This window comes from Nocardioides sp. NPDC004968, from assembly GCF_040608935.1.
Lineage (GTDB): Bacteria > Actinomycetota > Actinomycetes > Propionibacteriales > Nocardioidaceae > Nocardioides.
Genome location: NZ_JBEXJF010000004.1, coordinates 1 through 227,596 on the forward strand (window position 1 = coordinate 1; position 227,596 = coordinate 227,596).

The 227,596-nt window shown below is 69.9% G+C and carries 211 protein-coding genes, 1 tRNA gene and 1 pseudogene (1 of these 213 cut by a window edge); 98 read left to right on the forward strand and 115 right to left on the reverse strand.

The features are described from left to right. Positions 1-120: 120 nt before the first annotated feature. A complete protein-coding gene (locus ABZU72_RS06780; protein WP_355018097.1) occupies positions 121-951 on the forward strand; it encodes an alpha/beta hydrolase in 831 nt (276 codons plus the stop codon). A 9-nt stretch (positions 952-960) separates the two neighbouring features. Beyond that, positions 961-1,764: an MBL fold metallo-hydrolase gene (locus ABZU72_RS06785; RefSeq protein WP_355018098.1), complete on the forward strand. Its 804-nt coding sequence runs from the start codon at positions 961-963 to the stop codon at positions 1,762-1,764. Here ABZU72_RS06785 and ABZU72_RS06790 read toward each other — a convergent pair. Next, on the reverse strand, positions 1,761-4,511 hold the full coding sequence (locus ABZU72_RS06790) for a LuxR C-terminal-related transcriptional regulator (RefSeq protein WP_355018099.1): 2,751 nt from the start codon (positions 4,509-4,511) through the stop codon (positions 1,761-1,763). The genes ABZU72_RS06785 and ABZU72_RS06790 overlap by 4 nt on opposite strands. 580 nt (positions 4,512-5,091) lie before the next feature. Here ABZU72_RS06790 and leuS point away from each other — a divergent pair. From leuS to holA, 5 genes are all read left to right on the forward strand, one after another. Then, complete coding sequence (leuS, locus tag ABZU72_RS06795) at positions 5,092-7,575, forward strand: leucine--tRNA ligase (protein WP_355018100.1); 2,484 nt, start codon at positions 5,092-5,094, stop codon at positions 7,573-7,575. A gap of 51 nt (positions 7,576-7,626) precedes the next feature. Continuing rightward, positions 7,627-8,487, forward strand: coding sequence for a DegV family protein (locus tag ABZU72_RS06800; RefSeq protein WP_355018101.1), 861 nt, complete (start codon positions 7,627-7,629; stop codon positions 8,485-8,487). Positions 8,488-8,602: 115 nt separating this feature from the next. Beyond that, positions 8,603-9,493 carry a helix-hairpin-helix domain-containing protein gene (locus ABZU72_RS06805; RefSeq protein WP_355018102.1) on the forward strand — a complete coding sequence of 297 codons (891 nt, stop codon included), beginning with the start codon at positions 8,603-8,605 and terminating at the stop codon, positions 9,491-9,493. Next, positions 9,490-11,778, forward strand: coding sequence for a ComEC/Rec2 family competence protein (locus ABZU72_RS06810; RefSeq protein WP_355018103.1), 2,289 nt, complete (start codon positions 9,490-9,492; stop codon positions 11,776-11,778). Before ABZU72_RS06805 ends, ABZU72_RS06810 begins: the two co-directional genes overlap by 4 nt. Before the next feature lie 29 nt (positions 11,779-11,807). After that, positions 11,808-12,791, forward strand: coding sequence for a DNA polymerase III subunit delta (gene holA, locus ABZU72_RS06815; RefSeq protein WP_355018104.1), 984 nt, complete (start codon positions 11,808-11,810; stop codon positions 12,789-12,791). Between the two features lie 211 nt (positions 12,792-13,002). Here holA and rpsT read toward each other — a convergent pair whose 3' ends face one another. After that, positions 13,003-13,263 (reverse strand): 30S ribosomal protein S20, encoded by a 261-nt coding sequence (gene rpsT, locus ABZU72_RS06820; protein WP_091048431.1) that lies wholly within the window; start codon positions 13,261-13,263, stop codon positions 13,003-13,005. A gap of 310 nt (positions 13,264-13,573) precedes the next feature. Here rpsT and ABZU72_RS06825 point away from each other — a divergent pair, with 310 nt between their 5' ends. Next, a complete protein-coding gene (locus tag ABZU72_RS06825) occupies positions 13,574-15,433 on the forward strand; it encodes a long-chain fatty acid--CoA ligase (protein WP_355018105.1) in 1,860 nt (619 codons plus the stop codon). On the opposite strand, the gene ABZU72_RS06830 is transcribed toward ABZU72_RS06825, so the two are convergent. The 8 genes from ABZU72_RS06830 to ABZU72_RS06865 form a co-directional block, all read right to left on the reverse strand. Next, positions 15,418-16,362 (reverse strand): hypothetical protein, encoded by a 945-nt coding sequence (locus ABZU72_RS06830; RefSeq protein WP_355018106.1) that lies wholly within the window; start codon positions 16,360-16,362, stop codon positions 15,418-15,420. The two genes, ABZU72_RS06825 and ABZU72_RS06830, sit on opposite strands and share 16 nt — an antisense overlap. Positions 16,363-16,415: 53 nt before the next feature. Further along, entirely contained in the window at positions 16,416-17,471 is a 1,056-nt protein-coding gene (locus ABZU72_RS06835; protein ID WP_355018107.1) for a hypothetical protein, read from the reverse strand. 21 nt (positions 17,472-17,492) lie between these two features. Beyond that, on the reverse strand, positions 17,493-17,990 hold the full coding sequence (locus tag ABZU72_RS06840; RefSeq protein ID WP_355018108.1) for a DUF4919 domain-containing protein: 498 nt from the start codon (positions 17,988-17,990) through the stop codon (positions 17,493-17,495). Beyond that, positions 17,987-19,057 (reverse strand): hypothetical protein, encoded by a 1,071-nt coding sequence (locus ABZU72_RS06845; RefSeq protein WP_355018109.1) that lies wholly within the window; start codon positions 19,055-19,057, stop codon positions 17,987-17,989. The genes ABZU72_RS06840 and ABZU72_RS06845 overlap by 4 nt, the downstream gene beginning before the upstream one ends. Continuing rightward, positions 19,057-19,554, reverse strand: a complete 498-nt coding sequence (locus ABZU72_RS06850) for a DUF4919 domain-containing protein (RefSeq protein ID WP_355018110.1) — start codon at positions 19,552-19,554, stop codon at positions 19,057-19,059. Before ABZU72_RS06850 ends, ABZU72_RS06845 begins: the two co-directional genes overlap by 1 nt. After that, the gene (locus ABZU72_RS06855) at positions 19,551-20,600 is read right to left on the reverse strand and encodes a hypothetical protein (protein WP_355018111.1); all 1,050 of its coding nucleotides are present in this window, start codon (positions 20,598-20,600) and stop codon (positions 19,551-19,553) included. The genes ABZU72_RS06850 and ABZU72_RS06855 overlap by 4 nt, the downstream gene beginning before the upstream one ends. Beyond that, a complete protein-coding gene (locus ABZU72_RS06860; RefSeq protein WP_355018112.1) occupies positions 20,600-20,902 on the reverse strand; it encodes a hypothetical protein in 303 nt (100 codons plus the stop codon). Before ABZU72_RS06860 ends, ABZU72_RS06855 begins: the two co-directional genes overlap by 1 nt. A 78-nt stretch (positions 20,903-20,980) precedes the next feature. Next, the gene (locus ABZU72_RS06865; RefSeq protein ID WP_355018113.1) at positions 20,981-22,540 is read right to left on the reverse strand and encodes an alkaline phosphatase D family protein; all 1,560 of its coding nucleotides are present in this window, start codon (positions 22,538-22,540) and stop codon (positions 20,981-20,983) included. A gap of 188 nt (positions 22,541-22,728) precedes the next feature. Here ABZU72_RS06865 and ABZU72_RS06870 point away from each other — a divergent pair, with 188 nt between their 5' ends. After that, positions 22,729-23,172, forward strand: a complete 444-nt coding sequence (locus tag ABZU72_RS06870; RefSeq protein ID WP_355018114.1) for a hypothetical protein — start codon at positions 22,729-22,731, stop codon at positions 23,170-23,172. Here ABZU72_RS06870 and ABZU72_RS06875 read toward each other — a convergent pair. Further along, entirely contained in the window at positions 23,145-24,389 is a 1,245-nt protein-coding gene (locus ABZU72_RS06875) for a sigma-70 family RNA polymerase sigma factor (RefSeq protein WP_355018115.1), read from the reverse strand. The genes ABZU72_RS06870 and ABZU72_RS06875 overlap by 28 nt on opposite strands. Before the next feature lie 38 nt (positions 24,390-24,427). On the opposite strand from ABZU72_RS06875, the gene ABZU72_RS06880 reads away from it, so the two are divergent. The 4 genes from ABZU72_RS06880 (at position 24,428) to ABZU72_RS06895 (ending at position 28,141) form a co-directional block, all read left to right on the forward strand. Further along, a complete protein-coding gene (locus ABZU72_RS06880) occupies positions 24,428-24,796 on the forward strand; it encodes a YciI family protein (RefSeq protein ID WP_355018116.1) in 369 nt (122 codons plus the stop codon). A 15-nt stretch (positions 24,797-24,811) separates the two neighbouring features. Then, positions 24,812-25,759, forward strand: a complete 948-nt coding sequence (locus ABZU72_RS06885; protein WP_355018117.1) for a hypothetical protein — start codon at positions 24,812-24,814, stop codon at positions 25,757-25,759. A gap of 61 nt (positions 25,760-25,820) precedes the next feature. Next, on the forward strand, positions 25,821-27,701 hold the full coding sequence (gene lepA, locus ABZU72_RS06890) for a translation elongation factor 4 (protein ID WP_355018118.1): 1,881 nt from the start codon (positions 25,821-25,823) through the stop codon (positions 27,699-27,701). A gap of 101 nt (positions 27,702-27,802) precedes the next feature. Beyond that, positions 27,803-28,141 (forward strand): hypothetical protein, encoded by a 339-nt coding sequence (locus tag ABZU72_RS06895; RefSeq protein ID WP_355018119.1) that lies wholly within the window; start codon positions 27,803-27,805, stop codon positions 28,139-28,141. On the opposite strand, the gene ABZU72_RS06900 is transcribed toward ABZU72_RS06895, so the two are convergent. Further along, the gene (locus tag ABZU72_RS06900) at positions 28,128-28,637 is read right to left on the reverse strand and encodes a hypothetical protein (protein WP_355018120.1); all 510 of its coding nucleotides are present in this window, start codon (positions 28,635-28,637) and stop codon (positions 28,128-28,130) included. The genes ABZU72_RS06895 and ABZU72_RS06900 overlap by 14 nt on opposite strands. 152 nt (positions 28,638-28,789) lie before the next feature. On the opposite strand from ABZU72_RS06900, the gene ABZU72_RS06905 reads away from it, so the two are divergent. Both ABZU72_RS06905 and ABZU72_RS06910 read left to right on the forward strand, forming a co-directional pair. Beyond that, positions 28,790-29,266 (forward strand): pyridoxamine 5'-phosphate oxidase family protein, encoded by a 477-nt coding sequence (locus ABZU72_RS06905; protein WP_355018121.1) that lies wholly within the window; start codon positions 28,790-28,792, stop codon positions 29,264-29,266. A gap of 31 nt (positions 29,267-29,297) precedes the next feature. Further along, positions 29,298-29,750 carry an NUDIX domain-containing protein gene (locus ABZU72_RS06910; RefSeq protein ID WP_355018122.1) on the forward strand — a complete coding sequence of 151 codons (453 nt, stop codon included), beginning with the start codon at positions 29,298-29,300 and terminating at the stop codon, positions 29,748-29,750. Here the strand turns inward: ABZU72_RS06910 and ABZU72_RS06915 are convergent. After that, entirely contained in the window at positions 29,735-30,259 is a 525-nt protein-coding gene (locus tag ABZU72_RS06915; RefSeq protein WP_355018123.1) for a cupin domain-containing protein, read from the reverse strand. The genes ABZU72_RS06910 and ABZU72_RS06915 overlap by 16 nt on opposite strands. 54 nt (positions 30,260-30,313) lie before the next feature. Here ABZU72_RS06915 and ABZU72_RS06920 point away from each other — a divergent pair, with 54 nt between their 5' ends. Together ABZU72_RS06920 and ABZU72_RS06925 are read left to right on the forward strand one after the other, a co-directional pair. Continuing rightward, positions 30,314-31,207, forward strand: a complete 894-nt coding sequence (locus tag ABZU72_RS06920) for an aminoglycoside phosphotransferase family protein (RefSeq protein ID WP_355018124.1) — start codon at positions 30,314-30,316, stop codon at positions 31,205-31,207. A gap of 45 nt (positions 31,208-31,252) precedes the next feature. Beyond that, positions 31,253-31,897: an MOSC domain-containing protein gene (locus ABZU72_RS06925; RefSeq protein ID WP_355018125.1), complete on the forward strand. Its 645-nt coding sequence runs from the start codon at positions 31,253-31,255 to the stop codon at positions 31,895-31,897. Here the strand turns inward: ABZU72_RS06925 and ABZU72_RS06930 are convergent. Both ABZU72_RS06930 and ABZU72_RS06935 read right to left on the reverse strand, forming a co-directional pair. Then, positions 31,894-32,703, reverse strand: a complete 810-nt coding sequence (locus tag ABZU72_RS06930) for a hypothetical protein (protein WP_355018126.1) — start codon at positions 32,701-32,703, stop codon at positions 31,894-31,896. The genes ABZU72_RS06925 and ABZU72_RS06930 overlap by 4 nt on opposite strands. Beyond that, positions 32,700-33,188, reverse strand: a complete 489-nt coding sequence (locus ABZU72_RS06935; RefSeq protein WP_355018127.1) for a sigma-70 family RNA polymerase sigma factor — start codon at positions 33,186-33,188, stop codon at positions 32,700-32,702. The genes ABZU72_RS06930 and ABZU72_RS06935 overlap by 4 nt, the downstream gene beginning before the upstream one ends. A gap of 112 nt (positions 33,189-33,300) precedes the next feature. On the opposite strand from ABZU72_RS06935, the gene ABZU72_RS06940 reads away from it, so the two are divergent. Together ABZU72_RS06940 and ABZU72_RS06945 are read left to right on the forward strand one after the other, a co-directional pair. Next, the gene (locus ABZU72_RS06940) at positions 33,301-33,813 is read left to right on the forward strand and encodes a helix-turn-helix domain-containing protein (RefSeq protein WP_355018128.1); all 513 of its coding nucleotides are present in this window, start codon (positions 33,301-33,303) and stop codon (positions 33,811-33,813) included. Then, entirely contained in the window at positions 33,810-35,069 is a 1,260-nt protein-coding gene (locus ABZU72_RS06945) for an MFS transporter (protein ID WP_355018129.1), read from the forward strand. The genes ABZU72_RS06940 and ABZU72_RS06945 overlap by 4 nt, the downstream gene beginning before the upstream one ends. Here ABZU72_RS06945 and ABZU72_RS06950 read toward each other — a convergent pair whose 3' ends face one another. Continuing rightward, positions 35,070-36,149 (reverse strand): hypothetical protein, encoded by a 1,080-nt coding sequence (locus tag ABZU72_RS06950; protein WP_355018130.1) that lies wholly within the window; start codon positions 36,147-36,149, stop codon positions 35,070-35,072. Beyond that, the gene (locus ABZU72_RS06955; RefSeq protein WP_355018131.1) at positions 36,146-36,649 is read right to left on the reverse strand and encodes a SigE family RNA polymerase sigma factor; all 504 of its coding nucleotides are present in this window, start codon (positions 36,647-36,649) and stop codon (positions 36,146-36,148) included. Before ABZU72_RS06955 ends, ABZU72_RS06950 begins: the two co-directional genes overlap by 4 nt. 145 nt (positions 36,650-36,794) lie before the next feature. On the opposite strand from ABZU72_RS06955, the gene ABZU72_RS06960 reads away from it, so the two are divergent. From ABZU72_RS06960 to ABZU72_RS06975, 4 genes are all read left to right on the forward strand, one after another. Then, complete coding sequence (locus tag ABZU72_RS06960) at positions 36,795-38,561, forward strand: serine hydrolase domain-containing protein (RefSeq protein WP_355018132.1); 1,767 nt, start codon at positions 36,795-36,797, stop codon at positions 38,559-38,561. 137 nt (positions 38,562-38,698) lie between these two features. Then, a complete protein-coding gene (locus ABZU72_RS06965) occupies positions 38,699-39,388 on the forward strand; it encodes a hypothetical protein (RefSeq protein WP_355018133.1) in 690 nt (229 codons plus the stop codon). A gap of 76 nt (positions 39,389-39,464) precedes the next feature. Continuing rightward, on the forward strand, positions 39,465-40,982 hold the full coding sequence (locus ABZU72_RS06970) for a DNA polymerase Y family protein (protein ID WP_355018134.1): 1,518 nt from the start codon (positions 39,465-39,467) through the stop codon (positions 40,980-40,982). Positions 40,983-40,994: 12 nt separating this feature from the next. Then, positions 40,995-44,414 carry an error-prone DNA polymerase gene (locus ABZU72_RS06975; RefSeq protein WP_355018135.1) on the forward strand — a complete coding sequence of 1,140 codons (3,420 nt, stop codon included), beginning with the start codon at positions 40,995-40,997 and terminating at the stop codon, positions 44,412-44,414. 119 nt (positions 44,415-44,533) lie between these two features. Here ABZU72_RS06975 and ABZU72_RS06980 read toward each other — a convergent pair whose 3' ends face one another. After that, positions 44,534-45,241 carry a GNAT family N-acetyltransferase gene (locus tag ABZU72_RS06980; protein WP_355018136.1) on the reverse strand — a complete coding sequence of 236 codons (708 nt, stop codon included), beginning with the start codon at positions 45,239-45,241 and terminating at the stop codon, positions 44,534-44,536. A 92-nt stretch (positions 45,242-45,333) separates the two neighbouring features. Next, complete coding sequence (locus ABZU72_RS06985) at positions 45,334-46,551, reverse strand: MFS transporter (protein ID WP_355018137.1); 1,218 nt, start codon at positions 46,549-46,551, stop codon at positions 45,334-45,336. Between the two features lie 94 nt (positions 46,552-46,645). On the opposite strand from ABZU72_RS06985, the gene hemW reads away from it, so the two are divergent. Continuing rightward, the gene (gene hemW, locus ABZU72_RS06990) at positions 46,646-47,857 is read left to right on the forward strand and encodes a radical SAM family heme chaperone HemW (protein WP_355018138.1); all 1,212 of its coding nucleotides are present in this window, start codon (positions 46,646-46,648) and stop codon (positions 47,855-47,857) included. Between the two features lie 99 nt (positions 47,858-47,956). Beyond that, a complete protein-coding gene (locus ABZU72_RS06995; RefSeq protein WP_355018139.1) occupies positions 47,957-48,151 on the forward strand; it encodes a PspC domain-containing protein in 195 nt (64 codons plus the stop codon). Positions 48,152-48,158: 7 nt separating this feature from the next. Here ABZU72_RS06995 and ABZU72_RS07000 read toward each other — a convergent pair whose 3' ends face one another. After that, positions 48,159-49,007 carry a DUF3097 domain-containing protein gene (locus ABZU72_RS07000; protein ID WP_160028223.1) on the reverse strand — a complete coding sequence of 283 codons (849 nt, stop codon included), beginning with the start codon at positions 49,005-49,007 and terminating at the stop codon, positions 48,159-48,161. A 19-nt stretch (positions 49,008-49,026) separates the two neighbouring features. Further along, on the reverse strand, positions 49,027-49,299 hold the full coding sequence (locus ABZU72_RS07005) for a hypothetical protein (protein WP_355018140.1): 273 nt from the start codon (positions 49,297-49,299) through the stop codon (positions 49,027-49,029). A 197-nt stretch (positions 49,300-49,496) separates the two neighbouring features. Here ABZU72_RS07005 and hrcA point away from each other — a divergent pair, with 197 nt between their 5' ends. The 9 genes from hrcA to ABZU72_RS07050 all read left to right on the forward strand — a co-directional run bounded on the left by hrcA (position 49,497) and on the right by ABZU72_RS07050 (position 57,374). Next, complete coding sequence (gene hrcA / locus ABZU72_RS07010; protein WP_355018141.1) at positions 49,497-50,531, forward strand: heat-inducible transcriptional repressor HrcA; 1,035 nt, start codon at positions 49,497-49,499, stop codon at positions 50,529-50,531. A 37-nt stretch (positions 50,532-50,568) separates the two neighbouring features. Then, positions 50,569-51,762 (forward strand): molecular chaperone DnaJ, encoded by a 1,194-nt coding sequence (dnaJ, locus tag ABZU72_RS07015; protein ID WP_350840099.1) that lies wholly within the window; start codon positions 50,569-50,571, stop codon positions 51,760-51,762. Between the two features lie 6 nt (positions 51,763-51,768). Next, positions 51,769-52,512 carry a 16S rRNA (uracil(1498)-N(3))-methyltransferase gene (locus tag ABZU72_RS07020; protein ID WP_355018142.1) on the forward strand — a complete coding sequence of 248 codons (744 nt, stop codon included), beginning with the start codon at positions 51,769-51,771 and terminating at the stop codon, positions 52,510-52,512. Between the two features lie 59 nt (positions 52,513-52,571). Next, on the forward strand, positions 52,572-53,033 hold the full coding sequence (locus ABZU72_RS07025) for a Gmad2 immunoglobulin-like domain-containing protein (protein ID WP_355018143.1): 462 nt from the start codon (positions 52,572-52,574) through the stop codon (positions 53,031-53,033). A gap of 15 nt (positions 53,034-53,048) precedes the next feature. Further along, on the forward strand, positions 53,049-54,101 hold the full coding sequence (locus tag ABZU72_RS07030; RefSeq protein WP_355018144.1) for a winged helix DNA-binding domain-containing protein: 1,053 nt from the start codon (positions 53,049-53,051) through the stop codon (positions 54,099-54,101). Between the two features lie 190 nt (positions 54,102-54,291). Continuing rightward, on the forward strand, positions 54,292-55,233 hold the full coding sequence (locus ABZU72_RS07035; RefSeq protein ID WP_355018298.1) for a PhoH family protein: 942 nt from the start codon (positions 54,292-54,294) through the stop codon (positions 55,231-55,233). Further along, on the forward strand, positions 55,230-55,694 hold the full coding sequence (gene ybeY / locus ABZU72_RS07040) for an rRNA maturation RNase YbeY (protein ID WP_008363762.1): 465 nt from the start codon (positions 55,230-55,232) through the stop codon (positions 55,692-55,694). Before ABZU72_RS07035 ends, ybeY begins: the two co-directional genes overlap by 4 nt. A gap of 17 nt (positions 55,695-55,711) precedes the next feature. Further along, positions 55,712-57,055, forward strand: a complete 1,344-nt coding sequence (locus tag ABZU72_RS07045) for a hemolysin family protein (protein ID WP_355018145.1) — start codon at positions 55,712-55,714, stop codon at positions 57,053-57,055. Continuing rightward, a complete protein-coding gene (locus ABZU72_RS07050) occupies positions 57,039-57,374 on the forward strand; it encodes a cytidine deaminase (protein ID WP_355018146.1) in 336 nt (111 codons plus the stop codon). The genes ABZU72_RS07045 and ABZU72_RS07050 overlap by 17 nt, the downstream gene beginning before the upstream one ends. 15 nt (positions 57,375-57,389) lie before the next feature. On the opposite strand, the gene ABZU72_RS07055 is transcribed toward ABZU72_RS07050, so the two are convergent. Next, the gene (locus ABZU72_RS07055) at positions 57,390-57,671 is read right to left on the reverse strand and encodes a hypothetical protein (RefSeq protein ID WP_355018147.1); all 282 of its coding nucleotides are present in this window, start codon (positions 57,669-57,671) and stop codon (positions 57,390-57,392) included. 150 nt (positions 57,672-57,821) lie between these two features. On the opposite strand from ABZU72_RS07055, the gene ABZU72_RS07060 reads away from it, so the two are divergent. Together ABZU72_RS07060 and ABZU72_RS07065 are read left to right on the forward strand one after the other, a co-directional pair. Then, positions 57,822-59,210, forward strand: a complete 1,389-nt coding sequence (locus ABZU72_RS07060; RefSeq protein ID WP_355018148.1) for an FAD-binding oxidoreductase — start codon at positions 57,822-57,824, stop codon at positions 59,208-59,210. Then, on the forward strand, positions 59,207-60,511 hold the full coding sequence (locus ABZU72_RS07065) for a class I SAM-dependent methyltransferase (protein ID WP_355018149.1): 1,305 nt from the start codon (positions 59,207-59,209) through the stop codon (positions 60,509-60,511). The genes ABZU72_RS07060 and ABZU72_RS07065 overlap by 4 nt, the downstream gene beginning before the upstream one ends. A 62-nt stretch (positions 60,512-60,573) precedes the next feature. Here ABZU72_RS07065 and ABZU72_RS07070 read toward each other — a convergent pair whose 3' ends face one another. After that, entirely contained in the window at positions 60,574-61,335 is a 762-nt protein-coding gene (locus tag ABZU72_RS07070) for a hypothetical protein (RefSeq protein ID WP_355018150.1), read from the reverse strand. Positions 61,336-61,769: 434 nt separating this feature from the next. On the opposite strand from ABZU72_RS07070, the gene ABZU72_RS07075 reads away from it, so the two are divergent. Together ABZU72_RS07075 and ABZU72_RS07080 are read left to right on the forward strand one after the other, a co-directional pair. Then, on the forward strand, positions 61,770-62,306 hold the full coding sequence (locus ABZU72_RS07075; protein WP_355018151.1) for a pyridoxamine 5'-phosphate oxidase family protein: 537 nt from the start codon (positions 61,770-61,772) through the stop codon (positions 62,304-62,306). Position 62,307: 1 nt separating this feature from the next. Then, positions 62,308-62,646 (forward strand): VOC family protein, encoded by a 339-nt coding sequence (locus ABZU72_RS07080; RefSeq protein WP_355018152.1) that lies wholly within the window; start codon positions 62,308-62,310, stop codon positions 62,644-62,646. Here the strand turns inward: ABZU72_RS07080 and ABZU72_RS07085 are convergent, their stop codons facing one another. Continuing rightward, positions 62,647-63,270: a hypothetical protein gene (locus tag ABZU72_RS07085; RefSeq protein ID WP_355018153.1), complete on the reverse strand. Its 624-nt coding sequence runs from the start codon at positions 63,268-63,270 to the stop codon at positions 62,647-62,649. A 1-nt stretch (position 63,271) separates the two neighbouring features. Further along, entirely contained in the window at positions 63,272-63,679 is a 408-nt protein-coding gene (locus ABZU72_RS07090; RefSeq protein ID WP_355018154.1) for an isomerase, read from the reverse strand. Positions 63,680-63,765: 86 nt separating this feature from the next. On the opposite strand from ABZU72_RS07090, the gene ABZU72_RS07095 reads away from it, so the two are divergent. The 3 genes from ABZU72_RS07095 to era are packed head-to-tail and all read left to right on the forward strand — an operon-like array spanning position 63,766 to position 66,322. Further along, complete coding sequence (locus ABZU72_RS07095; RefSeq protein WP_355018155.1) at positions 63,766-64,566, forward strand: helix-turn-helix transcriptional regulator; 801 nt, start codon at positions 63,766-63,768, stop codon at positions 64,564-64,566. Positions 64,567-64,616: 50 nt separating this feature from the next. Beyond that, positions 64,617-65,399, forward strand: a complete 783-nt coding sequence (locus tag ABZU72_RS07100) for a siderophore-interacting protein (RefSeq protein ID WP_355018156.1) — start codon at positions 64,617-64,619, stop codon at positions 65,397-65,399. Then, complete coding sequence (gene era / locus ABZU72_RS07105) at positions 65,396-66,322, forward strand: GTPase Era (protein ID WP_355018157.1); 927 nt, start codon at positions 65,396-65,398, stop codon at positions 66,320-66,322. Before ABZU72_RS07100 ends, era begins: the two co-directional genes overlap by 4 nt. 108 nt (positions 66,323-66,430) lie before the next feature. Here the strand turns inward: era and ABZU72_RS07110 are convergent, their stop codons facing one another. The 4 genes from ABZU72_RS07110 to ABZU72_RS07125 are packed head-to-tail and all read right to left on the reverse strand — an operon-like array spanning position 66,431 to position 69,045. Beyond that, positions 66,431-67,276, reverse strand: a complete 846-nt coding sequence (locus ABZU72_RS07110) for a septum formation family protein (RefSeq protein ID WP_355018158.1) — start codon at positions 67,274-67,276, stop codon at positions 66,431-66,433. Between the two features lie 2 nt (positions 67,277-67,278). Beyond that, positions 67,279-68,139: a septum formation family protein gene (locus tag ABZU72_RS07115; protein WP_355018159.1), complete on the reverse strand. Its 861-nt coding sequence runs from the start codon at positions 68,137-68,139 to the stop codon at positions 67,279-67,281. Between the two features lie 19 nt (positions 68,140-68,158). Next, the gene (locus tag ABZU72_RS07120; protein WP_355018160.1) at positions 68,159-68,647 is read right to left on the reverse strand and encodes a flavodoxin family protein; all 489 of its coding nucleotides are present in this window, start codon (positions 68,645-68,647) and stop codon (positions 68,159-68,161) included. Next, positions 68,647-69,045: a pyridoxamine 5'-phosphate oxidase family protein gene (locus ABZU72_RS07125; protein WP_355018161.1), complete on the reverse strand. Its 399-nt coding sequence runs from the start codon at positions 69,043-69,045 to the stop codon at positions 68,647-68,649. The genes ABZU72_RS07120 and ABZU72_RS07125 overlap by 1 nt, the downstream gene beginning before the upstream one ends. A 212-nt stretch (positions 69,046-69,257) precedes the next feature. Between ABZU72_RS07125 and leuA the strand changes: the two genes are divergently transcribed. Then, complete coding sequence (leuA, locus tag ABZU72_RS07130) at positions 69,258-71,018, forward strand: 2-isopropylmalate synthase (protein WP_355018162.1); 1,761 nt, start codon at positions 69,258-69,260, stop codon at positions 71,016-71,018. Here the strand turns inward: leuA and ABZU72_RS07135 are convergent. Next, entirely contained in the window at positions 70,999-71,961 is a 963-nt protein-coding gene (locus ABZU72_RS07135) for a DMT family transporter (RefSeq protein ID WP_355018163.1), read from the reverse strand. The two genes, leuA and ABZU72_RS07135, sit on opposite strands and share 20 nt — an antisense overlap. Before the next feature lie 67 nt (positions 71,962-72,028). On the opposite strand from ABZU72_RS07135, the gene ABZU72_RS07140 reads away from it, so the two are divergent. Next, complete coding sequence (locus ABZU72_RS07140) at positions 72,029-73,405, forward strand: PLP-dependent aminotransferase family protein (RefSeq protein WP_355018164.1); 1,377 nt, start codon at positions 72,029-72,031, stop codon at positions 73,403-73,405. Positions 73,406-73,411: 6 nt separating this feature from the next. On the opposite strand, the gene ABZU72_RS07145 is transcribed toward ABZU72_RS07140, so the two are convergent. Then, positions 73,412-75,127 carry a protein kinase gene (locus tag ABZU72_RS07145; RefSeq protein ID WP_355018165.1) on the reverse strand — a complete coding sequence of 572 codons (1,716 nt, stop codon included), beginning with the start codon at positions 75,125-75,127 and terminating at the stop codon, positions 73,412-73,414. 78 nt (positions 75,128-75,205) lie between these two features. After that, complete coding sequence (locus ABZU72_RS07150; protein WP_355018166.1) at positions 75,206-76,030, reverse strand: ion transporter; 825 nt, start codon at positions 76,028-76,030, stop codon at positions 75,206-75,208. 123 nt (positions 76,031-76,153) lie between these two features. Here ABZU72_RS07150 and recO point away from each other — a divergent pair, with 123 nt between their 5' ends. The 3 genes and pseudogenes from recO (at position 76,154) to ABZU72_RS07165 (ending at position 78,968) form a co-directional block, all read left to right on the forward strand. After that, the gene (gene recO, locus ABZU72_RS07155; protein ID WP_355018167.1) at positions 76,154-76,882 is read left to right on the forward strand and encodes a DNA repair protein RecO; all 729 of its coding nucleotides are present in this window, start codon (positions 76,154-76,156) and stop codon (positions 76,880-76,882) included. 342 nt (positions 76,883-77,224) lie between these two features. Further along, positions 77,225-78,034: pseudogene (locus ABZU72_RS07160) on the forward strand (YibE/F family protein); the annotation flags it as partial. Positions 78,035-78,173: 139 nt separating this feature from the next. Continuing rightward, complete coding sequence (locus ABZU72_RS07165; RefSeq protein WP_350664605.1) at positions 78,174-78,968, forward strand: isoprenyl transferase; 795 nt, start codon at positions 78,174-78,176, stop codon at positions 78,966-78,968. Here ABZU72_RS07165 and ABZU72_RS07170 read toward each other — a convergent pair. From ABZU72_RS07170 to bioB, 8 genes are read right to left on the reverse strand one after another with little or no spacing between them, the layout of a single operon-like run. Next, the gene (locus ABZU72_RS07170) at positions 78,965-79,372 is read right to left on the reverse strand and encodes a Fur family transcriptional regulator (protein WP_355018168.1); all 408 of its coding nucleotides are present in this window, start codon (positions 79,370-79,372) and stop codon (positions 78,965-78,967) included. The genes ABZU72_RS07165 and ABZU72_RS07170 overlap by 4 nt on opposite strands. Beyond that, complete coding sequence (locus ABZU72_RS07175) at positions 79,359-80,378, reverse strand: metal ABC transporter permease (protein WP_355018169.1); 1,020 nt, start codon at positions 80,376-80,378, stop codon at positions 79,359-79,361. Before ABZU72_RS07175 ends, ABZU72_RS07170 begins: the two co-directional genes overlap by 14 nt. After that, positions 80,378-81,196, reverse strand: a complete 819-nt coding sequence (locus ABZU72_RS07180) for an ABC transporter ATP-binding protein (RefSeq protein ID WP_355018170.1) — start codon at positions 81,194-81,196, stop codon at positions 80,378-80,380. Before ABZU72_RS07180 ends, ABZU72_RS07175 begins: the two co-directional genes overlap by 1 nt. Further along, complete coding sequence (locus ABZU72_RS07185) at positions 81,193-82,152, reverse strand: metal ABC transporter substrate-binding protein (protein WP_355018171.1); 960 nt, start codon at positions 82,150-82,152, stop codon at positions 81,193-81,195. The genes ABZU72_RS07180 and ABZU72_RS07185 overlap by 4 nt, the downstream gene beginning before the upstream one ends. An 11-nt stretch (positions 82,153-82,163) precedes the next feature. Continuing rightward, complete coding sequence (bioD, locus tag ABZU72_RS07190) at positions 82,164-82,820, reverse strand: dethiobiotin synthase (protein ID WP_355018172.1); 657 nt, start codon at positions 82,818-82,820, stop codon at positions 82,164-82,166. After that, positions 82,817-83,935: an 8-amino-7-oxononanoate synthase gene (locus ABZU72_RS07195; RefSeq protein ID WP_355018173.1), complete on the reverse strand. Its 1,119-nt coding sequence runs from the start codon at positions 83,933-83,935 to the stop codon at positions 82,817-82,819. The genes bioD and ABZU72_RS07195 overlap by 4 nt, the downstream gene beginning before the upstream one ends. A 1-nt stretch (position 83,936) precedes the next feature. Then, entirely contained in the window at positions 83,937-85,256 is a 1,320-nt protein-coding gene (bioA, locus tag ABZU72_RS07200; protein WP_355018174.1) for an adenosylmethionine--8-amino-7-oxononanoate transaminase, read from the reverse strand. After that, a complete protein-coding gene (gene bioB / locus ABZU72_RS07205) occupies positions 85,237-86,412 on the reverse strand; it encodes a biotin synthase BioB (protein WP_355018175.1) in 1,176 nt (391 codons plus the stop codon). Before bioB ends, bioA begins: the two co-directional genes overlap by 20 nt. 117 nt (positions 86,413-86,529) lie before the next feature. On the opposite strand from bioB, the gene ABZU72_RS07210 reads away from it, so the two are divergent. The 4 genes from ABZU72_RS07210 (at position 86,530) to uppS (ending at position 89,538) form a co-directional block, all read left to right on the forward strand. Continuing rightward, on the forward strand, positions 86,530-87,765 hold the full coding sequence (locus tag ABZU72_RS07210; RefSeq protein WP_355018176.1) for an alpha/beta fold hydrolase: 1,236 nt from the start codon (positions 86,530-86,532) through the stop codon (positions 87,763-87,765). A 66-nt stretch (positions 87,766-87,831) separates the two neighbouring features. Beyond that, positions 87,832-88,302, forward strand: a complete 471-nt coding sequence (locus ABZU72_RS07215) for a hypothetical protein (protein ID WP_355018177.1) — start codon at positions 87,832-87,834, stop codon at positions 88,300-88,302. Between the two features lie 25 nt (positions 88,303-88,327). Then, entirely contained in the window at positions 88,328-88,873 is a 546-nt protein-coding gene (locus ABZU72_RS07220) for a GrpB family protein (protein WP_355018178.1), read from the forward strand. Further along, positions 88,873-89,538 (forward strand): polyprenyl diphosphate synthase, encoded by a 666-nt coding sequence (gene uppS / locus ABZU72_RS07225; RefSeq protein ID WP_355018179.1) that lies wholly within the window; start codon positions 88,873-88,875, stop codon positions 89,536-89,538. Before ABZU72_RS07220 ends, uppS begins: the two co-directional genes overlap by 1 nt. A 1-nt stretch (position 89,539) precedes the next feature. Here uppS and ABZU72_RS07230 read toward each other — a convergent pair whose 3' ends face one another. Both ABZU72_RS07230 and ABZU72_RS07235 read right to left on the reverse strand, forming a co-directional pair. After that, a complete protein-coding gene (locus tag ABZU72_RS07230) occupies positions 89,540-89,872 on the reverse strand; it encodes a hypothetical protein (RefSeq protein WP_355018180.1) in 333 nt (110 codons plus the stop codon). 56 nt (positions 89,873-89,928) lie between these two features. After that, a complete protein-coding gene (locus tag ABZU72_RS07235) occupies positions 89,929-90,798 on the reverse strand; it encodes a hypothetical protein (protein WP_355018181.1) in 870 nt (289 codons plus the stop codon). A gap of 169 nt (positions 90,799-90,967) precedes the next feature. On the opposite strand from ABZU72_RS07235, the gene ABZU72_RS07240 reads away from it, so the two are divergent. The 5 genes from ABZU72_RS07240 to ABZU72_RS07260 all read left to right on the forward strand — a co-directional run bounded on the left by ABZU72_RS07240 (position 90,968) and on the right by ABZU72_RS07260 (position 96,775). After that, positions 90,968-92,368 carry a glycine--tRNA ligase gene (locus ABZU72_RS07240; protein WP_091048619.1) on the forward strand — a complete coding sequence of 467 codons (1,401 nt, stop codon included), beginning with the start codon at positions 90,968-90,970 and terminating at the stop codon, positions 92,366-92,368. 94 nt (positions 92,369-92,462) lie between these two features. Continuing rightward, on the forward strand, positions 92,463-93,146 hold the full coding sequence (locus tag ABZU72_RS07245) for a hypothetical protein (protein WP_355018182.1): 684 nt from the start codon (positions 92,463-92,465) through the stop codon (positions 93,144-93,146). A gap of 42 nt (positions 93,147-93,188) precedes the next feature. Next, positions 93,189-94,349, forward strand: a complete 1,161-nt coding sequence (dusB, locus tag ABZU72_RS07250) for a tRNA dihydrouridine synthase DusB (protein ID WP_355018183.1) — start codon at positions 93,189-93,191, stop codon at positions 94,347-94,349. Between the two features lie 419 nt (positions 94,350-94,768). Beyond that, complete coding sequence (locus ABZU72_RS07255; RefSeq protein ID WP_355018184.1) at positions 94,769-95,491, forward strand: mucin-2 protein; 723 nt, start codon at positions 94,769-94,771, stop codon at positions 95,489-95,491. Positions 95,492-95,791: 300 nt separating this feature from the next. Then, positions 95,792-96,775, forward strand: a complete 984-nt coding sequence (locus tag ABZU72_RS07260) for a mucin-2 protein (RefSeq protein ID WP_355018185.1) — start codon at positions 95,792-95,794, stop codon at positions 96,773-96,775. A 74-nt stretch (positions 96,776-96,849) separates the two neighbouring features. On the opposite strand, the gene ABZU72_RS07265 is transcribed toward ABZU72_RS07260, so the two are convergent. The 3 genes from ABZU72_RS07265 to ABZU72_RS07275 all read right to left on the reverse strand — a co-directional run bounded on the left by ABZU72_RS07265 (position 96,850) and on the right by ABZU72_RS07275 (position 100,246). Then, positions 96,850-97,560 (reverse strand): lytic transglycosylase domain-containing protein, encoded by a 711-nt coding sequence (locus tag ABZU72_RS07265; protein WP_355018186.1) that lies wholly within the window; start codon positions 97,558-97,560, stop codon positions 96,850-96,852. Between the two features lie 202 nt (positions 97,561-97,762). Then, entirely contained in the window at positions 97,763-99,157 is a 1,395-nt protein-coding gene (locus tag ABZU72_RS07270) for a PhoH family protein (RefSeq protein ID WP_355018187.1), read from the reverse strand. Between the two features lie 312 nt (positions 99,158-99,469). Continuing rightward, positions 99,470-100,246 carry an isoprenyl transferase gene (locus tag ABZU72_RS07275; protein ID WP_355018188.1) on the reverse strand — a complete coding sequence of 259 codons (777 nt, stop codon included), beginning with the start codon at positions 100,244-100,246 and terminating at the stop codon, positions 99,470-99,472. A gap of 88 nt (positions 100,247-100,334) precedes the next feature. On the opposite strand from ABZU72_RS07275, the gene ABZU72_RS07280 reads away from it, so the two are divergent. After that, the gene (locus ABZU72_RS07280; RefSeq protein ID WP_355018189.1) at positions 100,335-101,075 is read left to right on the forward strand and encodes a hemolysin III family protein; all 741 of its coding nucleotides are present in this window, start codon (positions 100,335-100,337) and stop codon (positions 101,073-101,075) included. On the opposite strand, the gene ABZU72_RS07285 is transcribed toward ABZU72_RS07280, so the two are convergent. Continuing rightward, positions 101,036-102,301, reverse strand: a complete 1,266-nt coding sequence (locus ABZU72_RS07285; RefSeq protein WP_355018190.1) for an MFS transporter — start codon at positions 102,299-102,301, stop codon at positions 101,036-101,038. The genes ABZU72_RS07280 and ABZU72_RS07285 overlap by 40 nt on opposite strands. Positions 102,302-102,357: 56 nt before the next feature. Between ABZU72_RS07285 and ABZU72_RS07290 the strand changes: the two genes are divergently transcribed. Beyond that, on the forward strand, positions 102,358-103,320 hold the full coding sequence (locus ABZU72_RS07290; protein WP_355018191.1) for a DUF5937 family protein: 963 nt from the start codon (positions 102,358-102,360) through the stop codon (positions 103,318-103,320). A 63-nt stretch (positions 103,321-103,383) separates the two neighbouring features. Here the strand turns inward: ABZU72_RS07290 and ABZU72_RS07295 are convergent, their stop codons facing one another. Both ABZU72_RS07295 and ABZU72_RS07300 read right to left on the reverse strand, forming a co-directional pair. Further along, positions 103,384-104,883, reverse strand: a complete 1,500-nt coding sequence (locus ABZU72_RS07295) for an amino acid permease (protein WP_355018192.1) — start codon at positions 104,881-104,883, stop codon at positions 103,384-103,386. A 54-nt stretch (positions 104,884-104,937) separates the two neighbouring features. Beyond that, positions 104,938-106,605, reverse strand: coding sequence for a tannase/feruloyl esterase family alpha/beta hydrolase (locus ABZU72_RS07300; RefSeq protein ID WP_355018193.1), 1,668 nt, complete (start codon positions 106,603-106,605; stop codon positions 104,938-104,940). 189 nt (positions 106,606-106,794) lie between these two features. On the opposite strand from ABZU72_RS07300, the gene ABZU72_RS07305 reads away from it, so the two are divergent. Genes ABZU72_RS07305 through ABZU72_RS07325 form a run of 5 tightly spaced genes read left to right on the forward strand, consistent with a single transcriptional unit; the run spans position 106,795 to position 111,442 of the window. Further along, a complete protein-coding gene (locus ABZU72_RS07305; protein ID WP_355018194.1) occupies positions 106,795-107,568 on the forward strand; it encodes an ABC transporter ATP-binding protein in 774 nt (257 codons plus the stop codon). Next, on the forward strand, positions 107,561-108,253 hold the full coding sequence (locus tag ABZU72_RS07310) for an ABC transporter ATP-binding protein (RefSeq protein WP_355018195.1): 693 nt from the start codon (positions 107,561-107,563) through the stop codon (positions 108,251-108,253). Before ABZU72_RS07305 ends, ABZU72_RS07310 begins: the two co-directional genes overlap by 8 nt. A gap of 50 nt (positions 108,254-108,303) precedes the next feature. Beyond that, the gene (locus tag ABZU72_RS07315) at positions 108,304-109,551 is read left to right on the forward strand and encodes an ABC transporter substrate-binding protein (protein ID WP_355018196.1); all 1,248 of its coding nucleotides are present in this window, start codon (positions 108,304-108,306) and stop codon (positions 109,549-109,551) included. A 23-nt stretch (positions 109,552-109,574) separates the two neighbouring features. Continuing rightward, positions 109,575-110,447, forward strand: a complete 873-nt coding sequence (locus ABZU72_RS07320; protein WP_355018197.1) for a branched-chain amino acid ABC transporter permease — start codon at positions 109,575-109,577, stop codon at positions 110,445-110,447. Continuing rightward, the gene (locus tag ABZU72_RS07325) at positions 110,444-111,442 is read left to right on the forward strand and encodes a branched-chain amino acid ABC transporter permease (protein WP_355018198.1); all 999 of its coding nucleotides are present in this window, start codon (positions 110,444-110,446) and stop codon (positions 111,440-111,442) included. The genes ABZU72_RS07320 and ABZU72_RS07325 overlap by 4 nt, the downstream gene beginning before the upstream one ends. Positions 111,443-111,449: 7 nt before the next feature. Here ABZU72_RS07325 and ABZU72_RS07330 read toward each other — a convergent pair whose 3' ends face one another. Next, positions 111,450-113,345 carry a GAF domain-containing protein gene (locus ABZU72_RS07330; protein WP_355018199.1) on the reverse strand — a complete coding sequence of 632 codons (1,896 nt, stop codon included), beginning with the start codon at positions 113,343-113,345 and terminating at the stop codon, positions 111,450-111,452. Positions 113,346-113,408: 63 nt separating this feature from the next. Continuing rightward, positions 113,409-115,388, reverse strand: coding sequence for a thioredoxin domain-containing protein (locus ABZU72_RS07335; RefSeq protein WP_355018200.1), 1,980 nt, complete (start codon positions 115,386-115,388; stop codon positions 113,409-113,411). A 401-nt stretch (positions 115,389-115,789) separates the two neighbouring features. On the opposite strand from ABZU72_RS07335, the gene ABZU72_RS07340 reads away from it, so the two are divergent. Then, positions 115,790-116,389, forward strand: a complete 600-nt coding sequence (locus ABZU72_RS07340; RefSeq protein ID WP_355018201.1) for a hypothetical protein — start codon at positions 115,790-115,792, stop codon at positions 116,387-116,389. Between the two features lie 110 nt (positions 116,390-116,499). Here the strand turns inward: ABZU72_RS07340 and ABZU72_RS07345 are convergent, their stop codons facing one another. The 4 genes from ABZU72_RS07345 to ABZU72_RS07360 all read right to left on the reverse strand — a co-directional run bounded on the left by ABZU72_RS07345 (position 116,500) and on the right by ABZU72_RS07360 (position 121,491). After that, positions 116,500-118,254: a beta-galactosidase family protein gene (locus ABZU72_RS07345; protein ID WP_355018202.1), complete on the reverse strand. Its 1,755-nt coding sequence runs from the start codon at positions 118,252-118,254 to the stop codon at positions 116,500-116,502. A 73-nt stretch (positions 118,255-118,327) separates the two neighbouring features. Continuing rightward, a complete protein-coding gene (locus ABZU72_RS07350; RefSeq protein WP_355018203.1) occupies positions 118,328-119,671 on the reverse strand; it encodes an extracellular solute-binding protein in 1,344 nt (447 codons plus the stop codon). A 15-nt stretch (positions 119,672-119,686) separates the two neighbouring features. Then, positions 119,687-120,559 (reverse strand): carbohydrate ABC transporter permease, encoded by an 873-nt coding sequence (locus ABZU72_RS07355; RefSeq protein WP_355018204.1) that lies wholly within the window; start codon positions 120,557-120,559, stop codon positions 119,687-119,689. After that, positions 120,556-121,491 (reverse strand): sugar ABC transporter permease, encoded by a 936-nt coding sequence (locus tag ABZU72_RS07360; RefSeq protein ID WP_355018205.1) that lies wholly within the window; start codon positions 121,489-121,491, stop codon positions 120,556-120,558. Before ABZU72_RS07360 ends, ABZU72_RS07355 begins: the two co-directional genes overlap by 4 nt. A 110-nt stretch (positions 121,492-121,601) precedes the next feature. On the opposite strand from ABZU72_RS07360, the gene ABZU72_RS07365 reads away from it, so the two are divergent. The 5 genes from ABZU72_RS07365 to ABZU72_RS07385 all read left to right on the forward strand — a co-directional run bounded on the left by ABZU72_RS07365 (position 121,602) and on the right by ABZU72_RS07385 (position 129,109). Next, the gene (locus ABZU72_RS07365) at positions 121,602-122,642 is read left to right on the forward strand and encodes a LacI family DNA-binding transcriptional regulator (RefSeq protein ID WP_355018206.1); all 1,041 of its coding nucleotides are present in this window, start codon (positions 121,602-121,604) and stop codon (positions 122,640-122,642) included. Continuing rightward, on the forward strand, positions 122,639-124,699 hold the full coding sequence (locus tag ABZU72_RS07370; protein ID WP_355018207.1) for a beta-galactosidase: 2,061 nt from the start codon (positions 122,639-122,641) through the stop codon (positions 124,697-124,699). The genes ABZU72_RS07365 and ABZU72_RS07370 overlap by 4 nt, the downstream gene beginning before the upstream one ends. Further along, complete coding sequence (locus ABZU72_RS07375) at positions 124,696-126,849, forward strand: alpha-galactosidase (RefSeq protein ID WP_355018208.1); 2,154 nt, start codon at positions 124,696-124,698, stop codon at positions 126,847-126,849. The genes ABZU72_RS07370 and ABZU72_RS07375 overlap by 4 nt, the downstream gene beginning before the upstream one ends. Before the next feature lie 158 nt (positions 126,850-127,007). After that, complete coding sequence (locus ABZU72_RS07380; RefSeq protein WP_355018209.1) at positions 127,008-127,826, forward strand: ABC transporter substrate-binding protein; 819 nt, start codon at positions 127,008-127,010, stop codon at positions 127,824-127,826. Between the two features lie 86 nt (positions 127,827-127,912). Next, positions 127,913-129,109, forward strand: coding sequence for a cation:proton antiporter (locus ABZU72_RS07385; RefSeq protein WP_355018210.1), 1,197 nt, complete (start codon positions 127,913-127,915; stop codon positions 129,107-129,109). Here the strand turns inward: ABZU72_RS07385 and ABZU72_RS07390 are convergent. Continuing rightward, positions 129,106-131,346 carry a LuxR C-terminal-related transcriptional regulator gene (locus tag ABZU72_RS07390; RefSeq protein WP_355018211.1) on the reverse strand — a complete coding sequence of 747 codons (2,241 nt, stop codon included), beginning with the start codon at positions 131,344-131,346 and terminating at the stop codon, positions 129,106-129,108. The genes ABZU72_RS07385 and ABZU72_RS07390 overlap by 4 nt on opposite strands. 227 nt (positions 131,347-131,573) lie before the next feature. Here ABZU72_RS07390 and ABZU72_RS07395 point away from each other — a divergent pair, with 227 nt between their 5' ends. From ABZU72_RS07395 to ABZU72_RS07405, 3 genes are all read left to right on the forward strand, one after another. Then, positions 131,574-132,011 (forward strand): hypothetical protein, encoded by a 438-nt coding sequence (locus tag ABZU72_RS07395; protein ID WP_355018212.1) that lies wholly within the window; start codon positions 131,574-131,576, stop codon positions 132,009-132,011. 113 nt (positions 132,012-132,124) lie between these two features. Next, positions 132,125-132,454 carry a carboxymuconolactone decarboxylase family protein gene (locus tag ABZU72_RS07400; RefSeq protein WP_355018213.1) on the forward strand — a complete coding sequence of 110 codons (330 nt, stop codon included), beginning with the start codon at positions 132,125-132,127 and terminating at the stop codon, positions 132,452-132,454. 108 nt (positions 132,455-132,562) lie between these two features. Further along, entirely contained in the window at positions 132,563-133,750 is a 1,188-nt protein-coding gene (locus ABZU72_RS07405) for a hypothetical protein (RefSeq protein ID WP_355018214.1), read from the forward strand. A 22-nt stretch (positions 133,751-133,772) separates the two neighbouring features. Here the strand turns inward: ABZU72_RS07405 and ABZU72_RS07410 are convergent, their stop codons facing one another. Both ABZU72_RS07410 and ABZU72_RS07415 read right to left on the reverse strand, forming a co-directional pair. Then, positions 133,773-139,289, reverse strand: coding sequence for a carboxyl transferase domain-containing protein (locus ABZU72_RS07410; RefSeq protein WP_355018215.1), 5,517 nt, complete (start codon positions 139,287-139,289; stop codon positions 133,773-133,775). A gap of 145 nt (positions 139,290-139,434) precedes the next feature. After that, complete coding sequence (locus ABZU72_RS07415) at positions 139,435-139,893, reverse strand: agglutinin cell wall attachment protein (protein WP_355018216.1); 459 nt, start codon at positions 139,891-139,893, stop codon at positions 139,435-139,437. A 146-nt stretch (positions 139,894-140,039) separates the two neighbouring features. Between ABZU72_RS07415 and ABZU72_RS07420 the strand changes: the two genes are divergently transcribed. Further along, positions 140,040-140,621 (forward strand): helix-turn-helix domain-containing protein, encoded by a 582-nt coding sequence (locus ABZU72_RS07420; protein WP_355018217.1) that lies wholly within the window; start codon positions 140,040-140,042, stop codon positions 140,619-140,621. On the opposite strand, the gene ABZU72_RS07425 is transcribed toward ABZU72_RS07420, so the two are convergent. The 7 genes from ABZU72_RS07425 to ABZU72_RS07455 are packed head-to-tail and all read right to left on the reverse strand — an operon-like array spanning position 140,599 to position 148,067. After that, positions 140,599-141,837: an amidohydrolase family protein gene (locus ABZU72_RS07425; protein ID WP_355018218.1), complete on the reverse strand. Its 1,239-nt coding sequence runs from the start codon at positions 141,835-141,837 to the stop codon at positions 140,599-140,601. The two genes, ABZU72_RS07420 and ABZU72_RS07425, sit on opposite strands and share 23 nt — an antisense overlap. Then, on the reverse strand, positions 141,834-142,607 hold the full coding sequence (locus ABZU72_RS07430; RefSeq protein WP_355018219.1) for a creatininase family protein: 774 nt from the start codon (positions 142,605-142,607) through the stop codon (positions 141,834-141,836). Before ABZU72_RS07430 ends, ABZU72_RS07425 begins: the two co-directional genes overlap by 4 nt. Next, on the reverse strand, positions 142,607-143,950 hold the full coding sequence (locus ABZU72_RS07435) for an FAD-binding oxidoreductase (RefSeq protein ID WP_355018220.1): 1,344 nt from the start codon (positions 143,948-143,950) through the stop codon (positions 142,607-142,609). Before ABZU72_RS07435 ends, ABZU72_RS07430 begins: the two co-directional genes overlap by 1 nt. Before the next feature lie 5 nt (positions 143,951-143,955). After that, positions 143,956-145,140 carry a hypothetical protein gene (locus ABZU72_RS07440; protein WP_355018221.1) on the reverse strand — a complete coding sequence of 395 codons (1,185 nt, stop codon included), beginning with the start codon at positions 145,138-145,140 and terminating at the stop codon, positions 143,956-143,958. Between the two features lie 32 nt (positions 145,141-145,172). Then, complete coding sequence (locus ABZU72_RS07445; RefSeq protein ID WP_355018222.1) at positions 145,173-146,042, reverse strand: ABC transporter permease subunit; 870 nt, start codon at positions 146,040-146,042, stop codon at positions 145,173-145,175. After that, positions 146,039-146,782 (reverse strand): ABC transporter ATP-binding protein, encoded by a 744-nt coding sequence (locus ABZU72_RS07450; RefSeq protein WP_355018223.1) that lies wholly within the window; start codon positions 146,780-146,782, stop codon positions 146,039-146,041. The genes ABZU72_RS07445 and ABZU72_RS07450 overlap by 4 nt, the downstream gene beginning before the upstream one ends. 1 nt (position 146,783) lies before the next feature. Continuing rightward, a complete protein-coding gene (locus tag ABZU72_RS07455) occupies positions 146,784-148,067 on the reverse strand; it encodes an amidohydrolase family protein (RefSeq protein WP_355018224.1) in 1,284 nt (427 codons plus the stop codon). Positions 148,068-148,246: 179 nt separating this feature from the next. Between ABZU72_RS07455 and ABZU72_RS07460 the strand changes: the two genes are divergently transcribed. Beyond that, positions 148,247-149,419, forward strand: a complete 1,173-nt coding sequence (locus ABZU72_RS07460; protein ID WP_355018225.1) for an MFS transporter — start codon at positions 148,247-148,249, stop codon at positions 149,417-149,419. Here the strand turns inward: ABZU72_RS07460 and ABZU72_RS07465 are convergent. The 6 genes from ABZU72_RS07465 to ABZU72_RS07490 all read right to left on the reverse strand — a co-directional run bounded on the left by ABZU72_RS07465 (position 149,306) and on the right by ABZU72_RS07490 (position 155,530). Further along, positions 149,306-150,193, reverse strand: coding sequence for an AraC family transcriptional regulator (locus ABZU72_RS07465; protein ID WP_355018226.1), 888 nt, complete (start codon positions 150,191-150,193; stop codon positions 149,306-149,308). The genes ABZU72_RS07460 and ABZU72_RS07465 overlap by 114 nt on opposite strands. Before the next feature lie 57 nt (positions 150,194-150,250). Next, positions 150,251-151,177, reverse strand: a complete 927-nt coding sequence (locus ABZU72_RS07470; protein WP_355018227.1) for a TAXI family TRAP transporter solute-binding subunit — start codon at positions 151,175-151,177, stop codon at positions 150,251-150,253. A gap of 35 nt (positions 151,178-151,212) precedes the next feature. Next, complete coding sequence (locus tag ABZU72_RS07475) at positions 151,213-152,568, reverse strand: HAMP domain-containing sensor histidine kinase (RefSeq protein WP_355018228.1); 1,356 nt, start codon at positions 152,566-152,568, stop codon at positions 151,213-151,215. A gap of 23 nt (positions 152,569-152,591) precedes the next feature. Next, positions 152,592-153,257, reverse strand: a complete 666-nt coding sequence (locus tag ABZU72_RS07480; protein ID WP_355018229.1) for a response regulator transcription factor — start codon at positions 153,255-153,257, stop codon at positions 152,592-152,594. A 26-nt stretch (positions 153,258-153,283) separates the two neighbouring features. After that, the gene (locus ABZU72_RS07485) at positions 153,284-154,546 is read right to left on the reverse strand and encodes an Nramp family divalent metal transporter (RefSeq protein ID WP_355018230.1); all 1,263 of its coding nucleotides are present in this window, start codon (positions 154,544-154,546) and stop codon (positions 153,284-153,286) included. Between the two features lie 141 nt (positions 154,547-154,687). Continuing rightward, positions 154,688-155,530: a helix-turn-helix transcriptional regulator gene (locus tag ABZU72_RS07490; RefSeq protein ID WP_355018231.1), complete on the reverse strand. Its 843-nt coding sequence runs from the start codon at positions 155,528-155,530 to the stop codon at positions 154,688-154,690. Positions 155,531-155,631: 101 nt separating this feature from the next. On the opposite strand from ABZU72_RS07490, the gene ABZU72_RS07495 reads away from it, so the two are divergent. Beyond that, the gene (locus ABZU72_RS07495) at positions 155,632-156,339 is read left to right on the forward strand and encodes an SDR family NAD(P)-dependent oxidoreductase (RefSeq protein WP_355018232.1); all 708 of its coding nucleotides are present in this window, start codon (positions 155,632-155,634) and stop codon (positions 156,337-156,339) included. On the opposite strand, the gene ABZU72_RS07500 is transcribed toward ABZU72_RS07495, so the two are convergent. Further along, the gene (locus tag ABZU72_RS07500; protein ID WP_355018299.1) at positions 156,333-157,082 is read right to left on the reverse strand and encodes an HAD-IIA family hydrolase; all 750 of its coding nucleotides are present in this window, start codon (positions 157,080-157,082) and stop codon (positions 156,333-156,335) included. The two genes, ABZU72_RS07495 and ABZU72_RS07500, sit on opposite strands and share 7 nt — an antisense overlap. Before the next feature lie 210 nt (positions 157,083-157,292). Here ABZU72_RS07500 and ABZU72_RS07505 point away from each other — a divergent pair, with 210 nt between their 5' ends. After that, entirely contained in the window at positions 157,293-158,822 is a 1,530-nt protein-coding gene (locus ABZU72_RS07505; RefSeq protein WP_355018233.1) for an alpha/beta hydrolase, read from the forward strand. A gap of 39 nt (positions 158,823-158,861) precedes the next feature. Then, a complete protein-coding gene (locus tag ABZU72_RS07510; RefSeq protein ID WP_355018234.1) occupies positions 158,862-159,239 on the forward strand; it encodes a hypothetical protein in 378 nt (125 codons plus the stop codon). A gap of 3 nt (positions 159,240-159,242) precedes the next feature. Here ABZU72_RS07510 and ABZU72_RS07515 read toward each other — a convergent pair whose 3' ends face one another. From ABZU72_RS07515 to ABZU72_RS07530, 4 genes are all read right to left on the reverse strand, one after another. Continuing rightward, positions 159,243-159,734 carry an SRPBCC family protein gene (locus ABZU72_RS07515; RefSeq protein ID WP_355018235.1) on the reverse strand — a complete coding sequence of 164 codons (492 nt, stop codon included), beginning with the start codon at positions 159,732-159,734 and terminating at the stop codon, positions 159,243-159,245. Between the two features lie 94 nt (positions 159,735-159,828). Further along, positions 159,829-160,050, reverse strand: a complete 222-nt coding sequence (locus tag ABZU72_RS07520; RefSeq protein ID WP_355018236.1) for a hypothetical protein — start codon at positions 160,048-160,050, stop codon at positions 159,829-159,831. Next, positions 160,047-160,697, reverse strand: coding sequence for a sigma-70 family RNA polymerase sigma factor (locus ABZU72_RS07525; RefSeq protein ID WP_355018237.1), 651 nt, complete (start codon positions 160,695-160,697; stop codon positions 160,047-160,049). Before ABZU72_RS07525 ends, ABZU72_RS07520 begins: the two co-directional genes overlap by 4 nt. Beyond that, positions 160,694-160,927, reverse strand: coding sequence for a hypothetical protein (locus ABZU72_RS07530; RefSeq protein ID WP_355018238.1), 234 nt, complete (start codon positions 160,925-160,927; stop codon positions 160,694-160,696). The genes ABZU72_RS07525 and ABZU72_RS07530 overlap by 4 nt, the downstream gene beginning before the upstream one ends. Before the next feature lie 156 nt (positions 160,928-161,083). On the opposite strand from ABZU72_RS07530, the gene ABZU72_RS07535 reads away from it, so the two are divergent. Next, the gene (locus tag ABZU72_RS07535) at positions 161,084-161,509 is read left to right on the forward strand and encodes a hypothetical protein (protein WP_355018239.1); all 426 of its coding nucleotides are present in this window, start codon (positions 161,084-161,086) and stop codon (positions 161,507-161,509) included. A 20-nt stretch (positions 161,510-161,529) separates the two neighbouring features. Here the strand turns inward: ABZU72_RS07535 and ABZU72_RS07540 are convergent, their stop codons facing one another. From ABZU72_RS07540 to ABZU72_RS07550, 3 genes are all read right to left on the reverse strand, one after another. Further along, complete coding sequence (locus ABZU72_RS07540; protein ID WP_355018240.1) at positions 161,530-161,916, reverse strand: hypothetical protein; 387 nt, start codon at positions 161,914-161,916, stop codon at positions 161,530-161,532. Between the two features lie 102 nt (positions 161,917-162,018). Further along, on the reverse strand, positions 162,019-162,840 hold the full coding sequence (locus tag ABZU72_RS07545; RefSeq protein ID WP_355018241.1) for an aldo/keto reductase: 822 nt from the start codon (positions 162,838-162,840) through the stop codon (positions 162,019-162,021). Positions 162,841-162,869: 29 nt separating this feature from the next. Next, positions 162,870-164,051 carry an MFS transporter gene (locus tag ABZU72_RS07550; RefSeq protein ID WP_355018242.1) on the reverse strand — a complete coding sequence of 394 codons (1,182 nt, stop codon included), beginning with the start codon at positions 164,049-164,051 and terminating at the stop codon, positions 162,870-162,872. A 140-nt stretch (positions 164,052-164,191) separates the two neighbouring features. Between ABZU72_RS07550 and ABZU72_RS07555 the strand changes: the two genes are divergently transcribed. Next, positions 164,192-164,638, forward strand: coding sequence for a MarR family transcriptional regulator (locus ABZU72_RS07555; protein ID WP_355018243.1), 447 nt, complete (start codon positions 164,192-164,194; stop codon positions 164,636-164,638). 3 nt (positions 164,639-164,641) lie between these two features. Here the strand turns inward: ABZU72_RS07555 and ABZU72_RS07560 are convergent, their stop codons facing one another. From ABZU72_RS07560 to ABZU72_RS07570, 3 genes are read right to left on the reverse strand one after another with little or no spacing between them, the layout of a single operon-like run. Then, entirely contained in the window at positions 164,642-165,250 is a 609-nt protein-coding gene (locus tag ABZU72_RS07560) for a response regulator transcription factor (RefSeq protein ID WP_355018244.1), read from the reverse strand. Then, positions 165,247-166,311: a histidine kinase gene (locus ABZU72_RS07565; RefSeq protein WP_355018245.1), complete on the reverse strand. Its 1,065-nt coding sequence runs from the start codon at positions 166,309-166,311 to the stop codon at positions 165,247-165,249. The genes ABZU72_RS07560 and ABZU72_RS07565 overlap by 4 nt, the downstream gene beginning before the upstream one ends. 10 nt (positions 166,312-166,321) lie before the next feature. Further along, a complete protein-coding gene (locus ABZU72_RS07570) occupies positions 166,322-166,729 on the reverse strand; it encodes a DUF6069 family protein (protein WP_355018246.1) in 408 nt (135 codons plus the stop codon). A 134-nt stretch (positions 166,730-166,863) separates the two neighbouring features. Here ABZU72_RS07570 and ABZU72_RS07575 point away from each other — a divergent pair, with 134 nt between their 5' ends. Beyond that, complete coding sequence (locus ABZU72_RS07575) at positions 166,864-167,517, forward strand: SDR family oxidoreductase (RefSeq protein ID WP_355018247.1); 654 nt, start codon at positions 166,864-166,866, stop codon at positions 167,515-167,517. Between the two features lie 13 nt (positions 167,518-167,530). Here ABZU72_RS07575 and ABZU72_RS07580 read toward each other — a convergent pair whose 3' ends face one another. The 3 genes from ABZU72_RS07580 to ABZU72_RS07590 all read right to left on the reverse strand — a co-directional run bounded on the left by ABZU72_RS07580 (position 167,531) and on the right by ABZU72_RS07590 (position 169,747). Continuing rightward, complete coding sequence (locus ABZU72_RS07580) at positions 167,531-168,049, reverse strand: DUF664 domain-containing protein (RefSeq protein WP_355018248.1); 519 nt, start codon at positions 168,047-168,049, stop codon at positions 167,531-167,533. 168 nt (positions 168,050-168,217) lie between these two features. Next, complete coding sequence (locus ABZU72_RS07585; protein WP_355018249.1) at positions 168,218-169,291, reverse strand: nitronate monooxygenase; 1,074 nt, start codon at positions 169,289-169,291, stop codon at positions 168,218-168,220. A gap of 9 nt (positions 169,292-169,300) precedes the next feature. Continuing rightward, on the reverse strand, positions 169,301-169,747 hold the full coding sequence (locus tag ABZU72_RS07590; RefSeq protein ID WP_355018250.1) for a group II truncated hemoglobin: 447 nt from the start codon (positions 169,745-169,747) through the stop codon (positions 169,301-169,303). A gap of 81 nt (positions 169,748-169,828) precedes the next feature. Between ABZU72_RS07590 and ABZU72_RS07595 the strand changes: the two genes are divergently transcribed. After that, on the forward strand, positions 169,829-170,410 hold the full coding sequence (locus ABZU72_RS07595; RefSeq protein WP_355018251.1) for a dihydrofolate reductase family protein: 582 nt from the start codon (positions 169,829-169,831) through the stop codon (positions 170,408-170,410). Positions 170,411-170,581: 171 nt separating this feature from the next. Here ABZU72_RS07595 and ABZU72_RS07600 read toward each other — a convergent pair whose 3' ends face one another. From ABZU72_RS07600 to ABZU72_RS07620, 5 genes are all read right to left on the reverse strand, one after another. Further along, entirely contained in the window at positions 170,582-171,907 is a 1,326-nt protein-coding gene (locus ABZU72_RS07600; RefSeq protein WP_355018252.1) for a hypothetical protein, read from the reverse strand. Between the two features lie 60 nt (positions 171,908-171,967). Beyond that, complete coding sequence (locus tag ABZU72_RS07605) at positions 171,968-172,405, reverse strand: hypothetical protein (RefSeq protein ID WP_355018253.1); 438 nt, start codon at positions 172,403-172,405, stop codon at positions 171,968-171,970. 105 nt (positions 172,406-172,510) lie between these two features. Then, entirely contained in the window at positions 172,511-172,927 is a 417-nt protein-coding gene (locus tag ABZU72_RS07610; protein WP_355018254.1) for a limonene-1,2-epoxide hydrolase family protein, read from the reverse strand. Between the two features lie 20 nt (positions 172,928-172,947). Next, complete coding sequence (locus ABZU72_RS07615) at positions 172,948-173,718, reverse strand: FkbM family methyltransferase (protein WP_355018255.1); 771 nt, start codon at positions 173,716-173,718, stop codon at positions 172,948-172,950. Positions 173,719-173,848: 130 nt separating this feature from the next. Further along, on the reverse strand, positions 173,849-174,607 hold the full coding sequence (locus ABZU72_RS07620) for a thioredoxin domain-containing protein (protein ID WP_355018256.1): 759 nt from the start codon (positions 174,605-174,607) through the stop codon (positions 173,849-173,851). A 125-nt stretch (positions 174,608-174,732) separates the two neighbouring features. Here ABZU72_RS07620 and orn point away from each other — a divergent pair, with 125 nt between their 5' ends. Together orn and ABZU72_RS07630 are read left to right on the forward strand one after the other, a co-directional pair. Then, positions 174,733-175,380, forward strand: a complete 648-nt coding sequence (orn, locus tag ABZU72_RS07625) for an oligoribonuclease (protein ID WP_355018300.1) — start codon at positions 174,733-174,735, stop codon at positions 175,378-175,380. A gap of 48 nt (positions 175,381-175,428) precedes the next feature. Continuing rightward, positions 175,429-175,504 (forward strand) — tRNA-His (locus ABZU72_RS07630). A 58-nt stretch (positions 175,505-175,562) separates the two neighbouring features. On the opposite strand, the gene ABZU72_RS07635 is transcribed toward ABZU72_RS07630, so the two are convergent. Beyond that, positions 175,563-176,441, reverse strand: a complete 879-nt coding sequence (locus ABZU72_RS07635; RefSeq protein ID WP_355018257.1) for a LysR family transcriptional regulator — start codon at positions 176,439-176,441, stop codon at positions 175,563-175,565. Positions 176,442-176,546: 105 nt separating this feature from the next. Between ABZU72_RS07635 and ABZU72_RS07640 the strand changes: the two genes are divergently transcribed. The 4 genes from ABZU72_RS07640 (at position 176,547) to ABZU72_RS07655 (ending at position 180,737) form a co-directional block, all read left to right on the forward strand. Beyond that, complete coding sequence (locus ABZU72_RS07640) at positions 176,547-177,755, forward strand: CoA transferase (protein WP_355018258.1); 1,209 nt, start codon at positions 176,547-176,549, stop codon at positions 177,753-177,755. 85 nt (positions 177,756-177,840) lie between these two features. Beyond that, entirely contained in the window at positions 177,841-179,091 is a 1,251-nt protein-coding gene (locus ABZU72_RS07645; protein ID WP_355018259.1) for an SLC13 family permease, read from the forward strand. Further along, positions 179,085-179,453: a DUF202 domain-containing protein gene (locus tag ABZU72_RS07650; protein ID WP_355018260.1), complete on the forward strand. Its 369-nt coding sequence runs from the start codon at positions 179,085-179,087 to the stop codon at positions 179,451-179,453. Before ABZU72_RS07645 ends, ABZU72_RS07650 begins: the two co-directional genes overlap by 7 nt. Positions 179,454-179,843: 390 nt before the next feature. Then, positions 179,844-180,737 carry a bifunctional helix-turn-helix transcriptional regulator/GNAT family N-acetyltransferase gene (locus ABZU72_RS07655; protein ID WP_355018261.1) on the forward strand — a complete coding sequence of 298 codons (894 nt, stop codon included), beginning with the start codon at positions 179,844-179,846 and terminating at the stop codon, positions 180,735-180,737. Here the strand turns inward: ABZU72_RS07655 and ABZU72_RS07660 are convergent. Both ABZU72_RS07660 and ABZU72_RS07665 read right to left on the reverse strand, forming a co-directional pair. Then, positions 180,734-181,570, reverse strand: a complete 837-nt coding sequence (locus ABZU72_RS07660; protein WP_355018262.1) for a ribokinase — start codon at positions 181,568-181,570, stop codon at positions 180,734-180,736. The genes ABZU72_RS07655 and ABZU72_RS07660 overlap by 4 nt on opposite strands. A gap of 5 nt (positions 181,571-181,575) precedes the next feature. Beyond that, entirely contained in the window at positions 181,576-183,936 is a 2,361-nt protein-coding gene (locus ABZU72_RS07665; protein WP_355018263.1) for a phosphoribosyltransferase domain-containing protein, read from the reverse strand. A 146-nt stretch (positions 183,937-184,082) separates the two neighbouring features. Here ABZU72_RS07665 and ABZU72_RS07670 point away from each other — a divergent pair, with 146 nt between their 5' ends. Both ABZU72_RS07670 and ABZU72_RS07675 read left to right on the forward strand, forming a co-directional pair. Beyond that, positions 184,083-185,570 (forward strand): cellulase family glycosylhydrolase, encoded by a 1,488-nt coding sequence (locus ABZU72_RS07670; protein ID WP_355018264.1) that lies wholly within the window; start codon positions 184,083-184,085, stop codon positions 185,568-185,570. 42 nt (positions 185,571-185,612) lie between these two features. Further along, positions 185,613-186,188, forward strand: a complete 576-nt coding sequence (locus ABZU72_RS07675) for a TerD family protein (protein ID WP_355018265.1) — start codon at positions 185,613-185,615, stop codon at positions 186,186-186,188. 15 nt (positions 186,189-186,203) lie between these two features. Here ABZU72_RS07675 and ABZU72_RS07680 read toward each other — a convergent pair whose 3' ends face one another. Beyond that, positions 186,204-186,998 (reverse strand): cobalt transporter, encoded by a 795-nt coding sequence (locus ABZU72_RS07680; protein ID WP_355018266.1) that lies wholly within the window; start codon positions 186,996-186,998, stop codon positions 186,204-186,206. Positions 186,999-187,202: 204 nt separating this feature from the next. Here ABZU72_RS07680 and ABZU72_RS07685 point away from each other — a divergent pair, with 204 nt between their 5' ends. Further along, positions 187,203-191,447: a LamG-like jellyroll fold domain-containing protein gene (locus tag ABZU72_RS07685; RefSeq protein ID WP_355018267.1), complete on the forward strand. Its 4,245-nt coding sequence runs from the start codon at positions 187,203-187,205 to the stop codon at positions 191,445-191,447. Beyond that, on the forward strand, positions 191,447-192,109 hold the full coding sequence (locus tag ABZU72_RS07690) for a hypothetical protein (protein WP_355018268.1): 663 nt from the start codon (positions 191,447-191,449) through the stop codon (positions 192,107-192,109). The genes ABZU72_RS07685 and ABZU72_RS07690 overlap by 1 nt, the downstream gene beginning before the upstream one ends. Here the strand turns inward: ABZU72_RS07690 and ABZU72_RS07695 are convergent. Both ABZU72_RS07695 and mca read right to left on the reverse strand, forming a co-directional pair. Beyond that, positions 192,090-192,350, reverse strand: coding sequence for a hypothetical protein (locus tag ABZU72_RS07695; protein ID WP_355018269.1), 261 nt, complete (start codon positions 192,348-192,350; stop codon positions 192,090-192,092). The two genes, ABZU72_RS07690 and ABZU72_RS07695, sit on opposite strands and share 20 nt — an antisense overlap. Before the next feature lie 48 nt (positions 192,351-192,398). Then, positions 192,399-193,385, reverse strand: coding sequence for a mycothiol conjugate amidase Mca (gene mca / locus ABZU72_RS07700; protein ID WP_355018270.1), 987 nt, complete (start codon positions 193,383-193,385; stop codon positions 192,399-192,401). Between the two features lie 196 nt (positions 193,386-193,581). Here mca and ABZU72_RS07705 point away from each other — a divergent pair, with 196 nt between their 5' ends. Next, positions 193,582-193,965 (forward strand): DUF4307 domain-containing protein, encoded by a 384-nt coding sequence (locus ABZU72_RS07705; RefSeq protein WP_355018271.1) that lies wholly within the window; start codon positions 193,582-193,584, stop codon positions 193,963-193,965. Positions 193,966-194,047: 82 nt separating this feature from the next. Here the strand turns inward: ABZU72_RS07705 and greA are convergent, their stop codons facing one another. From greA to ABZU72_RS07730, 5 genes are all read right to left on the reverse strand, one after another. Then, positions 194,048-194,557: a transcription elongation factor GreA gene (gene greA / locus ABZU72_RS07710; RefSeq protein ID WP_355018272.1), complete on the reverse strand. Its 510-nt coding sequence runs from the start codon at positions 194,555-194,557 to the stop codon at positions 194,048-194,050. A 216-nt stretch (positions 194,558-194,773) separates the two neighbouring features. Next, entirely contained in the window at positions 194,774-196,012 is a 1,239-nt protein-coding gene (ilvA, locus tag ABZU72_RS07715) for a threonine ammonia-lyase (protein ID WP_355018301.1), read from the reverse strand. Between the two features lies 1 nt (position 196,013). Beyond that, positions 196,014-197,453 (reverse strand): AI-2E family transporter, encoded by a 1,440-nt coding sequence (locus ABZU72_RS07720; protein WP_355018273.1) that lies wholly within the window; start codon positions 197,451-197,453, stop codon positions 196,014-196,016. A gap of 10 nt (positions 197,454-197,463) precedes the next feature. Beyond that, positions 197,464-198,855, reverse strand: coding sequence for a glutamate mutase L (locus ABZU72_RS07725; RefSeq protein WP_355018274.1), 1,392 nt, complete (start codon positions 198,853-198,855; stop codon positions 197,464-197,466). Further along, positions 198,842-200,011, reverse strand: a complete 1,170-nt coding sequence (locus tag ABZU72_RS07730) for a cystathionine gamma-synthase (RefSeq protein ID WP_355018275.1) — start codon at positions 200,009-200,011, stop codon at positions 198,842-198,844. The genes ABZU72_RS07725 and ABZU72_RS07730 overlap by 14 nt, the downstream gene beginning before the upstream one ends. A gap of 105 nt (positions 200,012-200,116) precedes the next feature. Between ABZU72_RS07730 and msrA the strand changes: the two genes are divergently transcribed. Further along, entirely contained in the window at positions 200,117-200,770 is a 654-nt protein-coding gene (gene msrA, locus ABZU72_RS07735) for a peptide-methionine (S)-S-oxide reductase MsrA (RefSeq protein WP_355018276.1), read from the forward strand. Positions 200,771-200,772: 2 nt separating this feature from the next. On the opposite strand, the gene ABZU72_RS07740 is transcribed toward msrA, so the two are convergent. Continuing rightward, positions 200,773-201,264: an N-acetyltransferase gene (locus ABZU72_RS07740; RefSeq protein WP_355018277.1), complete on the reverse strand. Its 492-nt coding sequence runs from the start codon at positions 201,262-201,264 to the stop codon at positions 200,773-200,775. After that, on the reverse strand, positions 201,264-201,803 hold the full coding sequence (locus ABZU72_RS07745; protein ID WP_355018278.1) for a DinB family protein: 540 nt from the start codon (positions 201,801-201,803) through the stop codon (positions 201,264-201,266). Before ABZU72_RS07745 ends, ABZU72_RS07740 begins: the two co-directional genes overlap by 1 nt. A 76-nt stretch (positions 201,804-201,879) precedes the next feature. Between ABZU72_RS07745 and ABZU72_RS07750 the strand changes: the two genes are divergently transcribed. Continuing rightward, positions 201,880-202,998 (forward strand): diacylglycerol kinase, encoded by a 1,119-nt coding sequence (locus ABZU72_RS07750; RefSeq protein WP_355018279.1) that lies wholly within the window; start codon positions 201,880-201,882, stop codon positions 202,996-202,998. 110 nt (positions 202,999-203,108) lie between these two features. Beyond that, positions 203,109-203,912, forward strand: coding sequence for an SDR family oxidoreductase (locus ABZU72_RS07755; RefSeq protein ID WP_355018280.1), 804 nt, complete (start codon positions 203,109-203,111; stop codon positions 203,910-203,912). Here the strand turns inward: ABZU72_RS07755 and ABZU72_RS07760 are convergent. From ABZU72_RS07760 to ABZU72_RS07785, 6 genes are all read right to left on the reverse strand, one after another. Then, positions 203,909-204,892 carry a GNAT family N-acetyltransferase gene (locus tag ABZU72_RS07760; RefSeq protein ID WP_355018281.1) on the reverse strand — a complete coding sequence of 328 codons (984 nt, stop codon included), beginning with the start codon at positions 204,890-204,892 and terminating at the stop codon, positions 203,909-203,911. The genes ABZU72_RS07755 and ABZU72_RS07760 overlap by 4 nt on opposite strands. 46 nt (positions 204,893-204,938) lie before the next feature. Beyond that, positions 204,939-205,562, reverse strand: coding sequence for a YigZ family protein (locus tag ABZU72_RS07765; RefSeq protein WP_355018282.1), 624 nt, complete (start codon positions 205,560-205,562; stop codon positions 204,939-204,941). Positions 205,563-205,580: 18 nt separating this feature from the next. After that, positions 205,581-206,360 (reverse strand): TSUP family transporter, encoded by a 780-nt coding sequence (locus ABZU72_RS07770; RefSeq protein ID WP_355018283.1) that lies wholly within the window; start codon positions 206,358-206,360, stop codon positions 205,581-205,583. A 43-nt stretch (positions 206,361-206,403) separates the two neighbouring features. Further along, complete coding sequence (locus tag ABZU72_RS07775) at positions 206,404-208,419, reverse strand: VWA domain-containing protein (protein WP_355018284.1); 2,016 nt, start codon at positions 208,417-208,419, stop codon at positions 206,404-206,406. Positions 208,420-208,530: 111 nt separating this feature from the next. Beyond that, the gene (locus ABZU72_RS07780) at positions 208,531-209,934 is read right to left on the reverse strand and encodes a magnesium chelatase (RefSeq protein ID WP_355018285.1); all 1,404 of its coding nucleotides are present in this window, start codon (positions 209,932-209,934) and stop codon (positions 208,531-208,533) included. Beyond that, on the reverse strand, positions 209,931-212,783 hold the full coding sequence (locus ABZU72_RS07785; protein ID WP_355018286.1) for a BTAD domain-containing putative transcriptional regulator: 2,853 nt from the start codon (positions 212,781-212,783) through the stop codon (positions 209,931-209,933). Before ABZU72_RS07785 ends, ABZU72_RS07780 begins: the two co-directional genes overlap by 4 nt. A 114-nt stretch (positions 212,784-212,897) precedes the next feature. Here ABZU72_RS07785 and ABZU72_RS07790 point away from each other — a divergent pair, with 114 nt between their 5' ends. Continuing rightward, complete coding sequence (locus ABZU72_RS07790; RefSeq protein WP_355018287.1) at positions 212,898-213,323, forward strand: YchJ family metal-binding protein; 426 nt, start codon at positions 212,898-212,900, stop codon at positions 213,321-213,323. 96 nt (positions 213,324-213,419) lie between these two features. Then, entirely contained in the window at positions 213,420-215,057 is a 1,638-nt protein-coding gene (locus ABZU72_RS07795; protein ID WP_355018288.1) for a histidine kinase, read from the forward strand. Between the two features lie 3 nt (positions 215,058-215,060). Here the strand turns inward: ABZU72_RS07795 and ABZU72_RS07800 are convergent, their stop codons facing one another. The 4 genes from ABZU72_RS07800 to ABZU72_RS07815 are packed head-to-tail and all read right to left on the reverse strand — an operon-like array spanning position 215,061 to position 221,592. Next, on the reverse strand, positions 215,061-215,723 hold the full coding sequence (locus tag ABZU72_RS07800) for a response regulator transcription factor (protein ID WP_350662111.1): 663 nt from the start codon (positions 215,721-215,723) through the stop codon (positions 215,061-215,063). Beyond that, entirely contained in the window at positions 215,717-219,109 is a 3,393-nt protein-coding gene (cydD, locus tag ABZU72_RS07805) for a thiol reductant ABC exporter subunit CydD (RefSeq protein ID WP_355018289.1), read from the reverse strand. The genes ABZU72_RS07800 and cydD overlap by 7 nt, the downstream gene beginning before the upstream one ends. A gap of 1 nt (position 219,110) precedes the next feature. Continuing rightward, positions 219,111-220,112: a cytochrome d ubiquinol oxidase subunit II gene (gene cydB / locus ABZU72_RS07810; RefSeq protein WP_355018290.1), complete on the reverse strand. Its 1,002-nt coding sequence runs from the start codon at positions 220,110-220,112 to the stop codon at positions 219,111-219,113. 10 nt (positions 220,113-220,122) lie between these two features. Continuing rightward, entirely contained in the window at positions 220,123-221,592 is a 1,470-nt protein-coding gene (locus ABZU72_RS07815) for a cytochrome ubiquinol oxidase subunit I (protein ID WP_355018291.1), read from the reverse strand. 445 nt (positions 221,593-222,037) lie between these two features. Here ABZU72_RS07815 and ABZU72_RS07820 point away from each other — a divergent pair, with 445 nt between their 5' ends. Further along, a complete protein-coding gene (locus tag ABZU72_RS07820) occupies positions 222,038-224,602 on the forward strand; it encodes a LuxR C-terminal-related transcriptional regulator (protein ID WP_355018302.1) in 2,565 nt (854 codons plus the stop codon). On the opposite strand, the gene ABZU72_RS07825 is transcribed toward ABZU72_RS07820, so the two are convergent. Next, the gene (locus ABZU72_RS07825; protein ID WP_355018292.1) at positions 224,563-224,946 is read right to left on the reverse strand and encodes a hypothetical protein; all 384 of its coding nucleotides are present in this window, start codon (positions 224,944-224,946) and stop codon (positions 224,563-224,565) included. The genes ABZU72_RS07820 and ABZU72_RS07825 overlap by 40 nt on opposite strands. A gap of 58 nt (positions 224,947-225,004) precedes the next feature. Beyond that, a complete protein-coding gene (locus ABZU72_RS07830; protein WP_355018293.1) occupies positions 225,005-226,405 on the reverse strand; it encodes a cystathionine beta-synthase in 1,401 nt (466 codons plus the stop codon). Between the two features lie 87 nt (positions 226,406-226,492). Between ABZU72_RS07830 and ABZU72_RS07835 the strand changes: the two genes are divergently transcribed. Beyond that, positions 226,493-227,515, forward strand: coding sequence for an SGNH/GDSL hydrolase family protein (locus tag ABZU72_RS07835; protein WP_355018294.1), 1,023 nt, complete (start codon positions 226,493-226,495; stop codon positions 227,513-227,515). Between the two features lie 57 nt (positions 227,516-227,572). Here the strand turns inward: ABZU72_RS07835 and ABZU72_RS07840 are convergent, their stop codons facing one another. After that, positions 227,573-227,596, reverse strand: partial view of a Bax inhibitor-1/YccA family protein gene (locus ABZU72_RS07840; protein ID WP_355018295.1) — the 3' end only. Its footprint extends 825 nt past the window's final position; only the last 24 of its 849 coding nucleotides appear in the window; its start codon lies off the right edge, out of view; its stop codon occupies positions 227,573-227,575.

The window sequence follows — 227,596 nt, forward strand, 5'->3', positions numbered from 1 at the left end:
GCTCGTCGCGCAGGTTGGCGAAGTCGCCGCGCAGATGGCGCCCGAAGATGGTCCGGAGCCAGCGCCACTCGATGGACGATCGGAGCGTCCCAGCCCCCAGCACCCGAGAGGGAACCTGACATGAGCACCCCGGACACCATCGTCCTGATCCACGGCTTCTGGGTCACACCCCGGTCGTGGGAACACTGGAAGGCGCGGTACGAGGCCAAGGGCTTCACCGTGCACACCCCCGCCTATCCCGGCTTCGAGGTCGAGGTGGAGGCCCTCCGCGCCGACCCGACCCCGATCGCGGACCTCACCCTGGAGGCGATCGTCTCCCACGTGGAGGCCTTCCTCGACACGCTCGACACCGCACCGATCATCATGGGCCACTCGGCCGGCGGGGCGTTCACGCAGGTCGTGATGGACCACGGCTACGGCGCCGCGGGCGTCGTCCTCAACTCCGCTCCGACCGAGGGCATCCGGGCCACGCCGTGGAGCCAGCTGCGCTCGGTCTTCCCGGTGCTCAAGAACCCGGCGAACCATCACCGCGCCGTCGGGTTCGACGCCGAGCAGTGGAGGTACGCCTTCACGAACACCTACACCGAGGAGGAGTCGTTGGCGTTCTACGAGCGCTACCACATCCCGGCCTCGGGTCGCGTCCTGTTCGACTCCGTGCTGGCGAACTTCCAGCCCGGTCACCAGGGCGCCTGGGTCGACTTCAAGAACGCCGACCGCGCGCCGCTGCTGTTCCTGTCCGGGTCCGAGGACCACATCATGCCGCCGTCGGTGCAGGCGTCGAACGTCAAGCACTACAAGGGCGAAGGCACGGTCACTGAGCACGAGACGTACGAGGGCCGGCCGCACCTGATGGTGGCGGGTCAGGGGTGGGAGGAGATCGCCGACCACGCGCTGGAGTGGGCGCTCTCCCACGCGGTGCAGCGGGGGGCCGCCGGGGCCTCGCCCTCCTGAGGCCGCGCGATGGAGTTCGCCCTCACTCATGTCGGAGGACCGACGACGCTCCTCGAGGTGGCGGGGTGGCGGATCCTGACCGACCCGACCTTCGACGCCCCCGGCCGGACGTACCGGTTCGGCTGGGGGACGTCCTCGCGGAAGACCGCAGGTCCTGCGGTCCCTGCCGCCGAGATCGGCCCCATCGACGCCGTCCTCCTCACCCACGACCATCACGCCGACAACCTCGACGACGCCGGCCGGGCGCTGCTGCCGGACGTCGGGGTGGTGGCCACCACCGCCTCGGGCGCGCTCAGGCTCACCAGGTCGGGGCTGGGCCGGTCAGTCCGGGGCCTGCGGCCGTGGCAGACCACGGTGCTGCAGGCGCCGGGGCGTCCGGCGGTCACGGTCACCGCTACCCCTGCACGTCATGGAATCCGAGGCAGCAGGCCGATCGTCGGTGATGTCATCGGCTTCGCCCTGACGTGGGAGGGGCAACAGCACGGCGCCGTCTGGGTCTCGGGGGACACGGTGCTCTACGGCGGTCTCGGCGAGGTCGCGACCCGGGTCGACGTGGGGACCGCGGTCCTGCACCTCGGCCGCGTCGGCTTCCCGGTGACCGGGCCGCTCGCGTACACGATGGGCGGTCGGGAAGCGGTCGAGCTGTGCGGGCTGCTCGACCCGGTCACGGTGGTGCCGGTGCACTACGAGGGCTGGTCGCACTTTCGTCAGGGGCGGGACCGGATCATCGCCGACCTGGCCGATGCTCCGCCTGGGATCGCGGACCGCTTCCGCTGGCCGACGCCGGGCGTGCCGCTCCGGCTGCCGGTCTAGGCGTTCAGACGATCGGTGAGTTGCCTGCGAGAGGAGATGCCGAGCTTCTGGAAGACCTTCCGCAGGTGGTAGTCGACGGTGTTCGGGCTGATGAACAGGTTGGCGGCGATCTCGGCGTTGGTACGTCCGGACGCGGCCAGGCGCGCGATCGTGTGCTCCTGGGTGGTGAGCTCCAGCGGCGGGGCGGCGTCCGTGTTCACGACGTCGTCGGTCCGGGCGCCGAGAACCTCGAGCTCGGCCAGGACGCGCGGGACGAAGATCTCGGCGCCGCTGTGGCGCAGGTGCCGCAGCGCGAGCCGGAGCTGCTCGGCAGCCTCACGGCGGCGCCGGACGCGGCGGAGCCACTCGCCGTAGAGCAGGTACGACCGGCCGAGCTCGGTCTCGGCCAGAGTCTTGTGCAGGGCCGCGATCGAGGCGAGGTAGTGGGCCTCGGCCGCGGCGTCCGGGCTCACCAGGGCGAGCGCGCGCTCGGCTGCCCCCTCGCACCACGGCATGCCGTTCACCGCCGCCCGGCTCGCCAGGTCCTGAGCGACCCGCTGTGCTTCGTCTGGGTGCCCGGAGCGTACGGCTGACTCGACGAAGTCGGCGTACCACAGCGGGGTGACCTGAAGGAACGGATCGTCGACCAGCGGCCGGTGGCGCTGGTACGCGTCCTGGTAGCGCCGGTCAGCGAGGTCACGCGCGACCAACCCCTCGATCCCCGAGAACTGCACCCCGCCGAACCCGAGCCCACCGGCGCCGTCGGCCATGGCCGCCACCAGCTCGCGTGGCTCGCCGGACCAGGCCATCACCGCGACGTTGGGCACGTTCGCGTCCTCGTAGCCCATGGCGACCCGTACCTCTCGATGCGTCTCCACCCAGCGGCTGGCCCGGTGCAGCGAGCCGCCGTAGACCTCGCAGAGGGCGATGATCCACAGCAGCGTGTCGAGCACGAGCAGGGCGCCTCGGTCGCGAGCTGCCCGTGCGGCGCGATCGAGGCCGGCGGCTCGGCCCTCGTCATCCCACAGGTAGGCGCCAAGACCGCCGATCACGCTGCCGAAGTACATGATCTCGTCATCGGGCAGGGCGAGCACCGCATCGAACGCCGCGCGAACCTTCGGGTACGCCGTGTCGTACGGCTCCAGGATCAAGGCGGCCAGCCCGCGCAGCACGACCGACCATCGGCCGTCCAGGTCCGCGCCGGCGAGCATCCGCCGGCCCAGCTCGGCCTGGGTCACGCCGGTCATGAGCCGGTCGGCGCTCGAGCATCGGTCGAAGGCCCGCAGCAGGGCGTCCTGCTCGCGTACGTCGTCGAACCCGTGGAAGAGATCGGCGGCCCGCAGGTGGTCGGCCGCACCGCTCATCACCCCGTCCCGTTCGGCGCGCAGCAGCGTCAGCGAGCTGCGGATGAGCAGCGCACGGCCTCGGGTGACCGGGCCGGCGGACTCCTCGTCGAGGTCTTCGACGAGCCGCTGCGAGAGGTGCGTGGCGCCGACGGCCAGCGCCGCCTCCGCGGCGCCGACCTGTCGTACGGCACGAGTCTCGCCCGGCGGGCTCAGCTCGGCGGCACGGGCGAGAAGACGCGCACACGAGACGAGGCCGCCGCGTCGAGCGGCCAGCTCCGCGGTCAGGTCCAGCCTGGCGGCGACCTCCTCGTCGGTCCCGACCACAGCCCGTGCCGCGTGCCACGCCTCCGCCTCGGTCAGGTCCGCCCGGTCGGCGGCCCGCGCGAGGGCGCGGTGGACACGGCGTCGGTCGACGCCCGAGGCCGCGTTGTAGACCGCCGAGCGCACCAGGGGATGGCGGAACCGCACGGTCGGGGTGAGCTGGACGAGCCCGGCGACCTCGGCGCGGTCGGCGTCGTGGAGGGTGAGGCCGAGCTCCGCGCCCGCGGCGGCGAGCAGGTCGATGTTGCCGGTCGAGTCCGCCGCGGCCAGCAGCGCCCAGGTCTGGACCGCCTGGTCGGCCTGGCGTACGCGGCGTACGTAGTGCGCCTCGAGGTGGCGACCGACGGGGACGGGCTCGCCGGCCATGCCCAGGTCCGGCAGCTCGTGGACCAGCGACTCGCCTGCGAGATCGATCAGAGCGAGCGGGTTGCCGCCGGTGGCCTGGGCGATCGCCAGGGCCACCGACGGCGGGAGCGGTTCCGCCGCCGCGCGGTTCAGCAGCCGCACGGAGGCGTCGGTGTCCAGGCCGGCCAGCACGAGCTGGGGCACGCCACCGAGATGCTCGGCCAGGCCGGCCTCGTCGCGCCCGGCGAACACGACCGCGACGCGCTCGACCGCGATCCTGCGGGCTACGAACGCCAGCGCGTCCAGGCTCTCCGGGTCGAGCAGATGGGCGTCGTCGATCGTGCAGACGATGCCGTGCCCGTTGCTCGCGGCGGCCAGCAACCCGAGGACCCCGAGGCCGACCAGGTAGCGGTCGGGCGGCGGTCCGTCCGCCTCGCCCGAGGCGACGAGCAGGGCGCGGCGTTGCTGCCCCGGGAGCATGCCGCACTCGGGGTGCAGCGACGTCACCAGCCGCTGGACCGCGGCGAACGCCATGTCGGACTCGGACTCGTAGCCGTCGAGCCGGACCACCCGAAGGCTCGTGCCGGTGGTGACTGCGGCGAGCAGCGCGGACTTGCCCAAGCCCGGTTCGCCGACGACGGCGATCGACCCGCCCTTGCCATTCCGCGTACGGCTCAGCAGTGCGGCCAGGCGTACCTGCTCCGGGTCTCGGCCGACGAGGGCGGCCTGGTGCTGCTGCTCGGGGGCGCTCTGCACGAGGACGACGCTAGCTACCGGGGTGGGTATGTCGCATGACCCAAATGGACGACAACCCGGGGGATGTTCGGGTCGGTGCCGCGAATGCGAGAGCCCCTACGACCGGGTCGTAGGGGCTTCGAAGTTTGGACTCCGCTGCTCGGAGCGTTCCTTGGATGAGATGGGGGGGTCCTCATTCACGACCGACATCACGAGCAGCGGAGCGCCGCCAGTCTGGCACGCTCAGATGTGCCCTCGCAATAGGTGAACGCCCCTCCGAGCCTATTTTCTGTCGGTCGATCTGCAGGGCGGAACACATGGACTATGGAAAGTACTAGACCAGAGGATTTGGACCGTACTTTCCGGGCCCTCTGACCCAGGCGGTCGATGCCCGCGTACGGGTCGCGAATGACGGTGGCCGCGGTGGTCGGCTACCCTGGACACATGCAGATGTCTGTCCTGCTTCTTAGGCAGCCGCGCTGACCCTGAGGGACACACCCCGGTCACGCGGCTACCCCTCCATGTGAGGGGCCCTTCTCATTTGTAGGGCTTCTTCCAGAAGCAGTCTCGACGCACGACACTCGACAAGGACGAAAGACCAATGACGCAGGAGCAGGCCGAGCACGCGACGTACGACGTCACCGAGCTGCAGGACAAATGGCGCCCCATCTGGGAGAAGCTGGAGCCGTTCAAGGCGGGTCAGCGCGAGGGGGCCGAGAAGCGCTACGCGCTCACGATGTTCCCCTACCCGTCCGGTGACCTGCACATGGGCCACGCCGAGGTGACCGCGCTGCACGACGTGCTGGCCCGCTACTGGTGGCTGAAGGGCTTCGACGTCCTGAACCCGATCGGCTGGGACTCCTTCGGCCTGCCTGCCGAGAACGCCGCGATCAAGCGCAACGAGAACCCCGCCGGCTGGACCTACGCAAACATCGAGACCCAGGCGGAGTCGTTCAAGCGCTACGGCATCTCCTTCGACTGGTCGCGCCGTCTGCACACCTCCGACCCGGAGTACTACAAGTGGACGCAGTGGATCTTCCTGAAGCTGTATGAGGCCGGCCTGGCCTACCGCAAGAAGTCGCCGGTCAACTGGTGCCCCAACGACCAGACGGTGCTGGCCAACGAGCAGGTCGTCAACGGCGAGTGCGAGCGCTGCGGTGCGGTGGTCACCAAGCGTGACCTGACGCAGTGGTACTTCAAGACCACGGCCTACGCCGAGGAGCTCTACAACGGCCTGGACCAGCTGCAGGACACCTGGATCGGCAAGGTCGTCAACATGCAGCGCAACTGGATCGGCCGGTCCGAGGGCGCGCACGTCGACTTCGAGATCTCGCTGACCTCGGGTGAGACCAAGAAGGTCACCGTCTTCACGACGCGTCCCGACACGCTGTACGGCGCGACCTTCATGGTCGTCGCCGCAGACGCGGACCTGGCTGCCGAGATCGTGGCGCCGGAGCAGGCTGCTGCGCTGGAGGGCTACCTGGAGAACGTACGCAAGGCCTCCGACATCGACCGCCTGGCGACCGACCGTCCCAAGACCGGTGTCGACCTGGGCGTCACCGCGACCAACCCCGTCAACGGCGAGCAGATCCCGGTGTGGGCGGCCGACTACGTGCTGGCCGACTACGGCACCGGCGCCGTGATGGCCGTCCCGGCTCACGACCAGCGCGACCTGGACTTCGCCAAGGCGTTCTCGCTGCCGGTGCGTCGCGTGGTGGACGTGCCGGGTGCGGAGAACCCCGAGGAGACGTACGTCGCGACCGTGGGTGACGGTGCGTACGTGAACTCGCCCGAGCTGGAGGGCGTCGCCGACAAGGCGACCGGCATCCACAAGATCATCGAGAAGCTGGAGGCCGAGGGCCACGGCAAGGGCACGATCAACTACCGGCTGCGTGACTGGCTGCTGTCGCGGCAGCGCTACTGGGGCGCGCCGATCCCGATCGTCCACTGCCCGGTCGACGGCGAGGTGCCGGTTCCGGACGACCAGCTGCCGGTGCAGCTGCCCGATCTGGCCGGCGCTGACCTGAAGCCGAAGGGTGTCTCGCCGCTGGCGGCGGCCTCCGAGTGGGTCAACGTCTCCTGCCCGAAGTGTGGCGGTCCGGCCACGCGCGACTCGGACACGATGGACACCTTCGTGGACTCGTCGTGGTACTTCCTGCGCTACCTGTCGCCGACCGACGAGACCCAGGCCTTCTCCTCGGAGCTGGCTCGCGAGTGGGGTCCGGTCGACTTCTACCTGGGCGGCGACGAGCACGCTGTGCTGCACCTGATGTACGCCCGCTTCTTCACCAAGGCGCTGCGCGACATCGGCCTGATCGACTGGGACGAGCCGTTCTCGGCGTACCTGTCGCAGGGCAAGGTCATCAACGGCGGCAAGAAGATGTCGAAGTCGCTGGGCAACGGTGTGAACCTGTCGGACGTGCTGGAGGAGTTCGGTGTCGACGCGACCCGGCTGACCCTGGTCTTCGCCTCCCCGCCGGAGGACAACATCGACTGGGCCGACGTCTCGCCGGCGGGTTCGGTGAAGTTCCTGCAGCGGGCCTGGCGCCTGGCCGGGGACGTGACGTCCGCCCTGGGCGTCGACGTCACCGGTGGGGACGTCGCGCTGCGGCGTACGACTCACAAGACCATCGCCGAGGCCGAGCAGCTGATCGAGTCCTACCGGTTCAACGTGGTGGTGGCTCGCGTGATGGAGCTGGTCAACGCGACCCGGAAGGCGATCGACTCCGGTGTCGGTCCCGCCGACCCCGCCGTACGTGAGGCCGCGGAGACGGTCGCGATCCTGCTCTCGCTGGTCGCGCCCTACACCGCCGAGGAGATGTGGGAGCGTCTGGGGCACGAGCCGACGGTTGCGCGGGTTGCGTGGCCGACGCCTCTGCCCGAGCTGCTCGTGGAGGACGTAGTGACGGCGGTCGTGCAGATCAAGGGCAAGGTGCGTGCGCGCCTGGAGGTCTCGCCCTCGATCTCCGAGGCCGACCTGGAGGCGGCCGCGCTGGCCGACCCGACGATCGCGGCCGCGATCGAGGGTCAGACCGTACGCAAGGTCATCGTCCGCGCGCCGAAGCTCGTCAACATCGTCGTCTGATCGGCTCGGCTCGCGCTGTCGAGGCGATGGGTCGATCTGTAGGCTTCTGACATGGCCCGGGTAGCGATCGTGACCGACTCGACCGCGATGCTTCCATCCGATCTCGGGGATGCGACGGAGCTGATCACATCGGTGCCGTTGCAGGTGATCGTGGATGGGACGTCGTACGACGACGGGGTGGAGGAGACATCGCCCGAAGCGCTGCTGGCGGCGTTGGCGGCGCACAAGACCGTGACGACCTCCCGGCCCTCGCCGGCACTCTTGGCAGAGGTCTACGAAAAGCTCGCGGCGCAGGGCTTCGAGGAGATCGTCTCCATCCACCTCTCCGCGGACCTGAGCGCGACGTGCGAGTCCTCGATGCTGGCAGCGCGGGAGGCTCCGGTGCCGGTGATCACCGTGGACACGCGGCTGGTCGGGCCCGGGGTCGGGTTCGCGGTTCTGGCTGCCGCGGAGGTGGCCGGGCGCGGCGGGAGCGCTGCCGAGGCGCGCGAGGCCGCGCTGGCGCGGGTCGCCGCCACTCGTTCCTACTTCTACGTCGACACGCTCGAGTACCTGCGCCGCGGCGGCCGGATCGGAGCCGCTGCTGCCCTGCTCGGGACGGCGCTGGCGGTCAAGCCGCTGCTCACGATCGAGGACGGGCGGGTCGTTCCGCACGAGCGGGTGCGTACGGCCGAGCGGGCGATCGCGCGGCTGCAGGCGCTCGGGGTCGAGGCGGGTGAGGACGCGGACGCCGTCGAGATCGTCGTCGCTCACCTGGGCAGCCCGGACCGGGCGGCCGCGATGACCGAGGGGCTCTGCGCCGAGCTGGGCGGCAAGATCAATGGCGACGTACGCGTCGGGGTGCTGGGCGCGGTGCTCGGTGCGCATGTCGGGCCCGGGTGTGTGGCGGTCGTCGTGGGGCCCAAACTCTGATTCTGGGCCCGTTCTTGGGCCGGTTACCGTCCACAGGGACGGTTGAGGATCGGGTTGTCCACAGGCGCTGAGAACGCGCTCGGAAGTGTCGGCGCGGGCGCATAGCTTCGGCGTCATGCGGACCCGACCGACCTCTGATCACGCCGATGCCGTCGCCCGGCGGCTGGAGCAGCTGCGCGCCGAGCTGGACCCGCCGGGGGAGGAGGACGAGGGCGAGGAGGACTGGCAGCCGCCGTGGTGGGACGGGCCGAGAGCGACCGACACCGCGGAGCTGGATCCGTTGGTGCCGGTCCCGGGACGCCACGCGTCTCGGCGTCAGGTCGTGATCTCGCCTGACGCGGTGCTGCCCGAGCCGCTGCGCGGGCGGGTGAGCCTCGGTCCGTGGCATCTGGTCGTCGTCTCGCTGGTGCTGGTCGCCGGGTTGGCGGTGGCCTGCTGGTGGATGATCCGCGCCGACCCGGAGGTGGTGCCGGCCGCCCGGGCCTCGCCCTCGGCCTCCCCGCTGGTCGCGCTGCCGACCGCCTCGGTGGCGCCCGGGAGCACGGCCGCGGTGCCGTCGGGCGGGGCGTCGGCCGGGACGGTGACGGTCGACGTGGAGGGCAAGGTGCCCAAGCCCGGCATCGTCGTGCTGCCGGTCGGCTCGCGGGTGGTGGATGCCGTCGAGGCCGCCGGCGGGGCCTCCCACAAGCAGCTCGCCGGGCTCAACCTCGCTGCTCTGCTCAGCGACGGTCAGCAGATCGTGGTCGGTGCGCCCAACGGGGGAGGTGGCATCGCGACGCCCGGCTCTGGCGCCCCGGCGGCCGGTGCGCCCGGGGCGGGGGTGAGCCTCAACACCGCCTCGTTGGAGGAGCTGGAGACGTTGCCCGGGGTCGGGCCGGTGACGGCACAGGCGATCATCGACTGGCGCACCACCAACGGCGCTTTCACCTCCGTCGACGAGCTGCTCGAGGTCGACGGGATCGGACCGAAGACCTACGACTCGCTGGCACCGCTGGTCACGTTGTGAACGACCTGCGACTGCCGCTTCTCGGGGCCGGTGCGTGGGCGGGGGCGTTGGCCGGGCCGGTGGTGGTGGCCGGCGGACGGTCCGGGGTGGTTCTGCTCGTGCTCCTCGCCGCGGTCCTCGGCATCGGCGGTGGATGGGCCGTTCGGAAGCGCCGCCCGACAGCGCTGGCGTTGGTGCTGATGGTCGCCGGGACCGCCGTCGTCGCGGGCCTGCACGCCGCTCGGGTCAGCGACAACCCGGTGGCGGACCTGGCCGCGCGCAAGGCGCAGGTGCGGGTGGTCGCCACCGTCACCACCGACCCGAAGGAGGTGACGGGTCAGCACGCGACGTACCAGCTCCGGCGCGCCAGCGTGCGGGAGATCAAGGGCCGAGGGGTGGTCTACCGGCTGCGTACGCCGGTGGTCGTGCTCGGCGGCGACGCCTGGGCGGACATCCCGCTGGGGGCGACGGTGTCGACGACCGGACGCTTGGGGAAGAGCGACTCGCATGAGGAGTCGGCGCTGCTGATCGCCGGCCCGCCTCGAGTCGTCGCCGGTCCGGGGATCTGGTGGCGTGCCTCCGAGACGCTGCGTGCCTCGATCCGGGATGCGGTGACACACCGGCCGCCCGACCAGGCGGCATTGGTCCCGGCGCTGGTCGACGGTGACGACACCGGCCTCTCCGACGACCTCGCGGACGACTTCCGCACGACCGGGCTCACCCACCTGCTCGCAGTCTCCGGCACCAACCTGACCCTGGTGGTCGGGTTCCTGCTGATCGTGGCCCGCTGGGCCGGGGTGCGGGGAAGAGGGCTGTACGCCGTCGGGGTGCTCGGCATCCTCGGGTTCATCGTGCTCGCCCGCACCGAGCCAAGCGTGGTGCGGGCCGCCGCGATGGGTGCGGTCGGACTGCTGGCGATGACGCACAACGGACGCCAGCGAGCGTTGCGTGGGCTCGGCGCGGCGGTGATCGGGCTGCTGCTGATCGACCCCGGGCTGGCGACCTCGATCGGGTTCACCCTCTCGGTCCTGGCCACGGCCGGCATCCTGCTCTTCGGGCCACCATGGCGCGATGCTCTGAGGCGTTGGATGCCGCAGTGGTGCGCGGAGGCGATCGCGGTCCCGGCAGCGGCGCAGCTGGCCTGCACTCCGGTGGTCGCCGCAATCTCCGGCCAGGTCAGTCTCGTCGCGGTGCTCGCCAACCTGCTCGTCGAGCCCGCCGTCGCACCCGCGACGGTGCTCGGCCTCCTGGGAGGTCTGCTCGGGCTGGTGTGGGATCCGCTCGGCATGGTCGCGGGCACGATCGCGACCTGGTGCGTCGCCTGGATCATCGCGGTGGCCCGCTTCGGCGCCGGGCTGCCGACCGCGGAGGTCGGCTGGGCAACCGGGCCGCTGGCCCTGGCGGTGCTCGTGGTCGTCTGTGCCGCGATCGCCTTCCTGGCGCCACGGATCCTGCGGCATCCGGTCACCGGGGCCGCCGGATGCCTGGTGCTGCTCGCGGTCGCGCTGGTGCGGCTGCCGAGCCCGGGTTGGCCTCCACCGGGTTGGGTGCTCGTGATGTGCGACGTGGGACAGGGAGACGCCCTGGTGGTGCGCACCGGGACGGGAAGTGCCGTCGTGGTGGATGCCGGCCCCGATCCGGACCTCGTCGACGACTGTCTCGACCGCCTCGAGATCGAGGACGTTCCGCTCGCCGTGATCACCCACTTCCACGCCGACCATGTCAACGGCGTCGAGGGCGTCTTCGCCGGGCGGCGGGTCGGTGAGCTGTGGACCTCGCGGCTCCAGGACCCGCCCGAGGGCGTACGGGTCCTCGGGGAGACCGCCGGAGCGGCCGGGGTGGTGCCGGTTCCGGCTCCCTACGCAGCCACGACCAGCATCGGTGAGGTGCGGATCCAGGTGCTCTGGCCGACCGGCGAGTCCGACACCCGCGGCCCAGGGGACGGCTCCACCGCCAACGACGCGAGCGTGGTTCTTCTCGTCGAGTCCCGCGGCCTGCGTCTGCTGCTGACCGGCGACATCGAGCCGGAGGGACAGGACCAGCTCGCAGACGACCTGGCCGAGCTCGACATCGACGTGCTCAAGGTGCCCCATCACGGGTCGCGCTATCAGGACCTCGACTGGCTGCGTACGCTGCGGGCGCAGGTCGCGCTCACCTCGGTCGGCGCCGGCAACGACTACGGCCATCCCGCCACGGCCACGGTCCAAGGGCTCGAGGAGAGCGGAACCAAGGTCTACCGCACCGACCGCGACGGCTCGGTCGCGGTCGTCGAGTCGGGAGGTGAGGCCGCCGTGGTGACGCGATAAGTGTCGGTGCCGTGTGGGAGGGTTTGAGCATGGCACGCACCGCCTCCGCACCGAGCCCCACCGGCAACCTCTCGGCCTCCGACGTCCTGGGTCGGGTGACGCTGGTGACCGGCAAGGAGGAGTTCCTGGGGGAGCGTACGGTCGCGGCTGCGAAGGCCGCGGTGAAGGCCTACGACGCCGAGGCTGAGGTCTCCGAGGCGACCGCTGCAGACCTGACGCTGGCGACCCTCGGCGAGCTGAGCGCACCTTCGCTCTTCTCGAGCATCCGCTGCGTCGTGGTGCGCAATCTGGAGAACCTGCCGGACGAATCGGTCGCGGGCCTGGTGGAGTACGCCGGGATGCCATCGGAGGAGGTCGCGCTCGTCCTCGTCCACGGCGGCGGGCAGAAGGGCAGCGGCACGCTCGCCAAGCTCCGCAAGCTCCCGAAGGTGACCGAGCACAAGTCCGTCGAGCTGAAGGCGCGCGAGTTCGGCAGCTTCGTGAAGGCCGAGCTGCGGCTGCACGGAGCGAGCATCGACGAGGAGGGCGCCGACTTCCTGATCCAGGCCGTCGGTCAGGACCTCCGCTCCCTGGCGGCCGCTGCCAGCCAGCTCGCCGGCGACAACGAGGCGAAGCGACTGGGCGTGGATCACGTGAAGCAGTACTTCGGCGGCCGGGCCGAGGTGAAGAACTACGTGATCGCCGACGCGATCATCTCCGGCGACCGGGTCAAGGCCCTTGAGGAGATCCGCTGGGCGCTCGACACCGGCTCCTCCCCGGTCTACGTCCTCTCCGCCGTGGCCGGCCAGCTGCGCACCGTCGCCAACCACGTCGCCGGCATCCGCGACAGCGGCACCCCACCGTGGAAGCAGAAGTCCATCGCCGGCCTCGCCCGCGGCTGGTCCCGCGAAGGCATCGGCGAGGCCCTCCGCTCGGTCGCCCGAGCCGACGCCGACCTCAAAGGCGCGGCCAGCGACCCGGCGTACACGCTCGAGCGCCTCGTCCTCACCATCGCCGCCCTCCGCCAGCGCTGACCCTCCCGAGCCGTCACCCCGGTCGGCCGAGGCGTCACTCCGGTCGGCCGAGGCGTCAGGTGCGTCGGCCGAGATGGCAGCACGCTGCCCACTCGGCCGGCGTACGCGACTTCTCGACCAGCGCGAGTGACGTCTCGGCCGACGGGGGCGACTTCTCGGCAAATGAACAAAGCCCCCGTCGCGGAGGACGGGGGCTTCGGTGGGGCTTACCTCAGAGGGAGGAAGCCTTCTTGGCGATCGCCGACTTGCGGTTGGCGGCCTGGTTCTTGTGGATGACGCCCTTGGAGACGGCCTTGTCGAGCTTCTTGGTGGCGACCTTGGCGGTCTCGACCGCAGCGTCCTTCTCGCCGGCCTCGGCGGCGGCGTGGAACTTGCGGATGACGGTCTTGAGCTCGCTCTTGACGGCCTTGTTGCGCTCGTGCGCCTTCTCGTTCTGCTTGTTGCGCTTGATCTGCGACTTGATGTTCGCCATGGGTGAATAATCTCCAGTGCTTCGACGTGTGGTGGTGCGAGCTCTCAATCCGGCCCCTCGGGGAAAGTGAGAGGGGAGAGGCCTACGCGAACACGCTTGCGGTCAAGATTACAGACTCGCGTCGTTTGGCCTCAAATCGCCGTACCTCACGTAGCTACTCCGGGGTAGGCTGTGGTGATCTCGGTCACGAGATTTCCGGCGGAACCCCCTGTTGCGGCTCGGCTCCAGCGTCTAGGGTCCCCCGCGCGGTCTCTCTCGTGCTAACCGCCCACCGTTCACCCCCACGCACACACTGCAGGCCAGGAGAATCATGCCGACCCAGTCCGCGATCGATCTCGCATTCCTCGACGAGATGCCGGCGAACTTCGCCCTTCACTTCCTCAACCGGGTCAAGGCGACCCCGAACGCGGAAGCGTTCCGCTATCCCGTGGTCGGCTCGACGACCGAGGCAGGCGGAGAGGAGTGGAAGTCGCTGACCTGGAAGGAGGCCAGCGACATGGCCAGCCGCCTTGCCGCGGGCCTCGTCTCGCTCGGCCTCGAGCTCGAGCAGCGGGTCGGCATCGCCTCGACCACGCGCTACGAGTGGATCATCGCCGACCTCGCGGTGATGCTCGCCGGCGGCGCCACCACAACGGTCTACCCGACGACCAACGTCGACGACACCGCCTACATCCTCGGTGACGCCGAGTGCCGCTTCGTCTTCGCCGAGGACGACGATCAGCTCGCCAAGATCGCTGAGAGGGCGGCCGACCTGCCCGAGATCGTCAAGGTGATCACCTTCGACGGCCAGACAGACGGCGAGCGGGTCATCGGCCTGGACGACCTCGCTGCCATCGGTGACAAGTACCTCGCCGACCACCCGGACCTGATCGAGGAGACCGCGGCCAAGATCACCCCGGACCACCTGGCCACCCTGGTCTACACCTCGGGCACCACTGGCCGGCCGAAGGGCGTGCGCCTCCTCCACCGCGCCTGGGTCTACGAGGGCGAGGCCGTCCGGGTCCAGGGCGACGTGCTCGGCCCCGACGATCTGCAGTTCCTGTGGCTGCCGATGTCGCACGTCTTCGGCAAGGTGCTGCTCTCGATCCAGATCGCCTGTGGTTTCCCGACCGCGATCGACGGCCGGATGGACAAGATCGTCGACAACCTCGGAATCGTGAAGCCGACCTTCATGGGCGCCGCCCCACGCATCTTCGAGAAGGTGCACGCCAAGATCACGATGATGGTCGAGAACGACGGTGGTGTGAAGAAGAAGCTCTTCGACGCCGCCTTCGCCAACGGCATCGCCCGCGACCGTCTCCTGCGCGAGGGCAAGTCCGTGCCGACCACGATGGCGCTCAAGCACGCCGTGCTCGACAAGCTGGTGCTCAGCAAGGTCCGTGACCGCTTCGGCGGCCGCGTACGTTTCTTCATCTCCGGCTCCGCCCCGCTCAACCGCGACATCGCCGAGTGGTTCCGGGCCGCGGGGATCCTCATCATGGAGGGCTACGGCTCGACCGAGAACGCCGCGGGCGCCTCCGTCGGCACCCTGACGGAGAACAAGCTCGGCACCGTCGGCAAGGCGTTCCCGGGCAGCGAGGTGAAGATCGGCGAGAACGACGAGCTGCTCATCCGCGGCCCGCACGTGATGCCGGGCTACCACAACCTGCCCGAGGAGACCGCCAAGGCGCTCGACGCCGAGGGCTGGTACCACACCGGTGACAAGGCCTCGATCGACGAGGAGGGCTACATCACCATCACCGGCCGGATCAAGGAGCTCTTCAAGACCTCGGGCGGGAAGTACGTCGCGCCGCCGGCGATCGAGTCGAAGTTCGCCGCGCTGTGCCCCTACACCAGCCAGTTCCTGGTCTTCGGTGCCAACCGCAACTTCGTCAGCGCCCTGATCGCCCTCGACCCCGAGTCGATCACCGCCTGGGGTGCCTCCCACGGTCTGGAGGGGAAGTCCTACGAGGAGATCGTCACCTCCCCGCAGGTGCGTGAGCTGATCGGCGGCTACGTCGACGAGCTCAACGCGAGCCTCAACCGCTGGGAGACCATCAAGAAGTGGGAGATCCTCGAGCACGACCTGACCGTCGAGAGCGGTGAGCTGACCCCGTCGCTGAAGGTGAAGCGCAACGTCGTCGAGGCGAAGGAGCAGGCGCGCATCGACGCGTTCTACGCCGGGTCCTGATCCCAGGCTCGGCGCTCCGTCAGCCAGTCCAGACACACCTCGCCCTGCCACCGCTGCATCCTGCGGAGGTGGGGCGAGGTCGTCTTGACCGGCTGGTCGGCGGCGGCCAGGAAGTAGCCGGCGAAGAGGGCCAGGACGGAGTCGATGGCCTCCGGTGCGGCCCGCGATAGCAGCGGATGGGTGGCCAGGAACGACTCGGCGTCGAGGCCGTCACCGCGCGGCCCGACCAGCAGCAGGAGCGAGTCGATCCAGTCGGCGCCGAGGACCGGCCAGGTCCACTCGACCAGCAAGACGCCATCGTCGGGGCGGATGAGGATCGTGTCGTCGCGTACGTCCAGGTGGACCAGCGTCTCGCCGACGGTGTGCTCCGCGAACCCGACGGCGAGCTCGGCCGCCCGGTCGGCGTGCGGGTAGCCGGCCACCCGGTCCCACAGGGCGGGGTAGGAGGCGTGCTCCTCGGCGAAGGTAGGCCAGCCGATGCCCGGGGCCGGGGTGAGGGCGGCGGCGGTCTCGACGAGCGCCTGCGAGACGATCTCGAGGTCCGAGGGAGTCCAGGGCCGCGACGGCAGCCGCGACTCGACGTGCTCGAAGGCCAGGACCACCCACTCGCCGTCGTCGAACCACCTCAGCTTCGGGGCGGGGACCCAGCCGGCGAGCTTCTTCAGCTTCGCCGCCTCCTCCCGGTAGAGCGCCGCGGAGTCGCGCTGCGCCTTGGCGGAGGCAGCCTTCACGAAGTGCTCTGAGCCGTCCTGGCAGGTCAGCACCGAGGCGAACCCCGGCGTGAACCCGGCCCCGTGCGACTCCGCCGAGACCACGGGGCCACCGCCGAGGCGCTTCTCGATCGAGGACCGCAGGAACGGCGGCAGGTGGGGCCACTCCAGGCGGCGGGCGGTCTGCCCGTGCGGGATGTTCGTCGGGATCGCGCTCACGACCACATCCTTGTGTACGCCGGCCGTGATGCGCCAGCGCACCACGGCACGCCCTAGGACATCGGAGGCTGGTCGAGCTGTGCGGCGGGCTCGCCGGTGGCGACATCCCAGGCCGCGACGCCCTCCTCGGCCGACGCGGTGTAGAGGACCTTGCCGTCAGGGCTGAAGATCACGTTCGAGCCCGGCACCGCGGACCGGACGAGGTCACGGGACTCGCCCGTACCGCCCAACGCCTTGGGTGCCCACAGGATCAGCTCGGCGTCGTCGGAGTCGCTCGTGGCAGCCAGCGAGCGAGAGTCGGGGGAGAAGGCGACGGCGCCGACCGGGTGATCGGGTAGCGTCTCGGCGGTCTCGAGCGTCTTGGCGTCCCAGATCGTGGGGTAGCCCTCGGTGGTTACGCCGGCGATCCAGCGACCGTCCGGACTCCAGACCGGGTCGGCGCCGCCCGCGGCCGCGAGGGTGCCGACCTCGTCGCCCGATTCGGCCTCGAGGACCGAGACGCTGTCGCCGGATGCAACCGCCACCAGGTCGCCGTCGGGGCTGAACGAGATCGATCCGACGCCGTTGCCGAGATCGGTGCTCGCCACCTCGTCGCCGTCCTCGACCGACCAGATGATCAGGTCGCCCTCGAGCCCGGCACCGGCGACGAGCCGACCGTCGGGACTGAACGCGATCTCGCCGACCGGGCTGGCGTCGGTGACCTTCGGGTTCGGCAGACCCTCGAGCCGCTGGACCTGCTTGTCGCCGTCCACCTCGACCAGCGCGATGTCCGAGCAGCCGACCTTCCGCGCGACGAGCGTGAGATCGGGGCTGATGGCGCCGTAGCCCGTCTCGGAGATCGTCTCGTACGCACCACCGGCCGCGTTCCAGCGGCAGGTGCCGTCGGTGCAGCTGGCCACGACGTACTTCCCCTCGGGGTCGGTGACCAGCGAGCCGGCGTCGACCCGCGACGGCATGACCGCGGCGGCCAGGCTGATCGAGCCGCCGGACGTCCCGAGCGCGGAGATGTCGCAGCCGTCCTGGTCGGGGTCGCTTGCGCACCCGGCCAGGAGCGCGGCGGCGAGCACGCCGATGATCGGGACGCTGAGGACGTACGTTCGGGGTTTCATCGGTCCTTCTGGAGAGGTCGGTCAGGCGAACGAGGACACGTCGAAGTAGGCGACGGTGCCGTCGGTGCAGGTGAGGCGGTCGAGTCGACGGCCCCCGGTCTCGACGAGGTCCTGTCGGTCCCGGACCTTGTCGAGAGCTCGGAGCATGTCGTACTCGTCGTTGATACGCAGCACCGACCACGGATGTTGCTCGCTGCCGTCGCCGGTGGAGCGGATGCTGCGCAGCGCGGCGCCGGCGACCTGCCGCTCGCGCGCGCCGGCCCGTGCGTCGCCGGACTGCTCCAGCGCGGTGGCCATCCGCAGGTGGACCGAGGGGCTGAAGATCGCCCCCGGCATGACCCGCCGCAGCTCGGCGGCGGCCGCTGCGTACGACCCCGCGGCGAGCAGCCTGTCGACCGAGTCGAGGTCGAGGTCGGGAGTGAAGTTGGCCGAGCCGCGGACCGCGCGGCGAAGCGGCCCGAGGGTCTCGGGGCCGGGGTCATCGAGGTAGGCGGAGACCAGGTCGGCGTACGTCGTCACTTCGACTCCTCGAGGAGGCGGTTGAACTCCTCCTCGGTGAGGTTGTTCAGGTAGTCGCGGCCGGAGTTGCGGGCATCCTTCTCGACGGGCTGGTTGTAGTACTCGTCGAAGGAGTCACCGTTGTCGGTGCTCTTGTAGTCGTCGAAGTTCTCTTCCCACTCCTCGGCCTGCTCCTCGCTGATCCCGTCTTCCTTGTGCTCGTCGAAGGGGTCGTCCTCCCACCAGAACTGCCAGTCGTTCTTGTCGTCGATGGCCTCGTGCTGGCGGCCGTGTCGGACCTCGTGGGCGACGGTGTTGATCAGCTGGCCGGGGTCGTCGAGCACGTTGGGGTTGAGCGCCATCGTGGGCTCTTCGTCGCTCCAGTAGCCGTAGGTGATGCTGTTGTCGTCCCAGGTGTCGTTCTCCAGGGCGTCCCAGTCGATGGTGGGCATGTCGACGCCGCTCTCCGCGGCGATCTTCTTGACCATCTCCTCCAGCACGGCCTTGCGCTCCTCGATGCTGAGCGTCTCCCACTTCTCCGCGATGGCCGGGTCGATGTTGCCGTACTCGTCACCCTGCTCGTCGATGCCCGTCGGCAGGCCGCGGGCGAGGATCGCGTCGACACCGACGGCCTTGGCGAGGGCCTTCTCGATCTCGTCGGCGATCTCCTGGGCGACGTTCTGACGGCTGTTGCCCCACTCCTCGGCCTCGAAACGGCTCTTGAACTGCGGTGGGGTGGCGGTGCTGGTCACCGTGCCGTCGTCGCTGACCGTGAACTCCTGGGTCTTGGCCCGGTCGAGGATGCCCTGGACGAGACGCTCGATCTCCTCGACCTGCGGCTCGGCGGTGTAGAGCGCCTTCTGCATCTCCTGCTTGGCGGTGATGTGGCTGCTGAGGCTCTTGACCAGGCTGTCGCGATGACCTCGGGCGGCGTCGGCGGCCATCCCGGTCCAGGACTTGGCGACGCCGTTGGCCTCGAGCTCGTCGCGGCTGGTCTCCAGCTTGCGGAGGTCGGCCTTGAGGCCGTCGCCGGCGTCACCCAGCGGTGCGGCCTTCCACGTCTTGACCTGGCCGAACGTGATCGCCATCAGACGAGCGCGGTCGCGTCGAAGTGAACGAGGGTCCCGTCGGTGCAGGTGTGGCGGTCGATACGCCGCCCGTCTGCCTCCAGGAGATCCTGGCGGCCGGGGACCTTCTTGAGGGCGCGGAGCAGGTCGTACTCGTCGTTGATCCGCAGCACGGTCCAGGGATGCTCCTGGGTGCCGTCGCCGGTCGCCCGGATGCTCCGCAGGGCGGCGCTGGCGACCTGGCGCTCGCGAGCGGCGGATCGCTCCTCACCGGAGCGCTCCAGGGCCGTCGCCAGGCGCAGGTGGGCGGACGGGCTGAAGATCGCCCCGGGCATGAGTGCCCGCAGCGCGGCCGCGGCCTCGGCGTAGGCGCCCTCGTCGAGCAGCTTGTCGACGGCGCTGAGGTCGAGGTCGACGGTGAAGTTGGCGGAGTTGCGGACCGCACGGCGCAGCGGCGCCAGCGTCTCGGGGCCGGGGGCGTCGAGGTAGGCGGTGACCAGATCGGCGTACGTCGTCATTTCGACTCCTTCAGGAGACGGTCGAGCTCAGCGGCGGTCAGGTTGTCGAGATATTCGCGACCGGACTTGCGGGCGTCGGCCTCGACGGGCTGGTTGTAGTAGGCGTCGAAGTCCTGGTCAGGGCTCTTGTAGTCGTCGAAGTTCTCTTCCCACTCCTCGGCCTGCTTCTCGGTGATGCCGTCCTCCTCGTGCGCGTCGAAGGGGTCGTCCTCCCACCAGAACTGGAAGTCGTTGTTGTCCTCGATCGCCTCGTACTGCCGGGCGTGACGCATCTCGTGGGCCACGGTGTGCAGGAGGTCGGGATCGCTGAGCCTGTCCGGGTTGAGGCGTACAGCCTTCTCGTCCTCGCTCCAGGACCCGTTGCCGGAGATCGTGTCGTCCCAGATGATGTCCTCGACGTCGACCCCGTACTCCTTGGCGAGCTCCTCGATCTTCTGGTCGATGATCGCCTTGCGCTCGGCGTCGGTGAGCTGAGCCCACCGCTCGGCGACCTCGGGGGAGGCCGTCCCGCGCTGCTCGCGGGTGTCGTCGAGGGACTGGACGGTGCCGGTCGGGATGGCGTCGCTGAGGATCACGTCGACGCCGGCCGCCTTGGCAAGGGCGTCGGTGATGTCGTCGGCGAGCTCCTGGGCGACGAACTGGCGGCTGTTGCCCCATTCCTCGGCCTCGTAACGGCTCTTGAACGTCGGCGGCGTGGCGGTGCTGGTCACCGAGCCGTCGTCACCGACGGTGAACTCGTTGGTCTTGGCCCTGTCCAGGATGCCCTGGACGAGACGCTCGATGGCCTCGACCTGCGGTTCCGCGGCGTAGAGCGCCTTCTGCATCTGCTGCTTGCCCGTGATGTGGCTGCTCAGCTGGGCCACAAGAGTGTCGCGGTGGCCGCGGGCAGCGTCGGCGGCCACACCGGTCCACGACTTGGCCACGCCATTGGCCTCGAGCTCGTCGCGGCTGGTCTCCAGCTTGCGGAGGTCGGCCTTGAGGCCGTCGCCGGCGTCACCCAATGGTGCCGCCTTCCAGGTCTTGACCTGGCCGAACGTGATCGCCATCAGTTCGGGCCCATGACCTTTCCGCCCTTGTCGCCGGCGGCCTTGTCGGCGGCCTCGAACTCGTCGAGAGCCTTCTGCATCTCCACGGCGAGCTTCTGGGAGCTGTCGGCCGCAGCCTTGGTCTCATCGGTCCAGCGGGTGCCGAGATCGGACATGTAGCCGACCGACTCCGCCCCTGGGACCGCAGCGCCCGCCTTGCTCAGATAGCCGGCGGAGTCGGCTTTGCGTACGGCGCTCTCGGCGTCCGTGGCGATGCCGATGGATGTCTTCATGTCCTTGGGGACGACATGAATTTCGCTCATGGTCTGCTGGTCCTCCTGGGCCCGAACGGGAGACGGCTAGGGCGTGTCTGCACAGAGACACGCCCTAGCCCGGAGACCCTAACGGAAACTCGGGTCCAGCGTCTTCGTAAAAAGCGCACCGCCGTCGACGTCGCGGAGGGTGACGGTGAGCTGCTGCGTACGTCCGTCGATCTCGACCTCGCCGAAGAACTGGAAGCCGTCGGCGGGTGAGGCGTTGGCGGCCGGGGGAGCGGCCACGAACTCGGCGGCCGGACCGAAGGTGGGGTCCAGCTTGTTGGGGCCGAAGGCACCGGCGTTGAGCGGGCCGGAGACGAACTCCCAGAACGGGTCGAAGTCCTGGTAGGCGGCGCGGTCGGGGTCGTAGGAGTGCGCGGCCGTGTAGTGGACGTCGGCGGTCAGCCAGACGTGGTTGCGGATGCCGAGGCGCTTGAGCCCGGTCAGGACTTTGGCGATGTCGAGCTCGCGGCCGAGCGGGGCGCCGCCGTCGCCCTGGGAGATGCCTTCCTGCAGGGTGCCGTCGGGGACGACCAGGCCGATCGGCAGGTCGGCGGCGATGACCTTCCAGGTGGCGCGGGAGGCGGCCAGCTCGCGCAGGAGCCAGCGGGTCTGACGCTCGCCGAGCACACCGCCGTCGGCGCTCGTCTCGGCGTTGGTCGTGTTGGCGTCCTTGTGGGTGCGCATGTCGAGGACGAACAGGTCCATCAGCGGGCCGTAGGAGAGCTTGCGGTAGATCCGGCCGTCGGGGTCGGGGGAGGCGTCGCCGACCGGGATGTACTCGTGGAAGGCCTGCTTCGCCCGGGCCGCGAGGACGTCGACGCGGCGCTCGGTGTAGCGGCCGTCGTCGGAGAGGATCTCGCCCGGGTACCAGTTGTTGGTGACCTCGTGGTCGTCCCACTGCGCCACGATCGGCGTCTGGGCGAGGAACGCGCGCCAGTTGTCGGCGAGCAGGTTGTAGGCGTACTGCCCGCGGAACTCGGCCAGCGTCTCGGCGACCTTGTGCTTCTCCTCGGTGACGATGTTGTTCCAGACCCGTCCGTCGGGGAGGGTCACCGTCGAGGTGAGCGGGCCGTCGGCGTAGACGTTGTCGCCGGAGCTCAGGAAGAAGTCGGCCTCGCGCGCCGCCATCGCGGGCGCGATCCGGAAGCCACCGAAGTCGGGGTTGGCGCCCCAGCCCTGTCCGGCGATGTCGCCGGACCACAGGAACCGGATGTCCTCGCGGCGCGCCGGGGCGGTACGCAGCCGGCCCAGCTCCCAGGCGCTGCCGCGTCGCGGGTCGTCGGGGTCGACGGCACGGATCCGGTAGAAGTAGTCGCGCCCAGCCTCGAGGCCGCGGACCTTCAGCTCCCCGGTGAAGTCGCTCCTCGCGGTCACCACCGGCCCGCTGACCGGGCGGGCCCGGCGGAAGGACTCGTCGGCCGAGATCTCCGCGACCAGGCGTGAGGTCTTGTCGGCGCGGCTCCACAGGACGCCGCCGCGAGCGCCGACGTCGCCGGACTGGACTCCGTGGGTGAGGGTCGGGCGGTTGCCGCGGACGAAAGCGGGGGCGGCGTGGACGGCTGCTGCGGTCGTGGGGATGACGAGTCCGGCACCGGCGGCGGCACCGAGGCCGAGGACGGAGCGGCGGTTGAGTGGGGTCATGGGCCAAACCTGCCGATTCCGGCGGAACGACCGGTGAGTTCCGCGGGTCGTGTCGGTGAACACGTACGCGAAGGGTGCCGTCCCCGGGTGAAAGAAAAATTTCTTTCACCCGGATGTCGAGAACGCCGGGTGGGCTCCGAGAGAGGTGTGAAGGCCGGAGACGCCGGCCGCACACGAGGAGCGACATCATGAACGACGAGTACGCCATGCCTGCACTGCCCGCACCGAGCGCCGGCGTCCGCGCCCTGGACCGGCTCATCGGCACCTGGAAGGTGACCGGCGGCGCGGAGGGCGATGTCACCTACCACTGGATGGAAGGCGGCTACTTCCTGCTGCAGGACGTACGGCTGGAGCAGTTCGGGCAGGTCACGACCGGGATCGAGGTGATCGGCAACCTGCGCCCCTTCGGTGAGGAGCCCAGCGCCGACGTGCACTCGCGCTACTACGACAACACCGGCGCCACCCTCGACTACGTCTACGAGCTCGACGGCGACACCCTCACCATCTGGGGCGGGGAGAAGGGCTCGCCGGTGAAGTTCGTCGGCACCTTCGACGAGACCGGCGACGTCATGACGGGCGAGTGGGACTACGCCGGCCAGGGCGGCTACGAGTCGACGATGACGCGGGTCTGATCCGCGCGTCGGAGCAGGTAGTCGCGTTCGGCCTCGTTGGCGGTCAGCTCCGCAGCCGCCCGGAACTGGGCGGCTGCGGAGGGATCGCGCCGCTGGTCCAGCAGGTGCGCCCGCACCGCCAGGACCCGCTGCGCGGTCAGCGGATCGCCGGCGAGGCCGTGCTCGGCGTCGAGCTCGTCCAGCAACTGCAGGCCGACCACCGGGCCGAACGCATGAGCGGCCGCGACCACGCGGCCCAGGCGTACCGGTGCGGTCGGCAGCGTACGTTCCAGCAGCAGGTAGAGGCCGAGGATCTCGTGCCAGTCGGTGTCCGCGGCGGACTCCGCGTGGGCATGGACCGCGGCGATCGCCGCCTGGAGCAGGAAGGGCCCGGGATCACCCCGTCCCCACACCTCCTCCAGCACGGCCAGCCCCTCCTCGATCAGCGCGCGGTCCCACCGGGAGCGGTCCTGCTCGGCCAGCGGCACCAGGCCGAGGTCGGGGTCGGTGCGTGCCAGCCGCCGCGCCTCGGTGAGCAGCATCAGCGCCAGCAGGCCGGCGACCTCGGGCTCGCCGGGAGCGATCCGGGCGAGCATCCGGGTCAGCCGGATCGACTCCTGCGCCAGGTCGACGCGGCCCAGCTCGGAGCCGGCAGTGGCGGTGTAGCCCTCGTTGAAGACGAGGTAGAGCACCTCGAGCACGGCGCCGATCCGGTCGGCGCGCTCGGCCTCCCCGGGCGGCGTGAACCGGGCGCCGGCCTTTCGCAGCGTCTGCTTCGCACGGCTGATCCGGGTGCCCATGGTGTTCTCCGGGACGCCGTACGCATGGGCGATCTCGGTCGTCGTCAGCCCGCCCACAGCGCGCAGCGTGAGCGCCACCTGCCCGGTCCGCGACAGCGCCGGATGACAGCACAGCAGCAACAGCGCCAGGCTGTCGTCGGTCTCCGCCGCCGGGCCGGCCGGAGTGACCACCTCGGCGATGCCGACCTGGAGCTCGCGGCGGTGGGCCGCCTGCTCGGAGCGGAGCAGATCCACCATCCGCCGGTAGCCGATCCTGGTCAGCCAGGAGCGCGGGTTCTCCGGGACGCCATCGCGCGCCCACTGGACGCTGGCGTCCAGCAGCGCCTCCTGGACCGCGTCCTCGGCGGCCTCGAACCGTCCGAAGCGGCGGACCAGGGCGCTCAGGACGTACGGCGCCTCGGTCCGCAGCAGGTCCTCGAGCGCCGCCGGTCCGGTCATGCCGACAGAGCCTAGTTTCGGGGGTCTAGTTTCGAGGCATGAAATACCTGATGCTGGGCTACACGCCCACCGAGGCGTGGGATGCCTCCGACACGGCCTCCGAGGAGGCGCTCGCGGCGTTCGCGGAGTACCAGAAGTTCGAGGAGGAGCTGGTCGCCAACGGAGAGCTGATCAGCACCGAGGGCCTGGGGCACCCGGCCGTGTCGGTCACGGTGCGGCCGAGCGAGAACGGTCCGGTCGCGACCGATGGTCCCTTCGCCGAGCTGAAGGAGGTGCTGGCCAGCTTCGCGGTCATCGACGTGGCCAGCCAGGAGCGCGCCATCGACATCGTCTCGCGGATCGTCGCGGTCCTCGGGGAGCCGATCGAGATCCGCCCGGTGATGGGGGACGACTTCGCGCAGGTGTGACCCGCTGGGATGCGGGTGGCAGTATCTGCGGTGATGTGGGCAAGAAAGAACCTGTTCGCCGCTGTGCTGCTGCTCCTGGCGGCGCCGGTGCTGTTCGGCTGCGCCGCCGAGCCCCCGGCCGAGGCCGAGTCCGCCTCGCCGTCGATGCCCGCGAGCCCGTCGCCCGAGACGTCGGCGAGCGTGCCACCACGCGCGCCGGAGTCGCTGGAGATCCCGTCCGTCCCGCCCGCCGACGATCGCGGGATCGTCGAGGGCGGTGACCTGAGCTGGCCGCAGTGTCCCGAAGGGATGGGCATCAAGGAGCGTCGGACGCTGGGGCTGCCGATGCCGCTCGCCTCGGCGGAGTACGTGGTCATCGGGCTCACCAACGGCCCGGCGTTCACCCCCAACCCGTGCCTGGCCTCGCAGGTCGAGTGGGCCAAGAAGAACAAGGTGATGACCTCGGCCTATGCGGTCACCTCCTACCCCCGTGCCGCCACGATCCGCGAGTACGGCGGCGAAGGGCCGGGCGACCCGGACACGAAGATCGGCCGGCTGACCAACGTCGGCTACCAGCAGGCGGTCTGGAATCTCGAGGCGATGGAGCGCGCCGGCCTGGAGTCGCCCTCGGTCTGGATGGACGTCGAGCCGGTCGCGGTCTGGGAGTGGACCGACAACATCGAGGCCAACCAGGCGGTGGTCAAGGGAGCCCTGGCCGGCTATCAGGACGCCGGGAAGCGGGTCGGGGTCTACTCGATCGAGGGCCTGTGGACGCCGATCGTCGGCGACCTGCAGCTGCAGCTGCCCGAGTGGCGCCCGGCGGGCGAGGCATCGCGGGCCGCGGCCCTGGAGCGGTGCGGTGGCGAGTGGATGTTCCAGGGCGGTGCCGCGGTGATGGTTCAGTGGCTCGAGGACGGCCGCGACCGCAACGTGACCTGCCCGGGCGAGTCGGTGCAGCTGCCGCTTTGGTTCCATCAGTACTGACCGTGGGACAATCGAAAGAAGACGTACGTCCCCCTCAAGAGACACAGAGCGAAAGCAGCCCGTGCCCACGAACTCCGCGCCGAAGCCTGGGTCCACCGACCCGGCGATCATCCGCAACTTCTGCATCATCGCCCACATCGACCACGGCAAGTCGACGCTGGCCGACCGGATGCTGCAGCTGACGGGTGTCGTCGGCGAGCGTGAGGCCAAGGCGCAGTACCTCGACCGCATGGACATCGAGCGCGAGCGTGGCATCACGATCAAGTCGCAGGCGGTCCGCATGCCGTGGACGGTGGCGGAGGGCAACGACGCCGGCGCCGAGCCGGGCACGTACATCCTCAACATGATCGACACCCCGGGCCACGTCGACTTCACCTACGAGGTCTCCCGGTCGCTCGAGGCGTGCGAGGCCGCGATCCTGCTGGTCGACGCCGCGCAGGGCATCGAGGCGCAGACGCTGGCGAATCTCTACCTCGCCATGGGTGCGGACCTGCAGATCATCCCGGTGCTCAACAAGATCGACCTGCCGTCGGCCAACGTCGAGAAGTACGCCGAGGAGCTGGCCAACCTCGTCGGCTGCGACGTCTCGGACGTCCTGCTCACCTCTGCCAAGACCGGTCTCGGCGTCGAGAATCTTCTCAACGAGATCGTGAAGCAGGTGCCGGCGCCCGTCGGCGACCCGGATGCTCCTGCACGGGCGCTGATCTTCGACTCGGTCTACGACACCTACCGCGGCGTGGTCACCTACGTCCGGGTCTTCGACGGCAAGCTGACCCACCGCGACAAGATCAAGATGATGTCGACCAACGCGGTCCACGAGATGCTCGAGCTGGGTGTGATCAGCCCGGAGCCGGTCAAGGCCGATCACATCGGCGTCGGCGAGACCGGCTACCTGATCACCGGCGTGAAGGACGTACGCCAGTCGCGCGTGGGTGACACCGTCACCGGCAACAACCGTCCGGCCAAGGAGATGCTCGGCGGCTACTCCCACCCCAACCCGATGGTCTTCGCGGGGCTCTACCCGATCGACGGCGACCAGTACCCGGTGCTGCGCGAGGCGCTCGACAAGCTGCAGCTCAACGACGCGGCGCTGACGTACGAACCGGAGACGTCGGGGGCGCTCGGCTTCGGTTTCCGCGTCGGGTTCCTCGGTCTGCTGCACATGGAGATCACCCGCGACCGTCTCGAGCGCGAGTTCAACCTCGACCTCATCTCGACGGCTCCCAACGTGGTCTACGACGTGATCATGGAGGACGGTTCCGAGCACATCGTCACCAACCCGTCGGAGTTCCCCGAGGGCAAGATCCGCGAGGTGCGCGAGCCGGTCGTCAAGGCCACCATCCTCTCGCCGTCCGACTACATCGGCACGATCATGGAGCTGTGCCAGAAGAAGCGCGGCACCCTCGGCGGCATGGATTACCTCTCCGAGGACCGCGTCGAGATGCGCTACGTCCTCCCCATGGGCGAGATCGCCTTCGACTTCTTCGACCAGCTCAAGTCCTCGACCAAGGGGTACGCCTCGCTGAACTACGAGTTCAGCGGCGACCAGGCCGCCGACCTGGTCAAGGTCGACATCCTGCTCCAGGGCGAGCCCGTCGACGCGTTCTCCGCGATCGTCCACCGCGAAGCCGCGTACTCCTACGGGGTCATGATGGTCGGCAAGCTGCGCGAGCTGATCCCCAGGCAGCAGTTCGAGGTGCCCATCCAGGCCGCCATCGGCGCCCGCGTCATCGCCCGCGAGACCATCCGTGCCATCCGCAAGGACGTCCTCGCCAAGTGCTACGGCGGCGACATCTCGCGTAAGCGCAAGCTGCTGGAAAAGCAGAAGGAGGGCAAGAAGCGGATGAAGATGGTCGGCCGCGTCGAGGTTCCCCAGGAAGCCTTCGTCGCCGCTCTCTCCACCACTCAGCCCTCCACCGACAAGGGTGCCGGGAAGAAGTAAAGCCCCGCTGGTCGAGTCGCCGGAGCCGCTACGCCGTACGCTCGATGGTAGGCAGCCTTTCCCGGGGGCGACGAGACGGGAGAGGACGCGAATGCGATCCGATGGAGCGCTCGGGCGCCCGTGGCTGGGTGTGGTGGTACGGGCTGTTCCTCGGCTGCCTGCTGCTCGCGGCGGGAGCGGCAGAGACCGTTCGGGTCGTACGCAGCGGGGACGGCGGTCTTGCCTTCTGGTTCGGCACGCTCGTCGGCGGGGGCGTGCTCGTCCTGGTCGGCACGCTGTTGCTGCCCCGCAGGCCTCGGACGGGGTTCATGATCACGGCGATCGGTTGTGTCGCGGGGTTGCTCCCGACCATGTGGACGCTGATCGTGCCGGTGATGCTCGTGGTGCTGATCGTCGTGAGTGGCAGCCGAGCCATGGTGGCGCCGGTCAGGAGCGGATGAGCTCGATGCTGTCGAGAACAGCCTCGAGGTCGTCGAGCCGCTGGTCGATGTCGTCGGGGTTCTGCCAGAACACGCGGATGCCGTTGGCCTGCACGTAGACGCAGTCAAAGGGGGTGCCGTCGGAGTAGGACCACCAGCTGAGCCGCTCGCCCTCCAGGTCGCCGAAGGTGTCCGTCGGGGCGTCGTGGGTGACGTCCTTGACGTCGTCGTCACCGCCGCTGTCCTCGAACTCCTTCAGCTCGTCGTTCTTGTCCGCGAGCGACTCCTTCTCGCCGACCCGGACGCTGAAGAAGCGATCCTCGGACGTACGCCAGGTGCACTGGCCGCTAGGGGTCTGGTCGGTCGGGCCGGTGGACTCCGGCTCGAACTCCTTCGGCACGTCCAGCCTCAAGATCACCCGCTTCCCACCGATGGCGCCCCGACACTCGGCGGCGGTGAACCCCTCCGGCGTCGAGGTCGAGGACGCCGAGAACGGCGTCGGTGCGTCCGTCGTCACCGGCCCCGAGCCGACTCCGCAGGCCGACGTGGCAGCGATCAGGACGATCAAGAGTGCAGCCCGAAAATGCATGCCGGCTAGTTCATCACAGCACCGGTTATGCGCAAGAACGGTCGGGTCGGCCGGGGGCGGGCGGTGGTTGAGTGAGGCACATGCGTACAGAACAGATTCGGTTTCCGGAGGGGTACGGCACGCCGAGCGAGCTGCTGGCGTGGGAGGACGTACGTCAGCAACTGCTCGAGGCGAAGCAGTTCTGGTTCGCGTTCGAGAGGCCGGGGCGGAGTCCGCACGTGACGCCACTGGACGGGATCTGGTTCGAGGACAAGCTGGTCTACGGCGGCAGCCCGGAGACGTTGCACCGGCGGCTCGCGGCCGAACATCCGAAGGTGACGGTGAACCTGCCGGATCCGTGGAAGCTGGTCGTTATCGAGGGGGAGGTGCGGACGACGACCTTCGCCCCCGCGACAGCCGAGGAGATCGCGGGGTTGCTCAACGCGAAGTATCCCGAGTACGGCGAGAACATCTTCGAGGCGAAGCACTACATCGAGGGGACGCCGGCGGTGCATCCACGGCGGATCCGGGCCTGGACCTCGTTCCCGAAGGACGCGACCGCCTTCGTCTTCGACTGACTTCCGATCGGTCCGCGCTAGTCTCGCGGTGATGCACTTCACCGACTATGACACTCGGGTGGCGGCGTACGCCGTCATCGTCGATGACGCGGGGCGGATCCTGCTGAGCTGGTTCAACGGCAACCACCGCAACGACCCGGGCTGGACGCTGCCGGGTGGTGGCGTCGACTACGGCGAGCAGATGCCCGCGGCAGTCATGCGCGAGGTGAAGGAGGAGACCGGCTACGACGTCGAGGTCGGGGCTCCGCTGACGACCGACGTGTACGTGGTGCCGTTCGACCCCGGTCGCCGGCCCTATCAGTCCACCCGGGTGGTCTTCGAGGCACGGATCGTCGGGGGCGAGCTGGGCACGCTGGAGGTCGACGGAACCACCGACTACGCCGCGTGGATCGGGCTGGACGACCCCGCGATCGGAGCCGACACCACCAGCCCGATCGTCCGGATGGGGATCGCGGCCCTGAAGGTCGCTCAGTCGACCCAGTAGTTGTCGTGGAGCTTGTAGAACTCGGCCATCTCGTCCGGGCCGAGCTCGGTGCCCTCGGCGAGCTCGCGCAGCCCCTCGAAGTAGCCCTCCCGCGGCGCGCCCGGGGTGAAGTGGAGCAGCATCGAGGCGGGCTCGTCGGTGGTGTTGCGGAAGCCGTGCAGGCCGCCGACCGGCACGTGCACGAAGTCGCCGGCGCCGGCCGGGATCCACTCCTCGCCGTTGTAGATCCGCACGGTCCCGGTCAGCACGTAGAACGACTCGGCCACGGCCCGGTGGAAGTGGGGCCCGGGGCCGGTCTCGTTGGGACCGAAGTGCCAGCGGTAGAGCCCGTAGTCACCCGCGGTCGTAGCTCCGGTTGCGAGATAGTCGACCTTCACGCCGTTGGGGTAGGACAGGTCGGGCGGGGTGGTGTCGGGGCGGTAGAACGCCGAGACCTCACCGGCCTCGCCGTCGTAGCGCTCGGGCGGGTAGGGAACACCTTTGGTCCCCATCGACTCTGGAAGTGACATGGGCACAACCTGCCCGATCCGTCCGGGGTTGGGAAGCGGATTAAGGTGGCTCGCGTGACGCCGCTGCCAGACTCCTTCGTGGCGCTCGCGGCGAACGGTCCCGACTGGGCAGCGTGGCTCGACCGGCTCTCCGGCCTGCTCCGCGACCTGCTCGAGGAGTGGTCGCTGAGGCCCGACGGAGAGGCGACCCACGGCAACACCGCCCTGGTCGTGCCGGTGCGGACCGCCGATGACGAGGCCGCGGTGCTGAAGATCGGCTGGCCGCACTGGGAGGCCGAGCACGAGGCGCTGGCGCTGCAGACCTGGGGCGGCCGGGGTGCCGTACGCCTTCTCCGGGCGGACCCGAAGCGCTTCGCGCTGCTGCTGGAACGGCTGCACCCCGAGGACCTCTCGGAGCTCTGGGACGTGCAGGCGTGCGAGATCGTGGGCGACTTCTACCGGCGGCTGCACGTGCCGGCTCCGCCGCAGCTGCGTACGTTGTCGGCACAGGCCGCACGCTGGGCGAGCGAGCTGGGGGAGTCGGAGCGACGGCTTCCGGTGCCGCCGCGGATGGTCGAGCAGGCCCGCGCGATCGCCCGCGACTTCGCCGCCGACGAGGCGACCGACGGGAAGCTGATCCACACCGACCTGCACTTCGACAACGTCCTGCGAGCCGACCGCGAGGAGTGGCTGGTGATCGACCCGAAGCCCCTCTCCGGCGACCCGCACTACGAGCTCGCGCCGATGCTGTGGAACCGCTTCGAGGAGTATGCGGGGCGGATCCGCGACGGCGTACGCGATCGATTCTTCGCCCTCGTCGACGCCGCCGAGCTCGACGAGAACCGGGCTCGGGCCTGGGCGGTGCTGCGGCTGGTCGTCAACGTCAAGGGCGAGCTGGAGGACAACCAGACCCCCGACAAGGACTGGATCACCGCGATGATCTCGGTCGCGAAGGCGGTCCAGGACTGAGAAACTCGCGTGCCTGAACCCGGCGCGGACTGGAGAATCTGCGCCATGCCCATCGTGCGAAGCGTCAACATCGGTCAGTCCAAGCCCGCCGAGTGGGCGGAGGTGGGCGCCACCTCGATCGAAAAGTTCGCCACGCCCGAGCCGGTGACGGTCGGCAAGGAGGGCATCATCACCGACACCCAGACCGACCGGCGCCACCACGGCGGCGAGGAGCAGGCGGTCTACGCCTTCGCCCGCGAGGACCTCGACATGTGGGGCTCGCGGTTGGGCGTGACGCTTCGCGACGGGCAGTTCGCCGAGAACCTCACCACCGAGGGGATCGACATCAACGCGGCTCTCGTGGGCGAGCAGTGGCGGATCGGGACGGTGCTGCTGCAGATCTGCAGCGTGCGTACGCCGTGCAACGACTTCAAGAACTGGATGGGCGTCTCGGGCTACGACAACACCCAGTGGGTCAAGAAGTTCACCGCCGAGGCGCGCCCGGGGCCCTACCTCCGCGTCCTCGAGGAGGGGCAGCTGCAGGCCGGCGACGAGATCGTCGTCGTCCACCGCCCCGAGCACGGCATCACCGTCTCGACGCTCTTCAAGGCGCTCAGCACCGACCGCAGCCTGCTCCCGAGCCTCATCGGCATCGACGGGCTCGGGGACAAGCCGCGGGCGGCGGCGGAGAGGTACGTCAGCCGGCCCTAGTGGACGCGCTTGCCGTTGGCGTCGTACGCGCGGAACGTTGCTGACTCGACGGCGACCCGGTGGTCCGTCCAAGCGACCGCCACGCCGTTGACGATGGTCGCCGGGATGTCCTCCCCGCTCGAGACGAAGACCACCTTGGTGACGTTCATCTTCTTCGGCAGGGGGAGCATGAACTCCGTGCCATCGCCCGTTCCCCCACGGGAGAAGTCTTCCCATGGCCCGGTCTCCGCAAAGGTGCCCCAGACCTGGGGTTGGCCGAATGCCCCCGCGAGATCGGGCTCGCTGTCGGCGTCCCGCCCGGGGACTTGCACCGTGGAGCAGGTCACCTCATAGTCGGAGCCGTCGAAGATCGCCATCGCCGTCGATCCACGCTTCTCGGCGAGGAACGGCCAGGTGCCCGCCGGGATCTCTTGGACCTCATCGGGGTCGATGGCATTGTCCGCTTCGGGGGCTGAGCCGTACAAGAGCTCCACATCGGCCCAGGCCGTCATCAGGCACCGATCGGTGAGGGTGTTGAGCTCCTCGGGAGTCAGATTGGTCGGCTTGCCCGACCAGTCGACCGGAGTCTTCTGCTGGGGTGCGTCCGACGTCGACGGTTCCGGGGTGGCGATGTTCGAGTCGATCAGCCGATCGGGGATCGCGACGTACGCCATGACCCCGGCGAGCGAGAAGGCGGCGACGGCGGCGACCGTCTTCGACCCGCGACGGAGGCGACGCATCCGGTCGCCGCGGCGCAGGATCTCGGCGGTAGAGACGTCCAGGGTCTGGCGACTGCTGTTGCGCAGCAAGGTCTCGATGTCGTTCATGACAGCATCCCTTCGGGGTTGGTCAGCTGCAGCCGCAGAGTCTTGAGCGCGTGGTGGAGAGTGGCGGAGACGGTGCCGCGAGCGATGCCGAGCTCGTCGGCGGTCGTCTCGGCATCGAGGTCGAGGAAGTAGCGCAGCGCGACCACCTCCCGTTGACGCGGTGGCAGCCGGCGTACGGCCTCCAACAGGTCGTGGTCGGTGTCGCCGTCGGAGCCGTGGCGGGGGAGCTCTTCGGGGGTCTCGGGAACGGTCAGCTCGCGGCGGCGCTTGCGCCACCAGGAGATGTCGACGTTGACCGCGGTGCGAACGACCCATGCCGCCGGGGAGTTGGCCAGTCTGACCGTCGGCCAGCGCGACCAGGCGCGCGCGAAGGCTTCGGCGGTCGCTTCCTCGGCCCGGCCGGGATCCATGCCGGTCGCGATCGCCGCACGCAGACAGCGGTCTTTGGCGCCGACGTAGAAGTCGGTGAATTCTTCTCGGCTCACGCCTGGATGACGCACAGCAGCCATTATCGGTTTAGGCGCGACCCGAATAACTCATTGACGGTTCTGCCCGGCCTCACCAGACTCACTCCCAAACAACTCTTGGGAGGTTCGGGTGGACGAGGAGATCTCGCGGCTGCGGGCAGCCGGGCACCCGCTGCGGCTCCGGATGCTGTCACTGCTGACGGGTGCGGAGCTGTCGGCTGCGGAGGTGGCGCGCGAGCTCGACCTGACGCATGCCAACGCCTCCTACCATCTCCGGCTGCTCGAGAGTGCCGGGCTGATCGAGGTCGCGAGCGAGGAGAGGATCCGCGGTGGGGTCGCGAAGCGGTATCGGTACATCTGGCGCCGTGACGCCGCCCAGGGGCCGCCGTCCAGGGAGGACGACGAGGTCCACACCCGCGCGATCGCCGAGGAGCTCGTACGCCGCCGCCGCTTGCGCGCCGACGGACCGGCCATCGTCTCGGACGCAGAGATGTGGGTCGACCCCGATGTTTGGCAGCGGGTCCACGACCTCGTCCGGGAGGCGAGCGGCCTGCTCCACGACAACGCTCGTCCGCCGCGTACGGAGGGCACGATCCACGTGAACCTGACCGCTTCCGCCTTCGTGATGGGTGAGGACCAGTGAGCATCAAGGAGAGCCTCTTCGTCCTGAAGGACCGCGACTTCGGGTGGTTCTTCGCGTCGCGGTTCGTGAACATGGCCGGCACCTCGATGTCGCACATCGCGCTGGCCTTCGCGGTGCTGGAGGTCACCGACTCGGCGTCGGCGCTGGGTGCCGTCGTGGCGGCACACACCATCCCGATGGTCATCTTCCTGCTGGTCGGAGGTGTGATCGCCGACAGGTTCCCGCGGCGGCTGGTCCTGCAGATCTCGAATCTGTCCTCGGCGCTCACCCAGGCTGTGGCCGCCGGGCTGATCATCACCGGCAGCGCCGAGATCTGGATGCTGATCGTCCTCGAAGCGGTCAACGGCACCATGTCGGCGATGGCGTACCCGGCGATGCAGGGCATGGTGCCGCAGCTGGTCGCGAAGAAGGACCTGCAGCCGGCCAACCTGCTGCTGTCGATGTCGCGAGGCGCGCTGACGATCCTCGGGCCGTCGGCCGCGGCCGTCCTGGTCGTCGGGGTCGGTGCCGGCTGGGCACTGGCGATCGACGCGCTGACCTGGCTCCTCGCCGCTATCTTCCTGCTGCCGGTGCGGATCCCGCGTCGCGACAAGACGGGCCCGAAGACGTCGGCCATCGCAGACCTGGTCGAGGGATGGACGTACGTTCGTTCCACCACCTGGCTGTGGGTCGTCGTGCTCGCCTTCATGGTGATCAACACGATGTGGTCCGGCGGGATGCAGGTGCTGGGACCGGCGTACGCCAAATCCTCTTCGCTGGGGGTCCACGGCTGGGGGCTGGGCAACTCGGCCCAGGCGATCGGGATCCTGGTCATGACGTTCGTGCTGATGCGGCTGACCCTCCGGTATCCGCTGCGGGCCGGGATGCTCGGCGTCACGCTGATGGGGCTGCCGTTCATCGCGCTCGGTCTGTGGCCGGAGACCGTGCCTTTCGTCATCGCGATGGCCGTCGCCGGCGCCGGGATCGAGATCTTCAGCCTCGGCTGGAACCTCGCGATGATGGAGAACGTGCCCGAGGAGATGCAGTCGCGGGCGTGGTCCTACGACATGCTCGGGTCCTACATCGCGATGCCGATCGGACAGCTGATGTACGGGCCGCTGGGGGAGTCTTTCGGGACACGACCGGTGTTCCTGGCGAGCGGTGTTCTCTGTATCTTGATCTGTCTTGCCACGGTTGCGGTGCCTTCCGTGGCTAGGCTGCAACGCGTCGAGCAACCTGCTACCGAGGAACGTGCGCATGAGCCGCTTCGGGACTGATCAGTCGCAGCGGAAGCGCTCGGAACCGTCGAGAACGGTCGATGCCTGATCCAGGAGGTCGCCGGTGTCGTTGCCGTCGAGTGCCTGGTCCATCGGCCAGTCCCCAGCCTGGTGGAGTACGTCCTCGGCGTGCGTCACGCGCTCTTGGTCGCCGGACTCGCGGGCGGCCCGCCATTCGTCGCGCCAGACGCAGGACGCGCCACGCGCGAGGTCCAGTGCCAGGTGGTATCGGTTCGGCTGGAGGCTGGTGAGCCGGTGCTCGTCGTAGCGCTCCGGAAGAGGTACGCCGGCGAGCAGTTGCTCGATCGTTGCCGCTCGTTCCTCGGCGGTGAGATATCGGTCGGGCAGGGCGGCGTCGAACTCAGCCTGGTCCACCCAGCGCAGCTGGGTGAGGAGCTCCTCGAACTCCGTCTTCGACATGCCGGTGCCGGTGATCACCTGGTAGTGGCCGTCCTTGACCGGCAGCACGACACGGAAGGCATCCGCTGTCAGCGCGACCTTGTCGGTCTCGACATCGCGGTCGCCGACGTCCTTCCCTCCCACGTGGCTCCAGTAGGTCGCCTCCTGGCCGAGGACCTCGATCGGCAGTTCGCTGATGCCGTCGGCGCCGGTGTTGAACGAGCCCGCGAATCGCAGCGCCTCCTGGTAGGTAGAGCTGTCTCCCCAGCCGATGTCGAGGCGAGGGGCTCGAGGTCCGCTGCCTGACGGCTGGTAGCGGATGCCACCGATGTGGGAGGCGTCGGTCACCGAGCCGTCGAACCCGGGCACGATCCACCCGGGTGCGTCGAGGACGAGCCGGTAGGCCTCGGCCGAACGCGGCACCCCGTCATAGGCGAAGCTCATCGCCGGCTCGAACGGGGTCTCGCCCGGAAGGAGCCGGGGCGCGAGGACGGCGCCGGTGACGGCGAGGGCGCCGGCGAGACCGGCCACGGCGAGACCGCGGGTCCAACGGCGGCGGACGGTGGTGCGGCGGGCGGCGCCCGGACGTGGCGCACGGGCGATCACTCGCCCGGCGGCAGGGGCGTCCTCGGCGCGCTCGGCGAGGGTGGCGCGGATCAGGTCATCGAGGTCGGTGGTCATCGTGACTCCTCGGCAAGGGTGGCGGACATGAGGTCGGGGTGACTGCGCAGCTTGGTGAGAGCGCGCATGGCGTTGCTGCGTACGGTGCCTGCGGAGATGCCGAGCGCCTCGGCGATATCGGCATCGGCAAGGTCCTCGTAGTAGCGAAGGACCACGACAGCGCGCTGCCGCGGAGGCAGTGCGCCGATGCGCTGCCAGAGCAGGTGACGTACGCCGACTGCTTCTGTCTCGTCCTCGCCGGCTCGTTCCGGCAGGTCGGCGACGACGAGCTCGCTCGAGGAACGTTTGCGCCGCCAGCTCAGGTGTTGGTTGAGCAGGATCTTGCGGGCGTACGCATGCGGGTCGACGACGTGGGTCATCCGCGACCAGCGTCGGCACAAGCGCTCCAGGGTGTCCTGGACGAGGTCCTCGGCGCGGTGACCGTCACCGGTCAGCAGGTAGGCGAGCCGCAGCAGCGCGCCGCTGCGCGTCACCACGTACTCGTCGAAGTCTGTGTCCATGCTGTCCTCCGTCTGGGCCCGCTTCTGTCCGGGACCTCTGCCTCTTCGATGCGGCGGCACGGCGTGGGTGTTGCGCTGACGGTGCAACTGTGGCCCTCTAGGCTGCAAGGCGTCGAGCAACTTCTGCCACCGAAGGAACGCCTGTATGAGCCTGAACACCTCCGTCGTCGACGAGCTCTTCCAGCAGCGCTTCGAGGAGAACCTGACTCCGGGCCTGGCCTATGGAGTCGTACGCGGCTCGGAGCTGCTCCACTCCGGCGCGTTCGGGGCGACGACCGAGGGCGGTCCGGCACCGACGGCCGAGAGCGTCTTCCGGATCGCGTCGATGTCGAAGTCGTTCACGGCGGCCGCGGTGCTGCTGCTGCGCGACCGCGGGCTGGTCGACCTGGACGAGGCGATCGCGCAGTACGTGCCCGAGCTCGTCGACCAGGCGCCCTACTCCGCCGACTCGCCGGCGGTGACGCTGCGGCTGCTGCTCTCGATGTCGGCCGGGCTGCCGACCGACGACCCGTGGGGCGACCGGCAGGAGTCGCTGTCCTACGACGACTTCGGGACGTTCCTCGACGGAGGCTTCTCGACCGGGCAGGAGCCGGGGGTCGGGTTCGAGTACTCCAACCTCGGCTATGCGCTGCTCGGGCGCGCGATCGAGAACGTCGTCGGTGGTTCGTCTCCTGAGGGCGCGAACCGGGACTTCGTCGAGCACGAGCTGCTGGCGCCGCTGGGGATGACCTCCTCGGCCTACTCGCCCGACGCGGTGCCGAACCGAGTGCCGGGTCATGTGCTGCCGCTGCATCCGGCGTGGGCCGGTGACCGGCTCGAGGGTCCGCCGACGTGGGCCGCGATCCCGTCGGTGCCGTCCGGGTCGTTCGCCGCGATGGGGGGTCTGCACTCCTCGGTCGCCGACCTGGCGCGTTGGGTCGGCGGGTTCGTGGGCGCCTTCTCCTCCTCCGCCGCCGACGGGCATCCGCTGTCGAAGGCGTCGCGGCGGGAGATGCAGCAGCTGCACCGGTTCGGCTCGGTGTCTGCCTCGCTGGGGTTCTCCGGTGCCGAGGCGGGGGTTGGCGCGGTCGCTGTGGGCTACGGCTATGGCCTGATGGTCGACCATGACAGCCGGCTCGGGCAGATCGTCCACCACTCCGGCGGCTACCCCGGCTACGGCTCGCGGATGGTCTGGCACCCGGCGACGGGGTTGGGCGTCATCACGCTGTCGAACAGCACGTACGCCGGTGCCTCCCCGACCGCGATGACCGCGCTGCGCTCGCTGGTCTCCGACGAGCTCGCCGATGGTGGTCCGCACCGGTTCTCGACGGTGGTCAAGGGCCTGCTGCCGCGGCTCGACTCGGCGCTGGAGGCTGCGGTCGAGCGGCTGCGTACCTTCGATCCTGCGGGTGCTGAGGTGTTCGCGCTGCCGTCGTTGTTCGCCGACAACGTCGAGCTCGACGCGCCCGATGCCGCCCGGCGCGTCCAGATCACCCAGGCGCGCGCCAAGGTCGGACTGCCGCTGGGCGGCGCGCCCTACGGCTACTTCTCCCGCGCGATGGGTGTCGCGCTGGCCGTGGTGCCGGCCGAGAAGGGCCGCTACGACATCGAGGTCATGCTCTCGCCAGAGGCCGAGCCGCGCATCCAGACCCTGCGCGTCAACGCCGTCCCCGACGCCCACGGTGGCCTCGTCGCCGCCGCCCGCGCCGCCCTCGAGGAGAGCTCCCCGGTCATCGCCGCCCTCCGGGCCTTCGGCGTACCCGAGCTGATCACGACGCCCCTGTCCGGTGATGGTTCGTCAAAGGCCGACTTCCTGGTCGTCGCCGGCGCGACCTACTGGAAGATCGCGGTGGCCAAGACGACCACCGTCACCGCCCTCCCCACCTCCGACTACCCCCGCCTCGCCTACCTCGCCTCCGCGCTTCGCGGCTGACCCCTGCCGAGGCGTCACCTACGTCGGTCGAGATGGCATTCCAATGCCCGCTCGGCCGACGTAAGCGACGTCTCGGCCAGCGGGAGTGACGCCTCGGCGGGGTTGCTCCGTTCGAACAAATGTTCGATACTCATTGAGTGGGAGTGGTAGCGGGGATTGAGCGACACCAGAAGCTGGCTCAGATCGAGCAGCTTCGGTCGAAGGTGCGACGGCTGGAGCAGAAGCCGGGCATCGGCGCGGAGCTTGCGACGCACGAGGCGCTCGGTGGGGTGGTGCAGCTTCGGGCCGGCGGGACGTACGCGGCCGACTCGCTGTCGCTGGCCATGCTGCTGCTCGCGGGGCCCTCGGCGGCGGGGGAGTGGACCGCCGTCGTCGGGGTGGAAGACTTCGGCGTCGAGGCGGCGGCAGAGGCCGGGGTCGACCTGGAGCGGACCATCCTGGTGCCGCGGCCGAAGGACTCCTGGCTGGAGGCGACCGCGGCGCTGGTCGATGTGGTCACGCTGGTGCTGGTCCGGCCGACCGGTCGGGTGACCCCGGGCGTCGCCGAGAAGATCGGTGCCCGGCTGCGCACCCGCGGCGCCGCGCTGGTGGCGCTGGGGGAGTGGCCGAGAGCAGACGTACGTCTGCGGGCGACCGAGCCGCGCTGGGTCGGGCTGGGCAACGGCGACGGCCATCTCCGGGCGAGAAGGATGGTGGTCGAGGCGGTGCGCGGGACGGCTCCGCCGCGGCGTACGGCGCTCTGGTTCCCGGCCGAGGACGGCGGTCTGCGGCGCGTCCTCGAACCCGTCGCTGACCTCGCTGACCTGCGGAAACAGGAGTCGGCATGAGCGAGCGTCAGCGAGCGACCATAAGCCTCAGGCCGCCGCGTCCGTATTCTTGGCACTGCTCTACGGAGGCGGCGGCATGAGTCGTACGCTGGTGGTCTGGTGCGCCGACTGGCCGGTCGCCGCGGCGCTGGGCGAGGCCGGCTTGCCGAGGCACCTGCCCGCCGCGGTCTTCGCGCAGAACCGGGTCCAGGCCTACAACCAGGCGGCGCGGGAGTTCGGGATCAAGCGCGGGATGCGGCGCCGCGACGCGCAGTCGCGCTGCCCGGAGATCCAGGTGCTCGCCGCCGACGAGGCCCGTGACGCGCGGGTCTTCGAGGAGGTGCTGGTGCGCCTGGAGGAGCTGCGCCCCGGCGTCATGCCGCTGCGTCCCGGGCTGGTCGCGCTGCGCTCGCCGGCCCGCTTCTACGGCGGCGAGGCCGAGGCCGGTGCGGCGATCGCCGAGTGCGTGGTCGGGCTCGGGATCTGGGACGTACGGATCGGCATCGCCGATGAGCTCTTCACCGCCGAGCAGGCCGCGCGGAGCGCCGGGCTGCAGGAGACGTACGCCGTCCCGGCAGATGGAGGCTCCACCGCGTTCCTGCGCGCCCTGCCGGTCCATGTGCTCGAGGACGCGAACGCGGTCAGCCTGCTGCAGCGACTCGGCCTGACCACGCTCGGCGGCCTCGCCGACCTGCCCGGGGCCGACGTCAAGGCGCGCTTCGGCGCGCAGGCCGCCTGGGTCCGCCGGGTGATCCACGGCGAGGGAGCGCGCCCGGTCACGGGGCGTACACCACCGCCCGAGCTCACCACCGAGGTGGCCTTCGAGCCGCCGCTCGACTCCGCCGAGGCGGTCTGCTTCTCGGCCCGGCAGGCGGCGGAGGGGTTCGTCAAGGGCCTCGCGACGCGTCAGGAGGTCTGCACCGAGGTGCGGATCGAGGTCGCCATGGAGGACGTCCCGGACTCGGTTCGCACCTGGGCGCATCCGCGGTGGTTCTCCTCCGTCGATCTCATCGACCGGCTGCACTGGCAGCTGGCCGGGGTCGTTGCGGGCGGGGCGGTGACCGAGGTCCGCTTCGTCCCCGAGGTCGCCGTCTCCGAGGCGGTCCACGCTGACGGTCTCTGGGGCGGTACGAACGAGCGCGTCGATCGTGGCATCGCCCGGGTGCAGGGCCTGCTCGGCCACGAGGCCGTCGTCGCCCCGGTGCTCCAGGGCGGCCGGACGCCACGCGACCGCCAGGCGTACGTCCCCTGGGGCGACCGCCCCACCGCTCTCCGCGATCGCCGACTGCCGTGGCCGGGCTCGATCCCGCCGCCGGCGCCTGCCCGGGTCCTGGCCGAACCGTGGCCGGCGGAGGTCTGCGACCAAGCCGGGCGGCAGGTGCTGGTGCTCCCGCGCGGAGGTGTCTCCGCCGACCCCGCCCGCTACCGCCCCTCGGCCGGCCAGCCCTGGCAGCGGGTCGCCTCCTGGGCCGGTCCGTGGCCGGTCACCGAGGCGTGGTGGGAGCCCGGCGGCGGGCGGCGGGTCGCCCGCTTCCAGCTCGTCGGGGTCGACGGCCGCGCCTGGCTGGCCACCTTCGACACCGACCACTGGCTCACCGAAGCCAGCTACGACTGATGGGCTCGGCTGATGGGCTGGAACAACCCCGAGATCCCGTGGAAGGAGCTGGAGCGGCGACTGTCGGGTCGTCCGCCGAAGGACCCCTACGGCGACGCGCCCATCTCGCGGCGCAAGAAGCGACTGACCGATGAGGAGGTGCGCGGGCCGGAGGGCCCGGTGGTGCCGTACGCCGAGCTCCACGCCCACTCCGACTTCTCCTTCCTCGACGGAGCGAGCTCCCCATCGGCGCTGGTCAGCGAGGCGATCCGGCAGGGGCTGCGCGGGATCGCGATCACCGATCACGACGGCTTCTACGGGGCTCCCGCCTTCGCGGAGGCGGCGCAGAAGCTGACGGGGCCGGCACGGCTGCTGACCGTCTACGGCGCCGAGCTGTCCCTGGATCTGACCAAGCCGCAGAACGGGATCGCCGACCCCGAGGGCAGCCACCTCCTGGTGCTCGCCCGGGGCGTCGAGGGCTACCGGCAGCTGGCCGGCGCGATCACCGAGGCGCAGCTGCGCGGGGACGAGAAGGGCCGGCCGGCCTACGACCTCGACGAGCTCGCCGACCGGGCTCGCGCCGGCAACTGGCTGATCCTGACGGGGTGCCGCAAGGGCGCCGTACGCCAAGCCCTCACCGGCACCGGCCCGATCGCCGCGGCCCGGGCGCTGCGCGACCTCACCGACAGGTTCGGCCACGACAACGTCGTCGTCGAGCTGACCGACCGCGGCCATCCGACCGACTCCTACGACAACGACCTGCTCGCCGGCATCGCCCGCGAGGCCGGCCTGCCCGCGGTCGCCACCAACAACGTCCATTACGCCACGCCCGACCGGCACCGCGTAGCCGACGCGCTCGCGGCGGTCCGCGCGCGCCGCACCCTCAGCGACATCGCCGGCTGGCTCCCGGCCGGCCCGGTGGCGTACGTCAGGTCGGGGGAGGAGATGGACCAGCTCTTCCGGCGCTACCCGGGAGCGGTGGCACGCAGCGTCCAGATCGCCGAGGAGTGCGCCTTCGACCTGCGCAAGGCCACCCCGAAGCTGCCCAAGCGCGGGATCCCCGAGGGCGAGACCGCCGCGAGCCGGCTGCGGCACCTGACCGAGGAGGGTTTCGCGGAGCGCTATGCGAAGGCGTACGCCACCGACCCGGAGTTCGTCGAGAAGGCCCGTAAGCGGGTGGAGCACGAGCTCGACGTCATCGAGCGCAAGGACTTCCCGGGCTACTTCGTGATCGTGCACGACATCGTCGAGTTCGCGCGGAGCGAGAAGATCCTCTGTCAGGGGCGAGGATCGGCGGCCGCATCCGCGGTCTGCTACGCCCTGGGGATCACCGCGATCGACCCGGTCTTCTACAAGCTGCCGTTCGAGCGGTTCATCTCCGAACACCGGGAGGAGGAGCCCGACATCGACGTCGACTTCGACTCCGACAAGCGCGAGACGGTGATCCAGTGGGTCTACGACACCTACGGCCGGCGCAACGCCGCGCAGGTCGCGAACATCGTCGGCTACCGGCCGAAGATGGCGGTCAGGGACGCGGCCAAGGCGCTCGGCCACAGCCCCGGCCAGCAGGACGCCTGGTCCAAGCATCTCGGCTACTCCCGCGTCGAGGCACCGGACGACGTCGGCATCCCCGCTCCGGTCCTCGCGCTGGCCGAGGAGATCCACGGAGCCCCGCGTCACCTCGGCATCCACTCCGGCGGCATGGTGTTGACCGAGGAGCCGATCGGCGAGGTCGTACCCATCGAGCGTGCCCGCATGGAGAAGCGCACCGTGATCCAGTGGGACAAGGACGCCGCCGAATACATGGGCCTTGTGAAGTTCGACCTGCTCGGGCTCGGGATGCTGGCGGCGCTCGACCACATGATGCACCTGGCTCTCGAGCACCTGGGGGAGGGCTGGACGCTGGCGACCATCCCCAAGGAGGAGCCGGCGGTCTACGACATGCTCTGCCGGGCCGACTCGATCGGGGTCTTCCAGGTCGAGTCGCGCGCGCAGATCGGCACCCTGCCGCGCCTGCAGCCGCGCTGCTTCTACGACCTGGCCATCGAGATCGCGCTCATCCGGCCGGGGCCGGTGCAGGGTGGAGCGGTCCATCCCTACGTACGCCGGGCCACCGGGCGCGAGGAGGTCAGCTTCGCCCACAAGCTGCTGGAGCCGGTGCTGGAGCGCACCCTCGGGGTGCCGCTGTTCCAGGAGCAGCTCATGGAGATGGGCCGCGTCCTGGGCGACTTCAACCACGACGACGCCGATCTGCTGCGCCGGGCGATGGGCTCGAAACGTGGTCTCGAGCGGATCGACTCGCTCAAGGAGCAGCTCTATGAGGGCATGCGCGCCAAGGGGATGGCCGAGGAGACGGCCGAGGCGGTCTACACCCAGATCCTCTCCTTCGCGAACTTCGGCTTCGCCGAGTCCCACGCGCTGAGCTTCGCCAAGCTCGTCTACGCCTCGTCGTGGTTCAAGCTCCACTACCCGGCCGCGTTCCTGGCCGGCCTGCTCCGCGCCCAGCCGATGGGCTTCTACTCGCCGCAGTCGCTGACCCAGGACGCCCGCCGCCACGGAGTGGAGGTACGCCGCCCCGACCTCGTCCTCAGCCAGGCCGCCGCGGACATGGAGCCGCTCGATGTCGACGTCGTGTCACCGACCGGGAAGGAGGACTGCCGGCTGGACGGCGAGAAGACCCCGTGGGTGCCCGGCACCCCCGACCCGACCCCGGAGCACCGGCGTGACGGCAACTTCGCTGTACGGCTGGGCCTGGACTCCGTACGCGGCATCGGCAAGGACGTTGCCAAGCGGATCGTGAAGGCCCGCGAGGAGGCACCGTTCAAGGACTCCCTCGACCTCTCCCGTCGCGCCGGGCTGGAACGCGCCCAGCTCGAGGCGCTGGCGACCGCTGGATGTTTGGAGGTGTTCACATCGAGCCGTCGCCAGGCGCTGTGGCAGGCGGGCTGGACCGAGACCGAGGACCAGCTCGAAGGAGTGCGATTCACCGCCGAGACCCCCGCGCTGCCCGGCCTCGACCCGGTCGAGGAGACCCTCGCCGACCTGTGGGCGACCGGCGTGACCCCCGGCAGCCATCCCTTCGCCCATCTCCGGGCCGGCCTGACCGCGGCGGGACTCCCGAAGATCAGCGACCTCCCCACCTCCGAGCCCGGCCGGCGCATCACCGTCGCCGGCCTGATCACCCACCGCCAGCGCCCCGGGACCGCAGGCGGCGTCACCTTCATCAACCTCGAGGACGAGACCGGCATGCTCAACGTCGTCTGCTCCGCCGGCCTGTGGAGGAAGCACCGCAAGATCGCTGTCTCCACCTCGGTCATGCTCATCCGCGGCATCCTCGAGCGCAACGACGGTGTCACCAACCTGGTCGCCGACCGCCTCGCCCCGCTCGAGGAGATCCACCCCGAGGCGGCCAAGGCCATCGCCTCCCGCCACCGCTCCCGCGACTTCCACTGACCACTGCCGAGGCGTCAGCTACGTCGGCCGAGGCGTCGGTTAGGTCGGCCGAGACGGCAGCCGGTGCCCTCTCGGCCGACGCGAGTGACGTCTCGCTCGACGCGGGCGACGTCTCGGCGCTAGCCGGCCGCGCGGAAGAGCTCGAAGGTCGTACGCCGCCGCTCCTCGAACCCGAGACCGAGGTAGACCGAGATGGCGCCGGTGTTGGCGACCGAGGCGTGCATCAGAGCGCGAGAGCCGCGGGCGTGGATGTCGGCGGTGACCGCGAGGACGAGGCGGCTGGCGAGGCCGCGGCCGCGTGCCTCGGGCGCGGTGCAGACGGCGCTGATCTCGATCCAGCCGCCCGGGTGCATCCGCTGGCCGGCCATCGCGACGAGGCGGCCCTCGTGGCGCAGCCCCAGATACGTACCCATCGTGTGGGTCGACTTCTCGAACGGTCCCGGCTCGGTGCGGGCGACGAGGTCGAGCATCTCGGGTACGTCGGCATCCCCGAGCACCACCGCCTCGGGGTCGGGCGCGGCAGCGACCCGTGACGTCTCGACGAGCTGGACCCCTTCGCCCCCGTCGACGACCGACCACCCGTCCCCGCAGACACCGGCCGCGCCGGTGATCAGCGCGGTGCCGCCGGGTCCGACGGCCGCGGCCAGGTCGCGCCACGCCTGCGGCTCGCGCGGGTCGGAGACGGCGGCGAAGGGCGAGATGTCGGGACGGTAGCGACGGGCGAGCCCCGAGCCCTCGGCGAGCGAGGCGTGCGCACCGGTCAGCGAGTGCCAGACCGGGTTGTCGAGAACATCGTCGAGAAGAAGATCAGGCTGCGAGACGGACACGCCGGAATTTTCCCACCACCGCCCCAGTCACGGTTAATCCTTTTCGACAGGTGGATCGATGGACGGGTGCCTTGCGCTCTGCGCGAGAAAGGTCAGTGCCGCGCCGACCGGAACGGCGACAGGGCGAGGATCGCTGACGCGACCGCGAACACCGCGACGGCCAGCCACAACGTCGGCCGGAAACCCACCAGATCGGCCAGCAGACCACCGACCACAGCACCGGCGACGGCGATCGTGCGGTTGGCCGAACGCCTGGTGGCGTTCACCCGACCCTGTACCTCGTCCGGTGTGTTCGCCTGCCAGTAGCCCATCTCGTTGGCATTCTCCACGCCCATCCCCAAACCCAGGAGCAGTTGCCCGGCGGCAATGGCGAAGAACGACGACGACAGCGTCGCGCCCGCAGACGCCGCAGGCGCGAGAGCTACGACTGCCCAGGCGGCCATGGTGAGCAGCCGCCCGAGAAGAACGATCCGTCCGGCGCCGTACGAATGTCCGAGCCGCGTGGCCAGCAGCGCCCCGAGGAGACCACCGACTCCCGCAAGGGCAAGAGCGATGCCGTACGTCAGCGGGCTCAGTCCCAACGATCGAAGCGCGAACGGGACGAGCACCGTGGCGGCCATGCTGTTCCCGAGGAACCAGACGTGGGTCGACCAGGCCAGCGGAGCGAGTGTCTTGTGCAGGTAGATCCAGCGGACCCCTTCGATGATCTCCTGCCGCAGCCGGGTGGTGGTCGGTCGTGGAGGCGGTTCGTCGATCGGGACCCGTGCGATCAGCACGGCGCTGACCAGGTAGCTGACCGCGTCCACGAGGACTGCCCACGGCGCACCGAGCAGCGATACCAGTCCACCACCGACGACAGGGCCGGTCGTCTGTGCCACCGTCTCGCTCTGGTCGAGCCGCGCGTTGGCGGCCAGCAGCTCGGACCTCGGCACCAGCCGGGGCAGGAACGACTGGAGCGCTGCGAACTCGATGACATTGAGCGTCCCGAACAAGAACAGCACAACCGCGACGGCCCACAGCGAGAGCCTGTCCAGTGCCCACAGTGCAGGGATGACCAGCAACGTCGCGGCCAGAAGGACGTTCGACCACACCAGCACCGGCTTGCGACGCATCCGGTCCACCAGTGCGCCGACAACCAATCCCAGCAGCAGGTACGGCAGCAACTGCGCCGCTCTGATCAACCCGACCTCGGTGGCGCTCGCGTCAAGAACTGAGACGATCAGCACCTGGATCGCGATCACGGTGACCGAGCTGCCGAACGCGCCGATCGTCGCCGCGGTCCAGTACGTACGGAACCCCGGGACGGTCACCCGGCGATTCTAGGGGCGTAGCACCGGCTCCCCGCCGGAACTGCCCACTCGACCCCATTTCTGACAACTCGGCGCGGGGGTTGAGAATGGAGGGGTGCCTTCCGCCCTGCCTCCCGGTGACCCTGCCCCCACCGACGGGTCACTACCGGCCGAATCGCTGAGCACGCTGGGGGAGAAGGGGCTGGGCTTCTACGTCCACGTCCCGTTCTGCACGGTCAGATGCGGCTACTGCGACTTCAACACCTACACCGCGATCGAGCTGGGTCCCGGCGCGAGCCGGCAGACGTACGCCGACCAGGCCATCGAAGAGGTCCGGCTGGCGCGCCGGGTGCTGGGCGACAGTGACAAGCAGGTGGACACCGTCTTCTTCGGCGGCGGCACCCCGACGCTCCTGCCGGCGAGCGACCTGACCGGCATGCTCGGAGCGATCAGGGACGAGTTCGGCCTCGCCGACGACGTCGAGGTGACGACCGAGGCCAATCCCGACTCCGTCGACCTGGACTACCTGCGAGCCCTGCGCGAGGGCGGCTTCACCCGGCTCAGCTTCGGCATGCAGTCGGCCGTCCCTCACGTACTCGAGACCCTCGACCGCACCCACGACCCCGAGCGGGTCCCGCTGGTCGTGGAATGGGCGCGCGAGGCCGGCTTCGAGCAGGTCTCCCTCGACCTCATCTACGGCACTCCGGGCGAGTCGATCGACGACTGGCGCACCAGCCTCGACGCCGCGCTGGCCAGCAACCCCGACCACATCTCGGCCTACTCCCTCATCGTCGAGGACGGCACCGCCCTGGCCCGAAGGGTCAGAAGAGGCGAGATCGAGATGCCCGACGAGGACGACCTGGCCGACAAGTACGAGCTGGCCGACGCCACCCTCCGAAAGCACGGCCTGACCTGGTACGAGGTCTCCAACTGGGCCACCGACGAGACCCAGCGCTGCCGCCACAACATGCTCTACTGGCAGGGCGGCGACTGGTGGGGTGTCGGCCCCGGCGCCCACAGCCACGTCGGCGGCACTCGATGGTGGAACGTCAAGCACCCCAAGGCGTACGCCGACCGCATCGGCGCCGAGCAGAGCCCCGCCCACGCCCGCGAGATCCTCGCCGAGGAGGACCGGCGGGTCGAGCGCGTCCTGCTCGAGCTGAGACTTGCCGACGGCCTGCCGGCAGACGCCCTCGACGACGAGGGCCGCGCCGCTCTCCCGGAGCAGGTACGCCGCGGTCTGGTCACCGTCGCCGACGACACGATCTTCCTCACCGAGACCGGCAGGCTCCTCGCCGACGCGGTGGTCCGAGACCTGCTCCCCTGAGCATCCCTGAGCATCCCTGAGTCCGGGACCTTGGTCCTGATCGAAGGATCAGGGGTGATCCTGATTGGTAAAGAGGGCCCGAGAGGGGAGAGTGGAGTCATGGCAACCACAACTCTTTCCCGTCCCAGCAACGACAAATGGATCGCCGGCGTCTGCGGCGGTCTTGGCGACCGTTTCGGCATCAACTCGAACCTGATCCGGCTGGCCTTCGTCATCTCCTGCCTGCTCCCCGGACCGCAGTTCATCGTCTACATCGTGCTGTGGATCATCATGCCGAAGAAGTCGTCCTACTGACCGAGGCTCAGACGGGTTCGGTCACGAAGTCGATCAGCTCCTCGACCCGCCCGAGCAGGGCGGGCTCCAGGTCGCCGAACGAATTGACCCGGCCCAGGATGTGCTTCCAGGCCCGGGCGATGTCGGCCTGATCGCGGTGGGGCCAGCCCATGTGCTGGCAGATGCCCTTCTTCCACTCGATCGACCGCGGCACGTTCGGCCAGGCCTCGAGCCCGAGCCGGGCCGGCTTGACCGCCTGCCACACGTCGATGAACGGGTGACCGACGATCAGCACGTGCTGACCGACCGCGGAGCGCCGGATCGACTCCGCGATCCGGGCCTCCTTGGAGCCTTTGACCAGATGGTCGACGAGCACCCCGACCCGCCGCTGCGGTCCAGGCTTGAACGAGACCAGGTGGTCGGCGAGGTCGTCGACACCGCCCAGATATTCGACGACGACGCCCTCGATCCGCAGGTCGTCGCCCCAGATCTTCTCGACCAGCTCGGCGTCGTGACGCCCCTCGACGAAGATCCGCGACTCGCGCGCGACCCGGGCCTTGACGTTGTCCACGGCCACCGAGCCCGACGCGGTGCGGGTCGGCTTCGCGGGTGCCGTGCGGGTCACCGGGGGAGTGAGGATGACCGGCTTGCCCTCGAGCCAGAAGCCCGGCCCCAGCGGGAATGTACGCCGCTTGCCCTTCCGGTCCTCCAGGGTCAGCGTGTGCAGGTCGCGGTCGATCCGCACGATCTCGCCGACGAAATCGGTCTCGACCTCCTCGACCACCGCGCCCAGCTCTGCGGGAGTCTCGACGGCACGCCCGTTCTTGGGCTTGCGCCAGTCGCCGGCCAGTACGTCGGAGCCGTAGCGATCGCTCATCCGGAGAACGTTAGTGGAGTCAGCAGCGAGAACCGGTGAGCACGCGCCCGAGCTGCTCGAGAACCTCGTCCGGCGTGGCCGCGGTCTCCGGGAACCTGAAGGTCACGTGGTGGCCGCCGTCGAGGGCGATCCAGGATACGTCGACGCTCTCGGCGGTGAGGTTGGAGAGGCGTACGCCGACAATGTGACGCGGTCGCAGCCCGAGCCGAGCCGAGAGCGAGCGGCACAGGTCCGCCTGGTGCTCGTCGTTGGCGTGGGCCGTGATGCGGACCAGCAGATCGTCGGCGATCATAGGACTCTCCAGTGGGGCGGAAACAGTACAGCGAATGGCTCTAAGGTCAGCCTAACCTAAGGCTATCTCGATGGCGACAGAAGTGTCCCGTTCCACAGAGCGGAGCGGCCACCGGAAACTGGTGCCTGTGACGCGAACCGGTAGGATTGGCACTCGCACGGAATGAGTGCCAGGCAGCCAGGACGATAGGAGGGCAGATGCAGAACGAACGCAGGCTCTCCGTCCTCAGGGCGATCGTCGAGGACTATGTGAAGACCGAGGAGCCGGTTGGCTCCAAGGCGCTCGTGGAGCGTCACGGTCTCGGTGTCTCCCCGGCGACGGTACGCAACGACATGGCCGCGCTGGAGGAGGAGGGCTACATCACCGCCCCCCACACCAGCGCCGGCCGGGTGCCCACCGACAAGGGCTACCGGCTCTTCGTCGACCGGCTGACCACGGTCAAGCCGATGACCGCGGCCGAGAAGCGGGCGATCGCCGGCTTCCTCGAGGGCGCGGTCGACCTCGACGACGTCGTCACCCGCTCGACCCGGCTGCTCTCGCAGCTGACCCGCCAGGTCGCGGTGGTGCAGTACCCGACCCTGAGCCGCTCGACCGTCCGCCACGTCGAGCTCGTCGCGCTGGCCCCGACCAGGCTCCTCCTCGTGCTCATCCTCAGCACCGGCCGCGTCGAGCAGCGACTGCTCGAGGTGACCGAGGAGGTCTCCGAGGAGACCCTGGCCACGCTGCGCGCGAAGATCAACACCGCGGTCGCCGGCGCCGTCATCGCCGACGCCGGCGAGGCGCTGCGCACGATCGCCCAGCCGCCCGACGCGCCCGCCGACGCCCCGCAGGACCCGCTCGCCGCCGCCGTGGCGGAGGCCCTGATCGAGGCGATGAACGACCACCGCTCCGACGAGCGGATCTCCATCGGCGGCACCAGCAACCTGGCCCGCTTCGGCGACAACTTCGACACCGCCGTACGCCCGCTCCTGGAGGCCCTCGAGGAGCACGTCGTCCTGCTCAAGCTGATGGGCGAGGCGACCGCGGGCGGACTGGTCACGGTGCGGATCGGTGCCGAGGGCCCCTACCAGGAGCTCTCCCAGACCAGCGTGGTCGCGACCGGCTACGGACCTGGCGACGAGGCGCTGGCCACGCTCGGCGTGGTCGGCCCCACCCGGATGGACTACCCCGGATCCATGGCGGCGGTGCGCGCGGTGGCGCGTTACCTCTCCCGGATCCTCGACGAGGCTTGAGCAGCAGACTCGATTCAAGGAAGATCAGCGAACTTCGATGGCAGGAAGACCGACGTTGGACCCCTATGAGCTCCTCGGTGTCGACAAGGACGCCGACGACGCAACGATCAAGAAGGCGTACCGGAAGCTGGCGCGCCAGTACCACCCTGACGTCAACCCCGACGCCGAGTCGCAGGAGAAGTTCAAGGAGATCTCCCACGCCTACGAGGTGCTGAGCGACCCGCAGAAGCGGGCTGCGTACGACCGCGGTGGCGACCCGTTCGCGGGCGGTTTCGGCGCACAGGGCGCAGGCTTCTCGTTCACCGACATCATGGACGCCTTCTTCGGCGGCGCCGGTGCCGGCACCGGAGGCGCGGGGCGTGGCCCCCGTCCGCGCGTACGCCGCGGGCAGGACGCCCTCATCCGTCTCGACATCGACCTGGCCGAGGCCGCCTTCGGCGTCACCCGCGACCTCAAGGTCGACACCGCCGTCGTCTGTGACACCTGTGGTGGCGAGGGGGCCGCGGAAGGCTCCCACCCGATCCCGTGCGAGACCTGCCACGGCCAGGGTGAGGTCGCGGTCGTGCAGCGCTCCTTCCTGGGCGAGATCCGCACGCTGCGCCCGTGCTCGGCCTGCAACGGCTTCGGCACCGTCATCCCCGACCCGTGCCGCGACTGCAGCGGCGAGGGCCGGGTGCGCTCCCACCGCACCCTGACCGTCAAGATCCCGCCGGGCGTCGACGACGGCACCCGGGTGCAGCTCGCCGAGCAGGGCGAGATCGGCCCCGGCGGCGGCCCCGCCGGCGACCTCTACGTCGAGATCCACGTCGCCAAGCACGCCACCTTCACCCGGAGGGGCAACGACCTGCACTGCACCGCGAAGGTGCCGATGACCGCGGCCGCGCTCGGCACCACGCTCAACCTGCCGACGCTCGAGGCCGACCTCGTCGGCGAGGGCGCCGACCAGATCGACCCCGAGGACGCCTCGATCCAGATCGACCTCAAGCCCGGCACCCAGTCCGGCACCGACCACGTCCTGCGTGGTCGTGGTGTCCCCGGTCTGCGGGGCGGTCGCGGCGACCTGATCGTGACCATCAACGTGGAGACCCCCACCAAGCTCGACCTCGAGCAGGAGGCGCTGCTGCGCCAGCTCGCCGAGATGCGCGGTGAGGAGTCCGTCCAGGGCCAGCTCAAGGCGGCCCACAAGGGCGGCGTCTTCTCCTGGTTCAAGGACACCCTCAACGGGCACTGATCCACGATGACCCTTCCCGTTCACCTCGTCGAGTCGCTCGTCGGCACCCGTGTCGGCGACGACATCGAGGTGAGCGGCGACGAGGGCCATCACGCGGTCGTCGTACGCCGCCTCCGGGTCGGCGAGGAGGTCGTGCTCACCGACGGCGCCGGCGAGGGCGTCACCGGCACGATCACGCAGACCACCAAGAAGTCGATGACCGTACGCGTCGACGAGATCATCCTCGGCGACGCGCCGCCCGAGCCCGCCCTGACGGTCGTCCAGGCGCTGCCCAAGGGCGACCGCGGCGAGCTCGCCGTCGAGATGCTCACCGAGATCGGCGCGGCCAGCATCGTCCCGTGGGCGGCGACCCGCTCGGTCGCCGTCTGGAAGGGCGAGCGCGCGGTCAAGTCCCTGGCCCGCTGGCGGGCCACCGCCCGGGAGGCCGCCAAGCAGTCCCGCCGGCTGTGGCACCCCGAGGTCGAGCCGCTGGCCACCACCGACGCCGTCGTGGCCATGATCGAGGCGGCCGACGTCGCCGTCGTGCTCCACGAGGAGGGCACCCTCCCGCTCGGTGCGGTCCCCGTCATCGACGAGGGCACCATCCTCGTCGTGGTCGGCCCCGAGGGCGGCCTGACGGACGAGGAGATCTCCCTGTTCGAGAAAGCCGGCGCCACCACCATCCGCCTAGGCGGCGAGGTCCTCCGCACCTCGACGGCAGGCGTAGCGGCGAGCGCCGCCCTCCTGGCCCGCACCCGCCGCTGGGACTGACCGCCGACTGCTCGGCGTGGTGGGTTCGTCCTTCGGGGATGCCGGGTGAGTATGGAGGCATGAGGAGCACACGTACGCGTCCGGCGGGCGCCATGATCGCTCTTGCTCTCTGCGGCGTGCTGGCTGCCGGGTGCGGCAGCAACGACGCCGTCGCCGAGGATCCCGACGTGTCGGCCGAGCCGTCCGAGGAGCCGTCGACACTGCCACGTACCTCCGGCCTGATCACGCTGGCGGCACCGGCCGAGGGCGCGACGGTGTCGGACAGCTTCGAGGCCTCGGGCAAGGCCAACTCGAACGAGGCGAACGTGCCGTGGGAGGTCCGCGACACCACTGGCGAGACGGTGCTCGAGGGGGCCGCGACGGCCGAGGGCTGGGTGGACAAGCTCTACCCGTGGAAGACCACGGTCGACGTCTCCGAGCTCGAGCCCGGGACGTACCTCTTCATCGCTCGCACCGACGACACCTCCGACGGCGAGGGGAAGCCTTCTGAGGAGGTTGGCGCCCGGATCACCGTCGAGTAGGAGATCATCGCTACCGTGATCCTCACCGAACGGCAGCTCAACCGGACCCTCCTGCTCCGCCAGCACCTGCTGTCGCGGGCCTCGCTCACCCCGGCCGAGATGATCGAGCATCTGGTCGGCCTGCAGGCGCAGGAGTCGATGCCGCCGTTCTTCGCGCTGGCCGCCCGGCTGGAGTCGTTCGACCCCTACGCGCTCAGCGCCCAGCTCGAGTCGAGCGCGCTGGTGCGGCTCTCCTCGCTGCGGTCGACGATCCACATGCACACCGCCGCGGATGCCGCGCTGATCAGGGCCTGGACCCAGCCGGTCCACGACTTCTACACCCAGCGGGTCGAGATCGTCCGCCCGGCGGCGCAGCTGGAGGGCTTCGTGGAGGCGGCCGAGGACGTACTCGCTCTCGGGGCGCTGCCCAACGCGGCCCTGGAGGCCGGTCTGGTCGAGCACTTCCCCGGCGTACCGGCCAAGGCGCTCGGCCTGCGGGCGCGCAACGAGCTGCCGCTGGTCCAGCTGCCGCCGCGAGGCCTGTGGAAGGGCTCGGGCGGGCTCGTCTACGACCTGCTCCCGCGCTGGACGGGCGTGCCGCCGGTGGCCGTGGACGATGTCGTCCCGACGCTGGCGCCGGAGATCGTACGCCGCTACCTGCGCGCCTTCGGGCCGGCGACCGCCGCCGACATCACCACCTGGTCGTCCCTGACCCGCCTGGGCCCGGTGATCAAGCAGATCGAGGGGCTGGTGACCTACCGCGACGAGGCCGGCAAGACCCTCTACGACGTCCCGGACGCACCGCTCGCCACCGGCGAGGAGCACGCCCCGGCGCGGTTGCTCGGGACGTACGACAACCTCTGGCTCGCCCATGCCAACCGCGAGCGGATCACTGCCAAAGGCACCCGCAAGGAGTGGGGCATCGCTCGTGGTGGCGCGGTCATCATCGCCGGCGGCCACCTCGTCGGTCTCTGGAAACCGGTCGAGGGGAAGGTGGAGGTCCGCAAGCTCTTCCGTGATCTCACCCCCGAGGAGCGCGACGAGCTCGCCGAGGAGACCTCCCGCGTCGAGTCGCTGCTCGCGAGCTGACGCCGGAACTATCCAGTAGGAGAGGGGCCGAGCGCCCGCGTACCATGGACGCATCAGCCTCGTGACGAGAAAGGGCCCGCTCCGGGCATCCATGACCGATCGACACCCAAGTCCGCTTCCGACCGACACCTCCGACCAGGGGGTCACCGCGACCACCAAGCACACCGTGGTCGTTCCGAACAGCGTCGACATGGTGACCGTCCTCGGTCCGGCCGATGAGCACCTCGGGATCATCGAGGCCCACTTCGACGCCGACGTGCACGTGCGTGGCAACCGGATCACCCTTCACGGCGCCCCCAGCGAGATCGCGATGATCGAGCGGGTCCTGGAGGAGCTGGTCCAGATCATCCGCACCGGCCAGGGCGTCAGCGGCGAGACGGTCGAGCGGGTGATCGGCATGCTCCAGGCCGACACGACCGAGAAGCCGGCCGACGTGCTGAGCCTCAACATCCTCTCCAACCGTGGCCGCAGCATCCGCCCCAAGACGCTCAACCAGAAGCGCTACGTCGACGCGATCGACAAGCACACGATCACCTTCGGCATCGGCCCGGCCGGCACCGGCAAGACCTACCTGGCGGTCGCCAAGGCGGTCCAGGCGCTGCAGACCAAGCAGGTCACCCGGATCATCCTGAGCCGTCCGGCGGTCGAGGCCGGCGAGAAGCTCGGCTTCCTGCCCGGCACCCTGACCGAGAAGATCGACCCCTACCTGCGCCCGCTCTACGACGCGCTGCACGACATGATGGACCCGGAGCTGATCCCCAAGCTGATGGCGTCGGGAACCATCGAGGTGGCCCCGCTCGCGTTCCTCCGCGGACGAAGCCTCAACGACTCCTTCATCATCCTCGACGAGGCGCAGAACACCACGCCCGAGCAGATGAAGATGTTCCTGACCCGCCTCGGCTTCGGCTCCAAGATCGTGGTCACCGGTGACGTGACCCAGACCGACCTCCCCAACGGCCAGAAGTCCGGGCTCCGGGTCGTCGAGGGCATCCTCGACGACGTCAAGGACATCAGCTTCAACAACCTGACCAGCCACGACGTCGTACGCCACCGACTGGTCGCCAAGATCGTCGCCGCCTACGAGGAGCACGACGTGCAGAGCCAGGGCCGGGCCTCTGGAGAGGGTAGATGAGCACAGAGATCATCAACGAGTCCGAGCAGGAGATCGACGTCGAGCACGTCGCCAAGCTCGCTCGTTTCCTGCTCGAGCAGCTGCGTGTGCACCCGCAGGCCGATCTTCGGATCAAGTTCGGCGACGAAGCGACGATCACCGAGCTCAACGAGCGCTACTTCGACACCGAGGGCCCGACCGACGTGCTCTCGTTCCCCGGTGACGAGCTTCTCCCCGGCCGCCTCGACGAGGAGCCGGAGGAGGGCGATCTGGGCGATATCATCATCGCCCCGACGATCGCGGCCAAGCAGGGAGAGGCAGCCGGCCACGGCACCGTGGCGGAGATCGAGCTGCTGACCACCCACGGCATCCTCCACCTGCTCGGCTACGACCACGTGGACCCCGACGAGCACGCCGAGATGTTCGGGCTGCAGGCCAAGCTGCTCAAGGCCTGGGGCTCCTCGGCCACCGCACCCGAGTAGGAGCACCACCAACACTCATGGACGATGCGAGGCTGCTGATCGCAGCCGCAGTTCTGGTCCTGATCGCCGGCATCTTCTCGGCGGCCGACGCGGCGCTCAGCGCCTTCTCCCGCGCCCGGGCCGCGGAGCTGGTCTCCGAGGGCCGTGCCGGTGCCAAGCGCCTGGTGGCGGTGGTCGGCGACCCCGCCCGCTACGTCAACACGGTCCTGCTGCTCAGGATGCTGTGCGAGATCGGCGCGACCGTGCTGGTCGCGCTGTGGGCGTACGACCTCTACCGGGGGCACTGGTGGCCGACGGTGCTCACCACGACCGGGACGATGACCGTGGTCTCCTTCGTGGTCATCGGCGTCGGTCCCCGTACGCTGGGGCGCCAGCACCACGAGGGCATCGCCCTCGCGGTCGCCGGCCCGATCGGAGCGATCACCGCCATCCTCGGCCCGATCCCGAGCCTGCTGATCATGCTCGGTAACGCGCTCACCCCCGGCAAGGGCTTCCGCAAGGGCCCGTTCTCGACGGAGACCGAGCTGCGCGAGCTGGTCGACATCGCCGAGGCCTCCGACCTGATCGAGGCCGACGAGCGCCGGATGATCCACTCGGTCTTCGAGCTCGGCGACACCCGTGCCCGCGAGGTGATGGTGCCCCGCGGTGACATCGTCTTCCTGGAACGCCGCAAGACCCTGCGCCAGGCGCTGTCGCTGTTCCTGCGCTCGGGCTACTCCCGGATGCCGGTGATCGACGACAGCCTCGACGACATCATCGGGATGGTCTACCTCAAGGACGTCGTCGCGCGAGACTTCGAGGCGCCGGAGGTCGAGACCACCCAGCGGGTCGAGTCGCTGATGCGCAAGCCGACCTGGGTCCCCGACTCCAAGCCGGTCGACGAGCTGCTGGCCGAGATGCAGCAGCACCGCCAGCACATCGCGGTGGTCGTCGATGAGTACGGCGGCACCGCCGGCCTGATCACCATCGAGGACATCCTCGAGGAGATCGTCGGCGAGATCACCGACGAGTACGACATCGAGGACCGCGAGCCGCTCCACCTCGGCGACGGTTCCTGGCGGGTGCCCTCCCGCTTCCTGGTCAGCGACCTCGAGGAGCTCATCGGCGTCCCCGTCGAGGAGGACGACGTCGACTCCGTACGCGGTCTGATGGCCAAGCATCTCGGCCTGGTGCCGATTCCCGGGACCGAGGTCGAGGCCCACAGGCTCTGTTTCGTGGCCGAGGAGGCTGCCGGCCGGCGGAACAAGATCGGTACCGTACGCATCAGCGTCGTCGTTCCGGCCGAGACCGAGGCCGACGACGAGGACGAGCAGAGCGAGAAGACGGACAGGAAGAAAGAGGCACATGCCCGAGCAGAGTGAGCTCTCCGCGGAGGACCGCAAGCTGGTGACCCTGGCTCGCGCGACCCGTGCCCGCACCGGCGCGGCCGAAGGAGCAGCCGTACGCGACCTCGACGGCCGCACCTACGCCGCCGCCACCGTGGACCTGCCCTCGCTCGAGGTCTCCGCGATCGGCGTCTGCGTGGCGATGGCGGTGGCCTCCGGGTCCAAGGGCCTCGAGGCCGTGGTCGTGCTCGGCGAGGCCGAGGAGGCCTCCGCGAACGACCTCTCGATCGTCAAGGAGTTCGCGGGCGAGGACGTCCCAGTCCTCGTCGGCGACCCGCGCGGCAACCTCCGCTGAGTCCTCGCGGGCTGCTCAGCGAGCGGCTCGGTGACCGCCGGTGCCGCCGGTGCCGCCGGCCCCGCCGGACTCGGCGAGGAGCGGAAGGGTGCCCAGCTCGATCGTGACGTGGATCCCGTCCTCGTCCCGGTAGGCGGTGAGGCCGTTCATGGTCGCCATGTCGACGCCCTTCTCACGCATGTGCACGACGATCTGGTCGATCGCCAGCGCGAGCCGGGCCTGGGACACGGACTTGTTGCGCCACTTGACCTGGTTCTCGGTGAAGTAGGGGGTTGCCTTCTCGGCGAGCGTTGACACAGCGTCACGATGGGCAGCACTGGACATGGGGACCCTCCAGGGTGCACGAGATTGGGGGCGCTCGACGGGAGCAGTCGGCGCTTGTGACTGTAAGCGAACGAACGTGAAAATCGAAACCCGAGATCCCAGGGCGCGAGTAAAGTGCGTGGAGTGACGGGTGAGACTGGTTGGCAACGACACACCGAGGCCGTCGAGCGGCTGACGGCCTCCTACAAGCGGATCCCTGACGGCGCTCCCGTCAGGCTGGCCAAACGCACCACCAACCTCTTCCGGGCCCGGGCGGCGACAGACGCCCCCGGTCTCGACGTCTCCGGCCTGGGCGGCGTGATCGAGGTCGATGCCGAGGCGGGCACTGCCGACGTACAGGGGATGTGCACCTACGAGGACCTCGTCGACGCCACCTTGGCGTACGGGATGATCCCGTACGTCGTCCCGCAGCTGCGCACGATCACCCTCGGTGGCGCGGTGACCGGGATGGGCATCGAGGCCACCTCGTTCCGCAACGGGATGCCGCACGAGTCGGTGCTGGAGATGGACATCCTGACCGGGGCGGGCGAGATCGTCACGACGCGTCCGGGGGAGGATCTGTTCGACACCTTCCCCAACTCCTACGGCTCCCTCGGCTACGCCACCCGGCTCAAGATCAAGCTGGAGAAGGTGCCGGGCTACGTCGCGCTGCGCCACGTGCGCTTCGACGACCTCGGCCTGCTCACGAAGACGATCGCGCAGATCACCGAGAGCAGGACGTACGAGGGGGAGCGGGTCGACGGGCTCGACGGTGTCGCGTTCGAGCCGGGGGAGTACTACCTGACCCTCGCGACCTGGACCGACAAGGCCACGCAACAGGTCACCGAACGGGCCAGCGACTACGGCGGCCAGCAGATCTACTACCGCTCGATCCAAGAGCGTGAGACTGACCTGCTGACCACCTACGACTACGTGTGGCGCTGGGACACCGACTGGTTCTGGTGCTCGGGCGCCTTCGGCGCGCAGAACAAGTACCTCCGCAGAGTGTGGCCGCGCCGGCTACGGCGCTCGGACGTCTACATGAAGCTTGTCGGCCTGGACCGGAAGTTCGGCATCGCCGACAAGCTCGACGCGCGTGCCGGACGGCTCCTGCGGGAACGGGTGATCCAGGACATCGAGGTCCCGGTCGAGAACCTTCCGGCGTTCCTGGAGTGGTTCGATGCCGAGATCGGGATGCGGCCGGTGTGGCTGTGTCCGCTGGTCTCCCAGGGGACGAACACTGGAGGGAAATGGCCGACCTACCCGCTCGAGGCGGGCCGGACGTACGTCAACGTCGGCTTCTGGGGCACGGTCCATGTCGGCCCCGGAGCCGTCAACGCCCCCAAGAACCGTGCGATCGAGGAACAGGTCCACGAGCTCGGCGGGCATAAATCGCTCTACTCCGAGGCGTTCTATGACAAGGATGTCTTCGACGCTCTCTATGACGGGGACAACCTCGCTGCCGTGAAGGCGAGGTATGACCCCGGCAACCGGTTGACCGATCTGTACAGCAAGGCGGTGAAGAGACTGTGAACCACATTGCAGAGACCATCAACGAACTCTTCGAGGGTGGGCTGCCAATCAAGCTCACCGCGTACGACGGCAGTGTCGCCGGCGACAGGGACTCTCCCTTCGGGATGGAGATCCTCAACCCGCGCGGGCTCGCGTTCCTGCTGACCGCGCCGGGCGATCTGGGGCTGGCACGTGCCTACGTCAGCGGTGACATGGCCCTGCACGGCATCCACCCGGGCGATCCCTACCCGCTCCTGGACCTGATCCTGGACAAGACCGACTTCAAACGGCCCAGTCCCCGGGAGACGGTCGACATGGTGCGCGCGCTCGGGGCGAAGAACTTCGTCCCGCCCAAGCCACCGCCGCAGGAGCACCTGCCGGCATGGCGGCAGCGGGCCGAGAACGTACGCCACCTCTCCGGTCGCGCGATCAGCGCGCTGCCGTGGACGCGGCACTCGCCCGAGCGCGACGCCGACGCGATCCACCACCACTACGACGTCTCCAACACCTTCTACGAGTACGTCCTCGGCCCGTCGATGACCTACACCTGTGCGCTCTACCCGACCGATGACGCCACGCTCGAGGAGGCGCAGGCGGCCAAGTACGACCTGATCTGCCGCAAGCTCGGGCTCGAGCCCGGCATGCGGCTGCTCGACATCGGCTGCGGCTGGGGCGGGATGGTGCGCCACGCGGCCAAGCACTACGGCGTCAAGGCGCTCGGTGTCACGCTCTCGCGCGAGCAGGCCAACTGGGCCCAGAAGGCGATCAAGGCCGATCGTCTCGACGACGTCGCCGAGGTGCGCTTCTCCGACTACCGCGACGTGGTCGAGGGGGACTTCGACGCGGTCAGCTCCATCGGGCTCACCGAGCACATCGGCGTGGCCAACTACCCGGCCTACTTCGGCTTCATCAAGAGCAAGCTGCGCGACGGGGGTCGGCTGCTCAACCACTGCATCACTCGTCCCGACAACATCTCGAAGGCGAACGCGGGGGCCTTCATCGACCGCTACGTCTTCCCCGACGGCGAGCTGATCGGCTCGGGCACCATCGTGTCCGCGATCGAGAACACCGACCTCGAGGTGCAGCACCACGAGAACATCCGGGTCCACTACGCCAAGACCCTCACGGCGTGGAACGACAACCTCCGCGACAACTGGGACGCCTGCGTCAACGAGGTCGGCCTCGGCACCGCGAAGGTCTGGGGCATCTACATGGCCGGTTCCCGGATCGGCTTCGAGCGCAACAACATCCAGCTCCACCACGTGCTCGCCACCAAGACGGTGGACGGGCTCTCCGGCTACCCGCTGCGGCACGCCTTCTGAGTAGCTGAGTGGGCGAAAGTGGCAGTTCGGACCGCGGTCCGGCTGCCACTTTCGTCCACTCGCTAAGAGACTTCGGGCAACCGCCATGCGCGGCGCATCGCCGCCGTTCCTGTCTTCGAGAAGAGTGACGCCTCCAGGAGCTTCCACCATGGTCGGATGTCATCGACGGTGAGCTCTCGTCCGAGCGCATCCATCGCCGCACGGAGGATCAGCCAGCTGTCGTGGCGGACCTGGCTCGCGATCCATCCGTGGCGTACGTATCCGGCCTTGGCGAGGTCCGCGTCCCTTCCCCGGTCGCGGCGGTACTGCCCGCGCTCACGGTGCTGTGCTCCGTCGTACTCCTGCAGCGTTCTGGTCCCGGTCACCAGGAGATCGGCTCGCCCGATGAAGACGCCACGGGCGTCGTGGATGTCCACCTGTGGCTCGACGTCGACCCCGCACGCGGTGTGCAGTATCCGCAGGACGGACTCCCAGGCGGACTCGGAGCGCCGGTCGCACCAGCGCAACGCCTCGCTCAGCCGACGTGAGCCCGGTCGCCCAGTGGCCGCGGCGGCCTGGAGATCGGCGAGCGTGCACTTCTCCAGATGGAGGGCGCTGTCGATCAGGACCACCAGATCCAAGACGCCGAGGTCGCGTGCGCAGGCCAGAGCTGCGTCGGACACCGGCGCGACCCGAAGATCGTCGAGCGAGATGGCTGCCGGTGGTCGCGGGTGTCGACTGATCCGCAGTTCGGGCCGGCGTATCCGCGCAGACGACTCGTGGAGCGCCGCGAAGACCGGCAGATCGTCGGGCACCGGCGGAAGCCAGAGGTCGTGGAGCCGCATGGCGGTCAACCCGGTGAGAACGGCCGAACCGGGAAGAACATCTGTCCAGGCCGCCAGTTCGGCTCGCCACCGGGAGTCACCGTCGAGCCCCGCTGGCACGTACACGCCGTTCCCGACCCGCTCCCAGGTCGGACCCCGCCGCCGAGGTTGTCGCGGACGTCGTCGGCGGGTGGTCGTTCGCGGTGCGTCGCCTGTGAAGACCGTCGATGTGTCCTCGAGGGGTTGGCCTTCGATATCGATGAGATCCATGGGGCTCAGCATCGCTGTGACCACCGACACCCCTGGTCGACGGCCATCGAGAGTGGGCGAAAGTGGCAGGTTGAAGCGCGGTCTGGCTGTCACCTTCGCCCACTCGTTTGTGGCACGGTGTCGGAATCGGCCTTTTCTGTTCGTGGAGTAGGTGAAACATCCTGTTCCAGCCGAAGGAGACAGTCATGGAGACCCACAACCTCGCCGAGATGTACGACGCCCCGCCGATGTCCTGGGCGGAGGTGACCGCTCGCCTGGACCAGGGCTTCAACCAGGGGCCCGGGTCGCAGGAGGGTGAGCCCGGGCGCTACACGACCTGGGTGAGCACGATCAACGCCGACGGCGGTCCGCACATGAACGCCGTCGGCGCGATCTGGCTCGACGGCAGCTTCTACCTGGTCACGGGGCCTGGGACGCGGCGTGGCCGCAACCACGCCCGCGACCCCCGCTGCGCGCTGTCGCTCTCGGTCCGTGAGTTCGACCTGGTCGTGGAGGGCCGCGTGACGCGGGTCCTCGGCGACGAGCTCGAGCGCGTGGCCAAGCACTACCACGACGACGAGGGCTGGCCAGCCGAGGTCGACGAGTCGGGCGAGGCCGTCACGGCGCCGTTCAACGCGCAGAGCGCCGGCCCGGCGCCCTGGCACGTCTTCCGCATCGACGCGACCTCCGCCCACGCGGTCGCGACCGTCGAGCCCTACGGTGCGACCCGCTGGAGGTTCTGAGATGACCGACCTGTTCGCCGGACTTCCGGTAGCGGACCTGGCCCGAGCGGCCCGTTGGTACGAGGCGCTGCTCGGTGGCCCGCCGGCCTTCTACCCCAACGACGCCGAGGCCGTCTTCGAGGTGGTCGAGCACGGCTACCTCTACGTCGAGGTGAGGCCGGAGCTCGCGGGCCGTGGCTTCGTCACCCTCTTCGTCGACGACCTGGACGCCCGCCTCGCCGCGATCGCCGACCGCGGCCTGCGGCCGGAGTCGCAGGAGACGTACGACAACGGGGTCCGCAAGACCATCTTCCGCGATCCTGACGGCAACGAGGTCGGGCTGGGCGGTGGCCCGGCCTGATCAGGCCGGGACGCCGTGCTCCTTGGCGTAGGCACGTCGGCAGGACGCCGCGCAGAAGCCGATGGTCTCCCCGTCGTGCTCCAGCGTGATCGCTCCGCGGCCGAGGGTGACCTGCATGCCGCACATCGGATCGATGACGACGCCCTCGGGGAGGTCGACCTCGCCGCCCGCGCTGTGTCGCGAACGGAACTCCTCGGTCATCCAGCTCGTCAGGTCGTCCGCTGTCGCGGGGCTGCCGTTGAGCCCGATGTTGCCGTCCGCGATCCCGACGAGGTTGATCCAGAGGTGCCCGCCCGGCCTGGTCCAGCCGTGGTCGCGGTCGAGTCTGCGTACGCCGGCACGGATGGCGCCGGACAACGGGCGAGACATCTCCTCCCGCCAAGCCTCGGGAACGGTGGCCGTGATGACCAGCGGCGGCGGGGCCGGCGGGCTCCACGTCCCGTCACCGGTGGTCCATCCGGCGAGCTCGCGAAAGGCGATGTGGGTCACCGCTCGGCCTCGAGCCATGGTCTCCTCCGGCGCGCTGACGCCCTCGTTGAGGAGCGACGTCACCGCCTTTGTCAGCGTCGCTCGGTCGCCGTCGATGAGCGCTCCGGCGGGAGCGGCGATCTCGATCAGGAACACGTCAGTCCTCCTCGTGGTGGGCGTCGGGATCGAAGCCGTCGGGGGCGCGATCGATGAACGCGGTGATCGCGGCGATCCGTCCGGACCCGTCCAGATCGAGGACGTCGGTGCCCTCGGCGAACGAGCCCTCCTCCTTGCGGATCTCCCAGCGCACCCGGACGTGCTTGTGGTGCGAGTCGGGCTCGGCGCGGGCCATGAACGTGTAGTCACCGACTCCCTCGGTGAACTGGCGGGTGAAGTCGATCAGCGCCTCGAGGCCCGCGGACTCGCCGATCGGGGTGGAGCGAGCGACGTCGTCGGCGAACAGGGTGGCGCCGAGGGTGCGCTGCTCCTCGGCGGAGAGGTTCCAGAACGAGACGTACGCCTCGGCGGTGGCGGCAGGTGAACGGGGTGTGGTTTCAGTCGTCATGGCCAAGACGATCCGCCTTCGGGTGAGCCCTGTCGATTACCTCTTGGGTAGTTGCCGCGCCGCGCTCCGCCCGGCAGCCTGGGTGCATGACAACGGCCCAGCTGAGCGTCGGAGAGCTGCTTCGGGACTGGCGCGAGCGGCGCCGTCGCTCGCAGCTCGAGGTGGCGATCGCGGCCGACGTGTCGGCCCGCCATCTCAGCTTCATCGAGACGGGACGGTCGGGCCCGAGCCGGACGATGATCGAGCGGCTCTGCGAGGAGCTCGAGGTGCCGCTGCGCGAGCGCAACCGGCTCTATCTCGCGGCAGGGTTCGCGCCCGTCTACCAGGAGCGACCGCTCGACGACCTCGGGGTCGCCAGGTCCGCCGTCGAGGCGGTGCTCACCGCCCACGAGCCCTATCCGGCCTGCGCGGTCGACGTCCGCTGGGACATGGTGGCGACCAACCGGCCCATGGAGCTCTTCCTGGCTCCGCTGCCGGACGCGCTGCGGCAGCCGCGGCTCAACATGCTGCGCGCGACGTTGCATCCCGACGGCCTGGCGGCGCAGGTGCGCAACTACCCGCAGTGGCGGGCCCACGTCGTCGGCCGCATCCGCCGGCAGCTCGACCGCACCGCGGCCGGTGGCCTCGTCGAGCTCCTCGAAGACGTGGAGGGCTATCCGGCACCGCCCGGAGCCGAGGTGGAGGCGCCGGCGGTCACGGCGAGGGACGGCGCCTTGCCGGTGCTGCCGCTGCTGCTGCGTACGAGCCTCGGAGATCTGTCCTTCCTCTACGTCCTCTCCGTGATCGGCGCGCCTCGTGACGTGACGGTCGACGAGATCGCGGTGGAGGCGATGTTCCCGGCCGACGACGCGACTCGAGAGGCTCTGCTCGCCATCAGCCACGAATGAGTGCGGCGCTGATGCGGGCGGGCCGCGTCTGCGCGGATAACCTTGAGGCGATGAGTGTCAAGGCCCAGCAGTACGCCGCGGAGGTGCTGCGGCGCGAGCAGATCACGCCCCACCTCGTACGTCTGGTGCTCGGCGGTCCCGGCCTGGCCGGGTTCGAGTCCACCGGGATCCCCGACGAATGGGTCGGGCTGATCGTCCCGGGGCAGTTCCAGTCGCGCTACTACACCGTGCGGTCGTGGCAGGGTGGCGAGCTGACCCTCGACGTCGTCGTCCACGACGTCGGTCTGGTGACCGAGTGGGCTACGCGCACCGATCCCGTGGGGCAGACGGTCACGATCACCGAGCCCAAGGGCTCCTACGCCGCGCCCGACGGCGCACAATGGCTGCTGCTGGTCGGCGATCTGACCGCGATGCCGGCCATGGCGCGGATCGCCGAGACCACTTCGCTGCCGACGCGAATCTGGGCCGAGACCCCCGACGACCTGCCCGGATATCTCCCGGAGACCGCCGAGGTCACCTGGTCCACGCCGCCGTCGGAGACCTCCTCCGACCTGGCGGCGGCCGTGGAGAAGATCGAGTGGCCCGAAGGCGACGGCTACTTCTGGATGGCCGGTGAGTCCAGCCAGATGCGGGCGATCCGCAAGCATCTGATGCGCGAGCGGAAGCTCGACTCGCACGCCTACGACGTGATGGGCTACTGGCGCGGTGGCGGCCAGAAGCGGCAGCCGCGCGCGGTCGATCCCGGACCGGTGTGGCGTGAGGGCAAGGCCCAGGGGCTCACCGATGAGCAGATCTGGCAGCGATACGACGAGCAACAGGAGCAGCAACAGTGACCGAGCCAGCTTTCCGGAGCGGCTTCGTGTCGTTCGTCGGACGCCCCAACGCGGGCAAGTCCACCCTGACCAACGCGCTGGTCGGCACCAAGGTGGCGATCACCTCCGACAAGCCGCAGACCACCCGCACCGTGGTCAAGGGCATCGTCCACCGGCCCGACGGCCAGCTGATCCTGGTCGACACCCCGGGCATCCACCGGCCGCGTACGCTGCTCGGCGAGCGCCTCAACGACCTCGTCGAGGCCACCTGGACCGAGGTCGACGTGGTCGCGATCTGCTTCCCGTGCAACGAGAAGATCGGCCCCGGTGACCGCCGGATCGCGGAGAACGCCAACAAGCTCAAGAAGGGCATCAAGCGGGTCGCGATCGCCACCAAGACCGACCTCGCCACCCCCGAGCAGATCGGCGAGCACCTGATGTCGATCCAGACCCTCGGGGTCGAGCTCGGCATTGAGTGGGCCGAGATCGTCCCGGTCTCCAGCGTCGCCGGCGACCAGGTCGACCTCCTCGGCGACCTGCTGATCAAGCTCCTCCCCGAGGGGCCGCCGCTCTACCCCGACGGCGAGCTCACCGACTCTCCCGAGGAGATCATCATCGCCGAGCTCATTCGCGAGGCAGCCCTGGAGGGCGTACGCGACGAGCTCCCGCACTCCATCGCCGTCGTCGTCGAGGAGATGCGGCTGCGTGAGGACCGTCCGGAGGACAAGCCGCTGATGGACATCCACGCCTTCCTGTACGTCGAGCGCGACTCCCAGAAGGGCATCGTGATCGGCCACAAGGGCTCACGCCTCAAGGACGTCGGCCAGCGCGCGCGCCTGCAGATCAAGGAGCTGCTCGGTATGCCGGTCTACCTCGACCTGCACGTCAAGATCGCCAAGGACTGGCAGCGCGACCCGCGGCAGCTGCGCAAGCTCGGGTTCTAGTCCCAGGCGTCTCACCGGTCACAGCGCTCCGGTCTTTCCTGCACTTCTCAGGTGTTGCAATGCCCGAGAAGTGCAGGAATACCCGGTTAACCGGGTATTCCATCCGCCCTAGCTCGGCGCCCAGCAGATCCCGTACGTCTGCCCGCCCTGCCACTGCTCGGCGCTGGGGAACTCCCAGGACCACTCGTACTTGAGCGGGTCGTCGGCGACCTCGGCGGCAGCGGCCTTGCAGTCCTCGGCGCCGGCGCTGTTGACCTTCGCCTCGCCGGGGTACTTCCCGGAGCCGAGGTCGATGACCGACAGCGCCCGCCAGGTGTGCTTGAGGGAGCACGGGACGCGCTTGAAGGATTCGGACTTCGGCGACGCCGTGCCGCACATCCGGAACGGCTCGGCGGTGTCGGAGTCGCCCAGGACGCCCTTCATGTTGCCCTTGAGGGTCATCAGGGCGTTGGGGCCGGCGATGCCGATGACGTCGCAGCGGAACCAGTTGGCGCCGGCCTCGGACTCCTTGATCGTCGGCGTGAACCAGACCGGGCGCAGCATCGAGAGACGCAGGTCGTCGGCGTCGCCACCGAGGTACTTGGTGACCTTGTTGGGGCACGCTTCGGCGACCTGGGCCGCGACCTGCTCCGAGTCGACCGCGATGAGGTGGCCGTCGACGACGTTCCTCAGCCGGCCCACGGCGTACGTCTGGGTGGTGTGCTTGCCCTTGCAGGAGACCGCGGTGCCGCCGGCGGTCGGGGCCAGCGCCTCGTCGTAGGTGAGGTTGTAGCAGGCCCCCTCCTTCGGGGACGGAGCCGCAGACGCGGAGGCGGACGGAGGCGCCGACGAGGGTGACGGAGCCGACTTCGGCTCGCCGCCACCGCAACCGGCGAGAGCCATGGCCCCCACGACGACGAGAGCCCCCCACAACGGCGCCGATCGCTTCGGGCCCCGCTTCAGCGTGTCTCGCATGCTCACTCCTCGGTCACCGCCCAGCAGACCGCCCAGCGGTTGCCGGCGTTCCACTCCTTCTCTCCAAACCATGTGTACCCGTAGTCGAAGCTTTCCGGGTAACCCAACCAGGCCTGGACCGAGCCCTTGCAGTACTGCGAGGCCTTCTTCTTCGACTCCGCGACGCCGAGGAACTTGGTCTTGTCCTCGCCCAGCTTGATGGTCGTCACCGCCCGCATCTGGTGCGGCTCGGAGCAGGGCACCTTCGCGGAGGTGACCGTCTTGCCCTGCGCGCACACCATCCAACGGTCCTCGATGTCCTCGATGTTCTTGACCTTGAGGAGGTTGCGGGTGGTGGTCGGCAGGTCGACGTACTCGGCGCCCTGTTGGCCGCCGCCGACCACGTCGCAGCGGATCCAGCGCGCGCCCTCGTCCCAGGCCTTCTCCGAGGGGCCGAAGTAGACGTGGGAGAGCATCGAGCGCATCAGCAGGCTCTGGTTGGTGCCGACATACTTCTCCAGCAGCTTGCGGCACTGGCTGAAGGCCCACTCGTTGACCTTCTCGTCGCCGTACTCCGCGTCCTTGAACTCGTCCGGAAGCGGTCCGGCGCCGAAGGTCTCGGCGTTGTGCGGCTCGTCGCAGCCGACGTACTTGTCGAAGTTGTAGGCCTCGGCGACATCCTCGTGGGTGAGGTTGCGGCACTTGGCGACCTCGGGCAGCGTGGTTGAGTCCACCTGCTTCGGGTCCTCGCCCTTGGCGGCAGCCCGATCGCCGCCGCACCCGCTGAGCGCGAGGACGGCGAGCACCACGATCAGGAGCGACAGAGATGTCGTACGTCTGGGGGTATGGCCGATCACGGGGATCGACTCTACTTGCGAATCCATGAGCAGACCGAAAGGACAATCAGTCGAGGACCGCGGCCAGCGTGGCTCCCAGCTCGTACGCCGCCTCGATATGCGTGTCCTCGACGTCCCCCAGGACGTCGAGGATGTCGTAGCCCTGCGCCCATCCCAGCGCGCCGACGATGGACTGGACCGAACGGATCGCGCCGGTCGTGTCGTAGCGGCCGTGGACGTAGAGGCCGTAGGGCCGCTTCGCGGTTTCGCCGGCAGATTCACCAGCGCCCCCGGAAGGGTCGAGCGCGCCACCGACGGCCAGGAAGGTCGAGTCGAAGAAGTGCTTGAGCGCACCCGACATGTAGCCGAAGTTGGCGCTCGTGCCGAGCACGTAGCCGTCGGCGGCCAGGACGTCGTCGGCCGTCGCCTCCAGGGCGGGACGTACGACGACCTCGACGCCCTCGATCTCGGGATCGTTGGCGCCGGAGACCACCGCATCGGTCAGGCGCCGCAGCGACTGGGTGGGGGAGTGGTGGACGACGAGCAGGCGAGGCATCAGCCGTCAGCGCCCAGGCGGCGGCCGGTGACCTCCTTGGGGCGCAGCCGCACCCACAACGGACGAGGGCCGGCCGGCCAGGGGTGGAGGTTCTTGACGAGGTCGGGGATCTGGTCCTCGCGGTAGAGGATCTCCGCGCGGCCCTTGAACAGCGCCGACCAGCCCACATGGGTGTCGGGGTCGAGGTCGTCGACCAGCAGCGCGACGGCGCTCTCGTCGATCTGCTCGGCCATCGAGGAGTGGGCCGAGGTGCGGATCCAGAGGGCCTCCTCGTGCACGACGTGGTTGACCGGCAGCACCACCGGGCCGCGCGGGCCGTTCCAGCCGATCCGGGAGACCTGGATGTCCGCCGCGAGTCGCCAGGACTCCTCGACCGTGAGCTCTGCCAGTTGGGCCACGCCCGTTCCTCCCCTTCGTCGTCACTTCTGTCTCAGTGTTGAGGATCAATCGCCTGCCCGGTCAGTCTGCCAGTTCTGTTCTGTTATTGTTACCGAGTCATGATGCGCAGCCTCCTCCTTAGCTGCCGCAGCGGGGTCTGAGAAAGCCGGACTCCCTCGCTGCGGAGGTTCGACGTGCGCCGGCACTCGCTTCCATCTGTTGAGGATTCCGCATGACCAACCTGAGCAACTCCAGCAATCAGCAGAAGCCGTCGGGGATGCCGCACCAGCGCTATCGCGCCTTCGTGCCCGTCGACGTACCTGATCGCACCTGGCCCGCCAAGAAGATCACCAAGGCCCCGCGCTGGCTCTCCACCGACCTGCGTGACGGCAACCAGGCCCTGATCGACCCGATGACGCCGGCCCGCAAGCTGCGGATGTTCGAGCTGCTGGTCGCGATGGGCTACAAGGAGATCGAGGTCGGCTTCCCGTCGGCGTCGCAGACCGACTTCGACTTCGTGCGCAAGCTGATCGAGGACGACCGGATCCCCGATGACGTGCAGATCTCGGTCCTGACCCAGGCCCGCGAGGACCTCATCTCACGCACCGCGGAGTCGATCGCCGGCGCCCCGCGCGCCACGATCCACCTCTACAACGCCACCGCCGAGCTGTTCCGCCGGGTCGTGTTCAACGTGACCCCGGCCGAGTGCATCGGGATCGCCGTGCGCGGCACCGAGCTGGTGATGAAGTACGCCGAGGAGCACGTCCCCGAGCTGATCGGCACCGAGGACTTCGGATACCAGTACAGCCCGGAGATCTTCACCCAGACCGACACCGACTACGCACTCGAGGTCTGTGAGCGGGTCTCGGACGTGTGGCAGCCGGAGGCCGGCCGGGAGATCATCCTCAACCTGCCCGCCACCGTGGAGATGTCCACCCCGAACACCTATGCCGACCAGATCGAGTACTTCGGCCGGGGCCTGACCCGCCGCGAGCACTCCGCGATCAGCCTCCACCCGCACAACGACCGCGGCACCGCGGTCGCGGCCACCGAGCTCGGCCTGATGGCCGGCGCCGACCGCGTCGAGGGCTGCCTGTTCGGCCACGGTGAGCGCACCGGCAACGTCGACCTGGTCACCCTGGGCATGAACCTCTTCTCCCAGGGCATCGACCCGCAGATCGACTTCACTGTCGGCGGCGGCATCGACGAGATCCGCCGCACGGTCGAGTACGTCACCAACATCAACGTCCACCCGCGCCACCCCTACGCCGGCGACCTGGTCTACACCGCCTTCTCCGGCTCCCACCAGGACGCCATCAAGAAGGGCCTGGAGGACCTCGACCGGATCGCCGCCGAGGCCGGCAAGCCGACCAGCGAGATCCCGTGGGAGGCGCCCTACCTGCCCATCGACCCCAAGGACGTCGGCCGCACCTACGAGGCCGTCATCCGGGTCAACAGCCAGTCCGGCAAGGGCGGCGTGGCCTACCTGCTCAAGACCGAGCACTCCCTGGACCTGCCACGTCGCGCGCAGATCGAGTTCAGCCGCGTGGTCCAGCAGCACACCGACTCCGAGGGTGGCGAGGTCAGCCCCGAGGAGATCTGGTCGATCTTCTCCGCCGAGTACCTCGAGCGCGAGGAGCCGTACGCCCTGGAGAGCTGGTCCTCGGTGACCGACGCCGAGGGCGGCGACGAGCAGATCGTCGACCTGCGGGTGCGCGGTGAGGTGCGCACCTACAAGGGCGTCGGCAACGGCCCGGTGGCCGCGTTCGTCGACGCGCTGAAGGATGCCGGTGCCGAGATCCGGGTCCTCGACTACGCCGAGCACGCGCTCTCCGCCGGTGGCGACGCGGCCGCGGCTGCGTACGTCGAGTGTGAGATCGCCGGTGAGATCGTCTGGGGCATCGGCATCCACGAGAACATCGTCACCGCCTCCCTGCGGGCCGTCGTCTGCGCGGCCAACCGCGCCCAGGCGGTCACGATCCCGCGCGGCTGACCTCGGCGCCGCTGCGGGGGCGACCCCGCAGCGGCGACCCGCGCAGCCCGATCACCAGGCCCAGCGCGACCACCGCCGTGCCCACCCACACCATCGGGCCGGGCACGATGCCGTTGAGGGGTACGCCGAGGGCGGCCGCGGACACGGGCACGACGCCGGTCAGCAGGCCGGCGCGGCCGGAGCCGAGGCGCTTGACCGCGGTGAACCAGAGCAGGAACGCCAGCGTGGTGACGACCGCGGCCAGGTGGAGCGCCGCGAGCAGGTCGACGGTGTCGAGCGTGGTGACGGCGGCCGGTCCCTCGGTGGCGACACCGATGACGGCCATCCCGGCGGTGGCCATCCACACCGAGTGGAACGAGACGCCGAACGCGCCCAGGCGCGGAAGGACGGGCACCGCCAGGAGCGTGAAGCCCGCCTCGCAGACCAGCACCAGGAGCGCGTAGCCGACCCCGGCCGCATCGGTCCTCCCGAAGCCCTCGACCACGACGGCTCCCGCGGTCACGACCATGGCCCCGATGATCACCGTGCGAGCCGGGAGGGTGCGGGTCGCGACCGCCGGGACGACCGCCAGCAGCATCGGGACCGCGGCGACGGCGACGCCGATCACCGCCGGCTCGGCGTGGGCGACACCGCGGACGACACCGACGTTGAAGAGCACCAGGCCGGCGGTCGCCACCCCGGCCAGCCAGAGCCACTCGCGACCTCGCGGCCGTGGCACCCGCCAGCCGGTGACCCGCGCGACGGCGAGCAGGAGGAGGGCGGCGAGGGCGTACCGGACGCTCTGCAGGGTGAAGAGCGGGGCATCGGTGATCGCGGCCGAGACGGCGACGCTGCTGCCGACGCAGACCATCCCGGCCGCGGCGAAGACGATGCCGAGCAGGGTGCCGCGGTTCGGTGCTGCTCCGCCGGCGGTATCGGGGTGTGGGAGGGCTTCGGTGGTCATGTCTACGAGGTTCGCCCGAACTTGGTCTGGCAGACAGATCCAAACCAGGCGTGGCAGAGTGGACCAAATGACGGGTACGGACTTCCTCCAGCTCGACCCGACCGGAGTGCCGCCGGGTGGGCTGGCGGCCTGGCTCACCGGTGCGCTGCGCGACGCGGTCGCCGACGGCCGGCTCGCGGTCGGGGCCCGGGTGCCGGCATCGCGCACCCTCGCCACCCAGCTCGGCGTCTCGCGCGGGGTGGTGGTCGAGGCGTACCAGCGACTCACCGACGAGGGGCTGCTCTCGGCCCGCAGCGGCGGCGGCACCCGGGTGAGCGCGGTCCCCGGAGCCGTACGCCGCCTCGGTGCCGCCACTCGGCTGCCGACTCCCGACCTGGACCTCTCCCCGGGAGTGCCCGACCTCTCGGCGTTTCCACGGGCCGCGTGGGCGAAGGCGTCGCGGGAGGTGCTCGCCGAGATCGGCAGCGCCGACCTCGGCTACGGCGACCCGCGCGGCGTGCCGGCGCTGCGGGAGGCGCTCGCGGTCTGGCTGGGCCGCACCCGCGGCCTCACGGTCTCGCCCGACGAGATCCTGGTGATCAACGGCGTCGCCCAGGGGCTCGTGCTCCTGGCGCGCTGGCTGGAGGAGCGCGGCCGGACCAGGGTCGGCTTCGAGGAGCCGGGGTCGTACGGCGGCCGCGTGCACCTGCAGCGGTGGGGGATGACGACGGTCCCGGTGCCGGTGGACGGTGACGGTCTGGACGTGGCGGCGCTCGATGCCAGCGGTGTCGATGCCGTCGTGGTCACGCCGGCGCACCAGTTCCCGACCGGGGTCGTGCTCTCCCCGCAGCGGCGCCGGGAGCTGGTCGAGTGGGTTCGGGCGGTGCCGCACCGGCTGGTGATCGAGGACGACTACGACGCCGAGCACCGCTACGACCGGCCGCCGGTCGCGGCCGTGAAGGTGCTCGCACCCGACCGGATCGTCCATCTCGGCAGCGTCTCCAAGACGCTCGCGCCCGCGATGCGGATCGGCTGGCTGGTCGCCCCGTCCGGCATGCAGGAGGAGCTGGTCGAGGCGCGATACTGGCTCGACCTGGCCAGCCCGGCGCTACCCCAGATCACCCTGGCGCGGATGCTCACCTCGGGTGCCTTCGAGCGGCACCTGAGACTGGTTCGGCAGCGACACAAGGCTCGCCGCGACGCCCTGCTCGAGGCGCTCGCCGAGCACCTGCCTGCCGTTCGGGTCGGAGGCGTCGCGGCTGGACTGCACGTCCTGGCGACGCTGCCCGAGGGAGTCGACGACGCGGCTCTCGCCACGGCCGCGCTCGAGGCGGGCATCGCCGTCCACCCGTTGAGCCGGCACCGCGAGGGTGACGGTCCGCGGGGCCTGGTGATCGGCTACGCGGCGACGACCCCTGACCGCCTCCGGGAGGCGGTCAGGCGGCTGGCGCCACTGATCTCCTAGGAGTCGCTAGGACTCGACGTCGTACTTCGCGCAGAGTCCCAGGCGGCTGCCGGCCATCCAGGCGGTCCGGAACGGCGCCTTGAACATCGTCGCGTCCGTCGGGCAGCCGCCCAGCCCCTGGACGTTGGTCTCGCTCTGCTCGGGGTAGGTGTCGCCGGTCATCTCGAAGGTGTCGACGACGATGTAGTCGTGGGTGGTCCCGCAGCGGACGACCTTGTCGATCTTGCTGTCGATGCAGGCCCGCAGGTCGGCCGGGAACGGGTCGGGCACCGGGTCCTCGGGCAGGTCGATCATCGGCGCCCCCTGGACCGTCACCCCGACATCGCATCGTACGTAGCGGTCGCCGTCGTTCCAGGTGGCCTCCGAGGGCCAGTACCAGCTCACGATGTAGGCGGTGCGGGCCAGCGTCTCGGGGTGCAGTCCGAGGCCGGTCTCCAGGCGGGTGAAGCAGGCGGCCCCGGCGGCCTCGTTGTCGTTGTAGGCCTTCACGTCGGTGGCGACGTGGAAGGTGTAGAGCGTGTGCGGCTCGGCGCAGTCCACCGGCTCCGTCTCGTCGACGAACTCGGTGGCCGCGGCATAGTCGAGATTGCGACACTCACCGGCCTCGGGTACGTCACCTCCCCCATTGGTCACGAAGAAGATCAGCCCTGCGACGAGCCCGACGACCACCACCGCGGCCAGGCCGCCGACCAGGAGCCCGGTGCGCTTCCGCTTCGGCGGGTGCTGCGTCGCGATGCTCGTGGGCACCGTCGTGGGCTGCTCGAAGGGCGATCCGGTCGGCGGGCCGCTGGGTGGACCGCTCGGCGGCCCGCTCGGCGGGGCCGCGGACTTCTGCCACGGCGAGGTGGGCGGCGGGGGCTGGGCCGCGGAGTGAGGCTGCGGTCCGGGGGTGACGGGGGTGCCCTTGACCGCGCTGCGGAGCCCGTCGGCGAACGAGCGCGCGTCGGGCCAGCGGTCCTCGGCCCGGGGCTCCAGTGCCCGGGCGATGGCCTGGCTGATCGGGGCCGGGAGGGGACGTACTGAACCTGCCTCGGGCACCCGGGAGGTGAGCCCGAGAGCGGGGGCGGGGGAGCGGCCGGCGAGCAGGGCCCAGGCGACCGCGCCCAGGGCCCGTACGTCGGCGCGGTGGTCGATCGGCAGTGACGGGTCGAGCTGCTCGGGCGCCATGTAGGACGGGGTGCCGATGTCGCGGGTGACCTCGTTGAGCGAGTCGAGCGAGCGGGCCACGCCGAGGTCGGCGATCATCACCCGGCGAGCGCCCGCGGTGCCGCCGGAGGTCTCGGAGGTGAGCAGCAGGTTGGCGGGCTTGATGTCGCGGTGGATCACCCCGCGAGCCTTCAGCGCCATGAGTCCGTCTGCGGCCTGCGCGACGATGTCGGCGACCTCGTGCACGTCCAGGCCGCCGGGGGAGCGCTTGAGCAGGTCGGCGACCGAGCCGCCGTCGGCGTACGACATCACGAAGAAGGGGATGCCGGTGCTCGTCTGGCCGATGTCGTAGACACGCACGACATGGGGCGAGTCGACCGAGCGGAGCAGCCGAGCCTCCTGGAGGAAGCGCTTGTGGATCTCCGGGTTCGACACCCACCCGGGGGAGAGCGCCTTGACCGCGACGTGGGAGTCGAGATCGGGGTCGTAGTAGAGCCACACGGAGGCGAAAGCGCCGGCGCCGATGTGGCGGACCTGTTGTAGCCGCCCGAGACTGGTCGGGAAGGTCGCGCTCATGGCGGAATCATGCCCTGAATCCGGCCCGGTGGACTGCGGTGACACCTACTTCAGCGGGTTTCGCAAAGAAATCGAGACCTACTTGCCGAACCGCTCCTGATCCCGCTTGACCGCGGAGTGGTGGTCCGAGCCGATGTTCTCCCGCAGCTCCTTGGCGGACTCGCGGATGGCGTCGGAGATGATCTCGTGGACCCGCGGGTCGGCCAGGCCCTGGTCGACCAGGCGTAGCACCGTGTCGGCCACCAGCCGGACGACGTCGTCGTGGAAGGGGAGGTACCTCAGCTTCCCGGCTGCCTGGTCCTGACGGATGAGGTCGATGATGAGGGTGTCGATCTCGGCGCGGTTCTCCTCGATCGCGCTGGAGATGTGCCGGGTGTAGTTGCCGGTCTGGATCACCGCGATCACCTCGTCGAGCACCGCGACGGTGATCGGCTTGCGGATCGCATCGACGATCGCCCCGGAGAACCTCCCCACCACGTACGCCGATACCCGGTCGCCGAAGGCACGGTCGGCGGCGCGCATCAGCCTGAGCAGAATGAGCACGATCCGCAGCAGCCGGAGGCTGCGGAAGGCGGGGCTGGCGGCGACGCCGAGCGGGATCATGCCGAGCAGCTCGTACCAGTACATCAGCGGGAACTTCCAGCCGAGCCCTGAGCGGCGCCAGCGCCACGCGAACTCGATGGCGAAGATGGCGCACACGACGTAGTCGGCGGTGACGACCCGGTCGTACCAGACTTGCGACACGTCCCAGAACGTCACCCACACGGCCGCCGCGACCGAGAAGATGGCAAGCACCAGCATCAGCCAGTCGACGACGGTGACCGGCGGTCCGGCGGCGGTGCCGGGCTCGCGGTCGTCGCGCGCGGGGCGGGTCGGCACGGTCGCGATGCCTGTTGAGCTCATGACCGGCACGATAGGAGACGCATCCACCAAAGGCGACGACCCACACGCCTCGTTGCCGTCATGTGGGCCATCAGTCGGTCTGTCGCTGCCGTGGTTGTCGGTGCCGCGCGGCAGAATGGGGTCGTGCCCCTCTACCGCGACGAGGCCATCGTGCTTCGCACCCACAAGCTTGGTGAGGCTGATCGCATCATCACCATGCTCACCCGCCACCACGGACGGGTGCGTGCGGTGGCGAAGGGCGTGCGGCGCACCACCTCGCGGTGGGGTTCGCGGCTGGAGCCGTTCACCCACGTCGACCTGCAGTTCGCCGAGGGGCGCAACCTCGACACGATCACCCAGGCCGAGACCCTCACCCTGTTCCATGCCGGGATCGGGCTGGACTACGACCGCTACACCGCCGGCACCGCGATGCTCGAGACCGCCGACCGGCTGGTCCACGAGGAGGGCGAGCCGGCGCCGCAGCAGTATCTGCTGCTCGTTGGCGGGCTGCGGGTTCTCGCCCAGGGCGACCGGCTTCCCCGCCACGTCCTCGACTCCTACCTGCTCCGCTCGCTGGCCGTCGCCGGTTACGCGCCGAGCTTCGAGGCCTGCGCGCGCTGCGGGTTGGAGGGGCCGCACCGGTGGTTCAACGTGTCCATGGGTGGCGCGCTGTGCACGACCTGCCGGGTGCCGGGCTCGGCGACGCCCTCGCCCGAGACGCTCGGTCACCTCGGTGCGCTGCTCTCAGGTGACTGGGATACCGTCGGCGGCGCCGAGGACCGGACCAGCAGGCAGGCGAGCGGGTTGGTCGCCGCGTACCTCTCCTGGCATCTGGACCGCAACCTGCGCTCGCTGGAATACGTCGAGAGCTGAGGAACGATGGCCCACTCCCACGGCCACTCCCACGGTGGGCACGACGCCGAGGTGGAGGTCGAGGCCCTGCCGCGGCTGGTGCTGACCGTCTCGCTCGTGCTCGTGGCCGTCATCACACTCGTCGGAGTGGCCCTGTGGTGGCCAGACCGTGCCGCGGTCGAGAAGCTCCAGGGGTCGCAGGAGTTCGTCGCCGACGGCGTCGTCTTCGAGACGGCCGAGGTGACCTCGGTCGCCGAGCCGTGCAGCGCCGAGGGCACGCCCAAGGGCTGCAACACAGCCGCCGCGACGCTCACCAGCGGACCCGACACCGGCACCGAGGTGGCGGTGGAGATCTCGACCCCGATGGCCCGCTCCGGGCTCGAGACCGGCGACGAGGTGGAGCTCTCCCGCACCGAGAAGGAGGGGGAGGCGACGTACGCCTTCTTCGACGTCAAGCGCGGGCCGCCGCTGCTCCTGCTGGTCGGCCTCTTCGTCGCCTGTGTCGTCGCCGTCGCGCGCCTGCGCGGGCTGATGGCGGTGCTCGGCCTGGGATTCGCGGGAGCGGTGGTGTGGCTGTTCCTGCTGCCCGCGCTGCTCTCCGGCGAGCCCGCGGCGTGGGTCGCGCTGGTCTCCTCGGTGCTGATCCTCTACGTGGTGCTCTACACGACCCACGGGTTCTCGGTGCGTACGTCGGTGGCGCTCGCCGGCACCCTCGCCGGGGTCGCGGTGACCGCGCTGATCGGCACCTTCGCGATCGGCGCCAGCCGGCTCAGCGGGCTGGGCTCGGAGAGCGGCCAGACGCTCTCCTCGCTCGACGCCGCGCTCGACCTGCAGACCCTGCTGGTCGCTGCGGTGATCATCGCCGGCCTCGGCGCGCTCAACGACGTCACCATCACCCAGGCCTCCGCGGTGTGGGAGCTGCGTGCCGCCGGCCCGGACACCTCACGCTGGGACGTCTTCCGCGGCGCGATGCGGATCGGCCGCGACCACGTCGCCTCGACGATCTACACGATCGTGTTCGCCTACGTCGGCAGCGCGCTCACCCTGCTGCTGGTGATCCAGCTCTACGACCGCACGTTCCTCTCGCTGCTGACGACCGAGCAGATGGCCGGCGAGATCGTCGCCACCATGGCCGCGGGCATCGGGGTCGTCCTGGCGATGCCGATCACCACGATCATCGGCGCGCTGACCGTCCCCGGTCCGACCGGGCGGCCGGAGGAGATGGAGTACGACGCGCCTCGGCGCGCGATGGTCCCGCCCAGGCCGCAGCCTCCCGGGCCGCAGCCGCCTCCTGGCTATCGCCCGACTAGGGTTGCACCTCGTGAGCAAGCCGGTCCGTACCCCAACACCCCACCCGTCCGGGGCTACCCCGCCCCCGGTCCCCAAGGACCTCGTCCCGCACCACGTGGCGATCATCATGGACGGCAACGGCCGATGGGCCAAGGAGCGTGGCCTCCCCCGGACCAAGGGCCACGAAGAGGGTGAGTCCTCGCTCTTCGACGTCGTCGAAGGAGCCATCGAGATCGGCGTGAAGGCCATCTCGGCCTACGCGTTCTCCACCGAGAACTGGTCGCGCTCGCCCGACGAGGTGAAGTTCCTGATGGGCTTCAACCGCGACGTCATCCGCCGCCGCCGCGACGAGATGAACGAGCTCGGGGTCCGGGTGCGTTGGGCCGGTCGCGCGCCGCGGCTGTGGAAGTCCGTCATCAACGAGCTGAAGATCGCCGAGGAGATGACGAAGGACAACACCGTCTGCACGCTGACGATGTGCGTCAACTACGGCGGTCGCGCCGAGCTCACCGACGCCGTGCGGCGGATGGGGGAGGACGTACGCGCCGGGAAGCTGCGTCCGGAGAAGATCACCGAGAAGACCTTCGAGCGCTACCTCTACGTCCCCGACCTCCCCGACGCCGACCTCATCTGGCGTACCTCCGGGGAGCAGCGGCTGTCCAACTACATGCTCTGGCAGGCGGCCTACTCCGAGTTCGTCTTCACCGACGTGCTCTGGCCCGACGTCGACCGTCGCCATCTGTGGCACGCCATCGAGACGTACGCCTCCCGGGACCGCCGCTACGGCGGCGCGCTGCCGAACCCGGTCCAGCTCTAACGGCAGTCGGTGCAGGTGCCGAAGATCTCCAGGGTGTGGGAGACGTCGGTGAAGCCGTTGTCCTCGGCCATGGTCTTGGTCCAGCGCTCGACGGCAGGGCCCTCGACCTCGACGGTGCGGCCGCACTGACGGCAGACCAGGTGATGGTGATGCGTGTCGGAGCAGCGACGATAGATCGTCTCGCCGTCCTCGGAGCGCATCGCGTCCACCGCGCCGGCCTCGGCCAGCGCGGTCAGCGTGCGGTAGACCGTGGCCAGGCCGACGGTGCCATCGAGACGGGAGTGGATCTCCTGGGCCGAGTGGAAGCCGTCGTACGTCCGTAGCGCCTCGGCCACGGCGAGCCGCTGCTTGGTGGGGCGCAGAGCTCCGGAGGGGTCAGTCGCCAATGGATCAGTGCTCGTCATAGTGCTCTCCCTCCGCGCCGACGTGCGCCGCGTGCCGGTGGCCGTCGTGGATGTAGTCGACGTGGTCGCCGTGCTCGACCGCTACGTGACCGCACTTCTCTCCGTGGTGGTGCGGGTGTTCTTCGTCGACCGGCTTCTCCACGGGCGCGGTCTCCGGGAACGGCGCCACCAGCGCCCGACGGCGGCGTAGCCACGCGCCGATCGGCCAGACCAGGAAGAACCCGGCCAGGGCGACCAGCACGATGCTGGGGCCGGGCTGGACGTTGGCACCGGTGCGGGAGAGCGCGGCCGCCAGTCCCAGGCCGCCGACCGAGGCGACCAGTCCGGCGCCCATCGCGCCGAGCAGCGTCATCCGGAACGACCGGGTCAGCTGCTGCACGATCGCGACCGGTACGACCATGAGAGCGGAGACGAGCAGAAGCCCGACGGTGCGCATCGCGATCACCACGCTCAGGGCGGCGAGCACGGCGACGAGGATCGAGTAGAACCGCACCGGCAGCCCGGCGACCTTCGCGTAGTCGGCGTCCTGCGAGACCGCGAACAGCTGCGGCGAGAGGCCGACGCAGATCACGATCAGCACGACCGCGAGGGCCATCGTCACGAGCAGGTCGTCGACCGAGATGGTCAGGATCGAGCCGAAGAGGAACTCCTGGAGCCGGGAGGCGCCGGTGCCGGCGAGCCCGGTGACGAAGACGCCGCCGGCGAGCCCGCCGTAGAAGAGCATCGCCAGGGCGACGTCACCTTCGGCGTGGCCGCGCTCGCGCACGATCTCGATGACCACGGCGCCGGCGATGGCCACGACCACCGCGGCCCAGGTCGGTGAGGTCTGGGTCCACAGGCCGATCGCGACGCCGGTGACGGCGACGTGACCGATGCCGTCGCCCATCAGCGCCAGTCGTCGCTGCACGATGTAGGTGCCGACCGCCGGCGCGGCGATCCCGACAAGGAACGCCGCGATCAGGGCCCGCTGCATGAACGGCACCGAGAAGAGCTCGAGGAGAGTCATCAGAGCTCCTTGAGGGGGGTCGGGACGGCGGCGTTCGGCTTGGGGGTCGAAGCGTCGTCGCAGTGGACGTGCCCGGCGTCGAAGCCCTGGGCGTGCACGTCGGCGTCGGAGAGGGGAGGGCCGTCGTAGGCCTTGCGCCCGTCGCGCATGACGACGGCGCGGTCGACCAGGGGAGCCAGCGGCCCGAGCTCGTGGGCGACCAGCACGATCGTGGCGCCGTCTTCCTTGAGCCGGCCGAGCGCCCCGGCCAGCGCGTGCTGGTTGGGCAGGTCGACGCCGGCGGTGGGCTCGTCGAGCAGCAGCAGCTCGGGACGGCCGGCGAGCGCCCGCGCGATCAGCACCCGCTGGTGCTGACCGCCGGAGAGCTGGGCGACCCCGCGGTGGGCGTACGCATCCATCCCGACCACCTCGAGCGCCGCCCGGATCGCGGCCCGGTCGGCGCTGCGCAGCGGCCGCAGCAGCTTGCGGTGGGTGAGCCGGCCGGAGGCGACGACCTCCCAGACCGAAGCGGGTACGCCGCCGGTGGCGGTGCTTCGCTGCGGCACGTAGCCGACCCGGGACCAGTCGTGGAAGCCCGCCAGGGGGCGGCCGAACAGCTCCAGGCGGCCGGCCGAGAGCGGGTTGAGGCCGACCAGGGTGCGTACGAGCGTCGACTTGCCGGAGCCGTTGGCGCCCATCAGCGCGACGAACTCACCGCGCTTGACGGTCAGGTCCACCTCGCGAAGGACGGGACGTCCGGACAGGGCGACATCCCCGTGCAGGAGCTGCACGGGGACATCGGCGGGGACAGTGCTGTTTCCGGTCCCTGATCTGGTCACTGACAACCGTTGGCCGCCTTCAGGGCGTCGAGGTTCTGGCGCATGAGGGAAAGGTAGTCCTCTCCCTCGGTGTCTGCCGAGAGGCCCTCGATCGGGTCGAGCACGGCGGTCTTCAGACCGAGGTCGTCGGCGAGGGTGTCGGCGAGCGCGGTGCTGACCAGTCGCTCGGAGAAGATCGTGGTCACGCCGTGCTCCTTGGCGTGCTCGCCGATCTCGGCGAGCTGTGCCGGGTTGGGCTCGGCGTCGGGGGTCAGGCCGGCGATCGACTCGAACTCCAGGCCGTACTTGTCCAGGTAGGCGAAGGCGTCGTGGGAGACCACGACGTCCTTGATCTTGCACTGGGCCAGACCGGTCTTGAACTCCTCGTCGACCTTTGTCAGGTCCTCGGTCAGCGCCTTCGCGTTGGCCTCGTAGGTCTCGGCGTTGTCGGGGTCGGCCTCGACCAGAGCGTCGCGTACGCCCTCGGCGTACTGAGCCATCAGCAGCGGGTCGTGCCAGAAGTGCGGATCGGTCTCGCCGTGGGCGTGCTCGTCCTCGGCGTGCTCGTCCTCGTGACCTTCCTCGTCGCCATCCTCGGCCTTGCGGAGCTCGACGACCTTCTCGACGTCGACGACCTCACCCTTGACATCCTGCTCGACCGCGTCGTCGACGGCGGGCTGGAAGCCGTGCTCGGTGAGGATCAGGTCGGCGCTCTGCAGCGCGGCGGTCTGGTTGATGCTGAGCTCGAGGTCGTGCGGCTCGACGCCCGGCTTGGTGAGGGGCGTGACCTCGGCGAGGTCACCCGCTACCCGCTCCGCGACGAACTCCAGCGGGTAGAACGCGGCCGCGACCTGGACCTTCCCCGAGTCGGATCCGGAGGCGGAGGAACCGGAGTCGTCGGAGAGCGCGGCACAGCCCGAGGTGAGCAGGAGTGCGCCGGCGGCGAGGAGGCCAGCGGAGCGGGTAGTGGGGGTCATGAGAACCATTCTCAGACTAGTTGAGAATGGTTGTCAATTCCTTCCGGGATGCCGAACAGCAGGGGTACGCCGGTGACGCGGGGGAGGTCGATGCGGTTGCACCGCTCGGCGAGCCCCGGATCGCCCGGCCAGGAGCCGATGATCAGCCCGTCGGGCTCGTGCCCGCGAGCGCGCAGCGCGGCCACGGTCAGCTCGGTGTGGTTGAGGGTGCCCAGGCCGGCCGCGGTGACGACGACGAACGAGGTGGGTACGCCCCCGGCGAGCAGGGCGTCGGCCAGGTCCAGGAGCGTGCCGCCGTCGGTGTCCAGGCGCACCAGCAGACCACCTGCGCCTTCGACGAGCACGAGGTCGTTCTCGCTGGCCAGGCCCGAGATCGCCGGAGCGTACGCAGCGACCGGCGGGATCTCCACCCCGGCCCGCCGGGCGGCGGTGTCGGGTGCGAGCGGCTCCTCCAGAGTGGTGAGCTCGTGGACCTCGATCCCGGTCAGCCGGTGGATCTCGGCGGCGTCGCAGTCGCCGTCGGCGGTCCCGGTCTGCACCGGCTTCACGACCGCGACCTTCTCGCCGTTCGTACGCGCCCGGGCGGCCAGCGTCGCCGTCGCGACGGTCTTGCCGACGCCCGTGTTGGTGCCGGTGACGATCACGACCCGCCCGCTCGTCCCGCTCATCTGACCTCACCCACGATCGCGTCGATGGCCTTGGCGGCCCGCTCCCACTCCTCGTCGGTGACGCCCGCGCCGGCGGTGACCCGCAGTCGGGAGACCCCGTCGGGGACCGACGGCGGGCGGAAGCAGCCGACGCGTACGCCCTCGCTGAGCAGGGCCGCCTGCGCGGAGACCGCAGCCTCGGGCGACGGCATCGGCACCGACAGCACCGCGCCGGCGGGGGCAGGGATCCCGAGGGTCCGAGCCAGCTCGGTGACGCGAGCGCGGATGGTGCCGGCGAGCTCCGGGCGAGCGCGCGCGACCCGTGCAGCGGCCAGGGCCGCGGCGGCGGAGGCGGGGGCCAGCCCGGTGTCGAAGATGAACGGGCGGGCGGTGTTGACCAGATGGTCGAGGACCGCTCGCGGCCCCAGGACGGCTCCGCCTTGGCTGCCCAGGCTCTTGGAGAGCGTCGCGGTGACGAGCACATCGGGTCGCCCGGCAAGCCCGTGGCCGTGGACGAGCCCCGGCCCGTGCACGCCGACGCCGTGAGCCTCGTCGACGACGAGCAGCGCGCCGTGCTCCGCGCAGACCTCCGCCAGCTCCGTCAACGGTGCCTCGTCGCCGAGGACGGAGTAGACGGACTCGGCCAGCACGAGGCTGCGTACGCCGGGACGCGCGGCGAGCGCCCCCCGGACCGCCGCCACGTCGTTGTGCGGCACGACCGTCAGCTGGGCCCGGGAGAGCCGTACCGCGTCGATCAGGGAGGCATGGATGTGCGCGTCCGAGACGACGTGGGCGGTCCGGTCGGCCAGCGCGCCGACGACCGAGAGGTTGGCGTGGTAGCCGGTCGAGAACGTCAGCGCGCCCGGCTGACCGAGCCAGTCGGCGAGCTCGGCCTCCAGGTCGCCGTGCAGGGTCAAGGTGCCCGTGACCAGCCGAGACGCACCCGCGCCGCCGCCCCAGAGCATGGCCGCCTCGGCCGCGGCACGGCGTACGTCCGGGTGGCCGGACAGGCCCAGATAGTCGTTGCCGGCCAGGTCGACGACGCTGTCATCGGGCCCACGCGGCCGCAGCCGCCGGGTCAGCCCGGCCGCCTCTCTTGCGGCAGCTGCTTCCTCCAGCCAGTTCTGCCAACCCATGTCAGGCCACCTCCGCGGCCGCGGCGACGGCCCCGCAGATGCGGGCGAGGTCGTCCTCGCCGGTGATGTAGGGAGGCATCGTGTAGATCAGGTCGCGGAACGGCCGGATCCAGACGCCCTCGCGCAGCGCGGCGTCGGTGGCTTTGGCGACATCGACCGGATGGTCGAGCTGGACCACGCCGACGGCGCCGAGGACGCGGACCTGGCTAACGCCGGGCGCGGCGGTCAGGGGGGAGAGGCCCGTCGAGAGCGCGGCGGAGACCCGGCGTACGTCCTGCTCCCAACCGCGGGCGGCCAGCAGGTCGAGCGAGGCCAGCGCCACCGCGCAGGCCAGCGGGTTGCCCATGAAGGTCGGCCCGTGCATGAGCACGCCCGACTCGCTCCGGGAGATCGCGTGCGCGACCTCGGTGGTGGTCAGCACCGCGGCCAGGGTCATGTAGCCGCCGGTGAGCGCCTTGCCGAGACAGAGGATGTCGGGGGTGACCAGCGAGGACACGAAGAGGTCGCCGGTGCGGCCGAGGCCGGTGGCGATCTCGTCGAAGATCAGCACCAGTCCGTGCTCGTCGGCGATCTCGCGGAGCACGACCAGACACTGGTCGTCGTAGACCCACATCCCGCCCGCGCCCTGGAGCCGCGGCTCGACGATGATCCCGGCGAGCTCGTGAGCGTGGGCCTCGGCAACCAGGCGTACGCCCTCGGCCCACGCCTCCACGTCACCGCCCGGCGCCGGCGGGCGCTCGGCGAAGACCTGCGGTGCGAGCATCTCGGTGAACATCGAGTGCATCCCGCCGACCGGGTCGCACGTGCTCATGCACCCGAAGGTGTCGCCGTGGTAGCCGCCGCGCACGGTCATCAGGCGCGTACGCTCCGGCCGCCCACGGCCGCGCTGGCTCTGCAGCGCCATCTTGATCGCCACCTCGACGCTCACCGACCCGGAGTCGGCGAGGAAGACGTGCTGCAGGGGGTCCGGGGTGATCGAGACGAGCCGCTCGGCGAGGTCGATCGCCGGGGCGTGGGTCAGGCCGCCGAACATCACGTGCGCCATCCGGCCGGCCTGCTCGGCGAGCGCGGCGTCCAGCTCAGGCACCCGGTAGCCGTGGACCGCAGACCACCACGACGACATCGCGTCGACGACCTCGAGGCGCTCGCCGCCGTCGTCGAGGTGGAGGCGTACGCCCTCGGCGCCGGTCACGAGCCGCACCGGCGCCGGGTCGGTCATCGAGGTGTAGGGGTGCCAGATGTGCTCGCGGTCGAAGGCGAGCAGATCGTGGCCCCGATCAGCGCCCAGATCAAAGCCCGAATCAAGCGTTGGCAGCGACATCGGTCCCCGCTCCGCGGCGCCGGATCACTGGGCCGTCCTGCTCGTCGTGGCCACCACAGGCCCCGCCAGAGGCACTGCCGCAGCCGTCGCCACAGCTGCTGCCGCAGCCACCGCTCGTCCCGCGGCCGGCGGCCTTGGTGCGGTGCTCCTCGATGAGCTCGTCGAACGCGCTCTCGTCCATGCCGAGGATGACGAAGCCGTTGTCGCGCAGCATCTCCAGATCGGCCAGCGCGTCCTGCCCCTCGGAGGTCAGGTAGTCGCCGAGGAAGATCGAGTTGGCGACCTGCAGCGCCGCGGCCTGCAGCGAGCGCAGGTGCATCTCGCGCCCGCCCGCGATCCGGATCTCCTTGTCCGGGCAGACGAAGCGCGCCATCGCCAGGATCTTCACGCAGCGGGTGGGGGAGAGCTCCCAGGTGTTCTCGTACGGCGTCCCGTCGAACGGCATCAGGAAGTTCACCGGGATCGAGTCGGCGTCGAGCTCCTTGAGCGCGAAGAGGGCCTCGACGAGCTGCTCGTCGGTCTCGCCCAGGCCCGCGATGAGGCCGGAGCACGGCGAGAGGCCGGCGTCCTTGGCCTTCCCGATCGTGTCGACGCGGTCCTCGTAGGTGTGGGTCTGGACGATGTTGTCGTGGTTGGACTCGGCGGTGTTGATGTTGTGGTTGTACGCATCCACCCCGGCGGCCTTGAGCCGCTCGGCCTGGCCACCCTTGAGCAGTCCGAGACAGGCGCAGACCTCGACGCCCTCGTGCGCGTCCTTCAGCGCGGAGGTCATCTCGACGACCTTGTCGATGTCGCGCTCGGACGGTCCGCGGCCCGAGGAGACCATGCAGACGCGGGTGGCGCCACCACGCAGCCCGGCGCCGGCCTGCTCGAGGGTCTCGTCCTTGGAGAGCCAGGAGTACTTCAGGACGGGCGCCTGCGAGCCGAGCGCCTGGCTGCAGTAGTTGCAGTTCTCCGGGCAGAGGCCGGACTTTAGGTTGACCAGGTAGTTCACCTTCACGGTGTTGTCGAAGTGCTCGCGCCGCAGCCGCCCCGCCGCGGCGACGACGCCCATCAGCTCCGCGTCGGGCGTACGCAGCACGGCCACCGCGTCCTCCGGGGTGGCGGCCCCGCCGGACAGGATCCGGTCGGCTAGCTGGTCGAAGGCTGTCGTCATGCGGGAGTCTCCTCGGGATGGCTACCTGAACAACGTTCAGTTGAACGGTGTTCAGGTTAGGTTCTACCGGGCCGTACCGCAACGTCGCCGTCCATCTGATCGGCATAGGATCGGCTGGTGTACACCGAGACGATCCCCGGACTGGTCCTGATCGAGCACGAGATCGAGGTGCCCCTCGACCATCGCGGCGGTGGGCCGGAGACGCTGACCGTCTTCGCCCGCGAGGTGCGTCGTCCGGGCGATCGCGACGACCGCGACGCGCTGCTCTTCCTCCAGGGCGGCCCGGGCGGAGAGAGCCCACGCCCGATCGACCTCCCGATGGCGCCGGGGTGGCTCGAGCGGGCGCTGGAGGACTATCGGCTGATCCTCCTCGACCAGCGGGGGACCGGACGGTCGACACCGCTCACCGCGATGACCGGGGCGCGCCCGCAGGAGCAGGCCGACTACCTGGCCCACTTCCGCGCCGACTCGATCGTCGAGGACGCCGAGCTCCTCCGCGCTCACCTCGGGATCGAGCGATGGTCGCTCCTGGGCCAGTCCTTCGGCGGCTTCTGCTCGCTGCGCTACCTCTCGGCCCATCCCGAGTCGCTGCGCGAGGTGATGTTCACCGGGGGAGTGCCGCCGGTCGGCCTGCCCGTCGACGAGATCTACGCCGCGACCTTCGCCCGCACCATCGAGCTCACCGAGCGCCACTACGCCCGCTTCCCTGGCGACCGCGACCGGATGCGGGCGCTGGTCGAGCGCTGCGACGCCGGCGAGATCCGGCTCCCGCACAGCGGCCTGCTCTCCGCCCGCCAGGCGCGTTCGATCGGCAGCCTGCTCGGGATGACTGGCGGTTCCGAGCGGATCCACTACCTCCTCGAGCGCGATCCGGCGGGGCTCGGCTTCGGGCACGAGGTCGCGTCGTTGCTGCCCTTCAGCGGCCACTCGCCGCTCTACGTACTCGTCCACGAGGCCTGCTACGCCGATGCCCAGGCCACCCGCTGGGCCTCCGCGCGCGTCCAGCCCGCGGCGTACGAGGACCCGACCCTCTTCACCGCCGAGCACCTCTTCCCGTGGCACCTGACCGAGGACCCGCTGCTGGCTCCCTTCGCCGAGACGGCGGACCTGCTGGCCGAGCGCGAGTGGCCGAGCCTCTACGACCCGTCGGTGCTGGCATCCGTCGACGTCCCGTGCGCCGCGGCGGTCTACTACGACGACCCGTACGTCCTGCGCGAGCACTCCCTCGCCACCGCCGAGCTGGTCCCCACCCTCCGCCCGTGGGTCACCAACGCCCACCTCCACAACGGTGTCCAGGTCGCCCCCGAGGAGGTCCTCGACCGCCTCATCGGGATGGTCCGCGGGCGCGTCTGACGACGGTTCGTCAACGAAGGGTCAACATCTGAGGCCGCGCGCGGCGGTGCCGGGCATCATGAGCGCATGAGTCTGCCCGTGACCGCCGTTCGCACCGCATCCTTCGTCGTCACCATGGTGCTCGTCGGGCTCGCCTACCCGGTGCTCGCCGGGTTGGTCTACGTCGGTCTCCTGGTCGCCTCCGCGACCGGCGACCAGGGGATGGGCGGACCGCTCGCGGGGCCGGTGCTCGTCCTTCTCGGCGCTGCCGTCGGGGCGCTCTGTGTGGCCATCGCCGCGCCCGCAGCGCTCGCGGCGCGTGTCGTGGGCGGCCTCAAGGGAGTCTTGGCCGGCTCCGCGGTGCTGGTGTTCCTCACCGCCGGAGCCACCTGGCTGGCCTGGCTCCTCTTCGACCTGTCCGGGAGCCCGGCGGTCACCGCCGCAGTGCTGGTCCTCGCCGCGGCTCCCGCGGCGCTCGTCCTCGCGCTCTCCGACGCCGTCGCCGGGTTGATCACCGGCCGGCGCCTTCGGACTCGGCCCTTTGCCGCCGAAGCCTGAGCCGACCTGAGAGACTCTGGTTCCTGTGAGCATCGAGGTAGTGGCGTACGACCCGTCCTGGCAGGACCGGTTCGAGAAGGTGGCGGCGGCGCTGAGCGGCGCACTGGCTGACGGTCCGACGGCTGCCGTCGAGCACGTCGGTTCGACCTCGGTGCCGGGCCTCGCCGCGAAGCCCATCCTCGACATCGACGTGATCGTCGCGCCGGAGGACGTCCCCGCCGCGGTCGCGGCGCTCGTACGCATCGGCTACGTCCACCGCGGCGATCTCGGCGTCGCCGGCCGCGAGGCGTTCTTCGCCCCCGACGAGGATCCGAGACGCCACGTCTACGTCTGCGCCGCGGGGACACTCAACGTACGCAACCATCTCGCCGTCCGCGATGTCCTGCGCCGCCGTGACGACCTTCGCGACGAGTACGCAGCGGTGAAGCTCGCCCTTGCCGCCGAACCGGACCTGGACATCGACACCTACATCGCCCGCAAGTCCGACGTCATCCAGAAGGTCCTCGCCGCCTCCGACCTGACCGACGCCGAGCGCGGCCAGATCCTCTCCCTCAACGACCCGAGCCGCTGATGCTGCCAACACATGTCGGCGTGGTGATGGACGGCAACCGCCGCTGGGCGAAGAAGGCAGGTTTCGCGAACCCGGGCGCCGGCCACGACGTCGGCGCCGACCATGTCGAGGACCTGCTGGGCTGGTGCACCCGGTGGCGGATCGACCACCTCACCTCCTACGTCCTCTCTGCCGACAACATCCGGAAGCGCCCGAAGTCGCAGGTCGGCCACCTGTTCGGCATCCTCGCCGACAAGCTCCAGAAGACAGTCGTACGCAGCGACCGCTGGGCCCTCCACGTCTCCGGCGACCTCTCCCTGCTGCCCGACGACGCCGCCGAGGCGTTGCGCGCGGCCGAGCGGGAGACCGCCGACCGCCCGGCCCACCTGACGATGGCGATCGGCTACGACCCGCACGGCGACATCGTCGAAGGCATCCGCCGCGCGATCGCCGCGGGCGTCACGGAGATCGACGAGCGGGCGATCACGGCAGCGCTGCCCGGCGGCCCGGTCAAGGAGATCGACCTCGTCATCCGCACCAGCGGCGAGCAGCGCCTCTCCGGCTTCTTCCCCTGGCAGACCTCGAACGCCGAGATCATCGTCAGCGAGAAGCTCTGGCCCGACTTCACCGAGCACGACTTCGCCGAGGCATTTGGGCTCTACGCCGCGAGACGATCGGGCGGCTAGGTCACAGCTGCAGCGCGTACGCCGCCATCCGGTACGCCACGGCGACGCCGTCAGGGTCGTGGGACGAGTCGCTCTGGAGGACGGACTCGGCGTGGGCGCGGATGCTCTGCGAGGGATCCTCGGTGAGGAGGTCCTGGCAGAGGCCGTCGACGACACCGCGGGCGTCGTGCTCGTCGAGGCCCTCGAGGACGTTGCCGAGGTCGAGCAGCATCGCGGCCTCGGCGAAGATCTCCTGGAGGGTCTCCAGGTCGGCCTCGGTCCCCGGGCGCGCCGCGGCCTCCTCGGCCAGGCCGAGAACGGGGCGGAGGCGAGGGTCGAGGTCGGAGGCGCTCATGGGTCGAGTCTGATCCGAGCGAGGCGCAGGCTCAACCGGGTTTCACCCCGGCAAGGTCAGCGATCGAGATCGTCGAGGTTCAGCCCCATCGGTGACTGGCCGGGGATCTCGCCGGAGGCGACCACAGCCTTGGCCAGTGGCCGCAGCAGCGCGATGAGCTCGTCGATCTCGGCAGGCTCCAGGGTCGCGTACGCCGTGGCAGCGAGCGCGTCGGTGGTCGACTCGATCCCGGCCTTGGTCTCCCGGCCGGCGTCGGTGAGGGAGCGGCCGTCGTCGGTGACGAGCCCGCGGGACTGCAGCCCGGAGACGAGGGAGTCCCACTCGGTCTCGTGGATGTTGCGGGAGGTGGCGTAGACCGACGGGGAGGTGCCGTTGGCGAGGGCGTGGAAGACGTGCGACTCGCGGCCACCGATCCCGGCGGCGAGCAGGGCGGCGACGTGGCCGTCGCCGCGGTGCTCCCGCAGCAGCGTCGCCGAATCCCACAGGAGGGTCAGCGGGTCCTCGGAGACCGGGAGCGAGCGCAGCGCGGCGTACAGGGCCCGTCCCTCCGGCGGAGCGCCGAGAGCGGCTCGCGAGGCGAGCGAGGCAGCCCGGATCAGCTCGTTGGAATCGGCGAGCGGGCCGAGGTGACGGCGGAGCGCGGCGACGGCACCGGTGCGGCGGGCCTTGTCCGCAGCCTCGGGCGGAGCGTACGTCCAGGCGTCGGGAAGTGCCCGGGACACGTGTGAGAAGGCGAAGTTGTAGAAGACGGCATGGACGACTTCGGCCGGAACAGCGCCCAGCGGGGCGGACCGGGCAGCGAAGTAGCCCATCCAGTAGCCGCGGTAGCCGGCCTCCTTGAGGAGGGCGATCGGTTCGGGTGAGAAGTAGCCCACCGCATGGATCGGCTCGAGCAGCTTCCACAGACGACGCGCGTTCGACTCCATGCCCAGCGACGCTATCGGCAGAAGCCCGAGCGGCCGAGCGAATTGGCCCCACGGGCGGCGTACATAACAAGATGACACCACGGATAGGATTTCCCTGTCGCTGTAGACATCCCCCTCAACACCAGGCCCGGCAGCCGGCCGGGCTCACCTCGAGCAGAGAGCATTCATCGTGGCAAAGCCGCCAGCATCGACCCTTGACCTCGTCGTCTCCCTCGCCAAGCGGCGCGGATTCGTCTTCCCCAGCGGCGAGATCTACGGCGGCACCCGGAGTGCCTGGGACTACGGCCCCCTCGGTGTCGAGCTCAAGGAGAACATCAAGCGCCAGTGGTGGAAGGCGATGGTCCAGCAGCGCGACGACGTCGTCGGCCTCGACTCGAGCATCATCCTGCCGCGCCAGACCTGGGTCGCCTCCGGCCACGTCGAGACCTTCAACGACCCGCTGGTCGAGTGCCAGTCGTGCCACAAGCGCTACCGCTTCGACCACCTCCAGGAGGAGTACGCGGAGAAGAAGGGCATCGAGGACCCCGACACCGTCGTCATCAACGAGGTCGTCGCCTGCCCGAACTGCGGCACCCGTGGCGCCTGGACCGAGCCGCGTGAGTTCTCCGGCATGCTCAAGACCCACCTCGGTGTCCTCGAGGACGAGTCGGGCCTGCACTACCTGCGTCCCGAGACCGCGCAGGGCATCTTCGTCAACTTCGCCAACGTGGTCACCTCGACCCGCCAGAAGCCCCCGTTCGGCATCGCCCAGACCGGCAAGAGCTTCCGCAACGAGATCACGCCGGGCAACTTCATCTTCCGCACCCGCGAGTTCGAGCAGATGGAGATGGAGTTCTTCGTCAAGCCGGGCGAGGACGAGGAGTGGCACCAGTACTGGATCGACGAGCGCACCCGGTGGTACACCGACCTCGGCATCAACCCCGACAACCTGCGCCACTACGAGCACGCCCAGGAGAAGCTGAGCCACTACTCCAAGCGCACCGTCGACATCGAGTACCGCTTCAACTTCCCCGGTAGCGAGTGGGGCGAGCTCGAGGGCGTCGCCAACCGCACCGACTTCGACCTCGGCACCCACATGAAGCACTCCGGCCAGGACCTGCAGTACTTCGACCAGGCCAACAACGAGCGCTACCTGCCCTACGTCATCGAGCCCGCGGCCGGTCTGACCCGCGCCCTGATGACCTTCCTCGTCGACGCGTACGCCGAGGAGGAGGCCCCCAACGCCAAGGGCGGTGTCGACAAGCGGGTCGTGCTCCGTCTCGACCACCGGGTCGCGCCGGTCAAGATCGCCGTGCTCCCGCTCAGCCGCAACGAGGCGCTCTCGCCGAAGGCGAAGGCGCTCTCGGCCGAGCTGCGCGCCAACTGGGCCGTCGACTTCGACGACTCCCAGTCGATCGGCAAGCGCTACCGCCGCCAGGACGAGATCGGCACGCCGTACTGCGTCACCGTCGACTTCGACACCCTCGAGGACAACGCGGTCACCATCCGCGAGCGCGACACCATGAAGCAGGAGCGGATCCCGCTCGAGGGCGTGAGCCGCTACTTCGCCGAGCGTCTGATCGGCGCCTGAGGCAGTACTTCACCGCCGGGCCGTTACCACCTCGTAAACCTTGCAGGGGGCGTCCTGCTGCGCGATCTGGAGAAGCGTGCGGCAGGATGTCCCCATGCAACGAGCGGGGTCCGTACTCGCCGCATCCGTCACGGGTGCGGTCTTGGCCATGTCAGTGATGGGGTGCAGCGGCACCGCGCCGAGGACGAACGCGCCCAAGCCGTCCGAGAGCGCATCCGCCTCGGCCTCCGCGTCACCCTCGGCGTCGGCCTCGCCCTCTGCCGGGGCGCTCACCGAGCCCGGTGCCGACCGCGAGCTGGGTGAGACCGCGACCGTCGAGTGGACGCCCAAGGAGGGTGTCGACGGCAAGCTGTCGATCACCGTCACCAAGCTCGAGTCGACCTCCTACAAGCAGACCTTCTCCGGCTGGAAGCTCGACGAGGCGACGCTGGCCCGCGCTCCCTACTTCGTACGCGCCACCGTCAAGAACGACGGCAAGGCCGACCTCGGTGGCTACGACGTACCGCTGTGGGGTCTCGACGACCGGGGCAGCCTGGTCGAGGCGGCCGCGTTCAAGGAGCCGTTCAAGCCCTGTGACGGCAAGACGTTCCCCAAGCCGTTCGCGCCCGGCGCCAGCGTCAACGCCTGCCTGGTCATGCTCGTCCCCGACCAGGGCAAGCTCGTCGGCGTGAGCTTCCGGCCCTATGAGGAGTTCGACCCGATCACCTGGGAGAGCGAGCCGACGCCGTACGTGGCGCCCAAGCCTTCTGGATCGCCGTCCGCCTCGCCGACCTCTTGACACCGACCGCTTGATTTCGTACGGCACGCCGCTGGCCGGACAATGGAGGGCATGTCCGTCCTTACTGCGCCCGTCTCCGGAGGTCTCAAGCTCGGCAACCTGACCGTCGACACCCCTGTGGTGCTCGCGCCGATGGCCGGTGTCACCAACGCCGCCTTCCGGCGCCTGTGCGCCGAGCAGGGTGCCGGCCTCTACGTCTGCGAGATGATCACCTCGCGCGGCCTGGTGGAGGGTGACCAGCACACCAAGGACATGCTCGTCTTCGACGAGGCCGAGACCGTACGCAGCGTGCAGCTCTACGGCACCGACCCGGTCTACGTCGGCAAGGCGACCGAGATCCTCTGCGCCGACTACGGCGTGGCGCACGTCGACCTCAACTTCGGCTGCCCGGTGCCCAAGGTGACGCGCAAGGGCGGCGGGGGAGCGCTTCCCTACAAGCGCGGTCTGCTCGGCGAGATCCTGGAGCATGCCGTACGCGCGGCGGAGCCCTACGGCGTACCGGTGACGATGAAGACCCGCAAGGGCATCGACGACGCCCACCTGACCTACATGGACGCCGGCCGGATCGCCCAGGAGAGCGGCGCCGCCGCGATCGCGCTGCACGGGCGTACGGTCGCCCAGGCGTACTCCGGCACCGCCGACTGGGACGCGATCGCCGAGCTCAAGGCCTCGGTCGACATCCCGGTGCTCGGCAACGGCGACCTCTGGGAGGCGGCCGACGCGATCCGGATGGTCGAGGAGACCGGTGTCGACGGTGTCGTCATCGGCCGCGGCTGCCTCGGACGCCCCTGGCTCTTCCGCGACCTCGCGGCCGCATTCGCCGGTGAGACGGTCAATGTTCTGCCGAATCTCGGCGAAGTGACCGACATCATGCGGCGCCATGCCGAGCTGCTCTGCGAGCACATGGGGGAGGAGCGTGGCTGCAAGGAGATCCGCAAGCACATCGCGTGGTACCTCAAGGGCTTCGGCGCCGGTGGTGAGCTGCGCCGGACCCTCGGCCTGGTGAACAGCCTCCAGGACCTTGACGAGATGCTCGCCAAGCTCGACCGGAACGAGCCTTTCCCCTCGTCACAGCTGGGTGCGCCCCGTGGGCGCCAGGGTGCGCCGCGGGACAAGGTGGTCCTTCCGGAGGGGTGGCTCGACGACGCCGACGGACGCGGCTGCGGGTTCGCCGAGAACGTGTCGGAGACCTCCGGCGGCTGAGGCTCCAGGGCCCGTTCGGATGGGTCCTGAGGGGCGTTTTCAGCCTTCGGAATCAGTCGCTCGACAGGTACAAAACTACGCAAAAACTCGGTAAGGGAATTGGAATACCCCCTGTCGTGTGTGTTGTACTCATTGCCGTGCCGAGCCCCCACCAGCACAACCCTCGACGGGTTTCATCCGTTGAAACCGTGGGAAAAACTCGGGCACAGACCATGTAGTCGAGCAAAGGATTGCGTGTGGCCGGCAGCCACAGAGGCGACACTCGGGCCGTCCGTAAGACCAAATCCATAGTTGTCAGCGCAGGGGTCGCGGTTCTCGCGACAGGCGCCGCAGTCGGCGCTGGAGCCGCTTTCGCGGAGCCAACCTCCACCCTGATCGCTAAGAACGCAGGCGCATCCGTCTCCTCGTCCAAGGCCAACGTGCCGAGCACTCGTGACGACGCGCGCGTCGCCGGCGACCGTCGCGAGACCGTCGTCAGCCGTGACGGAGGCGACCGCGAGTCGGTCTCCTCGGTCGAGACGCTGACCAAGGGACCCGAGCAGGTCGAGACCGGCACGGCCAAGGCGGTCAAGCGCTGGACCGAGGAGACGCTCAACCTCTGGTCCGCCTACGGCAAGCACGCCACCCAGTCCGGTGAGATCGAGGCCGGCGAGCTGGTCTACGCGACCGGCCGCACCGAGTCCGGCCGCGACGAGATCCTCGTCGACGGCGAGGTCGCCTGGGTGACCACCGGTCACCTCGTCGACGAGAAGCCCGAGGAGACCGGTGTCGCAGCCGGCGTCAGCACGGCCGCATGCGGTGACCCCTCGGTCGAGAGCGGTCTGGTCTCCGACGCGGTCACCGTCTACCGCGCGGTCTGCAACGCCTTCCCCGAGGTCGAGTCCATGACCGTCGGCGGTTGGGACGGTCACGGTGAGCACTCCTCGGGCAAGGCGCTCGACTTCATGCTCTCCGACAAGGCGCTCGGCGACTCGATCGCCGCCTACCTGCAGCAGCACGCAGCGGAGCTCAACCTCTACGACATCATCTGGTACCAGCGGATCTGGACGCCGGTGCGTGCCTCGGAGGGGTGGCGCTACATGGAGGACCGCGGGTCCGCCACCGCCAACCACTACGACCACGTGCACGTCTCCACGAACTGACGCGACAACTGACGCGACTGGTCTCGACGACAGGTCGGCCCGGGCTCTCGAAGCCCGGGCCGACCTGCGTTTTCGGTCGGTCGGAAGATCAACAACTTCGCAAAAGTCTCCGACCCATCGTGGGATACCCCCGCAGGTGTGTGCTTGACTCAGGCGCTGTGCCCGGGCTCACGACCCAGCTTCAGCGGAAGTGGCAAAGGGCGTTCTCGGGCGATACCCCCACATTGTCGAGCGAAGGATTGCGCAGTGGCCACCAGCCACAGAGGCGATTATCGAGCTGTCCGTAGAACCAAGAATGCCGTGGCGACCGCAGGGATCGTGACGTTCGCGACCAGCGGTGCGATGGCCGCCGGGGCGGCCGCGGCGAACCCCGGCGTCGTGATCTCCGAGGTGGAGGAGAAGTCCGGACTCCGGCTGCCGTCACTGGCCGATCGGCGCATCGAGGCCGAGGCCAAGGCGGCGGCGAAGATTCCGGCGCTGCCGACGACCCGGGAGGACACCCGGATGTCGAACGACCGCCGCGAGGTCACCGGCCGGGAGACGACGGTCAGCCGCAGCGGCGAGCGTGGGGGAGAGGCGGCGACCAACGCCCTGAGCGAGGTCGCCACGATCGAGTCGCTGATCGAGCGGCCGACGTCGGTCAGCGGCGGTGCCCAGAAGGCGGTGCTGCGCTACGTACAGGACGACGTCACCGTCTACGCCTCCTACGGAAAGCGCGCCAAGGAGCTCGGCGAGCTGAAGCTCGGACGCGCGGTCTACTACACCGGCCGCGACGAGGGTGGCCGCCAGGAGATCGTCCTGGAGGGCAACCCGGTGTGGATCCCCGAGGGCAACCTCGGCAAGACCAAGCCCGAACCCCCGCCCGAGCCCACTCCCACGCCGACCCCCTCCCCGACGCCGTCCGAGGACGCCCCGGCAGGCCTCGACTTCTCGGCCTGCGGTGACTCCTCGGTCGAGGACGGCCTGGTCTCCGACGCGGTCGACCTCTACCGCGCCGTCTGCAACGCCTTCCCCGCGGTCGCGTCCGGCACCACGTACGGCTACGACCCGCACGGCGAGCACATCAACGGCAAGGCGCTCGACTTCATGACCGACGACAAGGAGCTCGGCGACGCCATCGCCGCCTTCGTCCAGGAGCACGCCGGGGCGCTGAACATCTACGACATCATCTGGTACCAGCGCATCTGGACCCCGGTCCGAGCCGACGAGGGCTGGCGCCCGATGGAGGACCGCGGCGACCCCACGGCCAACCACTACGACCACGTGCACGTAGCCGTCAACTGAATCGCCGAGTCGGCGCGTCATGACGCGCCGACTCGACGTGATTTGGTGTCAGGTTGAGCCGACTCGGCCTCTGCTCAGTACCAGCCGACGGACTGGGAGTGGCCCCAGGCGCCGCAGGGGGAACCGTAGCGGTCGTTGATGTAGCCGAGGCCCCACTCGATCTGGGTGGCGGGGTTGGTCTCCCAGTCGTCGCCGGCGGAGGCCATCTTGGAGCCGGGGAGGGCCTGCGGGATGCCGTACGCGCTGGAGGAGGGGTTGGCGGCGGTGTGGTTCCAGCCCGACTCCTTCTCCCAGAGCGGCTCGAGGCAGGAGAACTGGTCCATCCCCCAGCCGAAGTCGCCGAGCATCGACTTGGCGATGTCCTTGGGGTTGCGCAGATCGATCTCGATCTCTTCGACGCCGGCGATGGCCCGTACGTCGTTGCCGGCCGACAGCGCGGCCTGCTTGCCGGGGTCGGCGACCTCTCGGCGGTCACCGGCCGAACGCGACAGGGAGGTCTCTCCGCCGCGCGCGGCGGACTCGGCCTCGATGGCGGCGCGCTGAGCGTCGGTGAGCTCGGGGATGTCGGCAGCGGCCGACTCACCCGCGCTCAGCGTCGGGTCGTCGGTGGCTGGCCCGGAGTAGGCCACCCCGCCTGCGACTGCGGCGCCGGTCCCGCCGAGGGCGAGGACGGAGAGGAGGAGGGTTGTCTTGGCGGTCGTACGCGCAGCCTTGTGCGGAACGTCGACAAGCGGATTCGCTGGCGCACCGCGATGTCGCGGGGCACGATGAACTGGCTTGGTCACGGGCTCTCATTCGGGGGCTGAGGCATTGCAGACCCGCAAACAATGCATGAGCACCAACCTCGTATCAAACCGGACGCACCGTTTGTAGGTCAGAAATGACCGTCCTGAGCATCACTTCCGTAACATGAGTCACAGAAATCACAACGGCCCCAGACCTTTCAGGTCCGGGGCCGTTGACGTGACAAGGATTACGGCAGAAGGACTACGGCACCACGTTCTCCAGCATCTCGGTGACCAGCGCGGCGATCGGCGAGCGCTCGGAGCGGGTCAGGGTGACGTGGGAGAAGAGCGGGTGGCCCTTCAGCTTCTCGATCACCGCGACCACGCCGTCGTGGCGTCCGACCCGGAGGTTGTCGCGCTGGGCGACGTCGTGGGTGAGCACGACCTTCGAGTTGGCGCCGATGCGGGAGAGCACCGTCAGAAGCACGTTGCGCTCCAGCGACTGCGCCTCGTCGACGATCACGAACGAGTCGTGCAGCGACCGGCCGCGGATGTGGGTCAGCGGCAGCACCTCCAGCATGCCCCGGTCGATGATCTCGTCGATCACGTCCTGCGTGGTGATCGCGGAGAGCGTGTCGAAGACCGCCTGGCCCCACGGCGACATCTTCTCGCCCTCGGTCCCAGGGAGGTAGCCGAGCTCCTGGCCACCGACGGCGAAGAGCGGGCGGAAGATCAGCACCTTCTTGTGCTGGTTGCGCTCCATGACCGCCTCCAGGCCCGCGCACAGCGCCAGCGCCGACTTCCCGGTGCCGGCCCGGCCACCGAGGGAGACGATGCCGACCTCGGGGTCGAGCAGCATCTCGAGCGCGATCCGCTGCTCCGCGGAGCGGCCGTGGATCCCGAAGACCTCCCGGTCGCCGCGGACGAGGTGGACCTGCTTGTCGGGGCCGACCCGGCCCAGCGCGGTGCCGCGGTCCGACATCAGCACCAGACCGGTGTGGCAGGGCAGGTCGCGGGCCGTGTCGAGCTCGAGGACGCCGTCGTCGTAGAGCTCGTCGAGGGCCGCGGCGGCGACGTCCAGCTCGGCCATCCCGGAGTAACCCGGGTCGGAGTCGTTGATCCGCTCACCGCGGTAGTCCTCGGCCTTGAGCCCGACCGCGGACGCCTTGATCCGCATCGGCAGGTCCTTGGAGACCAGGGTGACGTCGAGCCCGTCACCCTTCAGGTTGCGCGCGACCGCGAGGATCCGGGTGTCGTTGTCCCCGAGCCGGAATCCGCTCGGCAGCGAGGACGGGTCGGTGTGGTTGAGCTCGACACGGATGGTGCCGCCCTCCTCGCCGACCGGGACCGCGGTGTCCAGGCGGCCGTGAGTGATCCGCAGCCCGTCGAGCTGCCGGAGTGCGGAGCGGGCGAAGTAGCCCAGCTCCGGATGGTGCCGCTTGCCCTCCAGCTCGGTGATCACCACCACCGGGAGCACGACCTGGTGCTCGGCGAAGCGCGTCATGGCCTTCGGATCCGAGAGCAGGACGCTGGTGTCGAGAACGAACGTCCGCGCTGAAGGCGCCTCGCTCTCGGAGGGCGAAGACTCCGACGCCGGTGTCGGAGCGGCCGACGTATCGACCTCGGTGACATGCTCGTTCGTGGTTGGGTTGGCCACGCGGATCACCTCTCGCGACCGGCTCATACACCCATGAGTCCGGTCATTTCATCACTAATCAGATGGACCGGACGGTGGACCGTCAGTCGGGGTGCCGACCGCCTCACACCCGTCGGGATCGATGAGATCCTGACGCAGGTTCGGTTCGTGACTACTCACGTAACGGGCCTCCAGGTGCGACGGGAATTTGTTCCCCGCCGTTGGTACAACGCTACGACGCCGAACCAACGGTCCGTGGCAACACGAACGATTTTTCTTTGTGAACTCCTGGTGACACCACCGAATTGTTCCGGCCAGTGGTCAGGACAGCGGTCACCTTCCGAGCCGACGCTCGCGGTGGGCGTAGGCCCGCAGGGCCCGCAGGAAGTCCGTGCGGCGGAAGTCGGGCCAGTAGGCCTCGCAGAAGTAGAACTCCGACTTCGCGCTCTGCCAGAGCAGGAATCCGCCCAGACGCTGCTCCCCCGACGTACGGATCACCAGGTCGGGGTCGGGCTGGCCCTTGGTATAGAGGTGGTCGGCGATGTGCTCGACGTCGATGATCTGGGCGAGCTCCTCCAGCGAGGTGCCGCGGGTGGCGTGCTCGTTGAGCAGGGCGCGTACGGCATCGGCGATCTCGCGGCGGCCGCCGTAGCCGACCGCGACGTTGACCAGCATCCCGTCGACGTCCCGGGTCGCCTCCTCGGCGGCCTTGAGACGCTGGGACAGCCAGTCGGGCAGGAGGTCGAGCGCGCCGACCGGGTGCAGCCGCCAGCGGCGTACGTCCGCGAGCGAGTCCACCGCGTCGGCGATGATCTCGAGGAGCGGTGCCAGCTCGTCGGCGGGGCGGTTGAGGTTGTCGGTGGAGAGCAGCCACAGGGTGACCACCTCGATGCCGATCTCGTCGCACCAGGTGAGCAGCGGCTCGATGTTGGCCGCGCCGGCCCGGTGGCCGTGGGCGGTCGACTGGCCGACCTCCTTGGCCCAGCGACGGTTGCCGTCGAGCATCACCCCGACGTGCTTGGGCAGCTTGGAGGAATCGATCTTGCGGAGCATCCGCGCCTCGTAGGCCGGGTAGAGAACCCGACGTACGCCTTCCTTCCAGTCTGCCACGTGCAGAAGGGTATCGGCGCCGTGCCCACATCTCCCAGCGGGACAGGGTTCACCCGGTCTTCAGGTCGAGCCGATAGTCTTGGCCGCTATGAGTGAGATGACAGACGCGATGCGCCTCAAGGTCGGCACGATCACCGACTCGGTCTCCTCGAGCGTTCACGAGGCCCTCCCGAAGCTGCGCGGCTGGATCCATCTGGCCACCGCACCACTCACGCTCGCGGCCGGCATCGTCCTCATCGTGCTGGCGCCCGCGGGAGCGCCGCGGGTCGGCGCGGCAGTGTTCACCATGGCCGCCCTGCTGCTCTTCACCGTCTCCGCCGTCTACCACCGGGTCAACGCGCTCGGCCGCTGGAACGAGCGCTGGTTCACGATCATGAAGCGCTGGGACCACGCGAACATCATGCTGATGATCGCCGGCTCCTACACGCCGTTCTCGCTGCTCCTCCTCGACGGCGCCACGCAGGTCGTGCTGCTCTCGGTCGTGTGGACCGGCGCGATCCTCGGTGTGCTGTTCCGGGTGTTCTGGAACGACGCCCCGCGTTGGCTGTACGTCCCCAACTACATCGCGCTCGGCTGGGCGGCGATCTTCTTCATCCCGTCGTTCTTCACCGGAGCCGTGGCGCTCGGCCTCGGCATCGGGATCGCGACCTTCACGCTGATCTGTGTCGGCGGCGCCCTCTACACCGCCGGCGGCGTCATCTACGGCTTCAAGCGCCCCAACCCCTGGCCGCGCTGGTTCGGCTTCCACGAGGTCTTCCACACCTTCACGATCCTGGCATTCGTCGCGCATTACACGGGCGTCTCGCTGGCGACGTACTCGCTGCGCTGAGCCTGATCCCCGGCGCGCGCCGCGGCCGCGTGCCGGGCGAGCACCGCGGTAAGGATGCCGGTGACGGCGAAGAGCGCGCCCAGCACCATCCAGCCACCGGTGCCGTGGTCGATCGCGGTGGCGGTCACCACCAGCGGCGCGAGCATGTGCGCCAGCGCGTAGCCCATCTGGCTCACGCCCTGGTAGGCGCCGGCCCGCTCCTGGTCGGCGAGCTCGAAGGCCAGCCCCCAGCTGCCCGCCTCGCCACGCGTCTCGGCCGCCGAGGCGGCCAGTGCGGCGAGCAACAACAGGCACGTGGCGAACACCGGGCCCGTATAGGCCGCTCCCGCGAAGAGGATGCAGGCGGCGAGCAGCAGGAACCCGGCACCTCTCACGGCCCGGCCCGCCGTGGCGATGTCGTGGGTGCCGCGCGAGGCCCGCACCTGGAAGAGCGCGACGTAGACGGTGTTCACCACCAGGAGAAGTGAGACCAGGACCGTCGGCGCGTCGGTGTGGTCGGCCACCCACAGCGGCACCCCGATCGAGGTCACCCCGAAGTGGATCGCCATCACGCCGCTGAGCACGGTCGCGGTCACATAGGTGCGGTCGCGCAGCGGTGAGGGTCCCGCGGCCACCGTCGGCCCGGAGCCGGCGTCCATGCACGCGGCCAGGGCGGCGACCCGGCGCCTGAGCCCGATGAGCGGCACCGCCGCGAGCGTGGTGAGCACCCCGACGAGCACCATCGTGGCGCGATAGGCGGCGCCGGTGTCGACCGCGAGCGCCAGTGCGGCGAGCAGGGTGCCCACGCCGATCATCACGTTCATGACCACGCGCAGCCGGGCACGTACGGCGACCCGGTCGGGGCCGTCGAACCAGCGCGCGACCAGCGTCGACTGGGCGCTCGACTGGAAGCCTCGCGAGGCCGAGACCCACGTCGCGACCAGCACGAACGCGGCGACGTCACGCGCCAGCGCGTAGGCGAGCAGGGCGATGCCGTAGCTCGCCATCGCCCACAGCTGCACCCGGTCGGCGCCCCACCGGTCGCTGAGCCGCCCGCCTGCGTACGTCGCCACGACACCGACGGCGCCGGCGACGGTCAGGCCGATGCCGACGGTCACCGCCGAGAGGCCGATCGTGCGGGTGAAGTAGAGCGCGCTGACCGCGAAGAACATGCCACGTGCGAGGGAGAGGGCGGCGACGGCACCGACGAGCGGACGCTCGACCGGGTCGCTGGGAGGTCGGATCACGGGTCCAGTTGTCGCACCCCGCGCCCGCGCGCGCTAACGATGTAGCGTATTGCTTCATGATCAGGTACGAGCTGGCCGGTCCCGATCTGAGCGAGGTCCGGTTCGCCATCTCGCCGCTCAACGAGCTCACCCTCTCGTTGCGAGCGCTGCGCGACCCCGGCCGCTTCCCGCTCCACCTGCCTTGGCTGCGCACGGTCGCCACCGCGGACCTGGATCGGGAGACCCTGCTGGCGCTGACCAACGAGCGCCTCTGGACACCCGACTTCCTCAACCCGCGACCGCGCAACCCGCTCGCCCGGCTCGAGGACGAGGTCGAGGTGATCGCGGCGACCCCTCCGGACCGCGTACGCACCGACCTCGCCGCGGTCCACTTCGACGGCAGCCAGCCTGCGGTCCTCAGCGGACGCCCGCAGGTGGTGCTGCGCCGCGTCCTCACCGCCCTCCGAGGCTACTGGGACGCCTGCTTCGAACCGCACTGGCAGCGGATGCGAGCGGTGCTGGAGGCCGACATCGTCCATCGCGGCCGGACGATCGTGCACTCCGGCATGGCGTCGATGTTCGCCGACATCTCGCCCCGGGTGACCCTGGCCGACGATCTCCTCACGATCCGGCTCATCACGTCGAAGGTCGACTACCGGCGTACGACCGCGGGCGACGGGCTCACCCTGGTGCCCACCCTGTTCACCCGCAACCCGTCGACGCCGATCTCGCCCGAGGAGCCGCCGGTCATGTTCTACCCGGCACGCGGCCTCGGCACGCTGTGGACCAGCGACCGGCCGCAGGCGCCGCGCGCGCTGCGCGACCTCATCGGCGAGACCCGCTCCGGACTCCTCACCCTGCTGGCGGCTCCGGCCTCGTCGACCGAGCTGGCCGTACGCCTCGGGGTGACCCCTACGGCCGTCAACCAGCATCTGCGAGCGATGCGCGCAGCCGGACTGCTGACCTCGGCCCGCCACGGCCGATCGGTGCTCTACCTCCGTTCCGACCTGGGCGATCGTCTGGTCGACGCCGTCGGGTGACATCGAGACGACGAAAGGGGCGCGCGGCCACCGGCCCCGCGCCCCTTCTCGTCTAGGAGAGCCTCACATGTGCAGCGGCTCGACGACATTGTCGTCGCCGCCCTTGCCGACCCGCGAGTTGCGGTAGCCGTAGAGGAAGTAGATGGCGAAGCCGATCGCCATCCACACCAGGAACCGCAGCCAGGTCTCGACGCTCAGGTTGAGGGTCAGGTAGATGCAGATCAGCGCGGCCACGATCGGCAGCACCGGGCTGAACGGCACCTTGAAGGAGCGCGGCAGGTCCGGGCGACGCTTGCGCAGGATCGGTACGGCGATCGAGACCAGCGCGAACGCGGTCAGGGTGCCGATGTTGACCATCTCCTCGAGCTTGCCGATCGGGGTGAAGGTGGCCACGATCGCGACGAAGGCACCGATGGTGAGGGTGATCCGGACCGGGGTGCCGGTCTTCGGGTTGACGTGGGCGAACCTCACCGGGAACAGACCGTCGCGGCTCATCGCGAAGACGACCCGGATGGCGCCGATCATCAGCGTCATCACGACGGTGGTCAGACCGGCTACGGCGCCCGCCGAGATCAGGGTCGCGAAACCGCCGCGGCCGACGTCGCGGAACGCGGTGGCGAGCGCGGCCTCGGTATCGATCTGGTCGTACTTCACCATGCCGGTGATGACCAGGGCGACGGCGACGTAGAGGATCGTGCAGATCACCAGCGAGCCGATGATGCCGCGGGGCAGGTCACGCTGGGGGTTCTTGGCCTCCTCCGCGGTCGTGGCGACCACGTCGAAGCCGATGTAGGCGAAGAAGACGACGGACGCGGCGGAGATGATGCCGAGGACGCCGAAGGTCTGCGGCTCGAGGCCGAAGGCCCACTGGATCAACGGCTGGTGGATGCCCTCACCGCTGACGGAACCGGCGCGCTCGGGGATGAACGGGTCGTAGTTGGAGCCGGAGACGTAGAACATGCCGGCGACGATGACGAACAGGACGATGAACAGCTTGACAGCGACCAGCGCGAGGTTGACCCGCAGCGACTCCTTGATGCCGATCGTGATCAGGCCCACCAGGACGATCACGAGCAGCAGCGCAGCCAGGTTGGGCTGACCGAAGTCGGCGTTGGCATCCGGCCCATAGCCTTCGGGCCAGCCGAGGCCGATCTCCTCGAGGAACGTCACCAGATAGCTGCTCCAGCCCTGCGCGACCACGGACGCACCGAGCACCATCTCCAGGATCAGGTCCCAGCCGATGATCCAGGCGAGCATCTCGCCGAGGGTGGCGTAGGAGAAGGTGTACGCCGACCCCGACACCGGCACGGTCGAGGCGAACTCGGCGTAGCACAGCGCCGCCAGGCCACAGCAGATCGCGGCGATGATGAAGGAGAAGACCACACCCGGTCCGGCGTACTCGGCCGCGGCTCTACCGGTCAGGGTGAAGATTCCCGCTCCGATGATGACGCCGATCCCGAAGACGGTCAGGTCAACCGAAGTGAGCCGCCTTTTGAGCTTGAACTCCGGGGTCTCGGCATCGGCAAGGGACTGCTCGATGGATTTGGTGCGCCAAACAGACATGAGGGATAGCAAACCATCTCGATCGGTGGACTCGATAGGTCGGGGGGCAAACCTTTATCCGTCGCACCGGAAGCTGCTCGCCTCCGAGGCGGGGCCACCGACGTACGCGGGCCAGGCCGGCCATTCGCACAACGGGCGGGTTCGGCCGGCTCCGGCGTTGCCGTCGGCGACCACCTGGTTCTCGCCCGGCGCGACGCCCCGCTCGGCCCACTTCTCCAGGGCCGTGAGCGAGTCGTAAGAGGCGGAGAAGGCGACCGGGGCGAAGTTGGCGTGGTTGGCTCCGGGCACCAGATAGAACCGGGAGAACGCCTCGGTCGCCCGCTTGCCCATCACCCGCTGGACGCGCTGGTAGTAGTCGATCGTGGAGCGGTGGCTGACCAGCTCGTCGGCGGCCCCGTGGACCATGATCAACCTGCCGCCGGAGCGGGCGAACGGGCGCAGGTCGGCGTCGTTGACGTCCTGGAGCGCAGTCAGCTCGCTGATCCGGCGCTGCCACTTCCCCGGCGCGGCCGGGTCGATCGCGAAGGGGCTGATCTGCGGGTCGCGGGCGACGAAGTACTTGGCCCACTGGTTCCAGAACTGCATACCGTAGCCGGCGGTCACCGACATCGGGTCGGCCGGCGCGGTGGTGCCGAAGCCGAGGACCGGCGTCGACATCCGTGCCCCGGACAGCACCGGGAACCCGGGGTAGCCCCACTCCCCGCTCGCCACCCGGTAGGGCAGCCGCCAGCTGCTGTCGGCGGCCACCACCGCGTCCACCTGCTCGCGGGAGAGGCAGGTGTCTCCGGGCGTCTCGCCCTCGCCGCACAGCAGCGTCTCCGGATCGAAGTCGCAGCCGGCCTCGTCGGAGATCACTCCGTCCGCGAGCCCGTCGCCGCCGTCGCAGGCGGCCAGCACCCGCTGCGCGACGAGGTCCTGCTGCGTCTTCGACGGGAACGCACCGGGCTTGCCGAACTCGTGGGTGATCCGGCCGAAGAAGAGGTCGAGGGTGGCGGCGTTCCAGGCGGGGTACGCGGAGATCACCCCGTCGAAGTCGCGCGGCCAGCGCTGCGCGACCGCCAGGGCCTCCCGGCCACCGGTCGAGCCGCCGGCGAAGTAGGTCGTGCCCGGCGCACGGCCGAAGGACTTCTTGATCACGTACGTGGCGGTGTCGTGCACCTTCTTGAGCGCGTCACCGGAGAAGTTGCGCACCGCCTCGTCGTTCTGGCCGAACCAGCCGTCCAGGCTGGCGATCGGGTGGCGGGTGGTGTCTGCCTGATGGCCGGAGTCGCTGGCGTAGGTGGCGTAGCCGCGGCCGAGCGGGGTGCGTTGGTCGACCGGCCCGAAGGGCACGTTCTGGGCGAGGTTGGGGACGGTGCCGTTGTAGCCGCCACCACCGAACATCATCGACTTCCCGTTCCACCCCTGCGGCAGGGCCAGACCCATCCGGATGTCCGGGGCGGCCGGGACGACCGGGTGGATCGCGATGTCGGCGCGGCAATAGGCCGGCAACGCGGTCGGGCCGGTCCCGGAGGCCGGCATCGACGTCGTCGCGGTGACCTCTGCGCCGGTGGTCGGCAGGCCGATGCGGTGGGCGGGGATCCTCAGCCCGACCAACGACTCGCAGTCGACGGCCGTGGACGGGGCGGCAGACGCGGGCGTCTGACCGGCGACCAGGGCCGCGGCGGCGAGGGCGAGCGCGGAGCCGACGGTCAGGAAGCTGCGTACGAGGGTGGGGGCCATTGCTCCAGGATCGCGACGCGGTGTGACCTGCGCCATGTGGCCGCCGCACACAACTCCGGTGCGCGAGATGTGGCCAGCCGAGAGTGGAGCGCCGAAAGGCTGGCATGGGGACGAGCCACACAACGGATGGGTCCAGTGTGTCCCGAACCCCTATGGCGTACGTCTCACCACTTCCCTAGCGTCGCCCCTGTGACGAGCACCACACCGGCGCCGAGGTGCGCACTACGGACCGAGGGTCTCACCAAGGACTTCCGCGGCTTCCGCGCGGTCAGCTCCGTCGACCTGGAGGTCGCCGAGGGCACCGTTCACGCGCTCGTCGGCCCCAACGGCGCCGGCAAGACGACCCTGTTCAACCTGCTGACCGGGTTCCTCAAGCCCACCGGCGGACGGGTCACGGTCTTCGGTGACGACGTCACCGGGATGGCACCGGAGCGGATCACTCGTCACGGGGTGGCCCGCTCCTTCCAGATCACCAGCCTCTTCGAGAACCTCACCCCACGCGAGCACGTCGAGATCGCGCTCCAGGGATTGACCAACCAGGGGCTGAAGTTCTGGCGCTCGGAGAAGCTGCTCGGGCGCCGCCGCGAGGAGGTCGACCGGCTGCTGGCCGAGGTCGGCCTGACCGAGCTGGCCGACAAGCCGACCGGGCTGATGGCGTACGGACAGAAGCGGGCGCTCGAGCTCGCTCTCGTCCTCGCCGTCGAGCCCCGGCTGCTGCTCCTCGACGAGCCGACGGCGGGGATGGGCATCGAGGACGTCGACCGCACCATCGAGCTCGTCCGGCGCATCGCCGAGGGCCGCACGGTCGTCTTCGTCGACCACAACATGCACGTCGTCGCCCACCTCGCCGACCGGGTCACCGTCCTGCAGCAGGGTGCGGTGCTCGCCGAGGGGCCCTACGACGAGGTGCGCGCCGACCCGCGCGTCATCACCGCCTACCTCGGAGAGGCCCACAGTGCTTGAGATAGAGAAACTGAGCGCGTGGTACGGCGAGGCGCAGGCTCTGCGCGAGGCCACCCTGAGCGTTGGCGAGGGAGAGGTCGTCACCCTCGTCGGCCGCAACGGCGCCGGCAAGACCACGCTCGTACGCTGCCTGATGGGCCTCCACAAGCACCTGACCGGATCGATCCGGCTCGACGGCCGCGAGATCACCTCGCTGCCCGCGCACAAGCGGGCGCGCGCGGGGCTCGGCTGGGTGCAGGACGACCGCGGCATCTTCGCCAACCTGAGCGTGGAGGAGAACCTCCTGCTACCGCCGAAGGTCTCGGACTCGGCGTGGACGCTGGAGCAGGTCTACGACGCCTTCCCGGCTCTCGGCAGCCGCCGGCGCGCAGGCGGGACGACGCTCTCGGGCGGCGAGCAGCAGATGCTCGCCGTCGCCCGCGTGCTCCGCACCGGCGCCCGCCTGCTCCTGCTCGACGAGCCCTCCGAAGGGCTCGCTCCCGTCATCGTCGCCCAGATCGGCGACATCGTGCGGACCGCGAAGCAGTCCGGGATCGGCGTGCTCCTGATCGAGCAGAACGTACGTTTCGCCGCCACCGTCGCCGACCGCCACTACCTGCTCGCCCAGGGCCGCCTGGTCGAGAGCCTCGACAACGACGAGTTCGTCGAACGTCAGGACGAGCTACTCGAACACCTCGGGATCTGACGTACGTCCCCAGAGATCGAGCACAGCCCTACCCCACGAGGAGAGACACGATGAACAAGCGACGCACAGCTGCCGGCGCCTCGATACTGATGGCAGGTGTCCTGGTCACCGCAGGCTGCGGTGCCGGCGGACCGAGCGCGAGCGGAGGCGACTTCACCGACGACAAGGTGGTCCTCGCCCTGCTCAACGACGCCTCCGGTGTCTACAAGGACGTCTCCGGCCCCAACTCGAAGATCGCGATCCAGATGGCGATCGACGACTACCAGGAGAAGTACGGCGACGAGGCCGTCGTCGACGACATCGAGGTGACCTCGGCCGATCACCAGAACGAGCCGGACATCGCCAACACCAAGGCCCAGGAGCTCTACGACCGCGAGGGCGCCGACGTGATCCTGGACGTGCCGACCTCGTCGGCCGCGCTGGCGGTCGCGACGCAGGCGAAGAACAAGAAGAAGCTCTACATGAACGTCGGCGCAGCCACGACCGAGCTGACCGGCGCACAGTGCAACAAGTACACCTTCCACTACGCCTACGACACCTGGATGCTGGCCAACGGCACCGGCACCGTCGTGACCGAGGAGGGTGGCAAGAACTGGCAGCTGATCTACCCCGACTACGCCTTCGGCCAAGACATGGTGAAGTCGTTCACCGGCGCCATCGAGGCCGGCGGCGGCGAGGTCGCCGGCACGATCGCGACGCCGTTCCCGAACGACAACTTCGCGACGTACATCACCAAGGCGGGAGCCGCGAAGCCGCAGGTCATCGGCACCATGCACGCCGGTGGCGACCTGATCAACCTGGTCAAGCAGTACAACGAGTCCGGGCTCAAGGACCAGGGCATCGACCTGGCCGTCGGGCTGATGTTCATCTCCGACATCCACTCGCTCGGCGTCGAGGCGTTCGAGGGCACGATCTTCACCGACGCCTGGTACTGGAACCTCGACGAGAAGTCCCGCGAGTGGGCCGACCGCTTCATGGAGGAGACCGGCGACCGGCCGACGTACGCCCACGCGGGCAACTACTCGGCGGCGACGCAGTATCTCGAGGCGGTCCAGGCGGCCGGCACAGACGACGCCGACAAGATCGTCGAGGAGCTCGAGGGCAAGAAGGTCGAGGACATGTTCCTGCGCAACGGCGAGATCCGCGCCGAGGACCACCGGGTCATCCACGACGTCTACCTGGCCCGGGTCAAGGGACCGGACGACGTCAAGGAGGACTGGGACTACGAGGAGATCATCAAGACCATCCCGGCCGAGGAGGCGTTCCGCCCGGCAGCTGAGTCCGGCTGCTCGATGTAGGCGCGAGGTCTAGAGGGATTGGTATGAACGCGGTTCTGCAGTACACCGTCCAAGGGCTCGCGGCCGGCAGCTTCTACGCGCTGGCCGCGCTCGGCCTGGCCGTCATCTTCGGGGTGCTGGGCGTGGTCAACTTCGCCCACGGCGCCTTCTACATGCTGGGAGCGGTCGCCGCCGCGGTGCTCCTGGACACCGTCGGGATGAGCCTGTGGCTGGCGCTGATCGTGGTGCCGCTGCTGATGCTGGTCTTCGGGATGCTGGTCGAGCGGCTGCTGGTGCAGTGGCTGCTGCCGCTCGACCCGCTCTACAACCTGCTGCTCACCTTCGGGTTGACCCTCCTGCTGGTCGACCTCGTCAAGCGCCGCTACGGCGTGAGCGGTCTGCCCTACGAGCGCCCGGCCGCGCTCGACGGACGGGTCGAGCTGGCCGGGGTCGGGCTGCCGATCTACCAGCTCTTCGTGATCGGTGTCGCGCTGCTCGTCTGCCTCGGCGTCTGGCTGCTGATGACGCGTACGCGGGTGGGCATGATCGTCCGCGCCGCGACCGAGCGGCCCGAGCTCGCCGGTGCGCTCGGGATCAACGTCGGGCGCTGGGTGACGCCGGTGTTCGGCTTCGGGGTCGCGCTCGCCGGTCTGGCCGGGGTGCTGGCGGCACCGTTCCGGGCGATCACCGCCGAGATGGGCAGCGACTTCATCATCATCCTGTTCGCGGTCGTGGTGATCGGCGGGCTCGGCTCGATCGTGGGCGCCGTCGTCGGCGGGTTCCTGGTCGGGCTCGTGGAGGCCTTCGGGCAGGCGTACGCGCCGACGTTCTCGCAGGTGCTCATCTTCGTGCTGATGGCCGTGGTCGTCCTGGCCCGGCCGGCCGGGCTCTTCGGCCGAGAGGAGGCGACGGCATGACGTCGATCGCAACGGCCGGTGCGAGCGTCACCGAGCAGCATGCGGCGATCGCGGGAGCGCGCCCGTGGCAGCGACTGGTCCTGCTGGCGGTGGGGCTGGTGGCCGCGTTGGCGCTGCCGTGGTTCGTCTACCCGCCGGTGGCGATGGACATCGCCGCATGGGCGCTCTTCGCGGTGGCCCTCGACCTGCTGCTGGGCTACTGCGGGCTGCTCTCGTTCGGCCATGCCGCGTTCTGGGGCGGATCCGCCTATGCCACCGGGCTGATCGCGATCCACCTCGGGGTGCCGTTCCCCGTGGCGGTCCTCGGCGGGGCGCTCTTCGCGATGCTCCTGGCGGTGCCGATCGGCTACCTGTCGGTGAAGCGGTCGGGAATCTACTTCGCGATGGTCACCCTCGCCTTCGCGCAGATGCTCTTCTTCGTCGCCAACCAGGCCTCCTCGCTCACCGGAGGTGAGAACGGGCTCCAGGGCGTGCCGCGCTCCTTCTTCGGGATCGAGGCCGTCGAGACCGACTCGTTCTTCTTCTACTACGCGGCGCTGCCGATCATCCTGCTCGGGATGTTGGCGGCCTGGCGGATCGTCCACTCCCCCTTCGGGCGGGTGCTGGTCGCGATCCGCGACAACGCACCGCGTGCCCGGGCGCTGGGCTACGACGTCGAGCGCTACAAGCTGATCGTCTTCGTGCTCTCGGCCGGGCTCTCCGGGCTCGCCGGCGGCGTCTTCGCCGTCTCGCACGGCTTCGTCGCACTGCCCGAGCTGCACTGGGCCACGTCCGGCGAGGTCGTCCTGATGACCGTGCTCGGCGGGATCGGCACCCTGTGGGGCGGCGTCATCGGCGCCGGGCTGATCGTGATGCTCGCCGACTACCTGGCCTCGTCCGGGTTCGACGGGATCGGGATCGTCACCGGCGCCGTGTTCGTGACCGTGGTGCTGCTCTTCCGTCGCGGCATCTGGGGCACCGCCCGCCACCTCTGGCTGACCCGTCGTCGTTCCTGAGCCTGCTCTAGGCGACCAGCTGATGGAGCCGGAGGGCCAGCTGCACCTCGAGCTGGCGCTCCGGCTGCTGCCAGCCCTTGCCCAGCAGCCGGGTGACCCGCTCCAGACGCTGGGTGACGGTGTTGACGTGCACGTGCAGGGCGCCGGCGGTGCGGGTGAGGTTGCGGTCGGCGGCGAAGTAGGCCCGCAGGGTCTCCACCAGCTTCGACCCCTTCGCGGTGTCGTAGTCGATCACCGGACCCAGCCGCGAGGTGACGTACGCCGCCGGGTGGCCGTCGGAGCCGAGCAGCAGCCCCACGAAGCCGAGGTCCTCGGCGGTGACCACCTGGCCCTCGCGCCCGAGGGTCATCGCGGCGGCCAGACAGCGGCGGGCCTCGTCGTAGCCCTTCACCACGGCATCGGGACTGCTCAGCGGTCCCGGCACCGGGCCGGCAGCGCCGACCGTCACCGGCGCGCCCGCGGACAGCCGCAGCCCCTCGACGACCAGCTCGCCGGCGGCGCGGGCGTCGCAGTCGGGGAAGATCAGCACGACCTGTCCCTGCCGCACCGCCGCGAACCCGTCGTGGGTGGCGGCGACGAACGTGGCCGCCTGACCGACCCGGGCTCGGTCCCCGGGGACGTTCGCCACCACCACGGCATAGGGCCGGGACAGATCCGCCTGCAGCAGCCGGCCACGCTCTCGGAGCGTCTCCGGGTCAGGAGTGGTGCCGGAGAGGAGCTCGTCGAGGAGCTCGCCGCGTACGCGTCCCTCGGCCTCGGCGACGCTGCGGCGGAAGAGCAGCAGCAGCGCCGTCACCAGCGCCGCCCGCTCCAGGATCCGCTGGTCGCCGTCGTCCAGATCCCCGTCGTCGCGGTCGACCTCGCGGGGGCCGAGGAGCATCGAGCCGAGCTGCTCGGCGCCGGCGAGGACCGGGGTGGCGTAGATGTCGCCGCTGCCGGCGGTGCGGCTCAGGTCGAGGCTGCGCCTGGTCACGGCGGCTTCGTAGTCGGAGACGGGCTCGCCCGGGGCGCTGCTCGCGATCGTCTCGCCGTCGAGGTCGAGCACGACAACCCGGGCGCCGAGGACCTCGGCGACGCTGCGTACGACATCGTCGACTCCACCGCCCTCGACGACGATCCGGGTGAGCCGGTCGTGGGCGTCGGCGGCGCGCTCGACCGTCTCGTTGCGCGTCTGCAGCTTGCGGGTGGTCACCTCGAGCTCGGCGACCGCGGCGCGGGTCTCCTCCAGCAGCCGGGCCTTGTCCACGGCGATCGCCGCGTGGGCCGCCAGGGAGACGAGCAGCGCGCTCGCCTCGGCACCGAAGGGACGTACGGTCCTGTTCGCCGCGAAGAGGACGCCGATGACCTGGGTGCCGAGCAGGAGGGGCACCCCGATGATCGCGCGGATGCCCTCGCCGCTGACCGCGCCGTCGATGTCGGGGGCGTGCCGGAACCGCTCGTCGGGGATGTAGTCGGCGGTCGAGTAGGGCTTCATGGTCTGGGCGACGAGGCCGCCGAGCCCGATTCCGTAGGGGATTCGGGTCGAGCGGAAGGCCGCGGTCAGGATGCCCTCGGTCACCCGCATGTACTCGCCCCGACGCTCGTCGTTGAGGGTCAGGTAGGCGACGTCGCTGTTGAGCAGCTGCCTCGCCCGGGTCACGATCGCCTGCAGCACCGCCTCCAGGTTGGTCAGCATCGCCAGGTCGTTGGCCGACTCGAACAGCGCCCCCAGCTCACCCTCGCGACGGCGGCGCGCCTCCAGGGTCGCCCTGACCTCCAGCGCGAGCCTCTTGGCGTAGTCGATCCGCTCCTGCTCCCCGGCGGTCGCCCCCGCCGCTCGCGCGGCCCGCGACGGCCCTTCGAAGTCGGCCTCCGCGGCATCCCCGGCCAGCAGCTCCAGGAACGCGACCACATCGACCGTCATGTGACCGAAGTTACACTTCTACGCGCGCACCGACATAGGGGATCACCACATAGTTGCCCGGGATCAGGTATGGGTCTTCGCCAGGTCCCCCACGGAGGTGACGGGACGCTCGCAGACGAACCCTCGACAGACGTACGCCGCCGCCTTCCCGTCCACTGGAGTGCGACTGCTCAGCAGCGGGATGTCGTCGCGCGCCTCGTCGGCGACGACCACCACCGCACCCGGCTTGCGCCGGGCCGCGGCCTCGAGAGCGTCGCGGTCTGGTCCCGGCGGCCCGACGACCGCGATCTCGAGCGGACCGTCGGCCATCGTCGCCGCAGCCGCCAGCGACCAGCCGGCGAACCGGGGCGCCTTGGTCATCAGGTTGCTCGTGGCCGCGAGCGCCTCCTCGGCGGCCGTGCGGTAGCGGCCCTCGCCGGTGAGCGCATGGGCGGTGACGAGCGCATGGACCATCGCGCTGATGCCGCTCGGGCTGGCGTTGTCGGAGGGGTCGCGGGGCCGCGTGACCAGCGCCTCCGCGTCGTCGGCGGTGTCGTAGAAGCCGCCATCCTCGGCGCGGAAGTGGGTCAGTGCGGTGTCGAGCAGCGCCGTCGCCCGGTCGAGCCAGGTGCTGTCGCCGGTCGCCTGGGTCAGCGCCAGGAATCCCGCCGCGACGCAGCCATAGTCCTCCAGCACCCCCGCGTGCGCGCCGGCCACGCCGTCGCGGCTGACACGGAGGAGGCGAGCGCCCTGAGCATGCACCCGCCAGAGCAACTCCGCTGCGCCGATCGCCGCGTCGAGATACCGCCGTTCCCCCAGCAGCAACCCGGCATCGACCAGACCGCTGATCGCCAGGCCGTTCCAGGCCGCGACGACCTTGTCGTCGCGCGCCGGGCGTACCCGCTCCGCACGCGCCGCCAGGAGCCGGGTCTTGACCGACTCGAGCCGCTCGGTGTCGTCGGGCCGATGCCGCAACTGGAGGGTCGAAGCACCTTCCTCGAAGGTGCCGGCCTCGGTCACCTCGAAGACCTCCGCGGCCCAGGCGCCGTCCTCGGCACCGAGCACTGCGACGAGCTCGCCCGGGCTCCAGACGTAGAACTTCCCCTCGACCCCCTCGCTGTCGGCGTCGAGCGCGGAGGCGAACCCGCCCTCGGCGGTGCCGAGCTCGCGGATCATCCAGTCGGCGCTCTCCCGGGCGACCCGGTCGCCGAGCTTGGTGCCGAGCCGAGCGTAGAGACCGATCAGCTGCGCGTTGTCGTAGAGCATCTTCTCGAAGTGCGGAACGACCCAGCCGCGGTCGACGGCATAGCGTGCGAACCCGCCCCCGACCTGGTCGTAGATCCCGCCGCCGGCCATCGCTGCGACAGTGCGCGAGAGCATGTGCGAGACCCGCGAGTCCGCCCCGAGCGCCCCGGCTGCTCGCCGCAGGAACTCCAGCACCATCGACGGCGGGAACTTCGGCGCACCCCCGAACCCGCCCGCCATCGGGTCGAACTCCCCCGCCAGCGTCTCGACCACGGCATCGACGTCGACCTGCCAGTCGCCCGCGGACCCGGCCGCCCCAGACACGGCGGCCAGATGCTGACGTACGTTCTCCGCCACCGCCCCGATCTCCGAGCGCCGCTGCGTCCACGCCTCCGAGAGCGCCTGCAGCACCTGCGTGAACGCCGGCTGCCCATGGCGCGGCATGTCGGGGAAGTAGGTGCCCGCGAAGAACGGGTTCCCGTCGTGGTCGAGCACCACCGTCATCGGCCACCCGCCCGACCCGGTCATCGCCGTCGTCGCGGCCATGTAGACCGCGTCCACATCCGGCCGCTCCTCCCGGTCGACCTTGATGTTGACGAAGTGCTCGTTCATGTACGCCGCCGTCGTCTCGTCCTCGAACGACTCGTGCGCCATCACGTGGCACCAGTGGCACGCGGCGTACCCGACCGACAGCAGGACAGGTAAGTCCCGCCGCCGCGCCTCCTCAAACGCCTCGGGCGACCACTCCCACCAGTCCACCGGATTCTGAGCGTGCTGGAGCAGGTAGGGCGAGGTCGCGGAGGCGAGTCGGTTGGCCACTCCTCCAGCCTTGCACGCACATGAGCAAGTGATGCAAACGTGTCAGATGACAGGGATTCTTGACACGTATTCCGCTCCAACATTCAGTGGCCAACGGCAGACACCACGCTTACGGTGGCGTCGCCGGGCTTGGCGAAGCGCCCCTGTGCTGCCGTGACCAACTCGATCGCTACTACGACTTCTAGGCATAGAGCGCTGACTGACGTGAGCCCCTCCCCCGTTTCATCGGGAGAGGGGCTCAGTCGCGTTGTTCGTCGAACTTCTCCCCGCCGGGTACGCGCCGCAGCGGGAGCGCGGCGGGAAGTACGCATCGGCTATCTGGAACCTGGGCGAGCCGGTGCAACACATGTTCTCGTTGGCGCGTCATGAAGACACACATCGCCCGGACTCGGAGGGTTCACATGAAGAAGCTCGTCGTCTTCCTTCTCATCGGCGCGCTCGCACCCGTGGTGGGGCCGGTCCTCAGCGCCCAGGCGCTGCCGCCCGACCTCGTCTGCGACGGCAGCTACCACCACCGGACGTTCCGCAACGTAGTCATCCCGGACGACGCCCGCTGCGTGATCACCATTTCCAGGATCACCGGCAATGTCCGCACCACCGGTGCACCGAGGGTGGTCAGCATCACCGACACGAGCCTCGGCCGGAACATCCACGTCCGCAACGTCGTCGAGCGCGTGACCATCGGGGCCGCGGGGTGCCGCGTGGACCCGGTCAGCGGACGAAATCTCATGGTCCGCAACTCCCGCAACGTCGCGATCTGCGAGATGTCGATCGCCAACAATCTCGTGGTACGCGACAATCGGGGGACCTTGATGGTCCGGGACAACAAGGCGTGCAACAACCTCCGCGTCGTCGGCAATCACGTGCGTTCCCTGCGTGTGCTCAGGAACTCCTACGCCGGCAACTTCTCGGTGGCTCGCAACAGCTGGGTGGACCGCAGGATCGTGAGGGACAACGTGGAGCTACATCAGAACCCCGCGGCGTGCCGTCGGGCTGGATGAGTGATTCCACGCCACCGTCACGTCGATCGTCTCCTCCCCGCCGCCTACACCGTGGCAGACAACCCACAGGTCCGTGATCCCGCACCCGAGCGGGACTCTCAGGGCCGGCCTCAGTCTTCGAGCGGCCCCAGGGACGGCCCGGCGACGAACCGGGCCGTCGGATCGGCGAGCACCTCCAGCTCCAGTACGACCAGCTCGTTGCCTTCGGGACGCAGCACCGGGCCCGGCACGAACAGGGTGCGCTGCGGACCGCGCCGCCAATAGCGTCCCAGGCAGAAGCCGTTGACCCAGGCGATGCCCTTGCCCCAGACGGTGGTGTCGAGGAAGAGGTCGAGGTGGGGCTCGGCCGAGAAGAGGACGCGCCACGCGGTGGGCCCGACCCCGGAGCCATGGCCGTCTGGTGGGCCGGCCTCCCACAGGCGCGGCACCTGGTCGAGGTCGATGGCCAGGACCTCCCAGCCCGTGAGTGGCACCTCGTCGAGGAGAGCCGGCCCGACCAGGCCCTTGTACTCACCGATGCGGGCGCCGTAGTTGACCCGGCCCTGGTCCTCGACAACCATCTCCAGCCGACCGCGACCGTGCGGCAGCGCGATCGCCCGTTCGTGGTGCTCGCGCTCGAGGATGCCGACCGGGGCGCCGTCGAGGAAGACGGCGGCCCGGTCACGGACCTCACCGAGGGTGAGGACGCCCAGGCGGTCGCCCGGCAGCTCGGTCCGGTAGACGGCCAGACGAGTGTCTGTCTCCAGCTCGTCCAGCACCGGCAGCGACTCCCAGCTGCTCCAGGAGCCCCAGGCCCCCGGGTCGTCGAGCAGCCGGACCGGCTCGCCCAACGCCACCGTCTGCTCGGGGGCGAGACCGGCGGTGACGGGGGTCTCGGTCGGCACCGGCGCGTAGCGGGCGATGACGTCGCGGAACGCGAAGTACTTCGCGGTCGGGTTCCCGGCCTCGTCCAGGGGAGCGTCGTAGTCGTACGAGGTCACCGTCGGCCGGTAGATCCCCTTGTCGTTGGCCCCGCTGGTCAGGCCGAAGTTCGTGCCGCCGTGGAACATGTACACGTTGACCGAGGCTCCTGCGGCGAGGAGGGCATCGAGCTCCTCGGCGGCCTGCTCGACGGGGGTGGTGTGGTGCCGACCTCCCCAGTGGTCGAACCAGCCGTCCCAGAACTCCATGCACATCAGCGGCCCGGTCGGCTGGTGGTCGCGGAGGGTGCGCAAGCGGTTCACGCTGTCCGAACCGAAGGAGCTGGTACGCAGCACCCCGTCGATTCCGCCGGCGGCGAGCATGGCATCGACGGGCTGGTCCACGGTGACCAGCGGTACGCCGATGCCGGCTCCACGGGTCATCTCCACGAGTGCCTGCAGGTAGCTCCGGTCATCACCGTAGGCGCCGTACTCGTTCTCCACCTGGACCAGCAGCACCGGTCCGCCCTCGTCGACCTGGTGCGGGCGCACGAGCGCCAGGACCTGGTGGAGGTACTTCTCGACCTCGTCGAGGAAGCGCGGCTCATGGCGGCGGATCCCGACGCCCGGCTCCCGGAACAGCCAGGCCGGCAGCCCGCCGTTGTCCCACTCCGCACAGATGAACGGCCCCGGACGCACGATCGCGTACATGCCGGCCTCCCCCACCAGGCGCAGGAACCGCGGAAGGTCGAGGATGCCGTCGGTGTCGAAGGCGCCCTGGCGGGGGCTGTGGGCGTTCCACGGCACGTAGGTCTCGATGGTGTTGAGGCCCATCAGCCTGGCCTTCTCGATCCGGTCCGCCCAGTGGTCGGGGTGGACCCGGAAGTAGTGCAGCGCACCGGAGAGGATCCGGAACGGCTCACCGTCGAGAAGGAAGTCGGACTCGCCGATCGTGAACTCGGGCATGCCTACCTCTCGCAAGGGACCGACAGCCGCCGCTCCGCGATGTGCGGCGGCTGTCGGTCCGGTCAGTCGTGGGTCAGTTGACGCTGAAGCCCTGCTCGTCGCCGTACTTCACGAGCGCTTCCTGCCAGGCCCCCAGGCCGTCCTCGAGGGCGGTGTGGGTCTGGTAGGACTTGCCGACGGTGTCGCCGTAGATCGTGTCGGCGTACAGCTGGTAGGGCAGGTACTGCCAGCCCTCGACCACCTGCGTGGCTGCTTCGGTGAGCACCTGGTTGACCTGCTGGCCGCCGAAGTAGTCGAGCTTCTTGTCGACGAACGCCGGGTCCTGCAGGTCCGCGACCGTGGCCGGGAAGCCACCGCTCTCCAGGAACGGCTCGACGCCCTCCTCGTGGTTGAGCCAGCGCACGAACGCCGCGGCCAGCGCGGGGTTCTTGCTCTGCTCCAGCACCGACTGGGTGCTGCCGCCGTTCTCGGCGGTCGCCGGCTGCCCGTCGTACGTAGGCATCGGTGCGGCCCGCCACTTGCCCGCGCCGTCGGGCACGGACTGCTCGAACACGCCGGGTGCCCAGGCACCGAGACCGATGGACGCGATGGTCCCGTCACCCAGCGCCTTGTACCACTCCTCGGTCCAGCCGGGGATCGTGCAGACCAGCTCGTCCTCGATGAGCTGGTTCCACACGCCCGTCCACTTCTGCGTGCCCTCGTCCTGCAGATCGATCGTGACGCTCTCGCCGTCGGACTGGAACGGTGTGCCACCGGCCTGCCAGATCATGCTGGTGGTGAAGCCGGCGTCACCGCTGTCGTTGGTGATGCACTGCGACGGGTCCTCCTTCTTGATGGTCCGAGCGGCCTCGACGTACTCGTCCCAGGTGGTCGGCACCTCGAGCTTGTGCTCGTCGAAGACCTGCTGGTTGTAGAAGAGCGCCATCGGACCCGAGTCCTGCGGCAGCCCGTAGAGGCCCTCGCCGGCCTGCACCGAGGCCCAGGTCGACGGCGTGTAATCCGACTCGAACTCGTCGAAGCCGTACTGGCCCAGGTCGACCAGGTCGCCGGGCAGCGCGAACTGCGGCAGCGCCTTGTACTCGACCTGCGCCACGTCGGGGCCGCCGGAGCCGGCCTTGATCGCATTCTGCAGCTTCGTGTAGTGGTCGTTGCCGGTGCCGGCGTTGACCAGCTTCACGTCGACATTCGGGTACTGGTCCTCGAACGCCGCCACCTGAGCCTCGGCGGACGGGGTCCACGTCCAGTAGGTGATGGTGCCCCCTTCCTCGAGGGCAGCGTCGAGGTCTGCTGCCGTACCTCCGCCTCCGCCTCCGCCGCCCCCGTCGTCCGAGCCGCAGCCGGCGAGCACAGAGGCGGCGGTGAGGGCTGCCGCGACGAGGGCGATCCGGCGGGATCTGCGCCCATTGATGATCAACATGGCGTTCCTTTCATTTCACTGTTTGACGCTTCCCGCGCTCAAGCCGGACTGCCAGAACCGCTGGAGAAGGAGGAAGGCGATGACGAGCGGGGCGATGGTCAGCAGAGAGCCTGTGACCACCAGGTTGTAGACGGGCTGCGCGTTCGCGCCCGTCGCCTGAGCGCTCCACTGGGTGAGGCCCACGGTGAGCGGATAGAGCTTCGGCTCGCTCAGCATGATCAGTGGCAGGAAGTAGTTGTTCCACGTCGAGACGACGGCGAACAGCAGCACCGTGACGATGCCGGGAGCGAGCAGGCGCAGAGCGACCGTGAAGAAGATCCGAATCTCGCCGGCGCCGTCGATGCGCGCCGCCTCGAGCAGCTCGTCCGGTACGGCGTCCGCGGCATAGACCCACATCAGGTACAGGCCGAACGGGCTGATCAGCGAGGGGATGATGATCGCCCATACCGTGTTGGTGAGCCCCATGTTCGAGAACATCAGGAACGTCGGCACGGCCAGCGCGGTGCCGGGCACGGCCACCGCGCCGATGATGACGGCGAAGACCGCCCGCCGTCCGGGGAAGCGGTACTTGGCCAGGCCGTAGCCGGCCGCGGTGGCCAGCAGGGTCGCGCCGCCGGCACCCACCACGACATAGAGAAGGGTGTTCGCCAGCCAGCGCAGGAAGATGCCGTCGCGGTAGGTCAGCGTGTCGCGGACGTTGCTGAAGAACGCGAACTCGTCGCCGACCCACAGCCCCGGGCTCGAGAACAGATCCGCCTGGGTCTTGGTGGCACTCAGGATCAGCCACGCCAGCGGCACCAGCGTATAGACGAGGAACAGCGCCATCAGCACGGTCAGCAACGGCGACCGTCGCGGCGCCAGCGGCGACGTGCTCACCCGGCTCGTCATTTCATCGCCTCTCGTGAGCCGCGGAGCTGGACGGCGTACGCGATCACCGCGGTGAGCAGGCCCATCACGATCGCGACCGTCGCCGAGTAGTTGTACTGCTGCCCGCCGAAGGACAGGTTGTAGGCGTAGAGGTTCGGTGTGTAGTAGGTCGTGATGATGTTTGGTTCCAGCGTGCGCAGGATGTTCGGCTCGTTGAAGAGCTGGAAGGTCCCGATGATGGAGAAGATGGTGGCGATCAGGATGGCCCCGCGCAGGGCCGGGATCTTGATCGAGAGCACGGTCCGCAGCGGCCCGGCGCCGTCGAGCGCGGCGGCCTCGTAGATCTCGCCCGGCACGGTGCGCAACGCGGAGTAGAAGATCAGCATGTTGTAGCCCACGAACTCCCAGGTCACGATGTTGGCGATCGAGGCGAGCATCCAGTTGCTGCTGAGCGGCGCGATCGAGGTGCCGAACAGCTCGTTGAAGTCGGCGGCCAGCCCGAAGTTGGTGCCGTACATGAAGCCCCACATCAGGACGGCCACGACACCGGGAACGGCGTAGGGCAGGAAGATGAAGAGCCGGAAGAAGCTCGTGCCGTAGAGCCGGGCGCTGTCGATGGCCAGCGCGGCCACCAGGGCCAGGCCAAGCATGATCGGCACCTGTACGACGAGGAACAGCAGGACCCGCAACGAGCCGTCCCAGAACTTGTCGTCGGTGAACACGTCGACGTAGTTGTCCAGACCGACGAACTCCGTGGTGCCGAAGAACGCCTGCGCACGGAAGAGGCTGAGGTAGGCGGCGTAGGCGATCGGCGACAGGAAGGTCAGCGCGAAGACCGCCAGGAACGGGCCGACGAAGATCCACCCCTTCCTGTCGCTGCGCGACCACCGGCGACCGGGCACGGGCGGTCGCCCAGCACCGCGGGTCTCCCGGCTTCTCTCCAGCTGGGTCACGGTCCCACCTCCCTTCACCGCCATTCCGTGGCGGCCTGTTAACGTCAACAGGTACAGTGACGTACGACACATGTTGACGTCAACAGGTTGGCGGAAGGATTATTCGGTCCATGGCGACAGACAGCACGGCCGGGGCACCAGTTCCACGGCGGGGAGCCTCACAGGCCGACGTTGCCCGGATCGCCGGGGTCTCGGGACAGACGGTCTCGCGGGTCGCGAACGGCGCCCGCTACGTCGACGCGGCCACCCGGGAGCGGGTGCTGTCCGCGATGCGCGAGGTCGGCTACCGGCCCAACCGGGCGGCCCGGGCGCTGCGCAGCGGACGGTTCCAGAGCATCGGCGTGATCGCGTTCGAGCTATCCAGCGTCGGCACCACCCACACCCTCGACGCGATCGCGGCCGCCGCCACCCAGACCGGGTACGCCATCAACCTGCTGCCGGTGCTGGACGCCACCCAGGACGCCGTTCGAGCGGCGTTCGACCAGCTCGGCGAGCAGGCGGTGGACGGCATCATCATCCTGGTCGAGACGCACCGGCTCGACGGCGTCGCCGTGCCGGAGGGACTGCCGGTGGTCGTGGTCGACTCCAGCGCGGAGTACGACTACCCGATCGTCGACAACGACCAGGCCCTCGGAGCGCGGTTGGCCACCGAGCACCTGCTCGACCTCGGTCACGAGACCGTCTGGCACGTCGCCGGGCCCGAGCTGTCCTACTCCGCGCGGCGCCGCTGGACGTCGTGGCAGCAGACGCTCGAGGCCCACGGCCGACCGGTGCCGCCAGTGCTGCCGGGCGACTGGTCGACCGGAGCCGGCTACGAGGCCGGCCTCCGGCTGGCCGACAACGAGGAGGTGACCGCGGTGTTCACCGCGAACGACCAGATGGCCCTGGGACTCCTGAGAGCCCTGCACGAGCGCGGTCGCCGGGTCCCCGACGACGTCAGTGTCGTCGGCTTCGACGACATGGAGGAGGCGGCGTACTTCTGGCCGCCACTGACCACCGTCCACCAGTCGTTCGACGAGGTCGGCCGGGGCGCAGTCGATGCCCTGATCCGGGAGATCCAGTCCGGCGAGCACGAGCACCAGGAGGCCCTGGTGCGGCCCCGGCTGGTGGTCCGGGCCAGCACCGCACCGCCCCGCAGGACGACCGCATGACGCGGCGACCGCACCGCTGGGTGCGATGGCCCGAGTCGCTCGCGATCGAGAACGCTCGCGGACCGCTCGGCTTCGGGGCCGACTACAACCCTGACCAGTGGGGCCGGGAGGTGTGGGACGAGGACGTCCGGCTGATGCGTCAGGCCGGGGTGAACATCGTCTCCCTCGGGATCTTCTCCTGGGCCCGCCTGCAGCCGGCCTCGGACACCTGGGACTTCGCGTGGCTCGACGAGGTGATGGACCTGCTGCACGCCCACGGCATCGCCGTCGACCTCGCCACCGCGACAGCCTCGCCACCGCCCTGGTTGAGCGCCGGGCACCCGGAGATCCTTCCTGTCACGCGCACCGGCGAGACCATGTGGCCGGGCGCCCGGCAGCACTGGCGGCCGACGTCACCGGTGTTCCGGCAGCACGCCCTGGCGGTCGTCGAGGCGATGGCGAGCCGGTACGCCCACCACCCGGCGCTCGCCGCCTGGCACGTCTCCAACGAGCTCGGTTGCCACAACCTCTACGACTACTCCGACGACGCCGCGACGGCGTTCCGCACCTGGCTGTCGCAGAGGTACGGCGACCTCGACGGCCTCAACCACGCCTGGGGCACCGCGTTCTGGTCGCAGCGCTACAGCGACTGGAGCGAGGTGCTGCCGCCACGGCTGACGCCCACCATTCCCAACCCGACACACCAGCTCGACTTCAAGAGATTCTCCTCCGACGCCCTCAAGGACTACCTGCGCGCCGAGCGGGAGATCCTCGACCGGCTGACCCCCGACGTACCGGTGACCACGAACTTCATGGTGATGGACCACTTCGACGGCATCGACTACGCCGACTGGGCGGCCGAGGTCGACTTCGTCTCCAACGACCACTACACGCTCGTCGACGACAGCGCCCGCGACGAGCTGTCGTTCTCGGCCAACCTGACCGGTGGCATCGCCGGCGGTGAGCCGTGGTTCCTGATGGAGCACTCGACCAGCGCGGTCAACTGGCGCGCGATCAACCCGCCCAAGGCGGACGGCGCGCTGGTGCGGGACTCGCTCACCCACGTGGCGCACGGTGCGGACGCCGTCTGCTTCTTCCAGTGGCGGCAGTCCGTGTCCGGCGCGGAGAAGTACCACTCGGCGATGGTGCCCCATGCCGGCGAGGACAGCGAGGTCTATCGGACGGTGGTCCGACTGGGTGGGCACCTCGAGCGGCTCGCCTCCGTCGTCGGGTCGCGGCGCCAGCAGGCCCGGGCCGCGATCCTCTTCGACATCGATTCGTCGTGGACCCTCGACCTGGAGGCCAACCCGAGCTCCTCGGTGAGCCATCGGGCGGAGGCGCTCGACTGGTACGTCGCGTTCCTCGCGCTCGGTGTCCGGGCTGACGTCCTGCCCGTCGGCGCGCCGCTCGACGGGTACGACGTGGTGGTGGCGCCGGTGCTGCATGTGATGCCCGCCGCGACGGCCGACCTGCTGACGGAGTTCGTCGCCCGCGGTGGCCACCTGGTCACGACGTACTTCTCCGGCGTCGTGGACGAGAACAACCACGTGTGGCCGGGTGGCTACCCGGGTGCGCTGCGCGACCTGCTCGGCATCCGCATCGAGGAGTTCGGGCCGCTCCTGGACGGGTGCGAGGTCGTTCTCGACGACGGCAGTACCGGGACGCGGTGGACCGACCGGATCACCGCGACGACTACCGGCACTCAGGTCCTCGCGTCGTACAAGACCGGCCTGCAGGCGGGCCGCCCGGCAGTGACCCGACGGGCCCTGGCTCACGGCTCGGCCACCTACGTCTCCACCCGGTTGGGTGCGGATGGTCTCGAGCCGCTGCTGGCCCGACTGCTCGAGGCCGCCGGGGTGGACAGCGAGCTGCCCGCGGGGCTTCGCGGCCGGGTGGAGCTCGCCATCCGCGCAGACGGCGAGAGGGAGTACTGGTTCCTGGTCAACCGGACCGACGACGTGGTCGACCTCAGCGAGCTGGGCGACCTCGGCGAGCCGATGTTCTCCTCGGGTGCTGATCTCGGCGTCGCCGAGCTGGCGGGCTCCGGGGTGGCCGTGTTCACCCGCACCGCCCGATGACCAGCGATACCCGCCCCGCCCGCGGCGCGCACCTCCGGCGCGGCGACACCAGCCTGGTCGTCCGGCTCGACTCCACCGAGCTCCCATGCATCCTCCACTGGGGACCAGATCTCGGCGAGACCGCGGCCGAGCACCTTCCCGACCTTCTCCGCTCGCTGGAGATGCCGAGCCTCGACGGGGCGATCTACCAGCACTCGTGGGCATCCGTGCTGCCGCAGCAGACCAGTGGCTGGGTGGGTCGTCCGGGTCTGCTGGGCAGCCGCGCCGGCCAGGCCTGGGCGCTCACCTTCGACGTGGTGGACCACACGGTCACCGAGTCGACCGACTGCACTCGGCTCACCAGCGTCGCGCTGGATGGACCGGCCGGCGTGGAGGTGACCACCGAGATCGAGCTGTTCGGGAACGGTCTGTTGCGCCTGCGCGCCTGCGTGCGGAACCTGGAGGCGACGCCGTATGAGGTGACGCTGCTCGAGCCGGCTCTGCCGGTGCCGGCCGAGGCCGACGAGCTCTTGGACATGGCAGGGCGGCACGCCCATGAGCGCACCCCGCAGCGCCACGCGTTCACCCAGGGACAGCACGTCCGCGAGGCCTGGGGCGGTCGTCCCGGGCACGACTCGGCCACCGTGCTGTGTGCCGGCCGGTCCGGGTTCGGCTTCCGTGCCGGTCGGGTCTGGGGTGTTCACCTCGGCTGGAGCGGCAACCAGGTGCTCTGCGCCGAGAACTCCTTCACCGGCTGGAAGCTCCTGCGCGGAGGCGAGCTGCTCATGCCCGGCGAGATGGTGCTGGGCCACGACGAGACCTATGCCTCGCCCTGGCTCTACGCCTCCTGGGGCGAGGGGCTCGATGCCTTCTCAGGCCGCTTCCACGAGCACCTGAGGGCGCGGGAGGTGCACCCACGGCGCGCGCGACCCGTACTCCTCAACACCTGGGAGGCGGTCTACTTCGACATGGACATGCAGAAGCTCATCGAGCTCGCCGAGCGTGCAGCCGAGCTGGGTGTCGAGCGGTATGTCCTCGATGACGGCTGGTTCAAGGGGCGGCGCGACGCCACGAGCTCCCTGGGTGACTGGGTCGTGGACGAGGACGTGTTCCCGGACGGCCTCACTCCGCTGGTGAAGACCGTGCAGGGCCTGGGCATGGAGTTCGGGCTGTGGTTCGAGCCCGAGATGGTCAGCCTCGACTCCGACGTGGCCCGGGAACATCCCGAGTGGATCCTCAGCACCCACGCCGGTCCCGGCATCAGTTCGCGCAACCAGCACGTCCTCGACCTCTCCAACCCGGACGCCTGGGACCACGTGTTCGGTCAGATCTCGGCGCTGGTGGACCGCTACGACGTCGCCTACATCAAGTGGGACCACAACCGTGCGCTGACCGGCGCGGGCCGCGGCCGAGACCACAGACCCGCGGTCCACCTGCAGACACTCGCGGCCTATCGCCTGATGGACGCACTCCGTGCCCAGCATCCCGCGCTCGAGATCGAGTCCTGCTGCGGCGGTGGCGGGCGCCTCGACCTGGGAGTCCTCGAGCGGGCCGACCGGGCCTGGGTATCCGACTGCATCGACGTGCACGAAGGGCACCGTCTGGTCCGGTGGACCGGACTGACCCTGCCGCCCGAGCTGATGGGCACCCACGTGGGATCGGGCACCGACCACACCACCGGACGCCGGCACACCCTGCGCTTCCGCGCCGGCACCGCCATGTGGGGACACCTCGGCATCGAGTGGGACCTCACCACCATGACGGACGAGGACCGCGAGGAGCTCCGGGCCTGGATCGCGCTGCACAAGCGGTTCCGTGGCCTGCTCCACTCCGGCCGCGTCGTGCGGGCGGACACCTTGCACGACGGCCTGCAGCTGGACGGCGTGGTCGCCCCTGACGGGCGCGAAGCGCTGTTCCGTCTCTCGGCGCTCGACCACACCCTGGGCCAGCCGGCCGGCCGCATCCGGTTCCCCGGCCTGACCCCGGAGACGGCGTACCGGGTGACACCGGTGCCTCTTGCGGTGTCGCCCAAGGACCGCCCGCGACCCTCCTGGTACGACGGCGGCGCCGTGATGAGCGGCCGACTGCTCGACGAGGTCGGCATGGTCGCGCCCCTGCTGGAGGCCGACGACCTGGTCATCGTGCATCTGGTCGCGGAGGTGGCGTCGTGACCGTCACCGTCGGTGCCGGCCGCGATACCCAGGATTCGTCGCTCGTTCGCGCCTTGTTGGTCTGGCCAGGTTCCACCTGACTTACGGGTCCGGTTGTCTGACTCACGCCTTGCCGCTCGGGCTCGCATGCCAGCCATCGCCAGCAACAGGACCCCCACATGAACCAGATCAAGTTGGTCGTCGCCGGCGCAGTGGCCCTTCTGGGCGCGATCGCCTTCAGCGGACACTTCTCGGACCCCGCACCATCCGCCAGCGGAAAGGCGAGCGCCGCGGCCGGCAGCAGCAACACCCTTCGGATCGGTGTCGACAGCACCGAACCCGTCTACTACGAGAGCGGCGGCGCGACCAAGGGCTTCGACTACGAGATGGCGCACAGCGTCGCCGAAGGCATGGGCGTCGAGCCTGAGTTCGTGGCGATGGAGTTCAACGAGCTCTTCCCGGCCCTGCGAGCGGGAGAGATCGACATGATCGGGGCCCAGGTCACGAGCACGTCAGAACTCGAGCGGGAGTTCGACTTCAGCGCGCCGTACTTCTCGACGTACGTCGCCTTCCTCACCCCCAAGGGATCGACCATTCACACGCGCCGTGACGTCAACGGGAAGAAGATCGCGGTCGTCGACGGCGCCGTCCAGGGGTCCTACCTCGAAGAGAAGTACCAGGACGTCAAGATCGTCAGGGCCCCTACCGTGGGCGCTGCCATCGAGTCGATCAGGCGAGGCGAAGCGGACGCGTTGTTCCATGGAGCTCCGTACGCTCAGTCGATCATCAAAGGCGCACCCATAGCCCTGGAGGAGCCGATCGTCTACCCGGTCAAGGACGCACCGATCGGATTCGTGATCCGCTCCGGCGACCAGCGAAAAGAACAGATCGACGAGGTCCTGGGGAACATGGTCCTCGACGGCGAGTGGCTGAGGATCAAGACCGCCTACTTCGAGGCAGACCCGCTCTCCGATGTGTTCCGCGACAAGGGATCCTGAACCGTTTCCGCCACATATCCCCACCGGTCCGTGATACACGGGAGTGATACCCGAAGAACATCCTGGTAGGCCGGGAGGTCCGTCACATGGAAACCTCGGCGCTGGTAGCGGTCCTCGCGACGATCGTCGCGTGGTGCGTCCTCGCAGGTCGCCTCCAACAGCTGGGGCTCACCGCCCCCATCGTGTTCGTGGCGGGCGGCTGGGTGTTCGCGGACGTACTCGGCCTTCTCGAGCTCGAGGCCGAACCCGAGCTGGTCAAGATCGTCGCCGAAGTCACCCTCGTCTGGGTCCTCTTCGCGGATGCATCGCGGGTCCGGCTCGAGCAGTTCCGACGCGATCTGAGCACCTATGTTCGGCTGCTCGGGGTCGGCCTGCCGCTGACGATCGCCATGGGCACCGGAGCCGCGATGATCGTGCTCGGCTTCGACCCGTGGGCAGCGCTCCTGGTCGGCGCCGCGCTCGCGCCGACGGATGCTGCGCTCGGTGCACCCGTCATGTCGAACCCTCATGTGCCCGCGAAGGTGCGAAGCGTACTGAACGTGGAGAGCGGGCTCAACGACGGCATCGCCACCCCGATCGTGCTGGTGGCCATCGCCGGCGTCGCGGTCGATGAGGGGGTACTCGGTGTCGAGAGCCCCGGCGGCGCGATCGTCTCCCTGCTGGTCGGCCTCCTCGTGGGCGTCATCGTCGGCAGCGTGGGCGGCCTGGTCACCAGACGCGCACGCGAACGCGGCTGGCTGTCCGAGGAGCTCGGCGGCCCAGCCGTCCTCGCACTCGCACTGTTGGCGTACGCCGCGGCACTCGCCACGGACGGGAACGGTTTCGTCGCCGCCTTCGTGGGCGGTCTGGTCTTCGGGAACGTTGCCGGACGAAGCGGCGAGAAGGAGGTCTACTTCGTCGACCAGTCCAGCGACATGGCCTCGATGATCAGCTGGCTGATCTTCGGCGCACTGGCGATTCCGGTCATCCAGGCTTCGTGGAGCTGGACGATGCTGGGCTACGCCGTGCTCAGCCTGACCGTCGTTCGCATGCTGCCGGTCGTCCTGGCGCTGCTCGGTGCGGGGCTCGACCGCTACAGCGTGGTGTTCGTCGGTTGGTTCGGCCCGCGCGGCCTGGCCTCGGTCATCTTCGCGTTGATCGCGCTGGAAGGTCTCCACGGCGCGGGTGAGGACGTGGTCGCGGTCATCTCGCTCACGGTCCTGCTCAGCGTGATGGCACACGGCTTCAGCGCCGTACCCGCGGCGAACCGGTTCGCCGCGAAAGGACCGCCAGCGGAAGGCTAGGAGCCGAGGAGCCCGATCGAGATCACCTGCCGGACCGCATCACTCCGCGATGTGACGCCCAGCTTCCGGTAGATCGAGGCGACCTGCGAGCTGACGGTGTTGCGGGAGACGAACAGTCGCTCGCCGATCTCGCCGATGGTGAGGTGGGTCTGGAGGTAGGGCAGCAGGCGCAGCTCGGCCGGGCTCAGGGGCGGCCTTCCAGCGGTGGTGCGTTCTGAGGAGTTGATCCTGGCGCGGAGCCTCGCGACCTGGTCGACCAGCACCCCGAGATCCGGTCGGCGCTGCAGCACGTCGTCGATCTCGCGCAGCAGATGCCGGGCGGACGTCTGGTCACCGCGTGCCCAGAACACACTGGCCAGCTGGAGGCGACTACGCACGGCCAGATACGGCAGCGCGTACGTGCAGGACGGACGCGCACGCATCGCCCGGGTCAGCTGCCGGTCCACCTCACCGAGATCCCCGTCGTGCAGCCCCAGCCGAGCAGCGGCCGCGAACGCGAGGACGCTCACCGCGTAGTCGTACATCCGATGCTCCTCGACGACGGCGAGGGCGAGGGCCACTCGCTCCGCCGCCTCGTCCCAGCTCCCGTGTTCCATCGCCAACAGCGCGAGCTCCGCCTGAGCGTTGACGATGGTGTCGGTGTTGCCGAGCTCGGCTCCGGCGGTGGAGCTCTCGGCGAACAGGGCGGCTGCGCGTTCGACGTCCCCCATCAGCAGATGCGCCTCAGCGGCACCGACCACGGCCGTGTCGCGCCAGGGGCTCCACGGCGGTTCCTGGGCCATCGCGAGGTCGGCATCACGCATCATCGCCGCAGGTCCTGCCGGGCACATGACGGCCCGCAACATGGCGCGCGCTGACTCGAACGAAGCGGTGCCGTCCATCGGCACCCAGTCGTACTCCGCAGCCTCTGCCACGGCAGCCCAGCGCTGCGCCCCGAGGGGGTCGCCACCCAGGACGTCCATCCACGCGGCCAGCACGGCCAACGGAGGGTGTTCCTCGATGGCCGAGTCACCGAGCGCGGACAGCCACCGCCCCACGGTCGACATCTGCCCGGCGCTGTAGGTCGGCAGCACCAGCTGCGTCGCGATCTGGACGCACCGATCACGCTCGGGCGTGTTCAGCAGGTGCTCGAGGGCCATCGCCGAAGACTCGTTGGCATCGAACCAGTCGGCGGCCCGCAGGTGCAGCTTCGCGACGACCTCGGGTTCGACCCGACGCAGCTCTCCGAGCAGGAACTCTCGATACAGCGGGTGATAGCGGTACCACTCCCGCCGCCGGTCGAGCGGGAGCAGGAACGAGTTGGATCCCTCGAGTGCGAGAAGCCGATCCTGACCGTCGGTATCCCCCGAGAGCGCGTCGCACAGGGAGCCACAGAGCCGGTCGAGCACAGCGGTACGCCGCAGGAACCGTTGCGTCGCCTCGTCCTGCTGGCTCAGCGACTCCCGGTACAGATAGTCGGCCACGTACCGGTCGTCGCCGGAGATGCTCGACACGTCCTGCTTCGTGTCCCGGGCGATCATCGCCGCCAGGTGCAGGCCGGCCGCCCAACCCTCCGTCCGTTCGGTCACCCTCATCGCCTGGTCGCGCGTGAGCGGCACCTGTGCCGCGCTGAAGATCTGCTCGGCACCCGTCACATCCAGCGCCAGGTCGGGTCCCAGCACGTCGAGGACCGTGCCGGAGGCGCGCAGCCGAGCCAGGTGCGGTTGCTCGACCCGGCTCGCCGACACCAGCTGGGAGCCGACCGGGACACCGGAGATGACCACGCTCAGCACATCGTGGCAGGCCGAGGAGTGCAGCTCATGCAGGTCATCCACCATCAGCACGAAAGGTTCCGGGCTTCGGCTGAGAGCGGCGGCCAGGCGCGGTGCGGCGCGCCCCAACGGCGAGACGCCCAGACCGCTCACGTCGGCGACCACGCCCTGCTGATCCGGCACGGCTCGCGCGTATGCCGAGGCGAGCAGCACGAGGAGGGCGCTGGAGTCGTCGTCCAGGCGGTCGAGTGACACCCAACCGACCGGGCGGTCCTCGGCCTGTGCCCACTGCGCAAGGAGGGTGGACTTGCCGTAGCCGGCGGGCGCGGTGATTCCGACCGACGGCGCGCCGCTGCTCCGGGCCGCCTCGATCAGAGGGGCCCTGCTCACCAGTCTGAGCGGCAGCTCGGGAACCGAAAGCTTGACGTCCAGCAGAACGTCGTCGAGCCCGGCAGCCGTTCGCGCGGCTTCGCCAGCGTCTTCCACCCTTCGCACGCTAGAGATCCGGGCAGCCCGACGTCTCATCCCTGACGGATGACTTGTGGGTGGCCCGGCGGAGTCTCAGCCACCTTCTCAGTCCTGACGCCCTCACGTTTCACACAATGAGGATGATTCGCCAACAGGCCCCGGCGACCAGATTGAGATCGTCCGTTCACTTCACGACCCGACATCGAGTCCGTCGTGGTCGGCGGCAATCCAAGGAGCGTCCCGTCATGACCGAACAGACCCCATTGAACGAAGAGACCACCTGGCAGGCGCAGGAGCCGCCGCCCAGTGGCTGGGCGACCGGCTTCATCATGTTCGCCGGCGTGATGATGATCATGGCCGGCAGCTTCCAGGCCTTCGCCGGCCTGGTCGCCATCTTCGAGAACGAGTTCTATGTCACGACCCCCAACTACCTGCTCCAGCTCGACGCCACCAGCTGGGGCTGGATCCACCTGCTGCTGGGACTGCTCGTGGTGTTCGCGGGCTTCGCTGTGCTCAACGGCATGGTCTGGGGTCGCATCATCGGAGTCGTCCTGGCCGTACTGAGTGCCTTCGCCAACTTCGCGTTCATCCCGTACTCGCCGTTCTGGTCGATGCTGATCATCGCTGTCGACATCTTCGTCATCTGGGCGCTGACGGTGCACGGGCGCGACATCACCCGCTGACCTGGCCGGTTCGTCCACTTCGGGTGATGCCTCGGGCGGACCGTCCAGACAGCCTGGGGAGTGGCCTCGTTCGAGGCCAGTCCCACGACCACCGAAGGGTTGCCATGTCAGACATGACCGCATCCGACACCCCCGTCCTCGACCTGCTGGCCACCATGACGGCCGAATCCGTGCAGGCATCGAGCCTCGACGTACAGTCCATCGCTCTCGTCCGACTCGCTGCCCTCGTCGCGAGCGATGCTCCGGCCGTCTCCTACGCGTTGAACCTCGCGATCGCCGACGAGGTCGGCCTCGACGCCGAGGCCGTCCGCGGTGTGCTCGCGGCGATCGCACCCATCGTCGGGACGTCGCGGGTCGCAGCGGCGACCAGCCGCATCGTCCTGGCGATCGGAGTCGGCATCGAACAGGCATCCGCGCAGATGGCCGACGACGAACTGAGCTGACGCACCATGTCGAGCGACTCGCCCATCACACGCGAACTCCGAGAACCCACCGACGACCCCGTCGTCACCACCGCAGACCGACCCTCACGAGGCCGCTCGATAGCGGCGGTGATCTGCCTGGTGCTGGCCGGGTTGTTGACCACGCCGGCCGCGGTGGCCTACTGGGGGCAGCGCACATTGAACGACGCCGAGCGGTACGTCGAGACCGTCGGCCCTCTCATCGAGTCCCCCGAGGTGCAGGACGTGATCGCGACCCGGGTCACCGGGGCGATCCAGCAGCAGGTCGACGTCGAGGCGATCCTCAACACCGCGTTCGCCGGCGTGATCGACGACAGACCGCGCCTGGAGCAGCTCGTGGCGCCACTCGCCGCGGCCATCAACGGTCTGGTGGAGCGCGAGGTCCGCGCGTTCATCGCCTCCGACGAGTTCGCCGACATCTGGGTCCTGGCCAACACCAGAGCCCAGCAGACCCTCCAGCGAATCCTGAACGGCGACGACTCCGGTGCCGTGTCGCTCCAGGGCGAAGAGGTCGTGCTCGACGTCGACGAGGTCATCGAACGGGTCAAGGAGCGACTCGTCGCCCGGGGTCTGACCATCGTCGAGAACGTGCCCATCCCCGAGACCGACCGTCAGATCGTGCTGATGGAGGCACCCCAGCTCAGGCAGGTACGCACGATCTACGCGTTCTCGAACCCGGTCGCCCAGTGGCTCCTTCCCGTGGTCGGGGTCCTGTTCCTGGCCGCCTTGGTGCTGGCCCGCCGCCGCCCGCGGATGGCGGTGTGGATCGGGGCGGTCGTGGCTGCCAACGCGCTGCTGCTGGCGTGGGTGCTGTCCATCGGGCAGCAGATGTTCATCAACGCGCTCTCCGGCACCGATTTCGGGCCAGCGAGCAGGGTCTTCTTCGACACCCTGCTCGCCTACCTGGAACGCGGCCAGCAGGTGGTCCTGTGGCTCGGTCTGGTGATCGTGCTCGCCGGCTGGTTCGCCGGTTCCAACAGGTACGGCACCACCGCACGTACGACCATCGGCGGGGGTCTCGAGAGCGTCGGCGCTCGCCTGGGGGACGGTCCCGTCGGCGGAGCTGGCCGCTGGGTCGCCGCCAACGTGACCTGGCTGCGAGTCGCCGTGGTGGCGTTGGGCGGCGTGGTCCTGCTCTGGGGCAACAACGTCACGATGGACCGGCTCTGGTGGTCCCTTGCTCTGGTGCTCGGCCTGCTGGTCGTTCTCCAGGTTCTGGTCGGAGCCGGCCGGCCCAGGGAGCCAACCGCCTCCCTGGGCTCCAGCCCGGCGACCTAGAGCACGTGGTGACCTAGCTCGGTCACCCGTCGCCCAACGCCCGTTCGATGACCTCGACCACCTTGGGCCGCAGGTCGCTGGCCGCGATCACCTCATCCACCGAGCCGACCTCCACAGCTCGGTGGATGTCGTGCACGTCGTCGAACTCGGCCGCGACCTCGGCGATCTTGTCCGCCCGCAGCTGGGCGCGGAGCTCGGCCAGCTCGACGACGAGCTCGCCGCGCTCCCCGTCCTCGGCGTGGTCGATGCGCTCCTCGAGCGCGGCCACCCGCGGGTCAGCCGCCGCCCGCTTGGAGACCTCCGCGGCGAACACGACGGCCGCCGCAGGGGCGCCACCGAGGACCGAGGCGTACGAACCCTCGATGGCGAGCACCGTCATCGACGGGTTCAGGTGCTTGGAGAACACCACGAACGCACCCCCGTGGTAGCGGGAGATGACGCAGAAGACGATCGGGCCCTGGAAGTTGACGACCGCTCGGCCGATCTCGGCGCCGTACTCGAGCTGCAGGTTGCGCATCGACTCCGGGGAGCCGTCGAAGCCGGACAGGTTGGCGAGCACCACCAGCGGCCGGTTGCCCGATGCCGCGTTGATCGCGCGCGCGACCTTCTTCGACGACCGCGGGAACAGGGTGCCCGCGGTGTAGGTGTCGGGACCGTCGGTGGGAGGGAAGCCGGCGCGCGGCACCGGCTTGGACTCGATCCCGACCAGGCTGACCGGGTAGCCGCCGATCCGGGTGTCGACGACCACTGCGGTGTCGGCGTCGGCCATGCCGGCCCACCGCTCGAGCATCTCGTGGTCGGCGTCGGCCAGCGCCCGCATCACCGTGCGGATGTCGAAGGGTCGTTTGCGGTCGGGGTTGTGCTCGGCCGAGAAGATCTCGCCGACCGTGGCGAAGTCACCCGCGTGGGGGAACGACGACACGTCGCGGTCGATCGGGTCGGCCGTCGGCGCGCGGCGCGGCCCGGTCTCGCCGGGGACCACGTAGCTGTGCTCGTAGTGCGCCATGAGCACCCGGAAGGCACCGGCCAGGTCGGGCACCCAGTACTGCGCCTGACCGTTCGGGCCCATCACCCGGTCGTAGCCGCCGATGCCATGGTTGTCCTCGGCGGAGACCCCGCCGGAGAAGTCGAGCGACTGCTTACCGGTCAGCACCATCGCGCTGTCCGGGGTCATCACCAAGATGCCCTTGGTGTGCATCAGCATCGTCGCTTCGGCGTTCCAGTACGGCTGGGCGCCGACGTTGATCCCGGCGACGACGATGTTGATCTCGCCGCCGTCCTGGGTGAAGTGGACGATCCGGCGCAGCGCGGCGGCGACCCAGTCCATGTTCTCGGTGCCGCTCTCCATCGAGATCCGCGCACCGGCCGACACCGCGAACCACTCGACCGGAATCTGCATCCGCTCGGCGAGGTCGATGGCCGCGATCACCCGGGCGCACTCGGGCTCCGAGAGCGCGCCGAGCGACTTGAGCGGGTCACCGCAGAGCACGACTCGGCTGATGCCGTCGGGGTAGAGAGTGCTCGGCGTGGTCACGACGGCGACGATGATGCCGGCACTGTTGAGCCCGGGAGCACGATCGACGGGTACGAGTACGCCGTCGGCGTCGAGGTCGTGCTCGACGACCGTGCCGCTCCCTGCCAGGGCACGCTGAAGCTCGTAGGGGTAGACGAGACCGCGGCGGCGGGCGCGCAGCACCTTGGCGGCGTACTCGTCCATCGGGGCGAGCGGTTCGGTGGGCGGTTCGATGACGTCGGCCACGACGCCTGCGCCCGGCTTGGCGTGGAAGCGGATGGCCAGCGGGGTCGGGGCGTCACCGTCCTGCCCGGCCACGCGGCCCTGCGCGAGCACCTCCTCGATCCCGGCGCCCTCGCTGAGCGGGGTGATCTTGCTCTGCAGCGCGGTGATCTGGTCGAGATCTGCCTCGACCACCGGCCACACCGTCACCCACACGTGGTTGACGTCGAGCTTGGTGCCCTCGCGGCCCCGGGCGGAGCGTACGCGGCGGATCGCCTCGAGGCAGTTCTCCACGGCCCGCTCGACGTGCGGCAGCGCGATCACGCGGCCCTCGTCGTCGCGGACCACGGCGAGCTGTCGGGCCTGGGCCGCCGCGACGAGGCGGCGGTCGGCCGGGTTGGCCCGGGCGACGCACTCGTAGAGCAGGACGTCGTCGGGCGCGGCGAGCCTGGTGACGTCGAACTCGCTGAGCCGCCACAGGTTGAGCCTGCGACCGACCATCGGGTGCATGCCCCGGACCAGGCTGTCCTCGACCAGCTCGGCGGTCGGGGTGTGCGGGGCGCCGTCTGCGTGGTGGCGGTAGGTGAAGTAGTCGATGGGCTGTGGCGCGGCATGGCAGACCGCGATCGAGACACGGCGGGCGCGGCGGGCGAACTCGTGGCCGGCGAGCATCTTGGCGAGCTCGGACGAGGCGAGGTCCGGATCGGCGGGCGCGTCGGTCCAGCGCAGGTAGATCTCGACGACGTCGTCGTGGTCGGAGCTCAACGCCGAGGTGATGGCAGCACCGAGTGGGCCGTCGGGACGGGCGAGCTCCGTAACGTCGCCGATGGTGGACACGACTCGGGTCGCACCCTTCTCGTCAGTGGCGTACTCGGCGTGCGCGAGCGGGCGTCCGCCGTCGTCTATGCCGGTGACGGTCAGGTCGTGCAGGTGGTAGTCGCGGTAGTGGCGCCGGATCAGCACCTCCAGCAGCGGCTCGCGCTCGGGAATACCCTCGACCAGCCGGTCCCGGAGGAATCCGACCAGTGGCTCGGGGACAGCCGCCAGTGCATCGATGCGGGCGGCCCGGTCAGGGGCGTCCGGGTCGATGAGGGCGGCGACCTCGGCCGGCACTCCCTCGAGCACCGCGCGGCGCTCGTCATCGACCAGCGCCTGGTCGAACCAGCCGAACCGGACCGAGCGAGCCAGGTCGCCGACCACGGCGAACCGGCGCTGCGTGGCGCGCACCATCCGCTCCAGCAACGCGCGGACCGCGGCGGCGTCCTCCGTCGCCGGCGGCGGGTCGCCGAGCCAGCGCTGCAGCACCCCGATCGCGACGTCGACGTCGGAGGGATGCTGCTGGGCGAGGAAGATGCGGAACACCGCGCGCTCGAGCTCCGGCGTACGTTCGAGGTCGGAGACCCCGTAGTGCGCGAGCACCCGCAGCAGCTTGTCGCGGAAGTGGTCCGGGAGCGCGCCCCGGTCGGGGTCGAGGCTGCGCAGGTAGGTGTGGAAGTACTCCCGCGAGCTGTGCACGCGCAGCTCGGTGGACGGCTCGTCACCGGCCGGGCGGTTGCGGCTGAGCTCGGCGAAGTCGGTGAACAGGGCCAGCAGGTCCATCTCCGTGCGGAGGGTGTCCGCGGGCGCACCGGTGGAGCGAGAGGCCAGATGGGCGGCGAGCAACGCCGGACGCTGATCCTCCTCGACGTCGTAGCCGAGCAGCAGGCTGCTCAGGTCGTCCAGCGCACCATTACTGCGGCCGGACTCCGTGACGGGTGCGGGCAGATCGAGGTCGGCCAGGGTGGCGGTGGTCGCCTCGCCCTCGGCCTCGCCGGTCGGCTCGAGGCGCAGCAGCGGCGCCGCGGTCTCTACCTGGCTCCCGACCCGGACCAGGAGCTCCTTGACCCGGCCTGTGAACGGCGCGGTCAGCGCGGTCTCCATCTTCATCGACTCGAGCACCAGCACCGGGTGCCCGGCCGCCACCTCGTCGCCGACGGCGAGCGGGGTGGACACGACGAGCGCCGGCGCGGGGGCGCGGACCATGCCGCCCTCGTCGCGGCTGACCCGGTGCATCACGTCGTCGACCTCGACCAGATGGACGGGGCCGTGGGTGGCGGTCACCAGCCGGTAGCGGTGGCCGTCGACGGTGAGCCGGCCGTGCACCTCGTCGATCCGGTCGAGGGTGGCGGTGAGGGTGCGCCGCTCGCCGCCGGCCGTGATGGTGACCTGGTAGCGGGCGGGTCCGGACTGCCGCACGGTCAGGGCGTACGTCGCCCCGCGCAGCTTGAGCTCGATGGTGCGGGCCGGGTCGTGCTGGATCTGCGGCCGGCCGCCCTGGGCGGTCTGGAGCATGCGGGCGATCTCGCCGCGCTCGGCCTCGTCGTACCCCTCGATCGCGGCGGCGACGAGCGCGACGCCGGCGTGCCGGGCCGCCTGGAGCCGTCCCTCGCCGCGCACCCGGTCGATCCACCCGGTGTCGGCCCAGGCCGGGCTGCCGGTGGTGACCTCGGGCTGGTCGAGGAGGTCGAGGATGAAGCTCTTGTTGGTCGCGCCGCCGTCGATGATGACGGTGGTCTCCCCCATCGCCCGGCGCAGTCGCGCGAGCGCTTGCTCGCGGTCGGCGCCCCAGGCGATCACCTTGGCGATCATCGAGTCGAAGTCGGCCGGGATGGTGTCGCCCTCGGCCACGCCGGTGTCGACCCGGATGCCGGGGCCGGCGGGGAACTCGAGGCGGCTGATCCGGCCCGGAGCGGGCGCGAAGTCGCGGTCCGGGTCCTCGGCGTTGAGCCGGGCCTCGACCGCGTGGCCGCGCTCGACCGGCCGGTCGCCGGCGAGCGGTACGCCGGAAGCGACCTGGATCTGCAGCGCGACCAGGTCGGTGCCGGTCACGGCCTCGGTGATGGGGTGCTCGACCTGGAGGCGGGTGTTGACCTCGAGGAACGCGAACGTCTTCTCGCCCGGGTGGTAGAGGAACTCGACGGTGCCGGCTCCGGCGTAGCCCACCGCCGTGGCGAGCCGCTCGGCCGACGCCTTGAGCTCGGCGGCCTGGGCCTCGGACAGCAGCGGCGAGGACGACTCCTCGATGACCTTCTGGTTGCGCCGCTGCACGGAGCAGTCGCGTACGCCGATCGCCCAAGCGGTGCCCTGTCCGTCGGCGATCACCTGGACCTCGACATGGCGGGCATCGGTGACCAGCTTCTCGAGGAAGACGACGCCGCTGCCGAACGCCCGCTCCGCCTCGTCCCGGGTTCGCTGGTACGCCTCGGCGAGCTCAGCACCGGAGGTGACCTTCCGGATGCCGCGACCGCCGCCACCGGCGGTGGCCTTGAGCATGAGCGGGTAGCCGATCTCCTCGGCGCTGGCCAGTGCCGACTCGAGGTCGTCGACGCCGCCGCGGCTCCAGGGGGCGACCGGGACGCCGACCTCCTCGGCGATCAGCTTCGAGCCGATCTTGTCGCCCAGCTTCCGCATGGCCTCGGCGCTGGGACCGATGAAGGTGACGCCCAGCCGGTCGCACAGCTCGGCGAAGGCGGGGTCCTCGGCGACGAAGCCCCAGCCGACCCAGGCGGCGTCGGCCCGGGAGGCGACCAGCGCCTGCTCGAGGACGGCGAGATCGAGGTAGGGGCGATCCGCGGCCGCGCCGAGCAAGTAGGCCTCGTCGGCCTCGCGTACGAACGCCGACCCGGCGTCGACGTCGGTGTGCAGCGCGATGGTGCGGATCGTCCCAACGGATGTATCCCGCGCGTTGAGGTCGCGGACGGCATGGATCAGACGCATCGCGGCTTCACCGCGGTTGACGATGGCAATTCGAGAGACCTGTGGCACGGTGCAGACCCTTTCATCAGGCGCCGCCCCTGTGACCGCTCGACTCCGACAGGCTTCTGATGGATTCCTTGTCGAGTTCCTAGTGGACACCGCCCGGCGACGCCCCTGGATCGCGCCCGTGTGATGCGTCCAGGATGGCCGGTTCCTACAACGTCCGGCGGGCTCCGTTGACCTTCTGGCGGAGCCAGTCCGGGACGCGGTCGTCGTCACGGGGGAACGTCTCGAGGTCGAGCGCGTACAGGCCCGGGTGGGCCGGCCAGCGCCAGACCGGCTCGTCGTCGTAGTTGAAGACGACCTTCGTCGAGTGCTTCTCCCCCTCGCCCTCCCCGGTCGCGATGGTCCAGCGCGCGGAGAACCAGGCGCCCCGACCGGGCTCGTACATCACCCGCCTGAGCTCGTCGGTCAGCGCGAGGATGGTGTCGGGCGGCCGGGCGTGGGCGAGGCTGCCGTCCGGCCGGTGCACATCGACGCGCCCGGTGAAGAACATCGACAGGTTGCGGTGGTTGAAGACCAACGTGGACCAGTCGCCCTCTACTTCGTCAGCGAGGTGGAGGGCGATCTCGTCGATGAGCTGTTCCTGTCTGACCACAGGAGGAACGGTCATGGCCATCAACCTACTACCGCTGTCGACAGCATTTCGAAACTCCGTTTCGTGGCGGCGGCACGGATGTTGTTTCCGACACACGTCGGATCCGTGAGTTCCTCGTGACGCGGTGAACACGGAGCGCCGACGACGGCTAGGTTGAGCAGGTGACTCGGAACCCGCGACAGTCCCTGGATCGCTCGGTGCTGCGGCTGGGCGCCCGTGTGCGGGAACTGCGCAAGGCGCAGGGGATGACGCTGGTCCAGCTCGCCGAGGCGACCGACCTGTCGCACCCGTTCCTGAGTCAGATCGAGCGCGGGATGGCCCGCCCTTCGATGTCGTCGCTGTTCCGGATCGCCGAGACGCTGGGCACCACCCAGCAGGGGCTGCTCGCGGACAGCGTCGAGAGTGCCTCCGCCGGCCCCGTGGCGGTCGTACGCCGCTCCGACCCCGGCACCGCGGAGGCGTCCAACGGCATGGTGCAGGCGCTGGTCGCCGGGGCCGACCACGCCTTCATCCCGATGGAGTTCGCCGGGGACGAGTCGACCTGGGACCGCTACTGGCAGCACGAGGAGGACGAGTTCGTCTACGTGGTCGGCGGGACCCTTCGGATCGACCTGGACGGCGAGGAGCAGGTCATGGAGACCGCCGACTCGGTCTACATCCCCGGCGGCGTACGGCACCGGTGGGCCAGCGCCGACGGCGAGCTCTTCCGGCTGCTGGTGGTCAAGGAGCAGCGCAGGCGCTGAGCCGCCCCAGATCCGCGACGATCTCGCGCTCGTCGGCGGTGGTGAGCACGCCGTCGCGTACGACGACCTGGCCGGCCACGACCACGTGCCGCGGACGCCGCCCGGGCGAGGCCCACAGCAGGCCGGCGACCGGGTCGTGGACGCCGGCGTCGGCGACCCCGGAGACGTCCCAGACGCACAGATCCGTCCCCGAACCCAGCCCCGGTCGGCCGAGGCCGGCCGCTGAGCCGGTGGCCGCCATCGCGAGCACGTCGGCGGCCGCCAGCGGAGGACCCACCAGCGGCGCCACCTGCATGGCGAGACGGGCATCGGCGAGCAGGTGGCCGGCGTCGTTGCTGCCACCGCCGCTGGTGCCGAGCCCGACCTCGACCCCGGCCGCGCGGAGGGCGGCGACCGGCGCGATCCCCCACCCCATCGGCAGGTCGCAGCCGGGCGCATGGGTGGCGCTCACCCCGGCCGCGCTCAGCCTCCGGATCTCGTCCGGCGTCACGTCGCACAGATGAGCCAGAGTCACGTCGGGCGCGAGCCAGCCCCACTCCTCCAGCAGATCGATCGGGCGGCGGCCGTAGCGCTCGGCCGCGATCGCGACGTCGACCTGCTCGTTGGCCTGGGTACGCCGCCGCAGCCCGCGCCGGGCAGCCACCTCCCCCATCAGCCGGAAGGTCGGCTCCGGATCGGAGTGCACCCCGGCCGGCCCGACCGCGACCTGCAGCGTGCCGTCGGCGCTCACCCCGCCGGGCGCATCCCCCACCAGCGCCTCCGCGATCAGGTCGGCGCTGTGCGCCGCGGTCTCGGGGTCGTCCCGGGCGGCACCGCGGACGAAGACCAGGCGGGCGCCCAGCTCGGCCGCCGCTCGCGCGGTCCCCTGCGCCAACGGCACCGTCTCCTCCGGTGTCAGGGAGCCCGGCCAGGTCAGGTGATGGTCGGCCACCGTCGTCACCCCACAGAGCAGCGACTCGGCGAGCCCGGCCCGTGCGGCGGCGTAGGTGAGCTCGGCGTCGACCCCGACACGGTCGTAGGCCGCCGCCATCGTGGGCAGCCAGGTCGCCATCGGGACGCCGCGCGTCCCGGGCAGGGTGCGGAACGCGGTCTGCAGCAGGTGATGGTGGGCGTTGACCAGGCCCGGCGTGACCAGGCAGCCCGAGGCGTCGAGGGTGTCCTCGGGCCCCTCGATCGAAAGGTCTCCCGAGGCTGCCCCGGTGATCCGCAGCGTCATGCCGACGGCGTGAAGCGGGAGGCTTCCACGATGACCTCGGCCAGCGTGGCGACCCCGGCCTCGAAGCGGACCTTGCCGTCCTCCGCGGTGGCGGTGGTCGGGTCGCCGAGGTAGCCGTCGGTGCCGAAGTCGTCGGAGAGCCAGCCGAAGGAGACCGGCTTGCCGAAGCCGATGTGCCGGTAGCCGGCCAGCTGCTCGGGCACCTTCCGCTCACCTCGCTCCTGGTGCACCAGCTCGGGACGCAGGTGGAGCATCATCGAGGTCTCGCCGTGGCCGCCGTGGATGCCGAGGCCGAGCTCGTCCTCCCGAGAGGAACGTCCTCCTTGGTCGGGTGGCACCGAGAGATGCGCGAAGAACGTCGCCAGCCCGAACTGCTTGCGCAGCTCGCGGCTGGCGACCTGCCCGAGCGCGGAGTTCCCACCGTGCCCGTTGACGAAGAGCAGCCGGGTGATCCCGGAGTTGCTCAGCGAGCGGCCGATGTCGACGAGGACCCGCATCAGGGTGTCCCAGGCGAGCCAGATCGTGCCGGGCGACCAGGAGTGCTCGTCGGACTTGGTGTAGGCCAGCGGCTCGAGCAGCACCACGGACGCGCTGCCTGCCGCGGCGACCGTCGCCACCGCGGCCTCAGCGGCCTCGGCGGCGATGACGTAGTCCGTCGAGACCGGCAGGTGGGGACCGTGCTGCTCGATCGCGCCGAGACCGAGCACCGCGACGGTGTCCTCGGGCAGAGCGGCGATCTCGGGAGCGGTGAGGTCGGCGAAACGGGGCATCAGCGGACTCCGATGTTGATGCGGGTGTCGACCAGCGCGTGGTCGGTGAGCTTGCCCTGGTTGAGCAGCCCCTTGGGGTCGCGGTCGCGCGCGACCGCGGTGACGAGCTCGACGTTGCGGTCGACGTACCACTGGTGGGGCGAGTGCACACCGACCCCGATCTCGTCGAAGCGCGGGATGCCCGCGAGGACCTGCTCCTCGGAGACGTACTCGGCGACAACCATCGCCAGCGGGGCGTTCCCCATCAGCTCCAGGTGCAGCCAGACGGGGCCGTCGTAGACCTTCCGCACCCGGTCGGCGTCGCTCCAGTAGAGCTCGCCCCCGGTCTCCATGTGGAACCAGCTCCGGTCACGGTGTGCGCGCTGGAGGAAGTAGACCGGATGGTTGTAGGACATCCCGGAGAGCAGATCGGTCGCGGCATAGTCCTCCAAACGAGCTCGTACGCTGCCTCCGGCCGCCACGACGAGCGACTCGATCTCGGCGACCGTGGACGCCTCCGCGATCACCCGCAGGCTGTGCTGGGCCGGGTCGAGCTGGACGTTGGTGGTCAGGGTCGGGACCAGCGCCGGCTCGTCGCCCGAGGCCAGCCTCGGCAGCACCGGCAGGTCGAGCAGGCGGCGGTGCACGGACACCATCGCGTCCCAGCTGTCGAAGGCGGCATAGACCGCCACCCAGTCCCGCGCGGGGTCGGTGCGGACGACCACCGAGGTCACCACGCCGGTCACGCCGTAGGCGTGGATGTAGGGCAGCGTCTCCTCGCCCGTCACCGTGAGCAGGCGTCCGCTGCCGTCCATCGGGGCCACCGTCAGCTCGGTGACGAAGCCGTCGGAGGTGGTGCCGTGCTCGATGGTCCCGGTGCCGGCGCTGCCGCCGCCGATGAAGCCGCCGATCGTGGAGCCCTTGGTGGAGGGGAAGATCCACAGGTCGCGCCCCGCCTCCCGGGCGACCTTGTCGATGCGGGTCATCCGGGCACCGGCCCCGGCGCGTAGGTTGCCGTCGGCCCGCACCTCGATCGCGTCCAAGCCACGCAGGTCGAGGATGATCCCGCCGGTGAACGGGGTCGCCTGGCCGTAGTTACCGGTCCCGGCCCCACGCGGGACGACCGGCACGTCGTGCTCGTAGGCCACGGCCAGCACGTCGGCGACCTCCTGCTCGGTGCGCGGCCGGACGATGGCGTCGGCGACATACCTGCCGCTCGGCACCTTCTCCTGGAGCACCGGCGACATCCGGGACCAGTCCGAGGAGAGCTTGACCAGCGCGGCCGGGTCGGTCTCGACTCGGTCCGCGCCGAGGCGGTCGGCGACCAGGGCGGTCACCTGGGACGTACGCTGCGAAGTCGTCATCGGCGTCACTTCATCGAGATGGAGTCGTCGATGAACCGGTTGTCGTAGAGCGACTCCGGGTCGATGTCGTCGGAGGTGATCGTGCCGGCCTGCTTCATGATCGGCGCGAACGTCTCGACGATCCCCTTCATCCGCTCGCCGTCGATCTGGCCGAAGACTCCGGACTTCGGGTCGTCGTGGACCAGGTCGAGGTCGGTCATCGTCTTGGCGGCGTACGCGGCGACGCCCTCGCTGTAGGTCCAGCCGGTCTGGTAGCGCTCGACGATGTCGACGATGATCCCGTTGGCCCAGTCCGGGTCGGCCAAATAGTCGATCTCGGCCTGCTGCATCACCGGAACGAGCTTCTCGAGGCAGTCGGCCTCCTTCTCGACGTCCTCGGCACGCACCGCGATCGGCTCGGGGTAGATGGTGTAGCCGACGTCGGCGAGCAGCTGATAGCCGATCGGCTTGGCCCAGCTGCTGATCTCGTTCTCGTAGATGTAGGGCTCGGCGGTGGCGAAGCCCTGCTGGAGGATCGTGGGCTCGGTGACGAAACGCTGCGGGGTGCCCTCGTAGGAGAGGTCGGACTGCTTCTTCTCGATCATCCCCTGCGACTCGAGCAGCGCCGGGATCACGTCGCCGGCGGTGACGACCGGGTCGCCGTCGCCGGCGGCCTCGGCGATGGTCTTCGCATCGTCCTGGCTCTTCGGGTCCCACATCAGGATCTGCGGCGAGACGGTGAGCTGCGAGGCCAGCGCGACGGTCGGCTGCTTCTCCGCGGCCGCGATCGCGGCGTCGGTGTTGACCGCTCCGATCAGGATGTCCTTGTCGAGGTACATGGTCGCGGGGACGGGCTGGAACCCGGTCGCCGGACCACCCGAGCGGACCTCGACCTCCACGCCCGTGTCGACGCTGCCGGACACGAGCGGCCCGGTGACGGTCTTCTTGTCGGTGTCGACGGTGTAGCCCTCGCCGATCAGGCTGTACATGCCGCCGTGCTCGGCCTCGGGCTGCCAGTCCTGCTGCATCACCACGGTCGCGGGACAGACGTCGGTGAGGTCCTTCGCGCTGCCCTTCTCCGCCTTCGTCACCTCGCCTGCGGTGGCGGTGTTGGCGGAGCCGGAGTCACTCCCGCAGCCGGTCAGGGCGAACGGGACGATGGTCGAGAGTGCCACGAGGGTGGCGGCGCGCACGGGTATGTGTCGGTTCATGCTGTGTCCGTTTCTTGGGGGATGGGGTGAGGTCAGCGCTCGCCGTACCACTTGCCGATGACGGCGCGATCGAGAGCGGCGAAGGCCGAGAAGACGACGACACCGAAGAGAGCGGTCAGGATGATCGCCAGGAAGAGCGGCTCCATGCTGAGCCGCAGCGTGTAGACGCGGAGCAGGCCGCCGATGCCGGGGCTGCCCTGCTGGAAGTAGAAGTCACCGACGATCACGCCGATGACCGACAACCCGGCGGCGTTGCGCAGGCCGGTGAAGATCGCCGGCATCGCGGCAGGCAGCTGCAGCTTGAGCAGCCGCTGCAGCCGGGTCGCCCGGTTGAGGGTGAAGAGGTCGTGCGCCGGTGCCGTCGCCGACTGCAGGCCGAAGAGGGTGTTGGCGATCATCGGGAAGACCGCGATGATCACGCAGACCACGATCCGGGCCGCGATGCCGTAGCCCATCCAGATCCCGATCAGCGGGGTCAGCGCCAGGATCGGGACCGTCTGCAGGATGACCGCATAGGGGTAGAGCACCTTCTCAAGCAGCCGGGTCTGCGCCATCACCATCGCCCAGGCCATCCCGATGACCACCGAGATCACCAGACCGGCCAGCGCGACCATGACCGACTGCCACAGCGCGGCGAGCATCGGCTGCATGATCTCGGGCCGACCCAGCGTCTCGCCGAAGACCTGGTGCGGCGGCGGCAGCAGGAACCGCCTGTCCTCACCGAGGACGAGGTACGTCACGGCGTACCACACGGCCGCCAGGCCGGCGAGCGCCGCGAGCATCGGCACGACCTTGGCGAAGAGCCGACCGAGAACCGGGGGCGTACGTCTGGCGGGCGGCTCGGCGGGCGCGGCCTCGGTCACGGCCCCGACGTCGGGCTCGATCATCAACTCGGTGCTCATGCGTGCTCCTCCAGTGCCTCGGAGACCTGGCCGACCAGGTGGGCGAAGTCGGACTCGAACCGCAGATCGGGTGGGCGTGGGAACTCCCAGGGCACCGGGATCTCCGCGACGATCCGGCCCGGCCGGCCGCTCATCACGACGACGCGTGTGGAGAGGTACACGGCCTCGGCCACGGAGTGGGTGATGAAGAGCCCGGCGAAGCCGAGCAGCTTGAAGAGCCGCTGCAGCTCGGTCTGCATCGCCAGCCGGGTGATCTCGTCGAGTGCGCCGAACGGCTCGTCGAAGAGGGCGAGATCGGGTTCGGCGACCAGGGCCCGGGCGATCGAGACCCGCATCCGCATGCCTCCGGAGAGCTGGCGCGGATGCTGCTTCTCGAAGCCGGTGAGGCCGACCAGGTCGAGGGCCTCCTGGGCCGCGCGGCGGCGCTGCTCCTTGGGGAGCCCGCTCAGCTCGCCGATCAACTCGACGTTCTTCCGGGCGCTGCGCCACTCCAGCAGGGTGGGGTCCTGGAAGACATAGCTGGTGGTGTCCGCGTCGACGTCGACCCGGCCGACGGTGGCGTCCTCGAGTCCCGAGGCCAGCCGGAGCAGGGTGGACTTGCCGCAGCCGGACGGGCCGACGACGGAGACGAACTCCCCGGCGTCGACGCTGAGGTCGACCCCGGTCAACGCGGTCGTACCGGTCGGGAATCGCTTCGTCACCCCGGAGAGGGCGAGCGTGGCGGTGGTGGTCGTGTTCATGTCACCTCGGCATGGGATCGAGATCGAGAACGGTGCTGACACGGGTGTCGGCGAGCACGCGGCCGCCGTGGACGACCACACGGGCGGTCTGGGAACCTGCGACGACCTCGTCGAGAGGTACGTCGGGGACGAGCATGAAGTCGGCCCGGCTGCCCGGCTCGGTGCCCGCCTCCGGGAGCCCGAGCACGGTGCGGGTGGTCGTCGTGACCGCGGCGAGGGCCTCGGCGGGCCGGAGATGACCGGCGGCGACCAGGAGCGAGGTGGTCTCGAACGGGTCGGCCCGGCCGACCGGGTTGAAGGGGTCGCGCAGGTTGTCGGCACCGGCCGCGACCGGGACCCCCGCCTCGAGCAGCGCCCGGACAGCGGTGAGACCACGCGGCACCGCCCCGTCCGCGTCGCGGCCCTGCAGGTAGAGGTTGGTGATCGGGAGCGTCACGATGCCGATCCCCGCCTTGGCCACCAGGTCCAAGACGGGACCTCGGCGGTCGTGGTCGAGCATGCCGAGGCGTACGCAGTGGGAGGCGGTCACGCGCTGCTGCATCCCCCGGGCGATGACCTGCTCGGCGAGGTCGGCCAGGTCGAGGTGGCCGGTGGTGGTCTGCTCGTCGGTGTGCAGGTCGACGGGGAGACCGGACCGCTCGGCGTGGTCCAGGATGCGGCTGGTCTCCTTGGCGGGCTCGTCGGCCAGGTGCGGACACCCGCCGATGACGTCGATCCCGCGCCCGATCGCCTCCTCGATCACCGCGTCGGGGACGTCCTGGCCGGCGAGCAGGCAGACCTGGAGCGTGACCGTTCCGCTGAGCTCCTCGCGCAGGCCGAGCACGGCATCGACCCCGCGCAGCGGGTCGCCCGCGAGGAGCGCGTCGGCGTGCGTACGGATCGTGGTGATGCCGTTCGCCACGTAGCGGCGGACCGCCCGCCGCGCGCGGTCGGCGAAGTCGTCGGAGGTGAGCGTGGGAACGAGCGAGCGCCACTGCTCGATGGCGGTGACCAGGTCGTTCCCGGCCTGCGGGCCCGGCTCGATCTGCTCCGCGCTCAGCGCCTTGTCGAGATGCGCGTGCGGCTCCCCGGCGGCGGGGATCAGCCGCCAGCCCCCGGCATCGGTCCCGGCGTCGGCCTTCTCGTCGGCCGCCCGGACGGCGGTGATCTCACCGGCCGCGAGATCGAGATCGGCGAGGCTGCCGTCGAGGAGCCGTACGCCGCGCAGCGCGGTCAGCTCCACACCGGCCAGCTGCGCCGGGCCGTCCACGGGCCCGACCCGTTCCGCATTTCGTGCCACGGCCATCGACTACCCCTTTCGGCTCAAATGTTGATGAGATGAACATTTTCGAGCGTAAGGAGCGGTTATTTCGGCGGCGTAACCGTTTCGGTCCTCCTCGATGAAACCAGCGAGGGCGGCCATCCGGTCAAGCACGGGCGACGGACGATCAACGCGGACTCTCGGATCGCGGCGACGATCGAAGGGTGACAACGACTTCGCCTGAAACGACCCCGTCCCCGACCAGCTCCTCCCAGGGCCGAGCGGCGCCGGTGGTCGCGCTCGCCGCCGGGATCGCGATCCTGGTCTCGAGCGAGTTCCTGCCCGCGGGTGTGCTGCCCACGATGGCGCGCGACCTCGGGATCAGCGAGGGGACGGCCGGGCTCGCGGTGGCCGCGACGGCGATCGCCGGGGCCGCGACCGCACCGACCATCGCCATGATCCTTCCCCGGATGGACCGGCGTACGTTGCTGGTCGGCCTGCTGGTCGCCGCGGCCGTCGCCAACCTGGCGGTCGCGATATCCCCCGGTTTCATCGTCCTGCTCCTCGGCAGGCTCGTGCTGGGCGCGGCGATCGCCGGCTACTGGTCCTTCGCCTTCGCCGTCGGGACGTACGCCTCGCCGGGCCGCGACCACGTCATCTCGACCTCGATCGCACTGGGCGTCACGGTGGCCACGATCGTCGGCCTGCCGCTGGGCTCACTGCTCGCCGACGGCCCCGGCTGGCGCTGGGGGTTCGCGGCCGCAGCGGTGCTGAGCCTGGTCTCCGCCGCCGCGCTGGCCCGGGCGCTGCCGCCGGTGCCGGCCCACCCGTCGGCCGGGCTGACCATGATGCGTCAGGCGCTCCGCAACCCACGGCTGGTCGCCGGGGTGGTCCTGGTCGTCGTGGTGGTGCTCGGCAACTTCGTGGCGTACCCGTTCATCCGGATCGCGATCTCGGCGACCTCGCCCGGCGACGGCATGTGGATGCTGGCGCTGTGGGGTCTCGGCGGGCTCTTCGGCAACCTCGCGGCCGGCCGGTTCGCTCACCGGCTGCGGGTCGTCGTCACCGTCGCGCCGCTCCTCCTCGCGGGCGGGTTGGTGCTGACCTTCCTCGCCGAGAGCACGCCGGTCATGGCGCTGGCCATGATCGTGTGGGGCTTCGGGTTCAACCTGGTGCCGGTCGGCACGCAGCTGTGGGTCACCCGCGTCGAGCCCGAGCGCACCGAGTCGGCGCTGGCGCTCCAGGTGACCGCGTTCCAGATCGCGATCACCCTCGGGGCGGCGCTAGGAGGCGCGGTCCTCGATGAGTACGGCGTCGGGCGGGTGCTCCTCATCGGAGCGGTCGGTGCGGTGATCGCCGCGGCGGGCTTCGGCGCGGTCCGCGTCCCGCGTGGTTGAAGCGTCCCGCCACGCCTGCGGCCCGGTCCCGTGGACGGTGGTGAAGGCGCGGCTGAACGCCGCGCCCGAGCCATAGCCCACGGCGTACGCCACCTGCTCGACCGGACGGTCACCGCCGGCCAGCAGGTGGCGGGCCGCGCGCATCCGCACGTCCCGCAGCGCCTCGCTCGGGCTCTGCCCCAGGCTGCGCCGGAACCGCTCCCCCAGCGCCGACCTCGACAGGTGCACGGACTCCGCCATCGCCTCGACCGACCAGGCCCGTCCCGGATCCGCGATCAGCGCGGACAGCACCTGCGCCACCGTCGGGTCGAGGACGGGCGCGGGACCATCGGTGCCGCGCCCGGTGTCCTCGAGCCAGGAGGCCGTCATCGCCGCGCCGAGCAGCGACGCGTAGCCCGACGCGAACAGCGCCGACGGCCGGCACGGCCCCGCCAGCGGACAGCGCCGCACCAGCTCCGCCACCCCGCCGTGGCGACCGACGAAGTCGCGCACGACCAGCGGGTTGGCGATCGGGTACGCCACCGCGACCGCCCGCAGATCGGCCCGCGTCACCGCGGCCCCGTCGTGGGTCGCCAGCCGGTGCCTGACCTGGCCCCCGACCAGAGCCGCATCCCCCGCGCGGAGCAGGTGCGACTGCCCGGCGGCCGTCAGCACGACCGTGCCGTCGTCGACGAGCAACCAGGTGGCGGAGCGTACGTCCTCACCGGCGGAGCCGGCGGCCAGCTGCTCCTGGTAGGCGAGCGTCATCTCCCACGACGGGCGGTCCTCGTTCACATCAGCCCCAGCGTGCGAACGCCATCGGGCTATTCCCGAAGGCCGGTCGACGGCGCGTCAACCGTGCAGGGCGCGATACGCCGACAGGGCGCCGGGGTGGAGGGGGATCCGCCCCGTCTGGATCATCGTGGCGGGCTCCAGATATTGAAGCCCTCGGACGAAGTCCGGGATCAGCAGGTCCGCACGGCTGACCATGACGTCGACGATCTCCCGCGCCACTCGGTGCGGTAGGTCGCGGCGCGCCAACAGCAGATTGGGAACGCCGATCGTCGTGCCACCGGCGGGAGGACCGTAGTCGACCGGTGGCACCTTCCGGGTCGAGTAGCGGTAGCCGGACTGTCGTGACATCGGAGCGGCGAGCGCGCCGAGATCGATCATCCGGAGCGGCCGCTGACCCCCCGCCTTGCTGATCGTGGGCGTCGGGATCCCGCCGGACCAGAACACGGCGTCGACATCGTCCTCGACCAGCCGGCCCAGACCGGCAGCCAGCCCCATGTACCTCACCGTGAGATCACGGGTTCGCAGACCAGCTGCCTCCAGGAGCACGACAGCGGTCACGGCGGCGCCGGACCCGGCGGCTCCGAGCACGACGCGCCGTCCACGAAGGTCGCCGACCTCGCGGATCGGACTGTCGTCGGTCACGAGGAGCTGCAGATAGTTCTCATAGATACGCGCCAACGCCACCGGACGCTCCGCTTCGGGCATGTCGGCGACGATCCGATCGAGGCCGTCCTCGAGGGCGAGCCCGAGCGCGGCCTCGCCGTCCCTGAGGAGACGTACGTTGTCGAGACTTCCCTCCGTCGACAGGACCGTCGGCTCCAGCCCAGGACTCACGGCACGCAGCTGATCGGCGAGCAGGCCCGCGAAGACCGCATAGGTCCCGTACTCCGTCCCGGCAGCGATCGTGACGGGCGACGTCTCGGTGCGGCATCCCGCCAAGGACGCCACCGTCGGCGCGACGGCGGCGGCGGTGACCGTTCGCACCAGCGTCCGCCTCGTCAGCTGCCCACCCAGCCAGGTCACGACGCCACTCGCAGCGAGAACTCGGCAATCGTCCCGACCGGTTCGGCGGGCCGCAGGCGTACGCGCCCGCCGTTGGCGCCGGCGAGCTCCTCGGCGATCGCCAGCCCGAGGCCGGATCCCGTCCGCTGGTCGCCGGATCGCCAGAACCGCTCGGTGGCCTGGTGCCACTCGTCGGGTTCGAGCCCGGGACCGTCGTCACGGACCCAGCCGACGACTCCGTCGGCGGTCTCGGTCGCCGAGAGCTCGACGTGGGCGCCCGGACCGGCATAGCGGATGGCGTTGTCGATGAGGACGTCGAGGATCTGGTCGAGCACCCCGGCCACCTCCACCTCTGGCAGGTCTCTCGTGACCTCCAAGGACTGCCCCGCCGCTTCCGCGGCCGGCCGCCAGGCCTCGACGCGCTCACGGATGACGGTGCCCACCACCTGGTTCGTGACCGTCACGCGTCCACCGGCACGGGCCACCCCGGCCTCCTGGGCCCGCGCCAGCGACATCAGCTGGTCGAGGAGCGTCTCCAGGCGCTCCAGCTCCTTGGTCAGACCCGCATAGGCCCGCTCACCGGTGCTGTTCAGATGTGACTCCAGTCCGTCGGCTCGCAGGCGCAGCGCCGCCAGCGGGTTGCGCAGCTGATGCGACGCGTCGGCGACCAGCTGACGCTGCTGCTCCAGGGACCTGTCGACGGCCGCACCCATGCGATTGAACTCTGCGACCAGACCGCGGAGCTCCGCCGGGCCGGTAGCGAGCACATCCGCGCTGCGGTCCCCGTGAGTGATCGTGCGCGCCGCTGCCTCGAGCGAGTGCACCGGACGCATGGTCCATCGCGACAGCCGCCTGGTCAGCGCCGCGGCCAGCAGCAGGAGCGCCAGCGCCCCGACCGCGATGAGCGCCCAGTCCCGCCTGACCTGTGCGGCGGCAGCCGAGGTGTCGACGCGAGTCAATGCGTACGACCTGACCTCGCCGTCCTCGCGGCCCGGCGCTCCGCGCAGCGGGTCCGCGGTGGTCCAGGGCAGGATCCGACGCATCGCGACGGGAGGAACGCCCACCAGTCCGATACGCAGCGCTCCCCTGACCGAGGCGGCACCGGTGTCGAGGTCGCCTGCGAGCGAGAGCTCCTGGCCGTCGGCATCGACGACGAGGACCGGCTCCTCGTAGACGTCGTGGTACCGATCGACCAGCTCTGCGACCGGCTGGCCGGAGGCCGCTGCCTCCGCGATCACCGCCATCTGCCGGTCCCGCTCGGACGCGAGCCGGGCGGTACGCCGGTCAGCGAGCGTGGCCGCCAGCGGAAACGACAGCGCCAGGAGCGTCCCGAGCAGGAGCAGGCCGACAACGACCTGTACCCGACGCTCCATCACCCGACTTCTCCCCTTCTCGATCAGCCGAGCCGGAAGCCGTAGCCGCGCACCGTTTGCAGCGGCAGGTCCCGACCCAACTTGCTGCGAAGCGCGGTCACGAAGAAGTCCAGCGACCGCGACTTGCCGACCGCCGGCGTACCCCACACCTGGAGCAGCAGCTCGTCGCGACTCACCGCCTCGCCGGTCCGAGCGATCAGCGCAGCCAGCAGATCGAACTCCGTAGCGGTCACCGAGACCGGGGACCCACCACGGTGAACGGTGCGCGCTGCGACGTCGACGCTCAGCTCGCCCAACGTGACCACACGCTCGGCCGGCCGCGGTTCGGCCGAGGCCATCCGGCTCCGCCGAACCAGCGCGTGGACGCGCGCGAGCAGCACCGCCCTGCCGACCGGCTTCACCAGGTAGTCGTCGGCGCCGGCACGCAGGCCGAGGACGACAGACCCGTCACTGTCACGGGCCGTGAGCACGAGCACCGGAACCGTCGAGACCCGCCGCACCGTACGCAGGAAGTCGAGCCCGTCCATGTCCGGCAGGCCGAGATCGAGCACCACGAGGTCGGCCCCGGCGATCTGGTGCAGGCCATCGTCGCCGCGGCTGCAGTGGGTCGGGGTCCACCCCACGTCCTGGAAGGCGTCCACCAACGCCTCCGCAACGCTCGGGTCGTCCTCGACCACCAGAATCCGCACGGAGCAAACCTAACGTGGTGCGGTGATCAGAGCGCGCCGGTGATGACGACGCGGACCTGATGCACTGCCAGTGCCAGGAAGGCGAGTGCGCACAGGCCCATCACGACGTTCGAGGAGATCCGGTTGCGCCATTCGCGCGGCACCCGGTCGGTGTTGAGGATCCACAGGAGCGTGATGGCGAGGAACGGCATGAAGAGCGCCCCGAGCACACCGTAGGCGAGGATCAGATAGACCGGCTGGTCCAGGAACAGGGCGATGATCGGCGGGAACGTCAACCACAGGATGTACGTGCGGTACCAGATGCCGCCGGCCATCCGCTCGGGCGCGTCCTCGGGTGCCTTCCGCACGTGACCGGCGAAGTCGGCGAACATGAGGCTGACCCCGTGCCACACCCCCACCAGCGAGCTCAGCGCGGCGGAGAGGAAGCCGATCAGGAAGATCGTTCCGGCGGCCGGGCCGTACCGATCCTCGAGGACGTTCCCGATATCGAGCATCCCCTTGTCGCCGGTGTCGACCGCGATGCCTGCCGAGTACAGCAGCTCGGCCCCGACGATGAGCGTGGAGACGACGAAGATTCCGGTCACCACGTACGCGACCGAGTTGTCGATGCGCATCACCCGCATGAACGCCGGGGTCGCCCAGCCCTTCTCACGCAGCCAGTAGCCGTACGCGGCAAGCGTGATCGTCCCGCCGACACCGCCGGCGACGCTCAGGATGTTGAGCAGCGACCCGTCCGGAATCCGAGGCACCAGGCCGACGGCGAGGTCGGGCAGGTTCGGCACCGTGAGCGCGGCAGCGGCGACCATCGAGATGAACATCAGCAGCACCATGATGCTGAGCGCCTTCTCGAAGAGTCCGTAGCGGCCGGTCCAGACCAGCGCGAGGCCGAAGAGCCCGGCGATGATGCCCCAGGCCTTCACCGACAGCACCGGCAACAGAGCGTGGGCGGCGAGCCCGGTGCCGGACATGGCGGCAGCCCCGTACACGAAGCCCCAGATGATGAGGTACGGCCCGAAGTAGGCGTGGGTCCAGCGGCCCAGGCTGCTCCAGCCCTCGTAGATCGTGCGTCCGGTCGCCAGGCTGTAGCGGCCGGCTCCCTCGACGAGCACGACCTTCATCAGGCATCCGAGCACGACGGCCCAGAGCAGCGCATAGCCGTACTTGCTGCCCGCGATCATGGTGGCGACCAGGTCGGCGGCGCCGACACCGGTCGCGGCGACGACCAGGCCGGGTCCGATCAAGCGCCAGCGAGGGACGGCCCCTGCGGACTTGTCATCGATGACAGTCATCAGTTGTAACTCCTCGGTCTTCTCCGGGTGGAGTCACCCGGACGCCCGACTATGTGACGGTCGACACAGTCACGTCCACGAGGAGAGGCCCTGAGCGGGCTTTCCTTACACAACCCAATGAAATCGGGCCTCGCCCGCGGTTCACCCGAGCGCCTGGTTGCCGACGACCGTCGCCAGCGCCAGGCGCTCGGCGTCCTCGGTGCCGGGTTCGGCGGTGTAGACCATGATCCGCAGGTCCTCGACGGCGACGGTCAGGGTGTCGCAGTCGAGCGCGATCCGGCCGACCGTGGGGTGGTCGATGATCTTGTGTCGCGCCGGTTCGTGGTGTCGGGACGGGTCGGTGCTCTCCCACAGGTCCGCGAAGCGGAGGCTGGCAGCGCGCAGGTCCTCGATGAGCCGTCGCAGTCGCTGGTCCCCGGGGTAGCGGGCAGTGGTGAGGCGCAGGTCGGCGACCAGACCCGCCTGCAGCGCCTCGGTCTCCGCCCGGGTGGAGACGGCTCGGCTGCTCTCGAGGACGATGTTGCGCCATACCGCGTTGCGCTCTCGGCCGCGCCAGGTCGTCGTCGCACCCATCAGCGCGTCGTACGCCTCGTTGGCGATCACCAGGTTCCACGCGGCGTCGTAGACCACGACCGGGGTGTGCGCCAGCCGGTCCAGAAGACGCTGCACGCTCGGCGAGACCCGCGAGGAGATCACCTCCCTCCCGGGGGTGACGTGCCCGGCGAGACGGAACAGCACGTCGCGGTCCGCGTCCGGGAGCCGGAGCGCACGGGCGAGTGCCTCGACCACCTGCGCCGACGGCGAGGTCGCCCGGCCCTGCTCGAGCCTGGTCAGGTAGTCGACCGAGATGCCCGACAGGTGCGCGACCTCCTCGCGCCGCAGACCGGTCGCCCGGCGACGGCCGCCGGCCGGCAATCCGACGGTGGCGGGCTCCACGCGATCACGCCAACCGCGCAGCATGCGACCGAACTCCGATGACTCCACCCCACCAGTCTCCGCCACGGCGGCGCCGATGTCCTGGCCCTGCCAGTCCTACGAAAACCGGACCGCTTCCTGGACCCGCGTCCCCGGCGCAGCCTGGAGGCATGACCACAACACTGATCACCGGGGCCAACAAGGGCCTCGGCGAGGAAACCGCCCGCCGCCTTCTCGCCGCGGGGCACACCGTCTACATCGGAGCCCGTGACGAGGCCCGGGGCCGGGCCGCGGCCACCGAGCTCGGCGCCCGGTTCGTACGCATCGACGTCACCGACGATGCCTCCGTCACCTCCGCTGCCGAGCAGATCGCCGCCGACGGCGGCCTGGACGTACTCGTCAACAACGCCGGCGTGGAGCCGCGACTGGCCGAAAACGCCATCCCCACCGCCGCCGACGAGAGCGTCGAGGACGTACGTGCCACCTTCGAGACCAACCTGTTCGGCGGGCTCCGGGTGACCCAGACCTTCGTCCCGCTGCTGCTGAAGTCGCCGGCACCCGTCGTCGTCAACGTCTCCAGCGGCCTCGCCTCACTGGGCATGCTGAGCGATCCCGACGGCTTCACCTACTTCTACCGGGGCCTGAGCTACCCGGCGTCCAAGGCCGCCGTCAACGCCACCACCATCCAGCTCGCCAAGGCCTACCCGACCATCCGGATCAACGCGGTCGAACCCGGCTTCACCGACACGGACCTCAACGGCCACACCGGCACCCAGAGCGTCCAGGAAGGTGCCGAGATCATCGTCCGGATGGCACAGGTCGGCCCGGACGGCCCGACCGGAACATTCGTCTCCGGCCACGGCCCGCTCCCCTACTGAGCGTCGAGCAGCGGCAGTACGTCGGCGATGGAGGAGACCACGCGGGTCGGCCGGAACGGGAAGGTCTCGACCTGCTCGGGCCTGGTCGACCCGGTCTCGACGAGGATGGTGCGCATCCCGGCCTCGAGGCCGCTGATGATGTCGGTGTCCATCCGGTCGCCGATCATCACGGTCGTCTCGGAATGGGCCTCGAGCTGGTTGAGGGCGCTGCGCATCATCAGCGGGTTGGGCTTGCCGATGAAGTAGGGCGCCCGGTTGGTCGCGGCGCTGATCAGCGCGGCGACGGAGCCGGTCGCGGGCAGCGTGCCCTGCGGGCTCGGCCCGCTCGGGTCGGGGTTGGTGGCGATGAACCGCGCGCCGCCCTCGATCAGCCGGATCGCCCGGGTGATCGCCTCGAACGAGTAGGTGCGGGTCTCGCCGAGCACGACGTAATCAGGGTCGTTCTCCGTCATCACGTAGCCGACCGCGTGCAGCGCGGTCGTCAGACCGGCCTCCCCGACGACGTACGCCGATCCATCCGGTCGCTGGTCGGCGAGGAACTGCGCGGTCGCGAGCGCCGAGGTCCAGATCGACTTCTCCGGGACGTCGAGACCGGACCGGAGCAGCCTTACCCGCAGGTCCCGTGGGGTGTAGATCGAGTTGTTGGTCAGCACCATGAACGGCACCGAATTCTCGGTGAGCTTCGCCAGGAACTCGGCGGCGCCGGGGATCGGCTCCTCCTCACGCACGAGGACACCGTCCATGTCGGTCAGCCAGGTGTTGATGGGGCGCTCGTCGATCACGGAGACATCCTCGCCGATCGCAGCCCAACCGCCAACCGTTGTCGCCGACTACTACTTTTCCCACCGGTCAATAGTGCTTTCGGCCACCCGGGAATGGTCTTCGGCCGGATGTTCCCGTCTTCCGATCAGCGAAGACTGACACCGTCACAGCACCATCCTCGGGAGGAACAAATGAAACGCATCTCAGTACCGCTCGCGGTCGCCGTCATCTCGCTGGCGGCCACATTGGCCCCAGGGGTCTCGCTGGCAGGTCCGGCCGCGGCACAGGCTGCGCCACCGGACACCATCAAGTGGGGCGGGTGCCCCGCCGAGATCTCTCCGGTGCCGATCCCGAAAGGGATGCAGTGCGGGACCCTGAAGGTCCCCCTGGACTACAGCGCCCCTGACGGCAAGACGATCGATATCGCGGTCTCACGGCTGGCGAGCACGAACCCCGACAAGCGACGCGGCATCCTGGTGACCAACCCCGGCGGCCCCGCCGCGGGCGAGGGCTACCCGGCGATGCTCGTCACGACCGGGCTCCCACAGAGCGTCCTGGACAGCTACGACGTGATCGGCTTCGACCCGCGCGGCATCGGCCGCAGCACGCCGGTGACGTGCGACCTCACCGCGGAGCAACAGCTGACCGGGAACATCCCGCCGTACGCGCTCGACGCCGCTGAGGTGACCGAGCGGGCGGCCATGAGCAAGCAGATCGCCCAGCAGTGCGCGACGTCCAAGACATCCTGGATGCTGCCGCACGTCAGCCCGGCCAACACCGCACGTGACATGGATCGGATCCGGACTGCGCTGGGCGAGTCGAAGCTGTCGTACGCCGGCGCCTCCTGGGGGACCCACCTGGGCGCGGTCTACACCACCCTGTTCCCGCAGCGCAGCGACCGGATCGTGCTCGACAGCAACCTGGGCCCGGGTGGTTGGGACTACGCGAGCGACCGGCTGTGGTCGAAGGGCGTCGAGGACACTTTCCCGGCCTTCGCTAAGTTCGCTGCGGCCAACCACCGCGAGTACGGCCTGGGCAAGACACCGGCGCAGGTACGAGCGAAGTTCTTCGAGCTCGCCGAGCGGCTGGAGAAGAAGCCGATCCCGACCCCGGACGGCCCCTTCGACCAGGTCGCGTTCCGGCTGATGAACTTCGGTCTCCTGTACGGCCCGACCCAGCTGCCGCTGCTGGCGGACATCTGGCAGGCGGTCGACGCGAACCAGCCGCCGCCACCGCTGCCCGGAGGCGGCGCCGTGAGCGACGTGGACAACCTCATCTCCGGTCGCTACTACATGATCTGCAACGACGCGCGCTGGCCGTCGTCGGTGGCGACCTACCAGCGCAACGTCGCGGTCGACCGGATCAGGTACCCGCTGTTCGGTGCAGCCGGAGCCAACATCACGCCGTGCGCGTACTGGCCGGATCCCGCCGAACCGCAGGTCCGGATCACCGATCAGGGTCCGTCCAACGTCCTGATGGTGCAGAACCTTCGCGACCCGGCGACACCGCTCAAGGGGGCGCGGGAGATGAGGGCGGCATTGGGCAAGCGGGCCACCATGGTGACCGCCGACCAGAGCGGCCACGGCGTCTACCCGGGCGGCAGGAACCGCTGCGCGAACCACGTGGTGACGACCTATCTGACCACGGGTGAGCGGCCGTTGCGCGACTACCACTGCTCGGCCGACGCCGCACCCCGCGCCGCGACACCCCCGATCGGCTAGCCGTCCAGTCTCCACCCGGCCAACCATTAGATTGGCCGGGTGGAGACCATCGACGGCGAGCCGGTGCTGGACCGGCCGACCGTGGCCGAGGTCGAGAAATTCTTTGAGGCGGCGGCCCCCGAGACACGTGCCGTGTGGCTGCGGCTGACCCGCAAGGGCGTCGAGCCGGCCTCGCTCTCCTCCGACGAGCTGGTCGACGTCGGCCTCTGCTTCGGCTGGATCTCCGCCGTACGCCGCAGAGGCGATGAGGCGACCTACCTGCAGCGCTACACCCGCCGCCGCCCGAGCTCGAAGTGGTCCCGGCTCAACATCTCCAAGGTCGAGCGTCTCACCGCCGAGGGTCGGATGCGGCCAGCCGGTCTGGCCGAGGTCGAGGCGGCGCAGGCCGACGGCCGCTGGGACAACCCCTGGACCTGACCCTCAGCTGCGCTCGAGCCTCTTCCTCAACCCGTTGGTCATCGAGCCGACCGCGACCGAGAGCAGAGCCCGAACGATGGGCGCCGTGGGTCCGGACGCCTTGGCCACCTCGACGGCGACGGTCCAGGTGAGCCGGGAGCCGGTCGGCGTCGACTCGACGACGTAGTCCTCCGCGAAGCGACGGATGCCGGGGCGGGTCGACTCGGCGACCGCGAAGGTCATCCGCTGGTTCTCGTCCCAGCGGTAGAACTTCTCGCGCACCGTGGCCACACCGCCCATGGTGACCTCGCGCACCGTGCCGACGCCGTACGGTCGCGAGCCGACCCACCGCGTCTTCGTGGCACCAGGACCCCACGAGACCACTGCGTCGTCTGCGGCAAGCGCCTCCCACAACGTCTCGACCGGAACGTCGACATCGAGCACCTTGGTGGTGACCGCGCGTGCGGTCCCCAGGAAGTCGTCGTCGGCGGGAACGAGGGGATACCAGCGGGTCATGGGCCAACCTTTGCGAGCTCGAGAAGAGGACGACTACATCTTCGTCGATACAGGATCGGCAGGACCGCAGCGGCGCGGCGAGACGATCAGGTCACTACGTGAGCAGGTCCATCAGTGCCTCAGCCTCTTCGGCGCAGGCGCCGCAGGCCTTCAGATGCACCTGCATGGGAAGGTCCACGTGATCCGGGTCCGCCAGCAACTGCTCGACGTAGGTGTCGATCTGGTCGAAGCAGTCGTCGCAGGACAAGTAGGGGTTGGTGTCGAGCAGCAGGCCGTCGAGAGCGACAGCGGACAGGCGGCGGTTTCTGTCGGTCATGGCGCGCTCCGCAGGGACGATTCTTCGAGATGGCCGCTGGCCAGCAGGGACGTACGTAGTCGCTGGCGGGCGTCGTGGAGTGTCTTGTACAGGGCGTTGCGGTTGGTGTTGAGCCGCTCGGCGAGCACGTCGATCGGCACCTGATCGATCAGCAGCGCCAGTGTGACCCGCCGCTGGTGGGGTGTCAGGACGGTGGCGATCGCGGCATGGACGGCCCGGGAGAGGTCATCCGCCTGCACGTATCCCTCGGGAGCGGCGCCGTCGTCCGGGACGTCGAACGAGTCCGGAAGCGCGACCTCCCGATGCCGCCAAGCCTGCCGCCGGACAGCGACACCGGCGTGCAGGACGCCGAACTTGTAGACCCAGGTGCTGAACCGGCTTCGCCCCTCGAAGGTGGCGAGCTTGCCGAGCACCGCGACCAAGGCGTCGTCGGCCGCCTGCTGCGCCAGGTCCTCCAGGTCCGCAGGCCCCGCGCCAGGCAGCTGGCTCCGCAGGCGCCACACCTGATGTCGGGTTGCCCGCAGCAGCAGGTCATGGAGACTGCGCTGAGCGACATGCCCCGGAGGCCCGGGGTCGTTCAGATCATTCACCCAGGGCTCGTTCGACGCTACGCCGATCTCAGCCATGCCACCCTGCACGATGTTCATGATCCCACCTCGCCCGGCGACGGAGCCACGATCCTGACAGCCAGCTCCGGCGGGCACCCGCGATCCACCAGCTGCAGCAGCGCGTGCAGGTCGAGGCGTACGTCCGCGGCCACCTTCGAGGCCAAGTCGTCCGGAAAGCCGGCGCCGAGCAGGCTTCGCCGACGCCACGCCACCGCCTCCTCGAAAGCCTGGCGCGAGCGCAGGGCGCGGTCCCGCTTCTGCAGCTTCACGACTGATTGGTGTCGCGAGCAGCGAAGTTCTTACCGGGCGAACCGAACTTCTTGGACGGCGGTAAGACGCGGACGAGTCGATGACACACATGCAGCAAAGGCACCCGGGGATGTCCCGAGCATTGCCTTCATCCGCCTCTCCGAAAGGGAGCACTCATGACCAGCCACACATCCGAGACCTCGATCACCAGGTCGATCACCGAATCCTCCGGCAGCGACCGCGCCTTCTTCCTGCTGCGTACGGTCTTCGTCATCGCCCCGATCGCGTTCGGACTCGACAAGTTCGCCGAAGTCCTCACCGAATGGGACCGCTACCTCGCACCCTGGATCGACGACATCGTTCCCGGCACCGCGCACCAGGCGATGCTGGCGGTCGGCATCATCGAGATCGTGGCCGGCATCGTCGTCGCGATCATCCCTCGCTACGGCGCACTGCTGGTCGCCGCCTGGCTGGCCGGGATCATCGTCAACCTCGTCTCGATGGGCGAGTTCTACGACGTCGCTCTGCGCGACTTCGGCCTGCTGGTCGGGGCGCTCGCCCTCGCCGCCCTCGCCTTCGGCCGCAAGCGGAACGCTGCCTGATCGACCAGTGCGCCCCGGGCTCAGTCAGCCAGACGCAGGTCGCCCTCGGCCCGGGGCGGCAGGTTGGAGAGGGCGGCCTGGACGAGCGCGACGCGTGCCTTGACCGTGACCGCCCGGCGGAGCCGGCCGACGTCGTCACCGATGTTGCGCTCGACGGACTCGCGGATCTGCTCCTCCGGGAAGATCGGGCGACCACCGACCGGGACCTCGATGTCAGGGAGGTCGGTGAGCACCGGGAAGATCTGGGTGCCGATGCTGTCCAGGAGCTTGAAGCGCTGGAAGCGGTCGGTCTCGTCCCAGACCTTGTCGATGTCGGCACCGCCCTTGCGGAACCTCCGGCCGGAGGCCAGGACGGACTTGGCCGTCCCGGTCAGGGCCACGGTGAGCTCATGCTCGGTCAATCGCATGCGCCAAGCATGCCCGCAACCAGCCCGGACATCTCCCCCGGGCCGATTACCCTTCGATAACGCCTGCTCCCAAATATCAAGCGCAGATATCAGGCGCAGATATCAGGCGGCGTTGAAGGTCGCCGGGTCCGGGCCGGTGCGGCCCTCGCTCTCCAGCGCGTCGATCGCGGCCAGGTCGGCGTCGGTGAGATCGAACCCGAACACGTCGAGGTTCTGGGCGATCCGCGACGGGGTCACCGACTTGGGGATGACGATCCGGCTCTGCTGGAGATGCCAGCGCAGGATCACCTGGGCAGGAGTGCGGCCGAGTCGGTCGGCGATCGCGGTGATCGCCGGGTCCTGGAGCATCGCGCCCTGAGCGAGCGGGCTCCAGGCCTCGGTGGCGATCCCGAGCCCGTCGTCGGCAGCGACCGTCGCGCGCTGCTGAAGCGCCGGGTGCAGCTCGATCTGGTTGACCGCCGGCACCGTGCCGCCGAGCCCGACGATCCGGTCCAGGTGCTCGGGCAGGAAGTTCGAGACGCCGATCGCGCGGGTCCGCCCCGCGGCGTACAGCTCCTCGAGGCCCTGCCAGGCACCGACGTACAGGTCGCGGGCGGGGGTGGGCCAGTGGATCAGGTAGAGGTCGACCTGGTCGAGACCGAGGAGCTCGAGGCTCTTCTCGTACGCCTCGACCGGCCGCTCGTGGTCGGAGTTCCAGAGCTTCGTGGTGATGAAGAGCTCCTCGCGGGCGATGCCCGACTTCGCGAGCGCGCGGCCGACGCCGGCCTCGTTGCCGTAGACCGCCGCGGTGTCGATGCTGCGGTAGCCGGCCTCGAGCGCCGCGGTCACGGCCGCCTCGGTCTCGTCGTCGGGCACCTGGAAGACGCCGTAGCCGAGCTGCGGCATCGCGACGCCGTTGTTCAGGGTGATGGTCGGGATGGTCATGAGACTTCCTTCTCTGAGATGGGTGAGGTTCAGGCAGGGACGGGAACGGACGTACGCCGCTCGCCCCCGGGCGCTCGGACGGCGACCAGCAGCACCAGGAGACCGAGAGCGGTTACCCCGGCACCCGCCCACAGCGGCGAGGTGTAGCCGAACCCGGCGGCGAGGGTCGCGCCGCCGATCCAGGCACCCAGTGCGTTGCCGAGGTTGAAGGCGCCGATGTTCGCGCCGGAGGCGAGGGTGGGGGCCTGGTCGGCGTACCCCATCACCCGCATCTGCAGGGCCGGCACCGTGCCGAAGCCGACCGCGCCCATCAGGACCAGGGCGACGACGGTCAGCACCTGGCTGCTGGCGACGAGGGCGAAGGCGGCGAGGATGACGGTCAGCGCGCTCAGCAGCACACCGAGGGTCTTGACCACGTCTCGGTCGGCGGCCCGGGCGCCCATGATGTTGCCGAAGAAGAGGCCGACACCGAAGAGGACGAGCAGCCACGGGACCGCGCCCGCGGAGAAGCCGCTGACCTCGGTCAGGGTGAAGGCGATGTAGGTGAACCCGCCGAACATGCCGCCGAAGCCGAGCACGGTCAGGGCGATCGAGAACCAGACCTGCGGGCTGGCGAAGGCGGCCAGCTCGGTGCGTACGGCCGGGGCGGCCGCCTCGCTGCGACCGGTGTGGGCCGGGACCAGGAGGGCGATGCCGATGAAGGCGATGATGCCGATGACCGTGATCGCCCAGAAGGTCGAGCGCCAGCCGGCGGCCTGGCCGAGCAGGGTGCCGAGAGGTACGCCGAGGACGTTGGCCAGAGTGAGGCCGCCGAACATGAAGGCGATCGCGCTGGCCTTGCGCTCCGGAGCGACCAGCTGGGCGGCGACGACGGCGCCGATGCCGAAGAAAGCGCCGTGGCACAGGGCCGCGACGATCCGGCCGACCATCATCGTGGCGTAGTCGGGCGACATCGCGGAGATCAGGTTGCCGAGGATGAACAGCACCATCAGGCCGAGCAGGGCGATCTTGCGGGGCACCCGGGTGAGCAGGAGGGTCAGGCCGACGGCGCCGATCGCGACGCTGAGGGCGTAGCCGGAGATGAGGTAGCCGGCGGTGGTCTCGCTGACCCCGAAGTCGGTGGAGACCTCGGGCAGCAGGCCCATGATGACGAACTCGGTGAGGCCGATGCCGAACCCTCCGATCGCGAGGGCTAGCAGTGCAACGGGCATGGATGACTCCTGAACGTGGACGGGTTGCGTCTGTCGATAGTCCGCGTGCGCAGTAGTTGCACACGCTTCGTATTTATAGTTGCACGCGCGCACTATCCGCGCAACTCGGGTATGCTTGAGGTGTCCACGAAGGAGGACCCATGGGAATCGCTGACGACGCCGTCGAGATCCGCGCACAGGGCTGGCGCACGCTGGCGGCCGTGCACGGCCTGATCGAGGCCGCGCTCGAGAAGGCGCTGCAGCGCGAGCACGGGCTGTCGGTCGTCGAGTTCACCGTCCTCGACGCGCTCAGCCGCCAGGACGGCTGGCACATGCGCATGCAGCAGCTGGCGCGCGCGGCGGCCCTCTCCTCCTCGGCCACGACCCGCCTGGTCACGCGCCTGGAGAACCGCGACCTCCTCACCCGGATCCTGTGCGCCGACGACCGCCGCGGGATCTACACCGAGCTCACGCCCGCCGGGCGCGCGCTGTTGAAGAAGGCCCGTCCGTTGCACGACGAGGTGCTGCGTACGGCACTGGACGAGGCCGCCGAGATCCCCGAGCTCGCGCCGCTCGTGCACGCGCTCGGGTCGTTGTCGCCGGTCTGATCGTCAGGCGAGCCAGCCGTTGCGGCGAGCGGTGAGGGCCGCCTCCGTCTTGTTGCGGGTGCCGGTCTTGCCGATCGCGGCCGAGAGATAGTTGCGCACGGTGCTCGGTGAGAGGAAGAGCCGTCCGGCGATGTCGGCGATGCTCGATCCGTCCTCGGAGGCGGCGAGCACGTCGCGCTCGCGCGCGGTCAGCGGGTTCGGAGCGGCGCGGAGCGTGGCGGCGGCCAAGGCGGGGTCGAGGACCGTCTCGCCGCGCAGCACCCGGCGGATCGCGTCGGCCAGCTCCTCGACCGGCCCGTCCTTGACCAGGAAGCCGACGGCCCCCGCGGCCATCGCCTGGCGCACGTAGCCTGGCCGGGAGAACGTCGTCAGGATCATCACCCGGCACTCCGGGAGCCTCGCGGTCAGCTCGCCCGCGGCCTCGAGGCCGCTGATCCCGGGCAGCTCGATGTCGAGCAGGGCCACATCGGGGCGCACCTCGAGCGCCGTCGGCACGATCTCGGTGCCGGTCCCGACCTGGGCGACCACCTCGAGGTCGTCCTCGAGCCCGAGCAGCACGGCGAGCGCGCCGCGCATCATCGCCTGGTCCTCGGCGAGCAGGATGCGGATCACGATGCCGGCACCCTCGCCTCGAGGCGGAACCCGTCGGCCCCAGGACGTACGTCGAGGCGACCGTCGACCGCACGCAACCGCTGCCGCAGGCCCTCGAGCCCGCCTGACCTCTCGCTCGTGTCCACCGGACCGCCGATTCCGTCGTCGACCACGGCGAGTCGGAACTGGCCGCCGTCCTCGGTGAGCTCGAAGCGGCAGCTGGCCGCCCCGGAGTGGCGGAGTACGTTCGTGGCACCCTCGCGCACGACCCAGGCGAGCGCCTGGCCGGCGATGTCGGGAACCTCGGCGGGGGCAGCGGTCACCGACGTACGGATCCCGGCGGCGTCGAGCGCGCGACGTGCGCCGTCGAGCTCGTCGGCCAGGGACAGCGTTTTCATCTGGTCGACGGCGGCCCGGACGTCGGCCAGGGCTGCGCGCCCGACCTCCTCGATGTCGGCCGCGTGCGCGGCGGCTGCCTCGGGGTCACGAGCCGCCAGGCGGCGTACGGCCTCGGCCTTGACGACCATCACGCTCAGCGTGTGGCCGAGCAGGTCGTGGAGGTCGCGCGACATCCGGGCACGCTCCTCGGCGACCGCCGTCCGGGCGAGCTCCTCCCGGGTGCGGCGGAGCTGTTCGACCGCCTCGACGAGGCGGAGGAACGAGGTGGTCGTGACGCCGCTGAGGAAGACGCCCCCGACACTGAGCAGATAGGCGTCGCCGATGCCCTCGATCACCGCGATCGAGACCGCGACGCCGACCGTGGCCGCGACGATCGCCACCAGCAGGCGCCAGCCCCGCAGCACCGCCGGGGACACGATGGCCAGCACGCCCCAGACCGTCTGCCAACCCTCGCCCTGCATCGCGGCGAGCACGATCAGGGCGACGAGGACGGGCAGCAGAACCGGGACGCGGCCGGTGACCACGAGCCCGACCGCGGTCGCCGCGAGAGCCAGCACCAGGACCACCTGGCCGGCGGCCGGCAACGCCTCGCCGGAGAGGTTGAGCAGCGGGAAGAGCAGCAGCACCGGCAGCCACACCAGCACCACGCCGTGGCGCTGGAGGTGACACCACAACCCGGACACGTCCGTCACCTTATCGCCGCCGCAGGCCGGCGATGACCACAACGGCGACCACGACATGCAGGCTCGCGAGGCCCAGTCCCGCGGCCGGGGTGAGCGCGCTGGTCGGTGTGATCATGGAGATCACGGCGATCCCGACGGCGAGCATGGTCCACCGCCTCGTCCCACGCTCGGAGCGGCCCTCCCACCAGCGCAGCAGCGCTCCGCCGACCATCGCGATCAGCAGGCTGCTGACGATCACCGACCCGACCCCGATCTGCTGGCTGCCGGCGCCCGACCTCACCTCGAGCTCCACTCCCCCGGCCTGGGTCCACAGCAGCCACACGGCCGTCGCTGCCACGGCCGCCGTGGCCGCCACACCGCCGATCCGCGGCCATCCGACCCGGGTGCGCTGCGCGGTCTCGTTCGTCACGGTTGTCATGCCTGTCCTCCGTCTCCACCACCCACCGTGGGTGGTGTCTCCAGACTCGCGCTTTGAGGCACCCGGACGTCAGATCTGATTGTCCGGACCCGATGGTGACAATTGTCAGTGGTGGATGTGCCTATCGTGGAGGCATGCGCATCGCCATCGTCGGCGGCCACGGCAAGGTCGCCCTGCATCTCCATCCGATCCTCGCGGCCGCGGGCCACACCCCGGTCGCGCTCGTACGCAGCGAGAGCTACCGAGCCGAGCTCGAAGGGCTCGGAGCCGAGGTGGGCCTGCTCGACATCGAGAACCAGGACGCCGACGGGTTCGCCGCCGCCTTCGCCGGCTGCGACGCGGTGGTCTTCGCCGCCGGCGGCGGCCCCGACGGCAACATCGAGCGCAAGCGCACCGTCGACCTGGAGGGCTCCACCAAGTCGATCGCGGGCGCCAAGGCCGCCGGCATCCGGCGCTTCGTGCAGGTCTCGGCGATCGGCGTCGACGAGCCGGTCCCGGCCGACGCGGGCGAGGTGTGGAAGGCCTACGTCGAGGCCAAGCGCGACGCCGACATCGCCCTGCGCGACAGCGATCTCGCCTGGACCATCCTGCGTCCCGGCGGCCTCACCGACGACCCCGCCACCGGGCGGGTGAAGCTGGCCGAGAAGCTCGACCGCCACTCCATCCCGCGTGCCGACGTGGCCGCGGTCATCGCCGCCGTGATCGACGACGACGCCACCGTCGGCAGGCAGTGGGAGCTGGTCTCCGGCGATGCCTCGATCGACGAGGCCATCGCCGCCGTCCTCTGACCTGGGCGCTGAATCAGCGGAGACCCAGCAAGCCCTTGACATACGCCGCCTGGCCGATGTGCTGGGCGGCGTCGTCGACGACGCTGACCAGCCTCACCGCGAGGGTGACGGGCGGGTCCCAGCGCTCGTCGATGACGCGGGCGAGGTCGTCCTCGCTCAACGTGTCGACCAGCTCGATCGTGGCCTCGTGGACCGCCTGGTAGTAGCCGGTCAGCAGGGCCGGGTCCTCGAGCCGGAAGGCCGCGACCTCCTCGGCACTCTGCCCGTAGCCCATCGCGCCGGGCGCGTACGGCAGTGCGAACCGCTCAACCCAGCCGTCGCGCGCCCACACCTCGTCGGCGCCGGCGAGCGGCGCGATCTGGGCGTCCTCCATCCGGGCGATGTGCCACAGGATCCAGGCGATCGAGTTCGCCCGGTCGTAGGGCCGCCACAGCAGGTCGCCGACCGGTAGGCCGTCGACGATCGAAGGAAGGGTCTCCGCGATCCGGCCGAAGCCGTCCGCGAGCAGTCGCTGGGGCCAGGTTTCGCTCATGCCTTCCGTTCTACACCTCGGAGGGTCGACACCGTCCCGCTTCGCCAAGGCGTGCCCTGGTCCCGGCGCGTTTTCCCGCCATGGCGGGATTCTGCGCGCGGGTCACCCTGATCCAGGCCGCACTTTCCCGCCATGGCGGGATTCTGCGCCCCCGAACGCGCAGGCGAATCAGGCCAGCGGCGGTAGGTGACTTTGCGCCTCGTTCCACATCCGGGTCACGACGTCGGCGGCCGGCTCGGCCACCGCGCGCGCCGCGGCCTGGCCGGCCCAGTGGTTGGCCCGGTCCAAGGTCACCTCTGCAGCGGGGTCGGGCGTTCCCTTGCGCCACCGGGCGACCAGGCGTCGCTGGTGCGGGTAGGGCGCGGGCGAAGGCGCACCCGGCGCCTCCCAGGAGCGCACATACGGAGTCGGCGCGGCGCGGCCGAGGCGGCCCGAGTAGGCCCGGGTGGCGACGGTGTCCTCCGGCGCAAGGCCGTCGAGCGAGGCCGCCCAGGCGTCGGCGATCGCGGTCTCCGGCGAACGCAGCAGCGCGGTGCCGACCTGCACGGCACTCGCACCGAGGGTCAGCGCGGCGGCGACGGCACGTCCGTCGGCGATCGCGCCGGTGGCGATGACCGGCACGTCGACACCGTCGACGATGTGCGGCAGCAGCGCGAACAGCCCTACGGCCGTACGCTCCGCCGTCTCCGGCTCGAAGACCCCTCGGTGCCCGCCGGCCTCGAGACCCTGCGCCACGATGGCGTCGGCACCGGCCTCCTGCGCGGCGATCGCCTCGGCCAGGGTCGTGGCGCACGCGAACCAGGCGATCCCGGCCTCGTGCAGGCGGTCGACGTACTCCGGCGAGAAGAGCCCCATGATCGAGGAGACGGCCCTCGGCCGGGCGGCGAGCATCGCCTCGCACTGCTCCTCGAACGACGGCGCGGGCGGCTGCTCGGGGCCCGGCGTACCGAACCGGGCCAGGAACTCCTCCGCCGCCGAGATCCTCGCCGGGTCGTCATCGGCCGGGTCGGGGATCCAGATGTTCAGCTGGAACGGACCCGTCGACAGCGACCGGAACTCGGCGGCCCACTCCGCGACCCGCTCCGGCGGGTCGAGCACCACCCCCGCCGCGCCCATTCCGCCGGCATCGGCGACCGCGGCCGCCGCCGCGGGCGGGCAGGCACCCGCCATCGGCGCCTGAAGGATCGGCATCGAGAGGCCGTACGCCTCACAGAACTCCTGAGCACGTCGTCGAGCGGTCACCCGGCCAGGCTAGTCCTTCACCAGCCCGTCGCGACCCCAGCGGGGCGTCGGACCCGGGTCGCCGAGGTCGGTCCCCGGCGGTTCCTGGGAGACGTCCTTGGCGATGGCGGTGCCCCAGTCGAAGTAGGCCATCAGCGTCTCGTGCAGGTCCGGCCGGTCGGCCAGGACCTCCTCGATCGCGGCCTGCATGAGCTCGAGCCAGCGCTGCCGGTGCTCCTCGCGGATCCCGAGGCCGAGGTGGACGTTGAGCAGGGCCTGATGGCCGCCTAGCCTGGCGGTGAAGTCGGCCGGGCCACCGAAGATCTCGCCCAGCCAGATCGCCACCCGCTCGACATGGGTGGGCGTGAAGTTCGCGAACACCGGCGCGAGGAGCTCGTCGGCCAGCACCCTCTCGTAGAACGCGTCGCTCAGCCGGCGCAGCGCGGGCTCGCCGCCGAGGTCGTCGTACAAGGTCATGCCTCACCATCACGTGCGGGCACCGAGATACGCAACGAAATACTTGTGGCGGTATGGGGACCCGCGCGGCAGGATCGACCCATGCGCACACTCATCTACTCCGCCTTCGTGTCCATCGACGGCGTCGTCGACTCCCCCGGCGGCGGCTCCGAATACGAGCAGCACCGCAGCGGCGGCTGGACCTACAAGGACATCGAGTTCCTGCCGGAGGCCTACGCGATCAAGGGCAGCGAGATGGAGGAGGCCGGCGCGATGATGTTTGGCCGGCGCAGCTATGAGGCGTTCGCGCCGATCTGGCCCGACATCGAGGACTTCACCGTGGTCAAGGAGATCCCGAAGTACGTCGTCTCGACCTCCCTCGGCGACGACGCCCTGGTCGAGGGTTGGGGTCCGCAGACGATCGTGAGGTCGCTGGACGAGGTCGAGAAGCTCAAGCAGGGCGACGGCGGCCCGATCCTGATCGCCGGCAGCGCCGAGCTTGCCCGCAACCTCGCCGACGCCGGCCTGATCGACCGCTACAACCTGCTCGTCTTCCCCGTCGTCCTCGGCGCCGGCAAGTCGATGTGGAGCGAGACCGACAAGGACAAGCAGCGGCTCGAGCTGGTCGAGTCGGAGACCTACGCCAACGGCATCATCAAGCTCGTCTACGACGTCGTCCGCTAGGGGCTGTTTCGGAATGCGGCGCCGAGCCAGACGCCGTCCAGCGCGTGGCCTGGCCAGGCGCCGCCTCGAAGGCATACCGGGTGTCTGTCGAGAGGCGGCAACGCCGCCAGGGCGCGTGCTGGGCGGCGTATGGCCGGCGCTTCCGCATTCGGAAACAGGCCCTAGCGCCGGTCAGGGGCAGCGCGCGTAGAGAGGACGCGACCCGGTTCCGTACGCCGTGGGATCGGTGAACGCGCAGCCGTAGTCGGGTGCGGCGACGGCTGCCCGGTCGAGCACGTCGTCGCCCGCCGGACGGTCCCCGTGCTCGACCCACTCGACGAGGTCGCCCCAGGCGGCCGAGGCCTCGGCGGGGCTGAACTCGCAGTGCCCAGCCGAGCGGATCGCCCGCTGCACGACCAGACCGCCGCGGTGGTGGCGCTTCACCTCGCGCAGATAGATCTGCTCCAGCGAGAACGGCACGAACATGTCGCCGAGGTTGTGCAGGCTCACCACCGGGGCGGTAGGACGGCCGGAGATCCGCGACGGGGCGTTGAGCCGGTGGCTGTAGCGCCCGGCCGGGTCGGTCGGGTCCGCCCGCTCGATCTCGGTGTTGAGGTCGACCGGCGAGCTCGGCGTGTAGTCGGTGTTCCGGTTGGTCGCCACGCGGCCGATGTTGAAGCCCAGCGTGCCACCGTCGTCGACCGACGGCAGCGTGAAGAGGAAGTCCTTCCACTGCCCGAAGGCCGCCACCGCGCCCGGCCGCGGACCGCCGCTGCGCTCGATGGTCATCGCCCGCAGCTGCTCGCCCTCCGGGGTCAGGGTGCCGCCGAGCCCGAGCCGCTCCTTGATCACCGGGACGTCGACGCTCTGATAGTCCTTGGTGTAGGGGTAGGCGTCGTGCCCCGCGAGCGCCTGCGCACCGAGGTTGTAGTCGACGAAGAAGTCGAAGAGCTCCACGTCCCCCAGCTGCCCGCACATCGGCATCGCGCCGTCGTAGAAGCCCGGATACTGCTCCAGCGAGCGCCCGATCACGTGCCCGCCCATCGACACCCCGGTCACATAGGTGCGGGTGGCCTTGCGCGGCAGCAGCTTGGAGGCGTACGTCGCCAGGTCCCGGGTCGAGCGCACCCCGGCTCCCACGTCGTAGCCGTTGGTCGAGTAGCTCGACGCCGCCCACGCGTAGCCCTGCTCGAGGAACGTACGCCGCAGTCCGAACCCCGGCGTCTCGGGCGTCAGCGTGTAGCTGAGCCCGCGGTAGCCGTGGGCCCACATCACCAGCTCGCCGTTCCAGTCCGCCGGCACCTCCAGGATGTACGCGGCGTGCTCGTGCACGCCCTGGCGCACCGTGGTCGCCTCGCCGCCGACGACGATCGGCGCCACCGGCGGGTTGCTGATCGTGTAGCCGGGAAGCGGCTGGTCACCGGGCGGTTCCGGGTCGGCGAGCGCCGTGCCGGTCGAGGCGACCAGAGCGGAAGCGGTCAGAAGCAGGGCGAGGAGAGCGGCTGACGCACGAGACATGCCCCGAGAATAGGGCTCACTTGTGACTCACGTCACAGGAACAGGAAGAGACCTCGCTGTTCAGCCCGGAACGCTTCCGGCGTACCAGCGCTGAACCTTGATCCGACCGACTCGCACCGCACCGTCACCGATCCTCGCGGCCGTCGGGGTGAACCGGTTGGCGGGGCCGCGGTAGGACTTGGTGCACCTGGTGACGTACGAGGAGTTGTTCACGCTGGTCTCGGTGCTGAACGCCTGCGGCTGGAGGTTCACGGTTCCGCGTCCCCTGAGCGTCACGCAGTAGCGGTACCTGACGTTCGCCGCGGTGCTGAAGGCAGGACGCAGCGTGGTCCACGACCTCGAGCTGAGCACCTTGTTCACACTCCGGTCCGAGATGGTTCCCCACCCCGCCGCCTGCGACGAGGACGTGCTCATCGCCACGAGTGCCGAGCCCATCACGAGTCCGGCCACCAAGGTGGCGAGGAGCTTTCGAGCAGTGCGCTGAGCAACAGTGTTCAACGGTCTTTCCTTCGGTTGAGATACGAGCCGACCGAACGATGGCCGGAGGTCGAGCGGACGCTATCTCCGCGCCGGCTCCGGACGTTCCCGTACCTTTCCCGTACCTCAGCGCCCGGTGACCCTCCGGATCGCGCCGAACGCTGCCCGGCCGACGCCCTTGATGCCGGCGGCGATGAACGTCGTCCAGTCGAAGTAGTCGCGCCAGAGCACGATCTTGCCGTCGCGCACCTCGAAGGTGCCGCACACCCAGAACTCGGCCGAGACCGAGCCGCGACTGAGGACGTCGATGCGCTCGGTGAGCACCACCGGGCCGTTGGCCGCGATGTTGATCATCCGGACCTCGAAGCCGGTCGTGTACTTCCCCATCACCCGCAGCTGGCGACCGACCTCGGAGAGGCCACGCGCAGGTGGAAGAGGAACGTTCTGGTAGGTGACGTCGTCCGAGCACAGCAGCAGCGCAGCGTCGACCTCTCCGGTCTCGAGCGCGGCCAGGAACTGCTCGACGATCTGGATCTCGGTCATGCCGCCTACGTTATCGCCGATCAGGGCTCACACGGCTGCGCTGCAGACAATCCTGGGCTCAAAACGACACAGTCCTGTCGATGCAGCGCCGGGTTGTCGAGAAGCTCCTCGACGGCGACCCGGCCACCCGGCACCCGTCGCAGCGCGACTGAGTCCTTCTCCTTCACGAACACGTCGCGCGTCCTGGCCAGCTCGGCGAGGTAGCCGCGGTCCATGTGCTCGATCTCGAGCATCAGCGCCCAGTGGGCCGTATCGGCCAGCGACCGCGCCGCGCCGTCGACGACCTCGCGCTCGAATCCCTCGACGTCCACCTTCACGCAGAACGAGCGCCCCGACCCACCGAGCACCTCGTCGAGCGTGGTGACCTCGACGTCGCGGAGCTGCCAGCGCGCCGAGCCGTCATGGCGCTCGTCGTACAGCGACGACGTCCCCGACCAGGTCCGGTCGACCGCGAACCGCGCGGCGCCGGGCTTGTCGGCGACCGCCTGCGCGCGCAGGTCGATCGTGATCCCGCGGGTCTCGAGCGTCTTGCGAAGGACCTTGTGCAGCGAGGTGTTCGGCTCGAACCCGATCAGCTCCACCCCCTCGGGGATGTCCGCCCCGACGAGCATCTCGCCGTAGTTCACACCGATGTCGATCACGGTCTGCCACTCGTGCAGCCCGAGCGCCAACCGCCACAGCTCGAGCGAGCCGCGGATGATCCGACCCTTGTTGGCGATCAGGCCCAGAGCCCGCGGATCCGTCGGCCTCACATAGATCCGATGCCCGTCATCGGTCGTCGCGTACGCCATCTCGAGCACCTTCGCCTAGGGATCTTCCGGCCCAGCCGCCATTGGCTGTCGCCGAACCCTAAAGTGCCTACGGAAACGCCAGCCGAACCTTGGGCGACGCGGATCGGGCCGCGCGCAACTCGAGGCAGGGTCAGGAGATCTTCTCGACCAGGTTCGCCGCGTACTCCTGGACGGTGTTGCCGTCCTGGAACTGCTCTCCGTCGAGCAGGACGGTCGGAGTGCCCTGGACGCCGTCGTCGGCGGCGGCCTTGGTGGCGGCGTCGGCCCAGGCCTTGCCGTCGAGGCTCTCGATGCGGTCCTTGACGGCGGACTCCTCGGCACCGGCCTCGACGGCCAGGTCGACGAGATCGGCAGCGTCGGGGAACGGGCCGGACTCGCTGGGCTGGTTCTCGAAGAGCAGGTCGTGGAAGGTCTTGGCGACGTCGTCGCCGGCCTCCTCCTGGACGACCGCGAAGGCCGAGGTGGCGAGCTCGGAGTAGGGGCCGACCTGGTCGAGGAGCACGAACGGGCGGTAGTCGACCTGGACCTTGCCGTCGGCGGCGAGCTCGGCGAGGTCATCGCGGGACGCGGCCTCGAACTCGGCGCAGTAGGGGCACAGGAAGTCCTCGTAGATGACGACCTTGTGCGGCGCGTCGTCAGGTCCGATCACCAGGCCGTGCTCGCTGCTGCCGGCCTCCACCGCGGTGACCTTGTCGTCGCCGGAGCGGCTCACGCTGAACCAGACGAGGCCACCGATGATCACCGCGATGGCGACGACGACCGCCGCGACGGTGAGGATCGACTTGCGGGCCTGCTTCTTGCGCAGAGCCTCCAGCTCCGCGGCGGCCTTGGCAGCGCGTGCCTCACGCTTGTCCTTGCGCGAGGGGCTGCTGGCTGAATCCGTGCTCATGAGGCCAACATAGGTCCGTCTCCTGAGCGCAGGCTGAAACCACGCCATGGGAACCGTTATCACATCGTCGCCTATCCCTCCGCGAAGCCGTTGACCAGCGGCGTTATGGTGCTCCGGTGGCTTCACTGAACGAACGTCTGGTCTGGATCGACTGCGAGATGACCGGGCTGTCCCTCGAGCACGATGCGCTCATCGAGGTGGCAGCCCTCGTCACCGACTTCGATCTCAACGTGCTCGGCGACGGGGTCGACATCATCATCAAGCCTCCGGCCGAGGCGCTGGAGCAGATGGACGACTTCGTACGAGACATGCACACCAAGTCCGGCCTGCTGGTCGAGCTCGAGAACGGTGTGCCGATGCGGGAGGCGGAGGAGCAGGTCCTGGCGTACGTCTGGGAGCACTGCGGCAAGGACTCCAGGCCGCCGCTGGGCGGCAACACGGTGGCCACCGACCGCAACTTCCTGGCCCGCGACATGCCCGAGCTGGAGGGTTTCCTCCACTACCGCAACGTCGACGTCTCCTCGATCAAGGAGCTGTCGCGACGCTGGTTCCCGCGGGCCTACTTCTCGGCTCCTCCCAAGCGCGGCAACCACCGCGCCCTGGCCGACATCCAGGAGTCGATCGAGGAGCTTCGCTACTACCGCGAGGCGGTCTTCGTGCCGATGCCCGGCCCGGACTCCGAGGTGGCGAAGGAGATCGCCGGCCGGCACGGAGCCTCGATCACCGGCCTCGGCGACCCGGCGGCCACCCCCGATTCCACAGATCCGGTCTGATTCCCCTATGATTCTTGCTGGCTCGGACATGCGCTGTTCGAGCCGATGGTGGGCGTAGCTCAGCTGGTAGAGCATCGCGTTGTGGTCGCGAGGGTCGCGGGTTCAAGCCCCGTCGCTCACCCCATCAGAACGGCCCGTCCGAGAGGACGGGCCGTTTGCCATTTCAGACTCCGCACCCATCGTCAGCCAAGCCCCTTCGCACGTTCCCGGAGCGCGTCGCGGACCAACTGCGCAGGTCGGTCGAGAGGTGAGTCGGCCCTGTAGACGATCTCGGAGACGATCCTGCCCTCCCCCTGGATCGGCACCCACGCTCCGGCAGTCGCGACCCCTGGCAGGTTCGCGGGTACTCCGACACCTACACCGATCCCCGCGTCAACCATGGTGACAATGTGATAGATGCTGGACACCTCTGCGACCACATTCGCCGTGGGCAGCCCGGCAGCGAGACCTTCGCCCAACGTGGTGTCTCGACGCATCGAAATGAGCGGCCAGGGAGCGATCTCGTGCCACGACACCGAACTTCGGTCGTACAACTCATGCCCTGGCAAGACATAGATAGCCATGGGAGTGACCGCGACCGCCTCCCTGCGAAGCTGACCTGACACGGTCCCGCCGAGAGAGCTCAACACAGCGAGATCGAGGAGTCCTCGGGTGACGCGGTCGAGGATGTCACCGGAAGGGCCGTCAATGACCTGGACCCGGACGCCCATGTGCTGGGACCTGATCTCGGCGACGACCGGTGTGAGCAAGAGCGCCGCCAGGATCGGGTTGGCGCCCACGCGCACCCTCCCGACGAGGCGGTGGGAGTAGGTAGAGGCTGCGTCGAGCAGCGCACGTTGCGCGGCAATGAGCTCCTCAGCTCGCGGCAACAGAGCAGCGCCCGCCGACGTGAGCACGACGCCCTGACGGGTCCGCCGGAGGAGGTGCGTATCGAGTTCCTCTTCTAGGGCAGTGATCTGCTCACCCAAGACTGACTGAGTGACCTGGAGCCGGTTGGCGGCGGCGCGCAGCGACCCGGCACGGACCGCTTCAACGAAGTAGATCGCTCGCTCGACTCGCACGTGAAACTCCCATTTCGTGAGCGGTTTTCCCGGACACCCATGATCGCACAGGGCCTCTTCCCCAGCGACGAAGTGCGCCCCAGAGTGGTGGTTGTCCACATTGGCATGACCATCAACGGAGAACACGTGTCTTCTGCACCCCTAAACGGCGTTCGAGTCCTCGACGTGTCGACCGTGCTCGCGGCGCCGCTCAGCTGCGCCCTGCTCGGAGAGCTCGGCGCGGACGTGGTCAAGGTCGAGCACCCGGCCGGCGGTGATCCCACCCGGAGCTATCCGCCCCTACATGACGGCGTGTCCGTCGCCTGGGAGCAGTTCGGTCGCGGCAAGCGGAGCGTCGCTCTGGACCTGCACGAACCCGAGGGTGTCGCGCTGCTTCATGAGCTGATCCGTACGTGTGAGGTCGTCGTGACAAACTTCCGGGCGCCGACCGCGAACCGTTTCGGCCTGGACTTCGAAACAGTCAGCGCGTTGCGACCCGGCATCGTCATGTTCCATCTGACCGCCTTCGGTCGTACCGGTCCTTACGCCGACCGGCCGGGCTTCGCCCGAGTCGTCGAGGCATTCGCCGGCCTGACCCACCGCACCGGCGACGCGGAAGGGCCACCGCGGTTCTCCGGCTACCCCATCGCCGACGGCGTCGGGGGAATCTACGGTGCGTTCAGCATCCTCGCCGCCATGCGACAGCGCGACCTCACCGGTGAGGCGCAACTGGTCGACCTCGGGTTGTACGAGCCGATGCTACGCATGATGGAGGACTTCATCGGGACCTACGGCGCGACCGGGGTGAGTGCCGGACGGATCGGCAACGGCAACCCGGCGGTAGTGCCGAACGGGCTCTTTCCCACCGCCGACCGACGCTGGGTGGTACTGCCCGCCTCCACCGACGGCATGTGGCGCCGCCTGCTGCGTGTCCTGGACCGGCCCGACCTGGAGTCGTTCGACACGATGGCGGCCAGAGTCGATCATCGTGACCTCATCGACGACGCTGTCGCTCGGTTCACCGCGAGCTATCCGTTGGACGACCTGCTTGCTGTCCTGCACGAGGCCGGGATCGCGGCCGCGCCGGTCAATACGGCCGAAGACATCGTGGCCGACCCCCATGTCCAGGCTCGCGGGTCGATCCTGCGTGTTCAGGCCCGAGACGGCAGCGACGCCATGATCGTCGGGCCGGCCGGACGGTACTCGGGTTTCGACTTCGCCCAGCGCGGCCCTGCGCCAGCACTGGGCGAGCACACCGACGAGGTGCTGGCCCAGTTGAAGGGCGTGACAACCGCCGACATCCACGGGCTTCGTGCGCGAGGCGTCATCCGATGACGCTGACCATGCCCTGCCGCCGCACCGCCCGAGGAGAGGACCCCATGCCCATCATCGCCATGCACACCACCACGAGGAGCCACCGATGACGAACGCCGATGTCTCCATCATCGGACTCGCGGTCCTGTTGACACTCTCACTCGTGCCGCGCGCCCACCTGGGGCTGGCGGCCTTTCCTGCCGCCTTCATCGTCGCCGGGATCACCGGCGTCGACGCCGACGACTTCGCCACCTTCTTCCCGTCGGGGTTCTTCACCCTGATCGTGGGCGTCATGGCGCTCTTCGCGATCATCCAGATGACTGGCGCGATGGACGCCATCCTCTCCGTGGCTCGGCGCCTGGCCGGGGGAAAGGTGGTTCTCCTACCCGTCGTCGCCTTCGCCGTCGGCGCGCTGCTTGCGTGCATCGGCACTCTCCCGGTCGCGGCCATCGCAATCGCGGCGCCGCTCACCATGGGGATGGCCAAGACCTACCGCCTGCCGCAGTTCCTGATGGCGGCCTCCATGCTGAACGGCATCCTATGCGGCCTCTTCTCGCCGATCGCCGTGTTCGGGCTGACATCCAACGCGGAGATCGACAAGCTCGGGATCGACATGCCGAGCCTCAGCAACGTGGCGCTCACCCTCATCCCTTTGGCGATCGGCGTCGCCCTGACTGCGATCTTGATGTTCGTCTATCGCCACCGGCTACGCGAGTGCGCGGCCCAGACCAGCTCAGTCCGAGTGGATGCCGACCAGGACCAGCGACGCGGTGGACGCCCGGCCATGATCGGCGCTCTTGTGGCACTCGCGCTGCTCGTCATCGCCGGCGTGGGCTTCGATCTCAACATGGGCTACGTAGGCTTCCTTCTGGCCTTCGTCCTGATGATGGCGTTCAAGCTGGAGTCGCGCGACATCATCGACCGCGTCCCATGGGGTGCCGTGGTTCTCATCTGCGGGCTCCTGACCTATCTGGGCCTCATGGAACACCTGGGAGCCTTCAAACGACTCGGCGAGCTGCTCACTATCGGTGACAGCGCGGTACTGGGGCTGCTCGTACTGTGTTACATCGCCGCGATCACCTCCTTCCTCGCCAACTCCATCGCCGTGATCGTCACGGTCCTGCCGCTTCTACCGCCACTGATCGACGCCGGGGTCAACCCGCTCGGCGCGGTCTTGGCCGTGCTGCTCTCGGCGGTCCTGGTCGACCTGAACCCGATCGGCGCGACCGGCGGGCTTGTTCTCGGAGCTACCACCACGGACAGTCGGCAGCGGCTCTTCCGTCAGATGCTCGCCTGGGGCCTGGGAGCCGTCGCGATGGCGCCGGTCACGATGTGGGCGTTGTTCGGCCTGTGGTGAACTCGCACCCGCACTCGTCCGAGTCGGGCGAGGATCTGCCTGACTACCGGTTCCTGCTCGCCAACGAACGCACCCTGCTCGCGTGGATCCGCACGAGCCTGGCCATGTCCGCCGCCGGCGCCGGTGTGGTGATTCTCAGCGCGACCGAACACCTGCCGTATGCGGCGGGCTGGAGCGCGGCGACGCTCGGAGCGGTTGGGGGCCTTCTCGCCGTCGATGCCACCATTCGCTGGCGCCGGTCGTCCAGCGCGATCTGCGCCGGCGCGCCGTTGCCGCCCCTCGGACTTCGGAGCGTGGTGCTCGCCGCCGCGGCGGTCATGGCGTGCTGCTGTCCGGCGTTGTTCGCGCTTCTCGGGGAGTGAGGGAACCATGGTCAACAATCGTCCGGCGCCGCAGGACCCGAGCCTCGCGCGCGAGCGAACCGCGATGTCGCGTACGCGTACTGCGCTGACCGCGATCGTCCTCGCGACGATAGTGTGTCGGGCGGCCCAGAGTCAGTCGGACAGTCTCGGCACCGCGACGGTTGTGATCGCGCTCGTCATACTGCTCTGCGTCGTCGCGGCTGCGCTAGGAGTACTGCTGGCCGGTTGGCGGTCGTCCTGTCTCGCGCTCGCGTGCGCGGCTGCCCTCTTCGGACTCGCTGTGGCGATGCTGTCGATTGCTCTGGCGGCGCACACCGATCCGGCATCAGCCCACCCCGCAGGCCATACTCGGCCTTGGATTCCCGTAGATACCTGACTAAAGTCAGTTATATGACAGTGGACACCTCGGTGATGCGCAAGTTCAACATGAGCTACGTCCGGCGGGTGGGAGCGCTCGAGGACTCCTTCCTCGGCAGCGGCCTCCCCTATGGCACGGCCCGGATTCTCTACGAGATCGGGCTCGCCGCCTCCGACTCAGCTTCGGCCACTACCGTGCAGGACCTGAGGACCAGGCTGGGTGGCCTCGACTCCGGCTACGTCAGCCGGATGCTGCGGACGCTGGAGAGCAAGGGGTACGTCGCGATGGACCGCGACCCCTCCGACGGCCGCCGCCGGCTGGTGGCGCTCACCGAGGACGGCCTCAAGCAGTGGGACGACCTCGAGCGCCGCTCCGAGGAGCGCGCCCATCTGCTGCTCGATCCGCTGACCCAGCGGCAGCGCGACCGCCTCAACGAGGCGCTGGCGACGGCCGACCTGCTGGTACGGGCCGCCGCGATCACCATCGAGCAGGTCGACCCGCGCGACCCGATGGCCCAGGAGGCGATGGGCCACTACTTCGCCGAGATCGGCGACCGCTTCGGGTTCACCGTCGGCGACGAGGGCTTCGGCGACGACCCCTCCCTGCGCGCGCCCCACGGCGCCTTCTTCGTGGCCGCCAGCGACGGCGCCCCGGTCGCCTCCGGTGCGGTCCGCGAGTTCGAGGGCACCGGCGAGATCAAGCGCATGTGGGTCGACCCCGCCTGGCGCGGCGCGGGCCTCGGCTCACGCCTGCTGCGCCACCTGGAGGCCGAGGCGCTGCGGCTGGGCCACCGGGTCGTACGCCTCGACACCCGCGACGTCCTCAGCGAGGCGATCGGGATGTACGAGCGGGCCGGCTACGAGCGCATCGACCGCTACAACGACAACCCCCACGCCACCCACTTCTTCCGCAAGCAGCTGGTCTAGACGTACGTCTCCAACCGCTCCAGCGGCGGCTGGGCGCTGGGGTGCGCGACCGCGGCGGCGCCGACCGCGCAGGCCGTACGCAGCGCCTGCTCGTCCGGTGTGCCGGCCTGGATCGCGAGGGCGAGCGCAGCGGAGAACGCGTCGCCGGCGCCGACGGTGTTGACCACGTCCGGCGCCGGCGCGGCGGGGACGCGAGCAGTCTCGGTGCCCTCGGTGATCATGGCCGCGCCCGAGGCGCCGTAGGTCACCGCGACCCGGCGGGCCGCACGCAGCTCGGGCATGGCGGCGTACTCGGTCTCGTTGACGATGAAAAGGTCCACCCGCTCGACGAGGTCGGCCGGGAGGGGCTGTGCCGGGGCGGCGTTGAGCGCGACGAACCCCGGCGTCCGCGCTGCGACGGCACGGACCACCTCCAGGGACAGCTCGAGCTGCATCAGCGCGGCCTCGTCCGCCCCGACCGAGATCCCATCGACGCCGACCGACGCGTTGGCGCCGCTGCACACCACGATCTGGTTCTCCCCGGCCGTGTCGACGGCGATCAGCGCCGTGCCGGTCGGCGAGTCGGTGATGCGGATGTCTGCGACGTCGACCCCGGCGGCCCGGATCGTCTCGACCGCCCAAGCACCGTCGGCATCGGAGCCGACCGCGCCGACCATCCGCACGCGGGCCCCCAGCCGGCTCGCCGCGACCGCCTGATTGGCACCCTTCCCACCGACGTCACGGCGCAGCCGACCACCACCGACGGTCTCTCCGGCGCCGGGCAACCGCTCGACGGCCGCCGTCAGGTCGACGTTGATGCTCCCGACGACGACCAGGTCCTGTGGAGGGGGCACCGGCATCAGGGGCGTACGAGACCGATGCAGGAGTAGGGCAGGCCCGAGATGCGCTCCACCGGCACGTCGCGCGCCTCGGCGAGCTTCTTGACGGGGCCCAGGTCGGTGTCATGGGCCGGGTCCACCAGGATCTTCGCCGGCTCGCCGTGCAGCAGCAGCCGGAGGGTCTCGTCGACGCCGGCTTGAACGAGGCTGACGTCGCCGTCCGCGAACTTCTCCGCGACCTCCTCGACCGCGTCCCAGCCCACCCAGGTGGGCGTGTGGTCGCCGCCGAGGTGGGCATCGAGATCGAGCATCACCTTGGTGCGCACGATCGGGAAGCGGGCCGCGACGGTGTCGATGAACTTCCTGGACACGTCGGCCGGAGCCAGGTCGGCGTGGAACACCGCGCCGTGGAAGTCGTTGGGGCCGACCCGGTCGTCGTCGATGACGGGGCGCGAGACGAGGCCCGAGACGGTCGACCCGAGGGACGCCGACGGGATCAGGTAGTCCTCACGGGTGCCGTAGACCGCCACGCTCCGGCCCGGGTCGGCGAGGACCGCGAGCTCCGGGGAGAACGGCGAGGCCAGATGGGCGTCGAGCGTCGAGTTGGCCTTCTCGACCGACGCGGCCAACTCGCGGGCGATCGCGCCCGTGCCGGTCCACCCGTCCACGAACATCACCTGGGCGGGGTCGTGGTGGGCGGCGAGGTAGGCGAGCGCGGTCTGGTCGATGCCGCGCCCGCGGATCATCGAGATCGCGTAGTGGGGCAGGTCGAGCCCGTGCACGCGCTGCGCCCAGCGCCGCATCAGCACCCCGATCGGGATGCCGGCACGTACCAGGGAGACCAGCACGGCATCCTGCCCGCGCCTGGCGAGCACCTGCTCGGTGACCAGGCCGATGGCGTACGCGACTCGCTGGGCCGATGCGGTCAGGGCCTCGTCGAAGAGCTCCCGGTGTGCCTCTGCGTGCTCCTCGGCCGGCGCGTCCGCCGGGTCCGCGGACAGGTCGTTGAGCAGCCAGGCGACGTCGTCGCGGTCGTAGGAGCCGAAGGCCGGCCCGTGGAGCGGAGCAGGCAGCTGCCGGGCAGGCTGGTCGTGGCGCGGCTCCGGGGCGTACGCCGGGATGGTCACGACCACGACCCGCGGCGCGATCCGGGCGAGCTGGTCGACCAGGCCGCCCTCTTCGTGCAGCGCGGGGGTGTCGGCCGGCTCGTCGACGACCAGCACGATCGTCTCGAACGCACCCTCATGCAGGTTGTAGGCGAAGCGTGGCCCGTCGCCGTCGGCCGGGTCGTCGTGGGACGGAAAGGTGATCGCGGTGCGGATCGCGTAGCCCGGGTCGTCGACGTCGAGCACCGGCGAGCGCGTGGTCGTCGAGTAGGTGATCTCGTGGCGGCGGCCCTCGGCCGCGCGCCGGTCCGCCAGCGCGGAGGCGATCCGCAGCGGTGCGTACATCAGCTCCTCGGTGCCGAGGACGTGCACCGGGCCGTCGGGGATGCGGCCGGCGACGGCCGCGGCGGTCACCGTGACGGCCGACTCGTAGGAGCCGGAGGCGCCGGCCGTGAAGCCGTGGCGGCCACCCTCCGGGACGGCGCGTGGCCAGGTCGCGACGACCTGGACGACCTCGCCGCGAGGACGCCGGCTCGGCTCGACCCCGGCCAGCTGACGGAGGTTCTCGACGGTGTCGATGAGCCGGTTGCCGTTGTCGGCGAGGTCCTCGGGCAGTTCGATCTCGCCGCTCGCGAGGGAGACCACGTCCAACGTCGCGCGCAGCCGCTTGATCGAGCGCTCCATCCGGCCACGGTCGGCCTCCGAGCGCAGGTCGACCAGCGCGGCCACGACGTAGTGCTTGTGCGGAAACTTCTTGTGCAGTGCCCGGATGGTGTTGACGACCGTCTTTCCGGTGATGACCTCGTCGTCGACCAGCACCAGGGTCTCGGCACGGGCGAGGAAAGCCGGGTCGGCGGGGAGCAGCCGGTGGGCGGTCGCGTGCGAGTGCTCCTCGAAGAAGTCGGCGACGGACTCGATGCCGTCGACGACCCGGCGGGTGGAGTGCAGGTAGGGCGCCCCGAGGGCGTCGGCGACGAGATGGCCGAGCGCGGTCGCGGTCTCGGCGTAGCCGAGGACCACCGCGTCACCGGTGGCCGCGGCGCGCGCCTTGGCTCCCAGGCGCAGCCCGGCGTCGGTCACCAGACGCGGGTCGGTCGGGACGTGCTTGCCGAGGACGGAGGAGACCAGGAGCTGTGCCCGACGGGGGTTGCGTCGCACCGCCAGACCGACCAGATCGGTGAGCATCATCCCGCTCGGCGCGTCGGTCGTCCGCAGACGCACGCCCAGACGTTCGGCCACCCAGGTGCCTGACCAGCCGCTCGCTTCGTCTCTCACAGGTGACATTCTCCCCCAATGCTCCTCGTCTGACTCAACCGCACGCAGGGCACCCGTGTCCACTGCAGGCCCCGTCCTGACGGGCTATACGTCCAGAATGAGAACACGTTCTTGTCGGTGGTGGCGGGGACCATTAGGTTCCGGACATGCCTCGTCGCTCGGGAAGCTTCGGAATCGTGGCCGCCGCGGCGGCCGTGCTCGCCTTCGGGACCTCGCTGCTGAGCCCGGTCGGGCCCGCCGGCGCAGACCCGGCGGAGGCTGATCCAACGAAGGGGGCCCAACGGCTGTCCCGCGAGGGGCGCTGGCTGGTCGACCAGCACGGCCGGGTCGTGCTGGTGCACGGGCAGAACCTGGTCTGGAAGCACGATCCGTACGTCCCACCCGACTCGCCCGAGGGCTTCACCGCGGCCGACGCGGAATGGCTGGCGGAGCACGGCTTCAACGGCGCCCGGATCGGCACCCTGTGGGCGGGCGTGACCCCGGACGCCCCCGGGCAGGTCGACGAGGACTACCTCGACGACTGGCAGCGGGTGATCGACCTGCTCGCCGACAAGGGCATCTGGATGCAGTACGACTTCCACCAGGACATGTGGCACGAGACCTACGGCGGCGAGGGCGTGCCCGACTGGGCAGCGAAACGGCCGGCGCCCTACAACCTGCACCCGCCGATCAAGCTGTCCTTCCCGGCGACGTACATCACGCCCGAGCTGGCCACCGTCTACGACAACTTCTGGGCGAACAGGAACGGCGTGCAGGACGGCTGGGCCGCGGCCTGGGGCGCGGTCGCGCAGCGGTGGGGCGACCAGCCCTACTCGATGGGCTACGACCTCATCAACGAGCCGTGGGCGGGCCGGGAGTGGCTGACCTGCCCGATCACCGGGTGCGCGAGCTCCTACCGGGACGAGTTCCAGCCGGCGTACGAGAGGGCGACGGCGGCGATCCGCCGGTCCGACCCCGACGGGATCGTCTGGTACGAGTCGCAGCTGCTCGCCAATCAGGTCCCCAACTCGAGCTTCGGGCCGGCCAACGACGACCAGGTCGGCTACTCCTGGCACAGCTACTGCCCCTACGGCTATCTCGACTCCCAGGGCATCCCGATCGGGGTCAGCGGCTGCAAGGACTACGACGAGACGCACAACCTCAAGGCGCTCGAGCAGGCCGAGACGATGGGCGCGACCAACCTGATGTCGGAGTTCGGCGCGACCGACAACACCGAGCTGCTGGCCATCGACACCGCCTCGGCCGACGACCACTTCACCTCCTGGATGCACTGGGCCTACAAGCACTGGGACGACCCGACCACCGCCGACGGCGCGCAGGGGATGTTCGCGGACGACGCCGATCTCTCGACGGTGAAGTCCGAGAAGCTGCGTACGCTGGTCCGCACCTACCCGCAGGCCACGGCCGGCACCCCCGTCGACCTCTCCTTCGACCCCGCCACCGGCGCGTTCAGCTACACCTACGAGCCATCCGCGGAGATCGACGAGCCGACCGAGATCTTCGTCAGCCCGATCCACTACCCCTCCGGGCCGGACATCGCCGTCGAGGGCGGCAAGGTCGTCGGCGAGGCCGAGCACAACCGGATCCTGGTCAAGGCGAGCGGAACGGAACCGGTGACGGTCACGATTGACTAAGGTGGCCATGCCCCCTCGTCGGTCCAGCCATCGGAGGATCAGTTGTCCGTCTCGCTCGCCAAGGGACAGTCGGTCTCGCTCACCACAGGTGACGGCAGCAGCATGACGCACGTACGGATAGCGCTCGGTTGGGACGCGGTCAGACAGGGTCTCTTCGGCGGGTTCCGTGGCGCCGACGTCGACATGGACGCCTCCGCGATCCTCTACGACGCGGCCGGCGGCCACCTCGACCAGGCCTGGTTCCGGCAGCTGAAGTCCAGGGACGGCGCCGTCGTCCACACCGGCGACAACCGCACCGGTGCCGGCGAGGGCGATGACGAGTCGATCATCGTCCATCTCGACCGTGTGCCGGCCGAGGTCGCGCAGATCGTGTTCACGATCAACTCCTTCACCGGACAGAGCTTCGCCCAGATCCAGAACGCCTTCTGCCGCCTAGTCGACGAGAACACCCACACCGAGATCGCCCGCTTCGACGTGAGCCAGACCGGCCCGCACACCGCCGAGATCATGGCCAAGGTCAGCCGTCAGGACGGCGGCTGGGCGATGACCGCGCTCGGCGAGATCGGCAACGGGCGTACGTTCCAGGACCTGCTGCCCTCCATCGCCCCGACGCTCTGAGCAGTGAGGTCGCGGTCAGCCGAGTGAGCCGACGCCGACGACGGTGAGGCCGGCGCCGAGGACCGTGACGCCGAGCGCGGCCAGGATCGGGGTGACCTTCGCCGCGACCTGGAGGGAGGTCTTCGACTCGGCGACGCGGACCACGAGGTTGTTGCCGGCCAGGGCCAGCAGGCCGACGCCGAACAGGATCGTCGCCATGCCCAGGCCGAAGGTGATCACCAGCAACAGCGCGAACGCCGAGCGGCCGGCGAACAGGCCGGTCACCAGGACCAGGAAGGCGCCCGGGGACGGGGTCAGGCCGCCGGAGATGCCGAGCAGGACGATGCCGGGACGGCGTACGCCTGACTGGCCGTGACCGTGCCCGCCCGAGTGGCCGTGTGAGTGCCCGTGGGAATGCCCGTGCCCGGTCCCCGAGCGAGCAGCGCGCCAGTGCCGGCGCAGCAGCCAGAGCCCGGTGCCGATGATCAGCACCCCGGCGACGATCTGCAGCCCGGCGGTGAGGTTCTCCAGGCGTACGAGATCCGAGAGCGAGAAGAACGCCCACGCCACCGCGATGACCAGCACCGAGAAGGTGTGCATCACCGCCACCGAGCCGCCCAGCCAGGCCGCGTCGCGCACCCGGCCCTCCGCGCCGATCAGGTACGCCGCCGCCAGGGTCTTGCCGTGGCCCGGCGCGATCGCGTGCGCAGCGCCGGCGGCGAAGGCGAGCACGAAGGCGGCCGCGGCGATGCCGGGCTCGTCCAGATAGCCCTGCACGCGCTCGACCAGAGCCGCCGCGCCGAACCAGTCACCCGTCAAGAAATCGTCCATGTCAGACGCAAACGATGGCACAGAGTTTCGTCGCCGGATACGGCTGCGGCAAGCGTTTACCCACCGGACAGACGGGCGTCGACAACGCCGCTCGGCCACGTTCACCGGATCTCAGGATCCTCGTCCAATGGCCGGGCGTGTGCCTCGGCCGTTCGGCACCTCGGGCGATGCCGCACGTCATGCCGCACGACCCCAAGGAGCATCGTGTTCGCACCAACGAGTGCCAGCCTCGCCAGACCCGGACGTAGGCGACTGGTCGCCGTCGCCGCCGGTCTGGCCCTCGCCGGTGGTGTCATCGCCGCCCTGCCCGGTGACGCCGTAACCTCCGCCAGCGCGTCGACCTATACCGCCGTCGGCGCACCGCTGACCGGTCCGCCGCGCGCCGCGCTGGCGACCGTGGACGCGCCGACACCCGACGTACTCGACATCGACTTCGAGGGCGGCGCCCCGCACGAGCGTGCCCAGTCGCTCGAGCCGCGCACCTGGGGTGCGCCGACGTACGGCACCGACGACACCCTCGCCGAGATGCCGACCGATGTCATGACCGTCGACGGCACCGACGACGCGGTCTCCGTCGAGCACGACCCGTGGGCCGACCTGCAGCAGGGCTTCACCATCGAGTGCGTCTTCCGGGTCGAGACCACGCTGCCCACCACCAACGAGAAGGACCTCTGCTCCAACAAGGAGGCGGGCGGCTACTCGGTCTACGTGACCGGCTCCAACCTGGGCACGATGGCCCACATCGGCGGCGGCTACAAGTCGGTGCTGACCCCGATCACGGCCAACCGCTGGTATCACGTGCTCTCGGTCTGGGACGGCCAGACGCTGAGCCTCTACGTCAACGGCACCAAGGCTGGCTCGACCGCCGCCAACGGCGCGCTGCAGGCCCCGGCCGCGACCTCGCGCCGCTTCGTGGTCGGCGCCGACTCGGCTCCCACCGGGATCGGCCAGCCGGCCCCGCCCGCCTCGTTCGCCGCTGCCTCCCTCTTCGCCCGGGCGGTGACCGACGCCGAGGCCGCGGCGCTGGCCGGCTCCTACGACACCGCTCCCCCGGTGCCGGCCGCGGACGTGCTCGACGTCGACTTCGACGACGGCACCCCGGCCGACGACACCGGTCGCGTCGTGACCACGGTCGGCGAGCCGGTGATCTCCGACGACACCGCGCTGGACGCCAAGGTCGCCTCCTTCGACGGCTCCAACGACGCGTACGCCTATGCGATGGGCTCCGCGGCGTGGGACCAGATCGACGAGCAGGTCTCCATCGAATGCACCTTCAAGGACAACGGCACCTTCCCCAACGGGACCGAGCACTCGATCTGCTCGGAGAAGGAGGGCGGCGGCTACTCGATCGTCGTCTACAGCGGCAAGCTGACCTTCGCGGTCCACGCCGGCGGTGCCTACCGCAACGTGCAGGTCGCGATCGAGACCGGCCGCTGGTACCACGCCGTCGGCACCTGGGACGGCTCGACCGCCCGGCTGTACGTCGACGGCGCGCTGGCCGCGTCGATCGCCGCTCCCGCCCCGCTGACCCGCCCGGGCGGCGGCGCCCTCAACTCCTTCTACGTCGGGGCCGACTCGGTCAACCAGTTCTGGTCGCCGGTCACCGTACGCAACGCGCGGATCTTCACAGACGTGCTCACCGCCGACCAGGCCAACGCCCTCAACGTGGCCGCGCTCGGTGACGTACGCGACGCCGGAGTCGTCGTCGACGGCACCACCCCCGCGGCCGGTTCGCACCTCACCACGCCGACCGAGTTCGCCGTCGACATCACCAACCAGGGCAACGCCTCCGGCTGGACCTACACGCTCGACGGCGACCCGATCCGGCCCGGCCAGGAGATCGGCGCAGGCCTCGCTCGCGGTGAGCACACGATCGAGATCACCGCGAAGGACGTCTTCGGGCGGCCGGTCGCGCACACCTCGACCTTCACCTCCGACGCCATCCCGACCGGCGGCGGCACCGACACCGGTCAGGGCAAGGGGAAGGTGACGCTCTCCGCGATCGCCAACAGCCCCGACGGCTCGGACGTGACCACCACCTTCAAGGCGGCCTCCGCCTCGGTCGCCGACGGCGGCTTCCAGGGGGTCGTGCCGGTGCTACCGAGCGCGCTCGAGTTCGACTACTCCTCCCCCGAGACGATCGCCGGGAGCCAGAAGCCGGACGGGCAGACCACCGACAGCGCCTCGAGCAAGCTGATCCCGTTCCAGCGCTACGACGTCTCCGTCCCGGCCTCCGACTCGCGTCGCCACGTGGTCTGGACCGGCACGACTGACCCGGCCCGCTCGGTCTCGCTACGGGTGTGGAACACCGTCGAGAGCCGCTGGGACGAGCTCGCCTCCGCCCGCGGGATCGCCGACGGCGACACCACGCTGCAGGGCCGGGCGCTGGCCGCCCACGTCGACAACGACGTCGTGCACGTCCTGGTGGCCGGCATCGACCCGTTCGCCGACGACCTCTCGCCGCGCGACGAGTCGGCCGCCGACGACAAGGACCACTTCGAGAACCCCGACGACTACGACTTCTCCTTCGCGCACTTCACCGACACCCAGTACATCGCCGAGGGCGCGGCCGGCGGGACGTACGAGAACTTCAACGGGATCGAGGAGCCCTCGGACGTGCAGCTGGTCGAGGAGCAGGCGGTCTGGCAGCGCGCCTACCGCGCTGAGACCGAGTGGATCCGCGACAACGCCGACCAGCGCAAGATCGAGTTCACCTCGCACACCGGCGACGTGACCGAGAACGACACCAAGGACCCGCTGGCCACCGACGCCAACGGCAACCTGCTCTACCCGGGGCTCGACGAGCAGATCACCCGCGAGTTCGAGTTCACCTCGGACGCGCAGGGCATCCTCGACGAGGCGGGTGTGGTCAACCAGGTGGTCGCGGGCAACCACGACAACCAGGGTGGCCGCGAGACCGGAGCGCAGTCGAGGTTCAGCCGCTACTTCAGCCCGTCGCGCTACTACGACGCGGCGCAGGCGTGGCCTGACGGCGCTTCCTATCACGCCTGGGACGAGGAGACCGACGCCTCCGGCAACGTGGTCACGCCCGGCACGGACAACCAGAACAACTACGTGCTCTTCTCCGCCGGCGGGCTCGACTTCGTCGCCGTCGGTCTCTCCTACGGCGTCACTCCGGAGGAGGCGGACTGGGCGAGCGAGATCTTCGCGCGCTTCCCGGACCGCAACGGCATCCTGAGCACCCACGCCTACCTGGCGCCCTCCTCGGCTCCCGACGGGCGTGGGGCCAACTTCTCCACCGACGGCTCCCGGCTCTTCGACCAGGTCGTGGAGGCCAACCCCAACGTGTTCCTGGTCCTCGCCGGCCACGAGCACGGCGTCGGCACGAACCTCAAGCGCGGCATCGGCGCCACTGTGTCGCACAATGTGGTCGAGCTGCTGGCCGACTACCAGTTCTACAAGGTGACCGCCGGTGAGCTCTTCCCCGACTCCGTCGACGCCTCGGGCAACATCGACCTCAACGGTGACGGGACGGTGGACCACAAGTCGACCGACCTGCTGCAGTTCGGCGCCTCCTACCTGCGCCTGCTGCAGTTCGACACCGAGCGTTCGGAGATGTCGATCGACACCTACTCCCCGCACCTGGACGACTTCGGGGCGACGGAGTACGACGACCGGCACCGCTACAACGGCGCCGAGGACAACCTCACGCTGCCCGTGGACCTCTCCACCAGGCGTACGTCCTTCACGACCGACGCGCTGACGGTAGTCACCCCGACCGACACCGTGATCGGCACCGACACCGCGCGTTCGGGCTGGCCGGCGACGGTGGAGTGGGCCGGGCTGACCGAGGGCGAGGTGTACGCCTGGACCTCGACCTCCCGCACCGGTGAGGCCCAGACGCTCGGCTCGGTCGACCAGTTCGGCGGCGTCTTCCTGGCCACCGCGGCCGGCACCGACGCGACGCCGCCGGTGCTGACCGTCCCGGCCTCGACGACGATCGAGGTGGGAGCGGAGTTCGACCCGCTGGACGGGGTCAGCGCGACCGACAACACCGACGGTGACCTCACCGGCAGCATCCAGGTCTCCGGCAGCGTCGATGTGAACACGCCGGGCGCCTACCCGCTCACCTACACGGTCACCGACGCCAACGGCAACCAGGCCGTCGCCTCGCGCGCGGTCGTCGTGGAGGAGGCAGACGTCCCTGAGCTGACCCCGGTCAGACTCACCGCGAAGGACGTCACGGTCCGCTTCGGACGGGACCTGGTGCTCCGTACGTCGGTCGCGCCGCGCAGCGCCACCGGCACGGTGCAGTTCCTCATCGGTGAGGACGTCCTGTGCGAGGCGCGGGTGCGACGCGGGGTCGCCGAGTGCGAGGTCGACGTGCTGCCTCCGCCGGGCCGTCACCAGGTGCAGGTCTTCTACCCGGGTGACGACACACACGCACCGGCCACGACGAACCTCACGCTGACGGTCAGGCAGCGTTAGTGCCTCGTCTCCTCAAGGTTCTCGCGGTGGTCGCCGGCATCCTGCTGGCGGCCACCGCGGGCCTGCCCGCCGACGCTCATCCGTTCGGAGCCCCGCAGACCGCGACGATCGCCGGCACCACCGGCGCTCCCGAGGTGACCTGGCGGTTCGGGGCCACCGATGACGTCGCCTACCTCGCTGTGCAGGTCGGAGCCCTGCCGCCGGACCGGATGACGCTCGACGGCGTCGTCCTCTACGAGCCCGGGGACGAGAAGGCACTGGCGCGGTCGGAGGCCTACGCCGACTATGTGCTGGACCACATCCGGATCGAGGGCTGCGACGGGTCGGTCGAGGCCGGCCAGGATCTGATCGCCGATGGCACCACGGTCACCTTCGACTGCCCGTCACCGGCCTCGGCCACGAAGATCGAAATCGACATGATGACCGACCTGCATCCGGCGTACCAGACCCTCGCCTCGGGGCCGAACGGTCAGAAGGCGGCGTACGCAGGGACCACCCGCTCCCACGGCTGGTCCCTCGACGAGTCCCGGGCCGCGGCAACCGGGCTCAGCGCACTGCTCCAGATCGGCGGCACCCTCGGCGCGATCGCGCTGGTCGGTGCCGGCGGGTGGTGGCTCGTGCGGCGTCGCCGGCGGGCGGAAGCTAGCGCTTCAGCTTCTTGATCTCGTCCTTGGCGGCCTGCTGGGCGATCGCCTCGGCCTGGGCCTCCTCGCCGAAGACACCCTCGACCTTGGCCTTCTCGACCTTCTTGAACTGACGCAGCATGCTCCACGCGATCACCGCGACGGCGACGCAGAGCGCGATGAAGATGCCGAAGGCGGTCCAGCCCGCGACCACGTCCTCGTCCTGGGGCGGGGTGGGCTCGGGAGCGGGCTGGGAGGTGTGCAGAGTCTGCGTCGTCATCGGGAGGCCGGACATACTGACATTGTCTCACCTGTGCCTGAGAGATCCTCAGGCGGTGACGACCTTGCCGAAGCTGATCTCGCGGCCGACCGCGGCCTTGCCCTCGTCGTCGGCGGTGGAGACGTCGAGACCGGCGAAGAGATCGGTCTCCTCGCGCTTCTCCGCCTCGGGCACCGGCACGTAGGAGGTCACCAGCTCGTAGTCCTCGGTCGGCCAGGCCTCCTTCTCGATCTCCCGGGGCACCGCGAACCAGGGACCGTCGGGGTCGATCTGGGTGGCGTGCGCGAGCAGGGCCTGGTCCCGTACGCCGAAGAAGTCAGCGCACTCCACCTTCGTGGTGACCCGCTCGTCCCAGCCCGGGTCCTGCTTCCAGTCCTCGAGGCGCTCCTCGTACGGCGAGGCCAGGCCATGACGCTTGATCGCCTCGTGCAGGGCGATCATGCGGGGGTAGTTGAAGGTGTGGCTGTAGTAGAGCTTCAGCGGCTGCCACGGCTCGCCCGCGTCCGGGAACAGGTCAGGGTCGCCCGCCGCCCGGAACGCCTCCACCGAGACCCGGTGGCACATGATGTGGTCCGGGTGCGGGTAGCCCCCGTTCTCGTCGTACGTCGTGACGACATGCGGCCGGAAGGACCGAATGATCTCGACGAGCCGGCGCGTACTCACCTCGAGCGGCGTCCGGCCGAAGCAGCCCTCGGGGAGCAGCGACCAGTCCTTGGCCCCCATCTCCTTGACCAGCATGAACTCCTCGACCCAACCGGAGTCGACGAAGCCGAGCCAGTCCTGCTTGATGCCGAGGATGTCGCGGGCGCGATGCATCTCCTCGCGGCGGATCTCGTGGATGTTCTCCAGGATCCCGGGGCGCTCCATCTTCGGATTGAGGATGTCGCCCCGCTCGCCGCCCGTACACGTCGCGACATGGACGTCGACCCCTTCGGCGACGTACTTCGCGGTGATCCCCGCGCCCTTGCTCGACTCGTCGTCGGGGTGCGCGTGCACGTGCATCAGGCGGAACGCCTGCTGGAGCTGCTCTGGCATGGGTTCAATCCTAACCACGCTCCGTCTCACCAATCGGTTACCCGCTCCCACTCCGCGGACAACTTTGGTGGTAGGCGTCCGGGGACGGATGTGCGGTCTCCTTCGGCGGGGTGGGACCATGTTTCCCGTGAGCACGCCGTCATCTGCCGAAAGCGGATCCCGAAGCCGTGAGCCTGCTGAAGCGGAGCCCGAAGCCATGAACTCTGAAGAATCCCGCATCGCGGCCCGCTACGGCCGCGGCCCGAGCCGTCGCCCGGGCGTACTCATGATCGGACTTGTCCTCGCCCTGGTGGCGATCATCGGCTGGTTCGGCTGGGCGCTGTGGCTGGCCCTTCACCCCGAGGTCTCCTCAGGGCTGGAGAAGTGGGAGGCCGTCAGCGAGAACGAGGTCGAGGTGACCTTCGTCGTACGCCTCCACGACAAGGACGCCAAGCCGGTCTGCTCCGTCGAGGCCGAGGACGACCAGGAGGAGAAGGTCGGCCACCTCGAGTTCACCGCCACCGAGGGGCGCCAGACGATCACCATCCCGACCGAGCGCCGTGCGCTGCGGGTCGAGTGGGGTGAGTGCACGGTCGAGTGACCGTACTTCTCAGGCAATCCCTGCACTTCTCTGGCGTTGCATTGCCAGAGAAGTGCAGGGATACCCGGTTAACCGGGTATCCCTACCCGGTGAAAACCTCAGTCTTCAGGATCTCGACCTTGAGCGGCCCGCGAGGACCCTCGTAGGTCACGGTGTCACCGACGCTGGCACCGATGAGGGCAGCGCCGATGGGCGAGGCGGCAGAGGAGATCTCGACGCCGCCCGCGTAGTCCTTCATCTCGATCGAGGCGATGAGGCGGGTCTCGGCCTCGTCGTCGTCATCGCCCTCGAACTTGAATGTGACCAGCTTGCCGACCGAGACGACACCGTCGTCCTCGGGGACGGTGGTGTCGGCCTTGCGCAGCAGTGCCTCGAGCTGCTGGATCTGACCCTCGAGCTTGCCCTGCTCCTCGCGAGCGGCGTGGTAGCCGCCATTCTCCTTGAGGTCACCTTCGTCGCGGGCGGAGCTGATCTCGGCAAGGATCTCCTGGCGTCGGGGGCCCTTCAGGGATTCCAACTCCGCGGTGAGCTTGTCGAATGCACCCTTGCTGAGCCAGATAGTGGCAGCCGTGGTCTCGGTCGACTGAGTCATAGCGAGTTACTCCTGATGGGTAGTGAATAGGTAAGGGGCGCCGGTCAACCCCCATCAACCGGCGCCTTTTCTCCCTGCTTTGCGGGCATGGTTTCACCCAGCCGAACGTTCCACGGGAGATTGTCAGAAGGTTCAGTTTAACAAGGCAACCACACCCGAAGACAGTTCGCGACCGAAACGTTGCGCAATCTGACCTCGGGACCGTTCCACGGAACGTCAGGCGTGGCCTTGGTGCGTGGTCGCGGGATATCCCTTGCTGCGCAGCTGTTCGAGCACTCGCTCGGCGTGGGTCTGACCCCGGGTCTCCAGCTGGAGCTGCACGCCGACCTCGGCGAGTCGTAGTCCAGGGTTGGTGCGCGAGTGCACGACCTCCATGACGTTGGCTCCGGTGTCGCCGATCACCGACAGCAGGGTGGCCAACGCACCGGGCTGGTCGGGGATCGTCACCGCGACCGGCAGGTAGCGCCCGGCCAGCGTCATGCCGTGCTGGATCACCTTGCCGAGCAGGAGTGGGTCGATGTTGCCGCCGGAGAGCACCACCACGACGGGGCCCTCGAAGGCCTCGGGCGCGTCCATCAGAGCGGCCACGCCGACCGCGCCGGCGGGCTCGACGACCAGCTTGGCCCGCTCGGCGAGCGCCAGCAGCGCCCCCGAGATCGCTTCCTCCGAGACCGTACGGATCTCGTCGACGTAGGCCTGGATCATCGGGAAGTTGGTCTCCCCCGGCAGGCCGACCGCGATGCCGTCGGCCATCGTCGGCATCTTGTCGAGCCGGATCGGACGGCCCTCGCGCAGCGAGACCGGGTAGGCGGCGGCGGTCTCGGCCTGCACGCCGACCACCTTCACGTCGGGGTGCTTCGACTTGATCGCGAGCGCCGCACCGGCGAGCAGCCCACCACCGCCGAGCGGGATGACGACGGTCTTCACGTCCGGCGCCTGCTCGAGGATCTCGAGCCCGATCGTGCCCTGACCCGCGACGACGTCGGGGTGGTCGAACGGGTGGATCATCACCGCACCGGTGCGCTCGGCGAAGGCCATCGCGGCCTCGAGGCACTGGTCGACGTACTGCCCCTCGAAGATCACCTCAGCGCCGTACGCCCGGGTGGCCTTCTCCTTCGGGATCGGCGCGCCCTCGGGCATGAACACGGTGGACGGGATGCCGAGGGTCGTCGCCGCCAGCGCGACGCCCTGGGCGTGGTTGCCCGCGCTCGCGGCCACCACCCCGTACTTGCGCTGCTCCTCGGTCAGCCGGGCGATGCGTACGAAGGCCCCGCGGGCCTTGAAAGAGCCCGTACGCTGCAGGTTCTCGCACTTGAGGATGACCGTGTCGCCGATCATGTCGGTGAGCCAGCGGGCTCCCTGGACAGGGGTCTCGGTGATGTGGTCGCGCAGCAGCTCGCGGGCTTCGAGGATGTCGCCATACGTGGGCTGACCGGTCGTCGGCTGACCATGCATCTCAGGCACTGCCTGCTCCTGGGCTCGGCGGGGGTGGGGAGGTCGGGCCGTTGGCCGGCAACGGAGGCGGAGGCGACGTCGGCGCCTGAGCTTGGGCCGGGGCCGTGGCGGTCAGATGGTTGGCCACCGCGTTGAGGGCGGCCACCAGCGGCACTGCCACGAGCGCACCGGCCACGCCGCCCAGCACGATGCCGGTCGCGACCGCCAGGATGACGCCGAGCGGGTGGACTCGTACCCAGCGGCCGAGCAGGAACGGCTGCAGGCCGTGTGCCTCGAGCTGCTGGACCAGGATCACGCCACCGAGCATCAGCAGCGCCGTCAACGGGCCCTGGGAGACGAGCGCGACGAGCACGGCGACCGCGCCGGCGACCGTCGCACCGATCAGGGGGACGAACGAGCTCAGGAAGACGAGTACGCCGATTGCCGCCACGAACGGGACCTGCAGGGCCGCGGCGATGATCATGATGCCGACCGCGTCCACCGCGGCCACGATGACCGTGGCCCGGGTGAACTGGGTCAGCGACACCCAGGCGACCCGGCCCGAGCTGTCCATCCGGCTGCGCGCGGCCCGCGGCGCGAGCCGGACCAGCCAGCCCCAGATCCGCTCACCCTCGGCGCAGAAGAAGTAGGTGGAGAAGAGCACGATGAACAGGCCGGCGAAGACGTCGAGGGCGACCCCGCCGACCTCGCTGACCCGGGAGAACGGGTTGGAGGCGTACGACGCCGCCCACTCCTCCAGGGTGTTCTGCACCGTGTTGAGCCAGGTGTCGATCTGGGTCTCGCTCGCGTTGAACGGCCCGTTGATCAGCCAGTCGCGGATCTCGTCGAGCGCCTTGACGGTCTGCCCAGCCAGGTCGTTGAACCCGTTGGCGACCTGCGTGCCGGCGAAGCTCAGCAAAGCGATGACCACCACGAGCACGCCGATCACCACAAAGAGCGCCGAGATGCTCCGCTTCAGACCGACCCGAGCCAGGCCGTTGACGACCGGGGAGACGAGCGCGGCGATCAGCAGCGCGATGATCAGCGGGACCACGACGATGCTGAGGTAACCGAGAGCGCGGACGATGAGGTAGCCGGCGGCCACGATGACCAGGAACCGCCAGGCCCACTGCGCGGAGAGCTCGACGCCATAGGGGACGTCGGTGCGGCTGACCGCCTTGGGAGCGGTCACCGGCTCCGGCGCGGCCAGCTGCTCCTGGCGCTCCTCACGCAGACGCTCGAACTGGTTGACGAGGCGTAACGCGAAGTTCTCGGCCGACTCACGGGCCTCCGCGGCGGCCTCCTTGGCCACCTCGGCGGACTCACGCGCGTCGGCTTCGTCCTGGGCGTGACGGTGTTCCTCACGCGCCTGCCGGTTGCGTCTGAACGCGCCTGTCATCCGCTCGAGGCCATCCTTGGCGGTCCGCTTCTCGCCCCCGGGAACATCCCCCTGATCTGTCACCTGACAGAGGCTACCGGGAGGGTGTGAGGTGGGTCGCAAGGTGCCTTGCCGTCGCGGGGTGCGACCGCGCGAGCAGGCCCACCGCGGCCAGCACGTAGTCGCTGTCGACCTCCCGCAGCGGCTCGTCCGGGAGCTGCCATCCACCGCGGGCCGACCAGCGCATCACCCGCTCCTCGATGCCCCGGCGACCGTGCCGGAGTACGCCGCCGGAGCCGATCACCACGCCGACGCGGCGCAGGTCGGTGCCGGTGCGCTCGATGACCTTGCCACTCGGGGACAGGACGACCCGGGAGCGTCCCGCGTGCCGCTGCAGGGCGGTGGAGATCGCGATCCTCGCCAGGAGCTCGTCGATGTCCTTGTCCTGCTCGGTGCGCGGCAGCCAGCCGGGGTGGTTGCGCCGATGCTCGACCTCGCCGGAGAGATCCGACTCGGCGAGGCTCGGGTCGGAGTGATCGGCCGCCGCGAGCGTCGTGGTCGCCGACCAGCGCATGCCCAGATCGCCTTCGACGGTCCGGGTAACCGGGGTGACGGCGACGACCTCCTCGCGTACGTGCTCCGCCTCGGGGTCGGGGCGGACCACGCTGTGCACGTCGGTCGTGGCGCCGCCGACATCGACGACGACCACGTCCTCGCCGAGCACCTCGGCCAGCGTCTCGACTCCCTGGAGCACTACATCGGGGGTCGCCCCCTGGACGATCCGCCGGAAGTCTGCCCGGCTGCTGAGGTTCTTGCCGCCGATCACGTGCTCGAGGAACATCTCCCGGACCGCCGCGCGGGCGCTCTCGGGCGCCAGCACGCCGATCTTGGGAACGACGTTGTCGGCGACAATGACGTCGAGGCCCACCTTGGTGTTTGCCATATACCCGGCCGCCTGATCAACAACCGCGTTGTTGCCGGCAACTACCACCGGGCCGTGCCATACGCCGGCGCGTGTTGCCGCTGCCAGTTCCTCCGCGCCCTGGAGCAACGCCTCCCCGTTGCCTCCATCCGTTCCTCCCGTGAGCAGCACAAGGTCCGGCTTTGTCGTGTCGAGTGTGCGGCGAAGTGCTGCCCTGGCGTCAGGTGAGGCCATCGAGACGACCGCGACGACCTTGCCCCCGCTCGACAGCGCCACCCGGCGCCCGGCCTCGGCGGTCACCAGCTCCTCGTTGCCGACCACGGCGATCCGGAGACCACCGCCGGCCGAGGAGCAGGCGAGGATCTCGGCGTCGGCCGCCCGGGAGTCCTTGTCGGTGAGCACGGTCAGGCAGGCGTCGTACGCCTCCATCACCTCGTGCAGCGACGTCGGTGCGCTCGCGGTGCCGAGGATCTCGCCGGAGACGAGGTCGACGTGGAGCGCCTTGGTCCAGGTGGAGCCGAAGTCGACGCAGACGGCGGTCTGTGGCGCGTCAGCTCTGGTCAAGGGCCTGCTCGAGGTCCGCGACGAGGTCCTCGGCGTACTCGATCCCGACGGAGAGCCGGACCAGGTCGGCCGGCACCTCGAGGTCGGTGCCCGCGACCGACGCGTGGGTCATGCGCCCGGGGTGTTCGATCAGGCTCTCGACACCGCCGAGCGACTCGCCCAGCGTGAAGATCTTGGTGCGCTCGCACACCGCGAGCGCAGCGGCCTCGCCGCCGGTGACGCGGAAGGAGATCATGCCGCCGAACCGCTTCATCTGCTTCTGGGCGATCGTGTGCCCGGGGTGCGTCTCCAGGCCCGGGTAGATGACCTCGCCGACCTTCGGGTGCGAAGTCAGGAAGTCGGCGACGCGCTCGGCGTTGTCGCAGTGGCGGTCCATGCGTACGGCCAAGGTCTTGAGGCCACGAAGCGTCAGCCAGGCACCGAACGGGTCCGCGATCGCGCCGGCGGCGTTCTGGAGGTAGCCGATCTTCTCGGCGAGCCCGAGGTCACGCACGATCACAGCGCCGCCGACGACGTCGGAGTGGCCACCGACGTACTTCGTCGTGGAGTGCACCACGACGTCGGCGCCGAGGGTGAGCGGCTGCTGCAGGTACGGGCTGGCGAAGGTGTTGTCGACGACCAGCAGCGCGCCGGACTCGTGGGCGACCGTGGCAAGGCCTGCGATGTCAGCGATGTTGAGCAGCGGGTTGGTCGGCGTCTCGACCCAGACGACCTTGGTCTTGCCCGGCTGGATCGCGGCCGCGACCGCGTCGACGTCGGCGACCTGGGCCGGGGTGTGCGCGATCCCCCACTGGCTCTCGACCTTGTCGATCAGCCGGTGGGTGCCGCCGTAGGCGTCGTCGGGGATGACCATGTGGTCGCCGGGCCGCATCAGGCTGCGGATCAGGGTGTCCTCGGCGGCCAGACCGGAGGCGAAGGCGAACCCCTTCTCGCCGTCCTCGACAGCCGCCAGCGCGCCCTCGAGCGCGGTGCGGGTCGGGTTGGCGGAGCGGCTGTACTCATAGCCGTTGCGCAGGCCACCGACGCCGTCCTGCTTGTAGGTCGTGGTGGCGTAGATCGGCGGGATCACCGCACCCGTCGTCGGGTCGGGCTCGTAGCCCGCATGGATCGCCTTGGTCTCGAAACCGGCCTTGCCGAGGTGCTGCTGCTCGCTCACACAACCGAGCCTACGTCCGATCCCACCTCGCAGCCCATCCGGGAACGTTCGCGCGTCGAACTGTGTTGGAGACTGGTAGCAACCCTGACTTTCTGGAGGTCACTCATGTTCGGTCGGCCAAGACAGCTCTTCCCCGAGGACCGCACCCTCGCCGGGCGCGACCAGGCCCTCTTCGACCTGCCCGCGAAGCACCGCGTCCTGGGGACTCCGCTGCTCGCCTCCCCCGAGGACGGCACCGCGCCGGAGGGGTCGGAGGTGGCGTACTTCGGTCTCGGCTGTTTCTGGGGCGCCGAGGAGATCTTCTGGCAGACGCCGGGGGTCTACTCGACCGCTGTCGGGTATCAGGGCGGCACGACGGCCAACCCGACCTATGACGAGGTCTGCAGCGGTCAGACCAACCACACCGAGGCGGTCCGGGTCGTCTTCGACCCCACCGTGGTCTCCTACGCGGACCTCGTCAAGAAGTTCTTCGAGGTGCACGACCCGACGCAGGGGATGCGGCAGGGCAACGACGTCGGTACGCAGTACCGCTCGGCGCTCTACTTCGTCTCCGACGCGCAGCGGGAGACCGCTGAGGAGCTGACGAAGGTCTACGGCGACGAGATCGCCCGGCGGGGCTACGGCGAGATCACCACCGAGATCCGCGAGGTCCCGACCTTCTACGCCGCCGAGCCCGCGCACCAGCAGTACCTGGACCGCGTGCCCAACGGCTACCGCTGCCACGCCAACACCGGCATCGGCTTCCCCGCGACCGCCTGAGGTCAGGCCAGCGGCAGATACATCACATGGAGGCCGACCCGGCCGTGCGACGTCGAGTCGAACGCGTCCGGGACGGTCCCGATGATCTCGAATCCGAGGGACTGCCACAGGCGTACGGCGGTGGTGTTGGTCTCCACGACCGCGTTGAACTGGATGCCGTGGAAGCCCTGCTCGCGGTGCCAGCTCACGCAGTAGTCGCCGAGGGCACGGCCGACCCCCTTGCCGCGGGCCTTCGGCGAGACCATGAACGAGGCGGTGCCGATGTGGCTGCCGCGGCCCGGGCGGTTGGGGCCCATCTTGGCGCTGCCGAGGATGTGCTCGTCCTTGGCCTCGCCCTCGACCGCGACGACCACGTGGTCGTACATCCACAGGTCCTTGGCCTCTTCTGACGTGAGGCCCTCGGGGTAGGCGTAGGTCTCCCCCGCCGCCACGATCTCGGACCAGAACGGGTAGATCTGGGGCCAGTCCTCGGCCGTCGCTTCGCGGATCTGCATCAGAGGTCAACCTTTCCGTCGATGGCCTCGCGCATGAGGTCGGCGTGGCCGCAGTGGCGGGCGTACTCCTCGATCATGTGGACCAGGATCCAGCGCAGGCTGATCGACTGGCCGTCGCGGGTCGTGCCGGCCGCGATCTGGTCGAGGGAGCCAGCCGCGTCGGTGAGCCCGTTGGAGCGAGCGATCGCGTCGCGGAGCAGGGTGCACAGCGTCTCGGGGTCATCCTCGGAGGCGCTGGTGAAGTCCCAGTCGGGATCCGCATCCCAGGGCGCGGTGTCGAAGGGCGGGGCCTGGCCGGCGCCGGCCAGGCGTACGCCGAACCAGATGTCTTCCACGTACGCCATGTGCTTGAGGAGTCCGGCCAGCGTCATGGTGGTGGGCGGGAAGGGACGGTTGAGCTGGTCGTGGTCGAGGTCCGCGACCTGCCTGAGCAGGGTCGCCCGATGGAAGTCGAGGAACGTGCGAAGGGTCGTGGACTCGTCCGCGACGTAGGGGGCACCGGTCGGATGGCGGGTGTCCTCGAAGAGTGCCTCGGTCATGGGCGCCAACGTAGCGGCGGCGAGTTTCCTCGGCGAATCACTTTCGCGAAACTGCAACGCGTTCTAGATTTGGCGCATGTCCCACACGCCCAGAGGTCCACAGAGTCCCGAGAAGCCGCTCCGAGTCGTCGTCTGGTCCACCGGGACGGTGGGTCGCCATGCGATCGCGGGAGTCGATGCCCATCCCGACCTGGAGCTGGTCGGGGTCTGGACCTCGACCCCGGCGAAGGCAGGAAAGGACGCCGGGGAGCTGGCCGGGCTCGGACGTACGCTCGGGGTGGCGGCGACCACCTCGCGCGACGAGCTGCTCGCGCTCGCCCCGGACTGCGTCGTCCACGCGGCGATGACCGACGACCGGGTCTTCGAGGCGATCGAGGACCTGACCGGGCTGATCCGGGACGGGGTCAACGTGGTCTCCTCCGGGCCGGTGATCCTGGTACACCCGCAGGGGACGCTGCCGGACGAGATGATCTCGGGCATCGACGAGGCAGGCCGCGAGGGCGGTGCGTCGCTGCATGTCAACGGCATCGATCCGGGCTTCGCCAACGACGTCCTGCCGCTCGCGGTGACGTCGCTGTCGCAGCGGATCGACCATCTCCGGGTCAGCGAGATCGCCGACTACTCGACGTACTTCCAGCCGGTCGTGATGAAGGACCTCTTCGGCTTCGGGGGCTCGCTGGAGGACAAGCCGTTCCTGTGGGAGCCGGGCGTGCTGAGCACTGCGTGGGGCCCCGTCGTCCGGGTCCTCGCCGCGGGCCTCGGGGTGACCCTCGATGAGCCGCTCGTCGAGCACGTCGAGCGCCGTCCTGCGGTCAAGGACACCAAGACCGTGTCGGTGGACATCGCCGAGGGCACCCAGGGCTCCGTACGCTTCACCGTCACCGGCAGCGTCGACGGAGTCCCCCGCATCACTCTCGAGCACGTCACCCGGACCGACGCGGAGTCCGATCCCGACTGGCCCACCCCGGCCACCGGCGACGGCTGCTACCGCATCGAGGTCACCGGCGAACCGTCGATGACCGTCGAGTTCAGCCACCACGGCGAGCACGGCGACCACAACGTCTCCGGGATGATCGTCACCGCCCAGCGCCTGGTCAACGCCATCCCCGCCGTCGTCGCCGCCGAACCCGGCCTCATCTCCCCTCTCGATCTTCCGCTGATCACCGGCCGCGGCCTCGTCCCCGGAACCAACTGAAGCCGAGGCGTCACCTGCGTCGGCCGAAACGTCACCGTGCTGCCCACTCGACCGGCGCGCGTGACGCCTCGGCCGACGGGGGCGCCTTCTCGGCAGGAAAGGAAAACCAGATGAGCATTCTTGATCGATTCAGACTGACCGACCACGTGGCCGTCGTGACCGGAGCGGGGCGCGGGATCGGGGCGGCCACCGCGGTGGCGCTGGCCGAGGCCGGGGCGGACGTGGTGATCGCCTCGCGTACCGAGAAGCAGCTCCGGGAGGTCGCCGAGAAGGTCGAGGCGGTGGGTCGGCGGGCGCTGGTGGTCCCGGCGGACCTGGCCGACACGGACGCGACGGCAGGGCTGGCGGCGACGGCGTACGAGGAGTTCGGGCGCCTCGACATCGTGGTCAACAACGTGGGCGGGACGATCCCGAACACGTTCCTCGACACCGATGAGGGCTACCTCGAGGAGGCCTTCCACTTCAACGTGACCACGGCGCACGCACTGACTCGGGCGGCGGTGCCGTACCTGGTGAAGAGCCCGGACGGGCAGCAGTCGGTGGTGTCGATCAGCTCGATGATGGGACGTACGGCGGGGAGGGGCTATCTCGCCTACGGCACCGCGAAGGCGGCGCTGGCGCACTGGACGCGGTTGGCCGCGACCGACCTGGCGCCGCGGATCCGGGTCAACGGCATCTTCGTCGGCTCGGTGCGTACCAGCGCCCTCGAGTTCGTCGCGGGCGACGACACCATGCGCGGCGAGATCGAGTCGAAGACACCGCTCGGACGCATCGGGGAGGCGGAGGACATCGCCGCCGCGGTGGTCTACCTGACCTCCCGGGCCGGGCAGTTCGTCACCGGGAAGATGCTCGAGGTCGACGGCGGCACCGAGGCGCCGACGCTCGACCTCAACCTCCCCGATGTTGGCGCCTAGACGGTGACGTCCTTGTGCCAGGACTCGGTGACGTAGTCGGTCACCCAGCCCATCGACTTGTAGAGCCCGTCGGCCCCGGTGGGGCTGTCGGCGTCGACCTCGAGCGAGACCCGGTCACGGCCGCGCTCGAGGGCGTCGCCGATGACGGCGTAGAGCAGCCCCTTCGCCACCCCGCGGCCGCGGGCGTTGCGGTTGACGCCGATGTACTCGACGTACGTCCCCTCGACCCCGGCCGCGTTGGCGGGCAGCACGGAGGCGACCAGCGTGCCGGCCGGCAGCGTCTCGTCCACGTAGGCCAGCCACCAGTGGTCCCAGCGGTGACCGGGATCCTCTCGGAGGCGCTGTACGAACTCCGGGAAGCTCTCCCGGTAGGAGTTGAAGTGGTCCTGGAAGGACTCCTCCAGGGTCTGGTGGACCGTCTGCAGGTCGGCCGCGACGGGCATGCCGTTCTCGTGGGTCTCGACCGGGCGGATCGTCACCCCTTCGCGGAGCGGGGGCACCTTCTCGTCGGGCAGCACCGGCCGGCTCATGTGCAGCCAGGTGCGTTTGTTGGTGAACTCCGCCGCGGCCAGCCACTCGCGCTGCACGGTGTCGTCGGCGAACGGGCTGGCGTCGAGGTGGGACTCGGTGATGCCGCGCAGCTCGGCCATCGATCGGGCCTGGTCCTCGAGCCAGGCGTAGAGCCCGGCCGCGACCTCGGCGGCCTGGGCGATGGTGCGGTCGACGTAGAGGTAGACGAGCGTGCGGCCGGCGGCGCGGTCGTGGGCGATGGCCCAGGCGCGGATGTCGCCGCCGGGGTCGATCGCGACGAGCTGCTGGCGGGTCCAGGAAGCAGGGCCGGCGATCTCGCCGGTGATGGCGTCGGCATCGACCTTTCCAGAGCCCTCGAACGGCGTCTTGTCGGCCGCCCGCAGCCTCAGCAGTGCGGGCAGATCGTCGAGGTCTGGGACCTTCGCCGTCCATCCGGCAGGGAGTTCCACGGGCGTCTCGCTATGGTCGCTCACCCGGCTATTCTCCCAAAGCGTGTCAGCGGTCGACCCAGCGGTCCGTGCCTGGGACCAGCGACGATGCCCCGGCGGTCAGCTCGGCGAGCAACGATTCGAGCCGTTTCTCGTCCTCCGGAGGAGCCCCGATCCGCAGGGTCACGGCGGTCCCGTAGCCAGTGTCGAGGACGGTCACACCGGCGGATCGTAGGTCGGTCTCGAGGCGGCCGGCGGCGTCGTACGGAACCTCGATCCGATACTCCCGGACCAGCTCACGCCGCAGCGTCCCGACCTCGTCGAGCGCGGTGCGGACGGCGTCGGAGTAGGCCCGGACGAGGCCACCAGCGCCGAGCAGGGTTCCGCCGAACCAGCGGGTCACGACGGCGACCGTGTCGGAGACGCCGGCGCCGCGGAGCACCTCGAGCATCGGCGCTCCGGCGGTACCGGCCGGCTCGCCGTCGTCGTTGGACCGCTCAACGGGCTGTGGAGGCGGGCCGATCCTGAAGGCCGAGCAGGTGTGGCGGGCGTCCCAGTGCTGCTTGCGCAGCCGCTCGACCACCGCCCGCGCATCGGCCTCGTCCTCCACTCGGGCGAGCGTGCACAGGAACCGCGACCGCTTCTCCTCGATCTCGGCGGCGCCGTCGCGGCCGATGGTCAGGTAGTGCATGTCACCACAGAGCCCATCTCACCACAGGCCGAGCACGCTGCCGCCGAGACGGATGATGAACCCGGCGACCACGACGATGAAGAAGACGCGTACGAACCCTGCGCCCTTCGCCACCGCCGTCCGCGCCCCGAGGTAGCCGCCGATCAGGTTGCAGACACCCATCACCAAGCCGGTCTTCCACAGCACCGCGCCCTGCGGGATGAAGACGACCAGGGCAGCGAGGTTGGTGGCGACGTTGGCCATCTTCGCCTTCGCGCTCGCCTCGAGGAAGGAGTAGCCGAGGAGTCCGACGAGCCCGATCACCAGGAAGCTGCCGGTCCCGGGGCCCAGCGCACCGTCGTAGAAGCCGACCGCGAACCCGACCACCATCGCGCCGATCAGGTGTCGGTGACCGTCGTACCTCAGCTCGGTCGCCTCGCCCAGGGACGGCTTGAAGAGCACCCACGCCCCGACCAGGATCAGCGCGATCAGGACGATGGGCTCGAAGACGGACTCGGGAAGGTACGAGGCCACCCCAGCCCCCAGCGCAGAGCCCGCGAACGCGAGGATCATGAGCGGGATGAAGGTCTTCGGATCCGGGCCCACCCGCCGGTAGTAGGTCGCCGCGCTGATCGAGGTGCCGAAGATCGAGGCCAGCTTGTTGGTCGCCAGGATCTGCACCGGAGCTGCGCCGGGAAGGAAGAGCAGCAGCGCGGGGAGCTGGATCAGCCCGCCACCGCCGACCACCGCGTCCACGTAACCGGCGGCCAGGGCCGCGAGGGCGAGAAGGGCAAGTACGTTCAGCGTCTCCTCGGGCACGAGCGCAGATTACGCGGCCCGATGCTCGCCGAGTTAACTCGGTTCAGCCGGCCCACCAGCCGCGGCCACCGAAAGCATCGGGATAGCCGCCGTAGGAGTTAGACGTACGCCGCGCCGTCCGGTCGCCGAGATAGGACCCGACCACGGCCGCGCCGAGGTCGTCCAGCTCGGGCGCGACGACGCGGCCCTCGACCCGACGGGCCATGGAGTCGATGAAGCGGGCCAGGCCGGGATCGTCGCCGAGGCGGAAGAAGGTCGTCTGGGCGCCGAGGCGGCGGGAGTTCTCCAGCTCCTCGACGGACCGGGCGATCGTCACCGGGTGGGGCGGGTAGGAGAACCAGACGTCGCCGCCCGCCTCCAGATGGGCGGTGGGCTCGCCGTCGGTCACGATCAGGAGCACCGGCTGGGCGCCGGGGTGCTTGCGGAAGTGCCGGTTGGCGAGCAGCAGCGCGTGGTGCAGGTTGGTGCCCTTGTCCCAGATCGCGTCGAGCGCGGTCAGCTTCTCGATCTCCATCGTCTGGGCATAGCGACCGAACGAGATCAGCTGCAGGTCGTCGTTGCGGAAACGGCTCTTGATCAGCGTGTGCAGGGCCAGCGCCGTGCGCTTCATCGGCACCCAACGGCCGTCCATCGCCATCGAGAAGCTGGTGTCGACCAGGAGGGCGACCGCTGCCTGCGTACGTGCCTCCGTCTCCTGCACCTCGATGTCGTCGACGCTCAGCCGCACACCCGGACCCGACCGGCCTTCGCCGACCTCTCGGATCACGGCGTTCGTGATCGTGCGAGGTACGTCCCAGGGCTCGGTGTCGCCGAAGGCCCAGGGCCGCGAGGAGCCGGAGAGGTCGCCCGCCGCTCCGGCGCGCTGCAGGTCGCGTTCGCCCTGCCGTCCGGAGAGCCGCTGCGCGACGTCGCGGAGCAGGGCCTTGCCGAGCTGGCGCATCGCCTTCGGGGTCAGCCGGAGGTCGCCGTCGGAGCCGCGCTCGAGCTGACCGGAGTCACGCAGTGCCTGCTCGAGCTCCTGCAGGGTGCGCGCGTCGACCGCGGCCTCGTCACCGAGCTGACGGGAGAGGGCGTCGAGGTCGATGTCGTCGAGCCGCGAGCCGGCGTAGGACTGCTGGAGCTGCTCGGAGAGCTGGTCGAGCTCGGCGACGTCCTGCAGCACGCCAGTGCCGTCACCTAGGCCCAGGCCCTCGCCGCCGCCGAACTCCTCGGAGCCGTACCAGTCCTCGCCGGGCCGCGCTGCCTGCAGGTTGGCGTCGAGCTGTGCCATCTGCTCCATCAGCGCGGGCGACCCGAAGGCCTGCTGGGAGAGCTCCATCAGCTCGCGCCGCTGCTCGGCCGACATCGAGTTGAGCATCCGCTGCGCGGCCGCCGAACGCTGCGCGAGGGTGTCGAGCAGCTCGTCGATGTTCTGCGGGTTCTCGGGGAAGTACTGGCCGTGCTTGGCCATGAACTCGTCGAAGTCGTCGGGGGTGTCCTCCCCTCGGTTGTGCTTGTCGAGCAGCGTGTTGAGATCACGCAGCATCTCCGCGATCGCCTCGCGGTCCTCGTCCGTGGCCCCTTCGAGCGCCTGCTTCATCCCGGCGAACCGCTGGTCGAGGAGCTCGCGGCCGAGCAGGTCCTTGATCTCCTCGTAGGCCTCGCGGGCCTCGCGCGAGGTCCAGTCGTAGGAGGCGAGCTCGCTGACCGCGGCGGCGGTGTTCGGCGAGAGGTTGTCGATCTGCATCTCCCGGAACGCGCGGTCGCCGTCGTCCATGGTGACGTCGCGGGCCAGCTGCTTGCGCTCCTCCAGCACCGCCTTGTCCAGCAGCTCGCGCACCTGCTCGAGCGTGCCGTCGAGGTTGTGCCGCTGCAGCAGCTCACGGCGCCTCTCGGCGACCTGCCGGGCGATGTCGTCGAGCCCGCGCTGGTCCTGTCCCCCGCGCCGCAGGAACTCCCGCATCGCCCGCTCGGGCGAGTAGCCGGACATCACGTCCTCGCCGATCGCGTCGAGCGCCTCGGCGATGTCGACCGGTGGCGCGAGCGGGTCACCCCCGGCGTACTTCTTGTAGCGGCTCATGGTCGGTGCTCCTTCACGCATGTAACACGCTGTTCGTAGGTCTATCCGGTCGTTCTGATAGGGCGAGTAGTCCTACGAACGACGTGTTACCCCCTGCCGATGCCTCCCGGCTCAGCCATAGATCGTTTCCCCGTCGGCTGTGTCTTTGCCGATCTTTCTCGCTAGGAACAGGCCTTCCAGGGCCAGCTCGATGGCGCTGGCGAGCTGGCCGTCGTTCTTGGGACCGCCGGTGGACTCGTAGACGCGGTCGCCGATCTGGTCGTAGAGGTCGGACTCGCCCAGGACGGGAAGGCCGGCCAGGAAGTCGGCGGCAGCGACCTTGGTGCCGGTGGTGACCATGCGGCCGTCCTCGATGGCGTCGATGAGCAGCGCGAAGTCGAGGCCGCGGAAGGACTTGCGGACGGTCTCGGCGATGGCCGTACGCAGCAGGTGGGTGAGGATCTCGGACTCGCGGCCTTCCTCACCGGACTCGAACTCGATCTTGCCGGAGAGCACCTCGACGGCCGTCTCCAGGTCGACGATGCGGGCGACCGCGTCGGCCTCACCCTGGACGGTGGCGCGGTGCAGGGCCGCGGCGGCGACGGTCTCGGCGCCAGCGATCGAGAAGCGCGCCGAGACGCCGGAGCGTTGGTCGACCGCGGAGGAGCTGCGCAGGTGACGGGTGAAGACGGCGAGGATCTCGAGGAGGTGGTCGGGTACGTCGGCGACCAGGGCGGCCTCCTGCCGGATGACCGCCATCTCCGCGGCGAGCTCGCGCGGGTAGTGGGTGCGGATCTCGGCGCCGAAGCGGTCCTTCAGCGGCGTGATGATCCGGCCGCGGTTGGTGTAGTCCTCCGGGTTCGCGGAGGCGACCACGAGCAGGTCGAGCGGCAGCCGCAGCACGTAGCCGCGGATCTGGATGTCGCGCTCCTCCATCACGTTGAGCATCGCGACCTGGATCCGCTCGGCGAGGTCGGGCAGCTCGTTGATCGCGACGATGCCGCGGTGGGAGCGCGGGATCAGGCCGAAGTGGATCGTCTCCGGGTCGCCCAGCGAGCGCCCCTCGGCGACCTTCATCGGGTCGACGTCGCCGATCAGGTCGGCCACAGACGTGTCCGGGGTGGCCAGCTTCTCCGAGTAGCGCTCGGAGCGGTGCTTCCACGCGACCGGCAGCGCCTCACCGGCGGTCGCTGCCAACCGCTGGGACCCGACGCTGACGGGCTCGTAGGGGTGCTCGCCGAGCTCGGATCCCTCGATGACCGGGGTCCACTCGTCGAGCATCCCCACCAGCGTACGCAGCAGCCTGGTCTTTCCCTGACCACGCTCGCCCAGCAGGACGACGTCGTGCCCGGCGATCAGGGCACGCTCGAGCTGCGGGATGACGGTGTCCTCCAAGCCGTGCAGCCCGGGCCAGGGGTCCTCTCCAGCTGCCAGCTTCGCCAGCAGGTTGTCGCGGATCTCCTCGCGGAGCGACTTGAACACATGGCCACTCGCGCGAAGCTGGCCGAGGGTGCTGATCGTGGGTGCGGCAGTCACGGACGCAACGCTACGCCGCCGCCCAACCCCTGGGCGGCCTCGGCGTCGACGTCCCGATCCGCGGATGCGGAGGACCCGACGCTGGCAAGGAGCTCCTCGACCCGCTCCCGGGTCAGCGCGGTGCGGTCGAGCTCCCCCACCTCGTCCAGGATCGCGACGACCTCGTGGAGCGTCGCCCGGGCCTGCGCGACACGCTCGGTCTCGCGCTCGATCACGGCCTGGCGTACGAGGACGTTGGCCTCACCCCACCGGTTGCGCTCCTCGAGGCGGTGGGCCAGCTCCAGCCGCAGATGGCTCTCGGCCTCGGGGTAGCGCCGCAGGCCGATCAGGGCATCGACCAGGGTCATCCGCGGCGAGGCGGAGGAGTCGACGTCGACCGACGCGTAGCCGATCTCCTCCTCGACCAGTCGCACGGCGTCCTCGTAGCGCTCCATCCGGACGTAGACCTCGGCCAACCCGATCAGGCTGGCGCGGGCACGGTCGTCCATCCCGGCCGCATCCGCGACGGCGTACGCCTCCTCGAGGACCGCGACGGCCTCGTCGAGGGAGCCGGTCATGCTGAGCGCCTGGCCGCAGTTGGACAGCGCCATCTCCAGGCCGGCCGCGGTCCCGGCCTCACGGAACACCTCGGCAGCACCGCGGAACTCCGAGATCGCGCCCGCCAGGTCGCCGACCCGCGCCCGACTGATCCCGAACTGGTTGCGGATGTAGGCCGCGTCGACGTGCTGACCGGCACGGAGGGCGGCGTCGAGGCCGAGCTCCTGGAGGGGGACGGTCTCGGCGGGTGGGTGCCGCATCGAGAGGCTGAACATCTTGTTGACCAGCTGGTAGGCGGGACCCAGCAGCCCCGCACGAACGGCGAGACGTACGGCACTACCCATGGTCAGCCACTCCCGGTCGCCCCAGGCGCGGGCCTGCGGCGAGGTGGCGAAGCTCAGCGGCGTCACCCCGTCGACCACGGGGTCGAGGCTCATCAGCCGGAACGACCGGCCGTCGGCCTCGGACGCGGCGACCAGGGAGTGGGTGTACCAGCTCACCAGCCGCAGCAGCGCCTCGCCGGACTCCTTCTCGGAGCCCATCTCCAGGGCGTAGTCGCGGATCAGGTCGTGGAGCACGAAGCGTCCGGGGCGGTGCTCGCGGACGAGGTTGGCGTCGACCAGCTTGTCGACCAGGCGTCGGGCGGCGGCGATGTCGACGGCGAAGAGCGCCGCCATCGCGGGCATCCCGATCTCGTGACCCGGGCGGAGGCCGAGGAGGCGGAACGCACGCCGCGACTCCTCGTCGAGGGAGTCGTAGGACCAGGAGAAGACCGCACGCAGGTCGGAGATGGGGTCGAGTGGTGCCTCCAGCGCCGCCAGCCGGCTGGTCTCGCCGTCGAGCTCGGCGACCAGGTCGGTCAGCGAGAGGTCGGGATAGCGGCTGCAGCGCTCGGCCGCGACGGCGAGTGCCAGCGGGAGATGTCCACACCTGTCCGCCAGGGCGCGGATGTCCGCCTCGTCGGCCGTCCGATCGATGAGCCGCTGCCTCAGGAAGGCCGCCGACTCCGCCGGTGCGAGCGTGTCCAGCGCGAGCCGGCGGGCACCCTCGCGGGTCGCCAGGCCACGCAGCTGGCTCCGGCTGGTCACCAGCACCAGCGAGTCACCACCTGGCAGCAAGGGTCGCACCTGGGTGGAGTCGCGAGCGTTGTCGAGCACCAGGAGCATGCGCCGCTGCGCGAGGGTCGTACGCAGTAGGGCCGATGCCGCGTCCACCTCGGTCGGCACCGAGGCGGCGTCGACGCCGAGCCCGATCAGCAGGGTCGTGAGTGCCTGGGCGTGCGAGAGCGGCTCGCCCGGCCCGAAGCCGCGCAGGTCGATGAAGAGCTGACCGTCGGGGAAGTGCTCGGTCCGGGCGCGAGCCCAGTGCACCGCGAACGCGGTCTTGCCCACCGCCCCGATGCCGTGCACGGCGACCACGCTCGGCCAGCCGGCGTCGTGGGAGATGGTCACCGCGTCGAGCAGCCGGAGCTCGGCCTCACGCCCGGAGAAGCTGGGGATGTCGGCCGGGAGCTGTCTCGGGACCATGTCCTCCTCCGAGACGCGCTGCGCGGGCACGGTCGCCTGGCCAGGGGAGGCCTCGATCTCCGGGGCCGGCGAGGAGCCGGTCAGCAGCCTGGTGAAGGTGGAACGCAGCTCCGCGCCGGGATCGGCGCCGAGCTCGTCGGCCAGCCGCGCCCGGACCTCCTCATAGGCCTCCAACGCCTCGGCCGTACGCCCCGCCGCGTCCAGTGCGTCCAGGAGCACCACCCACAGGGACTCCCGCAACGGATGGTCGCCCACGACGCGGCGCACGTCGGCGACCGCCTTCGCGGCCCGGCCGGCGGCGATGTCGAGCTCGGCGCGATGCTCCAGCGCGGCCAGGTAGCGGTCGACCAGCCACGGGCGGGTGCGCTCGGCCAGGGAGTCCCCGGAGGGCTCGTCGAACGGCTCGGCACGCCACAGCGCGATGGCCTCCTCGAGCAGGTCGTAGGCCTCCGGACCCTCGGCCGTGTCGAGCAGGTCGATGAAGGCGAGCGCGTCCACCGAGGAGCGCGGCAGGTCGAGGATGTAGCCGCCGGCGGCGCGGCGTACGACCTCCTTGCCGAGCACGCGACGCAGCCGCCCGATGTAGGTGTGCAGGCTGCCGCGCGGGTTGTCGGGGAGCTCCTCGCCCCAGATCCGGTCGGCGAGCAGGTCGGCGGAGACCGGGGTGCCGGCCTCCAGGGCCAGCAACGACAGCAACGTGCGCGGGCGTCGTCCCGGGACCTCCACGGGCTCGCCTGCGCGCGTGACGATCAGGGGGCCCAGCAGACAGATGTTCACATCCGTCACCGATGCACCCCCGCCGTCCCGAGCCGCTTGCGCCTGAGAGCCACCCCCACACAATAGACGGGGCGCTCCGGGCCTACGACGAGAATGAGCCCATTCCGGTACACAATGGGGCGCATGTCTCCCCTCGGCCGCACCGCCACCGGATCGCCCCTGACCGAGGAGTGCCCGTGCGGCAGCGGGCGGCGCTATGCGATGTGCTGCCACCGGCTGCACCGCGGCGGTGCCCTGGCCGAGACTCCGGAGGAGCTGATGCGCAGCCGCTACGCGGCGTACGCCCTCGGGGACTGGGACTACATCTTCCGCACCTGGCATCCGGGGACCCGCCCCGACGACCTGGGCGTGGCCGCACCCGACTCACGGCTGACGTGGACGGGGCTGGAGATAGAGGGCTCCGGGCTCGATGACGACACCCACGGCTGGGTGGCGTTCCGGGCGTCCTACCAGGCACCGTCGGGCGACGGGGTGCTCGCCGAGCACAGCCGGTTCGAGGTGCGTGCCGGACGGTGGCTCTACGTCGACGGCGAGATCGCGAGTCAGTGACCAAACGCAAGCATTCGCGTGAGTTTGAGGCAGACAGTGGAGAAACTGTTGCCGATATGTGGACGCGACCGGGTCCAGCACGACAGACTCTGACAAGTGACCACTGACGCGACCGAGGACCTGACCGGTCTGGAGCCATCGGCGCGCTCGCTCTTGGACGCGGTCATCGCGATGTCGAGCGAGCTCGACCTGAGCGCCATGCTGGAGAGGATCACCCGCTCCGCCTGCGAGCTGACCGGGGCGAGCTACGGCGCCCTCGGCGTTCTCAGCCCCGACGGTGACCTGCAGGACCTGATCACCTACGGCCACCAGCAGGAGCCGACGCTGCAGGTCGTCGGCAAGAGCCGGGGCCGCCGGGCGCGGCTCGACGTCGAGGACGACGGCGAGCCGGCATCGACGACCCGGCCCAGGGGAATCACCGCTCCCGAGCCTCTCCTGCTGGTCACACCCCGCACCCCTGACGGCGGCGGCAACCACGCGCTGCGTACAGGCGACCCCGGCAAGCGCAAGTTCATCGAGGTGCCGCTGCGCATCGACAACCGCGACTTCGGCCACCTGCTCCTGTCTGAGAAGGTCGGCGGTGCCGAGTTCACCAGCCACGACGAGCAGCTCGTCGTCGCCCTCGCTCGCGCCGCCGGCGCCCAGATCGACAAGGTGCGCGAGCTCGAGCTCAGCGAGCAGCGCCGCAGGTGGCTCGAGGCGAGCGCCGAGCTCAGCCGCGCCCTGACCCCGCCCCTGGACCACCTGGTCGCCCTCGAGCGGATGTGCGAGACCGCGCTGCCGCTGATGCGCGCGATCGGAGTCGGTGCCGGCACCCGCATCGAGCACGGTCTCGTCTCCGGTGTCGCTTCCGCGCCCGGTCACGAGGAACAAGTCCAGGCGGTCACCGAGAAGGTCCCGCTCCTGATCGACCGTCGCATCGTCGAGCCGCTCGACCTCGAGGTCGACGGCCTCTACGTCGTGGTCGCTCCGGTGCGCTCCTCGCTCGCCGGCCGCGGCGCGCTGCTGGCGATCTACGACAACGCCGGCGCCGCCCACGACGAACACGAGCGCGAGCTCTTCTTCGGCTTCGCCGGTCAGGCGGCCCTCGCCCTGGACCGCCTCCGCGCGGTCGAGGACAGGGCCGACCTCGCCGTCATCACCGACCGTGACCGGATCGCCCGCGACCTGCACGACGTGGTCATCCAGCGTCTCTTCGCGATCGGGCTCCAGCTCGAGACCCTGGGCCGCAACCCGCAGCGGGTCGAGGACCTGCCCAAGCGGCTCTCGGAGCAGGTCGACGCCTTGGACCAGACCATCAAGGACGTACGCGGCTCCATCTTCGACCTCAGCAACCACGACGCCTCCTCGCTGCGCGCGCAGGTGCGCGAGGTCGTCCGGGAGTACGCGGGCGTCATGGACTTCACCCCGGAGATCAAGATCACCGGGCCGGTCGACACCGCGGTGCCCGACTCGGTCCGTAACCACCTGCTGCCGGTGCTGCGCGAGGCGGTCTCCAACCTCGCCCGGCACGCCCAGGCCCACAGCGCCCAGATCGAGCTGACCCTTCAGGACGACGAGATCAAGCTGGTCGTACGCGACGACGGCGGCGGCGTCCCCGACGAGGCCGAGGAGAGCGGGCTGAAGAACGCCCGCTGTCGCGCGGTCCAGCTCGGTGGCCAGCTCGAGATCGGCCCGCGCTCACCCAGCGGCACCGAGCTCGTCTGGCAGGTGCCGTTGGGCGCTGGGGTCTGATTCCTACTGACCCCGGCGGGGGTGGAGCAGCTCCTTGGCCATCAGCGCGGCCTGGGTGCGTCGCTGCACACCGAGCTTGGCCAGGATGCTGGAGACGTAGTTCTTGACCGTCTTCTCGGCCAGGAACATCCGCCCCGCGATCTCGCGGTTGGTCAGACCCTCGCCGATGAGCGCGAGCAGGCGCTTCTCCTGTGGCGTGAGCGCCTGCATCTGCGGCGACTCGCCATCGGGGTTGCGCATCTTCTCCATGACCTTCGCGGTCATCAGCGGGTCGAGCAGCGAGCCGCCGCCGGAGACGGTGCGGATCGCCTCGACCAGGTCGTTGCCGCGGATGTCCTTGAGGACGTACCCCTTGGCCCCGGCCATGATCGCCGAGAAGAGCGCCTCGTCGTCGTCATAGGAGGTCAGGATGAGCGCGAGCATCTCCGGGTAGGCCGCACGGACCTCACGGCACACCTCGATCCCCGAGCCGTCGGGCAGGCGGGCGTCGAGCACGCACACGTCCGGCTGGAGACGGTCGATGTCCTCGCGTGCCTGGGCGGTGGTGCCGCCCTGGCCGACGACGGCGATGTCGTCATGACTGTCGAGCAGTGTCGTCAACCCTTGGCGCACGACCTCGTGGTCGTCGAGCAGGTAGACCCGGATCGTCCTTGTCTCGGTCAACACCGTCTCACTTCCCCCATTCGTTGAAGGGAGACCACGGTATCGGTCAGCCCCAGTCCGGTCGATGTGTGAGTCATCCACAATACGGTTTTCGTGCCGCCATGCGGACCAGGCTCTGCGCCAGCTGTCGAGTCATCCTCCCGCGCGAGCACCTCACGCGCCAGCGACGCGGCGGTCGCGGTGTCCAGATGAGCCAAAGGTTCATCCAGAACCAGGACCTTGTGCCCTGCCAGCAGCGACCTCGCCACCGCCAGCCTGGCCCGCTCGCCCCCGGAGACCTCGGCGGCACCGTCGCCGAGTCTGGTCTGCATCCCGGCAGGGAGGGCATCGAGCCAGTCGCCGAGGTGGGCGCGCCGGATCGCCTGCTCGACCTCCTCGTCCGTGGCTCCAGGCCGGGCCAGGCGGACGTTCTCGACGAGGCTGGACGCGAAGACGTGCGGGTCGTCGTCGACGAGACCCACGATCTTCCGTACGTCCTGCGGGTCCATGTCGCCGGTCGACCTTCCGCCCAGGGTGATCGTGCCGGTGTCGGGGTCGAGGAAGCGCAGCAGCAGCGCGGCCAGGGTGCTCTTGCCGGAGCCGGACGGGCCGACGATGCCGATCCGCGCGCCCGGCTCGACGTGCAGGTCGGGGATCTCGACGCTCTGGCCGACGCTCTGGCCGATCGTCTGGCCGCCGGGGTGGGCGGTGACGCCGGTGATCGTGATCGTGGTGTCGTCGCTGGGCGGCTCGGGGTGCTCCGGGGTTTCGACCGCCGGGGAACGGCTGGTGAGGTCGTCGAGACGGCGCTGCGCGGCACGGGTGCGAGCCCGGGCCGCACCGGCGTCGGCGAGCGTCGCTGCGGGCTCGGCCAGCGCCAGCGGGACCAGGGTGAGCAGTGCGAGCATCGGACCGTCGCTGACGGTGGCGTAGGCGGCGGTCGCGGCGACCGCCGCGCCGGCGGTGACCAGCACGATGGCCTTGGCCAGCGAGGAGGCCGACGCCGCTGTGGTGGTGGCCCTGGTGGCGGTGCCGGCCAGGTCGTCGAGGGTCTGCAGCACCGGCTCGCCGGCCTGCCACATCCTGCGCTCGGTCGCCGTCTGGGTCGCCTCGACCACCTGCTCGGACACCCTCGCACGCACCGTGACCGAGATGTTCTCGGCGCGTGCTGCTCCGGCGTACGCGATCCCGAAGGCGGCTCCCGCCGCCAGCACCGTGGCCGCGGTGAAGGCCCCGGCGACCGGGTCGATGAGCGCGGCCGCCAGGACCGCGAGGGCCGCCACGACGGCGTACTCCCGGACCGGCAGCCGCACCCGCAGCTCCTCGTCGAGCACCGCGTCGACGTCGTCGACGACGCTGGCCAGCACGTCTCCCCGGCGGCCGGGGAGGGCACCGGGCACCAACGGCACCAGCGCGTCGTAGATCTCCACCCGCCGCTTGGCCAGCAGCCGCAGCGCACTGTCGTGCGACCACAACCGCTCCAGGTAGCGCAGCACCGGCCGCGCGATCCCGAACGTACGCACCCCCACCATCGCGGCCACCAGCGTCAGGATCACCGGCTGGTAGGAGGCCTTGATGATCAGCCACCCCGCCAGCGCTGTCAGCGCCACACCCGACGCCCAGCTCAGCCCACCGACCACCGCCGACCCCCACAGCGCCACCCGCGCCGAGCCGTCAGGTACGTCGGCCGAAGCGTCAGGTACGTCGGCCGAGGCGTCAGCGGTCGCCGTCTCGACCGACGGGAGCGACGTCTCGGCCGACGCGGGTGACGCCTCGGCGGGCGGGGTTCCGGCGGAGAGGGTGATGACCTGGTCGGCGATGTCGATGAGCGCCTCGCGGTGTGCGACGAGGACGACGGCTCGATCGCGGGCGAGGTCGGTGACGGTGTCGGCGATGATCCGTTCGGTGTCGGGGTCCAGGTGGGCGGTCGGCTCGTCGAGGAGGACCCAGGAACGATCGGAGAGTACGACGCGGGCCAGCGCCAACCGGGCTCGCTCCCCGGCCGAGAGGGAGCGGCCGTCCTCGGCCAGGTCGGCGCCGAGACCGCCGGGGAGGTCGGCGATCCGGTCGGCGAGGGCGACCCGCTTGAGTACGCGCCACAGGTCGCTCTCGGTCGCCTCCGGCGACCCCAGCCGCAGGTTGTCGGCGATCGTCCCGCTGACGAACACCGGACGCTGCGGCAGGTAGGCGAACCGTCGTCGCCACTCGTCACCCGCGGCCGGCGTCTGTCCGTCGAGCTCGACCGTGCCGGCGTACGTCTCATGGAGGCCCGCCATCGTCGCCAGCAGCGTGGACTTCCCGCAACCGCTCGGCCCGACGATCGCGGTGATCCCCCGGCCAGGGACCGTCGCGGAGACCGGCGCCAGCGCCGGCCGCTCGCGGCCCGGATAGGTCAGCCCCACCTCACCGAGAGACATGCCGAGACGTCGCTCTCGTCGGTCGAGATGGCAGTCGGTGACGTCTCGGCCGACGCGGGTGACGTCTCGCGCGGAGAGGTCCGCGGTGGCCTCGAGAGTCGCCGTACCCTCGGCGGCCGCATGGAACTCGGTGCCGACGCGGCGCAGCGGCCAGTAGGCCTCGGGGGCGAGCAGCAGGACCACGAGAGCCGTCTGCAGGTCGACCGAGCCGGCGGCGAGCCGGACCCCGATGATCACCGCCACCAGGGCGACCGAGATGGTCGCGACGAGCTCGAGCACGGCCGAGGAGGCGAACGCGATCTTCAGGGTCTCGAGGGTGCGGCGGCGGTAGCGGTCGGTGATCGTGGCGATGACGCGCGACTGGGCCGTGGCGCGACCGAAGGCGACCAGCGTGGGCAGGCCCTTCATCACGTCGAGGAAGTGACCGGCCAGCGCCGACATCGCCCGCCACTGGCTGGCCGCCTGATCACGCGTGGCCAGCCCGACCAGCACCCCGAAGATCGGGATCAGCGGCAGCGTGAGCCCCACGATGAGACCGCTGAGCGGGTCGGTCCAGACGATCACCGCGAGCACCATGACGGGCAGTACGCACGCCAGCACCAGCGCCGGCACATAGCGCGTCAGATACGGCTCGGCGGCCGAGACCCCGCGTGTGGCCAACGCCGAGAGCGAGCCCGAGCTCTCCGACCGGCCGCGCAGGATCGCCCCGACCACCCGGCGCCGCAGGTCCGCCCCGACGACACCGGCGGCCCGGGCACCGGCCACGTCGGAGACCACTCCGAGGACGGCGCGTCCGGCGAAGACGGCCACGACCGCCAGGGCCCAGCCGCTCACCGACCCCGTGTCGCGGATCGCGGAGATGAGCAGCCCGGTGACGGCGTACGTCTGGGCGATCAGCAGCACCGCCCCCAGCACCCCGGCGCCCACCACGACGGCCAGCGGCCGCCGGGCTACCGACAGCTGGGCTCGCAGGCGTGGGTCGTTCGGGCGCATCTCAATGGGCGGCGGGGATGTGATGGATCGAGATCCGCTTGCGGAAGATCCAGTACGTCCAGGCCTGGTAGCCCACCACGATCGGCGTGAACACCGCCGCCACGATGGTCATCAGCTTCAGCGTGTAGGGCGTCGCCGCGGCGTTGGTCGTCGTCAGCGAGTTGGCGACGTCGGTGCTCGAGGGCATCACGTCGGGGAAGAGCCCCACGAAGAGCCCGGCCACGGCCAGCCCGATGGCGAGGAAGGTGCCCGCGAAGGCGAACCCCTCACGACCGACGTACGCAGCCGCCAGCCCGCCCACGAGCGCGAGCGCCGCCACGACGAAGATCACGGCGGTGCCGAGGTTGCCGGTCAGCACCTGGGTCCAGACCAGGAACACGACGGCGAGGACGGCAGCAACGACCCCGACGCGGAGCGCCAGCGCACGAGCCCGGCCGCGGATCTCACCGTCGGTCTTGAGGGCGATGAACAGCGCACCGTGGGTCACGAAGAGCGACAGCGTGACGAGTCCGCCGAGGAGGCCGTACGGGTTCAGCAGCGTCAGCACCGTCCCGGTGAACTCGAAGTCGGCGTCGATCGGCACCCCGCGCACGATGTTGGCGAAGGCCACACCCCACAGGAACGCGGGGACGTAGGACCCGAAGATCACCGCGCGGTCCCACCAGCCGGCCCAGGTGACCGAAGGCCGCTGGTGGCGGTACTCGAAGGCGACGCCACGCACGATCAGCGCGATCAGGATGAGGAACAGCGGCACGTAGAAGCCGGAGAACAAGGTGGCGTACCACTCCGGGAACGCCGCGAACGTCGCCCCGCCCGCGGTCAGCAGCCAGACCTCGTTGCCGTCCCAGACCGGGCCGATCGTGTTGATCATGACGCGCCGCTCGCGGTCGTCACGGGCCAGCACCGGGAGCAGCATCCCGACGCCGAAGTCGAAGCCCTCCAGGACGAAGTAGCCGATCCACAGCACGGCGATGAGGCAGAACCAGATAGTCGTGAGTTCCATCAGTTGCTCCTCAGTACGCGAAGTTCATCGGCTCGTCGGCATCCGAGTCGGAGCCGCGCAGGGAGGGGTCGGGTGGCTCGACGAACGGGTCCGGAGCCTTCTTCACATACTTGATGAGCAGCCCGACCTCCACGACCGCGAGCACGGCGTAGAGCAGCGTGAACCCGATCAGCGACATCCACACCTCCCATGGCTCGACGCCCGGCGAGACGCCGTTGGGCGTGGTCAGGACCCCGAAGACCACCCACGGCTGACGCCCCATCTCGGTGAAGATCCAGCCCATCGAGTTGCCCAGCAGCACCATCACCGGCGCCGAGATCGCCAGCGCGGGCAGGAAGCGCCCGACCAGCCCTGTCGGCGTACGCCCTCGGCGGGTGAACCAGAGCACCGCCAGCCCGATGAGGCTGCCGACGACGCCCAGACCCATCATCCAGCGGAAGGTCCAGTAGGTGACCGGGATGTTCGGGGTGTAGTCGCCGGGTGAGTAGTAGGTCGCGCCCGGCGTCGATCCGTACGTCTCCCGATACTTCTCCTGCAGGTCGTAGATGCCCTCGACCTTGCCGTCGAAGGTGCCGGTGCCGAGGAAGGAGAGCACGCAGGGCACCTCGAGCGCCCACTTCTCGTGCTTCCCGTCGCGGGTGCCGATGGTCAGAATGGAGAACGGCGCGCACGAGTCGGAGGTCTCCCACAGCGCCTCCGCGGCCGCCATCTTCATCGGCTGCACCTCGGTCATGATCTTGCCCTGGATGTCACCCGAGACCGCCACACCGATGCCGGAGAAGACCATGATCCAGGCCGCCAGCACCATCCCGCGCCGGTGCATCGGACGGTCTGCGTTGTTCTCGCCGGGCCGGCGCAGGTAGAGCCAGCCCAGGATGCCAAGCATGAAGGCGGCCGAGGTGAGGTACGCCGCGAGGATGACGTGCGGGAACGTGCCCAGCTGCACCTTGTTGAACATCACCGCCCAGAAGTCGGTGAGCTCGGCGCGGCCGGTGATCTCGTTGAACTTGTAGCCGACCGGGTGCTGCATCCAGGAGTTGGCCGCCAGGATGAACCACGACGACGCCAGGGTGCCGAGGTGGACGATCCACATGCACGCGTTGTGCAGCGCCCGCGGCAGCTTGTCCCAGCCGAAGATCCACAGGCCGAGGAAGGTCGACTCCAGGAAGAAGGCGAGCAGCGCCTCGATCGCCAGCGGAGCCCCGAAGACGTCCCCGACGAAGCGGGAGTAGTCCGACCAGGTCATCCCGAACTGGAACTCCTGCACGATCCCGGTGACCACACCGAGCGCGAAGTTGATCAGGAAGAGCTTCGCGAAGAACTTGGTCAGCCGAAGCCACTCAGGGTTCTTCGTACGCAGCCAGATCGTCTCCAGCACGGCGACGAGCATGGTGAGTCCCACCGTGAGCGGGACGAACAGGAAGTGGTAGACGGTCACGATGCCGAACTGCCACCTGGCTAACTCCAGGACGCTGTCCACGTCGATCACTATGTCACTGCCGCCACATGAACCTCAGCACCCCCTCCCGAGGGGGTACGTTTCTTGTGAGCCACCGCACCTGGGCCCATCACAGACACAAAAGAAACCCGGCCGCCCTGGGCTCGAGGTCACGACCGCGGGGGGATGATCGCGACCTCGAGTCCGGGACGGCCGGGCTCTCAGGTCTTCGTGCCACCAGGGCCGCATACAGATGGGGGAGCTGATGCGGCAACCTGGTGTCACTCAGTGTTCAGGCCGAGGAGAACCTCAGCCCGTGAGATCACTATCTCATCATCTGCGCCCAGACGTTGCGGTCGCGGACGGACTGTTTACGTACTGTAAACAGGTAACCTGCGTATCAGTAGACCTAATACGCGGGCGATACAGCGCCTCCACAGAAAATCGGGTATGCATTTGGATGTACCTTGAGGTGGGGGGGGTGAGCATGTCGGATCGCGAAGGTGTCCTCGCGCGGGTGGTCGACGAGGTCATCGACTACGTCGGCGCGGGCCTGAGCGTCCATCTGGTGGGGCCCCGCGGATCCGGGCGCAGCGAGCTCTGCTCCCTGGTCGCCAACCGGCTCGAGGACGAGGGCCGGTCCGTGCTGCAGATCAGCGGCCACCGCGCCTGGCAGAACGAGCCGTTCGCCGCGCTGACCACCGCCGGCATCGGCAGCGCGACGACCACCGGCCCCCGTCGCACCATCGGCGAGATGACCACGGCGCTGAGCAAGCAGCTCGGCAACGGCACCGTCCTGGTGATCGACGACGCCGACGCGCTCGACACCTACTCGGTCGGCGCCCTGCGCAACATCCACCGCCAGCGACGACTTCTGGCCGTGACCAGCAGCCGCCACCAGCACCCCGTCGCCGAGAACACGCTGATGCTCGGCATCGCCCCGTCGGTCCAGGTGCGCTCCCCCGCGCTCGAGGTCGACGAGGTGCACGAGGTGTGCCGCGGGATCCTCGGCGGCCCGGTGGAGGCAGGGTCCCTGGCCCGGATCGCGATGGCGACCGGCGGCCTGCTCGGCCTGGTCCGGGCCATCGCCACCGTCGGGCCGCGGGCAGGGGTGCTGGAGCAGCTCGACGGACTGTGGCGGCTGCCGAGGCGTACGGGCTGGGCTCCTGAGCTCGCCTCTGCCGTCGAGCCGCTGGTCGCCGGTCTCGACCAGGACGCCTGGGACGGCGCGACCGCGCTCGCGGTGACGGGCCCGGTGCCGCTGGACGAGGCCGAGAAGATGATCGAGCGCAACGTGCTCGACGCGCTCTTCGCCCACGGCCTGGCGCGGCACAGCGAGGACGGCCCGGGCAGTGGCGTCGTGGGCCTCTACCCGCCGCTCATCGGCGACTACCTGATCACCGAGGGCTCGGCGTTCGGGCTGGTGATCGCGCGGAACCACCTGGCCGCCGAGCAACCGCTCCTCGACTACGCCACCCACCGGCCCCGCGGCGCCGACGCCGCCCTGCTCCACCAGCGCTCGCTGCGCCAGATGGCCGACGAGGTCACCCGCGCGCGCCGCTCCTGGACCGAGATGCCCTCGCCCGAGACGGCGCTGCCGCTGCTCGTGGCGCTTCGCAACACGGCGGCGCCCAGCGACCAGATCGAGGAGGTCGAACGGCGTACGCCGTTGACCGACACCCAGGAGTCGGCCTGGATGCTGGCCTGGTTCGCCACCTGGAAGGCGGTGGAGCTGGGCGACCTGAACGCCGCCAAGGCCGTGCTCGACGACGGGCTGAAGCGGCTGCCCACCTTCGCCGCGACGCTCGAGGCCTCCCGCGCCCATCTGCAGTTCCAGACGGAGTACGTCCCCGAGGTGCCCACGGTCGAGCCAGACCCGCGCGACACGGTCGGCCCCGAGATGCTCGGAGTCGTCGCCGCCGAACGCCTCCTTGCCGCCGGGATGGTCGAGCAGGCGCGCAACCTGCTGGAGAGCCAGCGTCCGGAGAACCCGCTGCCCGCCGGTCTGCACGCCTTCCTCATCGGGCTCGCCGACATGCTCGGCGGCGACCTGGAACGCGGCATCGATTTCGCCCGCGAGCAGCTCGAGGCGGCCTACCAGAGCTCGAGCGCCATGCTCATCCAGGCCCACGCCTACCTGTGCGTGCTCGGTCTGAGCATCGCCGGCCGGCTGACCGAGGCGAGCCAGGCGGCCTTCCAGAGCCTCTCCTCCTCGAGCGTCGCGGCCTACCGCGACGTCGCCCACACCGGCATCCTGACCCTCGGCGCCGAGATCGCGATGGCGCAGGGCCGCCCGGAGTACGCCCGCAGCCTCGCCTCCCAGATCGGCGGCGCGAAGGTCGCCTTCGGCCCGTGGCCCGGGATGGTGGCCAGCATCATGGCGCCGGCCAGCGGCCGGATGCCGAGCCTCAAGGAGCTGTGCGAGCTCGTCGGCCAGCGGCTGGACGCCGGCTACATCACCGGCGGCATCTTCCTCGCCGTCGAGGCGGTCGAGCGCGGCGCCAACGAGAACAAGCACATCACCCGGGCCGCCAGCCTCGCGACAGGCACCGAGAGCCCGCTGCTGCAGGGCATGGGAGCGTACGCCGCGACCACGGCCGCCGGCGATGTCGACGGCCTCCGCGAGGCGATCGTGAAGCTCGCCGACGCCGGTGCCCTCGTGTTCGTGACCAGGGCCGCTATCTCGCTGGCCATCCTCCAGCGCGAGGCCGGCGACCTGGCCGGCGCCGCCGAGACTCTCGACACCGCCTGGGAGCGCTCCGAGATATCCGGCAGCCGAGCCGGCATGTTCCGTCGCGCGGCAACCCACATCGGGCTCTCCGGACGCGAGAGCGAGGTGCTTCGGCTGCTCCCGGAGGGACCCACGACCGCCTCGCTGGCAGCGGACCTGGAAATGAGCACCCGCACCGTCGAGACCCACCTGCACAACATCAGCCGCAAGACCGGAGTCTCGGGTCGCGAGGACCTCGCCCGGGTGGCCGACACCTGGCTCCGGCCGGCGCCGAACGGCGACTACTCAGCCGGCGACAGGCACTTCACCAGCGGCTCGTAGAGCTCCTTGCTGGCCTTCTGATCCGCCTCCGAGAGATCCTCCGGGCTGATCGTGGAGACGTCCTCGGCCTCGACCAGAAGGCGTACCGCCTCGTCGGAGAGGTCCGACTCGTAGTAGGTCTTCGCCAGGCACCCTGCCTGCTCCTCGGTCACCTGGTCGCGGCTGCTCTGGGTGATCTGTCCCTCGATGTCGTCGACGCTCGGCCGATCACCGCCGCCGCTGCTCTCGCCACCGCCACATGCAGTCAGCAAGAAGACGGTGAGCAGAGCTACCGCGGCGATCGCCGATCGGCGATGCTGACTACCTCGGGCTCCGCTTCGGCGGGTGTGGGGGTACGCGATCATGAGCACGAATCATGGCGTACGCGACCCTCCCCCGCTAGGGGGGAGGGTATCCGCGGACTCAGGAACTGGTGAGGAAGAAGAGCAGGTCCTGGCGGGTGAGGACACCGACGGGCTTGCCGTCCTCGTGCACCAGCAGCGCGTCGGAGGAGCCCAGGGTGTGGGCGGCGTCGTGGGCGTCAGCGCCGGAGCCGATCGAGGGCAGCGGCGGGGACATGTGCTCCTCGACGGAGTCGGTGAGCTTGGCCTTGCCGGTGAAGAGCGCCTCGAGCAGGGTCCGCTCCGAGACCGAGCCCGCGACCTCGGCGGCCACGATCGGCGGCTCGGCGCGGACGACTGGCATCTGCGAGACGCCGTACTCCTGCAGGATGTGCACCGCCTCGGCGATCGTCTCGCCGGGGTGGGTGTGGACCAGGTCGGGCAGCCGGCCGGACTTGCCGCGCAGCACGTCGCCGACGGTCTGCTTGCCCGCCTCGCCGGTCTCGAAGCCGTACTGCGCCAGCCACTCGTCGTTGAAGACCTTGGTCAGGTAGCCGCGCCCGGAGTCGGGCAGCAGCACGACGATCACGGCGTTCTCGCCCTCCGGCGTGCCGGCCAGCTCAGCGGCGAGCTGCTTGGCGGCGTACGCAGCCATGCCGGCGCTGCCACCGACGAGCATCTGCTCCTCGCGGGCGAGCCTGCGGGTGTAGGCGAAGGAGTCGGCGTCGGAGACCTCGATGATCCGGTCGGCGACATCGCGGTCGTACGTCTCCGGCCAGAAGTCCTCACCGACACCCTCGACCAGATAGGGCCGCCCGCTGCCGCCGGAGTAGACGCTCCCGGCGGGGTCGGCGCCGATCACCTGGACGTGAGGGTTCTGCTCCTTGAGGTAGCGACCGATCCCGGAGATCGTGCCGCCGGTGCCGACACCGGCGACGAAGTGGGTGATCTTCCCCTCGGTCTGGCGCCAGATCTCAGGGCCGGTCTCCTCGTAGTGGGAGCGCGGGTTGTTCGGGTTGGCGTACTGGTTCGGCTTCCAGGCCCCGGGCTGCGAGGCGAGCCGGTCACTGACGTTGTAGTAGGAGTCGGGGTGCTCCGGCGGCACTGCCGTGGGCGCGACGACGACCTCGGCGCCGTAGGCCTTCAGCACGTTGCGCTTGTCCTCGCTGACCTTGTCGGGGCAGACGAAGATGCACTTGTAGCCCTTCTGCTGGGCGACCATCGCCAGGCCGACACCGGTGTTGCCGGAGGTGGGCTCCACGATCGTCCCGCCGGGCTTCAGCTCACCGGACGCCTCGGCCGCCTCGATCATCCGGGTGGCGATGCGGTCCTTCACCGAACCGCCCGGGTTGAGGTACTCCACCTTGGCCAGAACCAGGGGTCCCTCGCCGGGTGCTGCGGCCCCAGCACCGTCCAATGCACGCTCCAGCCGCACGAGCGGAGTGTTGCCAATGAGGTCCAGTAGCGAGTCGACGTACTCCATGGCCCCAGCGTATGTCCACTAGGTGAGATCCCCTATATCCCGATACTGAGTGCCCGGTAGTGGGCCGAAGACTTTAGAGTGGTCCCCGTGGCGAAGAAGAGTCTGGCACGCAAGACCGCGTACGCCGGCGGGGGTGTTCTGGCCGCGACGGCCGCGTTCGCCGGGGTCCTCGTCGCGGAAGCGGCGCTTGCCGTCAAAGCGACGCATCAGGTCAAGATGCCGGTGGCACCCTCCCCGACCGGGTGGTACGGAGCGCGGCATCCGGGCCGACCGATCAGCATCGCGCTGCTCGGCGACTCGAGTGCCGCAGGCTACGGAATGACCGAGGTCGAGGACACGCCTGGCGCCGTCCTCGCCTCCGGCGTCTCCGAGAAGGCACGCCGGCCGGTGCGCCTGCACGACCTCTCCGAGATCGGCGCCAAGTCCTCCGACCTGCACCCGCAGGTCGAGAAGGCGATCGCCGCCGACGCCGACATCGCGGTCATCCTGGTCGGCTCGAACGACGTGATCCGCAGGGTGCGCCCGCGGGTCGCGGTGAGCCACCTCGCCCAGGCCGTCATCCGGCTCCAGGAGGCCGGAGTGACCGTGCTCGTCGGCACCGTCCCCGATCTCAGCACCGCCACCCCGATCCTGCCGCCGCTGCGCTCGATCATGCGGGCCTGGTCGATCCGTATCGCCGCCGGCCAGATCTTCCACGTCATCCGCGCCGGTGGTCACACCGTGTCGCTGGGTGACGTCCTCGGGCCGGCCTTCAAAGCCACCCCGGCGTTCTGGTTCGGCGCCGACCAGTTCCACCCCTCCGCCGCCGGCTACCACGCCCTCGGCGAGGTGCTGGTGCCGCCCACGCTCTCTGTGCTCGGCCTCGTCGGCGACGAGAACGCCATCCTGGAGACCTACAACGGCAAGCAGGTGATGCCGCTGGCGGCAGCCTCCCTCCGCGCCGTCATCCGGCCAGGAACCGAGATCGACCCGGCTCCGCGCCCCCGTGGCCGCGTCGGCCGCAACTGGGCCCGTGCCCGTTCCTTCGAGAACGAGCACCGCGAGCCTCGCCGGGGCGAGCGCCCCGACGAGACTCCCCCGGTCGCCGAGCCCCACCACTCCCAGCGCTGACAACGACAGAACCGCCCCACTCCGAAGGGAGCGGGGCGGTCCTGTTGATGCGACTGATCAATCCTGCTGGAAGATCGCCAG

Coding starts and splice junctions, on each gene's coding strand:
- ABZU72_RS06780 (WP_355018097.1), top strand. CDS start 121: ATGAGCACCCCGGACACCATCGTCCTGATCCACGGCTTCTGGGTCACA.
- ABZU72_RS06785 (WP_355018098.1), top strand. CDS start 961: ATGGAGTTCGCCCTCACTCATGTCGGAGGACCGACGACGCTCCTCGAG.
- leuS (WP_355018100.1), top strand. CDS start 5,092: ATGACGCAGGAGCAGGCCGAGCACGCGACGTACGACGTCACCGAGCTG.
- ABZU72_RS06800 (WP_355018101.1), top strand. CDS start 7,627: ATGGCCCGGGTAGCGATCGTGACCGACTCGACCGCGATGCTTCCATCC.
- ABZU72_RS06805 (WP_355018102.1), top strand. CDS start 8,603: ATGCGGACCCGACCGACCTCTGATCACGCCGATGCCGTCGCCCGGCGG.
- holA (WP_355018104.1), top strand. CDS start 11,808: ATGGCACGCACCGCCTCCGCACCGAGCCCCACCGGCAACCTCTCGGCC.
- rpsT (WP_091048431.1), bottom strand. CDS start 13,263: ATGGCGAACATCAAGTCGCAGATCAAGCGCAACAAGCAGAACGAGAAG.
- ABZU72_RS06825 (WP_355018105.1), top strand. CDS start 13,574: ATGCCGACCCAGTCCGCGATCGATCTCGCATTCCTCGACGAGATGCCG.
- ABZU72_RS06835 (WP_355018107.1), bottom strand. CDS start 17,471: ATGAAACCCCGAACGTACGTCCTCAGCGTCCCGATCATCGGCGTGCTC.
- ABZU72_RS06845 (WP_355018109.1), bottom strand. CDS start 19,057: ATGGCGATCACGTTCGGCCAGGTCAAGACGTGGAAGGCCGCACCGCTG.
- ABZU72_RS06850 (WP_355018110.1), bottom strand. CDS start 19,554: ATGACGACGTACGCCGATCTGGTCACCGCCTACCTCGACGCCCCCGGC.
- ABZU72_RS06855 (WP_355018111.1), bottom strand. CDS start 20,600: ATGGCGATCACGTTCGGCCAGGTCAAGACCTGGAAGGCGGCACCATTG.
- ABZU72_RS06860 (WP_355018112.1), bottom strand. CDS start 20,902: ATGAGCGAAATTCATGTCGTCCCCAAGGACATGAAGACATCCATCGGC.
- ABZU72_RS06865 (WP_355018113.1), bottom strand. CDS start 22,540: ATGACCCCACTCAACCGCCGCTCCGTCCTCGGCCTCGGTGCCGCCGCC.
- ABZU72_RS06870 (WP_355018114.1), top strand. CDS start 22,729: ATGAACGACGAGTACGCCATGCCTGCACTGCCCGCACCGAGCGCCGGC.
- ABZU72_RS06875 (WP_355018115.1), bottom strand. CDS start 24,389: ATGACCGGACCGGCGGCGCTCGAGGACCTGCTGCGGACCGAGGCGCCG.
- ABZU72_RS06880 (WP_355018116.1), top strand. CDS start 24,428: ATGAAATACCTGATGCTGGGCTACACGCCCACCGAGGCGTGGGATGCC.
- ABZU72_RS06895 (WP_355018119.1), top strand. CDS start 27,803: ATGGAGCGCTCGGGCGCCCGTGGCTGGGTGTGGTGGTACGGGCTGTTC.
- ABZU72_RS06905 (WP_355018121.1), top strand. CDS start 28,790: ATGCGTACAGAACAGATTCGGTTTCCGGAGGGGTACGGCACGCCGAGC.
- ABZU72_RS06910 (WP_355018122.1), top strand. CDS start 29,298: ATGCACTTCACCGACTATGACACTCGGGTGGCGGCGTACGCCGTCATC.
- ABZU72_RS06915 (WP_355018123.1), bottom strand. CDS start 30,259: ATGTCACTTCCAGAGTCGATGGGGACCAAAGGTGTTCCCTACCCGCCC.
- ABZU72_RS06925 (WP_355018125.1), top strand. CDS start 31,253: ATGCCCATCGTGCGAAGCGTCAACATCGGTCAGTCCAAGCCCGCCGAG.
- ABZU72_RS06930 (WP_355018126.1), bottom strand. CDS start 32,703: ATGAACGACATCGAGACCTTGCTGCGCAACAGCAGTCGCCAGACCCTG.
- ABZU72_RS06950 (WP_355018130.1), bottom strand. CDS start 36,149: ATGACCACCGACCTCGATGACCTGATCCGCGCCACCCTCGCCGAGCGC.
- ABZU72_RS06955 (WP_355018131.1), bottom strand. CDS start 36,649: ATGGACACAGACTTCGACGAGTACGTGGTGACGCGCAGCGGCGCGCTG.
- ABZU72_RS06960 (WP_355018132.1), top strand. CDS start 36,795: ATGAGCCTGAACACCTCCGTCGTCGACGAGCTCTTCCAGCAGCGCTTC.
- ABZU72_RS06970 (WP_355018134.1), top strand. CDS start 39,465: ATGAGTCGTACGCTGGTGGTCTGGTGCGCCGACTGGCCGGTCGCCGCG.
- ABZU72_RS06975 (WP_355018135.1), top strand. CDS start 40,995: ATGGGCTGGAACAACCCCGAGATCCCGTGGAAGGAGCTGGAGCGGCGA.
- ABZU72_RS06995 (WP_355018139.1), top strand. CDS start 47,957: ATGGCAACCACAACTCTTTCCCGTCCCAGCAACGACAAATGGATCGCC.
- ABZU72_RS07000 (WP_160028223.1), bottom strand. CDS start 49,007: ATGAGCGATCGCTACGGCTCCGACGTACTGGCCGGCGACTGGCGCAAG.
- ABZU72_RS07005 (WP_355018140.1), bottom strand. CDS start 49,299: ATGATCGCCGACGATCTGCTGGTCCGCATCACGGCCCACGCCAACGAC.
- hrcA (WP_355018141.1), top strand. CDS start 49,497: ATGCAGAACGAACGCAGGCTCTCCGTCCTCAGGGCGATCGTCGAGGAC.
- dnaJ (WP_350840099.1), top strand. CDS start 50,569: ATGGCAGGAAGACCGACGTTGGACCCCTATGAGCTCCTCGGTGTCGAC.
- ABZU72_RS07020 (WP_355018142.1), top strand. CDS start 51,769: ATGACCCTTCCCGTTCACCTCGTCGAGTCGCTCGTCGGCACCCGTGTC.
- ABZU72_RS07025 (WP_355018143.1), top strand. CDS start 52,572: ATGAGGAGCACACGTACGCGTCCGGCGGGCGCCATGATCGCTCTTGCT.
- ABZU72_RS07035 (WP_355018298.1), top strand. CDS start 54,292: ATGGTGACCGTCCTCGGTCCGGCCGATGAGCACCTCGGGATCATCGAG.
- ybeY (WP_008363762.1), top strand. CDS start 55,230: ATGAGCACAGAGATCATCAACGAGTCCGAGCAGGAGATCGACGTCGAG.
- ABZU72_RS07045 (WP_355018145.1), top strand. CDS start 55,712: ATGGACGATGCGAGGCTGCTGATCGCAGCCGCAGTTCTGGTCCTGATC.
- ABZU72_RS07050 (WP_355018146.1), top strand. CDS start 57,039: ATGCCCGAGCAGAGTGAGCTCTCCGCGGAGGACCGCAAGCTGGTGACC.
- ABZU72_RS07070 (WP_355018150.1), bottom strand. CDS start 61,335: ATGCGGCTCCACGACCTCTGGCTTCCGCCGGTGCCCGACGATCTGCCG.
- ABZU72_RS07075 (WP_355018151.1), top strand. CDS start 61,770: ATGGAGACCCACAACCTCGCCGAGATGTACGACGCCCCGCCGATGTCC.
- ABZU72_RS07080 (WP_355018152.1), top strand. CDS start 62,308: ATGACCGACCTGTTCGCCGGACTTCCGGTAGCGGACCTGGCCCGAGCG.
- ABZU72_RS07090 (WP_355018154.1), bottom strand. CDS start 63,679: ATGACGACTGAAACCACACCCCGTTCACCTGCCGCCACCGCCGAGGCG.
- ABZU72_RS07095 (WP_355018155.1), top strand. CDS start 63,766: ATGACAACGGCCCAGCTGAGCGTCGGAGAGCTGCTTCGGGACTGGCGC.
- ABZU72_RS07100 (WP_355018156.1), top strand. CDS start 64,617: ATGAGTGTCAAGGCCCAGCAGTACGCCGCGGAGGTGCTGCGGCGCGAG.
- ABZU72_RS07110 (WP_355018158.1), bottom strand. CDS start 67,276: ATGCGAGACACGCTGAAGCGGGGCCCGAAGCGATCGGCGCCGTTGTGG.
- ABZU72_RS07115 (WP_355018159.1), bottom strand. CDS start 68,139: ATGGATTCGCAAGTAGAGTCGATCCCCGTGATCGGCCATACCCCCAGA.
- ABZU72_RS07120 (WP_355018160.1), bottom strand. CDS start 68,647: ATGCCTCGCCTGCTCGTCGTCCACCACTCCCCCACCCAGTCGCTGCGG.
- leuA (WP_355018162.1), top strand. CDS start 69,258: ATGACCAACCTGAGCAACTCCAGCAATCAGCAGAAGCCGTCGGGGATG.
- ABZU72_RS07135 (WP_355018163.1), bottom strand. CDS start 71,961: ATGACCACCGAAGCCCTCCCACACCCCGATACCGCCGGCGGAGCAGCA.
- ABZU72_RS07140 (WP_355018164.1), top strand. CDS start 72,029: ATGACGGGTACGGACTTCCTCCAGCTCGACCCGACCGGAGTGCCGCCG.
- ABZU72_RS07145 (WP_355018165.1), bottom strand. CDS start 75,127: ATGAGCGCGACCTTCCCGACCAGTCTCGGGCGGCTACAACAGGTCCGC.
- ABZU72_RS07150 (WP_355018166.1), bottom strand. CDS start 76,030: ATGAGCTCAACAGGCATCGCGACCGTGCCGACCCGCCCCGCGCGCGAC.
- ABZU72_RS07170 (WP_355018168.1), bottom strand. CDS start 79,372: ATGACGAGCACTGATCCATTGGCGACTGACCCCTCCGGAGCTCTGCGC.
- ABZU72_RS07175 (WP_355018169.1), bottom strand. CDS start 80,378: ATGACTCTCCTCGAGCTCTTCTCGGTGCCGTTCATGCAGCGGGCCCTG.
- ABZU72_RS07185 (WP_355018171.1), bottom strand. CDS start 82,152: ATGACCCCCACTACCCGCTCCGCTGGCCTCCTCGCCGCCGGCGCACTC.
- bioD (WP_355018172.1), bottom strand. CDS start 82,820: ATGAGCGGGACGAGCGGGCGGGTCGTGATCGTCACCGGCACCAACACG.
- ABZU72_RS07195 (WP_355018173.1), bottom strand. CDS start 83,935: ATGGGTTGGCAGAACTGGCTGGAGGAAGCAGCTGCCGCAAGAGAGGCG.
- bioA (WP_355018174.1), bottom strand. CDS start 85,256: ATGTCGCTGCCAACGCTTGATTCGGGCTTTGATCTGGGCGCTGATCGG.
- bioB (WP_355018175.1), bottom strand. CDS start 86,412: ATGACGACAGCCTTCGACCAGCTAGCCGACCGGATCCTGTCCGGCGGG.
- ABZU72_RS07215 (WP_355018177.1), top strand. CDS start 87,832: ATGAGTCTGCCCGTGACCGCCGTTCGCACCGCATCCTTCGTCGTCACC.
- uppS (WP_355018179.1), top strand. CDS start 88,873: ATGCTGCCAACACATGTCGGCGTGGTGATGGACGGCAACCGCCGCTGG.
- ABZU72_RS07230 (WP_355018180.1), bottom strand. CDS start 89,872: ATGAGCGCCTCCGACCTCGACCCTCGCCTCCGCCCCGTTCTCGGCCTG.
- ABZU72_RS07235 (WP_355018181.1), bottom strand. CDS start 90,798: ATGGAGTCGAACGCGCGTCGTCTGTGGAAGCTGCTCGAGCCGATCCAT.
- ABZU72_RS07245 (WP_355018182.1), top strand. CDS start 92,463: ATGCAACGAGCGGGGTCCGTACTCGCCGCATCCGTCACGGGTGCGGTC.
- dusB (WP_355018183.1), top strand. CDS start 93,189: ATGGAGGGCATGTCCGTCCTTACTGCGCCCGTCTCCGGAGGTCTCAAG.
- ABZU72_RS07280 (WP_355018189.1), top strand. CDS start 100,335: ATGAGTGAGATGACAGACGCGATGCGCCTCAAGGTCGGCACGATCACC.
- ABZU72_RS07290 (WP_355018191.1), top strand. CDS start 102,358: ATGATCAGGTACGAGCTGGCCGGTCCCGATCTGAGCGAGGTCCGGTTC.
- ABZU72_RS07295 (WP_355018192.1), bottom strand. CDS start 104,883: ATGTCTGTTTGGCGCACCAAATCCATCGAGCAGTCCCTTGCCGATGCC.
- ABZU72_RS07300 (WP_355018193.1), bottom strand. CDS start 106,605: ATGGCCCCCACCCTCGTACGCAGCTTCCTGACCGTCGGCTCCGCGCTC.
- ABZU72_RS07315 (WP_355018196.1), top strand. CDS start 108,304: ATGAACAAGCGACGCACAGCTGCCGGCGCCTCGATACTGATGGCAGGT.
- ABZU72_RS07320 (WP_355018197.1), top strand. CDS start 109,575: ATGAACGCGGTTCTGCAGTACACCGTCCAAGGGCTCGCGGCCGGCAGC.
- ABZU72_RS07325 (WP_355018198.1), top strand. CDS start 110,444: ATGACGTCGATCGCAACGGCCGGTGCGAGCGTCACCGAGCAGCATGCG.
- ABZU72_RS07330 (WP_355018199.1), bottom strand. CDS start 113,345: ATGACGGTCGATGTGGTCGCGTTCCTGGAGCTGCTGGCCGGGGATGCC.
- ABZU72_RS07340 (WP_355018201.1), top strand. CDS start 115,790: ATGAAGAAGCTCGTCGTCTTCCTTCTCATCGGCGCGCTCGCACCCGTG.
- ABZU72_RS07345 (WP_355018202.1), bottom strand. CDS start 118,254: ATGCCCGAGTTCACGATCGGCGAGTCCGACTTCCTTCTCGACGGTGAG.
- ABZU72_RS07350 (WP_355018203.1), bottom strand. CDS start 119,671: ATGTTGATCATCAATGGGCGCAGATCCCGCCGGATCGCCCTCGTCGCG.
- ABZU72_RS07355 (WP_355018204.1), bottom strand. CDS start 120,559: ATGACGAGCCGGGTGAGCACGTCGCCGCTGGCGCCGCGACGGTCGCCG.
- ABZU72_RS07365 (WP_355018206.1), top strand. CDS start 121,602: ATGGCGACAGACAGCACGGCCGGGGCACCAGTTCCACGGCGGGGAGCC.
- ABZU72_RS07370 (WP_355018207.1), top strand. CDS start 122,639: ATGACGCGGCGACCGCACCGCTGGGTGCGATGGCCCGAGTCGCTCGCG.
- ABZU72_RS07375 (WP_355018208.1), top strand. CDS start 124,696: ATGACCAGCGATACCCGCCCCGCCCGCGGCGCGCACCTCCGGCGCGGC.
- ABZU72_RS07380 (WP_355018209.1), top strand. CDS start 127,008: ATGAACCAGATCAAGTTGGTCGTCGCCGGCGCAGTGGCCCTTCTGGGC.
- ABZU72_RS07385 (WP_355018210.1), top strand. CDS start 127,913: ATGGAAACCTCGGCGCTGGTAGCGGTCCTCGCGACGATCGTCGCGTGG.
- ABZU72_RS07395 (WP_355018212.1), top strand. CDS start 131,574: ATGACCGAACAGACCCCATTGAACGAAGAGACCACCTGGCAGGCGCAG.
- ABZU72_RS07400 (WP_355018213.1), top strand. CDS start 132,125: ATGACCGCATCCGACACCCCCGTCCTCGACCTGCTGGCCACCATGACG.
- ABZU72_RS07415 (WP_355018216.1), bottom strand. CDS start 139,893: ATGACCGTTCCTCCTGTGGTCAGACAGGAACAGCTCATCGACGAGATC.
- ABZU72_RS07425 (WP_355018218.1), bottom strand. CDS start 141,837: ATGACGCTGCGGATCACCGGGGCAGCCTCGGGAGACCTTTCGATCGAG.
- ABZU72_RS07430 (WP_355018219.1), bottom strand. CDS start 142,607: ATGCCCCGTTTCGCCGACCTCACCGCTCCCGAGATCGCCGCTCTGCCC.
- ABZU72_RS07435 (WP_355018220.1), bottom strand. CDS start 143,950: ATGACGACTTCGCAGCGTACGTCCCAGGTGACCGCCCTGGTCGCCGAC.
- ABZU72_RS07440 (WP_355018221.1), bottom strand. CDS start 145,140: ATGAACCGACACATACCCGTGCGCGCCGCCACCCTCGTGGCACTCTCG.
- ABZU72_RS07445 (WP_355018222.1), bottom strand. CDS start 146,042: ATGAGCACCGAGTTGATGATCGAGCCCGACGTCGGGGCCGTGACCGAG.
- ABZU72_RS07450 (WP_355018223.1), bottom strand. CDS start 146,782: ATGAACACGACCACCACCGCCACGCTCGCCCTCTCCGGGGTGACGAAG.
- ABZU72_RS07455 (WP_355018224.1), bottom strand. CDS start 148,067: ATGGCCGTGGCACGAAATGCGGAACGGGTCGGGCCCGTGGACGGCCCG.
- ABZU72_RS07475 (WP_355018228.1), bottom strand. CDS start 152,568: ATGGAGCGTCGGGTACAGGTCGTTGTCGGCCTGCTCCTGCTCGGGACG.
- ABZU72_RS07485 (WP_355018230.1), bottom strand. CDS start 154,546: ATGACTGTCATCGATGACAAGTCCGCAGGGGCCGTCCCTCGCTGGCGC.
- ABZU72_RS07495 (WP_355018232.1), top strand. CDS start 155,632: ATGACCACAACACTGATCACCGGGGCCAACAAGGGCCTCGGCGAGGAA.
- ABZU72_RS07500 (WP_355018299.1), bottom strand. CDS start 157,082: ATGGACGGTGTCCTCGTGCGTGAGGAGGAGCCGATCCCCGGCGCCGCC.
- ABZU72_RS07505 (WP_355018233.1), top strand. CDS start 157,293: ATGAAACGCATCTCAGTACCGCTCGCGGTCGCCGTCATCTCGCTGGCG.
- ABZU72_RS07515 (WP_355018235.1), bottom strand. CDS start 159,734: ATGACCCGCTGGTATCCCCTCGTTCCCGCCGACGACGACTTCCTGGGG.
- ABZU72_RS07520 (WP_355018236.1), bottom strand. CDS start 160,050: ATGACCGACAGAAACCGCCGCCTGTCCGCTGTCGCTCTCGACGGCCTG.
- ABZU72_RS07525 (WP_355018237.1), bottom strand. CDS start 160,697: ATGAACATCGTGCAGGGTGGCATGGCTGAGATCGGCGTAGCGTCGAAC.
- ABZU72_RS07535 (WP_355018239.1), top strand. CDS start 161,084: ATGACCAGCCACACATCCGAGACCTCGATCACCAGGTCGATCACCGAA.
- ABZU72_RS07540 (WP_355018240.1), bottom strand. CDS start 161,916: ATGCGATTGACCGAGCATGAGCTCACCGTGGCCCTGACCGGGACGGCC.
- ABZU72_RS07545 (WP_355018241.1), bottom strand. CDS start 162,840: ATGACCATCCCGACCATCACCCTGAACAACGGCGTCGCGATGCCGCAG.
- ABZU72_RS07550 (WP_355018242.1), bottom strand. CDS start 164,051: ATGCCCGTTGCACTGCTAGCCCTCGCGATCGGAGGGTTCGGCATCGGC.
- ABZU72_RS07555 (WP_355018243.1), top strand. CDS start 164,192: ATGGGAATCGCTGACGACGCCGTCGAGATCCGCGCACAGGGCTGGCGC.
- ABZU72_RS07570 (WP_355018246.1), bottom strand. CDS start 166,729: ATGACAACCGTGACGAACGAGACCGCGCAGCGCACCCGGGTCGGATGG.
- ABZU72_RS07575 (WP_355018247.1), top strand. CDS start 166,864: ATGCGCATCGCCATCGTCGGCGGCCACGGCAAGGTCGCCCTGCATCTC.
- ABZU72_RS07580 (WP_355018248.1), bottom strand. CDS start 168,049: ATGAGCGAAACCTGGCCCCAGCGACTGCTCGCGGACGGCTTCGGCCGG.
- ABZU72_RS07590 (WP_355018250.1), bottom strand. CDS start 169,747: ATGACCTTGTACGACGACCTCGGCGGCGAGCCCGCGCTGCGCCGGCTG.
- ABZU72_RS07595 (WP_355018251.1), top strand. CDS start 169,829: ATGCGCACACTCATCTACTCCGCCTTCGTGTCCATCGACGGCGTCGTC.
- ABZU72_RS07600 (WP_355018252.1), bottom strand. CDS start 171,907: ATGTCTCGTGCGTCAGCCGCTCTCCTCGCCCTGCTTCTGACCGCTTCC.
- ABZU72_RS07610 (WP_355018254.1), bottom strand. CDS start 172,927: ATGACCGAGATCCAGATCGTCGAGCAGTTCCTGGCCGCGCTCGAGACC.
- ABZU72_RS07615 (WP_355018255.1), bottom strand. CDS start 173,718: ATGGCGTACGCGACGACCGATGACGGGCATCGGATCTATGTGAGGCCG.
- ABZU72_RS07620 (WP_355018256.1), bottom strand. CDS start 174,607: ATGAGCACGGATTCAGCCAGCAGCCCCTCGCGCAAGGACAAGCGTGAG.
- ABZU72_RS07640 (WP_355018258.1), top strand. CDS start 176,547: ATGACCATCAACGGAGAACACGTGTCTTCTGCACCCCTAAACGGCGTT.
- ABZU72_RS07645 (WP_355018259.1), top strand. CDS start 177,841: ATGACGAACGCCGATGTCTCCATCATCGGACTCGCGGTCCTGTTGACA.
- ABZU72_RS07655 (WP_355018261.1), top strand. CDS start 179,844: ATGACAGTGGACACCTCGGTGATGCGCAAGTTCAACATGAGCTACGTC.
- ABZU72_RS07670 (WP_355018264.1), top strand. CDS start 184,083: ATGCCTCGTCGCTCGGGAAGCTTCGGAATCGTGGCCGCCGCGGCGGCC.
- ABZU72_RS07680 (WP_355018266.1), bottom strand. CDS start 186,998: ATGGACGATTTCTTGACGGGTGACTGGTTCGGCGCGGCGGCTCTGGTC.
- ABZU72_RS07695 (WP_355018269.1), bottom strand. CDS start 192,350: ATGACGACGCAGACTCTGCACACCTCCCAGCCCGCTCCCGAGCCCACC.
- mca (WP_355018270.1), bottom strand. CDS start 193,385: ATGCCAGAGCAGCTCCAGCAGGCGTTCCGCCTGATGCACGTGCACGCG.
- ABZU72_RS07705 (WP_355018271.1), top strand. CDS start 193,582: ATGAACTCTGAAGAATCCCGCATCGCGGCCCGCTACGGCCGCGGCCCG.
- greA (WP_355018272.1), bottom strand. CDS start 194,557: ATGACTCAGTCGACCGAGACCACGGCTGCCACTATCTGGCTCAGCAAG.
- ilvA (WP_355018301.1), bottom strand. CDS start 196,012: ATGCATGGTCAGCCGACGACCGGTCAGCCCACGTATGGCGACATCCTC.
- msrA (WP_355018276.1), top strand. CDS start 200,117: ATGTTCGGTCGGCCAAGACAGCTCTTCCCCGAGGACCGCACCCTCGCC.
- ABZU72_RS07740 (WP_355018277.1), bottom strand. CDS start 201,264: ATGCAGATCCGCGAAGCGACGGCCGAGGACTGGCCCCAGATCTACCCG.
- ABZU72_RS07745 (WP_355018278.1), bottom strand. CDS start 201,803: ATGACCGAGGCACTCTTCGAGGACACCCGCCATCCGACCGGTGCCCCC.
- ABZU72_RS07750 (WP_355018279.1), top strand. CDS start 201,880: ATGTCCCACACGCCCAGAGGTCCACAGAGTCCCGAGAAGCCGCTCCGA.
- ABZU72_RS07755 (WP_355018280.1), top strand. CDS start 203,109: ATGAGCATTCTTGATCGATTCAGACTGACCGACCACGTGGCCGTCGTG.
- ABZU72_RS07765 (WP_355018282.1), bottom strand. CDS start 205,562: ATGCACTACCTGACCATCGGCCGCGACGGCGCCGCCGAGATCGAGGAG.
- ABZU72_RS07775 (WP_355018284.1), bottom strand. CDS start 208,419: ATGAGCCGCTACAAGAAGTACGCCGGGGGTGACCCGCTCGCGCCACCG.
- ABZU72_RS07790 (WP_355018287.1), top strand. CDS start 212,898: ATGTCTCCCCTCGGCCGCACCGCCACCGGATCGCCCCTGACCGAGGAG.
- cydD (WP_355018289.1), bottom strand. CDS start 219,109: ATGCGCCCGAACGACCCACGCCTGCGAGCCCAGCTGTCGGTAGCCCGG.
- cydB (WP_355018290.1), bottom strand. CDS start 220,112: ATGGAACTCACGACTATCTGGTTCTGCCTCATCGCCGTGCTGTGGATC.
- ABZU72_RS07820 (WP_355018302.1), top strand. CDS start 222,038: ATGTCGGATCGCGAAGGTGTCCTCGCGCGGGTGGTCGACGAGGTCATC.
- ABZU72_RS07825 (WP_355018292.1), bottom strand. CDS start 224,946: ATGATCGCGTACCCCCACACCCGCCGAAGCGGAGCCCGAGGTAGTCAG.
- ABZU72_RS07830 (WP_355018293.1), bottom strand. CDS start 226,405: ATGGAGTACGTCGACTCGCTACTGGACCTCATTGGCAACACTCCGCTC.